At 71.4% G+C, this 225,174-nt stretch carries 212 protein-coding genes and 5 pseudogenes (2 of these 217 only partly in view); 117 read left to right on the top strand and 100 right to left on the bottom strand.

Going from position 1 to position 225,174, the window contains the following annotated elements; all coding sequences use genetic code 11:
- From CLT71_RS16360 to CLT71_RS16285, 15 genes are all read left to right on the top strand, one after another.
- Positions 1 to 2,190: the 3' portion of a transglycosylase domain-containing protein gene (locus CLT71_RS16360; RefSeq protein ID WP_486483295.1), read on the top strand. It extends 156 nt beyond the left edge of the window; only the last 2,190 of its 2,346 coding nucleotides appear in the window; the start codon falls outside the window, past its left edge; it ends in the stop codon at positions 2,188 to 2,190.
- Positions 2,191 to 2,412: 222 nt separating this feature from the next.
- Entirely contained in the window at positions 2,413 to 3,732 is a 1,320-nt protein-coding gene (locus CLT71_RS16350; protein ID WP_101367872.1) for a serine hydroxymethyltransferase, read from the top strand.
- On the top strand, positions 3,725 to 4,243 hold the full coding sequence (locus tag CLT71_RS16345; protein ID WP_486483294.1) for a hypothetical protein: 519 nt from the start codon (positions 3,725 to 3,727) through the stop codon (positions 4,241 to 4,243). The genes CLT71_RS16350 and CLT71_RS16345 overlap by 8 nt, the downstream gene beginning before the upstream one ends.
- A 206-nt stretch (positions 4,244 to 4,449) precedes the next feature.
- Positions 4,450 to 4,680 carry an AtpZ/AtpI family protein gene (locus CLT71_RS16340; protein WP_101367871.1) on the top strand — a complete coding sequence of 77 codons (231 nt, stop codon included), beginning with the start codon at positions 4,450 to 4,452 and terminating at the stop codon, positions 4,678 to 4,680.
- A gap of 12 nt (positions 4,681 to 4,692) precedes the next feature.
- Positions 4,693 to 5,493, top strand: coding sequence for a F0F1 ATP synthase subunit A (gene atpB, locus CLT71_RS16335; RefSeq protein WP_101367870.1), 801 nt, complete (start codon positions 4,693 to 4,695; stop codon positions 5,491 to 5,493).
- Between the two features lie 92 nt (positions 5,494 to 5,585).
- Positions 5,586 to 5,825 carry an ATP synthase subunit c family protein gene (locus CLT71_RS16330; protein WP_101367869.1) on the top strand — a complete coding sequence of 80 codons (240 nt, stop codon included), beginning with the start codon at positions 5,586 to 5,588 and terminating at the stop codon, positions 5,823 to 5,825.
- 27 nt (positions 5,826 to 5,852) lie between these two features.
- A complete protein-coding gene (locus CLT71_RS16325; protein ID WP_101367868.1) occupies positions 5,853 to 6,428 on the top strand; it encodes a F0F1 ATP synthase subunit B in 576 nt (191 codons plus the stop codon).
- Positions 6,428 to 7,249: a F0F1 ATP synthase subunit delta gene (locus CLT71_RS16320; RefSeq protein ID WP_101367867.1), complete on the top strand. Its 822-nt coding sequence runs from the start codon at positions 6,428 to 6,430 to the stop codon at positions 7,247 to 7,249. Before CLT71_RS16325 ends, CLT71_RS16320 begins: the two co-directional genes overlap by 1 nt.
- A gap of 81 nt (positions 7,250 to 7,330) precedes the next feature.
- Positions 7,331 to 8,977, top strand: coding sequence for a F0F1 ATP synthase subunit alpha (gene atpA, locus CLT71_RS16315; RefSeq protein ID WP_101367866.1), 1,647 nt, complete (start codon positions 7,331 to 7,333; stop codon positions 8,975 to 8,977).
- Between the two features lie 9 nt (positions 8,978 to 8,986).
- A complete protein-coding gene (locus tag CLT71_RS16310; protein ID WP_101367865.1) occupies positions 8,987 to 9,925 on the top strand; it encodes a F0F1 ATP synthase subunit gamma in 939 nt (312 codons plus the stop codon).
- Entirely contained in the window at positions 9,925 to 11,361 is a 1,437-nt protein-coding gene (atpD, locus tag CLT71_RS16305; protein ID WP_101367864.1) for a F0F1 ATP synthase subunit beta, read from the top strand. The genes CLT71_RS16310 and atpD overlap by 1 nt, the downstream gene beginning before the upstream one ends.
- A 258-nt stretch (positions 11,362 to 11,619) precedes the next feature.
- Positions 11,620 to 12,852 (top strand): LCP family protein, encoded by a 1,233-nt coding sequence (locus tag CLT71_RS16300; protein ID WP_486483293.1) that lies wholly within the window; start codon positions 11,620 to 11,622, stop codon positions 12,850 to 12,852.
- Between the two features lie 281 nt (positions 12,853 to 13,133).
- Positions 13,134 to 14,282 carry an LCP family glycopolymer transferase gene (locus CLT71_RS16295; protein WP_101371502.1) on the top strand — a complete coding sequence of 383 codons (1,149 nt, stop codon included), beginning with the start codon at positions 13,134 to 13,136 and terminating at the stop codon, positions 14,280 to 14,282.
- Positions 14,283 to 14,627: 345 nt separating this feature from the next.
- Positions 14,628 to 14,909 carry a F0F1 ATP synthase subunit epsilon gene (locus CLT71_RS16290; RefSeq protein WP_101367863.1) on the top strand — a complete coding sequence of 94 codons (282 nt, stop codon included), beginning with the start codon at positions 14,628 to 14,630 and terminating at the stop codon, positions 14,907 to 14,909.
- A gap of 12 nt (positions 14,910 to 14,921) precedes the next feature.
- Positions 14,922 to 15,362 (top strand): DUF2550 domain-containing protein, encoded by a 441-nt coding sequence (locus CLT71_RS16285; RefSeq protein WP_101367862.1) that lies wholly within the window; start codon positions 14,922 to 14,924, stop codon positions 15,360 to 15,362.
- A 149-nt stretch (positions 15,363 to 15,511) separates the two neighbouring features.
- Here CLT71_RS16285 and CLT71_RS16280 read toward each other — a convergent pair whose 3' ends face one another.
- Positions 15,512 to 16,201: a class I SAM-dependent methyltransferase gene (locus tag CLT71_RS16280; RefSeq protein WP_199187615.1), complete on the bottom strand. Its 690-nt coding sequence runs from the start codon at positions 16,199 to 16,201 to the stop codon at positions 15,512 to 15,514.
- 166 nt (positions 16,202 to 16,367) lie between these two features.
- On the opposite strand from CLT71_RS16280, the gene CLT71_RS16275 reads away from it, so the two are divergent.
- The 3 genes from CLT71_RS16275 (at position 16,368) to CLT71_RS16265 (ending at position 18,749) form a co-directional block, all read left to right on the top strand.
- A complete protein-coding gene (locus tag CLT71_RS16275) occupies positions 16,368 to 17,561 on the top strand; it encodes a histidine kinase (protein ID WP_101367861.1) in 1,194 nt (397 codons plus the stop codon).
- Positions 17,558 to 18,313, top strand: coding sequence for a response regulator transcription factor (locus tag CLT71_RS16270; RefSeq protein ID WP_101367860.1), 756 nt, complete (start codon positions 17,558 to 17,560; stop codon positions 18,311 to 18,313). The genes CLT71_RS16275 and CLT71_RS16270 overlap by 4 nt, the downstream gene beginning before the upstream one ends.
- Positions 18,314 to 18,425: 112 nt before the next feature.
- Positions 18,426 to 18,749 (top strand): hypothetical protein, encoded by a 324-nt coding sequence (locus tag CLT71_RS16265; protein ID WP_143743490.1) that lies wholly within the window; start codon positions 18,426 to 18,428, stop codon positions 18,747 to 18,749.
- Here CLT71_RS16265 and CLT71_RS16260 read toward each other — a convergent pair.
- Complete coding sequence (locus CLT71_RS16260) at positions 18,726 to 19,160, bottom strand: VOC family protein (RefSeq protein ID WP_101371501.1); 435 nt, start codon at positions 19,158 to 19,160, stop codon at positions 18,726 to 18,728. The two genes, CLT71_RS16265 and CLT71_RS16260, sit on opposite strands and share 24 nt — an antisense overlap.
- Positions 19,161 to 19,185: 25 nt before the next feature.
- Positions 19,186 to 19,758, bottom strand: a complete 573-nt coding sequence (locus CLT71_RS16255) for a cob(I)yrinic acid a,c-diamide adenosyltransferase (protein WP_101371500.1) — start codon at positions 19,756 to 19,758, stop codon at positions 19,186 to 19,188.
- Here CLT71_RS16255 and murA point away from each other — a divergent pair.
- Positions 19,757 to 21,172 carry a UDP-N-acetylglucosamine 1-carboxyvinyltransferase gene (gene murA / locus CLT71_RS16250; RefSeq protein ID WP_101367858.1) on the top strand — a complete coding sequence of 472 codons (1,416 nt, stop codon included), beginning with the start codon at positions 19,757 to 19,759 and terminating at the stop codon, positions 21,170 to 21,172. The genes CLT71_RS16255 and murA overlap by 2 nt on opposite strands.
- A 20-nt stretch (positions 21,173 to 21,192) precedes the next feature.
- On the opposite strand, the gene CLT71_RS16245 is transcribed toward murA, so the two are convergent.
- Positions 21,193 to 21,687 carry a MarR family transcriptional regulator gene (locus CLT71_RS16245; protein ID WP_101367857.1) on the bottom strand — a complete coding sequence of 165 codons (495 nt, stop codon included), beginning with the start codon at positions 21,685 to 21,687 and terminating at the stop codon, positions 21,193 to 21,195.
- A 108-nt stretch (positions 21,688 to 21,795) separates the two neighbouring features.
- Between CLT71_RS16245 and CLT71_RS16240 the strand changes: the two genes are divergently transcribed.
- Both CLT71_RS16240 and CLT71_RS16235 read left to right on the top strand, forming a co-directional pair.
- On the top strand, positions 21,796 to 22,356 hold the full coding sequence (locus CLT71_RS16240; protein WP_101367856.1) for an NAD(P)H-dependent oxidoreductase: 561 nt from the start codon (positions 21,796 to 21,798) through the stop codon (positions 22,354 to 22,356).
- Between the two features lie 123 nt (positions 22,357 to 22,479).
- The gene (locus tag CLT71_RS16235) at positions 22,480 to 23,328 is read left to right on the top strand and encodes a 3-hydroxyacyl-CoA dehydrogenase family protein (RefSeq protein WP_101367855.1); all 849 of its coding nucleotides are present in this window, start codon (positions 22,480 to 22,482) and stop codon (positions 23,326 to 23,328) included.
- Positions 23,329 to 23,398: 70 nt separating this feature from the next.
- Here CLT71_RS16235 and CLT71_RS16230 read toward each other — a convergent pair whose 3' ends face one another.
- The 4 genes from CLT71_RS16230 to CLT71_RS16215 are packed head-to-tail and all read right to left on the bottom strand — an operon-like array spanning position 23,399 to position 26,777.
- A complete protein-coding gene (locus tag CLT71_RS16230) occupies positions 23,399 to 24,250 on the bottom strand; it encodes an ABC transporter permease (RefSeq protein WP_101371499.1) in 852 nt (283 codons plus the stop codon).
- Positions 24,251 to 24,255: 5 nt separating this feature from the next.
- Positions 24,256 to 25,101 (bottom strand): ABC transporter ATP-binding protein, encoded by an 846-nt coding sequence (locus CLT71_RS16225; protein WP_101367854.1) that lies wholly within the window; start codon positions 25,099 to 25,101, stop codon positions 24,256 to 24,258.
- Between the two features lie 51 nt (positions 25,102 to 25,152).
- Positions 25,153 to 26,088 carry a polysaccharide deacetylase family protein gene (locus CLT71_RS16220; RefSeq protein WP_486483292.1) on the bottom strand — a complete coding sequence of 312 codons (936 nt, stop codon included), beginning with the start codon at positions 26,086 to 26,088 and terminating at the stop codon, positions 25,153 to 25,155.
- A 50-nt stretch (positions 26,089 to 26,138) separates the two neighbouring features.
- Positions 26,139 to 26,777, bottom strand: coding sequence for a DUF4126 domain-containing protein (locus tag CLT71_RS16215; RefSeq protein ID WP_101367853.1), 639 nt, complete (start codon positions 26,775 to 26,777; stop codon positions 26,139 to 26,141).
- A 72-nt stretch (positions 26,778 to 26,849) separates the two neighbouring features.
- Between CLT71_RS16215 and nucS the strand changes: the two genes are divergently transcribed.
- Positions 26,850 to 27,509, top strand: coding sequence for an endonuclease NucS (gene nucS / locus CLT71_RS16210; RefSeq protein WP_101367852.1), 660 nt, complete (start codon positions 26,850 to 26,852; stop codon positions 27,507 to 27,509).
- A 3-nt stretch (positions 27,510 to 27,512) separates the two neighbouring features.
- Here nucS and CLT71_RS16205 read toward each other — a convergent pair whose 3' ends face one another.
- The gene (locus CLT71_RS16205) at positions 27,513 to 28,172 is read right to left on the bottom strand and encodes a class I SAM-dependent methyltransferase (protein ID WP_101367851.1); all 660 of its coding nucleotides are present in this window, start codon (positions 28,170 to 28,172) and stop codon (positions 27,513 to 27,515) included.
- A 79-nt stretch (positions 28,173 to 28,251) separates the two neighbouring features.
- Positions 28,252 to 29,748: an aldehyde dehydrogenase family protein gene (locus CLT71_RS16200; RefSeq protein WP_101367850.1), complete on the bottom strand. Its 1,497-nt coding sequence runs from the start codon at positions 29,746 to 29,748 to the stop codon at positions 28,252 to 28,254.
- 212 nt (positions 29,749 to 29,960) lie between these two features.
- Between CLT71_RS16200 and CLT71_RS16195 the strand changes: the two genes are divergently transcribed.
- The 3 genes from CLT71_RS16195 (at position 29,961) to CLT71_RS16185 (ending at position 33,526) form a co-directional block, all read left to right on the top strand.
- Positions 29,961 to 30,470, top strand: coding sequence for an FHA domain-containing protein (locus CLT71_RS16195; RefSeq protein ID WP_158242248.1), 510 nt, complete (start codon positions 29,961 to 29,963; stop codon positions 30,468 to 30,470).
- Between the two features lie 183 nt (positions 30,471 to 30,653).
- Positions 30,654 to 31,703 (top strand): alpha/beta fold hydrolase, encoded by a 1,050-nt coding sequence (locus tag CLT71_RS16190; protein WP_101367848.1) that lies wholly within the window; start codon positions 30,654 to 30,656, stop codon positions 31,701 to 31,703.
- A 140-nt stretch (positions 31,704 to 31,843) separates the two neighbouring features.
- The gene (locus CLT71_RS16185; protein WP_486483686.1) at positions 31,844 to 33,526 is read left to right on the top strand and encodes a 3-hydroxyacyl-CoA dehydrogenase family protein; all 1,683 of its coding nucleotides are present in this window, start codon (positions 31,844 to 31,846) and stop codon (positions 33,524 to 33,526) included.
- On the opposite strand, the gene CLT71_RS16180 is transcribed toward CLT71_RS16185, so the two are convergent.
- From CLT71_RS16180 to CLT71_RS16160, 5 genes are all read right to left on the bottom strand, one after another.
- On the bottom strand, positions 33,504 to 34,595 hold the full coding sequence (locus tag CLT71_RS16180; RefSeq protein WP_101367847.1) for an FG-GAP-like repeat-containing protein: 1,092 nt from the start codon (positions 34,593 to 34,595) through the stop codon (positions 33,504 to 33,506). The genes CLT71_RS16185 and CLT71_RS16180 overlap by 23 nt on opposite strands.
- A 163-nt stretch (positions 34,596 to 34,758) precedes the next feature.
- Positions 34,759 to 35,859, bottom strand: a complete 1,101-nt coding sequence (locus tag CLT71_RS16175; RefSeq protein ID WP_101367846.1) for an FG-GAP-like repeat-containing protein — start codon at positions 35,857 to 35,859, stop codon at positions 34,759 to 34,761.
- Positions 35,860 to 35,903: 44 nt separating this feature from the next.
- A complete protein-coding gene (locus tag CLT71_RS16170; RefSeq protein WP_143743489.1) occupies positions 35,904 to 37,007 on the bottom strand; it encodes an FG-GAP-like repeat-containing protein in 1,104 nt (367 codons plus the stop codon).
- 40 nt (positions 37,008 to 37,047) lie between these two features.
- Positions 37,048 to 38,355 carry an FG-GAP-like repeat-containing protein gene (locus CLT71_RS16165; RefSeq protein ID WP_101367844.1) on the bottom strand — a complete coding sequence of 436 codons (1,308 nt, stop codon included), beginning with the start codon at positions 38,353 to 38,355 and terminating at the stop codon, positions 37,048 to 37,050.
- Between the two features lie 295 nt (positions 38,356 to 38,650).
- A complete protein-coding gene (locus CLT71_RS16160; protein ID WP_101367843.1) occupies positions 38,651 to 39,745 on the bottom strand; it encodes an Ig-like domain-containing protein in 1,095 nt (364 codons plus the stop codon).
- Positions 39,746 to 40,007: 262 nt separating this feature from the next.
- On the opposite strand from CLT71_RS16160, the gene CLT71_RS16155 reads away from it, so the two are divergent.
- The 3 genes from CLT71_RS16155 to CLT71_RS16145 all read left to right on the top strand — a co-directional run bounded on the left by CLT71_RS16155 (position 40,008) and on the right by CLT71_RS16145 (position 42,505).
- Positions 40,008 to 40,289 carry a hypothetical protein gene (locus CLT71_RS16155; protein ID WP_486483685.1) on the top strand — a complete coding sequence of 94 codons (282 nt, stop codon included), beginning with the start codon at positions 40,008 to 40,010 and terminating at the stop codon, positions 40,287 to 40,289.
- An 83-nt stretch (positions 40,290 to 40,372) separates the two neighbouring features.
- A complete protein-coding gene (locus CLT71_RS16150) occupies positions 40,373 to 41,191 on the top strand; it encodes an alpha/beta hydrolase family protein (RefSeq protein ID WP_101367841.1) in 819 nt (272 codons plus the stop codon).
- 183 nt (positions 41,192 to 41,374) lie between these two features.
- The gene (locus tag CLT71_RS16145) at positions 41,375 to 42,505 is read left to right on the top strand and encodes an ice-binding family protein (RefSeq protein WP_101367840.1); all 1,131 of its coding nucleotides are present in this window, start codon (positions 41,375 to 41,377) and stop codon (positions 42,503 to 42,505) included.
- Between the two features lie 118 nt (positions 42,506 to 42,623).
- Here CLT71_RS16145 and CLT71_RS16140 read toward each other — a convergent pair whose 3' ends face one another.
- From CLT71_RS16140 to CLT71_RS16115, 6 genes are read right to left on the bottom strand one after another with little or no spacing between them, the layout of a single operon-like run.
- On the bottom strand, positions 42,624 to 43,607 hold the full coding sequence (locus tag CLT71_RS16140) for a glycosyltransferase family 2 protein (RefSeq protein WP_158242247.1): 984 nt from the start codon (positions 43,605 to 43,607) through the stop codon (positions 42,624 to 42,626).
- Positions 43,604 to 44,470, bottom strand: coding sequence for a glycosyltransferase family 2 protein (locus CLT71_RS16135; RefSeq protein WP_486483291.1), 867 nt, complete (start codon positions 44,468 to 44,470; stop codon positions 43,604 to 43,606). Before CLT71_RS16135 ends, CLT71_RS16140 begins: the two co-directional genes overlap by 4 nt.
- On the bottom strand, positions 44,464 to 45,315 hold the full coding sequence (locus tag CLT71_RS16130) for a glycosyltransferase (RefSeq protein ID WP_101371495.1): 852 nt from the start codon (positions 45,313 to 45,315) through the stop codon (positions 44,464 to 44,466). The genes CLT71_RS16135 and CLT71_RS16130 overlap by 7 nt, the downstream gene beginning before the upstream one ends.
- Positions 45,316 to 45,374: 59 nt before the next feature.
- Positions 45,375 to 46,781, bottom strand: a complete 1,407-nt coding sequence (locus tag CLT71_RS16125) for an O-antigen ligase family protein (RefSeq protein ID WP_101367838.1) — start codon at positions 46,779 to 46,781, stop codon at positions 45,375 to 45,377.
- A gap of 53 nt (positions 46,782 to 46,834) precedes the next feature.
- Complete coding sequence (locus tag CLT71_RS16120) at positions 46,835 to 47,776, bottom strand: hypothetical protein (RefSeq protein ID WP_101367837.1); 942 nt, start codon at positions 47,774 to 47,776, stop codon at positions 46,835 to 46,837.
- Positions 47,777 to 47,815: 39 nt separating this feature from the next.
- Complete coding sequence (locus tag CLT71_RS16115; protein WP_101367836.1) at positions 47,816 to 49,105, bottom strand: glycosyltransferase family 4 protein; 1,290 nt, start codon at positions 49,103 to 49,105, stop codon at positions 47,816 to 47,818.
- A gap of 459 nt (positions 49,106 to 49,564) precedes the next feature.
- Here CLT71_RS16115 and CLT71_RS16110 point away from each other — a divergent pair, with 459 nt between their 5' ends.
- From CLT71_RS16110 to CLT71_RS16100, 4 genes and pseudogenes are all read left to right on the top strand, one after another.
- Complete coding sequence (locus tag CLT71_RS16110; protein ID WP_101367835.1) at positions 49,565 to 52,459, top strand: PQQ-dependent sugar dehydrogenase; 2,895 nt, start codon at positions 49,565 to 49,567, stop codon at positions 52,457 to 52,459.
- A gap of 156 nt (positions 52,460 to 52,615) precedes the next feature.
- Positions 52,616 to 53,623, top strand: a pseudogene (locus CLT71_RS38035) (PQQ-dependent sugar dehydrogenase); the annotation flags it as partial.
- 294 nt (positions 53,624 to 53,917) lie between these two features.
- On the top strand, positions 53,918 to 55,486 hold the full coding sequence (locus CLT71_RS38030; RefSeq protein ID WP_486483684.1) for a PKD domain-containing protein: 1,569 nt from the start codon (positions 53,918 to 53,920) through the stop codon (positions 55,484 to 55,486).
- A 97-nt stretch (positions 55,487 to 55,583) separates the two neighbouring features.
- The gene (locus CLT71_RS16100; RefSeq protein WP_199187614.1) at positions 55,584 to 56,246 is read left to right on the top strand and encodes a nucleoside/nucleotide kinase family protein; all 663 of its coding nucleotides are present in this window, start codon (positions 55,584 to 55,586) and stop codon (positions 56,244 to 56,246) included.
- 53 nt (positions 56,247 to 56,299) lie between these two features.
- Here the strand turns inward: CLT71_RS16100 and CLT71_RS16095 are convergent, their stop codons facing one another.
- On the bottom strand, positions 56,300 to 56,755 hold the full coding sequence (locus CLT71_RS16095; RefSeq protein WP_101371493.1) for a hypothetical protein: 456 nt from the start codon (positions 56,753 to 56,755) through the stop codon (positions 56,300 to 56,302).
- A gap of 246 nt (positions 56,756 to 57,001) precedes the next feature.
- On the opposite strand from CLT71_RS16095, the gene CLT71_RS16090 reads away from it, so the two are divergent.
- Positions 57,002 to 57,505: a helix-turn-helix domain-containing protein gene (locus CLT71_RS16090; protein WP_101371492.1), complete on the top strand. Its 504-nt coding sequence runs from the start codon at positions 57,002 to 57,004 to the stop codon at positions 57,503 to 57,505.
- Positions 57,502 to 58,041: a DUF6036 family nucleotidyltransferase gene (locus CLT71_RS16085; RefSeq protein ID WP_101367833.1), complete on the top strand. Its 540-nt coding sequence runs from the start codon at positions 57,502 to 57,504 to the stop codon at positions 58,039 to 58,041. Before CLT71_RS16090 ends, CLT71_RS16085 begins: the two co-directional genes overlap by 4 nt.
- 48 nt (positions 58,042 to 58,089) lie before the next feature.
- On the opposite strand, the gene CLT71_RS16080 is transcribed toward CLT71_RS16085, so the two are convergent.
- The 4 genes from CLT71_RS16080 to CLT71_RS16065 are packed head-to-tail and all read right to left on the bottom strand — an operon-like array spanning position 58,090 to position 62,841.
- Positions 58,090 to 59,655 carry a lipopolysaccharide biosynthesis protein gene (locus tag CLT71_RS16080; protein WP_101367832.1) on the bottom strand — a complete coding sequence of 522 codons (1,566 nt, stop codon included), beginning with the start codon at positions 59,653 to 59,655 and terminating at the stop codon, positions 58,090 to 58,092.
- 1 nt (position 59,656) lies between these two features.
- The gene (locus CLT71_RS16075; RefSeq protein WP_101367831.1) at positions 59,657 to 60,589 is read right to left on the bottom strand and encodes a glycosyltransferase family 2 protein; all 933 of its coding nucleotides are present in this window, start codon (positions 60,587 to 60,589) and stop codon (positions 59,657 to 59,659) included.
- 12 nt (positions 60,590 to 60,601) lie between these two features.
- Positions 60,602 to 61,813 carry a class I SAM-dependent methyltransferase gene (locus CLT71_RS16070; protein WP_101367830.1) on the bottom strand — a complete coding sequence of 404 codons (1,212 nt, stop codon included), beginning with the start codon at positions 61,811 to 61,813 and terminating at the stop codon, positions 60,602 to 60,604.
- A complete protein-coding gene (locus tag CLT71_RS16065; protein WP_101367829.1) occupies positions 61,810 to 62,841 on the bottom strand; it encodes an SDR family oxidoreductase in 1,032 nt (343 codons plus the stop codon). Before CLT71_RS16065 ends, CLT71_RS16070 begins: the two co-directional genes overlap by 4 nt.
- Positions 62,842 to 63,020: 179 nt before the next feature.
- Here CLT71_RS16065 and CLT71_RS16060 point away from each other — a divergent pair, with 179 nt between their 5' ends.
- The 5 genes from CLT71_RS16060 to CLT71_RS16040 are packed head-to-tail and all read left to right on the top strand — an operon-like array spanning position 63,021 to position 68,365.
- Positions 63,021 to 64,250, top strand: a complete 1,230-nt coding sequence (locus tag CLT71_RS16060) for a class I SAM-dependent methyltransferase (RefSeq protein WP_101367828.1) — start codon at positions 63,021 to 63,023, stop codon at positions 64,248 to 64,250.
- A complete protein-coding gene (locus CLT71_RS16055) occupies positions 64,250 to 65,113 on the top strand; it encodes a glycosyltransferase family protein (protein WP_486483290.1) in 864 nt (287 codons plus the stop codon). The genes CLT71_RS16060 and CLT71_RS16055 overlap by 1 nt, the downstream gene beginning before the upstream one ends.
- A complete protein-coding gene (locus tag CLT71_RS16050; protein ID WP_101367827.1) occupies positions 65,113 to 65,748 on the top strand; it encodes a PIG-L family deacetylase in 636 nt (211 codons plus the stop codon). Before CLT71_RS16055 ends, CLT71_RS16050 begins: the two co-directional genes overlap by 1 nt.
- Positions 65,745 to 67,079, top strand: a complete 1,335-nt coding sequence (locus tag CLT71_RS16045; protein ID WP_101367826.1) for a polysaccharide pyruvyl transferase family protein — start codon at positions 65,745 to 65,747, stop codon at positions 67,077 to 67,079. The genes CLT71_RS16050 and CLT71_RS16045 overlap by 4 nt, the downstream gene beginning before the upstream one ends.
- Positions 67,079 to 68,365, top strand: coding sequence for a Coenzyme F420 hydrogenase/dehydrogenase, beta subunit C-terminal domain (locus tag CLT71_RS16040; RefSeq protein ID WP_101367825.1), 1,287 nt, complete (start codon positions 67,079 to 67,081; stop codon positions 68,363 to 68,365). Before CLT71_RS16045 ends, CLT71_RS16040 begins: the two co-directional genes overlap by 1 nt.
- Positions 68,366 to 68,418: 53 nt before the next feature.
- On the opposite strand, the gene CLT71_RS16035 is transcribed toward CLT71_RS16040, so the two are convergent.
- The 5 genes from CLT71_RS16035 to CLT71_RS16015 form a co-directional block, all read right to left on the bottom strand.
- Positions 68,419 to 69,756 carry a glycoside hydrolase family protein gene (locus CLT71_RS16035; protein WP_101367824.1) on the bottom strand — a complete coding sequence of 446 codons (1,338 nt, stop codon included), beginning with the start codon at positions 69,754 to 69,756 and terminating at the stop codon, positions 68,419 to 68,421.
- A 252-nt stretch (positions 69,757 to 70,008) separates the two neighbouring features.
- The gene (locus CLT71_RS16030) at positions 70,009 to 71,277 is read right to left on the bottom strand and encodes an AI-2E family transporter (RefSeq protein ID WP_486483289.1); all 1,269 of its coding nucleotides are present in this window, start codon (positions 71,275 to 71,277) and stop codon (positions 70,009 to 70,011) included.
- Positions 71,278 to 71,351: 74 nt separating this feature from the next.
- A complete protein-coding gene (locus CLT71_RS16025; RefSeq protein WP_101367823.1) occupies positions 71,352 to 73,574 on the bottom strand; it encodes a hypothetical protein in 2,223 nt (740 codons plus the stop codon).
- Between the two features lie 195 nt (positions 73,575 to 73,769).
- Positions 73,770 to 75,041, bottom strand: a complete 1,272-nt coding sequence (locus tag CLT71_RS16020; RefSeq protein WP_101367822.1) for a cell division protein DivIVA — start codon at positions 75,039 to 75,041, stop codon at positions 73,770 to 73,772.
- Between the two features lie 192 nt (positions 75,042 to 75,233).
- Complete coding sequence (locus CLT71_RS16015) at positions 75,234 to 76,277, bottom strand: TIGR03621 family F420-dependent LLM class oxidoreductase (protein ID WP_101367821.1); 1,044 nt, start codon at positions 76,275 to 76,277, stop codon at positions 75,234 to 75,236.
- Between the two features lie 154 nt (positions 76,278 to 76,431).
- Here CLT71_RS16015 and CLT71_RS16010 point away from each other — a divergent pair, with 154 nt between their 5' ends.
- Entirely contained in the window at positions 76,432 to 77,361 is a 930-nt protein-coding gene (locus CLT71_RS16010; protein WP_486483288.1) for a phytanoyl-CoA dioxygenase family protein, read from the top strand.
- Positions 77,362 to 77,422: 61 nt separating this feature from the next.
- Here CLT71_RS16010 and mce read toward each other — a convergent pair whose 3' ends face one another.
- Positions 77,423 to 77,887 carry a methylmalonyl-CoA epimerase gene (gene mce, locus CLT71_RS16005; protein WP_101367820.1) on the bottom strand — a complete coding sequence of 155 codons (465 nt, stop codon included), beginning with the start codon at positions 77,885 to 77,887 and terminating at the stop codon, positions 77,423 to 77,425.
- Positions 77,888 to 77,952: 65 nt separating this feature from the next.
- Between mce and CLT71_RS16000 the strand changes: the two genes are divergently transcribed.
- Both CLT71_RS16000 and meaB read left to right on the top strand, forming a co-directional pair.
- Positions 77,953 to 79,152 (top strand): acetyl-CoA C-acetyltransferase, encoded by a 1,200-nt coding sequence (locus CLT71_RS16000; RefSeq protein ID WP_101367819.1) that lies wholly within the window; start codon positions 77,953 to 77,955, stop codon positions 79,150 to 79,152.
- 221 nt (positions 79,153 to 79,373) lie between these two features.
- A complete protein-coding gene (meaB, locus tag CLT71_RS15995; protein WP_101371489.1) occupies positions 79,374 to 80,318 on the top strand; it encodes a methylmalonyl Co-A mutase-associated GTPase MeaB in 945 nt (314 codons plus the stop codon).
- Between the two features lie 48 nt (positions 80,319 to 80,366).
- Here the strand turns inward: meaB and CLT71_RS15990 are convergent, their stop codons facing one another.
- Positions 80,367 to 80,819 (bottom strand): DUF2000 domain-containing protein, encoded by a 453-nt coding sequence (locus CLT71_RS15990; RefSeq protein WP_101367818.1) that lies wholly within the window; start codon positions 80,817 to 80,819, stop codon positions 80,367 to 80,369.
- 215 nt (positions 80,820 to 81,034) lie between these two features.
- Here CLT71_RS15990 and CLT71_RS15985 point away from each other — a divergent pair, with 215 nt between their 5' ends.
- The 4 genes and pseudogenes from CLT71_RS15985 to CLT71_RS15970 all read left to right on the top strand — a co-directional run.
- On the top strand, positions 81,035 to 81,496 hold the full coding sequence (locus CLT71_RS15985) for an Asp23/Gls24 family envelope stress response protein (protein ID WP_101367817.1): 462 nt from the start codon (positions 81,035 to 81,037) through the stop codon (positions 81,494 to 81,496).
- Between the two features lie 185 nt (positions 81,497 to 81,681).
- Complete coding sequence (gene icmA, locus CLT71_RS15980) at positions 81,682 to 83,370, top strand: coenzyme B12-dependent isobutyryl-CoA mutase large subunit (RefSeq protein ID WP_101367816.1); 1,689 nt, start codon at positions 81,682 to 81,684, stop codon at positions 83,368 to 83,370.
- 49 nt (positions 83,371 to 83,419) lie between these two features.
- Complete coding sequence (locus CLT71_RS15975; protein ID WP_101367815.1) at positions 83,420 to 84,355, top strand: tetratricopeptide repeat protein; 936 nt, start codon at positions 83,420 to 83,422, stop codon at positions 84,353 to 84,355.
- A 65-nt stretch (positions 84,356 to 84,420) separates the two neighbouring features.
- Positions 84,421 to 85,357: pseudogene (locus tag CLT71_RS15970) on the top strand (arginase family protein); the annotation flags it as partial.
- A gap of 663 nt (positions 85,358 to 86,020) precedes the next feature.
- Here CLT71_RS15970 and CLT71_RS15965 read toward each other — a convergent pair.
- Positions 86,021 to 86,374 (bottom strand): MerR family transcriptional regulator, encoded by a 354-nt coding sequence (locus CLT71_RS15965; protein WP_101367814.1) that lies wholly within the window; start codon positions 86,372 to 86,374, stop codon positions 86,021 to 86,023.
- Positions 86,375 to 86,453: 79 nt separating this feature from the next.
- Between CLT71_RS15965 and CLT71_RS15960 the strand changes: the two genes are divergently transcribed.
- A complete protein-coding gene (locus CLT71_RS15960) occupies positions 86,454 to 87,734 on the top strand; it encodes an MFS transporter (RefSeq protein ID WP_101367813.1) in 1,281 nt (426 codons plus the stop codon).
- Positions 87,735 to 87,814: 80 nt separating this feature from the next.
- On the opposite strand, the gene CLT71_RS15955 is transcribed toward CLT71_RS15960, so the two are convergent.
- The gene (locus CLT71_RS15955; protein ID WP_101367812.1) at positions 87,815 to 88,018 is read right to left on the bottom strand and encodes a hypothetical protein; all 204 of its coding nucleotides are present in this window, start codon (positions 88,016 to 88,018) and stop codon (positions 87,815 to 87,817) included.
- Positions 88,019 to 88,203: 185 nt separating this feature from the next.
- On the opposite strand from CLT71_RS15955, the gene CLT71_RS15950 reads away from it, so the two are divergent.
- Entirely contained in the window at positions 88,204 to 88,761 is a 558-nt protein-coding gene (locus CLT71_RS15950) for a TetR-like C-terminal domain-containing protein (protein ID WP_199187613.1), read from the top strand.
- A gap of 11 nt (positions 88,762 to 88,772) precedes the next feature.
- Here the strand turns inward: CLT71_RS15950 and CLT71_RS15945 are convergent, their stop codons facing one another.
- Positions 88,773 to 89,327, bottom strand: coding sequence for a Uma2 family endonuclease (locus CLT71_RS15945; RefSeq protein ID WP_486483287.1), 555 nt, complete (start codon positions 89,325 to 89,327; stop codon positions 88,773 to 88,775).
- Between the two features lie 405 nt (positions 89,328 to 89,732).
- Between CLT71_RS15945 and CLT71_RS15940 the strand changes: the two genes are divergently transcribed.
- Complete coding sequence (locus CLT71_RS15940) at positions 89,733 to 89,966, top strand: TM2 domain-containing protein (protein ID WP_101367809.1); 234 nt, start codon at positions 89,733 to 89,735, stop codon at positions 89,964 to 89,966.
- Between the two features lie 89 nt (positions 89,967 to 90,055).
- Here the strand turns inward: CLT71_RS15940 and CLT71_RS15935 are convergent, their stop codons facing one another.
- The gene (locus CLT71_RS15935; protein ID WP_101367808.1) at positions 90,056 to 92,020 is read right to left on the bottom strand and encodes a penicillin-binding transpeptidase domain-containing protein; all 1,965 of its coding nucleotides are present in this window, start codon (positions 92,018 to 92,020) and stop codon (positions 90,056 to 90,058) included.
- 383 nt (positions 92,021 to 92,403) lie between these two features.
- On the opposite strand from CLT71_RS15935, the gene CLT71_RS15930 reads away from it, so the two are divergent.
- Complete coding sequence (locus tag CLT71_RS15930) at positions 92,404 to 97,455, top strand: NAD-glutamate dehydrogenase (RefSeq protein ID WP_101367807.1); 5,052 nt, start codon at positions 92,404 to 92,406, stop codon at positions 97,453 to 97,455.
- A 91-nt stretch (positions 97,456 to 97,546) separates the two neighbouring features.
- Here the strand turns inward: CLT71_RS15930 and CLT71_RS15925 are convergent, their stop codons facing one another.
- The 4 genes from CLT71_RS15925 to CLT71_RS15910 all read right to left on the bottom strand — a co-directional run bounded on the left by CLT71_RS15925 (position 97,547) and on the right by CLT71_RS15910 (position 101,180).
- Positions 97,547 to 98,272 (bottom strand): class F sortase, encoded by a 726-nt coding sequence (locus CLT71_RS15925; RefSeq protein WP_101367806.1) that lies wholly within the window; start codon positions 98,270 to 98,272, stop codon positions 97,547 to 97,549.
- A 1-nt stretch (position 98,273) separates the two neighbouring features.
- Complete coding sequence (locus tag CLT71_RS15920; RefSeq protein WP_101367805.1) at positions 98,274 to 99,014, bottom strand: hypothetical protein; 741 nt, start codon at positions 99,012 to 99,014, stop codon at positions 98,274 to 98,276.
- A 239-nt stretch (positions 99,015 to 99,253) separates the two neighbouring features.
- On the bottom strand, positions 99,254 to 100,009 hold the full coding sequence (locus tag CLT71_RS15915; protein WP_101367804.1) for a class F sortase: 756 nt from the start codon (positions 100,007 to 100,009) through the stop codon (positions 99,254 to 99,256).
- Positions 99,993 to 101,180 carry a hypothetical protein gene (locus tag CLT71_RS15910; protein WP_101367803.1) on the bottom strand — a complete coding sequence of 396 codons (1,188 nt, stop codon included), beginning with the start codon at positions 101,178 to 101,180 and terminating at the stop codon, positions 99,993 to 99,995. The genes CLT71_RS15915 and CLT71_RS15910 overlap by 17 nt, the downstream gene beginning before the upstream one ends.
- A gap of 720 nt (positions 101,181 to 101,900) precedes the next feature.
- On the opposite strand from CLT71_RS15910, the gene CLT71_RS15905 reads away from it, so the two are divergent.
- Complete coding sequence (locus tag CLT71_RS15905; protein WP_101371488.1) at positions 101,901 to 103,664, top strand: glycoside hydrolase family 6 protein; 1,764 nt, start codon at positions 101,901 to 101,903, stop codon at positions 103,662 to 103,664.
- Between the two features lie 107 nt (positions 103,665 to 103,771).
- On the opposite strand, the gene CLT71_RS15900 is transcribed toward CLT71_RS15905, so the two are convergent.
- The 3 genes from CLT71_RS15900 to CLT71_RS15890 form a co-directional block, all read right to left on the bottom strand.
- Complete coding sequence (locus CLT71_RS15900) at positions 103,772 to 104,140, bottom strand: hypothetical protein (protein ID WP_101367802.1); 369 nt, start codon at positions 104,138 to 104,140, stop codon at positions 103,772 to 103,774.
- 335 nt (positions 104,141 to 104,475) lie between these two features.
- Complete coding sequence (locus CLT71_RS15895; protein ID WP_101367801.1) at positions 104,476 to 105,792, bottom strand: hypothetical protein; 1,317 nt, start codon at positions 105,790 to 105,792, stop codon at positions 104,476 to 104,478.
- A 14-nt stretch (positions 105,793 to 105,806) separates the two neighbouring features.
- A complete protein-coding gene (locus CLT71_RS15890; RefSeq protein ID WP_101367800.1) occupies positions 105,807 to 106,397 on the bottom strand; it encodes a hypothetical protein in 591 nt (196 codons plus the stop codon).
- Positions 106,398 to 106,651: 254 nt separating this feature from the next.
- Here CLT71_RS15890 and CLT71_RS15885 point away from each other — a divergent pair, with 254 nt between their 5' ends.
- The 5 genes from CLT71_RS15885 to CLT71_RS15865 all read left to right on the top strand — a co-directional run bounded on the left by CLT71_RS15885 (position 106,652) and on the right by CLT71_RS15865 (position 112,502).
- Positions 106,652 to 108,019 (top strand): MFS transporter, encoded by a 1,368-nt coding sequence (locus CLT71_RS15885; RefSeq protein ID WP_486483683.1) that lies wholly within the window; start codon positions 106,652 to 106,654, stop codon positions 108,017 to 108,019.
- A gap of 335 nt (positions 108,020 to 108,354) precedes the next feature.
- Positions 108,355 to 111,114 carry a nitrate- and nitrite sensing domain-containing protein gene (locus tag CLT71_RS15880; protein ID WP_101367798.1) on the top strand — a complete coding sequence of 920 codons (2,760 nt, stop codon included), beginning with the start codon at positions 108,355 to 108,357 and terminating at the stop codon, positions 111,112 to 111,114.
- Complete coding sequence (locus CLT71_RS15875; protein WP_101367797.1) at positions 111,115 to 111,537, top strand: roadblock/LC7 domain-containing protein; 423 nt, start codon at positions 111,115 to 111,117, stop codon at positions 111,535 to 111,537. It begins immediately after the preceding gene.
- The gene (locus tag CLT71_RS15870; protein WP_101367796.1) at positions 111,527 to 111,919 is read left to right on the top strand and encodes a DUF742 domain-containing protein; all 393 of its coding nucleotides are present in this window, start codon (positions 111,527 to 111,529) and stop codon (positions 111,917 to 111,919) included. The genes CLT71_RS15875 and CLT71_RS15870 overlap by 11 nt, the downstream gene beginning before the upstream one ends.
- On the top strand, positions 111,900 to 112,502 hold the full coding sequence (locus CLT71_RS15865) for an ATP/GTP-binding protein (protein WP_101367795.1): 603 nt from the start codon (positions 111,900 to 111,902) through the stop codon (positions 112,500 to 112,502). The genes CLT71_RS15870 and CLT71_RS15865 overlap by 20 nt, the downstream gene beginning before the upstream one ends.
- 55 nt (positions 112,503 to 112,557) lie before the next feature.
- On the opposite strand, the gene CLT71_RS15860 is transcribed toward CLT71_RS15865, so the two are convergent.
- From CLT71_RS15860 to CLT71_RS37025, 4 genes are all read right to left on the bottom strand, one after another.
- Complete coding sequence (locus tag CLT71_RS15860) at positions 112,558 to 113,232, bottom strand: LUD domain-containing protein (protein WP_101367794.1); 675 nt, start codon at positions 113,230 to 113,232, stop codon at positions 112,558 to 112,560.
- Entirely contained in the window at positions 113,232 to 114,701 is a 1,470-nt protein-coding gene (locus CLT71_RS15855) for a LutB/LldF family L-lactate oxidation iron-sulfur protein (protein ID WP_101367793.1), read from the bottom strand. Before CLT71_RS15855 ends, CLT71_RS15860 begins: the two co-directional genes overlap by 1 nt.
- Before the next feature lie 76 nt (positions 114,702 to 114,777).
- The gene (locus CLT71_RS15850; protein WP_101367792.1) at positions 114,778 to 115,521 is read right to left on the bottom strand and encodes a (Fe-S)-binding protein; all 744 of its coding nucleotides are present in this window, start codon (positions 115,519 to 115,521) and stop codon (positions 114,778 to 114,780) included.
- On the bottom strand, positions 115,512 to 116,327 hold the full coding sequence (locus CLT71_RS37025) for a GntR family transcriptional regulator (RefSeq protein ID WP_158242246.1): 816 nt from the start codon (positions 116,325 to 116,327) through the stop codon (positions 115,512 to 115,514). The genes CLT71_RS15850 and CLT71_RS37025 overlap by 10 nt, the downstream gene beginning before the upstream one ends.
- A gap of 179 nt (positions 116,328 to 116,506) precedes the next feature.
- Between CLT71_RS37025 and CLT71_RS15840 the strand changes: the two genes are divergently transcribed.
- The 3 genes from CLT71_RS15840 (at position 116,507) to CLT71_RS15830 (ending at position 121,256) form a co-directional block, all read left to right on the top strand.
- On the top strand, positions 116,507 to 117,562 hold the full coding sequence (locus tag CLT71_RS15840; protein ID WP_101367791.1) for a lactonase family protein: 1,056 nt from the start codon (positions 116,507 to 116,509) through the stop codon (positions 117,560 to 117,562).
- A gap of 198 nt (positions 117,563 to 117,760) precedes the next feature.
- Positions 117,761 to 119,515, top strand: a complete 1,755-nt coding sequence (locus tag CLT71_RS15835; protein ID WP_199187612.1) for a substrate-binding and VWA domain-containing protein — start codon at positions 117,761 to 117,763, stop codon at positions 119,513 to 119,515.
- Between the two features lie 256 nt (positions 119,516 to 119,771).
- A complete protein-coding gene (locus CLT71_RS15830; protein ID WP_486483286.1) occupies positions 119,772 to 121,256 on the top strand; it encodes a sugar transferase in 1,485 nt (494 codons plus the stop codon).
- A 31-nt stretch (positions 121,257 to 121,287) separates the two neighbouring features.
- Here CLT71_RS15830 and CLT71_RS15825 read toward each other — a convergent pair whose 3' ends face one another.
- On the bottom strand, positions 121,288 to 122,400 hold the full coding sequence (locus tag CLT71_RS15825; protein ID WP_486483285.1) for a PP2C family protein-serine/threonine phosphatase: 1,113 nt from the start codon (positions 122,398 to 122,400) through the stop codon (positions 121,288 to 121,290).
- 128 nt (positions 122,401 to 122,528) lie between these two features.
- Between CLT71_RS15825 and CLT71_RS15820 the strand changes: the two genes are divergently transcribed.
- Positions 122,529 to 123,005, top strand: coding sequence for a MarR family transcriptional regulator (locus CLT71_RS15820; protein ID WP_101367787.1), 477 nt, complete (start codon positions 122,529 to 122,531; stop codon positions 123,003 to 123,005).
- A 383-nt stretch (positions 123,006 to 123,388) separates the two neighbouring features.
- On the opposite strand, the gene CLT71_RS15815 is transcribed toward CLT71_RS15820, so the two are convergent.
- Complete coding sequence (locus CLT71_RS15815; RefSeq protein ID WP_486483284.1) at positions 123,389 to 124,723, bottom strand: ROK family transcriptional regulator; 1,335 nt, start codon at positions 124,721 to 124,723, stop codon at positions 123,389 to 123,391.
- Between the two features lie 133 nt (positions 124,724 to 124,856).
- On the opposite strand from CLT71_RS15815, the gene xylA reads away from it, so the two are divergent.
- From xylA to CLT71_RS15800, 3 genes are all read left to right on the top strand, one after another.
- Entirely contained in the window at positions 124,857 to 126,044 is a 1,188-nt protein-coding gene (gene xylA, locus CLT71_RS15810; RefSeq protein WP_101367786.1) for a xylose isomerase, read from the top strand.
- A 194-nt stretch (positions 126,045 to 126,238) separates the two neighbouring features.
- Positions 126,239 to 127,654 carry a xylulokinase gene (xylB, locus tag CLT71_RS15805; RefSeq protein WP_101367785.1) on the top strand — a complete coding sequence of 472 codons (1,416 nt, stop codon included), beginning with the start codon at positions 126,239 to 126,241 and terminating at the stop codon, positions 127,652 to 127,654.
- Between the two features lie 40 nt (positions 127,655 to 127,694).
- Positions 127,695 to 128,207, top strand: coding sequence for an Lrp/AsnC family transcriptional regulator (locus CLT71_RS15800; protein WP_101367784.1), 513 nt, complete (start codon positions 127,695 to 127,697; stop codon positions 128,205 to 128,207).
- 45 nt (positions 128,208 to 128,252) lie between these two features.
- Here the strand turns inward: CLT71_RS15800 and CLT71_RS15795 are convergent, their stop codons facing one another.
- From CLT71_RS15795 to CLT71_RS15785, 3 genes are read right to left on the bottom strand one after another with little or no spacing between them, the layout of a single operon-like run.
- A complete protein-coding gene (locus CLT71_RS15795) occupies positions 128,253 to 129,722 on the bottom strand; it encodes an APC family permease (RefSeq protein ID WP_199187611.1) in 1,470 nt (489 codons plus the stop codon).
- A gap of 25 nt (positions 129,723 to 129,747) precedes the next feature.
- A complete protein-coding gene (locus CLT71_RS15790; RefSeq protein WP_199187610.1) occupies positions 129,748 to 131,025 on the bottom strand; it encodes a YlbE family protein in 1,278 nt (425 codons plus the stop codon).
- 10 nt (positions 131,026 to 131,035) lie between these two features.
- A complete protein-coding gene (locus tag CLT71_RS15785) occupies positions 131,036 to 132,379 on the bottom strand; it encodes a hypothetical protein (RefSeq protein ID WP_143743488.1) in 1,344 nt (447 codons plus the stop codon).
- Positions 132,380 to 132,671: 292 nt separating this feature from the next.
- Between CLT71_RS15785 and CLT71_RS15780 the strand changes: the two genes are divergently transcribed.
- The 3 genes from CLT71_RS15780 (at position 132,672) to CLT71_RS15770 (ending at position 136,300) form a co-directional block, all read left to right on the top strand.
- The gene (locus CLT71_RS15780; protein WP_101367781.1) at positions 132,672 to 134,123 is read left to right on the top strand and encodes a hypothetical protein; all 1,452 of its coding nucleotides are present in this window, start codon (positions 132,672 to 132,674) and stop codon (positions 134,121 to 134,123) included.
- Between the two features lie 141 nt (positions 134,124 to 134,264).
- Entirely contained in the window at positions 134,265 to 135,887 is a 1,623-nt protein-coding gene (locus CLT71_RS15775; RefSeq protein ID WP_143743487.1) for an amidase family protein, read from the top strand.
- A 137-nt stretch (positions 135,888 to 136,024) separates the two neighbouring features.
- Positions 136,025 to 136,300 carry a DUF6458 family protein gene (locus tag CLT71_RS15770; RefSeq protein WP_101367780.1) on the top strand — a complete coding sequence of 92 codons (276 nt, stop codon included), beginning with the start codon at positions 136,025 to 136,027 and terminating at the stop codon, positions 136,298 to 136,300.
- 230 nt (positions 136,301 to 136,530) lie between these two features.
- Here CLT71_RS15770 and CLT71_RS15765 read toward each other — a convergent pair whose 3' ends face one another.
- Genes CLT71_RS15765 through CLT71_RS15755 form a run of 3 tightly spaced genes read right to left on the bottom strand, consistent with a single transcriptional unit; the run spans position 136,531 to position 137,767 of the window.
- The gene (locus CLT71_RS15765) at positions 136,531 to 136,824 is read right to left on the bottom strand and encodes an MFS transporter (RefSeq protein WP_101367779.1); all 294 of its coding nucleotides are present in this window, start codon (positions 136,822 to 136,824) and stop codon (positions 136,531 to 136,533) included.
- A 2-nt stretch (positions 136,825 to 136,826) separates the two neighbouring features.
- Positions 136,827 to 137,438: a hypothetical protein gene (locus CLT71_RS15760; RefSeq protein ID WP_101367778.1), complete on the bottom strand. Its 612-nt coding sequence runs from the start codon at positions 137,436 to 137,438 to the stop codon at positions 136,827 to 136,829.
- Positions 137,435 to 137,767, bottom strand: coding sequence for a PadR family transcriptional regulator (locus CLT71_RS15755; RefSeq protein ID WP_486483283.1), 333 nt, complete (start codon positions 137,765 to 137,767; stop codon positions 137,435 to 137,437). The genes CLT71_RS15760 and CLT71_RS15755 overlap by 4 nt, the downstream gene beginning before the upstream one ends.
- A 109-nt stretch (positions 137,768 to 137,876) precedes the next feature.
- On the opposite strand from CLT71_RS15755, the gene CLT71_RS15750 reads away from it, so the two are divergent.
- On the top strand, positions 137,877 to 139,346 hold the full coding sequence (locus CLT71_RS15750; RefSeq protein ID WP_101371484.1) for an MFS transporter: 1,470 nt from the start codon (positions 137,877 to 137,879) through the stop codon (positions 139,344 to 139,346).
- A gap of 16 nt (positions 139,347 to 139,362) precedes the next feature.
- Here CLT71_RS15750 and CLT71_RS15745 read toward each other — a convergent pair whose 3' ends face one another.
- The 6 genes from CLT71_RS15745 to CLT71_RS15720 all read right to left on the bottom strand — a co-directional run bounded on the left by CLT71_RS15745 (position 139,363) and on the right by CLT71_RS15720 (position 146,654).
- Complete coding sequence (locus CLT71_RS15745) at positions 139,363 to 140,964, bottom strand: glycoside hydrolase family 13 protein (protein ID WP_199187915.1); 1,602 nt, start codon at positions 140,962 to 140,964, stop codon at positions 139,363 to 139,365.
- Positions 140,965 to 141,134: 170 nt separating this feature from the next.
- Entirely contained in the window at positions 141,135 to 142,160 is a 1,026-nt protein-coding gene (locus CLT71_RS15740) for a LacI family DNA-binding transcriptional regulator (protein ID WP_101367776.1), read from the bottom strand.
- A 102-nt stretch (positions 142,161 to 142,262) separates the two neighbouring features.
- On the bottom strand, positions 142,263 to 143,231 hold the full coding sequence (locus CLT71_RS15735; protein WP_101367775.1) for a carbohydrate ABC transporter permease: 969 nt from the start codon (positions 143,229 to 143,231) through the stop codon (positions 142,263 to 142,265).
- 1 nt (position 143,232) lies between these two features.
- Positions 143,233 to 144,306, bottom strand: a complete 1,074-nt coding sequence (locus CLT71_RS15730; RefSeq protein ID WP_101371482.1) for a carbohydrate ABC transporter permease — start codon at positions 144,304 to 144,306, stop codon at positions 143,233 to 143,235.
- 76 nt (positions 144,307 to 144,382) lie between these two features.
- Positions 144,383 to 145,726, bottom strand: a complete 1,344-nt coding sequence (locus tag CLT71_RS15725; RefSeq protein WP_101367774.1) for an ABC transporter substrate-binding protein — start codon at positions 145,724 to 145,726, stop codon at positions 144,383 to 144,385.
- Positions 145,727 to 145,898: 172 nt separating this feature from the next.
- Positions 145,899 to 146,654: an HD domain-containing protein gene (locus CLT71_RS15720; RefSeq protein WP_101367773.1), complete on the bottom strand. Its 756-nt coding sequence runs from the start codon at positions 146,652 to 146,654 to the stop codon at positions 145,899 to 145,901.
- Positions 146,655 to 146,782: 128 nt separating this feature from the next.
- Here CLT71_RS15720 and CLT71_RS15715 point away from each other — a divergent pair, with 128 nt between their 5' ends.
- Positions 146,783 to 147,556 carry a M23 family metallopeptidase gene (locus CLT71_RS15715; RefSeq protein ID WP_486483282.1) on the top strand — a complete coding sequence of 258 codons (774 nt, stop codon included), beginning with the start codon at positions 146,783 to 146,785 and terminating at the stop codon, positions 147,554 to 147,556.
- Positions 147,557 to 147,737: 181 nt separating this feature from the next.
- Here CLT71_RS15715 and CLT71_RS37485 read toward each other — a convergent pair whose 3' ends face one another.
- The 4 genes and pseudogenes from CLT71_RS37485 to CLT71_RS15700 all read right to left on the bottom strand — a co-directional run.
- Positions 147,738 to 147,884, bottom strand: a complete 147-nt coding sequence (locus CLT71_RS37485) for a GPGG-motif small membrane protein (protein ID WP_199187609.1) — start codon at positions 147,882 to 147,884, stop codon at positions 147,738 to 147,740.
- A gap of 3 nt (positions 147,885 to 147,887) precedes the next feature.
- Complete coding sequence (locus CLT71_RS15710) at positions 147,888 to 148,661, bottom strand: metallophosphoesterase (protein ID WP_101367771.1); 774 nt, start codon at positions 148,659 to 148,661, stop codon at positions 147,888 to 147,890.
- Between the two features lie 13 nt (positions 148,662 to 148,674).
- Entirely contained in the window at positions 148,675 to 148,950 is a 276-nt protein-coding gene (locus CLT71_RS15705) for a hypothetical protein (RefSeq protein WP_101367770.1), read from the bottom strand.
- A gap of 65 nt (positions 148,951 to 149,015) precedes the next feature.
- A pseudogene (locus CLT71_RS15700) lies at positions 149,016 to 149,588 on the bottom strand (nucleotidyltransferase family protein); the annotation flags it as partial.
- A 246-nt stretch (positions 149,589 to 149,834) separates the two neighbouring features.
- Here CLT71_RS15700 and CLT71_RS15695 point away from each other — a divergent pair.
- A pseudogene (locus CLT71_RS15695) lies at positions 149,835 to 150,494 on the top strand (dTMP kinase); the annotation flags it as partial.
- A gap of 310 nt (positions 150,495 to 150,804) precedes the next feature.
- On the opposite strand, the gene CLT71_RS15690 reads toward CLT71_RS15695, so the two are convergent.
- Positions 150,805 to 151,509, bottom strand: coding sequence for an SDR family NAD(P)-dependent oxidoreductase (locus tag CLT71_RS15690; protein ID WP_101367768.1), 705 nt, complete (start codon positions 151,507 to 151,509; stop codon positions 150,805 to 150,807).
- 406 nt (positions 151,510 to 151,915) lie between these two features.
- Between CLT71_RS15690 and CLT71_RS15685 the strand changes: the two genes are divergently transcribed.
- The 6 genes from CLT71_RS15685 to CLT71_RS15660 all read left to right on the top strand — a co-directional run bounded on the left by CLT71_RS15685 (position 151,916) and on the right by CLT71_RS15660 (position 157,314).
- Entirely contained in the window at positions 151,916 to 152,824 is a 909-nt protein-coding gene (locus CLT71_RS15685; RefSeq protein ID WP_101367767.1) for a MurR/RpiR family transcriptional regulator, read from the top strand.
- 294 nt (positions 152,825 to 153,118) lie between these two features.
- Positions 153,119 to 154,018: an N-acetylmuramic acid 6-phosphate etherase gene (locus tag CLT71_RS15680; protein WP_101371481.1), complete on the top strand. Its 900-nt coding sequence runs from the start codon at positions 153,119 to 153,121 to the stop codon at positions 154,016 to 154,018.
- 449 nt (positions 154,019 to 154,467) lie between these two features.
- Entirely contained in the window at positions 154,468 to 155,466 is a 999-nt protein-coding gene (locus tag CLT71_RS15675) for a sigma-70 family RNA polymerase sigma factor (RefSeq protein ID WP_486483281.1), read from the top strand.
- 306 nt (positions 155,467 to 155,772) lie between these two features.
- A complete protein-coding gene (locus CLT71_RS15670) occupies positions 155,773 to 156,627 on the top strand; it encodes a Scr1 family TA system antitoxin-like transcriptional regulator (protein ID WP_158242245.1) in 855 nt (284 codons plus the stop codon).
- Between the two features lie 16 nt (positions 156,628 to 156,643).
- Entirely contained in the window at positions 156,644 to 156,859 is a 216-nt protein-coding gene (locus tag CLT71_RS15665) for a DUF397 domain-containing protein (RefSeq protein ID WP_101367764.1), read from the top strand.
- 116 nt (positions 156,860 to 156,975) lie between these two features.
- Positions 156,976 to 157,314, top strand: coding sequence for a hypothetical protein (locus CLT71_RS15660; protein WP_101367763.1), 339 nt, complete (start codon positions 156,976 to 156,978; stop codon positions 157,312 to 157,314).
- 24 nt (positions 157,315 to 157,338) lie between these two features.
- Here CLT71_RS15660 and CLT71_RS15655 read toward each other — a convergent pair whose 3' ends face one another.
- Positions 157,339 to 158,025 carry a hypothetical protein gene (locus tag CLT71_RS15655; protein WP_101367762.1) on the bottom strand — a complete coding sequence of 229 codons (687 nt, stop codon included), beginning with the start codon at positions 158,023 to 158,025 and terminating at the stop codon, positions 157,339 to 157,341.
- Between the two features lie 222 nt (positions 158,026 to 158,247).
- Here CLT71_RS15655 and CLT71_RS15650 point away from each other — a divergent pair, with 222 nt between their 5' ends.
- Entirely contained in the window at positions 158,248 to 159,270 is a 1,023-nt protein-coding gene (locus tag CLT71_RS15650; RefSeq protein WP_101367761.1) for a D-alanine--D-alanine ligase family protein, read from the top strand.
- A 33-nt stretch (positions 159,271 to 159,303) separates the two neighbouring features.
- Here the strand turns inward: CLT71_RS15650 and CLT71_RS15645 are convergent, their stop codons facing one another.
- The gene (locus tag CLT71_RS15645) at positions 159,304 to 160,266 is read right to left on the bottom strand and encodes a C40 family peptidase (protein ID WP_101367760.1); all 963 of its coding nucleotides are present in this window, start codon (positions 160,264 to 160,266) and stop codon (positions 159,304 to 159,306) included.
- A 672-nt stretch (positions 160,267 to 160,938) separates the two neighbouring features.
- Between CLT71_RS15645 and CLT71_RS15640 the strand changes: the two genes are divergently transcribed.
- Entirely contained in the window at positions 160,939 to 161,478 is a 540-nt protein-coding gene (locus tag CLT71_RS15640) for a DUF6232 family protein (protein WP_486483280.1), read from the top strand.
- 64 nt (positions 161,479 to 161,542) lie between these two features.
- On the opposite strand, the gene CLT71_RS15635 is transcribed toward CLT71_RS15640, so the two are convergent.
- Entirely contained in the window at positions 161,543 to 162,409 is an 867-nt protein-coding gene (locus CLT71_RS15635; protein WP_101367759.1) for a Scr1 family TA system antitoxin-like transcriptional regulator, read from the bottom strand.
- Positions 162,410 to 162,722: 313 nt separating this feature from the next.
- Here CLT71_RS15635 and CLT71_RS15630 point away from each other — a divergent pair, with 313 nt between their 5' ends.
- Entirely contained in the window at positions 162,723 to 162,908 is a 186-nt protein-coding gene (locus tag CLT71_RS15630) for a DUF397 domain-containing protein (protein WP_101367758.1), read from the top strand.
- Between the two features lie 240 nt (positions 162,909 to 163,148).
- Here CLT71_RS15630 and CLT71_RS15625 read toward each other — a convergent pair whose 3' ends face one another.
- Positions 163,149 to 163,481, bottom strand: coding sequence for a DUF3817 domain-containing protein (locus tag CLT71_RS15625; protein ID WP_101367757.1), 333 nt, complete (start codon positions 163,479 to 163,481; stop codon positions 163,149 to 163,151).
- Between the two features lie 3 nt (positions 163,482 to 163,484).
- Entirely contained in the window at positions 163,485 to 163,907 is a 423-nt protein-coding gene (locus tag CLT71_RS15620; protein WP_101367756.1) for a hypothetical protein, read from the bottom strand.
- A gap of 134 nt (positions 163,908 to 164,041) precedes the next feature.
- On the opposite strand from CLT71_RS15620, the gene CLT71_RS15615 reads away from it, so the two are divergent.
- The 6 genes from CLT71_RS15615 (at position 164,042) to CLT71_RS15590 (ending at position 168,044) form a co-directional block, all read left to right on the top strand.
- On the top strand, positions 164,042 to 164,401 hold the full coding sequence (locus CLT71_RS15615; protein WP_101371479.1) for a DUF6158 family protein: 360 nt from the start codon (positions 164,042 to 164,044) through the stop codon (positions 164,399 to 164,401).
- A 20-nt stretch (positions 164,402 to 164,421) separates the two neighbouring features.
- Positions 164,422 to 164,736, top strand: a complete 315-nt coding sequence (locus CLT71_RS15610; protein ID WP_199187913.1) for an SRPBCC family protein — start codon at positions 164,422 to 164,424, stop codon at positions 164,734 to 164,736.
- 88 nt (positions 164,737 to 164,824) lie between these two features.
- Positions 164,825 to 165,343 carry a DUF1360 domain-containing protein gene (locus CLT71_RS15605; protein WP_101367755.1) on the top strand — a complete coding sequence of 173 codons (519 nt, stop codon included), beginning with the start codon at positions 164,825 to 164,827 and terminating at the stop codon, positions 165,341 to 165,343.
- Between the two features lie 114 nt (positions 165,344 to 165,457).
- Complete coding sequence (locus tag CLT71_RS15600; protein WP_101367754.1) at positions 165,458 to 166,744, top strand: RNA polymerase sigma factor; 1,287 nt, start codon at positions 165,458 to 165,460, stop codon at positions 166,742 to 166,744.
- A 169-nt stretch (positions 166,745 to 166,913) separates the two neighbouring features.
- Positions 166,914 to 167,618, top strand: coding sequence for a DUF998 domain-containing protein (locus tag CLT71_RS15595; protein WP_101367753.1), 705 nt, complete (start codon positions 166,914 to 166,916; stop codon positions 167,616 to 167,618).
- A 51-nt stretch (positions 167,619 to 167,669) separates the two neighbouring features.
- A complete protein-coding gene (locus CLT71_RS15590; protein WP_101367752.1) occupies positions 167,670 to 168,044 on the top strand; it encodes a YciI family protein in 375 nt (124 codons plus the stop codon).
- A 91-nt stretch (positions 168,045 to 168,135) separates the two neighbouring features.
- Here CLT71_RS15590 and CLT71_RS15585 read toward each other — a convergent pair whose 3' ends face one another.
- The 12 genes from CLT71_RS15585 to CLT71_RS37020 all read right to left on the bottom strand — a co-directional run bounded on the left by CLT71_RS15585 (position 168,136) and on the right by CLT71_RS37020 (position 176,785).
- Entirely contained in the window at positions 168,136 to 168,330 is a 195-nt protein-coding gene (locus CLT71_RS15585; RefSeq protein ID WP_101367751.1) for a hypothetical protein, read from the bottom strand.
- Positions 168,331 to 168,367: 37 nt separating this feature from the next.
- Complete coding sequence (locus tag CLT71_RS15580) at positions 168,368 to 168,607, bottom strand: hypothetical protein (protein ID WP_101367750.1); 240 nt, start codon at positions 168,605 to 168,607, stop codon at positions 168,368 to 168,370.
- A gap of 337 nt (positions 168,608 to 168,944) precedes the next feature.
- Positions 168,945 to 171,389 (bottom strand): penicillin-binding protein, encoded by a 2,445-nt coding sequence (locus CLT71_RS15575; protein ID WP_101367749.1) that lies wholly within the window; start codon positions 171,387 to 171,389, stop codon positions 168,945 to 168,947.
- A 239-nt stretch (positions 171,390 to 171,628) separates the two neighbouring features.
- Positions 171,629 to 172,723 (bottom strand): 3-deoxy-7-phosphoheptulonate synthase, encoded by a 1,095-nt coding sequence (locus CLT71_RS15570; protein ID WP_101367748.1) that lies wholly within the window; start codon positions 172,721 to 172,723, stop codon positions 171,629 to 171,631.
- A 250-nt stretch (positions 172,724 to 172,973) separates the two neighbouring features.
- Positions 172,974 to 173,447, bottom strand: a complete 474-nt coding sequence (locus CLT71_RS15565) for a TspO/MBR family protein (protein ID WP_101367747.1) — start codon at positions 173,445 to 173,447, stop codon at positions 172,974 to 172,976.
- 228 nt (positions 173,448 to 173,675) lie between these two features.
- The gene (locus CLT71_RS15560) at positions 173,676 to 174,158 is read right to left on the bottom strand and encodes a hypothetical protein (protein ID WP_101367746.1); all 483 of its coding nucleotides are present in this window, start codon (positions 174,156 to 174,158) and stop codon (positions 173,676 to 173,678) included.
- Entirely contained in the window at positions 174,139 to 174,510 is a 372-nt protein-coding gene (locus CLT71_RS15555; RefSeq protein ID WP_101367745.1) for a transposase, read from the bottom strand. Before CLT71_RS15555 ends, CLT71_RS15560 begins: the two co-directional genes overlap by 20 nt.
- A gap of 157 nt (positions 174,511 to 174,667) precedes the next feature.
- Positions 174,668 to 174,868, bottom strand: a complete 201-nt coding sequence (locus tag CLT71_RS15550; RefSeq protein ID WP_101367744.1) for a DUF397 domain-containing protein — start codon at positions 174,866 to 174,868, stop codon at positions 174,668 to 174,670.
- Between the two features lie 71 nt (positions 174,869 to 174,939).
- Positions 174,940 to 175,140, bottom strand: a complete 201-nt coding sequence (locus tag CLT71_RS15545) for a DUF397 domain-containing protein (RefSeq protein ID WP_101367743.1) — start codon at positions 175,138 to 175,140, stop codon at positions 174,940 to 174,942.
- A gap of 71 nt (positions 175,141 to 175,211) precedes the next feature.
- Positions 175,212 to 175,412 carry a DUF397 domain-containing protein gene (locus tag CLT71_RS15540; RefSeq protein WP_101367742.1) on the bottom strand — a complete coding sequence of 67 codons (201 nt, stop codon included), beginning with the start codon at positions 175,410 to 175,412 and terminating at the stop codon, positions 175,212 to 175,214.
- On the bottom strand, positions 175,405 to 176,274 hold the full coding sequence (locus CLT71_RS15535) for a Scr1 family TA system antitoxin-like transcriptional regulator (RefSeq protein ID WP_101367741.1): 870 nt from the start codon (positions 176,272 to 176,274) through the stop codon (positions 175,405 to 175,407). Before CLT71_RS15535 ends, CLT71_RS15540 begins: the two co-directional genes overlap by 8 nt.
- A 355-nt stretch (positions 176,275 to 176,629) precedes the next feature.
- A complete protein-coding gene (locus CLT71_RS37020) occupies positions 176,630 to 176,785 on the bottom strand; it encodes a hypothetical protein (protein WP_158242243.1) in 156 nt (51 codons plus the stop codon).
- Between the two features lie 54 nt (positions 176,786 to 176,839).
- Between CLT71_RS37020 and CLT71_RS15530 the strand changes: the two genes are divergently transcribed.
- Positions 176,840 to 177,088: a M14 family metallopeptidase gene (locus CLT71_RS15530; protein ID WP_101367740.1), complete on the top strand. Its 249-nt coding sequence runs from the start codon at positions 176,840 to 176,842 to the stop codon at positions 177,086 to 177,088.
- A gap of 39 nt (positions 177,089 to 177,127) precedes the next feature.
- Here CLT71_RS15530 and CLT71_RS15525 read toward each other — a convergent pair whose 3' ends face one another.
- The gene (locus tag CLT71_RS15525) at positions 177,128 to 177,703 is read right to left on the bottom strand and encodes a TetR/AcrR family transcriptional regulator (protein WP_101367739.1); all 576 of its coding nucleotides are present in this window, start codon (positions 177,701 to 177,703) and stop codon (positions 177,128 to 177,130) included.
- A 99-nt stretch (positions 177,704 to 177,802) separates the two neighbouring features.
- Between CLT71_RS15525 and CLT71_RS15520 the strand changes: the two genes are divergently transcribed.
- Both CLT71_RS15520 and CLT71_RS15515 read left to right on the top strand, forming a co-directional pair.
- Positions 177,803 to 178,180 (top strand): DUF4267 domain-containing protein, encoded by a 378-nt coding sequence (locus tag CLT71_RS15520; RefSeq protein ID WP_101367738.1) that lies wholly within the window; start codon positions 177,803 to 177,805, stop codon positions 178,178 to 178,180.
- Between the two features lie 44 nt (positions 178,181 to 178,224).
- Entirely contained in the window at positions 178,225 to 178,692 is a 468-nt protein-coding gene (locus tag CLT71_RS15515) for an SAM-dependent methyltransferase (protein ID WP_101367737.1), read from the top strand.
- Here the strand turns inward: CLT71_RS15515 and CLT71_RS15510 are convergent.
- Positions 178,682 to 179,362 carry an alpha/beta hydrolase gene (locus CLT71_RS15510; RefSeq protein ID WP_101367736.1) on the bottom strand — a complete coding sequence of 227 codons (681 nt, stop codon included), beginning with the start codon at positions 179,360 to 179,362 and terminating at the stop codon, positions 178,682 to 178,684. The genes CLT71_RS15515 and CLT71_RS15510 overlap by 11 nt on opposite strands.
- A 46-nt stretch (positions 179,363 to 179,408) precedes the next feature.
- Between CLT71_RS15510 and CLT71_RS15505 the strand changes: the two genes are divergently transcribed.
- Together CLT71_RS15505 and CLT71_RS15500 are read left to right on the top strand one after the other, a co-directional pair.
- Positions 179,409 to 180,059, top strand: a complete 651-nt coding sequence (locus CLT71_RS15505; RefSeq protein WP_199187608.1) for a transcriptional regulator — start codon at positions 179,409 to 179,411, stop codon at positions 180,057 to 180,059.
- Positions 180,060 to 180,117: 58 nt separating this feature from the next.
- Positions 180,118 to 180,669 (top strand): hypothetical protein, encoded by a 552-nt coding sequence (locus tag CLT71_RS15500; protein ID WP_143743486.1) that lies wholly within the window; start codon positions 180,118 to 180,120, stop codon positions 180,667 to 180,669.
- A 24-nt stretch (positions 180,670 to 180,693) separates the two neighbouring features.
- Here CLT71_RS15500 and CLT71_RS15495 read toward each other — a convergent pair whose 3' ends face one another.
- Positions 180,694 to 181,656, bottom strand: a complete 963-nt coding sequence (locus CLT71_RS15495; protein WP_486483279.1) for a cyclase family protein — start codon at positions 181,654 to 181,656, stop codon at positions 180,694 to 180,696.
- A 202-nt stretch (positions 181,657 to 181,858) separates the two neighbouring features.
- Between CLT71_RS15495 and CLT71_RS15490 the strand changes: the two genes are divergently transcribed.
- Positions 181,859 to 182,605 carry an aminoglycoside phosphotransferase family protein gene (locus CLT71_RS15490; RefSeq protein ID WP_199187607.1) on the top strand — a complete coding sequence of 249 codons (747 nt, stop codon included), beginning with the start codon at positions 181,859 to 181,861 and terminating at the stop codon, positions 182,603 to 182,605.
- A gap of 24 nt (positions 182,606 to 182,629) precedes the next feature.
- Here the strand turns inward: CLT71_RS15490 and CLT71_RS15485 are convergent, their stop codons facing one another.
- Complete coding sequence (locus CLT71_RS15485; protein WP_101367734.1) at positions 182,630 to 183,148, bottom strand: hypothetical protein; 519 nt, start codon at positions 183,146 to 183,148, stop codon at positions 182,630 to 182,632.
- Positions 183,149 to 183,208: 60 nt separating this feature from the next.
- The gene (locus CLT71_RS15480) at positions 183,209 to 186,922 is read right to left on the bottom strand and encodes a reprolysin-like metallopeptidase (RefSeq protein ID WP_486483278.1); all 3,714 of its coding nucleotides are present in this window, start codon (positions 186,920 to 186,922) and stop codon (positions 183,209 to 183,211) included.
- Positions 186,923 to 187,181: 259 nt separating this feature from the next.
- Here CLT71_RS15480 and CLT71_RS15475 point away from each other — a divergent pair, with 259 nt between their 5' ends.
- The 10 genes from CLT71_RS15475 (at position 187,182) to CLT71_RS15430 (ending at position 198,308) form a co-directional block, all read left to right on the top strand.
- Positions 187,182 to 188,156: an endonuclease/exonuclease/phosphatase family protein gene (locus CLT71_RS15475; RefSeq protein ID WP_101367732.1), complete on the top strand. Its 975-nt coding sequence runs from the start codon at positions 187,182 to 187,184 to the stop codon at positions 188,154 to 188,156.
- Positions 188,157 to 188,242: 86 nt separating this feature from the next.
- Positions 188,243 to 189,541, top strand: coding sequence for a M16 family metallopeptidase (locus tag CLT71_RS15470; protein WP_101367731.1), 1,299 nt, complete (start codon positions 188,243 to 188,245; stop codon positions 189,539 to 189,541).
- Positions 189,538 to 190,899 (top strand): M16 family metallopeptidase, encoded by a 1,362-nt coding sequence (locus CLT71_RS15465; protein WP_101367730.1) that lies wholly within the window; start codon positions 189,538 to 189,540, stop codon positions 190,897 to 190,899. Before CLT71_RS15470 ends, CLT71_RS15465 begins: the two co-directional genes overlap by 4 nt.
- Before the next feature lie 162 nt (positions 190,900 to 191,061).
- The gene (locus CLT71_RS15460; RefSeq protein ID WP_101367729.1) at positions 191,062 to 192,087 is read left to right on the top strand and encodes an aspartate-semialdehyde dehydrogenase; all 1,026 of its coding nucleotides are present in this window, start codon (positions 191,062 to 191,064) and stop codon (positions 192,085 to 192,087) included.
- A gap of 63 nt (positions 192,088 to 192,150) precedes the next feature.
- The gene (locus CLT71_RS15455; RefSeq protein WP_101367728.1) at positions 192,151 to 192,618 is read left to right on the top strand and encodes a PPOX class F420-dependent oxidoreductase; all 468 of its coding nucleotides are present in this window, start codon (positions 192,151 to 192,153) and stop codon (positions 192,616 to 192,618) included.
- Positions 192,619 to 192,868: 250 nt separating this feature from the next.
- The gene (locus CLT71_RS15450) at positions 192,869 to 193,285 is read left to right on the top strand and encodes a CBS domain-containing protein (protein ID WP_101367727.1); all 417 of its coding nucleotides are present in this window, start codon (positions 192,869 to 192,871) and stop codon (positions 193,283 to 193,285) included.
- A gap of 83 nt (positions 193,286 to 193,368) precedes the next feature.
- A complete protein-coding gene (locus CLT71_RS15445; RefSeq protein ID WP_101367726.1) occupies positions 193,369 to 193,743 on the top strand; it encodes an SCP2 sterol-binding domain-containing protein in 375 nt (124 codons plus the stop codon).
- Complete coding sequence (locus CLT71_RS15440; protein ID WP_101367725.1) at positions 193,740 to 195,803, top strand: glycogen debranching N-terminal domain-containing protein; 2,064 nt, start codon at positions 193,740 to 193,742, stop codon at positions 195,801 to 195,803. Before CLT71_RS15445 ends, CLT71_RS15440 begins: the two co-directional genes overlap by 4 nt.
- Positions 195,804 to 195,864: 61 nt before the next feature.
- A complete protein-coding gene (locus CLT71_RS15435) occupies positions 195,865 to 196,272 on the top strand; it encodes an SCP2 sterol-binding domain-containing protein (RefSeq protein WP_101367724.1) in 408 nt (135 codons plus the stop codon).
- Positions 196,269 to 198,308: a glycogen debranching N-terminal domain-containing protein gene (locus tag CLT71_RS15430; protein ID WP_101367723.1), complete on the top strand. Its 2,040-nt coding sequence runs from the start codon at positions 196,269 to 196,271 to the stop codon at positions 198,306 to 198,308. Before CLT71_RS15435 ends, CLT71_RS15430 begins: the two co-directional genes overlap by 4 nt.
- A gap of 16 nt (positions 198,309 to 198,324) precedes the next feature.
- Here the strand turns inward: CLT71_RS15430 and CLT71_RS15425 are convergent, their stop codons facing one another.
- The 4 genes from CLT71_RS15425 to CLT71_RS15410 form a co-directional block, all read right to left on the bottom strand.
- Positions 198,325 to 199,521 carry an MFS transporter gene (locus tag CLT71_RS15425; RefSeq protein ID WP_101367722.1) on the bottom strand — a complete coding sequence of 399 codons (1,197 nt, stop codon included), beginning with the start codon at positions 199,519 to 199,521 and terminating at the stop codon, positions 198,325 to 198,327.
- Between the two features lie 192 nt (positions 199,522 to 199,713).
- A complete protein-coding gene (locus CLT71_RS15420) occupies positions 199,714 to 200,397 on the bottom strand; it encodes a hypothetical protein (RefSeq protein WP_101367721.1) in 684 nt (227 codons plus the stop codon).
- Positions 200,394 to 201,257, bottom strand: a complete 864-nt coding sequence (locus tag CLT71_RS15415) for an ABC transporter ATP-binding protein (protein WP_101367720.1) — start codon at positions 201,255 to 201,257, stop codon at positions 200,394 to 200,396. Before CLT71_RS15415 ends, CLT71_RS15420 begins: the two co-directional genes overlap by 4 nt.
- Positions 201,254 to 201,592, bottom strand: coding sequence for a PadR family transcriptional regulator (locus tag CLT71_RS15410; protein ID WP_101367719.1), 339 nt, complete (start codon positions 201,590 to 201,592; stop codon positions 201,254 to 201,256). Before CLT71_RS15410 ends, CLT71_RS15415 begins: the two co-directional genes overlap by 4 nt.
- Before the next feature lie 158 nt (positions 201,593 to 201,750).
- Between CLT71_RS15410 and CLT71_RS15405 the strand changes: the two are divergent.
- The 3 genes and pseudogenes from CLT71_RS15405 to CLT71_RS15395 all read left to right on the top strand — a co-directional run.
- Positions 201,751 to 202,320 (top strand): annotated as a pseudogene (locus CLT71_RS15405) (ABC transporter ATP-binding protein); the annotation flags it as partial.
- Positions 202,313 to 203,848 (top strand): DUF6297 family protein, encoded by a 1,536-nt coding sequence (locus CLT71_RS37015; RefSeq protein ID WP_101367717.1) that lies wholly within the window; start codon positions 202,313 to 202,315, stop codon positions 203,846 to 203,848. The pseudogene CLT71_RS15405 and the gene CLT71_RS37015, both read left to right, overlap by 8 nt.
- Before the next feature lie 91 nt (positions 203,849 to 203,939).
- Positions 203,940 to 205,058 (top strand): nucleotide disphospho-sugar-binding domain-containing protein, encoded by a 1,119-nt coding sequence (locus tag CLT71_RS15395; protein ID WP_101367716.1) that lies wholly within the window; start codon positions 203,940 to 203,942, stop codon positions 205,056 to 205,058.
- 20 nt (positions 205,059 to 205,078) lie between these two features.
- On the opposite strand, the gene CLT71_RS15390 is transcribed toward CLT71_RS15395, so the two are convergent.
- Positions 205,079 to 205,735: an alpha/beta hydrolase gene (locus CLT71_RS15390; protein WP_101367715.1), complete on the bottom strand. Its 657-nt coding sequence runs from the start codon at positions 205,733 to 205,735 to the stop codon at positions 205,079 to 205,081.
- A 182-nt stretch (positions 205,736 to 205,917) separates the two neighbouring features.
- Here CLT71_RS15390 and CLT71_RS15385 point away from each other — a divergent pair, with 182 nt between their 5' ends.
- The 3 genes from CLT71_RS15385 (at position 205,918) to CLT71_RS15375 (ending at position 208,247) form a co-directional block, all read left to right on the top strand.
- On the top strand, positions 205,918 to 206,811 hold the full coding sequence (locus CLT71_RS15385; protein WP_101367714.1) for a cellulose binding domain-containing protein: 894 nt from the start codon (positions 205,918 to 205,920) through the stop codon (positions 206,809 to 206,811).
- A 226-nt stretch (positions 206,812 to 207,037) separates the two neighbouring features.
- Positions 207,038 to 207,331 carry a hypothetical protein gene (locus CLT71_RS15380; RefSeq protein ID WP_101367713.1) on the top strand — a complete coding sequence of 98 codons (294 nt, stop codon included), beginning with the start codon at positions 207,038 to 207,040 and terminating at the stop codon, positions 207,329 to 207,331.
- A gap of 79 nt (positions 207,332 to 207,410) precedes the next feature.
- Positions 207,411 to 208,247, top strand: coding sequence for a hypothetical protein (locus CLT71_RS15375; RefSeq protein ID WP_199187606.1), 837 nt, complete (start codon positions 207,411 to 207,413; stop codon positions 208,245 to 208,247).
- A gap of 161 nt (positions 208,248 to 208,408) precedes the next feature.
- On the opposite strand, the gene CLT71_RS15370 is transcribed toward CLT71_RS15375, so the two are convergent.
- Positions 208,409 to 209,260 carry an SDR family oxidoreductase gene (locus tag CLT71_RS15370; RefSeq protein WP_101367712.1) on the bottom strand — a complete coding sequence of 284 codons (852 nt, stop codon included), beginning with the start codon at positions 209,258 to 209,260 and terminating at the stop codon, positions 208,409 to 208,411.
- 72 nt (positions 209,261 to 209,332) lie between these two features.
- The gene (locus CLT71_RS15365) at positions 209,333 to 209,809 is read right to left on the bottom strand and encodes a hypothetical protein (protein ID WP_101367711.1); all 477 of its coding nucleotides are present in this window, start codon (positions 209,807 to 209,809) and stop codon (positions 209,333 to 209,335) included.
- 112 nt (positions 209,810 to 209,921) lie between these two features.
- Here CLT71_RS15365 and CLT71_RS15360 point away from each other — a divergent pair, with 112 nt between their 5' ends.
- On the top strand, positions 209,922 to 211,094 hold the full coding sequence (locus CLT71_RS15360; protein ID WP_101367710.1) for a serine hydrolase domain-containing protein: 1,173 nt from the start codon (positions 209,922 to 209,924) through the stop codon (positions 211,092 to 211,094).
- A gap of 37 nt (positions 211,095 to 211,131) precedes the next feature.
- Here CLT71_RS15360 and CLT71_RS15355 read toward each other — a convergent pair whose 3' ends face one another.
- The gene (locus CLT71_RS15355; RefSeq protein WP_143743484.1) at positions 211,132 to 211,440 is read right to left on the bottom strand and encodes a hypothetical protein; all 309 of its coding nucleotides are present in this window, start codon (positions 211,438 to 211,440) and stop codon (positions 211,132 to 211,134) included.
- Positions 211,441 to 211,531: 91 nt separating this feature from the next.
- On the opposite strand from CLT71_RS15355, the gene CLT71_RS15350 reads away from it, so the two are divergent.
- Positions 211,532 to 212,170, top strand: a complete 639-nt coding sequence (locus tag CLT71_RS15350) for a hemerythrin domain-containing protein (protein WP_101367708.1) — start codon at positions 211,532 to 211,534, stop codon at positions 212,168 to 212,170.
- 57 nt (positions 212,171 to 212,227) lie between these two features.
- Here the strand turns inward: CLT71_RS15350 and CLT71_RS15345 are convergent, their stop codons facing one another.
- Both CLT71_RS15345 and CLT71_RS15340 read right to left on the bottom strand, forming a co-directional pair.
- Complete coding sequence (locus tag CLT71_RS15345; protein WP_101367707.1) at positions 212,228 to 212,893, bottom strand: response regulator transcription factor; 666 nt, start codon at positions 212,891 to 212,893, stop codon at positions 212,228 to 212,230.
- On the bottom strand, positions 212,872 to 214,209 hold the full coding sequence (locus CLT71_RS15340) for a sensor histidine kinase (RefSeq protein WP_101371474.1): 1,338 nt from the start codon (positions 214,207 to 214,209) through the stop codon (positions 212,872 to 212,874). Before CLT71_RS15340 ends, CLT71_RS15345 begins: the two co-directional genes overlap by 22 nt.
- Before the next feature lie 165 nt (positions 214,210 to 214,374).
- On the opposite strand from CLT71_RS15340, the gene CLT71_RS15335 reads away from it, so the two are divergent.
- The 7 genes from CLT71_RS15335 (at position 214,375) to CLT71_RS15305 (ending at position 222,152) form a co-directional block, all read left to right on the top strand.
- On the top strand, positions 214,375 to 215,274 hold the full coding sequence (locus CLT71_RS15335; protein ID WP_101367706.1) for an ATP-binding cassette domain-containing protein: 900 nt from the start codon (positions 214,375 to 214,377) through the stop codon (positions 215,272 to 215,274).
- Positions 215,271 to 216,953: an ABC transporter permease gene (locus tag CLT71_RS15330; protein WP_101371473.1), complete on the top strand. Its 1,683-nt coding sequence runs from the start codon at positions 215,271 to 215,273 to the stop codon at positions 216,951 to 216,953. Before CLT71_RS15335 ends, CLT71_RS15330 begins: the two co-directional genes overlap by 4 nt.
- Before the next feature lie 111 nt (positions 216,954 to 217,064).
- On the top strand, positions 217,065 to 217,499 hold the full coding sequence (locus tag CLT71_RS15325) for a hypothetical protein (RefSeq protein ID WP_101367705.1): 435 nt from the start codon (positions 217,065 to 217,067) through the stop codon (positions 217,497 to 217,499).
- A gap of 56 nt (positions 217,500 to 217,555) precedes the next feature.
- Positions 217,556 to 218,338 carry a Clp protease N-terminal domain-containing protein gene (locus CLT71_RS15320; protein ID WP_101367704.1) on the top strand — a complete coding sequence of 261 codons (783 nt, stop codon included), beginning with the start codon at positions 217,556 to 217,558 and terminating at the stop codon, positions 218,336 to 218,338.
- A 140-nt stretch (positions 218,339 to 218,478) separates the two neighbouring features.
- Positions 218,479 to 219,474, top strand: coding sequence for an asparaginase (locus CLT71_RS15315; RefSeq protein ID WP_101367703.1), 996 nt, complete (start codon positions 218,479 to 218,481; stop codon positions 219,472 to 219,474).
- A gap of 116 nt (positions 219,475 to 219,590) precedes the next feature.
- Positions 219,591 to 220,640: a LacI family DNA-binding transcriptional regulator gene (locus tag CLT71_RS15310; protein WP_101367702.1), complete on the top strand. Its 1,050-nt coding sequence runs from the start codon at positions 219,591 to 219,593 to the stop codon at positions 220,638 to 220,640.
- Positions 220,641 to 220,820: 180 nt separating this feature from the next.
- A complete protein-coding gene (locus CLT71_RS15305) occupies positions 220,821 to 222,152 on the top strand; it encodes an extracellular catalytic domain type 1 short-chain-length polyhydroxyalkanoate depolymerase (RefSeq protein ID WP_101367701.1) in 1,332 nt (443 codons plus the stop codon).
- Between the two features lie 122 nt (positions 222,153 to 222,274).
- Here the strand turns inward: CLT71_RS15305 and CLT71_RS15300 are convergent, their stop codons facing one another.
- Entirely contained in the window at positions 222,275 to 223,024 is a 750-nt protein-coding gene (locus CLT71_RS15300; RefSeq protein ID WP_101367700.1) for a TetR/AcrR family transcriptional regulator, read from the bottom strand.
- A gap of 96 nt (positions 223,025 to 223,120) precedes the next feature.
- Between CLT71_RS15300 and CLT71_RS15295 the strand changes: the two genes are divergently transcribed.
- Complete coding sequence (locus tag CLT71_RS15295) at positions 223,121 to 224,344, top strand: DUF418 domain-containing protein (protein ID WP_101367699.1); 1,224 nt, start codon at positions 223,121 to 223,123, stop codon at positions 224,342 to 224,344.
- A 138-nt stretch (positions 224,345 to 224,482) separates the two neighbouring features.
- Positions 224,483 to 225,174 carry the 5' portion of a methyltransferase domain-containing protein gene (locus tag CLT71_RS15290; RefSeq protein WP_101367698.1) on the top strand. It continues 22 nt past the right edge of the window, so only the first 692 of its 714 coding nucleotides appear in the window; it begins with the start codon at positions 224,483 to 224,485; its stop codon lies beyond the right edge, outside the window.

Genomic DNA, 225,174 nt, shown 5'->3' with positions numbered 1-225,174 from the left:
CGTACCCCGCCGACCGCCCAGCGCTCCTACCTCTTCGCCGCCGACGGCCGTACCCCGATCACCTCGTTCTACGACGAGAACCGGACCAACGTGCCGCTGGACCAGGTGGCCGAGGTGATGCGGCAGGCGACGGTGGCGGCCGAGGACGCCCGCTTCTACTCGCACGGCGGCGTCGATCTCAAAGGTGTGCTCCGGGCCGCCGTGGCGAACCGGGTGGGTGGCGAGGTGCGGCAGGGCGCCTCGACGCTGACCATGCAGTACGTCCGCAACGTGCTCAAGAGCGACCCCGGACTCACCGCCGAGCAGCGCGCCGAGGCGACCGAGACCAGCGCCGGCCGCAAGATCCAGGAGATGCGGTACGCGCTCGCGCTGGAGCGCCGGCTCAGCAAGGACGAGATTCTCGGCCGCTACCTGAACATCGCCTACTTCGGTGCCGGGGCGTACGGCATCGCCGCCGCCAGCCAGCGGTACTTCTCCAAGCCGGCCCGGCAGTTGACTCTGGCCGAGGCCGCCCTGCTGGCCGGGTTGGTCCGCTCGCCGGAGACGGACAGCCCGATCGGCGGTGACGCCGGGGCCGCGCTGGTCCGCCGGGGCTACGTACTGCGGCAGATGGCCGAGAACGGGATGATCCCCGCCGAGACCGCCACCCGTACCCAGGCGGAGCCGATCAGCCTGCGTCCCGGCGCCGAGCCGAACGACTGTGCCGGCATCCCGGACGGGCGCTCCGACTGGGGTTTCTTCTGCGACTACTTCCGGCAGTGGTGGAACGCGAACCCGGCGTTCGGGCTCACCGTCGACGAGCGGCAGCAGACGCTGCGCCGGGGCGGCTACCGGATCACCACCTCGCTCGACCCGGCGATCCAGGCCACCGCGCTGCGGCAGACCCTCACCGTCTACGGCTACGCCGACCGCCGGGCCGCGCCGATGGCAGTGGTGCAGCCCGGCACCGGCCGGGTACTGGCGCTCGCGGTGAACCGGCACTACTCGCTCGACGCCAACCCCCGGGGGCAGCGCAACCACCCGAACACGGTCAACCAGTTGGTCGCCGGTGGCGGCGGCATCGACGGCTACCAGGCCGGCTCGACCTTCAAGATCTTCACCATGCTGGCCGCCCTGGAGGAGGGGATGCCGCTGGCCTCCGGCTATCTGGCACCGTCCCGGCTGGTGACCGGCTATCCGGTGGACGGGCCCAACGCCTGCGGCGGCTACTGGTGCCCGGCCAACGCCAACCCCGAGTGGATGAACGGTTACCGCACCATGTGGACCGGCTTCGGGCGCTCGGTCAACACCTACTTCGTGGCGTTGCAGGAGCGCATCGGCGCGGACCGGGCGGTGCGGATGGCGGAGCGGCTCGGCATCGTGTTCCGGGCCGACGATGATGCCCGGCTGGCCACGTACGGGGCGAAGGGCTGGGGGGCGTTCACCCTCGGGGTCTCCGCCACCACCCCGCTGGACCTGGCGAACGCGTACGCGACGCTGGCGGCCGAGGGGACGTACTGCAAGCCGCTGCCGGTGCTCTCGATCGTCGACGCCACCGGCCGGGCGCTGCCTGCCGCCGCACCGAGCTGCGGAAAGATGCTCAGGGCGGAGGTGGCGAGGGCGGCGACCGACGCGGCCCGTTGCCCGGTCGGCGGGCAGTCGGCGTACGCCCAGTGCGACGGGGGCAGCGCGCCCGACGTGGCGAGGATCCTCGGCGACCAGCCGGTGGCCGGCAAGACCGGCAGCGCGGAGGGGTACGCCACGGAAACCTTCGTCGGCTTCACCCCGCAGCTCGCGGCGGCGGCCATCGCCGCCAACCCGGACGACCCGAGTGACGCGGTCGGCCAGCCGGTGCAGCGGAAGGTGATCGCGGCGGTCGCCACCACCATGGCCACCGCGCTGAAGGGCAGCCCTCGGCGGGACTTCACCCCGCCCGGGCGGGAGATCGCCTTCGGTGACCGCCCGGACGACCTCGGACCCGATCCGGCCGGGCCGGGCCGGGAACCCTTCGTCCCGGCTCCGCCGGTGGTGCCGCCGCCGGCGCCGACGCCACCGACCCCGGCACCCACCGCCGGGGTACCCCGGCCGACGCCGGTACCGCCCCGGCCCACCGCCACCGTGCCCCGGCCGGTACCCCCGGTGCCGACCCCGTCCCGCCCACCGGCGGTCGTGCCCCGGCCGACCCCGTCGCACCCACCCTCGCCCCGCTGAGCGGCGAGCTTCACCCCGCTGAGCGGACTGCCCTTGCCCCGCCGAGCGGCCCGGCTTTGTCCCGCTGGGCGGCGGGCGTTCGTCCTGCTGGGCGGCGGGCGTTCGTCCTGCTGGGCGGGCTCGGCTCGGCGGTGGGCGCCGGCAGGTCGTCAGGCGCCTTCGTCGCTGCCCCCCATAGACTCGGAGCCGGCCCAATGCCGAGCGCGACGAGAAGGTGCCGGGGTGAGCGAGCTAACCGAGCGGACAGGTCGGCCGGGTGCGGGGGAGCCGACCTTCTGGGGGCCGGACTTCGACGAGCTGGCCGGTACCGATCCGGAGATCGCCGAGGTGCTGCTCGACGAACTCGACCGGCTGCGCGGCGGGTTGCAGTTGATCGCCAGCGAGAACCTCACCTCCCCGGCGGTACTGGCGGCGCTCGGCTCCACCCTGACCAACAAGTACGCCGAGGGCTATCCGGGCCGGCGCTACTACGGCGGCTGCGCCGAGGTGGACCGGGCCGAGCAGATCGGCATCGACCGGGCCAAGGCGCTGTTCGGGGCCGAGCACGCCAACCTCCAGCCGCACTCCGGGGCGAGCGCCAACCTGGCGGCGTATGCCGCACTTGTGCAACCCGGCGACACGGTGCTGGCGATGGACCTGCCGCACGGCGGACACCTGACCCACGGCAGCCGGGTCAACTTCTCCGGCAAGTGGTTCGCCCCGGTCGGCTACCAGGTGCGCCCGGACACCGAACTGATCGACTACGACGAGGTACGCGAACTGGCGCTGGCGCACCGGCCGAAGATGATCATTTGTGGCGCCACCGCGTACCCCCGGCTGATCGACTTCGCCCGGTTCTGGGAGATCGCCGACGAGGTCGACGCCTATCTGATGGTGGACGCGGCGCACTTCATCGGGCTGGTCGCCGGACGGGCGATCCCGTCCCCGGTGCCGTACGCCGACGTGGTCTGCGCGACCACGCACAAGGTGCTGCGCGGGCCGAGGGGCGGGATGATCCTGTGCCGGGAGTCGCTCGCCGAGCGGGTCGACAAGGCGGTGTTCCCGTTCACCCAGGGCGGCCCGTTGATGCACTCGGTGGCGGCCAAGGCGGTCGCGCTGCGCGAAGCGGCGTCTCCGGACTTCCAGGCGTACGCTGCTCAGGTGGTTTCGAACGCACAGGCGCTGGCCGCCGCCCTCGCGGCGGAGGGGATGCGCCCGGTCTCCGGTGGCACCGACACCCATCTCGCGCTCATCGACCTGCGCGAGACGGGGATCACCGGTCGGGACGCCGAGGCGCGCTGCGACGCCGCCGGGATCACCCTGAACAAGAACGCCATCCCGTACGACCCGCAGAAGCCGATGGTCGCCTCCGGCATCCGGGTCGGTACCCCGAGCGTCACCACCCAGGGCATGGGCGGGGTGGAGATGCGCCAGATCGGCGAGCTGATCTCCCGAGCCGTCCGGACCGATCCGGCCACTTCCGGCGGTACCGCCGCACTGGCCCGGATCCGCGCTGACGTCGCCGAACTGGTGGCCGCCTTCCCGGCGTACCCCCGTGGCTGAGCGCGAGCCGGTCGAGGTGGCCGACCGGCCGGCGGAGCCGGAGCTGACCGGTCCGGACGGGCCGGCCGGGGCGCCGCCGCCTGCGGTCGACGCCCCCGATGCGGCGGACCGGCACTGGCGGCTGGCCCACCTGCCGGTGGTGCTCGGAGCGTCGGTCGGCCTGTTGCTGCTGGCCACCGCGATCGGCGCCCTGCTGGGCGGCGGGGTCGGCGCGGCCGGAGCCGCAGCCGGGGTCGGCGTGGTCACACTGAGTTACCTGGCCTCCACGCTGGTGCTCGCCTGGGCCGACTCCGTGAACCCGAGCCTGGTGCTGCCGTTTGGCGTGGCGATGTACGTCGCCAAGTTCAGCGTGCTCGGTGTGGTGATGGCCGGGGTCGCCGGTCGGGGCTGGGCCGGGCTGCCCGCGTTCGGCTGGGGCATCGTCGCCGGTGTGCTGGTCTGGACCGGCGCGAACATCTGGTGGATCGCCAGGGTGCACGCCGTCCGCACGCACCGCCCGCCGCAGGCGTGATCCGGGTCACCCGAGTCGGGGGCGACCTGCACTGAGTCCCGTTTACGCCGACGGCGCGGGAAACTGTCAGTGATCGGTCATTTTCCCGGTGGCGGAACCGGAGTAGCGTGCCCACAGACGACGCGCCCGCCCAGAGGCCCACACAACAAGGTTGTGCGGGGGGTGAGGCACAGCCTCGTATTCCCGGCTGATATCGTTCGGCCGTCATGACCGGTGACCAAACCCCCCAACCCCCCGGCGGCTCGGGCGCTCCCGAAGCCGGCGAGGGTTGGACCGCGCTGGCATACCTCATCGGAGGTCTGACGGTGTGGGGCTGCATCGGTTGGTTGGTCGACCAGTGGCTCGACACCGGTGGTCTGGCCACCGGGATCGGGTTCCTGCTCGGCGGGGCCGGGGGCGTTTACCTGGTCATCCGCCGGCTCGGCACCCCTAGCTAGGGAAGGGACGCGGTGATCGGACAGTCGGTCGTCCTCGCAGAGGGCGGAGTTCCGTTTCCACCCAGCGTGGAAGATTTCTTCCTGCCGGCCATCTATCCGTGGGGCGAGCACAACTCTTACTGGGTTACCAAGTTCACCGCGCTGGTCTGGCTGGCCGTTGCGTTGACCATCATCTTCTTCCTGGTCACGTACCGGAAGCCGAAACTTGTGCCGACGAAGGGTCAGTGGATCGCCGAGTCGATCTACGGCTTCGTCCGGAACAACATCGCGGTCGACATGATCGGTCACCGGGGTGTGGCGTTCGCGCCCTACCTCACGACGCTGTTCGTCTTCATCTTCGTCAACAACCTGTGGCAGATCATTCCGTTCGTGCAGATCTCGCCGATGTCGCACATCGCGTTTCCGGCGATTCTGGCGATCATCAGCTACGTGCTGTTCATCTGGGTGGGCATCCGGCACCACGGTTTCGCGAAGTTCTTCAAGCACTCGCTGATGCCGCCGGCGCCGTGGTTCATGCAGCCGCTGCTGATCCCGATCGAGCTCTTCTCGACGTTCATCGCCCGGCCGGTGTCGCTGGCGCTGCGGTTGTTCGCCAACCTGTTCGCCGGGCACATCATCCTGCTGGTCTTCACCCTCGGCGGCTTCGTTCTGCTGAACGCGGATTCGTTCTTCCTGAAGCCGATCTCGCTGCTCTCCTGGACGGTGTCGATCGCGATCACCTTCCTGGAGGCGCTGGTCATCGTCCTGCAGGCCTACATCTTCACCGTGCTGACCGCCAGCTACGTGCAGGGCGCGCTCGCCGACGGACACTGACCCGCACCCGACGAACACCGATCCGCACACAACCGCACACCCGTTGTCGTCCCGCGTGAGCCGTCACGCGTGATTTCAGGAGGAACCAACCAATGTTGTCGTCGACCCTCGCCGCCGTCGAAATTACCGGCAGCCTCAGCGCCATCGGCTACGGCCTCGCCGCCATCGGTCCGGGTATCGGTGTCGGCCTGGTCTTCAGCGCCTACATCCAGTCGACCGCCCGGCAGCCGGAGTCGTCGCGCCTCACCCTGCCGTACGTCTGGATCGGCTTCGCCGTCATCGAGCTGCTGGCCCTGCTGGGCATCGCCTTCGGTTACGCCTTCGGCAACTAGCCGTACTCCTCGAACCGGGAGGTTCCGATGTACGCCATCTTGGCCGCGGAGGGCGGCACCGAGCACAACCCGATCATCCCGCTCTGGCAGGAGATCGTCATTGGCTCGATCGCCTTCGCCATTCTCTGCTTCATGCTGATGAAGTTCGTCTTCCCGCGGATGGAGCAGACCTTCCAGGCTCGGGTCGACGCCATCGAGGGCGGGATCAAGCGCGCCGAGGCCGCCCAGGCCGAGGCCAACCAGCTCCTCGAGCAGTACCGTGCGCAGCTCGCCGAGGCGCGGACCGACGCGGCGAAGATCCGGGACGACGCCCGGGCCGACGCCGAGGGCATCCGGCAGGACGTCCTGGCCAAGGCCCGGGAGGAGTCCGACCGGATCATCGCAGCCGGTAAGGATCAGCTCGCCGCCGAGCGGGCCACCATCGTGCGCGAGCTGCGTACCGAGGTGGGCACGATCGCGGTCGACCTGGCCAGCCGGATCGTCGGTGAGTCGCTGGCCGACGAGGCCCGCCGTAAGGGCACCGTCGAGCGGTTCCTGACCGACCTGGAGGGCGTCGGCGCCGGCAACGGCTCGGCCAACGGCTCCGCCGTACGGACGAGCTGATGCAGGCCGCCAGCCGGGAGTCGTACGCCGCCGCACGGCAGCGTCTCGACGCGTACGCCGGCCAGACGGACGCCGACCGGATCTCCGCCACCGGTGACGAGCTGGGGTCGGTCGCGGGCCTGCTGCGGCGGGAGCCGCGGCTGCGCCGGGCGCTCTCCGACCCGGCGCGATCCGGCGAGGACCGGGCCGCGCTGCTGGATTCGCTCGTCGGCGGCAAGGCCGGCGCGGACGCCAGGGAGCTGCTCGGCGTGCTGGTCTCCGGCCGCTGGTCGGCGCCGTCCGAGCTGCTGGAGGCCACCGAGCGGCTCGGCGTGGAGGCGCTGCTGGCCAGCGCCGACCGGGCCGGCGAGCTGGGTGAGGTCGAGGACGAACTGTTCCGCTTCGGCCAGGTGGTCGCCGCCGACGCGGAGCTGAGCAACACGCTCTCCGACCCGATCGCGCCGGTGGCGCAGCGGGCCGAGCTGACCGGCGCACTGCTGGGCGGCAAGGCCAGGCCGGTGACGGTCAAGCTGGTCGAGGTGGCGCTCGCCGGGTTCGGCGGACGCTCTTTCTCCGGGGCGCTGACCCGGCTGGTCGAACTCGCCGCCGACCGGCGGGACCGTCAGGTGGCCTACGTCACCGTCGCGGCCCCGCTGGGTGAGGAGGAGGAAGACCGGTTGGGGAGCAAGCTGGCCGCGCTATACGGTCGAGAGGTCACCGTCAAGCAGACGGTGGATCCGGCGGTACTGGGCGGCCTGCGGGTCCAGATCGGCTCCGACCTCTACGACGGCACGATCCTGCGCCGCCTCACCGACACCAGAAACGCGCTCGCACGGGGCTGAGCAACACCACGCCCCGGCCAGCGCCGAGAAAGACATCCACGCCGTTCCGGTTAACCGGGCCCTGAATAGAGGAAGAAGAGGATGGCCGAGCTGACCATCTCGTCGGAGGAGATCCGCGGCGCGCTGGAGCGCTACGTCTCCTCCTATTCGCCCGACGTCTCCCGTGAGGAGGTCGGCACCGTCGCCGACGCCGGTGACGGCATCGCCCACGTCGAGGGCCTCCCCTCGACCATGACCAACGAGCTGCTGGAGTTCGAGGACGGCACCCTCGGCCTGGCGCTCAACCTCGACGTCCGGGACATCGGCGTCGTGGTGCTCGGTGACTACCGTGGCATCGAGGAGGGGCAGCGGGTCAAGCGCACCGGCCGGGTCCTCTCGGTGCCGGTCGGCGACGCGTTCCTCGGCCGGGTGGTCAACCCGCTCGGGCAGCCGATCGACGGCCTCGGCGACATCGCCAACGAGGGCTACCGCGAGCTGGAGCTCCAGGCGCCGAACGTGATGGCCCGGCAGAGCGTCAACGAGGCGCTGCAGACCGGCATCAAGGCGATCGACGCGATGACCGCGATCGGCCGGGGCCAGCGGCAGCTGATCATCGGTGACCGGCGGACCGGCAAGACCACCGTCGCGCTGGACACGATCCTCAACCAGCGGGACAACTGGCGTTCCGGCGACCCGGCCAAGCAGGTCCGCTGCATCTACGTGGCGATCGGCCAGAAGGGCTCGACCATCGCCTCGGTGAAGGGCCTGCTGGAGGAGCAGGGCGCGATGGAGTACACCACCATCGTCGCCTCGCCCGCCTCCGACCCGGCCGGCTTCAAGTACATCGCCCCGTACGCCGGCTCGGCCATCGGCCAGCACTGGATGTACGCCGGCAAGCACGTCCTGATCGTCTTCGACGACCTGACCAAGCAGGCCGAGGCGTACCGGGCCGTGTCGCTGCTGCTGCGTCGCCCGCCGGGCCGCGAGGCGTACCCGGGTGACGTCTTCTACCTGCACTCCCGGCTGCTGGAGCGCTGCGCGAAGCTCTCCGACGAGATGGGCGGCGGCTCGATGACCGGCCTGCCGATCATCGAGACCAAGGGCAACGACATCTCGGCGTTCATCCCGACCAACGTGATCTCGATCACCGACGGCCAGATCTTCCTGGAGACCGACCTGTTCAACCAGGGCGTCCGGCCGGCGATCAACGTCGGTACCTCGGTCTCCCGGGTCGGCGGCGCCGCCCAGGTGAAGCCGATGAAGAAGGTGGCCGGCCGGCTCCGGCTGGACCTGGCGCAGTACCGGGAGCTGGAGGCGTTCGCCGCGCTCGCCTCGGACCTGGACAAGGCCTCCCAGGACCAGCTCAGCCGGGGTGCCCGCCTGGTCGAGCTGCTGAAGCAGAGCAACTACTCGCCCTTCCCGGTGCAGGAGCAGGTGGTCTCGGTCTGGATCGGCACCGAGGGCAAGCTGGACGACATCCCGATCGGCGAGGTCCGGCGCTTCGAGTCCGAGTTCCTGGAGTTCCTCCGCCACCAGTACAAGCCGACGATGCAGTCGATCGCGGACAACAACTGGGACGACGACATCATCAACGCGCTGAACGAGGCGGTCGTCCGGTTCAAGCAGATGTTCCTCGGCAAGGAGGACGAGGTGCGGATCAACGAGGCACCCGCCGAGGCGATGGAGGGCGAGCAGGACCGGGAGACCGTGACCCGGTACCGCGACAGCGCGCCCGCCGAGAAGCAGTAGGGCTGACCGGTGGCTGCCCAGGTACGCGTTCTTCGTCAACGGATCCGCTCGGCGAAGTCGATGAAGAAGATCACCAAGGCGATGGAGCTCGTCGCGACGAGCCGGTTGGCCAAGGCCCAGTCCCGGGTCGCGGCCTCGTTGCCGTACGCCCAGGCCATCACCGGCGTGCTCACCGCGCTGGCCTCCAACGCGGCCATCGACCACCCGCTGCTCACCGCCCGGCCGAAGGTGCGCCGGGCCGGGGTGGTCGTGGTCACCAGCGACCGGGGCCTGGCCGGCGGTTACACCTCCAACGCGATCAAGGCGGCGGAGTCGCTGGTCGCCCGGCTCAAGGCCGACGGCAAGGAGCCGGTGCTCTACGTCATCGGCCGTAAGGGCGTCGGCTTCTACCGGTTCCGGCAGCGGAAGGTGGAGGCGAGCTGGACCGGCTTCTCCGAGCAGCCGACCTTCGCCGACGCCAAGCAGGTGGGCGAGACGCTGATCAAGGCGTTCGTCTCCGGCGCGGACGACCTGGAGGGCGGTGACCCGGGGATCGACGGCGTGCTCGGCGTCGACGAGCTGCACATCGTCTACACGCAGTTCAAGTCGCTGATGTCGCAGACCCCGGTGGCCCGGATCCTCGGTCCGATGGAGGTCGAGGACCGGCCGCGCTCCGAGGCGAAGGAACTGCTGCCGGCGTACGAGTTCGAGCCGGAGGCGGACGCGCTGCTCGACGCGCTGCTGCCGAAATACATCAACACGCGGATCTACGCGGCGTTGCTCGAATCGGCGGCCAGCGAGTCGGCCTCGCGTCGTCGGGCGATGAAGAGCGCGACGGACAACGCCGAAGAGATGATCGAGACCTACACGCGTGAGATGAACTCGGCCCGTCAGGCCGGGATCACCCAGGAGATCAGTGAGATCGTCGGCGGCGCGAACGCGCTGGCCGCGTCGGGAAGTGAAGTGTGATGACTGCTCCTTCAGAGACCAAGACCGCGACGGGCCGCGTGGTCCGGGTCATCGGCCCGGTCGTCGACGCCGAGTTCCCGCGCGACGCCATGCCCGAGATCTTCAACGCCATGCACGTCGACGTGACCCTCTCCGGGGGCACCAAGACCCTGACCCTTGAGGTCGCCCAGCACCTGGGTGACAACATGATCCGGGCGATCTCGATGCAGCCGACCGACGGTCTGGTCCGGGGCACCGAGGTCCGGGACACCGGCTCGCCGATCATGGTGCCGGTCGGTGACGCGGTCAAGGGCCGGGTCTTCAACACCATCGGCGAGGTGCTCAACCTCAAGGAGGGTGAGACCTTCGAGGCGGCCGACCGGTGGCAGATCCACCGCAAGGCGCCGGCCTTCGCCGACCTGGAGCCGAAGACCGAGATGCTGGAGACCGGCATCAAGGTCATCGACCTGCTCGCCCCGTACGTCAAGGGTGGCAAGATCGGCCTGTTCGGCGGTGCCGGCGTGGGCAAGACGGTGCTGATCCAGGAGATGATCACCCGGGTCGCCAACAACTTCGGTGGTACCTCGGTATTCGCCGGGGTGGGCGAGCGGACCCGTGAGGGCAACGACCTCATCCACGAGATGACCGAGTCCGGCGTCATCGACAAGACCGCGCTGGTCTACGGCCAGATGGACGAGCCGCCGGGCACCCGGCTGCGGGTGGCGCTCTCCGCGCTGACCATGGCGGAGTACTTCCGGGACGTGAACAAGCAGGAAGTGCTGCTCTTCATCGACAACATCTTCCGGTTCACCCAGGCCGGTTCGGAGGTCTCCACCCTGCTCGGCCGGATGCCGAGCGCGGTGGGTTACCAGCCGACCCTGGCCGACGAGATGGGCGAGCTCCAGGAGCGGATCACCTCGGTCCGGGGCCAGGCGATCACCTCGATGCAGGCGATCTACGTGCCGGCGGACGACTACACCGACCCGGCGCCGGCCACCACCTTCGCCCACCTGGACGCCACCACCAACCTGGAGCGGTCGATCTCCGACAAGGGCATCTACCCGGCGGTGGACCCGCTGGCGTCCTCGTCCCGGATCCTCGCCCCGGAGTTCGTCGGTGCCGAGCACTTCGCGGTCGCCTCCGAGGTGAAGCGGATCCTGCAGCGCTACAAGGACCTGCAGGACATCATCGCCATCCTCGGCATCGAGGAGCTCTCGGAAGAGGACAAGCTCACCGTCGGCCGGGCCCGCCGGATCGAGCGGTTCCTCTCCCAGAACACGTACGCGGCCGAGGTCTTCACCGGCATCAAGGGCTCGTACGTGCCGGTCAAGGACACCGTCGAGGCGTTCCGGAAGATCAGCGAGGGTGAGTTCGACCACTTCCCCGAGCAGGCCTTCTTCATGTGCGGTGGGCTCGACGACCTGGAGCGCAACGCCCGCGAGCTGATGAAGGACTAGTTCGCGACGATCACGGCGACAGCCGCACCGGCAACTGTCGGTGCGGCTGTCGCCGTCTTCACCCGCTGTTCACCCGGGTGCCCGAGTGATTTGTTCGCTCTTGATCTGGTTCCGGTGCTTTGGCGACACAGTTTTGCCGGGTACCGTCGTTGGCGGCCCGCGACCTCCCGGCCGGCCGGCGACGTCTCGCCCTGCCGCCCCGGTGCAGGTCACGGGCGCGACGAACGGAGATGTCTGGTGGGTGAAGGCGGTAGGCGCGTGGGTCGGTCGGGCGGCAGGGCAGCCCACCGGCTGGGCCGGCAGCGCGGCGACTCGTCCGGCTCCCCGGGTGGTGCCGGCACGGCGCCGGAGCCGGAGCCGGAGCAGGATTCCGACGGCGGGCGGCGAAGGCGCAACGGCACCCGGGCACCCCGCTGGGCCCGGCTCTGCACGATGCTCGGTGCCCTGCTGGTGCTGGTCAGCGGCGCCGGACTGGTCGGCTTCGAGGCCGTGCTGGCCCGCTACGAGGGTGCGGTGCAGGAGGCCGACCTCTTCGGTGACGAGGCGGCCGGCACGACGGCGGAGAAGAAGTCCGACATCAAGGGCCCGTTGAACATCCTGCTGGTCGGGATCGACCCACGCACCAAGGAGTGGGCGCCGCTGGCCGACTCGATCATGGTCCTGCACGTGAACGAGACGCTGGACTCGGCGTACCTCTTCTCGCTGCCCCGGGACCTGCTGGTGCGGATACCGGCCTTCGCCAAGGCCGACTACCGGGGCGGTACGGAGAAACTGAACGCCGCGATGGCGCACGGCAGCAAGGTACCCGGCCAGAAGCTGCCGAGCGCCGCCCAGGGCTTCGAACTGCTCTCCAAGACCGTCTCCGAGGTGACCGGAATCCAGCGCTTCGACGCCGGGGCGATCATCAACTTCAACGGCTTCCAGAAGATCGTCGACGCGATGGGCGGCGTCACGATGTACATCGACACGAACGTCAAGTCGGAACACCGCCAGCCGAACGGCAAGATGCGCACGCTGAAGCCGGGCGGCGGTGGCTACACCGGGCCGCAGGCGGAGTACCGGAAGGGCACCGCGCACCTGAAGGGCTGGCAGGCGCTGGACTACGTCCGGCAGCGGTACGGCCTGCCAAACGGTGACTACGACCGGCAGCGGCACCAGCAGCAGTTCGTCCGGGCAATGGCCGACCAGGCGCTGAGCAAGGACGTGGTGACCAACCCGATCAAGCTGGATTCGGTGCTCCGGGCGGCCGGCGAGTCACTGATCTTCAACGGCCGTGGCCACGACCTGGTGGAGTTCGCCTTCGCGCTGCGCGGGCTCCGGTCCGACTCGATCCAGATGATCAGGTTGCCGGGCGGCGGGGTCACCGAGGGTGGCTCCTACCGGGGCGAGAGGTTCCAGTCGATCGCCGACGACTTCTTCGCCTCGATCAGGGCCGGCACCGTCGACAGTTTCGTCATCAACAACCCCGAACTCCTGAACAAGGCCAGGTAGCCGCCGCGCACCGCCACCGCCCGGGGAGCCGTCCGTCGTTCGGCGGCGGTCGATGGGGTACCGGCGGAGCAGGCGCCAGGATCCACGGTTAGTCTCTGCAACATTCCGGCCCCGTCCGCCCGTCTCTATTGACGGGCGCAGAATTCGCGAGGCGCGCGACGGATGGAGACGCAGTGAGCGAGGGTGGCAAGGGCGCTGGCCGGTCCACCGGGCGGACGGCTCGGCCGGGACGCGGTCGGGACGACGGTGTCGGGCTGGTCGACGACGGCCCGATCGGCGACCTGTCCAGCGGCAGGCGGCCGATCCGGGAGGGCCGGCGCAAGAAGTCAGCCGTACCGACCTGGGCCCGGCTCTGCACGATCCTCGGTGCCGTACTCGTGGTGCTCAGCGGCGGCGTGCTGGTCGGCCTGGAAGCCGTGCTGGCCCGGTTCGAGGGTGCGGTCACCGAGGAGGACCTCTTCGGCGACCAGGCCGCCGGGGCGCCGACGGCGGAGAAGAAGTCGGACATCAAGGGCCCGTTGAACATCCTGCTGGTCGGCATCGACCCGCGGAAGCCGGAGACCCCGCCGTTGGCCGACTCGATCATGGTGCTGCACGTGACCGAGGCGCTTGACTCGGCGTACCTCTTCTCGCTGCCCCGGGACCTGCTCGTCGACATCCCCAGGTTCGACAAGGCCGACTTCCCGGGCGACCGGACGAAGCTGAACGCCGCGATGTCGTACGGCAGCAAGGTGCCCGGCAAGAAGCTGCCGAGCGCGATCCAGGGCTTCGAACTGCTCTCCCTTACGGTCTCCAAGGTGACCGGGATCAAGCGGTTCGACGCGGGCGCGATCATCAACTTCGGCGGCTTCCAGAAGATCGTCGACGCGATGGGCGGCGTCACGATGTACATCGACCAGAACGTCAAGTCGGAGCACCGCCGTCCCGACGGTACGCACCGGACGCTGAAGCCCGGCGGTAACGGCTACCTCGGCCCGCAGGCGCAGTACAAGAAGGGCACCCGGCACCTGGAGGGTTGGCAGGCGCTGGACTACGTCCGGCAGCGGTACCCGGAGAACGGGGTGACCGACGGCGACTACGGCCGGCAGCGGCACCAGCAGCAGTTCGTCCGGGCAATGGCCGACCAGGCGCTGAGCAAGGACGTGGTGACCAAGCCGCTCAAGCTGGACAAGGTGATCCAGGCGGCCGGCAAGTCGCTGATCTTCAATGGTCGCGGGCACAAGCTGATCGACTTCGGCTTCGCGCTGCGCAACCTGCGGTCGGACACGATTCAGATGATCAAGCTGCCGGGCGGCGGTGTCGGTACCGGTCGCAACTACCAGGGCGAGAAGTTCCAGCCGATCGCGAGCGAGTTCTTCGCCTCGATCAGGGAGGGCACGGTGGACAGCTTCGTGATCAACAACCCGGAGTTGTTGAACAAGCTCAAGTGAGCGGTCCCGGACCTGGCGGGGTCCGGTGGGCGACGCGGCGGTGACGTCGACCATCCGGGCCCGGTCGGTGGCCCGCCGGGCCCGGTCGGTGGCCCGCCGGGCCCGGATGGTGGCGGGCCGGGCCCGGATGGTGGGAGGTTGACTGACCTGATCGCCAGGCCGGCGACGAAACCGCTGCTACGGGCGATTCGGGCTCCCCGGCAGGATCCTCGACCAGCTGGCGCCGGGCGGGTACCTCGAAGAGGTGGAGTCGGGGTCGCGACCCGTCGGAGCCACCCGGCTGGGGGCGGCGGCGGAAGCCGGACTAGACTTTCCACAATCCCGCCGCCGCAGCAAGGAGACAGCGTGGCACAGCTTCAGGTCGAACTCGTCGCCGTCGAGGAAAAGATCTGGACGGGCGAGGCCGAGATGGTCGTCGCACGGACGACCGAGGGCGAACTCGGAGTGCTGCCGGGACACGCGCCGCTGCTCGGGCAGCTCGCCGAGCCCGGCCAGGTACGCATCAAGCTGGCCGGCGGCGAGCAGTTGACCTACGAGGTGAACGGCGGCTTCCTCTCGGTCACCGGATCCGGCGTGACGGTCCTGGCCGAGAGCGCCAGCCCGGTGGCCGAGTCCACGAGCCGCTGATCCGACACGTCGATGCTGGTCTTGCGTTGGATCGGAATCGGCGTCCTGGTGCTGCTCCTCGCGGTAGCGGCACTCTTCGTCCGGCGTGCCCTGATGGCCCGGTCCGGTGGCATCATCCGGCTCAGTGTGCGGGTCTCGACGATCCTCGACGGTCGCGGCTGGTCCCCGGGCTTCGCCCGGTTCGCCGAGACCGAACTCCGCTGGTACCGGATGTTCAGCTTCGCGCTCCGGCCGAAGCGGGTGCTCTCCCGGCGCGGCCTCGCGGTGGAGCGTCGGCGGTTGCCCGAGGGGCAGGAGCGGCTCATCATGCCCGCCGACTGGGTGATCCTGCGATGTGTCAGTCACCAGGCACCCGTGGAGATCGCGATGGCGAAGTCCACGGTCACCGGCTTTCTCTCCTGGCTTGAGTCCGCCCCTCCGGGGGCGGTTTCTCATTTGGTCCTACGCGACTGAGCGCCACCCGCAGACAGCGCCGTCCTGGCGGCGCTGTCGGGAATGACGCCGTCACGGTCAATGCTGTCCCGGGCGACGCCGTCACAGGCAACGCTGTCACAGGCAACGCAGCGACGCCGTCACGGGCAACGCCGTCAGGGGCGACGTCGTCAGGGGCGGCTCGGTTCCGGCCCGCGTGAGACCTGGCGGGTTCCGGGGCGGGCCGGCCCGGGGTGCCGGCCCGGTCCGCCGCGCTCCTCGACGGCCGGCTGCCGGATCGGCCGCCGGCAGTGGTAGACCACCGCGGGTGGCAGGTTGGCCCAGACCGTCCCGCCGACCACGACCTCCTCGAAGAGTTCCCGCAGGTTGCGGTGCAGCCGCCGGGCCGGCGGCGACCAGCGGGCGTGCTGGTAGGCGAAGGTGGTGAAGACCCCGCCGTCGGCGAGTGCCGTGACGACGGCGGTGAGGATCTCCCGCTGCCGCTGGGCGGTGAAGACGGCCCAGGGCAGGCCGCTGACGATCACCTCGGCCGGTGGCAGGTTCCGCTCGGAGAGCAGCCCGGCCAGTGCCCCGGCATCGGCCTGGAGCACGTCGACCGCCGGATGCTCCCGGGCCAGCCGGTCCGCGAACGTGGCGTTGACCTCCACCGCGAGATGCCGGCCCTGGCCGGCGAGCCGCCGCTGGATCACCCGGGTGAAGGCCCCGGTCCCAGGGCCGAGCTCGACCACCAACGGTTGCCCGCTGCGGGGGATCGTCGCGGTGATCCGCTCGGCGAGCGGCGTTCCGCTGGGCGCGATGGCGCCGACCGCCCGGGGGTCGCGGGCCAATTGGGCCAAAAACGAGATCATCTCGGTGGGCACGGACCGAAGCTAGGCGAGCCGATCAATCTCCGATGTCGTCCGGCCGGTCGGTGTACCGGCCATTCGGAGGAGGCGCCGTGGCCGGTGGCAGGAGTCGCAGCCGGAGTCGCGGCTCCGTATCGTTGCCGGCGTGCGGGTACGGCGAAGATGGTGGCCAGATGCGCTCATGGGCCTGGTCGGAGGCGCCTTCGGGCTGGCCAAGGGCTGGCCCCTGGTGCAGAGCAGGCCGCTGCCACTGCTGGTGACGGTGGCCGCCGGGCTGATCCTGGTGGCGGCCCGCCGGTGGCCCTGGCCGGTGCTGCTGATCGAGTGCGTGCTGCTCAGCCTCGCCAACTGGATCGCGCCGCTGGGCGGCGACGTCGCACAGTTCGGCGCCCTGATCGCGCTCGGGATCATCGCGTACGCCGCGAACTGGCCGGCCGCCGCCGTGGCGCTGGGACTGTCGTACGCGGCGTCGCTGGTGCACCTGATCGGCCCCGACAGCGAGGGGCTGCTCCCCGGGCAGCAGGGCTTCGTCCAACTCGCCGGCTTCTTCGGCATCTCCGTCGCCCCGGTCGCCCTGGCCCGCTATCTCGGCCGGGTACGCCGGGTGGCCCAGTCGGCCGAGGAGCGCGCCCGGGAGGTCGAGGCGCAGCAGGAGGTGCAGACCCGGGCGGCGCGACTGGCCGAGCGGGCCGCCATCGCCCGGGACCTGCACGACATCGTGGCGCACCACGTGGGTGCGATCGCGTTGCAGGCCGGGGCGGCGCAGTACGCGGCCCGGCGTACCGGCCGGGTGGACGACGCGGTGCAGGCGCTGGGGGAGTTGCGGGTCACCGCCGGCCAGGTGCTCGACGAGCTGCGGGCGCTGCTGGAGGTGCTGCGTGACCCGGACGCGATCGTGGCGGGCGGACCGCCGATCGAACCCGAGCAGTTGATCATGGACGCGGAGCAGCGGGTTCGGGCAGCCGGAGTGGTGGTGGAGATGACCCTGGCCAGCGATGTCGGCGAGGCGCCGCTCGTGGTGCGTACCACCGCCGCCCGGGTGGTGCAGGAGGGGCTGACGAACACCCTCAAGCACGCCGGGCCGGGCGCGACCGCCTCGGTCGACATCCGACCGGACGGCACCGGCCTGCTGGTCGAGGTGCTCGACACCGGCCCGGAGCAGCCCCGGCCGTCGCTGCTGCCGCCCTCCGGGCACGGGCTGGCCGGCATGCGGGAACGGGTCCGGCTGCTCGGCGGCACACTGCTCGCCGGCCCCACCGGCAGCGGCGGCTGGCGGCTCGCCGCGCACCTGCCGATCCGGGAGAAGAAGGCGGCGCTCTGCGCCAAGCCGGCGACCCGGATCGTCGACGCGGAGCCGACCTGGCGGTCCCGGTGACCGTACGAGTCCTCGTCGTCGACGACCAGGCCCTGGTCCGGGCCGGCGTGACCCTGCTGCTGCGTACGGCCGGCGGGTTCGACATCGTCGGCGAGGCCGGCGACGGGCGGGAGGCGGTCCGGCTGGCCGAGCGGCTCCGCCCGGACGTGGTGCTGATGGACCTGCGGATGCCCCGGATGGACGGCATCGAGGCCACCCGGCGGATCCTCGACCAGCATCCGGCGACCCGGGTGCTGGTGCTGACCACCTTCGCCGACGACGCCAACATCTACGGGGCGCTCGGCGCCGGGGCGATCGGCTACCTGGTCAAGGACGGCGCCCCGGAGGACCTGGTGGACGCGGTCGGCCGGGCCGCCCGGGGCGAGCCGCTGCTCGCGCCGGCGGTACTGGCCCGGATCGTGCAACGGGCATTGCAGGCGCACACCGAGGACACCGAACGCGACTCGGACACCGTACGGCCGTCGGGGCGCCGGTTGCTCAGCGGCCGGGAGCGCGAGGTGCTGGCCCTGGTCGGCGCCGGGCTCTCCAACGCCGAGATCGCCTCCCGGATGCACCTGGGGGTCACCACCGTCAAGACGCACGTCTCGGCGGCGATGGAGAAGCTCGGGCTGCGCAACCGGGTCCAGGCCGCGGTGGTGGCGCACCGGCTCGGTCTGGTCGACGACGACTTCCGGCCGCTCGGCCTGGACGGTCCGGGCCGGGACGGCGAGAACCCGGGCACCGCCGGTACCGTCCCGACGGGCCCTCGGTGATCCCGACGGGGTCCGCCCCTAGGGGCCGGCGGTCGCGGACCGGCCAGTCGACGGAGCCGGTACGGCCCACGGCACGACGCCGACCGGTGGACGTACCGGGCACGGTGTAGTGGTGGATCCCGCTGTCGGACTAGTCGACCGGCTGACCGGCCTGGTCGGTCCGGTCGCCGGGCTGGTGCTGGTGGCCGCCGTCGTGGTGGTGACCGGAAGCTGGCTGCACCGCCGGCTCCGCGCCGACCGGCCCGAGGGTGGCCGGGAGCCACGGCAGGAGGCGTCGGGGGCGGCGCCGGCGGTGTGGCTCCTGCCCCGGCGGATCCGGTCGGCCCGGTTCTCCCCGCTGCGGCAGCCGCCCCGGCCGCCCGGTCCGGCGGGCCGGCGGCGTGCCCCGGGCGGGCGGGAGGCGTCCGGCCGGTCAGACGCCCGGGACGGGGACTGACGAGGCGCAGAGTTCCACCTCGTAACCTGACCCGTCGGTCAGGTAGCCAGCGTAGGTCTGCGGGCCACCGGCGTACGGGTGGCGGTCGGCGAAGAGCAGCGACCAGCCGTACCCGGGGGCCAGTGCGACCAGCCGGTCCACCGCGGCGGGCGGGCCGGCGTGGAAGGCCAGGTGGTTGAGGCCCGGCGCGAGCCGGTCGTGCCGCCGGGAGGAGAGCGCGGGGGACTCCTCCAGCACCAGGTAGGTGGGGCCGTGCCGCCAGGAGCGGCCGGCCGGCCAACTCTGGTACGGCGTCCAGCCCAGCTCGCCGAGCAGCCACCCCCAGCTCGTGGTGGCCCGGCCGAGGTCAGGTACCCAGATCTCCACGTGGTGCAGGCCGCCAGGCGGGACGGTCGGCTGGTCGGGGGTCACCCCGTTCGAAACGGGACCGGTCGGGTCAGCGCTGGCCACCCGGCACCCATAGCACGTCTCCGGCCGGATTTGCGGTTCTTGCCAGGATGAAGAGCAGATCCGAGAGACGGTTGAGATACTTTGCCGGAAGAGGGCTGGTTCGATCTGGTTCCGCGCTGACCAGGGCCCACGCCGAGCGCTCGGCCCGCCGGGCGGTCGTGCGTGCCACGTGCAGCAGGGCCGCTCCCGGAGTACCGCCGGGCAGGACGAAGGAGTCGAGTTTGGCCAGTCGGGCGTTGTACCTGTCGCACCACTCCTCCAGACGCGTCACGTACTCCTCGGTGACCCGTAGCGGCGGGTACGCCGGATCCGGCTCGATCGGGGTGGCGAGGTCGGCGCCGACGTCGAAGAGGTCGTTCTGGATCGTGCCGAGTACGGCGCGGACGTCCTCGTCGAGCTGGCCGAGGGCGAGCGCCACCCCGATCGAGGCGTTGCACTCGTCGACATCGGCGTACGCGCCGATCCGTGGTCCGGTCTTGGCGACCTCTTCGTTGTTGCTGAGCCTGGTCGTGCCGGCGTCGCCGGTCCTGGTGTAGATGCGGGTGAGGTGGACGGCCATGACGAACAGCGTACGGACGTCGACGGCGGGCGCGGTCGCCCGGCCGGACGGCACCGGGCCGGGTGGCGCGGACGACTCTACGATTTGCGACGTGGACGTGATCAGAGTCAGTGGCGGCGCCCGGCTTGCGGGCCAGGTGCACGTCGTGGGTGCCAAGAATTCCGCGTTGAAACTGATGGCGGCGGCGCTGCTCGCACCGGGACGGAGTGTGATCACGAACGTACCCCGGATCACCGATATCGCGATCATGGCCGAGGTGCTGCGCCGGCTGGGCTGCGCGGTCTCGTTCGCCGATGACGAGGGTGCCGACGGCGGGAACGGCGGTCCTCCCCGGTCCTGTTCGGTGACGATCGACGTGCCGACGGATCCGGGTACCGAGGCCGACTACGACCTGGTACGCCGGCTGCGCGCCTCGATCTGCGTGCTCGGCCCACTGCTGGCCCGGCGCGGGTACGTCCGGGTGGCGCACCCCGGCGGCGACGCCATCGGCTCACGCGGGCTGGACATGCACGTGGCCGGGCTGGCCCGGATGGGTGCGGAGATCTCCGGCGAGCACGGTTTCGTGATCGCCTCGGCGCCCCGGGGGTTGCACGGCGCGACGATCTGGCTCGACTTCCCCAGCGTCGGCGCCACCGAGAACCTGGTGATGGCGGCGGTACTGGCCAGGGGGGTCACCGAGATCGACAACGCCGCCCGGGAGCCGGAGATCGTCGACATCTGCACGATGCTCACCGACATGGGTGCCAGGATCGACGGCGCCGGCACCTCCATGCTGCGCATCGAGGGGGTCCCCGAGCTGCGTCCGGTCCAGCACGCCACGGTCGGCGACCGGATCGTCGCCGGCACCTGGGCGTTCGCGGCGGCGATGACCCGGGGCGACGTCACGGTGACCGGGGCGGACCCGGCCTACCTGGAGATCGCACTGGACAAGCTGGTCTCTGCCGGCTGTCTGGTGGAGACCCGGCCGGACGCCTTCCGGGTGCAGTTGGACCGGCGGCCCTCGGCGGTGGACGTGGTGACCCTGCCGTTCCCGGGCTTCGCCACCGACCTGTTACCGATGGCGATCGGGCTGGCCTCGGTGAGCGAGGGGGCGTCGCTGGTCACCGAGAACATCTTCGACGGCCGGTTCATGTTCGTCAACGAGATGGCCCGGCTGGGCGCGGACATCAAGACCGACGGGCACCATGCGGTGGTCCGGGGCCGGGAGCGGCTCTCCAGTGCCCCGGTGCGGGCCACCGACATCCGGGCCGGCGCGGGTCTGGTGATCGCCGGGCTCTGCGCCGACGGGGTGACCGAGGTCTCGCACGTGCACCACGTCGACCGGGGCTACCCGGACTTCATCGCCGATCTGCGGAGCCTGGGGGTGGAGGTGGAGCGGGCGACAGCTCCCGAGGAGCCGGCGTTCACGATATGACGGGGCGGCCGGCCCGCCGGTCAGGAGGCGGACCCGGGCTCCGGGGTCGAGTGTTCCGCGCACCGGCCGGTCGTGGCGAACCGGCGCAGCGCGTTGGCGAGATGCCCGAGGTCGAGCCCGTCGAGGTGGTCGACGATGTGCCGCCGGACGCTGGCCAGGTGGGTCGGGTAGGCCGCTTCGAGCCGGGTCAGCCCGGCGTCGGTGAGCACGGCGTTCCAGCCCCGGGCGTCCTCGGAGCAGCGGACCCGCTCGACGAAGCCCTGCTGTTCCAGCCGGGTGACGATCCGGGTCATCCCGCTGAGCGAGAGGTCGCAGGCGGTGGCGAGTTCGTTCATCCGCATCCGGCGGTCGGGCGCCTCGGAGAGGTGCATCAGGGCGCTGTATTCGTTGAACGACAGGTGCTGCTCGCGGGTCAGGTCGGCGTCCAGCGCCCGTGGCACGACGATGCTCGCCCGGGCCAGTGCCCGGACGACGGCCTCCTCCTCGCTACTCAACGGAGGCAACGCGGCTGTCATGGAGAACACAGTAGCATGGCATTTGCTTGACAAAGCAAGTATCAGGGCATTTCCTTGACGCGGCAAGCACACGGGGTGCTGCCACCTTCGGAGGGGAACAGACCAGCAATGACCAGAATCGGCATCATCCTCGGCAGCACCCGGCCTGGCCGCAACGGCGAGGCCGTCGCCCGCTGGGTGTACGACATCGCCAGCCAGCGCAGCGACGCCGAGTACGAGCTGGTCGACCTGCTCGACTTCAAGCTGCCGCACCTCGACGAGGCGGTCCCGCCGAGCATGGGCCAGTACGCCAACCCGCACACCCTGGAGTGGGCTGCCAAGATCGCCTCGTTCGACGGGTTCGTCATCGTGACCCCGGAGTACAACCACTCCACCTCGGGCGCGCTGAAGAACGCGATCGACTTCCTCTTCGCCGAGTGGAACAACAAGGCGGTCGGGTTCGTCAGCTACGGCTCGGTCGGCGGTGCCCGGGCGGTCGAGCACCTGCGCCTGATCTCCGGCGAGCTGATGATGGCCGACGTACGGGCCCAGGTGACGCTCTCGCTGCACGCCGACTTCGAGAACTACAGCGTCTTCAAGCCCGGACCGCACCAGGCCGACGCCCTCGGTGCCGTACTGGACCAGACCGTCGCCTGGAGCACCGCGCTCGCGCCGCTGCGCGCCAGCTGACCCGTCGCGACCCGGGGCGAGGCCCGTTACCGACCGGGAGGCCTGTTACCGACCGGTAGTGGTGCCGGAGGCGACCGTTAAGGTGCTCTGCGGAGGACACAATCCAGCCGAAGGAGTGAGCACATGGCGGGTCGACTCGCGGTCATCGGGGCCGGTCTGATGGGTTCGGGCATCGCCCAGGTCGCGGCACGGGCGGGCTGGCAGGTGACCCTGCGCGACCTCGACGACGACGCCACCCGCCAGGGCCTGTCCGGCATCCGTACCTCGCTGGAGAAGTTCGCGGCCAAGGGCACCATCGGGCCCGACGAGGTCGAGGCGACCCTGGGCCGGATCACCCCGACCACCGAGCTGGAGGCGGCGGCCGACGCCGACATCGTCGTCGAGGCGGTCTTCGAGCGGCTGGAGGTCAAGCAGGAGGTGTTCCGGGCACTGGACCGGATCTGCGCCCCCGGCGCGGTGCTGGCCACCAACACCTCGGCCATCCCGGTCACCCAGATCGCGACCGCGACCGACCGGCCGGAGTCGGTCGTCGGCACCCACTTCTTCTCCCCGGTGCCGATGATGAAGCTCTGCGAGCTGGTCCGGGGCTACAAGACCAGTGACGAGACGCTGGCCACCGTGCGGAGCTTCGCCGAGGAGATCGGCAAGACCTGCGTGGTGGTCAACCGGGACATCGCCGGCTTCGTCACCACCCGGCTGATCACCGCCCTGGTGATGGAGGCGGTCAAGCTTGTCGAGTCCGGGGTGATCTCGCCGGAGGACCTGGACACCGCCTGCAGGCTCGGCTTCGGGCACGCCATGGGGCCGCTGGCCACCACCGACCTGACCGGCGCCGACGTGCTGCTGCACGCGACGAAGAACATCTACGCCGACACCGCCGACGAGAAGTTCTTCCCGCCGGAGCTGTTGCAGCGGATGGTCACCGCCGGCGACCTGGGGCGGAAGACCGGGAAGGGCTTCTACTCGTACTGACCGGTGCCGGCGGGCCGGGCGATGATGCGCGGCCGAACCGGGTGGAGCCGCCAGCGCGTCCGCTGGCGGCTCAGCCGTCGCGGCGGCTGGTCCAGCGGAAAGTGGTCAGGCAGAGCACCAGGCCGGCGACGCACCAGAGGCCGAGGACCAGGGCGACCCGGCCGAGTTCGAAGGAACCGGCCGGCTCCTGGGCGCCGAACGACCCGGGCAGGAAGACCGAGCGCAGGCCCTGGCACATCCACTTCAGCGGGAAGATCGCCGCGACCTGCTGCATCCAGCTCGGCAGGTCGGTGAAGACGAAGAAGACCCCGGAGATGAACTGGAGCACCAGCGCCACCGGCGTCACCGTGGCGGACGCGCCGCGCCCGGTGCGGGGCAGCGAGGAGAAGGCGATGCCGCAGAGGGTGCAGGCGGTGATGCCGAGTACCGAGACCCAGAGCAGGGTGAGCCAGGCGTCGGCGGACTGCGGCAGGGTGAGGTCGAAGAGCAGCACGGCGACGGCGAGCAGCAGTACCGTCTCGGCGACGCCGATCACGCCGACCATGATGATCTTGCCGACGAAGTACACCCACTTGGGCATCGGGGTGCCGCGCAGCCGCTTCAGCACGCCCCGGTCCCGCTCGATCGGGATCTGGATGGCCAGGCTCTGGAAGCCGACCGTCATCAGGCCGGTGGCGATCATCCCGGTGACGAAATACTGGGTGAACCGCACCCCGCCGCCGATCTCACCCTTGAAGATCGACGCGAAGATCAGGATCATCACCACCGGGAAGAGCATGGTGAAGACCACGGACTCGCGGCTGCGCAGGAACTGGCGTACCTCCAGTCGGCCCTGACGCAGGCCGAGCGCGACCGGCCCGACCCGCCGGGCCGGCGCGGCGGCCGGCGGCCTCTTGGCGGTCTCCGCTGCGGTGGTCGACATGCCCATCAGTGCCCGATCATCCGTAGGTAGACGTCCTCCAGGGTGGGCCTGGTCACGCTGAGGCCCGGCACCTCGCCGCCGAACCGCGCGGCCAGTTCCGTGACCAGCGCCGTCGGCGTCGCGGTCTCGACCTGCTGCACAGCCCCCTCCGGGGTACGCCAGGAGACCGTTGCCAGCGCCTCCGCCCGGTTGCCGAGTCGGGCCGGGGCGGCCACCTCGACCAGCCGCCCGCCGGTGATCACCGCGACCCGGTCGGCGAGCGCCTCGGCCTCGTCCAGGTAGTGCGTGGTCAGCACGATCGTGGTACCGGCGGCGGCCAGATCCCTGATCAGCTCCCAGAACTCGCGGCGGGCCTCAGGGTCGAAGCCGGTGGTCGGCTCGTCCAGGAAGAGCAGCTCGGGTCGGCCGACGATGCCGAGCGCCACGTCGAGCCGGCGCTTCTGCCCGCCGGAGAGGGTGTGCGTGCGTGCCTTCGCCTTGCCGGCCAGCCCGACCCGTTCGAGTACCTTGTCTGGATCGTCCGGGTCAGGATAGAAGCCGGCGAAATGGTGCACCACCTCGGCCACCGTCAGATCGTCGAACTCGCCGGTGCCCTGGAGCACGATCCCGACCCGGGACCGCCACTGCCCGTCCGCGCGGTCCGGGTCGACACCGAGCACGCTGACCTCGCCCGCGTCCCGGCGCCGGTAGCCCTCCAGGATCTCCACCGTGGTGGTCTTGCCGGCTCCGTTCGGACCGAGCAGGGCGAAGACCTCGCCTCGGGACACCGCCAGGTCGACGCCGTCCACGGCGACGTTGCCGCCGTACGCCTTGCGCAAGCCCCGTACGGAGATCGCGAGCTGCTCTGCCATGGGTCAACTATGCGTGACGGAGCGTTCGTGCCGGTCACCGGGTCGGCGGGATCACCCGCCGGCCAGCACCTCCGACAGTGGCGCCGGACGCAGTCCCCGGTCCCGCAGACCGGCCAGGATGTGCGGCAGCGCCTCGTCGGTCATCGCCGCGTTCTCCTCGGTGACGTGCAGCACCACTACCGAGCCCGGCCTGACCTTCGACAGCACGGCCCTGACGATCGGCCGCCAGGCGGTGGCGAAGGGATCACCGCTGACCACGTCCCCGTCCACCACCGTCAGGCCGAGCGGGGCGAGCGCGTCCAGCGCGGCGGCGTCGTGGCAGAGCCCGGGAAACCGGAAGTAGCGGGTCTGCCGGCCGCCGTACGGCTCGATCAACCGGAACGTCCGCGCCACGTCCTCGGTCATCCGGTTCGGCGGCAGCCGGGGCAGGCCGTAACAGTCCGGGGTGAAGGCCAGGTGCCCGTACGTGTGGTTGGCCAACTCGAAGCGCGGGTTGCCGGCCAGCCGCCGGGTCAGCTCCGGATAGCGCTCGACCCACTTGCCGGTCAGGAAGAAGGTCGCGGGTATCTCCTGCCGCTCCAGCAGTTCGACGATCCGCAGGTTGGCGTACGAGCGCGCCCGGCCGTTGCGCAGGTTGCCGAGCATCGCGTCGGTCATGTCGGCGTCGAAGGTGAGCGCCACCAGGTTGCCCGTACGCGGTCCGTGGTCGACCACCGGCGGCCGGGTGCCCGGCCGGGTCGCACCCGGAAGCTCCACGCTGCCCGACGGCCGACCCGACGGCTTGGCCGAGGGCCGGCCCGACGGCGGGTGGGAGGGCGACGGCGTGCCCGAGGTCACCGGAACCGTCGCCTCGACCGGGTCGAACCGGGGAGCCGAACTGGTCGCCCGGGAGCCTTCCCTGACCACGGTCACCACGAGGACGAGCGCGCTGGCCAGCGCGGATACGGTGACGGCGACCAGGGATACCCGAAGGATCTTCGCGGACATCGGAGGAGCATGTCAGTCCCGGGTGCGCTTGTGTGACCTCCGGACGGTCACTACTCCGTCAGCGAAGTCTCCCGGTCGGCGGCCCGTACGGCCCGGGCTACCCTGCGTTCCGCCCGGCGGCGCCGGCGTCGGCGTACCACCCAGATCACGAAGAACGGCACGAGCAGCAGGAAGAGCAGGACCAGCACCGGCAGCAGGATCGCCGAGAGCGAGAAGACCACGCTTGTCGCGTCCTCCGCGGTACTCGCTACCGGGGCGCCGAACCCGGCCGTACCCGCGTTGATGACCGGCCGGGCGGCAGCCTTGACCCCGTGCACGCCGAGCGCGATCAGCACCCCGATCACCACCGGCACCCACTGGTGGGAGCCGAAGAACTCGCCCGGGTCGCTGACCGTGACCGTCTCCGCCCCGGAACCCGCCCCGAAGGCGAGTCCACCGGCGGTCGGCCGGACGACGGTCTGCACCACGTCGTTGACGTGGTCGACCACCGGCACCTTGTCGGCGACCGTCTCGATCGCGAGCAGGACGACCAGGATCGCCAGCACCCAGCCGTTGGATATCCACTGCCAGCCGCCGGGCAGGTTCACCACGTCGGTGTACCTGGCGAGCAACCCCATGGTGAGCAACGGGATGTACGCGTTGAGTCCGGCCGATGCCGCGAGGCCGGTTCCGGTGAGGGCTTCCAACACGACTACCAGGATGGCATCGACTCGCCAGGATGGCGCGCCAGCCGGTCCCGAGGGCTCCGCTACCCTCGTCGGGTGCGGTTGGTGATTGCGCGGTGCTCCGTGGACTACGTCGGACGACTCTCGGCGCATCTGCCGCTGGCGACCCGGTTGCTGATGGTGAAGGCGGACGGGTCGGTCTCGATCCACGCCGACGACCGGGCCTACAAGCCGCTGAACTGGATGAGCCCGCCGTGCCGGCTGGAGGAGGCCCCCGGGGTGTGGCGGGTGGTCAACAAGGCCGGTGAGGAGCTGCGGATCACCCTGGAGGAGATCTTCCAGGACACCTCCTACGAGTTGGGTGTCGATCCCGGGCTGCGCAAGGACGGTGTGGAGGCACACCTCCAGGAGTTGCTGGCCGCCAACCCGACCGAGCTGGGTGAGGGGTTCACCCTGGTGCGCCGGGAGTACATGACGGCGATCGGCCCGGTCGACCTGCTCTGCCGGGACGCTGCCGGTGCCGCCGTGGCGGTCGAGGTGAAGCGGCGGGGCGAGATCGACGGGGTCGAACAGCTCACCCGCTATCTGGAGCTGCTCAACCGCGATCCGCTGCTCGCCCCGGTCAGCGGGGTGTTCGTGGCCCAGGAGATCAAGCCGCAGGCCCGGGTGCTCGCCGCCGACCGGGGCATCCGGTGCGTGGTGGTGAACTACGACCGGCTGCGCGGCATCGAGCGGGACGAACTCACGCTCTTCTGACTGTCACCCGGCGCTGCGTACCGCGATCAACGACTTGATCAGCCCGGCCAGCCGTTCGGCGCGGATCTGGGAGTGCGGGAAGTAGTGCCGCATCTGGGAACGGTCCACCAACTCGGTCCAGAGCACCTGCTGGACTGCGGTCTCCCGGCAGTCCGGCCGGGTGTGCGCGAGCGGCCAGTGCCGGGCCAGTGCGATCCGCAGCCGTACCGGGGTGAACTGCATGCCCGGGGCGATCCAGTGCGGCTCGATCGGAAAGTACCGGTAGGGGGTCTGCACCCAGTGCGCGTCGGCGAGCGCGTGCACCGTCTCGGCGAACCGTAGCCGGCGCTCGTGCCCGCCGACGTGCTCCAGCACCGAGTTGGAGAAGACGAGATCGTAGCGACGGCTGGCGATGTGCCGGGGCAGCGCGCAGGCGTCGGCCCGGTCCACCTCCGCCCAGTCCGGTACGTCGACCGGGGGCTGTTCGAGGTTGACCACGTGAACGTGTTTCGGGCGTACCCTGGCCTGTGCCCAGGTGCTCACCCGTCCGCCAAGGTCGATGACGGACATCTGGGCCAGGTCCGGAAAGGTCTCCGCGAGCCATCCGGCCCGGCGCGCGCGCCGTCGGGCGCCCCAGGAGTCCTCGCTGTCGACCAGGCGGAATCGCAACGCGTGCAGTCCCATTGGGCGAACGGTACCGATGCGGGAGGCGGCCAGGGATGCCTTAGTCGTCCTTTTGTCCCTACGATCGGTCAGATCGGGATCACCGCCCGTACATAATTTTGGCGGTCTTGACGATCCGGTCCACCTGGGCCGGAGTCCGCTCGAAGGTCATCGCCGGCAGCAGCGACGGTCCCCGCCGTCTGGTCACCGCCTTGCTGCGGGCAAACTCGCGCAGCCCGTCGGCGCCGTGGATCCGGCCGAATCCGGAATCGCCCAGCCCGCCGAACGGAAGTGTCGGCATCCCGACGAAGGTCAACGTGGAGTTGATCGCGGTCATTCCGGAGCGCATCCGGCCGGCGATCTCGGCGGCGCGGCGCCGGCCGAAGACGGCGCCACCGAGGCCGTACCGGACGGCGTTGGTGCGGCGCAACGCCTCCTCGGCGTCGGCCACCCGGCTGATGGTGAGCGTCGGGCCGAAGGTCTCCTCGCGGACCGCGTCGGCGTCCTCGGGTACGTCGAGGAGGATCGTCGGGTGCACGTACGGCGGCTGCACCGCCTCCGGCCCACCGAGCACGGCCCGCCCGCCCCGGTCGATGGCGTCCTGGATGTGCCGGCGGATCGTGGCGATCTGCTCGGGCATGGTGATCGGTCCGAGGTCGGTGCCGTCGGGGCCGACGGTGAGCCGTCCGGCCTTCGCCACCACCCGTTCGACGAACGCGTCGTAGACCGGTGCGGTGACGTAGGCCCGTTCGATGCCGATGCAGGTCTGGCCCGCGTTGGTCAGGGCGCCCCAGACACAGGCTTCGGCGGCGGCGTCCAGGTCGGCGTCGTCGTCGACGATCATGGCGTCCTTGCCGCCGGCCTCGACCACGAGCGGGGTGAGCGTCTCCGCGCAGGCCGCCATCACCTTCTTCGCGGTACGGGTGGAGCCGGTGAAGGCGATCTTGTCCACGCCGGCGCGGCAGAGCGCGGCCCCCACGTCACCGAGGCCGTGCACCACCTGCAACACCTGTTGCTCGGGGACGATCTCGGCGAAGGTGTCGACCAGCCACTGCCCGACGGCCGGGGTGTACTCGCTGGGCTTGAGTACCACCGCGTTGCCGGCGGCGAGCGCGTAGCCGAAGGAGCCCAGCGGGGTCAGTACCGGATAGTTCCACGGCGCGATCATTCCGACCACGCCGTACGGTCGGTATTCCAGCCGGGCGGAGAACTCGGCCACCACCAGCCGGGAGCGCATCCGGCGGGGCCCGAGCACCCGCTTGGCGTTCCGGGCCGCCCAGTCGAGGTGGTCGATCGCGCTCACCGCCTCGACCACGGCGTCGGCGATCGGCTTGCCGGTCTCCAGGTGTGACAGCTCGGCGAGTTCGGTGATCCGGTTGGCCAGCAGTGCCCGCCAGCGCAGCAACCGGGCCCGCCGGCCGGCGAAGCCGAGCCCGTCCCACCACTGCCCGGCCGCCCGGGCCTGCGCGACGGCCCGACCGACCGCCTCGGCGTCGGCGACCGGGAAGCTCCCGGCCAGTTCCCCGGTCGCTGGATTGGTGGAGACCAGCTCGCCGCCTGCGATGCCGGGTACGCCAGGAGCGTTCACGGTGGTCATGGCGGAAGTCTAGACCCGAAGATTACTCACGGGTAGGCATACGGATCGCCGTACCCCGATGTCCTCTCGGCCGAACCGGCGAGCCCCGATCCGCTTGCCGGCCAGCGCGACTCGGACCGGCAGGACATGGAACCGGGGCGGGTTCGGATGGGAAGCTGACCCGGGGGCCGACGTTGCCGCGTCGGTGGGGGCGATGCCGGATGGAGAAATCCATGTCCGACCAACTCGAGCTGTTGCCAATACTGACCGTGACCAGCGGGCCACTGCGTGGTGCGAGCTTCCGGCTGCATCCCGGCGTACGCCGGATCGGCCGGCAGGACGGCGCCGACGTACTGCTTGACGATCCCAAGGTCAGCCGCTGGCACGCCACCGTCGAACTCACCGCCGGCCGGGTGCTGCTGACCGACACCGGCTCGACGAACGGGACCTTCCTCAACGACGAGCGCCTGCGCGGGCACACCGAGCTGCGGGACGGTGACCGGATCCGGCTCGGCAACCTGGAGCTGCGCTTCTTCGACCCGGGCGCCGCCGCCACCGACCAGTTGGGGACGTACCTCCGTGACCTGGCGCCGCCGCCCGCGGTCCCGCCGGCCAGCGCGCTCGCCGAGCCGACCCAGTTGATGGGTACGCCCGCGCGGCGGTCCCGGCGGCTGCTGTTGGTGATCGGCGGCGCCGTCGCCCTCGCCGGCGGGATGACCTGGGCCTACCTCGCCTTCCAGTGACCGTCGGCGGCCGGGCGGCGGGACCACGCCGGGCAGGCTGTCGAGCTGGGCGCACAGCCGGGGCGGCCCGTCCGGTGCCGCCCGGCCGCCCCCGGCTCCAGTGGTGCCCAGCCGTTGCCCGGCCCGCTGATGTGGCGGACGGCCACATGTCCGGCGCCCGGAGTTGCTGGCATCATCGCTGCGATGGAGATCCGGCGACACGAGATCACGGCGAACGGGATCCGGCAGCGGGTGCTGGTGGCCGGCCCCGAGGACGGCCGACCGGTACTGCTGATCCACGGCAACTGCTCCTCCGCGGACTTCTGGCAACCGCTGATCCGGCACCTCCCCACCGACCTGCGACTGGTCGCCCCCGACCTGCGCGGCTACGGCGGCACCGAGGTCGCACCCGTGGACGCGACCCGTGGGCTCGCGGTCTTCGCCGACGACGTCGCCGCGCTGCTCGACGAACCCGCCCTGTTCGGCGCGGCGGGCGCCCGGCCGGTGCTGGTCGGGCACTCGCTGGGCGGGGGAGTGGCGATGAGACTGCTTGTCGACCACCCCGACCGGGCGGCCGGGCTGCTGCTCGCGGCACCGGTCTCGCCGTACGGCTTCGGTGGCACCCGGGACCTGGTCGGCACCCCGACCACCCCGGACTTCGCCGGTACCGGGGGCGGCACCGGAAACCCGGACTTCGTCGCCCGGCTTGCCGCCGGTGACCGCGGTGCCGACGAGCGGACCAGCCCGCGCAACGTGCTGCGCACCGCGTACGTCGCCGACCCGGCCAGCCTCGGCGCCGACGAGGAGCTGCTGCTCGACTCGGTGCTCTCCACCGCCACCGGTGACGACAACTACCCGGGCACCATGGTGCCCAGCGACAACTGGCCGGGCATGGCGCCGGGGGATCGGGGCGTGCTCAACACCCTGGCCCCGAAGCACTTCCGGATCGCCGACGAGCTGGTCGCCGTACCGGTCAAGCCGCCGATCACCTGGGTACGCGGTGACGCCGACGTGATCGTCTCGGACACCTCCCTCTTCGACCTGGCCCAGCTCGGCGCGCTCGGCGTGGTGCCCGGCTGGCCGGGAGCGCAGGAGTGCCCGCCGCAGCCGATGGTCGGGCAGACCCGCGCCGTGCTGGACCGGTACGCGGCGGCGGGTGGCAGTTACCGTGAGATCGTCTTCACCGGCTGCGGTCATTCGCCGAACATCGAGCGCCCGGCCGAGTTCGCCGCCGCCCTGCTGGAACTGCTCTAGCCGGTACCCGGACGAGGTGCTCCGAGGTCGGAAGCGGTGTCCGACGCAGCGGCGCCGGCCGCCCGTGGCAGACTCGCCACCGGTGGCCTGGCGACCATCCGGTCGCCCGCAACGGAGCAGGAGGCCAAGCAGTGGCAGACGTGACGAGCGGTGCCAGCGGCACCATATCCACCGTCGGGGTCGTCGGACTGGGCACGATGGGCGCCGGGATCGTGGAGGTCTTCGCCCGCAGCGGCCTGCGGGTGGTCGCAGTCGAGATCGCCGCCGATGCACTCGAACGCGGTCGGGACAACCTCATCCGCTCGACCGACCGGGCGGTGCAGCGGGGCCGGCTGAGCGCCGCCGACCGGGACGCGCTGCGCGAGCGGATCACCTTCGCCATCGGGCTGCCCGCGCTGGCCGAGGTCGACCTGGTGATCGAGGCGGTACCCGAGCGGCTCGACCTCAAGCGGCAGCTCTTCGCCGACCTGGACCAGATCTGCGTGCCGTCCACCATCCTGGCCAGCAACACCTCCTCGCTGAGCGTCACCGAGATCGCCGTCGCCACCGGCCGGCCGGACCGGGTGGTCGGGATGCACTTCTTCAACCCGGCGCCGGTGATGAAGCTGGTCGAGGTGATCCGGACCGTGACCACCTCCGCCGAGGTGGTCGGCGCGGTGCAGGCGCTCTGCGCCCGGCTGGGCAAGGTCGGCGTCACCGTCGGCGACCGGGCCGGCTTCGTCGCCAACGCCCTGCTCTTCGGGTACCTCAACCAGGCCGTCGCGATGGTCGAGTCGCGGTACGCCAGCCGCGACGACATCGACATCGCCATGCGGCTGGGCGCCGGGCTGCCGATGGGACCGCTGACCCTGCTCGACCTGATCGGCCTGGACACGGCGTACGAGATCCTGGAGACCATGTACCGGCGGGGCGGCCGGGACCGGCGGCACGCCCCGGTACCGCTGCTGCGCCAGATGGTCACGGCGGGACTGCTCGGCCGCAAGTCCGGCCAGGGTTTCTACAGTTACGAGCGGCCGGGTTCGGCCACCGTCGTACCCGACGGGCAGACCCCGGAGGCGGCGGACGCGGACGGCGCCCGGCCGGTGCGCAGGGTCGGCCTGGTCGGTGCGGGTGACGATGTCGCCGAGCTGGCCGAACTCCTGGACCGGGCCCGCTACGACGTGCTGGTGGCCGCTCCGGGGCAGTCCCTGAGCGGGCTGGCCGACGCCGACCTGGTGGTGGAGTCGACGCCCGGGGAACTGTCGGTCAAGCAGGCGCTCTTCGCCGAGCTGGCCGAGGTCTGCCGGCCGGAGACGGTACTCGCCACCACCACCTGCACGCTGCCGGTGACCGAGATCGCGATGACCGCCCGGCGGCCGGAACAGGTGGTCGGGCTGCACCTGCTCGACCGGACCCGGGCCGGGGCGTTGGCCGAGATCGTGCGTACCGTCCGCACCTCGGCGGAGGCGATCGCCACCGTCCGGTCGGTAGTCACCGGGTTGGACCGGACTGCGGTGGTCTGCGGGGACCGGGCCGGGTTCGTGGTGCGGGCGCTGCTCTTCCCGTACCTGAACGACGCGGTGCGGATGCTGGAGGCGTCGTACGCGACGGTCGACGACATCGACCACGCGATGACGCTCGGCTGCGGCTATCCGGCGGGTCCGTTCGAGGTACTGGACACGATCGGTCCGGACGTGGTGCTCCAGGTCCAGCAGGCGCTCTACCGCGAGTCCCGGGAACCTGGGCTCGCCCCGGCGCCACTGCTGGAGCAGTTGGTCACCGTCGGCCGACGGTTCCGCGACGTGGCGGTCGGCCCGGAGGTCAGCGGGCGATCCGCAGGCTGACCGCCGCGTTGCTGGTCCGGCCCGAGTCGGTGAGCCGGTAGACGAACCGGTCGGAGCTGGCCCGGTGGCCCGGGTAGGGCCGGTAGATGACCGTCCCGCCGGTGGTCACCTGCACCGTGCCGTGTGCCGGCCGGGTCACGATGGTTACCCGGGTACGACTGGTGGCGAAGTCGTTGGCGAGTACCGGGATTCCGGTGGCCCGGGCCCCGCTGACCCGTGGGTTGTCCCGGATCGCCGTCGGGGCCGGCACGAAGGTGCCGGTGCCGGTGCCGATGAAGACGCTCTGCGCCCCGGTCACCTCGCTGGTGGTGACCACGTCGAGCCGGCCGTCGCCGTTCACGTCCGACACCGCCACCGTCCAGAAGTCGTCGCCGTAGGCGTCTCCCTGGAGGTCCACCACGGTGCCGTTGTCCAGCACCACGACCACGCCGGTGAAGTACGCCCCGCACCCCTCGGCGTACGCCAGGGTCACGTCCATCGCGCCGTCGGCGTCGAAGTCGGCGAGGTGGTACTGCGGCCGCCCCGAGCAGTACCGCACCGGGCCGGGGGTCAGGCTGCCGGTACCGGTGTTGAGATAGGTGCTGAAGCCGTCGCCCTGGTCGGTCCACTCGTAGACGTCCTGCCGTCCGTCACCGTTGAAGTCGGCGGTGCCGATGTAGCTGGGCTGGTCGATCGTGTCGAAACCGGCCGAGACGGCGAAGCTGTCCAGCACCAGCAGCGTGTCGCCGATCGACGGTGGTGGCCCGGAGAACCAGGTCACCGCCAGTTCGTTCGCGGGGTCGCTGTCCAGGTCGAGTCCGACGCCCATGTCCGGGCAGTAGGACACCGACGTCAGGTACGGGTAGGAGCGGGCCGGACCGTAGCCGCCGCCGGCCAGCCCGAGTTCGACCCGGACGACGCAGTTGGAGGTGCCGGGGAGGGCGCCGAGGGTGTTCCGGTCGGGGCGACCGTCGCCGTTCACGTCCGCGATGATCGGCTCGTCCTGCCAACCGGCCCGGGCGGCCGGTGCGGCCAACCCGGTGGCGGCGATCGCCGCGACGACGATGGTGCTGATGCGCCGGCCCCACATGGTGTCTCCTCGGACCTCGTTCCCCCGTCCTGCTGACTGTTCTCAAAGGAGACTAGGGCGCATAGATCGGGATATAGCACGAGTTGACCGTAATCTGACACGATGTTTGCCAGCATCGTCACCGGGTAACAGGACCGGCCCCGGCGGCGGACCGCCCCACCGGTCACGGCGCGATTTTGATCGAGACCTCGGCGTCGCTCGTGTGACCGTCCTGGCTGATCCGGTAGGTGAACCGGTCGACCGGACCGGACTCCGGGGCCGGACGGTAGACGATCACCCGTCCCTGGACCTCCACGCTTCCGTACGCGGGCGGGACGAGCACGCTCACCACGGCCCGCCGGGAGGCCCAGTCGTTCTCCAGCACCACGATCCGGACCGAACCGCCGGCAGCGACCGTACGGACGTCCCGGACCGCCACCGGGGACCGGACGAAGGCGCCGCCCCCGGTGGTGAGAAAGGTCCGCCGCTCCCCGCTGGGCCGGTGGTACGTCAGCACGTCCGGCACGCCGCTGTGATCGGCGTCCAGCACCTGCATCGTCCAACCCGACCGGCGCCCGACGCTGCGCTGGAGGTCGAGCACCCTGCCGTCGCCGTACAGCACCGCGACACCGTGTGAGCCGTCCCGGCAGCCGTCGACGTAGGCGATCGCGATGTCGGTGGCGCCGTCGGCGTCGAAGTCGGCCAGCCGGGGAGTGAGCGGGCCGGCGCAGTACCGCAGCGGACCGGGGGCGAGGGTGCCGGTGCCGGGGTTCAGGAAGCTGATCAGCCCCTGGCCCTGGTCGGTCCAGAGGTAGAGGTCCCGCCGCAGGTCACCGTCGAGATCGGCCAGCCCGATGAAGTTGGGCCGCCGGAGCGCCGGCAGCGCGTCGGTCACCTGGTAGTCCCGCAACACCAGCAGGTCATGGCGGGAGCGGGCGGGATTGCCGCCGTACCAACCCAGCACCAGTTCCGCCGCCGGGTCGAGGGTGGCGTCGAGATTCACCGCCACCCCCAGATCGGGACAGCCGGTCGGGGCACCGGGGGAGGGGAGCCGGTAGGGCTGGCTGTGCGGAGGCAGGTAACCGCCGTCCGGCCGGCCAAACTCCACGAGTACCGCGCAGGAGCCGGTCGCGGTGCCAAGCCGGGCGCGGTCGAGCAGGCCGTCGCCGTTCAGGTCGCCGTACAGTGGATCGTTCGGCCCGGCGGCCCGGCTCGGCGGCACCCCGATCGTCGTCGCGAGCATCGTCGCCGTGGCGGTCACCGCCACGATCGCTCTCTTCCACATGGCGCTCCTCCGCGTGGTTCGAGGGGTGGTGCCGGCCGAAGGAGTCAGCCGGTGATCCGCAGGACGACCGCGGCGTTGCTGGTCCGGCCGTCCAGGGTGAGCCGGTAGATGAACGTGTCACTCGTGCCGTGCGTCGGGTTCGGGGTGTAGATGATCGTGCCCTTCGTGGTGACCTTGACCGTGCCGTAATGCGGCGGGGTCCAGATGGTCACCCTGGTCCGGTCGGTGGCGAAGTCGTTTGCCAGCACCTGGATGCCGGTCGCCCTGCTGCCGCTGACCGTGACGTAGTCCCGGATGGCCACCGGCGCCCGGACGAAGGCGCCGTTGCCGAGGCTGATGAAGGTGCCGATCTCCCCGGTCGACTGGTTGTGGGTGATCACGTCGGCCAGGCCGTCGTGGTTGACGTCGCCGGTCTCCACCGTCCAACTCGACAGGCCCTCGACGTCGGTGTGCAGGTGATAGAGGCTGCCGTCGTCCCGGACCACCACCACGCCGCTGAAGTACGGGCCGCAGCCCTCGATGTACGCGATCACCACGTCCATCGCCCCGTTGCGGTTGAAGTCGGCGAGCCGGTAGTCCAGCGGGCCGGAGCAGAACCGGACCGGGCCGGGCACCAGGAGGCCGGTGCCGGTGGCGAGATAGGTGGCGAAGCCCTCGCCCTGGTCGGTCCACTCGTAGATGTCCTGCCGCCCGTCGCCGTCGAAGTCCGCGGTGCCGATGAAGCTCGGCTGGAACAGGGTGTCGAAGCCACGGGTGACCCGGAAGTTGTCCAGCACCAGCAGGGTGTGGGAAACGGTCGCCGGCGGCCCGGCGAACCAGGTCACCGCGAGTTCGGCGGCGACGTCGGCGTCCAGGTTGACCCCGACGCCCATGTCGGCGCAGTTCGGCTCCGTCGCCGGCAGGGTCAGGTAGCCGTACGCGCGCGGCGAGCCGAATCCGCCGCCGGCCTGCCCCAGGCTGACCACCACCCGGCAGGTGGTCACGGCTGCCACTGTGCGGTCGAGCACCACCCGGTCCGGCCGGCCGTCCCCGTTCACGTCGGCGATGATCGGCTCACCCGGCCCGCCCGCCCAGGCGGCCGGCACACCAACGCCAACGGCCATCGCCATGATCGTCACCGTCGTCGCGGCGATCCTGCTACCTCTCATGGCATGCCTCCTAAAGGCTCGCCAACCCACCCGAAACGGGCTATTCGTTCCACCGGATGTAGACGACCGCGCTGCTGCGGCGGGTGCCCTCGGTGAGTTGGTACGTGAACCGGTCGGTCGCGCCATGATTCGGCCGGGGGGTGTAGATGATCCTGCCGCCGCTGATGACCCGGACGGTGCCGTATCTCGGCTGGGCGGTGATGCTGACCTGCGCCTGGCTCGTGGCGTAGTCGTTGTCCCGTACGGTGATCGTCACCGCCCGGTTGCCGGTGAGCCATACGGCGTCGCTGTTCGCCTTCGGCGCCTGGACGAAGCGACCGCCACCGGTGCCGATGAAGTGCTCGACCACCCCGGTCAGCCGGGCGGTGGTGCGGATGTCCGGGAACCGGTCCCCGTTCGCGTTGACGACCCGGGTCGTCCAGGTCTCCACTCCGGCCGGATCGTGCTGCAACTCCTGCGGCGTACCGTCGTCGAGCACCACCGCCACCCCGCTGGCAAAGCTCGCCGAGAGGCAGCGCTGGATGTAGCTGTTCACCAGGTCGGTCCGGCCGTCCAGGTCGAAGTCCCGCAGCTCGTACTCGAGTGGCTTGGCGCACCACTTCTCGGGGCCCGGTGCCAGCCGGCCGTTGCCGAGATTCAGGTACGTCTCGATTCCCTGGCCCTGGTCGGTGATCGAGTAGACGTCCTCCCGCCCGTCGCCGTTGAAGTCGGCGGTGCCCAGGTAGTACGGCGCGAAGACCGCTTCCACCAGGCCGAACGACGGCTGGAACGCGGTGTTCAGCACCATCAGGTTGTACGGCACGGTTGGCGGCGGGCCGGGATACCAGGCCACCACCAGTTCCTCGGTCCGGTCGGTGTCCAGGTCCACCGCCACCCCGAGTTCCGGGCAGCGGGTCGCCAGCCCGGAGCCGCCCGGCCGGAGGTAGATGTACGCCACGGGCGGCCCGTAACCGCCGGACGGGTCGCCCGGCTCGACGATCACCGAGCAGTAGTCCGGTTCGACCAGGCCGAGGGTGACCAGGTCGGTGAGGCCGTCGCCGTTGACGTCGCCGAGGATCTGCTCGCCCCGCCCGGCGGCCCAGGCGGGACCCGGCCCGGTGCCCGCCACACCGCCCACGGCGGCCACGACCACCATCACGACCACCATCGCGGTACGTCTGCGCCACATGGCCCCTCCAGATGCCTCGACGTTCGACCGGATCAGTCCGGGAGCCGGATGGTCACGGGTGGCGGTGTTCGACGCGCGCTCCTCGCTGAGCCGGTCGGTGCAGCGGCGGTGGACGGCCCGGGGGCGGTGGACGGTGTCGCGCTCGGCTGCGGCCGGGCCGGGTCCGGTGCGGGCTTCCACCGCTGATCCGGGTCCCCGGCGCGGTCGTCGGGCTGGGCGCGGGGCGGCCGGTCGGGGCGCGCCGGCTCCGCTCGTCCCGGCGGAGGTTCCGTGCTCCACATAGTGCTCCCCTATGTAGTGCTATGGCGGACCAACCCGCATTTGGGAGGCTAGACCGCTTTTGGTGGCCATCGACCGGTGGTGACCACGATCCGACACTGGACTGGCATGCCATAACCGCAGCTCAGCGGCGTGTCGCGCTCACGTCCGAGTCGGAGGCGAAGTCGAAGTCGAAGGGTGACGGTGGCTGGGGGGTTCAGCTCGGGAACCGGATGTTGACCGCCGCGCTGCTCCGCTTGTCCTGGTGACGCAACTGGTAGCTGAACCGGTCGGTCCGCCCGTGGTCCGGGTCGGGGCGGTAGAGGATGCGCCGGTCCGAGAGCACCTGCACGGTGCCGTACCGGGGTGGCACGGTGACCACCACCTCGGTCTCGGCGGTCGCGTAGTCGTTGGCCAGCACGTCGATGGCCAACGGTTTGACATTGGTCAGGAAAACGGTGTCGGTGTTCGCGTGCGGCGCCTCGACGAAGTTGCCGTCTCCCCGCGCGATGAAGTAACTGATCTCGCCGGTCGTCAGGTTCTCGGTGCGTACGTCCGGGAACCGGTCGCCGTTGCTCCGCACCACCCGGGCCCGCCAGGTGGTCCGGCCCGCCGGATCGTGCTCCAGGTGCCGGGTCGTGCCGTCGTCGAGTACCACGACCACCCCGTTCGCGCCGTCGGCGCAGCCGTCGGTGTACGCGAGCAGCACGTCCGTCGCCCGGTCCCCGTCCAGGCTCCGGAGCTGGTACGCCGGGGCACCGGCCGAACACCACCGCTCCGGGCCGAGTTGGCCCACCCCGTTCACGATCACGTAGGTGGCGAAGCCACCGGCACCGACCGAGTACGCCGTGTGCCGGCCGTCACCGGCGAAGTCGGCGGTACCCAGGTAAGTCGGAGTGATCGGCGAACTGAACGTGAGGATGGTCCGCAGGTTGTCGTCGAGCACCAGCCGGTTGTAGGTGAGCGACGGCGGCGGGGCGGTGCTCCAGCCGATCCAGAGTTCATCACCGGAGTCGCCGTCGGCGTCGAAGCCGACGCCGATGTCCGGGCAGGAGGTGCCGCGACTGTCCCCGGGCCGGGCGTAGACGGTGGCCACCGGCGGCAGGTAGACGCCCGGGCTGCTGCCGTACCTCACGATCACCGAGCAGAGCTCCGGCTCGACCGAGCCGAGCACCACGATGTCCGAGAGCCCGTCGCCGTTGAAGTCTCCGGCGATCGGCTCCTCCGGGCCCGCCGCCCGGGCGGGTGCCGCGGCGACCGTGACGGCGAGCAGAGCCGCCCCGGCGGTGGTGGCGATGCGTTCGGTCCACATGACTCCTCCTGCACCGGATCGGCTTCTCTTTGCACCGGATCGATCAGTTGTCCGACCGGTCCTATTTGCGGACGTTAACCCCGCCGGTGGGCCGGATGACGCTGCTGACCGTGATCCGACAGCCCGGCTGTGCTGGGAATATCCGCAGCTCAGAGCCATCCGACGGTCTGCTGCGACTGTCGAACGGGCCCTTCCGCCCGCCCCGTAGGCTGGAAACGTGAGTCCCCGTCGCAACCGTCCGCGTCCCGACGACGCGCCGCCGCTGGACCGTACCCGGCTGGAGCGCGGCGTCGGCTCGGTGCAGAGCTGGCGGGACGGCGACTGGCAGGTACGCAACATTCCCGGCAGCGCGGCGACCAAGACCTACCGCTGCCCCGGCTGCCTCCAGGAGATCCGCCCCGGGGTGGCCCACCTGGTCGCCTGGCCCGCCGACGGGCAGGGCGACCTGACCGACCGCCGGCACTGGCACACCGGCTGCTGGCGCGCCCGGGACCGGCGCGGCCCCGGCGTGGAACGCTCCCGCAGCGCCCCCCGGTACGGCTGACCCGGCACCCGATCCGAGGGATCTTCGTCACGCTGCCCCGGGTTCGGTGCCCTGTCCGGCCGGAGCGGGTAAGACTGATCCCCGTGAGTTCAGCCATCCGCGCCGCCAGCATCCTGCCCGCCCGCCGGGAGGAGATCGAGCTGCACACCGCCGACGGCCTGCGGCTGGTCGGCGAACTGGCGCTCCCCGCCGAGCGGGACCCGGTCGCCACCCTGGTCTGCCTGCACCCGCTGCCCACCCACGGCGGGATGATGGACAGCCACGTGTTCCGCAAGGCTGCCTGGCGGCTGCCGGCCCTGGCCGACCTCGCGGTGCTGCGCTTCAACACCCGGGGCACCAGCAGCGTACGCGGCACCAGCGAGGGGACCTTCGACAACGGCGAGGCCGAGCGCTACGACGTCGCCGCCGCGATCGAGTACGCCGAGTTCGCCGAACTGCCGAACATCTGGCTGCTGGGCTGGTCGTTCGGCACCGACCTGACCCTGCGGCACGGATGTGACCCGGTGATCGCCGGCGCGATCCTGCTCTCCCCACCACTGCGCAGCAGCACCGACGCCGACCTGGACACCTGGGCCCGGTCCGGCAAGCCGCTCACCGCGCTCGTCCCCGAGTTCGACGACTACCTGCGGCCGGAGGAGGCCCGTCGACGCTTCGCGGCCGTACCCCAGGCCGAGGTGATCGGCGTGCCAGGCGCCAAGCACCTCTGGGTGGGCGACGCGGAGACCATACTCGACGAGGTGGTCCGGCGGGTCAACCCGGCGGTGCGGGTACCGCTGTCGACGCGGTGGGACGGGCCGATGGAGACCGGCGACGCCAGCGCGTACGCCGATCGCACCGTGGCCGCCTTCGCCGACCTGCCGACGCCGGGACCGACCCCGGGCGGGCCCGCCGAGGCGGGCTGACCGCCGAGCCGGCTGTGCTCCATCTGAACAAACAGGACGACATAAACGGTGAGTGTCCTGATTCGCTCCCTTACTCCGTATAACCTGCTTACGGCTATCTAGCGCCATATGTCGGTTATTAGCGTCTTTGGCTGTCGAGCCCGTGGGGGGTCGTGCTGAAGGCGCTCAGGGGGGTTTCGTTCCATGACGGTTGAAACGGTTTCGCGCTACCGGAGGACAATCGCGCCCGCGGCGGGGGCTCTGGCGTCCGTCGTCGTTGTGACCGTCCTGCTTTTCAACGCGACCGGTGCGAACGCGCAGATCGCGCCAGTGAATCTGGGTACGGCCGCTGATTTCTCCGTGCTGGCGGGTTCTACCGTCACCAACACCGGTCCGACCGTGTTGGGTCAGAGCCTCGGTGTGCATCCGGGCAGCTCGGCGCCGGGCTTTCCACCCGGTGTCGTTCTCGGAGAGGTCCATCTCGGGGACGCGGTCGCGCTACAGGCAAAGAACGATCTGACGACGGCCTACAATGACGCGGCCGGCCGGACTCCATTCACGAACCTGCCCGCCGAGTTGGGTGGTACGACTCTGATCGAGGGTGTCTACCGGATCGGGGCTGCGCAGCTCACCGGGCAGTTGACCCTGAATGCCCAGAACAACCCCGCGGCGGTGTTCATCTTTCAGATCGCCTCTACGCTTACCACCGCGTCGAACAGCAGTGTGGCGTTCATCAACGGTGCTTCGCCGTGCAATGTGTACTGGCAGGTGGGTAGTTCCGCCACGCTCGGTACTGGTACAGACTTCCTCGGCAACATCCTGGCACAGGCGTCGATCACCCTGAACACCGGCGCCAGCCTCGAGGGTCGGGCGCTCGCCCAGACCGGCGCTGTCACCCTCGACAGCAACGTGATCAGCCAACCAGCCTGCGCACAACCGACCGGCACGCCCACCGCTACGCCGACGGGTACACCGACGGGGCCGCCGACCGGTACGCCCACCGCTACGCCGACGGGGCAGCCGACCGGTACGCCCACCGCTACGCCGACGGGGCAGCCGACCGGTACGCCCACCGCTACGCCGACGGGGCAGCCGACCGGTACGCCCACCGCTACGCCGACGGGTACACCGACGGGGCAGCCGACCGGTACGCCCACCGCTACGCCGACGGGGCAGCCGACCGCCACGCCGACCCGTACCCCGACCGTCCTGCCGGTGACCGGTGGTGGTACCGGCGTCGGCACGGTTCCGGTCCTGACGGCCGTTGGCACGACAATGGTCGTGCTGGGCGGGATCCTCGTGTTCCGCTACCGGCGGCGCGCAGACGAGTCCTGACCGGTGGCCCGGCCGGTGAACCGCCGGCCGGGCCAGCCCGGAGTACCCCGGAAGGTGAACCGGACGGGGCCCGACCGGATCCGAGGCGCCGGTCAGGTCGCCTGCCCGGTCCGACCCGCTACAGGGGTGCGGCGGGCTGGCCGCCGGGCGGCGGGACCGGCTCGGTGACCTCCACCGGGGGGAGTCCGGCGGACTGCGGCCAGCCACCGAGCCAGGTCTGCCGCTGCCGCCACACCTCCCGCCAGTAGCCGGCCCGGCCGGTCAGCCGGGCAGCCATCGCGCGGATCGCGATCCCGACCAGCAGCAGCGCCCGACCCGCTGCCGCCCGGGACGGGGACCAGCGCAACCGTAGGAAGGTCACCTGACCACGCAGCAGCATGACCCGCTTGCCGGCACTGGTCGACGCGGCACCGCCCACGTGCACCACCCGAGCCGTCGGCACCAGGATCGGCCCGGCGCCGATCGCGGTGGCCCGCAGGCAGAGGTCGAGATCCTCGCTGTACATGAAGAAGTCCGGGGTGAAGCCGTCGAGCTGGGCGAAGAGGGACCGCCGGACCAGCAGCAGGCAGCCGGAGGCGGCCGGCACCAGGACCGGCGCGGACCGGTCCAGCCAGGGCAGCGCCTCCCGGTTGAAGAGGCGGGACCGGGGAAACACCTTGGACAGGCCGGTGGCGAAGCAGGTGAGGGTCCAGAGCGAGGGCGGGCCGAAGACCGAGTGTCCGTCGTCGGTGCCGTCCGGCCCGAGGGTCCGCCCGACGTAGATGCCGTGCCCGGGCCGGGCCCGGGTGAAGGCCAGCAGTTCCCCGATGACGTTGCCGACCGGCTCGGTGTCCGGGTTCAGCAGCAGCAGCCAGTCGCCCCGGGCCCGGGCCGCACCGACGTTCACCGCCCGGCCGAAGCCGACGTTGCTGGCCAGCCGCACCACCCGGGCCTCCGGGAAGGCCGCCGCGACCGCCGCCGCCGACCCGTCGGTCGAGGCGTTGTCGACCACGATCACCTCGTACGGCTCGGCTGGGCAGGAGGTGCGCAGCGTGGCCAGCGCGGTCAGGATCAGCTCGCGGGTCTGGTAGGAGACCACCAGCACGCTCACCACCGGGTTCACGGCGCCGCTCCGGTCACACCGTCGGCCCCGGCCGGTCCGGCGACCCGACTGGACTCGTCGCGGCCCCACCGGTCCCGCACCGCGGGTCGGCGGGCCGCGGTCGCGGCCAGCAGGGTCAGCCCGAGGTAGCAGAGCCCGGCCGGCAACAGCCACGGCCGGGGCAGCACCACGTCGACCAGCCAGGAGGTACGCCGGGCCGGGCGTACCCGCTCGTCGGCGGCGCGCAGGCTGGCGTTGCCGGCCCGGACCCGGCCGAGCCGACGCAGCAGGTCGGCGGTGCGCCGGGGCGTGGCCACCACCGTCGCCACCTCGGTCACCTCCCGCTTCTCCGCCTCGGTGAACCGCCCGTCCAGGAAGAGGTCGTCGGCGACCACGTCGGGAAACCGGCCGAACCGGGCCCGGCCGGCCGCCGAGAGCGCGATCGCGCCCCGGCCGAAGAGCGCGTTCCGGTACGCCGGATGCCGCCCGTTGATCGCGTAGTACCCGCGTACCAGCAGGGGCCGCCCGGTGGTGTCGAGCCGGCGGCGCGGCGCGGCGGCCAGCGTCCCCGGCGCGGTGACCGCGGCGGCCAGCGCGCGGGCACCGGCGGTGGAAAGCGCGATGTCGGCGTCGAGATAGATCCGGGGAAAGGCGGTGACCGCCTCGTCCCCGGCGTTCAGCGCGGCCGGCTTGCCCGGCTCGGGCAGTTCCCGCACGAGCACCCCGGGCACCGACCGGGCCACCGCCGCCGTCGCGTCGGTGCAGCCGTTCGCCACCACGACCACCTCGAACTCGCCCGGTTCGGCGTCGGCGAGCAGGGTCCGCAGGGTCCGGCCGAGCACCGCCGCCTCGTCGTGCGCGGCCACCACCACACTGATCACCACGGCGCCCGCCCGGTCAGCGCGAGCCGGATCTTCCGGGTGGCGTTCCGCCGGCGCAGCCGCCAACCCTGGTATTCCCGCAGGTCGAGCGGGGCGGCCTGGACCACCCGGGCCGAGTGCCGCATCTGCTGCGTCCACTCCGCCACGGTCGTCACCCCGGTACGCCGGGCCGACAGCGGCCGGCGGGCCATGAAGTCGTCGTCGGTGCGGTAGATGGTGTGCGGGCTGCGCGGGTCGTCCATGTGGTCCTCGGGCAGGAACGGGTGGTACCAGCCGTTGAGCCAGCCGAGCCGGGCGGTCCGCAGGCACCAGGCGGTGAACGTCTCGTCCCCGGCCAGCGGACCGACCTGCTCCAGCGTCTCGCGCTTGATGAGATAGCCGCTGCCCTGCACCCAGTGGTTACGGAACAGCCGGTGCCCGTTCGGATAGTCCGCCAGTTTCGCCGCCACCAGCGCCTCGTCGACGTCCTCGGCCGGAAACCGCCAGGTGCCGATCACCCCGAAACCAGGTACGTCCAGGTGTGCCTTGCGCAGGATGGTCAACCAGTCGGGATCGGGCAGGCAGTCGTCGTCCACCTTGCTCAGATAGGAGCCGGTCGCCTCGGCCCAGAGCCAGTTGGTGGGCTCGGTGAGCCCGGCGTTGACCGGGCTGTGCCGGAACCGGTGCACCCGGGGATGGTGCCGCAGTTCCTCGACCGCCTCCAGGGTCGGCCGGTCGGTGCCGTTGTGCCAGAGCCACACCCGGGCGTCCGCGGTGCAGGTGTCGAGCAGGTGCGGCAGCGACAGCCGGACGTACTCCGGCCGGTCGTACGTGATCATGAGAATGTCGATGCCACCGTCGCCGGTCATCGCCACCGCCCACCTCCGCTCGGGTTTGCGGAACTGGCCGCTTGCCGCGCCCCGCCCCGTCATGGCTGTGCCGCCGCCGGCACCGGCCCGGCTTCGTCGCTCTGCCGGCCCGGTCGGCCCGACTCGATCAGATTGGTGCGTTCCGCCCTGGTCAGCCGCCACAGCGCCCCGGTCAGGCCGAGCAGCACGTGCACCGTGATGAAGAACGTCGTGAAGTACATCGAGTCGAAGGTGAACCCGGAAACGGCGGCCACCCCGATCGCCACCGCCAGTACCGCCGCGAGGTCGCGGTCCCGTTCGGTACGGGCGAACCGGCGTACCCGGCCGGCGACCACCACTCCGGAGAGGAAGAGGACGGTCAGCCCGGCCACGCCGATGATGCCGCCCTGGACCATGGTGGTCAGCCACTGGTTGTCCAGCAGTTGGTAGAGCTCCGGCAGGAAGGTGCCGACCCCGCGCCCCAGCCACGGACGCTCCCGGATGAACGGGGCAACGTAGTCGTAGTCCTCCACCCGGGCCTGCACGCTGGGATCGTTCTCCCCGGCCAGCAGCAGCGACTTGATCGCGGCCAGCAGGCCGGGCCGGGCGACCTGGATCAGCGCGGTGAGGAAACAGCCGACCACAAGCACGTTGAAGGTGGTCCGCAACGGCCAGACCAGGACGAGGAGCAGGATCGCGGCGCCGAGGGCGAATACCCCGGTGCGGGAGAGCGAGATCGGGATGACCGCGGCCTGGAACATCGCCAGCGCGCCGTAGATCTGCCGGTCCCGACGGGTCGACGAGAACCGGGCGAAGTGGATCGCCACCACCAGGCCGACCACCATCAGCACGCTGAACTCGATGTAGTGCCCGGCCGTGCCGGCGACCCGGACCAGCCCGTCGCCGCCCCGGTCGCGGAACCCGACCACCTCCTTGTGGAAGGTCAGCAGCGGCGGCAGCTTCATGTAGGTGGTCAGGTCGATCCGGGTCACGAACTGGACCAGCGCGACGAAGGCCATGAAGGTGGCGCCCCAGCAGAACCAGCGCAGCACCTTGTCGATGCGTTCCCGGGTCAGTACCCCGTCGGCGGCGGCGAGCAGGATCCCGGCCCCGGCCAGCGCCATCAGCAGGGTCCGCTCGGCGCCGTTCGCCTCCAGTACCGGCATCCCGCGCCCCTGGCCGGCGACGTAGGAGAGGAAGAGGGTGACCAGGTAGATCGCCATCGCCCAGCGCATCGGCTGCTGGCCCCGGGTGACCAGGGTGGGGTGCAGCCGGCTCAGCGCCCACCAGACCAGCAGGCCGAACCCGACCATCAGCCCCGGCTTGCCCAGGTCGCTCAGCGGGGGGAAGACCAGCCGGAAGGGGAGCAGGTAGGCAAGCATGATCGACGCGATCACCGCTGCGGTGGCGTCCGGGAAGTGGCGTACGGCGGGGGTGATGCCGTCGTACACGGTGTCGGACCGCCGCGCGGATAGGTAGGTCGGCACGTCGCTCGTCTCGTCCGTGCGCCGTCAGCCGGCGCTCGTGGGCTTCCCGCGGATCATCGGCCTGGATCGTCCACGACGTGCCGGGCGGTGGTGGTGAGCAGGATCGTCTCGTCGCTCGAATGGGCGGGACCGCGCCCGTTGCCGCCCTGTCCGGCCGCCCGCTCGTCGGCCGGCGCGCGGTCCTCGACGGGGTGCGCCGGGGCCCGGTCGGTGCCGTGCCCGCCGCGTCGGGAGAGGGACTGGGTCGGCTCCCGGCCGGGACCGGGCGAGACGGGTGCGACCCGGGTCGCCGGGGCGGGACCCGGGCGCGGCGCGTTGACCACCGCCTGCCCGGCATTCCAGGTCATCGGGGTACGCGCGTCGCGGCGCTGGCCGAGCCGGTTGCTCACCCGGCGCCGGGCCACCGCGTCGTGCACCACGGCGGCGACGGCGGCCAGCAGGAGGCCGATGGCCAGGATCACGACCTGTGCCCGCAACACGTTGGAGCGGGACGGCACGATGTTCAGCCCGGGGTCCAACACCTCGGTGGTGATCTGCTCACCCGGTTTGGGCTTGTACTGCGCCTGCTGCCCGGCGACCTCGTCGTGGATGAGTTGGGTCACCGCCTCGACGGTCTTGCGGGCGCTCTCCTCGCTCGCCGCGGTCACCGCGACTGTCAGGATCGAGCTGCGGGTGACCAGTCCGACCTCGTAGTCGGGGTCGCCGCCGGCCGCCGCGATCCTGGTCCGGGCGGCGTGCGCCGAGGTGGAGATCTGCACCGCCTGGGCCATCGCGTTCTCGCCGATGCGCAGCCACGGGTTGCCGGGCCGGGGTGTCGCGTCCGGCTCAGGGGCCGCCGAGGTGGTCGGCGGCACGAGCAGGATCGCGACCTCGGTCTTGTATTCGGGCTGGATCGCCACTCCGAATGCGAGGGCCGCGCCGAGCGTCACTACGACGACCGGAGCCGAGACGTACCACCGCCGAAACATGAGCTTCAGCAGGTCGAGAAGGTCCATCGGGCGGCCCTTTCGGGTGCGGAAGTGCGGTGCGAGTGGTCAGATCGGCAGGCGCGCGGCATCGGCTCCGTTACCGTGTGAAACTTGGTTGTAGTCGTTCAGCGACGGGCGGAGCAATCGATCCCACAGTCGGATGTACGACTTCACCTGGTGGTCCCAGGCGAGTTCATCGACGAACCGCTGTCTCCCGGTCGCACTCATCGCCGCCCGGGCGGGCTCGTCACTGAGAAGTTGGTCGATAACCTTGGCGAATTCGTCCGGGCTGCCGGTCTGCACGTAACTCGCCGCCGCGTCGGCGGTACGCCGGGTCTCCAGCAGGTCGACCGCGACCACCGGCACGCCCCGGGCGACGTACTCCACCGTCTTGGCCATCGTGTACATCTCGGCCATCCGGCTCGGTCGGTCCGGCTGGATGGCGATCGAGGCGGAGCAGAGCAGCGCGTCGACCTCGTCGGCCTCCAGCCAGCCGGTGAAGCGTACGACGTCGTCCACCCCCCGCTCGGTGGCGAGCCGACGCAGTTCCGGCATGCTCTCGCCGTCCCCGGCGACGACCAGTTCCCAGTCGTCGGTGCCGCGCAGCCCGGCCAGCCGCTCGGCGGCGAGTACGGTCGCCTCGACGTTGTCCTGCGGGTTGATCACGCCGACGTAGACCACCTTCTGTCGGGCGTCGTCGTCGGTCTCCGGGGCGTCGCCGTGCCGCGGCTGTGCCGGGGCGGCTCCGTCGCCGTGCCGCACCTCCGCCAGGGCCGGGCCGTTGCGCACCACCACGACCTTCTCGGGCGGGCAGCCGCCCCGGCCCATCGCCAGTTCCCGGAACGACTCGTTGGTGGCCACCACCGCGGTGGCGGTACGCCAGGAGAGCCGCTCGAAGAGCCGGAGCATCCACAGCACACTCGGCCGGGGTTGCCCCGCCTTGCACTCGTAGAGTTCCGGGCTCAGGTCGTGGTGGTCGAAGACGAAGGGGCGGCCCAGGGCGCGCATCAGCAGCCCGACCACCCAGAAGACGTCCGGCGGGTTGCACGCCTGCACGGCGTCCACCCGGCTGCGCAGCATCAGCCCGAGCAGCCGGGCGGTGACGGCGATCAGTGCCCAGGCGAACTCGGCGGCGAAGGAGAGCACCCCCTTGCCCGCCAGCGGCTGGGGGAAGGAGTGGATCCTGGTGGCGGCGGTGCCGGGCAGCACCGTGAGCCGTCGAGGTCCCCGAGGACAGATCACCGACGCCCGATAGCCGGCCGCCTCCAGTGCCTGGCACTCCCGGATCACCCGACGGTCCCGCTCAGCTGGCAGATTTACCACCACGATCACCACGTGGGGGCGTCGATCGGCCATCTCTAACTCCCATCCGCGCAGCTCGGACGACGTTTTCGATGGAAGGTCGCGGCGTATGCGATTGCGCCGCGACCCGTTTGAACTCGCTCCGACACCAACCCGCTACCGGCCGGTGCCTACCAAGACACTGCTCTACCGGCCCGGTCCGGGCAAGGACCGACGATTGGTGGATGTGTCGAGTTACTTACAAGGTCACGACCGATCGTACGATTGTTCCTTCACTCGCTCATCCGCGTGTCGGGGCTTCTGCGGCAGGTCAGAGCGCTGATCGACACCTATTCGGCGGCATCGATGGGAAACCGTCGGGGAAGTGGACTTTATTGATCTTCGTCCCGATTCGCCATTAGATGCTGGCCGGTCGCGGGTGTTGCGTCGGAGCCTACTCTGTGCCCGAGAAAGGTGAGCGCTGTTCGCGGTCGGGTGTGGACCGTCGCTCGCCCCGTGGAAGGGAAGTGGACCATGCGGCTGCGGCGGGGCTTGCGACTGGGTCTGGTGGCGGCGCTGCTGGCCAGCGTACTGGCGCCGCTGCGCGGAGCGCCGGCCTCGGCGGTGACGCTGCCGACCGGCTTCCAGGAGCAGGTGGTGTTCAGCGGGCTGGACCAGCCGACGAACATCGAGTTCGCCCCGGACGGGCGGGTCTTCGTCGCCGAAAAGGGCGGCCGGATCAAGGTCTACGCCGACCTGGCCGACCCCACCCCGACGGTCTTCGCCGACCTCTCCACGAACGTGCACAACGTGTGGGACCGTGGCCTGCTCGGGCTGGCACTGCCGGCGAACTTCCCGGCGGACCCGTGGGTCTACGTGCTCTACACCTACGACGCGCCACCGGGCCGGACGGCTCCGGTGTGGAACGACAACTGCGGCGACTCCAACAACGGCCGCTGCGTGGTCACCGGCCGGCTCTCCCGGTTACGGGCCAGTGGTGACCTGATGACCGGTACCGAGCAGGTGTTGATCTCCGACTGGTGCCAGCAGTACCCGAGCCACTCGGTCGGCGACCTGCGCTTCGGCGCGGACGGCATGCTCTACGTCACGGCCGGCGACGGTGCCAGTTTCAGCGCCGTCGACTACGGCCAGTTGGGCAACCCGGCCAACCCGTGCGCCGACCCGCCCGGCGACACGATGCGACCGCCGGCCGCCGAGGGCGGGGCGCTGCGGGCCCAGGACGTGCGCAGCGGTGCCGACCCGACCGGGCTGGACGGCGCGGTGCTGCGGCTCGACCCGGCGACCGGAGCGGCGGCGCCGGGCAACCCGGCGATCGACGCGGCCGACCCGAACACCCGGCGGATCGTCGGGTACGGCACCCGCAACCCGTACCGGTTCACCATCCGGCCCGGCACCAACGAGATCTGGCTCGGCGACGTCGGCTGGAACGGCTGGGAGGAGGTCAACCGGATCGTCGACCCCAGGGCCGGGGTGACCAACTTCGGCTGGCCCTGCTACGAGGGTGCCGCCCGGATGGACAGCTACGACAACGCCAACCTGGACCTCTGCGAGACGCTCTACACCGGGGCCGGGCAGACGGCGCCGTACTACGCCTACCACCACGGTTCGGCGGTGGTCCCCGGGGAGAACTGCGGGTCGGGTGGGGACGCCGTCTCCGGGCTCGCCTTCTATCCGGGCAGCGGTGGCAGCTATCCGGCGGAGTACGCGGGGGCGCTCTTCTTCGCCGACTACTCGCGCGGCTGCATCTGGGCGATGCGCCCGGGTGCTTCCGGCGGGCTGCCGGCGCCGGGCAACATCCAGGTCTTCGGGCAGGCCGCCGCCGGCCCGGTCGACCTGGCCATCGGGCCGGGTGCCGAGCTGTACTACGTGGACCTGACCGGTGGGACCGTGCGCCGGATCCGGTACTTCCCCGGCAACCAGCCGCCGACCGCGGTGATCAACGCGACCCCGACCAGCGGTCCCGCCCCGCTCGACGTCACCTTCGACGGCACCGGGTCGACCGACCCGGACCCGGCCGACGCCGGCCGGCTGCGCTACCAGTGGGACTTCACCAGCGACGGTACGGTCGACGCCACCACCCCGACCGCCACCTTCCGCTATCCGACCGTCGGCCGGCACACCGCGACGCTCACCGTCACCGACACCCTCGGCATCTCGGCGCGCAGCACCGTCACCATCCAGCCCGGCAACGTGGCCCCGACCGCCCTGCTGGAGAGCCCGACGGTCGGCACCACCTGGCGGGTCGGCGACACGCTCGGCTTCAGCGGCCGGGCCACCGACCCGCAGCAGGGCGCCCTGCCGGCGTCCGCGCTGCGCTGGAAGCTGCGGATGGAGCACTGCGAGTCGGTCGGCAACTGCCACACCCACCAGCTCCAGGAGTGGACCGGGGTGGCGTCCGGATCCTTCGTGGCGCCGGACCACGAGTACCCGTCGTACCTGGAGTTGGAGCTGACCGCCACCGACGCGCAGGGCCTGTCGAACACGGTGGTACGCCGGCTCGACCCCCGGACCGTCGAGCTGACCTTCGCCAGCGACCCGCCGGGGCTGCGGCTGACCGTCGGCGCGACCACCGGGACGGCCCCGTTCACCCGTACCGTGATCGTCGGCTCGACCAACACGGTGAGCGCGCCGAGCCCGCAGACGGTCAACGGGATGCCGTACTCGTTCACCGGCTGGTCCGACGAGGACGCGGCGACGCACGTCCTCACCGCGCCCGCGACGGCGACCACCTACACGGCGACGTACGCGGGCGCGGCCGGCTGCGGAAACACGGCGTTCTACGTCTGCTCCACCTCGACGGGTAGACCCTGGGTGCCGGCCGACGCCGTGCTGCCGCTCGCCGGTGACGACGAGGTGACCCAGGTGACGCTGCCGTTCCCGGTGCTGTTCTTCGGGCAGAGCTACCGCACCGCCTGGGTCTCCGGAAACGGTTTCCTCTCCTTCACCGACCCGGACGGGCCGCAGCCGATCAACACCGTGCTGCCGGAGGTCGGCGCGCCGAACGCGGCGCTCTATCCGTTCTGGGACGACCTCTGGGTGCGGGCGGACTCCAGCGTGCGGATCGGGGTGACGGGCACCGCGCCGGACCGCCGGTTCGTGGTGGAGTGGCGCAACAGCGGCATGTACGGCTCCAGCTCCGCCCGGATCAGCTTCGAGGCGCTGATCGCGGAGAACGGTGAGATCGTCTTCAACTACCGGGACCTGAACAGCACCGGGCGGGAGCGGGGCGACTCGGCCACGGTCGGCATCGAGAATCCGGCGGGTAGCCTCGCGCTGCCGTACTCGATCAACCGGCCGGCGCTGGCCGACGGTACCTCGATCGTCTTCCGTCCGGTCGATTCGCAACCCTCCGTAGCGGACCGGGGTGAGCGCCGTCAGTCGCCGATCGTCGGCCGACAGCCCAGGTAGCCGCTGTGCGAACGGTTGACCAGGGAGACTGATCGGTCGTTAAGGAGAGCCCGGTCGGCTAGCCGTCCTGGTCGGCCTCGCGACAGCCCGCCTCGCTACTGACGGTGATCCTAAAACGGGTAGTCGCCGTCGGCGGCTCCGTGGAGGGAGGTCGCCATGTCCGCAGTGGTACGGCGAATCTGGGCCCTGACCCTGGCACTCGTGCTGGGCGTACCGGTCGTGGTCGGACTACCCCCGTTCGAACCCGGGCCCGCGGCGGCGATCCCCACCGGCTTCACCCAGCAGGTGGTCTTCACCGGACTGACCCGGCCCACCAAGCTGGTCTTCGCACCGGACGGCCGGATCTTCGTCGCGGAGAAGAGCGGCATCGTCAAGGTCTTCGACAGCCTCTCCGACAACACCGCCACCGTCTTCGCCGACCTGCGCCCCAACGTGTACGACTACGAGGACCTCGGCCTGATCGGCCTGGCCCTGCCGCCGCACTTCCCCGCCGACCCGTACGTCTATCTCAGCTACACCTACGACGGCGTGGTCGGCGGCGGTGCGCCCACCTATCACGACAGTTGTCAGGTGATCGGGAACTGCCGGGCCAGCGCCCGGGTCTCCCGGCTGCGCGCCGACGGCGACGTGATGATCGGCAGCGAGCAGGTGCTGCTGCACGACTGGTGCCACCAGATCGAGAGCCACTCCATCGGCGACCTCGCGTTCGGCCCGGACGGCGGGCTCTACGTCACCGGTGGCGACGGGGCGTCGGCGACCTTCACCGACTACGGGCAGGCGGGCAACCCGTCGAACCCGTGCGCCGACCCGCCCGGGCCGCTCGGCGCCGCGATGGCGCCGCCGAGCGCCGAGGGCGGCGGACTGCGGTCCCAGGACATCCGTACCCCGGCCGACCCGACCGGGCTCTCCGGCACGCTGATCCGGATCTCGCCGTCGACCGGGGCGGCGCTGCCGGACAACCCGCTGGCGGCGAGCAGCGACCCGAACAACCGGCGGATCCTGGCGTACGGGCTGCGCAACCCGTACCGCTGGACGTTCCGGCCGGGCAGCAACGAGGTCTGGATCGGTGACGTGGGCTGGCGTACCTGGGAGGAGATCAACCGGGTGGTCGACCCGGCGGTCGGACCGGTCCGCAACTACGGCTGGCCGTGTTACGAGGGGAACGCCCCGCAGGGCGGCTACAACGCGGCCAACCTCGCGCTCTGCGAGACCCTCTACACCCAGCCGGCCGGCACTGTGACCCCGCCGCACTACACCTACCAGCACAGCCAGCAGGTGGTGGCGGGCGACGGTTGCCCGACCGGCGGCTCGTCCCCGGCCGGGCTGGCGTTCTATCCCGGCACCGGTGGCGGCTATCCGGCGACGTACGCGGGGGCGCTCTTCTTCGCCGACTACTCCCGGGGCTGCATCTGGGCGATGCGTACCGGTGCCAACGGGCTGCCGGACCCGACCCGGATCGTGCCGTTCGCCATCGCCCCCGGGGTGGTGGACCTGCGGATCGGCCCGGAGAACGACCTGTACTACGTCGACCTGCTCGGCGGCACCGTGCGCCGGTTCCACTACAGCTCCGGCAACCAGCAGCCGCGCGCCGTGGCCGGGGCGACCCCGACGAGCGGGGCGGCCCCGCTGGACGTCTCCTTCGACGCCGTCGACTCGACCGACCCGGATCCGGGCGACATCCTCGAATACCAGTGGGACTTCACCGGCGACGGCACCGTGGACGCGACCGGGCTGCACGTCTCCCACCGGTACGCGTCGACGGGCACCTACACCGCCCGGTTGCGGGTGGTCGACTTCGCCGGGCTCAGCGACACCGCGACGGTGCAGATCCGGGTCGGTACGAGTGCACCGGTGCCGGTGATCGAGCAACCGACCGCGGCGCTGCGCTGGGCGACCGGCCAGACGGTCACGTTCAGCGGTGGTGCCACCGACCCGCAGCAGGGGCCGCTGCCGGCCTCGGCGCTGCGCTGGACGCTCGTCAACATGCACTGCAGCACGCCGGAGAACTGCCACAGCCACCCGGTGCGCGAGGTGTCCGGGGTCGCCTCCGGGACGTTCGTCGCCCCGGACCACGAGTATCCGTCCTATCTGGAGCTGACGCTCACCGCGACCGGCAGCGGTGGGCTGACCGGCAGTACCACGCTGCGGCTGGACCCGAGGACGGTGCAGCTCAAGCTCGCCACCACCCCGACCGGGCTGCGGGTCAACCTGAACGGCCGCAGCCTCACCACCCCGAACGCCGTACAGGTGATCGTCGGGTCCACGAACACGCTCAGCGCGCCCGGGCCGCAGCAGCTCGGGCCGGCGACGTACACCTTCCAGGGCTGGTCGGACGGGGGAGCCGCGACCCATGTGATCACGGCACCGGCCGCCACCACCGCCAGCTACACCGCCAGCTACGACGGGGCGCCGGGCAGCTGCGCGGACGGTTTCGGCTACACGTGTACGACGCAGTCCGGCCGGGCGTACCTGCCGGCCGGCCCGACCGAGCTGCCGTTGGCCGGAGACAACGCCACCACCATGGTGGCGCTGCCCTTCCCGTTCCCGTACTACGGGCACAGTTACAGCAAGGCGTGGGTGGACGTGAACGGCGTGGTCTCCTTTGTGGACCCACGCGGCTCGTGGCCGACGAACCGGGCGTTGCCGTACGCCGCGAACCCGAACGCCGCGCTCTATCCGTTCTGGGACGACCTGGTACTGCACCCGGAGTCCCGGGTCCGGACCGCCGTGCTGGGCACCGCACCGGACCGGCAGTTCGTGGTCGAGTGGAAGGACGTGGGCTTCTACGGTGCGACGACCGCGCGGGTCAGCTTCCAGGTGGTGCTCTCCGAGTGGGGGCAGATCGTCTTCAACTACACCGCGCTGAACGCCGGGCGGGAGCTGGGCAACTCGGCGACGATCGGCATCGAGAACCCGACCGGCACCGAAGCGGTGCAGTACTCGATCAACCAGTTGGTGCTGGCCAACGGCAAGGCGATCGTCTTCAACCCGCCGGCCGCGCTCGCCGCCCCGACACCGACCGGCTAGCGGCGCCCTGCACTGCCGCCGGCCGCTTCGCTACCGTGGCCCGTACCGTCCCCGCCCGGGACGGTACGGGCCACCGGCCGGTTCGAGGGGGGATGGTGTGACCGAGGCCGAGTTCCTGACGAGGCTTGTCGAGTTGATCCGGCCAATGCGTCCGGGTCATCCGCTGCGGGTCGCCGTGGACGGCCCCGACGCCGCCGGCAAGAGCAGCCTGGCGGCGGAACTCGCCCGGCGCCTCGCTCCGGTACGCGAGACGATCACCGCCAGCGTCGACGGCTTCCACCAGCCCCGGGCCGTACGCCGGCGCCGCGGCGACCTCTCCGCGGAGGGCTACTACCGGGACTCCTTCGACTACCCGTCGCTGCGCACGTCGCTGCTCGAACCGCTCGGCCCGGGCGGGAACCGGCGGTACCGCACCGCCGCCTTCGACCACCTGACCGACCGGGCTGTCGACCTGCCGCCGGCCCGGGCCACCGACGACGCGGTACTGCTCTTCGACGGCGTCTTCCTGCTCCGTCCGGAACTGCGGGACCAGTGGGATCTGCGCGTCTACCTGGCGGTCAGCCCGGCGGAGTCACTGCGCCGGGCGCTGACCCGGGACCGGGAGCTGTTCGGCAGCGCGGAGGCGGTACGCGAGCGGTACGAGGCTCGCTACCTTCCGGGGCAGCGGATCTACCGGGACGAGGCGGATCCGGCCGGCCGGGCAGACGTACTTGTCGACAACGACGATCCGGCCCGACCGCGCGTACTGCGGTGGCCGTAGCGGGTCGAAGGCGGCCGGCCGGTGCGGTGCCAACCGGCTCGGATGAAGCGTGGCTAACCCGCCGGGACCAGCGGTGCGGTCGAGCCGGCGTCGATGGCCTCGCGGACCTTGTCGAGAGCGCCTCGGATCAGGGCGCCGTAGTCGTCGTCGGGCAGCTCGTCGAGCGCGGCGGCGGCCTCGGCCAGGAAGTGGCGGGCCCGCTCCTCGTGACCGGCGCGGCGGTGCACGTCGGCCAGGTTGAGGTGCAGCGAGGGCAGGAACGCCCGGGCCCGCCACGTGTCGTCGTACTCCCGGGCGCGCTCGTCGGTCAGGTCGGGGAACGCCGCCAGGGCCAGTTCGTCCCAGCGCAGCTCGTCCTGCACCGAGCCCTGCAGGTCCGCGAGGTAGTGGGCGATGGTGCACCGGTGCAGGGCGTCCTCGGCGGTCTCCCACAGGCGTTCCAGACTGGCCCGGGCTCCGTCCCTGTCGCCCGCGACGTTCATCTCCTGCGCCTTGCGGATCTCTTCCATCACGGCATCGGTCACCGCTCGTCCTCCGAATCACTTTTCCCGCGACGCCCCGTGGCGCCGCTTCGACGTGCTCGGGGTAGAGCGTGGTCCCTCAGCCAGGTCGAGGGTCAAGCCCTGGAGTGCCAGACCATCCACCCGGTCGCATCCGGCAGCTGTGATCGTCGGCAATCATGTGCCGTAGCCGTCCGGCGAGTCGATCATTCCGTTGCGCTTGCGTTTTTGGTGTTTGTTGCCCATGCTTGGATTGTGACTGTACGTGAAGACGATCTTCTGACGACCGGCGAGGCTGCGGTGTTGCTCGGCTCGTCACGTCAGCATGTGGTCGACATGTGCAAACGGGGACTATTGCCGTTCGTCAGAGTGGGGTCGCACCGTCGCCTGCGTCGTAGCGATGTCGAAGCGGTGCTGCGGCCAGAGTTGACCCGCGATCAGCTCAAGGCGCTGTGGCTGCACCGCGCGGTCGCGGGGCGTCTGGTCAGCGACCCCGACAGGGTGCTGACGAAGGCAGCGGCAAACCTCGAACGGCTACGCTCTGTACACCCGGACGGAATGGCAGCCAAGTGGCTCGAACGCTGGTGTGCGGTCTTTGACGCCGGGGTGGAGTCGGTCTTGACGGTTCTGACCTCCTATCGTCCTGAGGATGTCGAGTTGCGGCAGAACTCACCGTTCGCCGGGGTCCTGTCGGAGACCGAACGTCGAGCGGTGCTGGCAGCGTTCGCGCAGAGGTGGCGGAGTGACCGGGCGGCATGAGGCGAGAGCATCTGGAGCATGTCCTGCGGGCGGCCTCGCAGATCACCGGCGATCCCGATGTGCTCGTCATCGGAAGTCAGTCCGTGCTCGGTGGGATCGCTGAAGAGGTGCTTCCGCCGGAGGCGACCGCCTCGATCGAGGTGGACGTGGCCTTCTTCGACGACCCCGACGACCGGAAGGCGGATCAGGTCGACGGTGCGATCGGTGAGCTCTCCGCCTTTCACGAGATGTACGGCTACTACGCGCAGGGCGTCAGCGTTTCGACGGCAGTGTTGCCGGCCGGCTGGCGGGACCGGCTCGTCGTGGTAGCGACCGCCAGCACGGCTCCGGGACGAGGCTATCTGCTCGATCCACACGATTGCGTGGTGGCGAAGCTCGTCGCCGGTCGGGAGAAGGACCACGTATTCGCGGCCGCGCTCATCCGGCACGGCCTCGTTGACCCGGCGGTGGTCGCTGACCGGATCGAGACGGTAGACGTCCCGGTCGCCGTACGGCATCGACTCCGAAACTGGATCGCCTACCACCGCAACCAATGAACGACGGGTGCAGACCGGCCCGTCCAGCGGATGCCGGGAGGCCGGCAGTCACGGGTCGGTGGTGCGGCTCCCGGGGGGCCGGCGGCGGGGGAGTCGGGTCAGCACCAGGCGGCGTAGTCGGGTGTCGGTGACCCAGAGCAGCAACCCGGCGACGAGTCCGGCGACCCCGCCCAGCACCAGCAGTTCGACTGCCGGCCCGGCATCCAGCCCGGTCCGGGCCAGCGCCAGCGGCACCAGTGCGGCGGCCACCGCAGCCAGGATCGCCGGCACCGTCGGAGCGAGGAAGGCGGCGATCGACGCGTTCGCGGCCCGGCGCACGGTGACCCAGACCGCGAGGGCGGTCACCACGACCTGCATGCCGACCCCGGCCAGCGCCACCGCAGTCGCCTCGGCCACGTCGCCGTACCCGGTGAAGAGGGTGCCGACGGCGGCCAGCGTCACCACCCCGAGTACGCCCCGGGTCCAGAGGATCGCGGCGAGCTTGCCCGGCTGGCCGATCGCTTGGAGCGCCGGACCGAGCAGTACCCCGTACACGTTGACGGCGCCGAAGAGGCAGAGCAGCCGGAGCGGCACCTCGGTGCCGGCCCACTGCGGACCCAGCAGCGTGACCAGCGGATGCGCCGTCGCCGCGAGTACGCCGAGCACCGGCAGCCCGGCCACCGCCCCGAGGTGCTGTAGCTGGTTGAGCTGCGCGACCAGCGCCGCCCGGTCCCGTTGCAACCGGGACAGCGACGGCAGCGCCACCTGCTGGAGCGAGCGGACCGTCACGTCGACGAGCATGTCCGGCAGCCGGGCCGCCAGCCGGTAGATCCCGGTCGCCACCGGCCCGAAGAAGAGTCCGGTGAAGATGACGTCGGCCTTGGAGCTGAGCATCAGGGCCAGCCCGGCGTTGGCCGAGTGGGCGGAGAAGACAAGCAGGTCCTGGATGCCGGCCAGCCGGGGGCGCCGGCTCGGCCGCCACGGGCAGACCCACCAGAGCACCACCAGGCCGACCGCCGCGTTCACCAACTGCTGCGCCACCAGGGCCCAGATGCCCGCCCCGGCCAGCGCCAGCGCCACCCCGACGACGCCGCTGAGCAGCGAGGCGAGCAGGGTACGGATGGCGACCGCCCGGAACCGCAGCTCCCGGCGCAGCACCGCCTCCGGCACGATCGACAGCCCCTGCAACAGCACCAGTGGGGACAGCGCGACGCAGATGGCGGTCAGTTCCGGCGCCCGGTTGACCAGTGCCCACAGTGGACTCGCGGCGGCGGTGAGTCCACCGATCACCACCCCGGCGAGCACCAGCACCACGAAGGCGCCGTCCAGGTGTTCCGGAGTGAGCCTGTCCCGCTGCACGATCGCGGAGACCAGCCCCTGCTGGATCAGCGTCTGCGCCACGGTGATGAAGACGGTGGCCATCGCCACCAGGCCGAACTCGCTCGGCCCGAGCAGCCGGGCCAGCAGGAAGGTGACCAGGATCGACGAGCCGATCCGGCCGGCGGTGAGCACGTACGACCAGCCGATCGCCGAGCGCAGCCGCCCGCCGCCCGCCGACGGGACCGACTCCGGTGAGGTTTCTGGTGCCGAGACGGGGTGCTCCGGAGCCGTCCTGGCGGGCTGTACCGCGGCCACCCTAGGCGCTGCCCTTCGCCGTGCTGGTACGACGCCGGACCACCCGGCCCAGCCACCCCTGGGCCCGGCGGCGCAGCCGGCCGAGCCGGACCCGGACCCGGCGGGCCCACCAGGTGGCCAGGAACGCCACCGCCGAACTGAGCCGGGTGCCGAGTGGCTCGGAGCCGGTGGAGAGGGTGCGCAGGGTCTCGGCGAGCATCCGCAGCCTCGGCGCCCGGGCCCGCTTGCCGCTCTGCGCGAACCAGGCCAGGGCCGAGGCCGGGGTGGCGTCCTTGGCCTGCCTGGTGGAGGCGCCGTGCATCCGCCGCAGGAAGAGCGGCTCGGCCACCTCGTGGATCTCGCCGAGCCGGGCGACCTCGGCGATAAGCGTGTAGTCGGAGGAGAGGAACGGGCGGATCATCCCGGTGCGGCGCAGCGCCGACATCCGGAACACCCCGAAGTGCGCGTGGCAGAGGTTGATGTTCTTCGCCACCCCGGCCACCCGGCGCCACGGCCGCCGGTCGCGCAGGTCCAGCCGGTCGGCGTACGGGCCGATCTCCTCGCCTGCCTCGTCGATCAGTACGGTGCGCGGATAGGCGAGTACGGCGTGCGGCCCGGCCGCGTCCAGCGCTGCCACACAGGTACGCAGGTACGCCGGCAGGCAGACGTCGTCGTACGCCACCCACTTGAACAGCTCACCCCGGGCCAGTTCGACCACCCGGGCGTAGTTGACGTGCCCGCCGAAGTTGCGCGGGTTGCGGTAGAGCCGGATCCGGGAATCCCGCGCGGCGTAGCGCTGGCAGATCTCCCAGGTCCGGTCCGTCGAGGCGTTGTCACTGATGATGATCTCGAAGTCGGGGTAGTCCTGGGCGAGCAGGGCGTCGAGGCAGCCTTCGAGGTAGCGCTCGGCGTTGTAGAGGGGTACTCCCAGACTCACCCGTGGCGCTGGCTCCATCGTCTCCTCCGCTCAGGCGACCAGCAGCTCGGCCTGCACGCCGAGCTGGCGCAGCGCGGCGTCGATCTCGTCCCGGTAGGCCGGGTTGGTGATGATCACCGAGCGGGTGCCGGAGCCGGCGAGGGTGGCCGGATCCCGCACCTGGTGCCCGGTCACCGGCAGGTAGCGGCCCCACTTGCGCGGGTTGACGTCCACCACCGCGGCGAGCCGGCCGTCCGGGTCGGCCAGGTGCAGGAACTGCACCCCGCGCGAACCGGCCCCCCAGAGCACCGGCCGGTCTCCGGCGGCCACCAGCCGGTCGATGGTGCTCCGCCAGCGCTCCCGCTCGGCGGCGTGCCGCTGCGCGAAGCCCGCGATCGAGGCGAGCTGCCGATCCCGGTCGGCCAGGTCCGGCGACTCGGCCCCGGGAAGTTCGGTACCGGTGACCGGGGGTGCCGCGTTCACCGAGATCTCGACGTACCGGAACATGCCGGAGAAGAGCCGCCCGGTGGCGAGCATCCGCCAGCCGGCCCGCTCGACGATCCGGCGCAGCGAGTAGCCGTCGAAGTAGGAGACGTGTGGATAGATCACCTCCCAGCCGGCGGTGGCCAGGTCGTAGCCGGCGTCCGGTACCTCCAGGTAGCCGTACACCGGCCGGTCGCCGGCCAGCTCGCGGAGCCGGACCAGGAAGGCGTACGGGTCGTCCAGGTGCTCGAACCAGTGCCGGGAGGTGACCAGGTCGAACGCCGGGGTGTCGTCGTCGAGCGGGGCGTGGCCCCGGTGGAGGGTCGCGCCGGACGGGTCCGGTCCGGGCGGGCCGGCGTACATCGCGTCGTAGCCGATGCCCCGGCAACCGGCGACGTGGCACAGCTCGCGGAGGAACTCGCCCTGCCCGCAGCCGACGTCCAGCACCGTGCCGCCGCGCAGCGGGAACCGCCCGGCGAGGTGCTTGACCAGTTCCGCCGAGAAGACGCCGAAGGCGGGCGAGTGGTGCAGGTTGGTGTCCATGGTGGTGTCGTAGACCAGAACTGCCGGATCGAAGGCGAGGTTGCGCACGTACCCGCACTCCGGGCAGTACGCCAGCCACATCCGGCCGAGCGGGCTGGCCAGCGCCTCCGCCCGGCTGGCCCAGTGCACCCCGCAGTAGACCGGGATCTCGCCCAGGTCGGCGAAGGGCACCAGGTCGTGCCACCCGCAGGCGGTGCACCTGTGCACCACCTGCCGGCCCCGCTCGGCACCGGTCACCGCGCTGCCCAGCGCAGCTCGGCGTCGAGCCGGCCCGCCTCGGTGAGCGCCCGGATCCGGCGCAGCCGCTGGTGCCGCTCGCCCCGGAACGACTCGATGGTCAGCCCGTACCGCTGGTACGCCTCGACCAACTCCTCGATCCCCTTGCGTACCGTCCAGCGGGGCCGGAAGCCCGGCACCTCGGCGGCGACCAGATCGCAGCTCACCCGGTAGTTGCGGGTGTCCGCCGAGGCGCCCCCGGCAAAGGTGACCCGGGAGCCCGGCACCACCTCGGCGACGAGTTCGGCGACGTCCCGGATCAGGTAGTTCTCCCCGGTGACCCCGATGTTGTACGCCCGGCCGTGGACCACCTCGCGGGGCGCTTCGAGCAGGGCCAGGAAGGCCGCGCAGATGTCCTCGGCGTGCACCAGGGGCCGCCAGGCCGACCCGTCGGAGAGCAGCCGCACCTCGCCGGTGAGCAGGGCGTGCGCGGTGAGGTCGTTGACCACCAGGTCGCCGCGGAGTCGGGGTGCGAAGCCGTACGCGGTGGCGTTGCGCAGGAAGACCGGGGAGAAGTCGTCGTCGGCGAGCGCCGCGAGGTCCTGCTCGGCCCGGATCTTCGACTCGCCGTACGGGGTGACCGGGGCGAAGCCGGCGGTCTCGTCCAGCGGCCGGTCGTCGGTGCCGGCACCGTAGAGGCTGCACGAGGAGGAGAAGAGGAACCGGGTCACTCCTGCGGCCCTGGCCGCCCCGGCCAGCCGCACCGTCGCCCGGTGGTTGATCTCGTAGGTCAGCTCGGGGTTCAGGTTGCCGATCGGGTCGTTGCAGAGTGCGGCGAGGTGGCAGACCGCGTCGAAGCCGGCGAGGTGCTCGGGCCGGACGTCCCGCAAATCCATCGCGAGGGAGGGTACGGCCGCCGGTGCGGGGCCGAGCAGGCAGTCGGAGTAGTAGTCGGTGTCCAGTCCGGTCACGTCGTGCCCGGCGGCGCGCAGCATCGGGGTGAGTACGCCGCCGAGGTAACCATGGTGGCCGGTCACGAGAACACGCACGGCAAAGCTCCCGTCGTCGCCCGGGTGAGAAGGCGAGTTTATGGGTGGCCCACTGGCCGGCCGGGCTATTGTCGGACTTTTTACTCAAGCGCTCCCGCCGCGCCGGAGTGCTGGTTAGCGTGGCGCGCAGGCGGGCGGGCGCCGCGCCGGTATTCCGATCATATCGGGGTGGGTGGGGCATGACCGATGCCAAATGCCGGCTGTGTGCGGCCGCATTGACCGAAACGTTTGTCGACCTCGGCATGTCGCCGCTCTGCGAGAGCTATCTGGACGCCGATCAACTGGATTCGGCCGAGACGTTCTATCCACTGCACGTGCGAATCTGTTCCACCTGTCTGCTCGTGCAGCTTCCGGCGTACGTGTCCGGAGAGGAAATCTTTTCCGACTATGCCTATTTCTCGTCATATTCCGACTCGTGGGTGGCGCACGCCAGGCGGTACGCCGACACGATGACCGAGGCGCTCGGGCTCGGGCCGGAGAGCCTGGTGACCGAGGTGGCGAGCAACGACGGCTACCTGCTCCAGCACTTCGTCGCGGCCGGCGTACCGGTGCTCGGGGTGGAACCGGCCGGCAACGTCGCCGAGGTGGCCCGGCGGCGGGGCATCCGGACCGAGACGCGGTTCCTCGGCGCCGAGACCGGTGCCGAGCTGGCGCAGCGCTACGGCCGGGCCGACCTGGTTGCCGCGAACAACGTCTACGCGCACGTGCCCGACCTGATCGGCTTCACCGCCGGGCTGGCCGCGCTGGTCAAGCCGACCGGGCTGGTCACCTGCGAGGTGCCGCACCTGCTCCGGCTGATCGAACGCCGGCAGTACGACACCATCTACCACGAGCACTATCAATACCTGACGCTGCGGACGGCGATGCGCGCGCTGGCCACCGCCGGACTGATCGTGGTCGACGTGGACGAGCTGTCGTCGCACGGCGGTTCGCTGCGGGTGCACGCCCGGCCGGCCGCGGCGGCGGGGGAGCCGTCCGGAAACGTCAAGTCGGTGCTGGACGCCGAGACCGAGGCCGGGCTGCACACCGTCGCCGGGCACCTCGGCTTCGCCGACGCGGTCTTCGAGATCAAACGGGAACTGCTCGACTTCCTGCTCACCGCCCGGGCACAGGGCCTCAAGGTGGTCGGCTACGGGGCACCGGGCAAGGGCAACACCCTGCTCAACCACTGCGGCATCCGTTCCGACCTGCTCGAATACACCGTGGACCGGAGCCCGCACAAGCAGGGGAGGTTCCTGCCCGGCACGCACATCCCGATCCATCCGCCGGAACGGATCGCCGAGGACCGCCCCGACTACGTACTCGTGCTGCCGTGGAACCTGCGCACCGAGATCTCCGCGCAGCTCGCCTACGTACGCCACTGGGGTGGTCGACTGGTCTTCCCGATCCCCGCCCTGGAGGTGGTCTGATGAAGGTCGTCCTCTTCTGCGGCGGCCTCGGGATGCGGATGCGCGAGGACGCGGCGTCGGCGCCGAAACCGATGGCGATGATCGGGGACCGTCCGCTGCTCTGGCACGTGATGCGCTACTACGCCCACTTCGGGCACACCGACTTCATCCTCTGCCTCGGCTACGGCGCCGTCGCGGTCAAGGACTACTTCCTCCGGTACGACGAGACGCTCTCCAACGACTTCAGCCTGGCCATGCACGGCCGGGACGTACGGCTGCACTCGGCCGACATCACCGACTGGAACATCACCTTCATCGACACCGGCCTCGGCGCCAGCATCGGCGAGCGGCTGATGCGGATCCGCGAGTACGTGCAGGACGAGCCGATGTTCCTGGCCAACTACGCGGACACCCTGACTGACGCGCCGCTGCCGGAGATGGTCGACCGGTTCCACTACACCGACGCGGTGGCCAGCCTGCTCGCCGTACCCGTGCAGTCCACCCACCACGTCATCGACATCGCCCCCGGTGACCAGGTCACCCGGGTACGCCCGATCCGTGACCTGATGCAGTGGGAGAACGGCGGCTACTTCATCCTGCGCCCGGGGATCTTCGACGTGCTCCGCGAGGGTGAGGATCTGGTGCCGCACGCCTTCGACCGGCTGCTGCCGCAGCAGCGGCTGATCGCCCAGCGCTACACCGGGTTCTGGCGGGCCGCCGACACCTTCAAGGACCGGGCCGAGTTGGAGCAGCTCTACCACTCGGCCCGCTGCCCGTGGATGCTCTGGGACGCCAACCGCAACCGGGAACGCCGGGCGGCGACCCTGGAGCCGGTACTCGCCGGCTCCGCCGGGGGAGCCCGCGACCCGGGGCCGAGGGGCTGATGACGCCGCTGCGCCTCTCCGCCGCCCGTTCGGTGGTGCTGCTCGGGGCACATCCGGACGACATCGAGATCGGTGCCGGTGGGCTGCTGCTCGCCCTCGGCGACGTACCCGGGCTCCGGGTGCACTACGTGCTGCTCACCGGTACCCCGGCCCGGCAGGCGGAGGCGCGGGCGGCTGCCGCGGCCTTCCTGCCGAACGCCCGGCTCAGTTTCGCCCTGCACGACCTGCCGGACGGCCGGGTGCCGGCCCGGTGGGGCGAGGCGAAGGAGATCGTGAACGCCGCCGCTGCGAGCCTGAACGCCGACCTGGTGCTGGCGCCGAGCCCCGACGACGCGCACCAGGACCACCACACACTCGCCGCCCTGGTGCCCACGTCGTTTCGGGACGCCACGGTGTTGTACTACGAGATCCCCAAGTGGGACGGCGACCTGGGCCGGCGCAACGTCTACCTGCCCCTGACCGAGCAGCGGGTACGCCGCAAGGTCGAGCTGCTGCACGCGAGCTATCCGTCCCAGAAGGCCCGGGACTGGTGGGACGACGAGGTCTTCCTCGGGTTGGCCCGGCTGCGGGGGATGGAGTGCCGGTCCCGGTACGCCGAGGCGTTCCGGTGCGAGAAGGCGGTGATCGAGCAGTGACCGAGCTGACCGAGACGACCGGGGCGGGTACCCGGACCAGACCGTTGTCGGCCTGCCTCTTCGGGGTGCCCGGCGCACACCTGAACCTGGGGGTCGGCGCGCTGCGGGCGGCCACGGTGGGCGGACTGCTGGCCCGGGAACCGGGTGCCGAGGTGACCGTCTTCGACGACGGCTGGGGGCAGCGCACCGGGCACGCCTTCGTGGCCGGTGCGCCGGTGCCGATCTCGCTGGCCGGTGCCCGGCACTCCCGCCGCTACCACCGGCCGGAGTCCTATCTGAACATGCGGATCAGCGCGGCCCTGGGCGGGCTCGGCAACGCCGGGCTGGCCCGGATCGACGCCGCCGACGTGGTACTCGACGTCAGCGGCGGGGACAGCTTCAGCGACATCTACGGCGAGCACCGGTTCCGTACCGTCGCCTGGCCGAAGCGGCTGGCACTGCTCCGGCGCCGTCCGCTGGTGCTGCTGCCGCAGACGTACGGGCCGTTCCGGTCGGCGCGGCTGCGGGCCGAGGCGGCGGTACTGGTCCGGGGTGCGCGGACAGCCTGGGCCCGGGACCCGGAGAGCTACGCCGCGCTGGCCGACCTGCTCGGCCCCGACCTCGACCCGAAACGGCACCGGGAGGGCGTGGACGTGGCGTTCGCGCTGGAGCCGAGGGTGCCGGACGAGCCGGCGTACCAGCGGTTGGTGGGCTGGTTCGAGGCGGATCCGGGCCCGGTGGCCGGGATCAACGTCAGCGGGCTGATGTCCCGGCCGGAGGGACGGGTCCAGTTCGGACTCGCCGGGGACACCTCCCGGGTGGCCAACCGGCTCTGCGAACGCCTGCTGGAGCAGTCGGACACCCGGGTGATCATCGTCCCGCACGTGCTCACCCCGAACGGGGCCGACGACGACCGGGTGGCCAGCGAGCGCCTCTACGCCGCACTCGCCCCCCGGTACGGCGACCGGGTGGCGCTCGCCTCGTCCGGCCTCGACCCACACCAGAGCAAGTGGGTGATCGGGCACACCAGCTGGTTCTGCGGGATGCGGATGCACTCCACGATCGCGGCGCTCTCCTCCGGGGTACCGGCGGCGGTTATCGCGTACAGCGACAAGGCGCGGGGCGTCTTCGCCAGTGTCGGGCAGCGCCGGCACGTCGCCGACGCCCGTCGACTCGCCGACGACGCGCTGCTCGACGCCCTCTGGACCTCCTGGACCGGCCGGGCCGAGACCGCGGCCGAGCTGGCGGTGCGTACCCCGGTGGCGGTCGGCCGGGCCGCCGCCCAGATGGACGAGTTCGTTGCGCTGGCCCGGTCCGAGCGGGACCGCCGGGCGCCGGCCGGGGTGCGCTGATGGCGCGGCCCCGCACGGTGCACGACGTCGCGGCCGGCAAGCTCTGCACCGGATGCGGGGTCTGCGCCTACCTTGCCCCGGACGAGGTGCGGATGGTCGACGTCCTCGACCACGGCCGGCGACCGCTGCCGATCACCCCGGTCGGGAAGGCGTCCCGGCAGGCGGCGGCCGGCGGCGCGGCGGCGGCGCTGGACTGCTGCCCCGGGGTGCGGCTGGCGCACGACAGCAGCCGACCGGCGCCGGGCGAGATCCCCGAGCTGCGCGCGGCCTGGGGACCGGTCCGGGCCATCTGGGAGGGGTACGCCGCCGACCCGGAGATCAGGTACGCCGGCTCCAGCGGCGGGGTGGCGACCGCACTGGCCGGACACTGCCTGACCGGCGAGAAGATGGCCGGGGTACTGCACATCGGCGCCCGGGCCGACGTGCCGTACCTGAACGAGACGAGGCTCTCCCGTACCCCTGCCGAACTGCTCGCCAACGCCGGCTCCCGGTACGCCCCGGCGAGCCCCTGCGACCGGCTGGACCTGGTCGAGTCGGCCGACGGGCCGTGCGTCTTCGTCGGCAAGCCCTGCGACGTGGCGGCGGTCCGGATGGCCCGGCAGGTCCGGCCGGAGCTGGACCGCAAACTCGGGCTGACCATCGCGATCTTCTGCGCCGGCACCCCGACCACCCGGGGCACCCTGGAGATGCTGGACCGGCTCGGGGTGCCCGACCCGAGCCGGCTGGAGTCGGTGCACTACCGGGGGGCCGGCTGGCCGGGGTCGGCCCGGGCCCGGCTCACCGACGACCCGCCGCAGGCGCGGCGCGAGCTGAGCTACGCCGAGTCCTGGGGCGACATCCTGCAGAAGCACCGGCAGTGGCGCTGCTACCTCTGCGCCGACCACACAGGCGAGTTCGCCGACGTGGCGGTCGGCGACCCGTGGTACAGGCCGACCGGCGACGATCCGGGTCAGTCACTGGTGCTGGCCCGCACCGAGCGCGGCGTACGGCTGGTCGAGGCGGCCATCGCGGCCGGGGCGCTGGTGCTGACCCCGGTGACCGCCGACATCCTGCCCGCCTCGCAGCCGAACCTGCTCCGGGCCAGGGGCGCGGTGTGGGGGCGGCTGCGCACGCTGCGGGCCGCCGGCCTGATGACGCCCCGGCTGCGTAACCTGCCGATGGCCGGGATCTGGTGGCGGCACCTGTCGACCGTCGAGAAGCTCCGCTCCACCGTCGGCACCCTGCGCCGGATCGGCCGCAAGCGCCTCCGCGAACCAGCCACGCTCAACCCGTATAAACCCGGGTAAGGAAGGGCCCCCTCTTATCGCTTTTGGTAGATGCGGGGGCCCTTCCTAACGGGTCAGAGCACGGGTTGGCCGTTGTCGAAGTAGACGTTCGTGGCGCGTTCCCAGATCACCCCGGCTCGGTTCCAGCCGGAGACCACCCCGTACCGGAAGTCGCGGCCGAACTTGTTGTTCCGGAACAGGATGTTGGAGCCGACCAGCCGGGGACTGATCCCGATCGAGTAGTTGCCGCCGTTGCAGTAGTTGTCCTCGAAGGTCAGGTTCGTCAGCGACGGGGCGGTCTCCGAGCCGATGGTGAGGCAGGAGTTGAACGGGTCCCGGGTCACCGGGTTGTACGACAGCAGCGTGTTGTGCCGGACCAGGATGTTGTTCCCGCCGGTGCTCTGCAACACGTCGTTGTGCGAGCCTTCCACCCGGGCCAGGCTGTGGATGTACGAGTCGAAGACCTTCGTGTTGCTGGCCAGTCGGGGCCCGTCGATCATGTTGTAGATGTTGGCCCGGCGCAGGGTGTAGTCGCTGCAACAAATCGAGGCCGAGTTCTTCGCCATGCCGTTGATCTCGACGTCCTCGATGAGTAGGTTCGTCGTCCCGGCCAGGGTCCGGATCGAGTACGTGGTGCTGTTGCAGGTGATCTTGGATTTCAGGATCTTCACGTTGGCGGCGGCGACTGTTACGCAGCCGACGATGTTCAGCCCGGTCACCACCTGCCCGGCGGTACGCAGGCTCAGCGATCCGGAGTTGCGCAGCGCCGTACCGGCAGGCACGCCGGTGTTGCCCGGACCGGGCCACCACGTGATCGGGGTCGGCGGTGCGGCGGCCGGCGCGTACGGCGGTCGCTCCGCCATCGCCCGCGAGTCGGGATCGGGCGCGGGTGGCGGTACCGGCCCACTCGGTCCACCCTGGTACGGCTTGCCGTCCTGGGAGGACTCCACGATGGTGGCCGGGTTGGCGTCGGTCTGCCGGAACGCCTGGCGGCAGCCGGTGACCCGGACCCGCAGCGCCGAATATCCGCCCGGTGCCACGCCGTCGGTACCGGCGGACGTGCACCTGATCTCGGTGTCCTCGATCAGGGTGCCGAGCACCCCGGGTCGGATCACGATGGCGGCGGTGCCGCCGGTGCGCACCTTCACCCGCCGGATGGTGACGTTGTCGGCGGCGACCTCGATCGGGCGGTTCACCGTCTGTCCCCAGAGCACGGCCGCGGGCTGGTCGAGCACCATCGGCGCGGCCTGGACCGGCTGGCCCGCGACGTTGAGGACGAGATAACCGCTGGCGGCGAGGAGGGCGGCGGTGGCACCGAAGGTCGCGGCGATGGTGGCGCGGCGACGGTTGCGGTGTGGCTGGCGGGCGAGGTCCGCTGGTTCGATCGGAGGTCCGGCGTTGGTGTCGGTCACGGCTACCCCCCACGGGCGCGTCGCACACGAGCGGGGGCCACAGCTCGTGCGCTACGAGGCGCCCACCGCCGAATCGGCCTGTCCATGTCGACTCCCCCCGAGTCGACGCGATCGCGCGGTCGAGACACCTTCCCTGGTCAGGAGGGGTGCGATCCCGATCGTCTCGATCTACCGGCCATGAATGAATACTACAAGCCGTGCCGAAGGGGTTACTATTCTCGATTCAGACGGATTGCGGACAGAAGTTGCTGGTCAGCGGTGTTGCTGCCGTGGTAGCACCACCTCGCGCAGCACCAACTGGATCGCCGCCACCGCCGGGATCGCCACAAGCGCCCCGATCACCCCGAACAGGGCCACCCCGAGCAGCGCCGCGACGATCGCGGCCACGTCGGCGACCTGCACTGAGCGGCGCATCACCCGGGGATAGACGAGGTAGTTCTCCAGCTGCTGGTAGATCAGGAAGAAGACCACGCAGGCGATCCCGATCGGCACGTCGGTGGCGAAGCCGACCAGGCTGACCACCACCGCCCCGATGGTCGCGCCGATCTGCGGGATCAGGTCGCAGATCGCCACCACCACCGCGAGGGCGAACGGGTACGCCAGGCCGACGACGACGGCGAAGACGAAGGTGCTCACCCCGGCCAGCAGCGCGATCGCCAGCGCACCCACCATGTAGGCGCCGACCTTGGCGAGGATCTCGTCGCCGATCAGCCGTACCCGGTCCCGCCGGCTCGCCGGAACCAGGCCGTAGCCGAGGTCGCGGAGCCGGTCGAAGGTGGCCATGAAATAGATGGTCAGCACGATCACGGTGACGATGTTGAAGACCGCGCCGAAGATGAACCCGGCGGCGCCGAAGACCCCGCCCAGGGCCCGGGTGATGTTCTCGGTGGTGGCCGCCGACTCGATCTTGCCCGCCAGGTCGTACTGCTCGATCAGGTCGTTGACGGTGCCGTTGCGGCGCAGTTGGTTGACGTAGTCGGGCACCTGCCCGATCAGCTCACCGGTCTGGCTGACGATCGGCGGGACCAGCGCGTACACCGCACCGGTGATGATCGCGAGCAGGGTCAGCGTCACCGCCGCCACGGCGAGGCCCCGGGGCAGCCCCCAGGAGCGCAGCCGGACCACCGCCGGGTGCAGGCCGATCGCCAGGAAGAGCGCGATGAAGACCAGCACCAGCACCGAGCCCGCGTTGCGGACCGCGAGGAACAACGAGTACGCCAGCAGCACGCCCAGCCCGCCGGTGAGCCCGACCAGGAACGGACTGAGTCGCAGCGGCTGCCCCGGCCGACCGAACCGGCCGGGGTGCTCGTCGGTCGGCTGTTCGTCGGGGCGCTCGTCGACAGGCGGCTCGTCGGGGCGGGCGTCGGTCGACGGCGGGGGTGCCGTGCGGTTTTCGTCGGCCGGATTGCGGCTCTGTGGAGGTGCGCTGCCGGTCGGCGCGGTCACTCCGGCAGCGGTCGCCGATCCCTCGTCCGGGTCGCCCTGCCGCTCGCCGTGCACCGCTGGTTGCTCGCTTCCCACCCGGGCCTCCCACCGATCGTCCCGGCAGAGGTTATCGGGCGGACGCCAGGGCGCGGTGCCCCGCGCGGCGGAACCTACTCGGAGTCGACCGAGACCTTCTTCGACTTGGTGCCCTGGTCCTCGACGGTCGGCTTGCCGCTGCGCTTGCCGGAGTCACCGGTGCTGGTGATCCGGGTCGGCATCGGCTCCCGCCCACCGGTGCCGGGCACCGCCGCCACGGTCGGCTCGCCGTCGATGCTGCCGCCGTCGGCCCCGCCGGTCACCGGCTCGGTCACCCGGTTCGGCCCGGTCTTCGCGCCGCCCACCGCGTGCTGGTCGGCGGCGACCTGCTCGGCAGCGGCCTCGACGATCTGCTGCATGTCCGCCTCGGCCTGCGCGAGCTGCTGCTCGGCCTGCTGGGCCGACTGTTCCGTGCCGGTCAGCCGGTCCCGCTCGCCGGCGAGCTGGTCCCGCGCGGCGGCGAGCTGTCGCTGGATCCGGTCCGACTCCTGCCGGGACGCGACCGTCTCCTGCCGGATGTCGGCGAGCGCCTGCTGCGCCTCGGCGAGTTCCTGCATCACCTCGGCCAACTGCTGCCGGCCGGCCGCCGCCTCCTGCTGGGTACTCGCCAGGTGCTGCTGGGTGGTGGCCAGGTGCTGCTGTGCGGTCGCCATGTACTCCTCGAACTGTCGCCGGGAGGTGGCGGCCTGCTCGTCGGCCTGCCGCTGCAACTCGGCGAGACGCTCCTGCGCCTCCCGCCGGACCTGCTCGGCGTGCTCCTCGGCCTCCCGGCGCACCCGCTCGGCGTATTCGTCGGCCTCCTGGCGGACCCGGTCGGCGCCGCCCTCGATCTCCGCCCGGCGGGTCTCGTACGACTCCTCCAGCTCGGCGCGCCGCGTGTCGAACTGCTGCTCCAACTCGGTCTGCCGCTGCTCGAACTGCTGCTCCAACTCGGACTGGCGCTGGTTGAACTCGCGGTCGGCCCCGGCCCGGTAGGCGGCGAGTTCCTCCTCCAGCGCGGCCCGGCCGGCGGCGAGTTCCTGCTCGGCCGCGCTGCGCTGTGCGGTGATCTCCGCCTCGGCGGCCGTACGGCGCCGGTTCACCTCCTGCTCGACGCCGGAGCGCCAGGCGCCCAACTCCTGCTGCGTCTCCGCCCGCACCTTCTGGGCGTACTCCTCGACGTCGGCCCGGGACTTGCGGACGTACTCGGCGGTCTCCTCGTTTATCCGGGCCGCCTCCTGCTGCGCCTTGGTGTGCGCGGCCTGACCTGCCTCGCGGAGCTGGGTCGCCTCGTGCTTCGCCTTGGCGAGCAGCCCTTCGCCGGCCTCGCGCAGCCGGGTGGCCTCCTGCTTGGCCAGCTCGATCATGCGGTCGGCCTCCTGGCTCGCCGCGTCGGTGAGCCGCTGCGCCTCCTGCTGCGCCTTGACGTGTGCTGCCTGCCCGGCCTCGCGCAGCCGGGTCGCCTCCTGCTGCGCGGCGTCGCGCAGCCGGTTCGCCTCGTGCTGGGCGGCGTGCCGCAGCCGGGCGGACTCCTGGCGGGCGCGCTCGACGACCTGCTGGCTCTCCCGCTCGGTCCGCTCGGTCAGCTCCTCGGCCTGTCGGGCGGTCAGCTCGGTGAGCCGGTTCGCCTCCTGCTCGGCGGTGTCCCGGAGCTCCTTCGCCTCCTGTACGGCCCTGGCGTGCGCGGCCTGGCTGGCCTCGCGCAGCCGGTTGGCCTCTTCGGCGGCCCGGTTGCGCAGCTCCGAACCCTCCTGCTTGGCCTTCTCCAACACGGCCTGGGCGGCCTCGCGGAGCCGGGTGGCCTCCTCGGCGGCGGCGGTGACGGCGGCGTCCGCCTCCGCCCGGCGGGCCGTGTTGACCTTCTCCTCCTCCGCGCGGCGGGCGGCGAGGGCGAGTTCGAAGTCGCGAAGCGCGTCGGCGGCCTGGGTACGGGCGTCCTCGAGCACCTGCTCCGCCTCGGCCCGGCGGGCCTCGATCTCCTGGAGCGTGTCCCGGTGGATGATCTCGGCCTGTTCCTCGGCAAGCGCCAGGATCTGTTCGACCACCGGACCGAGGTGCCGAAACGAGGCCCGGTCGACCACGCCCACCTGCCGGCGTACCGCGGTCAGGTCGCGTTGCAACACCTCGACCTGGCCCGCCAGGTTGTGGATCTGGGTGTACGCGTGCTCACGCTGGGCCGCCAGAGTGGCGATCTCATTCTCGGCGCGAGCGACGTATCGGTCCACCTGCCCCCTGTCGTAGCCCCGAAAGGCCGGCTCGAAGCTCGGCTCCGTAGCCACGTCCCCGTTCAGGGCAAACAGTTCCTCGCCGTGCGACATGCTCCCATCCTCACACGTGGTGGCTGGTTCTGCGGCGATACCCGGCGGGGCTTATGGGACGAAGCTCACTGGTGGTGACATCGGCCGATCTATCGGACCGTACGCCGCGCAGCACTCGGGGCCGTACCGGAACTTCCGGTACGGCCCCGGCCGTACTGCTGCCCCGCAGTCTCCGACCTCGCGCCCGTCGTCGGGTCAGCTGGTCGCGTCGGCGGGAACCCGCTCCTCCGCCTCGGCCTTCTCGGCGGCGGGGGCCGGCTTGGCAGCCTCGGGCTTGGCAGCCGCCCCACCCACGCCGGGCACGATGCCGGCCAGGCCGGAGAGCATCTGGCCGAGCTGGGAGGTGACGGCGTCCTTCTGCCGGGTGAGGTCCTCGACCTCGCGGCGGGCCGCCTGCGTGGTCAGGTCCGCCTCGGTACGCGCCTCGGTGAGCAGGCGGTGCGCCTCGGCGCGGGCCTCGTTGAGGGTCTTGTCGGCGAGCGCCTTGGCCTTGTCGATGGTCTCGTTGGCATTCCGCTCCGACTCCACCCGGCGGGCCTCGGCGCGCTGCTCGATCTCCTTGGCGCGGTCCTGCGCCGCCCGGGCCCGCTGCTCGGCCTCGGCGACCAGCTTCTGGGTCTGGGCCACCTGCGCGGCGTGCCGCTCCGACTCCTCGCGCTCGGCCTTCTCCCGGCGCTCGGCGAGCTGGAGCTCCAGCGCCTGGAGGTCCTTGTCGCGCTTGTCCCGGGCGTCGGTGAGCAGCTTGGTCGCCTCGGCGCGCTTCTCTTCGGCCTCCCGGGCCGCCTTGGCGCGCTGCTGGGTGATCTCCCGCTCGGCGGTGGCCCGGAGGGTGGCGACCTCCCGCTCGACGGTGGACTTCAGCTCGGCCACCTCGTGCGCGGTGACCGTACGGAGCTGCTTGGTCTCCCGCTCGGCGTCGGCGCGCAGGGTGTCCGCCTCCCGGCGGGCCTGCACCCGGACCTCGGCGGCCTCCCGCTCGGCGGCGGTGCGTACGCTGCCCGCCTCCCGCTCGGCGGAGGCCTTCATCGCGGCGGCCTCGGCGCGGGCCTTGTCGGTGATCTCCCGCGCCTCTAGCCGGGCGGCCGAGAGGATGCCCTCCGACTCGCGCTTGGCCTCGCCGCGGTGGTCGTTCGCCTGCTCCTCGGCCAGGCGGAGGATCTGCTCGACCCGGGTGCCCAGGCCGGAGAGGGTGGGGCGGTTGTTCTCCTCGAGCTGCTTGTTGGTGTCGGTGAGCTTCTGCTCGACCGACGCGAGGCGCTGCTCGGCCTGCCGGAGTCGACGCTGGGCGTCGTTCATCCGCTGCTCGGCCTCGGCGCGGGCCTGCTCGGACTGGTTCAGAGCGGCGTTCAACCGGCCCAGGTGGCTGTTGACCTGCTCACGGTCGTAGCCGCGCAGGGCAACCGTGAAATCTGGCTGCGAGTTCGCGTTGTCGAAGAACGCGAGAGGGGAGGACTGCTGCTGGGGCATTGGGACATACTTGCAGACTTACCGGGGTGCTTCGCAAGAGCCGTGCCGTACTATCGCGCCCAGTTCACAAGGTCAACTCAACCCGCCGGACGGCGGTGTTGTTTGCCGGATCTACTGTGCTTGAAGCACCTGGCGGACGATGTCGTCGCGGCCAGTTCCGCAGCATCCTCGTACGGCCGGCATCCACCGCGTTCACCGTCCCGCCAGCCGGGCCACGATCGGTGCGGCGGCGTCCAGGTTGCCGCCGAGGTGCAGATAGCTGACGCCGTACTCCTCGCGTAGCGCGAGGAGTTTGTCGACGCACTCGTCCACGCTGCCGTGCAGCACCGACGGGGAGGCGGCCAGCGCGGCCGGGTCGACCGCGCGGGCGTGACTGGACGAGGCCCGGTGCTCCACGCCCCGGTGCACCACCCGTACGTCGAACATCCGGGACTGGAACTCCAGGCCGGCCGGATCCCGCCCGGCGGCCGTCGCGGCGTCCCGGGCCCAGGCCACCTTCCGGGCGAACCGCTGCGGACTCATCTCGGCGAGCGCGGCCAGCGGGTCGACGTCCGGGGCGAGCCTCGGGTTGATCCCGACGATGTCGGCGCACCGGCCGGCGAGTTCGAGGATCCGCCGGCTGCCGCCACCGACCAGCAGCGGCGGACGGGGGCGCTGCACCGGAGCCGGCAGCCCCTGCAGTCCGGTGATCCGGTAGTGCCGACCGGTGAAGTCGACGGGCTCGTCGCCGAAGAGTCGCAGCAGGATCTCGATCGACTCGGCGAGCCGCTCGACGCGTACCGCCGGGGGGTCGAACGGCAGTCCGGCCGCGTCGTGGTCGTCGCGCAGCCAGCCGGCACCGAGGCCGATCTCCACCCGGCCGCCGGAGAAGACGTCGAGGTTCGCCAGTGCCTTGTGCAGGAGTACCGGATGCCGGAAGTCGTTGCAGAAGACCATGCCGAGCACCCGGAGCCGGCTGGTGGCCTCGGCGGCCACAGTCATCGCCACCAGCGGGTCCATCGCCCAGCCACCGGTGAGGTGGTCGGAGACCGAGACGGAGTCGAAACCGAGATCCTCGATCCGGCGGATCTCGTCCCGCCACCGCGCCGCCGGCCGGTCCAGCCGGGGCATCGCGGCGGTGAACCGGAACGGGCGTACCCCGGCGGGATGGGGTCCGGCCGGTGCGGCGGACGACCTGGTACCCGGGACCGGCGGCGCCGGTTCGGCGGTGGGCGCGAGGGGCTGCGCGGGCGGCATCGCCCGACTCTATTGGTCGCCGGGCGGCGCACCCGGGTTTACCGGCCGGCTGCCCGGGGCGAAGTCGGATTGTCGACACGGGCCCCAGCCCGACCGGACGGCGCATTCCGAGCCACCGGCCGGCGGCCTAGCGTGACCGCTGCGCAGACCCAACGTGACCCGCTGGGCACAGACCTACCGGGAGCTACCGCAGGAGGACGCAGTGACGGTGCTGCACTTCGACTCGCCGATGTCCGACGACGAGCGTCGGGCACGGCTCTTCGCCGGGGACCTGTTCGTCTACTCGCCGACGCCGCACTCGATGGCGCTCGTCGCCTTCGCCCGACAGATGACCGAGACCGCGTTCGCGCCGCACTTCCCGCCGGAGGCCCAGCACCACCTGGCCGGCCCGGACTACGTCTCGGTGCTGGCCGAGCTGAAGCCCGGCTTCATCAACCATCCGCGCAGCGCCGAACTCGTCAGGGGACTCCTGTCCGACCTCGGCGCCGACCCGGCGCAGACCTACTTCGACGTACCCCGGCTGCGCTCGATGACCAGCGAGTACCTCAACGCGGGGCTCACCCTCCAGTTCGAGTCGCACCGGGACACCTGGTTCTCGGCGCCGATGTCCCAGCTCAACTTCTGGATCCCGGTGTACGAGGTGACCGAGGCGAACGTGATGGCCTTCCACCCGAGGTACTTCGACACCGGGGTGCGCAACAGCTCCCGGGACTACAACTACGCGCAGTGGGTGGCGCACGGCCGGACCGCCGCCGCCGCGCAGGTGCACGCCGAGACCCGCAGGCAGCCCGGGTTGGAGCAGGAGCTGGAGCGGGAGCCCGACCTGCGGGTACTCACACCACCCGGCGGAGTGCTGGTCTTCTCCGGCGCACAGTTGCACACCACGGTGCCGAACACCTCCGGCCGGACCCGGTTCTCCATCGACTTCCGGGCGGTCAACCTGCACGACGTACGGGCCCGGGCCGGCGCCCGCAACGTCGACTCGGAGTGCACGGGTACCACCCTCGGCGACTTCCGCCGAGCCACCGACCTGGCACCGATGCCGACCGACCTGATCGAGTCGTACGACACCGTACCCGCCTGAGGTGTTAGGAAGGGCCCCCGCTACAACAGAAAGCGATAACGGGGGGCCCTTCCTTGCACTTCTACGCTGGTTCTACGAGTTCTACGAGTACGCCGCCGGCGTCGCGTGGGTGCACGAAGTTGATCCGGGAGCCGGCGGTACCCCGCTTCGGCGTCTCGTAGAGCAGCCGTACGCCCCGCTCGCGCAGCGCGGCGCAGGCGGCGTCGACGTCGGCGACCCGGTACGCGACCTGCTGCACCCCGGGGCCGCTGCGGTCCAGGAACTTCGCGATGGTGGAGTCCGGGCTCAGCGGCGCCAGCAGTTGCACGCAGCCGCCGTCCGGGGTCGGGCCGACCTGGAGCATCGCCTCCCGTACCCCCTGCTCGGGGTTGGTCTCGGTGTGCACGCAGCGCATGCCGAAGACCCGCTGGTAGAACTCGATCGCGGCGTCGAGGTCGGCCACCGCCACCCCGACGTGATCGATGCCCTGCAGGCCGATCCCTGTGAGATAGTCGGCAGCCGGGCTGTCCGGGTTGTCGTCGTCCACCAGGATAGTCTGACCTAACAAACGTTAAGGCGCTCCGCCAGGTCCCCCCGGAGGCGACAGTTCCCATGGCATCCGTGATCGTCAACGGCGCCCGTACCCCGATGGGTCGGCTGCTCGGCAACCTCAAGGACTTTTCGGCGACAAAGCTCGGTGGCATCGCCATCCGGGCCGCCCTGGAGCGCTCCGGGGTCCCCGCCGACCAGGTGCAGTACGTGATCATGGGGCAGGTGCTCCAGGCCGGCGCCGGGCAGATCCCGGCCCGGCAGGCGGCGGTGGAGGCGGGCATCCCGATGTCCGTACCGGCGCTGACCATCAACAAGGTCTGCCTCTCCGGCCTGGACGCGATCGCCCTGGCCGACCAGCTCATCCGGGCCGGTGAGTTCGACATCGTGGTGGCCGGCGGCATGGAGTCGATGACGAACGCCCCGCACCTGCTGCTCGGCCAGCGGGCCGGCTACAAGTACGGCGACGTGACCGTGAAGGACCACATGGCGCTGGACGGGCTCACCGACCCGTGGGACTGCTGCGCGATGGGCGAGTCCACCGAGCGGCACAACGCCCGGCACGGGATCAGCCGGGCCGAGCAGGACGCCTTCGCCGCCGCCAGCCACCAGCGGGCCGCCGCCGCCCAGAAGAACGGCGCCTTCGCCGAGGAGATCGTCCCGGTGACGGTGCCGCAGCGTAAGGGCGACCCGCTGGTGATCAGCGAGGACGAGGGCGTACGCCCGGACACCACCGCCGAGTCGCTGGCCCGGCTCCGCCCGGCGTTCACCCCGGACGGGACGATCACCGCCGGCAGCTCCTCGCCGATCTCCGACGGTGCCTGCGCGGTCGTGGTGATGAGCAAGGCGAAGGCGCAGGAGCTGGGGCTGACCTGGCTGGCCGAGATCGGCCCGCACGGCAACGTGGCCGGCCCGGACAACTCGCTGCACTCGCAGCCGGCGAACGCCATCGAGCACGCGCTGCGCAAGGGCGGGCTGACCGTCGGCGACCTCGACCTGATCGAGATCAACGAGGCGTTCGCGCAGGTGGGTGTCAAGTCGGCCCGGGACCTCGGCGTCTCCGACGAGATCGTCAACGTCAACGGTGGCGCGATCGCGCTTGGCCACCCGATCGGGATGTCCGGGGCGCGTCTGGTGCTCACCCTGGCGCTGGAGCTGCGTCGCCGCGGCGGCGGTACCGGCGCTGCCGCGCTCTGTGGCGGCGGTGGCCAGGGCGACGCGCTGATCGTGCGCGTGCCGGTACAGGCCGGCGGGCGGGAGTGACGGCGGAGTCCGCCGCGGACCGGCCCGAGCCGAAACAGGCCGGGCCGGACCGGCCTGACCCGAACTCGACGAGGTCGGACCGGCCTGAGTCGCACTCGGCGGCGGCGGACCGGCCTGACCCGAACTCGGCCGGGTCGGACCGACCTGAGTCGAAGCCGGCCGGGTCAGTTCGGCCCGAGCCGAGGCCGGCGGGGTCGGTGCGGCGCAGCCGGGACGTGCCGATGCTTGTCGACCGGGCCCGGCAGGGCGACCCCCGGGCGGTGGCCCGGCTGATCACCCTGGTCGAGTCCGGTGACGAACTGCTGCCGCAGGTCGCGGCGGCGCTCGCCCCGCACACCGGGCGGGCCCAGGTGATCGGGCTGACCGGCTCGCCCGGGGTGGGTAAGTCGACCACCACGAACGAACTCGTCCGGGCGCTGCGGGCCCGGGACCACCGGGTCGGAGTGCTCGCGGTGGACCCGTCCAGCCCGTTCACCGGCGGGGCGATCCTCGGCGACCGGGTCCGGATGCAGGACCACGCCACCGATCCGGGGGTCTACATCCGCTCCATGTCCAGCCGGGGACACCTGGGCGGGCTGGCGGCGGCGACCCCGCAGGCGGTCCGGGTGCTGGAGGGGGCCGGCTGCGACGTCGTACTCGTGGAGACCGTCGGGGTCGGCCAGGCCGAGGTGGAGGTCGCCTCGCTGGCCGACACCACCCTGGTGCTGCTGGCGCCCGGGATGGGCGACGCGATCCAGGCGGTCAAGGCCGGCATCCTGGAGATCGCCGACGTCTTCGTGGTCAACAAGGCCGACCGGGACGGCGCCGACGCCACCGTGCGGGACATCAACGGCATGATCGCGTTGGGCGAGCGCGGCCCGGGGGAGTGGCGACCGCGCGTGGTGCGCACGGTCGCGGCCCGGGGCGAGGGGATCGACGACCTGGTCACGGCGGTGGAGAAGCACCGTGGCTGGCTGGTCGAGCACGGTGAACTGCGCCGCCGCCGCGAGGCCCGGGCCGCCGCCGAGGTCGAGGCGATCGCGCTGGGCACGCTCCGGGACCGGATCGGTTCACTTCGCGCGGGTACGTCGCTCGCGGCGCTCGCCGCCCGGGTGGCCGACGGCTCGCTCGACCCGTACGCGGCGGCCGGCGAGCTGCTCGACCAGCTCGGCCGGTCCGCCGGCTGAACCGCGCCCGGTTCACGGAGCACGGCCGGTCCACGGAGCGGGCCCGGTTCACGGGTGCAGGACGGCGCCCTTGAGTACCTTGTCGACGGCGTTCCTCGGCCCGTGCACGGCCAGCCCCACCAGGTCGAGCCGGTCCCGTTCGACCGCCCGGACGGCGGCCCGGTTGTCCCGGTCGTTGCCGGTGCCGAAGAGCTGCTCGGTGAAGATGGCGAGCCGCATCCCGCGCTCGACGGCCCGCCGGTGCGCGTTGACGAGCACGTCCCGGCCGCCGGTGAAGACCAGCACCGGCTGGCGGAACATCGGCAGGTAGCGGGTGTCGTCGGCGTCGAGGTAGTCGGCGCCGAGCAGTTCCGGCTCGGCCCCGGCGACACCGCTGGTCAGGAACGCCGTGACGTTGAGCCGTTGCCAGGTCGCGAGGTCGTCCCGGAGCAGAATGGCGATCTTGGTGTCGAAGCGGACCCGGGCCGGCTCCGGTCCGGCGGTCGGGACGGCTGTGGTCATGGAAGATCCTCCTCGGTCGTTCGTCGCACCGATCCTGTCCCCGCTCCCGGCCGCGAATCTTGTACGTTCCTCGCACCCCGTACGCCGGCTGGTGGGGGTCAGACTCGTCGGAGCCGAGAATGTGTCAGTTCCGCCGCTGGTTCGTCCACGGCGGATAGGCTCCGTCAACGCCGACGGCGCCGTGCGGGCCGTCGAGACCAGGGGAGAGACGAAGAATGACCGAGGTGCAGAACGATTCCGGCCAGGCCCCGGAGACGACGACACCGGCGGCAGCGCCCGCACCGGCGGCGCCCGCACCGGCAGCGGCAGCGCCGAGGGGCGGGACCGAGGTGTCCGAAGAGGTCATCGAGAAGATCGCCGGTGCGGCGGCCCGTGGGGTGCCCGGCGTCGCCGATCTCGGTGGCGACGTCGCCCGGTTCTTCAACAGCGTGCTGGACAAGGTCGGCCTGGACGAGGTGGGCGACGCACGGCGGGGCGTCTCGGCCGAGGTGAAGGGGACCAGCGCGACGATCAGGGTCGTGCTGGTGATCCAGGCCGATCATGTCGTGCAGGAGGTGACCGAGGCGGTCCGGGCGAGGGTCATCGAGGCGGTGGAGAACTACGGCCTGACGGTCGCCGAGGTGAACGTCAAGGTGGACGACATCGAGCTGAACGCTCCGCCGGCCACCGGGGCCTGACCGTGGTGCCGGCCCGGCCGCGACTGCCGTGATCGGGGATCTTCCGCCCGGAAACCGTACCGCCCCGGGCCGGAAGGTTCCCTGATCGCGGGGCAGCCGCACGTGATCCCGGGCTACCTTAGCGATCGTTCAGGGTCCCCCTCTACACTCGGGCTCAGTCGAGGAGCGCGAGGAGGCCCCCACCGATGAACGCCGAGGAGATCGCCGCCGGACGAGCCCGCTGGCAGGCCCGGTACGACGCGGCACGCAAACGGGAGGCGGACTTCACCACCCTCTCCGGGATGCCTGTCGAACCCGTCTACGGACCACCCGAGGGCAGCGCCGACCCGCGCTTCGACCGGATCGGCTGGCCGGGCGAGTACCCGTACACCCGGGGGTTGTATCCGACCGGCTACCGGGGACGGACCTGGACGATCCGGCAGTTCGCCGGCTTCGGCAACGCCCGGCAGACCAACGAGCGCTACCGGATGATCCTCGGCGCGGGTGGCGGCGGGCTCTCCGTCGCCTTCGACATGCCGACCCTGATGGGCCGGGACTCCGACGACCCGCAGGCGCTCGGCGAGGTCGGGCACTGCGGGGTCGCCGTCGACTCCGCCGCCGACATGGAGGTGCTCTTCGACGGCATCGACCTGGCCGGCGTGACCACCTCGATGACCATCTCCGGGCCGGCGGTACCCGTCTTCTGCATGTATCTCGTCGCCGCCGAGCGGCAGGGCGCCGACATCTCCAAACTGGACGGCACCCTCCAGACGGACATCTTCAAGGAGTACATCGCGCAGAAGGAGTGGCTCTTCGACCCCGAGCCGCACCTGCGGCTGATCGGCGACCTGATGGAGTACTGCGCTCGGGAGATCCCGCGTTACAAGCCGCTCTCGGTCTCCGGCTACCACATCCGGGAGGCGGGTTCCACCGCCGCGCAGGAGCTGGCCTACACCCTGGCGGACGGTTTCGGCTACGTCGAGCTGGGCCTGAGCCGAGGTCTCGACGTCAACGTCTTCGCGCCCGGACTGAGCTTCTTCTTCGACTCGCACGTCGACTTCTTCGAGGAGATCGCCAAGTTCCGGGCCGCCCGCCGGATCTGGGCCCGCTGGCTGCGCGAGGTGTACGGCGCCACCGACGAACGGGCACTCTGGCTGCGCTTCCACACCCAGACCGCCGGTGTCTCGCTGACCGCGCAGCAGCCGGTCAACAACGTGGTGCGTACCGCCGTGGAGGCGCTGGCGGCGGTGCTCGGCGGTACCAACTCGCTGCACACCAACGCGCTGGACGAGACCCTCGCGCTGCCCAGCGACTCGTCGGCGGAGATCGCGCTGCGTACCCAGCAGGTGCTGATGGAGGAGACCGGGGTGGTCAACGTCGCCGACCCGCTCGGCGGCTCCTGGTACGTCGAGGCGCTGACCGACAAGATCGAGGCGGAGGCGGAGGAGATCTTCGCCCGGATCCGGCAACTCGGCGGCGAGGGTCCGCACCCGATCGGCCCGATGACCTCCGGCATCCTGCGCGGTATCGAGGACGGCTGGTTCACCGGTCAGATCGCCGAGGCGGCCTTCACCTACCAGCAGGCGCTGGAGAAGGGCGAGAAGAAGATCGTCGGCGTGAACTGCCACACCGGTACGGTCGCCAAGGAGCTGGAGATCCTGCGCGTCTCGCACGAGGTGGAGTTGGAGCAGCGGCGGGTGCTGGCCGACCGCAAGGCAGCCCGGGACGCGACAGCGGTCACCGAGGCGCTGACCCGGATGGTCGACGCCGCCCGTACCGGCGAGAACATGATCCCGCCGATGCTCGCCGCCGTACGCGCCGAGGCGACCCTCGGGGAGATCTGCGACGCGCTGCGCGCCGAGTGGGGCGTCTACCGTGAGCCGGCCCGGTTCTGAAGCGTCGCGTTGCCGGTCGACCCGGCGCCGCGTGCGAGACTAGGGAACCATGAGCGACCCACGGATCACCTCGTCGATCTTCACCCGCGGCGCGGTCGACCTCGGCGCGCTGCGCGCCGCACAGACACCCGCGAAACCGGCGGCAGCGACCCCACCGGGCGGCCCCGGCATCCCCGGCGGAACACCGCCGAGCACACCCCCCGGGGGCGGGGGCGGAGTCGCGGTGATCGACGTCACCGAAGCCACGTTCCAGTCCGAGGTGCTGGAACGCTCCCTCAACACACCAGTGGTGATCGACTTCTGGGCCGAGTGGTGTGAACCCTGCAAGCAACTCTCCCCGGTGCTGGAACGGCTCGCCGCCGAGGGCGCCGGTGCGTGGGTACTGGCCAAGGTCGACGTCGACGCCAACCCCCGGCTCGCGCAGATGTTCCGGATCCAGAGCATCCCGATGGTCTACGCGGTGGTGGGCGGCCAGCCGGTCGACGCCTTCGCCGGGGTGGTGCCCGAGGCGCAGCTGCGGCAGTGGATCGGCGCCGTGCTCAAGGCCGGCGGGGTCTCGGTGGAGGCACCGGAGGACCCCCGGCTCAGCGAGGCCGACGAGGCGCTGATCAGCGGTGACCTGGACGCGGCCGAGCAGGCGTACAAGAAGATCCTCTCGGACGCGCCGGCGGACGCGGCGGCCGAGGCCGGCCTGGCGCACGTCGCGCTGGCCCGCCGGGTGAGCGGTGCGGACCCGGCGGCGGCGCTGGCCGCGGCCGAGGCGGGCCCCGACGACGTACCGGCACAGTTGCTCGCCGCCGACATCGAGGTGCTCAGCGGTCAGGCCGAGCAGGCGTACGCCCGGCTGGTCGAACTGGTCCGTCGGACGGCCGGCGATGACCGGGAGGCCGCCCGGCAGCACCTGGTGTCCCTGTTCAGCATCGCCGGTCCGGACGATCCTGCGGTGGCCAGCGCCCGGAGGGCCCTTTCACGTGCGCTCTTCTAGACAATAGGCAGTACGAGCAGCGCGCATGCCGGCCTGGCAGCCGCGATACCGGACGGGAGCACACTATGCGCCGGATCGCCGTCCTGGACGCCCCGTCCAATCTGGGCCTGCGTCCGCCGACCCCCACCTCGGTGCCGGGCTGCGCAAAGGCACCGGGCGCGCTGCGTGACCACGACCTGCTCGCCCGGCTCGCGGCCCGGGACGCCGGCTGCCTCACTCCGCCCCGGTACGACCCGGGCGACTGGCGTCCCGGGGACGGGGTGTGCCACGCCGGCTCCATCGCGCGGTACTCGATCGAGCTGGCCGAGCGGATCGGCGGCATCATCGACCAGGGTGAGTTCCCGCTGGTGCTCGGCGGGGACTGCTCGATCCTGCTCGGCTCGGCGCTCGCCATGCACCGGCTCGGCGAGGCGGTCGGCGGTCGGATCGGGCTGATATTCGTGGACGGCCACTCCGACTTCCGGCACCCCGGCAACGCCTCGTACGTCGGCGCGGCGGCCGGCGAGGACCTCGCCCTGGTCACCGGACGGGGCCAGGCCGACCTGGCCGCGATCGAGGGGCGCCGGCCGTACTTCCGGGACATCGACGTGGTGGTGCTCGGCATCCGGGCGCACGACGAGTACCGGCTCGACCTCCAGGCGGCCGGGATCGTCACCCGGCCGGTGCCGGCGCTACGGGTCGAGGGGGCGGCCCGGACCGCCCAGTGGGCACACGACCAGTTGACCGACTGCGCCGGCTACTGGGTGCACGTCGACGTCGACGTGCTCGACCCGGCGGTGCTGCCGGCGGTGGACGCGCCGGACCCGGGCGGGATCGCCTTCACCGAGCTGGAACTGCTGCTGGCCGGGCTTGTCGACACCCCGCACTGCCTGGGGGTCGAGATCACCGTCTTCGACCCCGACTACGACCCGGACGGGGCCTACGCGGCCGAGATCGTCGACACGCTTGTCGCCGGGCTGGCCCCGGTCTCCGCCCCCGAGGCGGTTCCGCCCCGGTTGTCGCCGAGCCGTCCGGTCGATCCGGAGCGCGGCCTGACGGTCCCGGGGCCGCGAACCGTGCTGCCCGCCGTACCGTCGGCGCCGGTCCGGCAGTCGACCGAGCCGCCGCCCGGCGTGGCAGCCGAGCCTGCGGCCAACGGCGCCCGGATCGGGGTACCCGAGCTGGCCGCCCGCTGGTCGGAGCCGGTCGGCCCGCCCGCCTCGGCCGGTCCCGGACGGCTCCGCCGCAACCCGCCACCGCCGGCCGAGGAACCGGCCGACGACGCCGAACAGCCCTCCCGCCCCGCCGACGGGGAGCCCGGGATGTCGGCGGCGGCGCCGACCCGCGACTCCGAGCCGGGGTCGGCGGAGATCGCCTGAGCCTCGTCGCAGCCGCCGAACGCCTGTCCCGCCGGCCTGCCGGCCGGCGTTCCTGGTCCTCTGGCCGGTTCCACTGGTCCTAACTGGTCTCGCCGGTCCTGACCTGTGTTTCCGCCGGCTGTCCGACCGGCGAGCCCTCAGTCCGGAGACTGTCGAGCTGGGTGCACAGACGGGGCATGTGGCGTACCGGTGGTGGCTGAGATCGGCCGCCCGCGTTCGTCTGACTCGTGGGCGCACAAACGGGGCAGCTCGACAGTCTCGCCGTGGGACTCATACCTGTGCTGGACCTCGAGTCGACACGCGTTCGCTAGGTCTCGACCAGGTTGTCCAGCGTGCCGGTCAGGAGCTGCCGGGTTCGCTGAAGTTCGGCGATCGAACTGTCGACTTCGCTGATCTGCGTTTGAAGCCGTTCACGGGCCTCCGCACAGGCCGTCAGTGCTCCGTCCGGGGCGAAGCACGGCAGCACCTGTGCCACGGCCTGCAGGCTGAGACCGACGTCGAGCAGCAGCCGGATCCGGCGTACCTCCTCGACGGCGCACTCCTCGAAGTCGCGGTACCCGTTGTCGAGTCGCCGGGAGGACAACAGCCCCAGACGGTCGTAGTGCCGCAACGCCCGAGTGCTGACACCGCTGCGGTGAGCCAACTGATTGATCAGCATCATCCACCCTTGACCTTGACACTGGCGTCAAACCTTACCGTTCGACCATGTCGATCAACCTGACCTTCTCCGAGGTGCGTCCATGAGCGTGGTCGTGACCCAACTGGCCGCGTTGCGTGACGACCTGCGCGGTCCACAGGATCCTCGGCAGCGGTTGATGGCGTTGTCGACCCTCATCAACACGGTGGGCATGGGCCTCCTCCTCTCCGCGGGCACCATCTTCCTCATCCGGTCGGCCGGGCTGAGCCCGGCCGTCGTGGGCATCGGTCTCACCGTCGGCTCGCTGATCGGCTTCGGTGCCGGGGTGCTCATCGGCGATCAGGCCGACCGACGAGGGGCTCGTGAGGTGGTAATCGCCGCCATGCTGGTGGAGGCGGTGGCAAGCGTCGGCTTGCTGCTGGTGCGGGACCTATGGACGCTGATCCTGGTGGCTTCGGTCGCGATGATCGGCCGGGCGGGTGCGGGTAGCGCTCGCGGGGCGATGATCGGAGTACTGGCCGAGCAGGGCAAGGGTGCGGCGCTGCGTAAGTACCTGCGTGCGGTCACCAATGTCGGCCTGGCGGTGGGCATGCTCGGCGCCGCCGCCGTACTGGCCATCGACAGTCGACCGGCATACGTGATCATGGTGCTCACCGATGCGGCGACGTTCCTGCTCGCCGCTGCCGTGCTGGCCCGGCTGCCACATCTGCCGCCCACCCGCGGCGCCAGGTCCGCCCCGGACGAGCGCCGCTGGCTGGCGTTGCGCGACCGGCGCTACCTGGCGCTCACCGCCGCGTCGTCGGTCGCGAGCCTGCAGTACTGGGTGCTCGTCCAGGCACTTCCGCTGTGGATCGTCCTCCGGACGGCGGCGCCGCGCTCCATGGCGGCACTCGTCCTGTTCGTCGCCGCGGTCACCGTAGCCATCACACAGGTCCCCGCGACGCGGTCCATCGACGGTCCCCGGACGGCGGCCCGACTGCTGGCCCGATCCGGGCCGCTCTTCCTGGTGGCCTGGATCCTGATGGCCATGTCGTCCGGCCGGCCAGCCTGGGTCGCGGTCGCGTTTCTGCTGATCGCGGTACTCGTGCACTCGCTTGCCGAAGTCTGGCAGGCGGCCGGGACCTTCGAGCTGTCCTTCGCCCTCGCCCGGCCCGAGGCGCAGGGCCAGTATCAGGGGGTGATCGGGCTCGGCCACAACCTCGTCGAGGCGATAGCGCCGGTCGTCGTCATCACGTTCTGCATCGACGTGGGCATGGTCGGCTGGGTGATCCTCGCGGTGATCGTCACGGTGGCAGGCTTTCTCTGTGCGCTCATCGAGCGGCAGTGGGCCCGGAAAGATCGCGATGCGAGTCGCCAGCCTGCCGCACCGTTGACCTCTGGCTGATGACTCTGCGGCGTGATTCTGACCTGGCAGGATGGGGCCGTTGTACGTCCGCCGGACGGCTCTGCGGTGGGGCGGCTGGCTTACGACTTCGGCTGGTCCGGCGTCTTGCGCACCCAGAGCCAGACGCCCGCCAGTGCGCACGCCGCGCCCGAGAGCACAACCGCCGTCTCCGCCACCTCGGAGAGATCGTCCAGAAACGGGAAGGTGTGGGACAAAGCCAGAGCCACGAACGCGATCAGGAGCAGGACGACGGCGAGAATGCGCCGTGCAGTCAGGGATGTCATCGGGCCAGACCGTATCGACCGAACGTCTGCGGCGCAAGCCATCGATGGCGTTTCACTGCCGCGCTCACCGGCCCCGACCGGAAACCCGCACCATGCCGGTTTGACAGGGCGATCTAGTGACATTAGCTTATTGGCTATTGTGACTAGCAAATCGTTCGAGCGACGAGTACTCCAGGGGCGGTGCGGTGCCTAGGGCCGGGCTCTCGACGACAGCCGTGGTCGACGCCGCGATCGCGGTTATCGACGAGCACGGCGTCGAGGCCCTCACCCTGGCGGCCGTCGCCGCGCGCACCCGGGTCGCCGCGCCCTCGCTCTACAAGCACGTCGCCGGCCTCGCCGAGCTGCGTGTCCTGGTCGGCATCCGGGTGATGACCGAGTTGACCGACCGGTCCGTCGCGGCGGTGCTGGGGCGTAGCGGCGACGAGGCGGTGGCGGCGCTGCTGCGCGCGTACCGGGACTACGTCCGCGAGCATCCGGCCCGGTACGCCGCGCTGCCACCCGACCCGTTGCACGAGCCGGCCATGGTCGAGGTGGGTACCCGGATGTTGCAGGTCTTCCTCGCCACGCTGCGCGGGTACGGGCTCACCGACTCGGCGGCGATCCACGCCGTCCGGTGCGGCCGGGCCATCGCGCACGGGTTCTCCTCGCTGGAGGCGAGTGGCGGCTTCGGGCTGCCCGAGGATCTCGACGAGACGTACGAACAACTGATCGCGATGTACGTCGCCAGTCTGCCTCGCGGATGACCTTCAGCTGATCAGAGCTGGCTGAGATCGACCTCGACGAGGAAGGGCACGGTCAGCTTCACGACGCCGGTGAAGACCTCGCCGTCGCGGTAGCGTCCGGTTGCCGGGTCAAGAACGTACGTGTAGACGAGAGGTGCTCCGGTGGCAGCCTGCTCGACACGCCAATAGAACTGGATACCGGCCCGCGCGTACTGGTTGGCCTTGACGATCCGGTCGGTCGTCTCCGACCCGGGAGAGACCACCTCGACCACGAGAAGCACGTGCTCGGGTCGTGTCGGAGTGACGTCGATGGTCTCCGCCCGGTAGACCGTCACGTCCGGACGACGGTTGTTCAGCGGCACGTCCTGGAGCCGGACGTCGAAGTTGGTGTCAGCGTTCCAATCCGGCCCGGCAGCGGCATCCAGGGCGTTCGCCAGAAGCCTGGCCAGGCGGTTGTGCCGCTTGGAGGCGCTCGGACTCACGAGGACCATCCCATCCACGATCTCGATGCCCGCACACTGCTCTGCTGTCCACGTCGCGTACTGCTCGGCCGTGACCTGCTCGTGCATCCAGGCCGGCGCGACCATCTCGACAGTCATACACACCTCCCGACCCGGACCGGCTACCGAACCTCAAGATACCGTGGCTCCGGCGACGACCAGGTTTTCCGGCACTAATGCACCCATCTGCCATGATTTGGGCCACTGTCCGCGGGAACTGGCACCGGACCGGTCCGTGGCGGCTTCGGGCTGCCCGAGGATCTCGACGAGACGTACGAACAACTGATCACGATGTACGTCGCCAGTCTGCCTCGCGGATGACTTTCAGCTGATCGGGCCGGCTGGCCGGGGGACAGCATCTCCAGTGCGGTTGCGGTAATGTCCGCGATCGCTGTGCACGTCGAGGACCCCCGTCGACGTGGGTGATCCGGGCCGCTGACCACAGCCCGCCCCGGTCACCATCTTCTTGATTGTCCCGAAAGGAATAAAACCATGTCCACAACCGCCGCCGGTCCGGCCGTCGGGCAGAAGTCCTGGATCGCCGCGCTGCTGCTCTGCCTCTTCCTCGGCACCATCGGCGTGCACCGGTTCTACGTCGGCAAGGTCGGCACCGGCATCCTGATGATCCTGACGTTCGGCGGGTTCGGCATCTGGACCCTGATCGACCTCATCATGATCGCGGTCGGCAAGTTCACCGACAAGCAGGGCCTGGCGCTCGCCCGCTGAGGCAGCCCCCGGCAGCGGCCGGGGCGGTCGGCGGGGTCAAATCCCGTCGACCGCCCCGGCCGGCGCGTTTCCGGGCCGGGCAGCGGCACTCAACGCAGGCCGCGGAGGAACTTCTCGACGATCGGCACGGCCGTGGCGGTACTCGATCCGCCCTTCTCGACGAAGACCGCGAACGCGACGTCCCCCTGCCAACCCACGAACCAGGCGTGCGTGTTCGCCGGATTGTCGTCGTACTCGGCGGTGCCGGTCTTGCCGTACACCGGATCGCCCGGCACGTCGGCAAGGGCGCTGCCGCTGCCCTTGGTGACCACCTCGCGCATCATCGTGCGCAGCGGCTCGACCGAGCCGGCCTTCAGTTGCGGGCCGGGCGGTGCCGGCTCGCCGGGCGAGGGCTCCAGCAGCAGCTTCGGCTGCTGCCACTGGCCCCGGGCGACCCCGGCGGTCGCCGCCGCCATGGCCAGCGGGCTGACCACTGTGGTGCCCTGGCCGAACGCCGCCGCCGCCCGCTCGGCCGCCGAACCGCCGGCCGACACCTTGCCGCTGAACGCGTCGACGCCGAGCTTCCACTCGGCCTCCAACCCCAGGCTCCGGCCGGCGTTGGCCAGTCCGTCCGGCCCCAACTTCGGGGCCAGCGCGGCGAAAGCGGTGTTGCAGGACTTCGCGAAGTCGGTCCGGAACGGCACAGTGCCGAGGGCGAAGTTGTCGGAGTTCTTGAACGAGCGCCCGTCGACCGTGAACGTCTTCGGACAGGCGACCGGCCCGTCCAGGGTGACCGCGCCGATGTCGAGCAGGCCGAGCGCGCTCACCATCTTGAAGGTCGAGCCGGGCGGGACCTGGGCGGTGAAGGCGAGGTTCTCGGCGCTGCCGCCGTTCGCCGCCGCGAGTACGGCGCCGTCGCTGATCCGTACCGCGACCAGGGCGGCCCGCTGCCGGGACCCGCGTACCGCGTCGTCGGCGGCGTTCTGCGTCGCCACGTCGAGGGTGGTCTTCAGGGGTACGCCGGCCTGCGGCTCGCGCCGGAACACCTCGGTACCGGTCGGCGTGACCGTACCGTCCGGACGCTTGCTGGCGATGATGACGCTCAGCCCGACCCCGCCGCGCAACTGCTTGTCGTATCGGCCCTGGAGTCCCCCGTGGCCCACCAGGTCACCTTCCTCGAAGAGGCCGGGATTGGCCGCCATGTCGTCGGCCTGCACCGGGTCGACCGAGCCGAGCAGCGCCCGGGCGAAGTCCCGGGTCGGGGCGAGTTCCCGCTGCTCGTCGCGGAACTTCGTCCCCGGCAGGTCGTAGATCCGCGGTTTGATCTGGAGGTACGCCTCCCGGCGCAGGGTCACCACGTCGACGAAGTGTTCCGGGTTCGCCTCCCGGATCCGGGTCGGCAGGTCGGACAGGTCGACCGGCGGGGTGATCGGGGGACGGATCGCCTTGAACGCCGCGTCGAGTCGCCGCACCAGGCCGGGTACGTCGGTCACCTGGTTGGGCTGCACGCCGACGAGCACCACCGGCCGGGGCGCCACGATGGGCTTGCCGGCCCCGTCGATCACCACCGCCCGCTTCGCCGGGAGCCGGCGTAGGGCCAGCTCGTCACCGCTGGTGAGGCGGGGCTCGACGATCTTCGGTTCCCAGATCACCTGCCACTGGTCGTCGTCGCCACGCTTGAGGTGGATCTCCGACGGGTACGTCCAGTGCGTGTCACCAGGCAATGTCCAGTCCACCCGTACCGTCGCGGTCGCGGTGTCCTCCGTGATCTTCGGGTCCCCCTCCCGACGGAGCTTGGGCGGTGTCTTCGCCAGCTCGCCGGAGAGCTTCTTGATCTCTTCGGCCACCTCGTCGGCGGCTACCCGCTCGCCTGCCGGGTTGCGGAATCCGACCTTGTTCAGGTCGCCGCCGAGCCAGCCGGCCAGGAACGCGTCGACCGCGCGGTCGGGACCGTCCGAGTCCGAACAGCCGGCCAGGGCCCCGGCGCCGAGCAGCACGCCGGCGAGGAGGGTGGCGGTCCCTCGCCGGGCGGTTTGCCGGAAGAGGGGGCGTTGGGAGGGTTTCGGAAAGCGCATACCGCAGTTACCTTCCAGCTCAAGGCACCGCCGGACGTTGCTCCGACGGCAGACCGACCGTAGTACGCGGTGCCGAATCGGGGCTGCCCCGGCACCCGCCGACCCCGGCGCTTTTGGCTCTCCCCACGCGCTCCGCCGCTGGTCAGTGGCGGTATGGGTGCCGCGTGAGCGGTCCGGTCGCGGGTCCGGCGAGGCGGATCGGGTGATGGCCGAGCCTGCGTGGGTACTCCCAGACGGGCGTGTCGGGCGTCCGCAACGGGTGAAAGGACAGATCTCGAGAGCCGACCTCCGTACCGCCGGTCCACCGGCAGAGGGGCTTATCGGCAGGGCCTAGTCTTGGCGGAGAGTGACCCACGGCGTGGTGGGTCGAGGGGAGTGGCACGATGGACCGGCGTCCGGCGATCAAACCGGAACCCGTTCTCCAGCCGGCGGATGCCGGCCGAGACGACAGCTACGACACGGCGGTCGACGACGACGGGGCGGGCTCTCGACTCGCCTCCGGAGCGACGGGCGTGCCGGGAGCCAGCATCGACACCCTCTATGACCTCGGACTGCCTCCGGAGGCCCTCGCCGACGACGTCGAGGACGCGGATCTGGACGAACCGGTGCCCAACGTCGAGCGGCTGGTGGCCCAGGCGGTGGCGCTGGCCGGTGACGACCACGACGCGGCGACCCTGGTCGACCGGTTCTGGCGGTTCGCCCCGGACGAGGAGCTGATCGGGTTCACCCCGGCGGAGATGCTCGCCGCAGCCAGGGCGCACCGGGAGCTGGCCGAGCAGCGGGTGCCGGGCGAGCTCAAGCTTCGGATCCACGAGCCGGACGAGGAGCAGCAGCGCACCGTAATTGAAATAGTTACGGACGATATGCCCTTTTTGGTGGATTCGATCACGGCGCTGCTGACCGGCCACCACCTCGACGTGCACATGCTGGTTCACCCGCTGGTGGTGGTCCGCCGCGAGCCGCTCGGCCGGCTGACCGAGGTCGCCGCCGACGTCGAGCCGGACGACGCGATCGACGGCGACATCGTCGAGAGTTGGATGCGGATAGAGATCGATCCGGTACGCGGTGCGGCGGACCGGGACCGATTGCGTGCCGAGTTGCAGCGGGTGCTCACCGACGTACGGGAGGCGGTGGAGGACTGGCCCAAGATGCGGCAGCGCGCCCTCTCCCTCGCCGACGAGCTGGCCGCCGCACGGACCTCGGAGAACCGCCCACCGGTGCCGGAAAAGGACATCACCGACTCGGTCGAATTGCTCCGCTGGCTGGCACACGAGCACTTCACCTTCCTCGGTTACCGCGAGTACCGGCTGATCCAGACTGCACAGGGGCCGGCGCTGGAGGCGATCCTCGGCACCGGGCTCGGCATTCTCCGGCAGGACTCCACGACGCCCCGGGCCCTCTCCTCGATGACTCCCGAGGCGCACCAGAAGGTGACCGAGAAGCGACTGCTGATCATCACCAAGGCGAACTCCCGGGCCACCGTGCACCGGTCGGCCTATCTGGACTACATCGGCTTCAAGGTCTTCAATGCCGACGGCGAGGTGGTCGGGGAGCGCCGCTTCCTCGGCCTGCTCGCCACGGCGGCGTACCGGACCAGCGTCCGCGAGCTGCCTGTGGTGCGACGCAAGGTCGCCGAGGTGCTGGACCGGTCCGGGCTCAGCCCGCGCAGCCACTCCGGCAAGGACCTGCTGCAGATCCTGGAGACCTATCCCCGGGACGAGCTGTTCCAGATCAAGACCGACGACCTCTACCACGCCGTCGTCGGCGTGCTGCGGATGGCGGGCCGCCGCCAGCTGCGGGTCTTCCTGCGCCGCGACGGGTACGGCCGGTTCATCTCCTGCCTGATCTACCTGCCCCGGGACCGGTTCACCACGCAGAACCGGCTGCGGATGCAGGAGATCCTGCTCCGCGAGCTGAACGGGATCGGGGTGGACTACACCACCCGGGTCACCGAGTCGATGCTGGCCCGGGTGCACTTCATCGTCCGGACCGACCCGGCCAGTCCGCCCGGCGAGGTGGACGCGGACCTGCTCGCCGAGGAACTCGCCGACGCGACCCGGCTCTGGGACGACGACTACCGGCTGGTGCTGGAGCGCAAGCTCGGCGACGAGCAGGCGAAGCGCCTCTTCACCCGGTACGCCGACGCGTTCCCGGAGGGCTACAAGGACGGGCACACCCCGTACGAGGCGATGAAGGACCTCGCCAAGCTGGAACTGCTGGAGGAGCCGGGCCAGCTCGAAATGCACATGTTCCGCAAGCAGCAGCCGGTCCGGCCGGGCGGACCGACCCCGGCCACCGCCGTCGAGGACGTCCGGTTCAAGGTCTACCGGTACGGCGAGCCGATGGTCCTCTCCGCCGTGCTGCCGGTGCTGCACTCCCTCGGCGTACGGGTGGTCGACGAGCACCCGTACGAGGTGGACCGGATCGACGGCCGGATCTACCTCTACGACTTCGGTCTCGAACTGCCCGAGGGTGCCCGCGAGCTGGCCGAGGTGCGCCCGCACGTGGAGAACGCCTTCTCCGCCACCTGGCGGGGTGAGGCCGAGGTCGACGGCTTCAACGAGCTGGTGCTGCGTGGCGGGCTCACCTGGCGGCAGGTGGTGGTGCTGCGGGCGTACGCGAAGTACCTGCGCCAGGCCGGCACGGTCTTCTCGCAGGACTACATGGAATCCACCTTCATCGCGTACCCGCAGGTCGCCGCCTCGCTGGTGGAACTCTTCGAGACCCGGTTCTCCCCGACGCTCGGCTACTCCGCCGAGGAACGCAACCTGCGGAGCAAGGAACTGCTCACCTCGATCAACCAACAGCTCGACGACGTGAGCAGCCTGGACCAGGACCGGATCCTGCGGTCGTACCTGACGTTGATCCAGGCGACCCAGCGGACCAGCTTCTACCAGCGGCGTACCGACGGGCGCCCCAAGCCCTACGTGGCGTTCAAGCTCGACCCGCAGATGGTGCCGGACCTGCCCGAGCCCCGGCCGAAGTACGAGATCTTCGTCTACTCGCCGCGCTTCGAGGGCGTACACCTGCGGTTCGGGCCGGTGGCCCGGGGCGGTATTCGCTGGTCGGACCGGCGGGAGGACTTCCGGACCGAGGTGCTCGGCCTGGTCAAGGCGCAGATGGTGAAGAACGCCGTGATCGTGCCGGTGGGCGCCAAGGGCGGCTTCGTGCTCAAGCAGAAGCCGGGCGACCGGGACGAGGCGGTCGCCTGCTACCAGGGCTTCATCTCGGCCCTGCTGGACGTCACCGACAACCTGGTGGGCGGGCAGATCGTGCCGCCGGCCGACGTGGTCCGGCACGACGCCGACGACCCGTACCTGGTGGTGGCGGCGGACAAGGGCACCGCCAGCTTCTCCGACACCGCCAACGAGATCTCGGTGCGCAACGGCTTCTGGCTGGCCGACGCGTTCGCCTCCGGTGGCTCCGCCGGCTACGACCACAAGAAGATGGGGATCACCGCCCGGGGTGCCTGGGAGTCGGTGAAGCGGCACTTCCGGGACATGGGGATCGACACCCAGACCCAGGACTTCACCGTGGTCGGCGTCGGCGACATGTCCGGTGACGTCTTCGGCAACGGGATGCTGCTCTCCGAGCACATCAGGCTGGTGGCCGCCTTCGACCACCGGCACGTCTTCCTGGACCCGGACCCGGACCCGGCCGCTTCCTATGTGGAGCGTCGCCGGCTCTTCGACCAGCCCCGCTCCTCCTGGGCGGACTACAACGCCGAGCTGATCAGTGCCGGCGGCGGGATCTATCCGCGTACCGCGAAGTCGATCCCGATCAGCCCGGAGGTCCGCGCGGTGCTCGACCTCGGCGACGGCGTCGAGTCGATGTCACCGCAGGAGCTGATGAAGGCGATCCTCTGCGCCCCGGTCGACCTGTTCTGGAACGGCGGCATCGGCACCTACGTCAAGGCGTCGTCGGAGTCGAACGCCGAGGTCGGGGACAAGTCGAACGACGCGATCCGGGTGGACGGCAAGGACCTGCGTGTCCGGGTGGTCGGCGAGGGCGGCAACCTGGGCTTCACCCAGGTCGGCCGGATCGAGTACGCCCTGGCCGGCGGCCGGATCTTCACCGACTTCATCGACAACGCGGCCGGGGTGGACACCTCGGACCACGAGGTCAACATCAAGATCCTGCTCGGTGCGGCGGTGGCCGACGGCGAACTGAGCGTGCCGGACCGGGACGCGCTGCTGGCCGAGATGACCGACGAGGTCACCCAGCTCGTGCTCCGGGACAACTACGACCAGGCCCGGGCGATCGGCAACGCGCTGGCCCAGGCGGCCTCGCTGCTGCCGGTGCACCGGCGGATGATCTCGGACTTCGAGCGGGCCGGGCACCTCAACCGGGAACTGGAGGCGCTGCCGCCGGACGAGGAGTTGGCCGCGCGTACCGACACCGGGCTGACCGCACCGGAGTTCGCGGTGCTGCTCGCGTACGTCAAGATCGTGCTGGAGCGGGAGATCCTGGCCGACCGGCTGCCGGACGAGGCGTGGACCTCCGAGGTACTCGCCAACTACTTCCCGACCCCGCTGCGCGAACGGTACGCCGACCGGATGCCGGAGCACCGGCTGCACCGGGACATCGTCACCACCATGCTGGTCAACGAGGCGGTGAACCGGGGCGGCATCTCGTTCATCTACCGGGTGGTGGAGGAGACCGGCGCGACCCCGGCCGACGTGATCCGGGCCTACGTGGTGGTCCGCGAGGTCTTCGGGCTGCGCGAGATCTGGGCCGACATCGAGGCGCTGGACAACCAGGTGCCGACCGAGGTGCAGACCGCCGTCTACCTGGACACCAGGCGACTGCTCGACCGGGCCGTACGGTGGCTGGTCACCAACCGCCGGTCCCCGATCGACGTACCGGCCGAGACGGCCCGACTGCGCGACGGGGTCTCCCGGCTCCTGCCCGAACTGGGCCACCTCTTCTACGGCAGCGAGCGGGAGGCGCTGGAGGAGCACGTCGAGATGTGCGTACGGCGCGGCCTGCCCCGGGATCTCGCCGAGCGCTCCACCCGGCTGATGTACAGCTTCGGCCTGCTCGACGTGGTGGAGACGGCGAGGGCGACCGGGCGGGACGTCGGCGAGGTGGCGGCGGTCTACTTCGTGCTCTCCGACCGGTTCCGGGTCGACTCGCTGCTGTCGAAGATCTCGCTGCTGCCCCGCGAGGACCGCTGGCAGACGCTGGCCCGGATGGCCCTGCGCTACGACCTCTACGCCGCGCTCGCCGCGCTCACCGCCGAGGTGCTCGGCGGGACTCCCGCCGACCTCTCGCCGGACGAGCGGGTGCAGGAGTGGGAGCGGTCGAACTCGATCTCGATCGGGCGCACCCGTAAGGCGATGGGGGAGTTCGACGAGTCCCGGGCGGATCTGGCGGCGCTCTCCGTACTGCTGCGGCAGATCCGTACCCTGGTCCGGACCTCGGCGGCCGGCTGAGCCGGCCGGGCGCCTCGGCGGCGTACCGGTGGCGGGTCTGCCGTCCGGTACGCCGCCGAGCCGCACCGGTCCGCGCGGCCCTGGCGTCCGGTCAGGGGATCCGGGTGGCGGAGACGATCACGTTGTTCCGGTAGCTGCCCTTCTTGCGGTCGAAGGTGCCGCCGCAGGTCACCACCTGGAGTCGGGCGGTGTCCGTGGCCCCGTAGACCAGTTCGGACGGGAAGGACGTCTTCGGGTACGACTTCACCGAGTCCACCGCGAACCGGACGACCCCGCCGTCCTGCCGGGTGACCTCGACCCGGTCGCCCGGCTTCAGCGCGCCGAGCCGGAAGAAGACGGCCGGCCCCATCGCGGCCGAGTCGACGTGCCCGACCACGACGGCGTTGCCGAACTCGCCGGGACTGACTCCCAGCCGGTACCAGCCGGCGAGCTGGGCCTGCTTGAGCGGGGGCACCTGCACGGTCCCGTCGTCGTTCACGCCGAGCGAGATGATCTTCGCGTTCACCTTGATCTTCGGAATGGTGATCCGGACCGGTTCCGAGCGCGGCAGTTCCGCCGGCCGGACCGGCCCGCCCGCCGGGCTGCCCGGGGTCTGCGACGGCAGGACCGGCACTGTCCACTGTGTATCCGTGGTCTCCTCGGGCTGCTGCGGCGCCTCGCCGGTCTCGACCTCGGCGGGCTGCGGCGGCTGTGCCGGGGCCGGGTTCAGGCCGGCGGTGAGCAGGGCGGTGCCGCCGAGCGCGAGCAGGACGACCAGGACGGGGCCGGCGGCACGCCACGGTTTCCCGTGCCGGCCGCCGGCGCGCCTGGTCGGCACGTCAGGCTGGTGAGCCATCGGTCCGGCGTCGGCGGATCATCAGGAAACCACCGATCGCGGCTGCCCCCAACATGCCCGCGCCGGCTGCCGCCCGACCCGAGTTCGTGCTGGTGGCGCCGCCGTCACCACCGGGTACGGAACCCCGGGGCAGTACGACGATCCTGCCCGTCGCGTTGCACGCCCCCCAGGCCCGGTAGTGCCCCGGCTTGGTCTTGTGCGGCACCTTGGCCCAGGCCCAGTAGACGGCCTCGTCGCCGTACGCGGCCTGGCCGCCCTGACCGCCGTCCGCCTGCTCGTCGCCCATGTCGGGCTGGCCGTCCTCGGGCAGCATGGGTTGGCCATCGTCCGGCGGGGTCGTGGGTTGACCACCGTTCGGCGGGGTCGTGGGCTGGCCACCGTTCGGCGGAGTCGCCGGCTGGCCGTCGTCGTCCGGCTGACCGCCGTCGGCGGGCGGGCGCTGCCGTTCCGGTACCCGAACGCCGTCCTCCTCGACGGGCTTGAGCCAGAGCTTGCCGGTGACCTTCGACGACACCCAGGCCCGCTCCACCGGGTACTCGCACTTCAGGATGACCTTGAACTTGTGTCCCGGCTTCACCCCCTTCGGCACGGTGTGGATGTGGCCCGTGTTCTCCCACTCGTGCGGACCACCGTCCGCCAGAGCGGTTCCGGGCGCGCAGATCAGCATGGCCGCGGCACCGAGACCGGCGACGGCCACCACCTTCCCCAGCAACTTCCTACTCATGACTCGTAGTCACTCCTTCCCCGTTGGGTCTGCTCGACAGCGAGCCGAGCCAGACCTGACGTTAGCTAGTTTGTGAGGAGATGTCGGGATTATGGATGTTCCTTCGGAAACATCGCCTGTGAGTGGTAGAGGGGTACTCACGTCGAGCCTGTCCGGATCGGTTCGGCGCCGACGGGTACGGGGGACAGCGGCGTACCGCTGTCCCCCGTGCGCCTCGGAGTTGCCGAGCCGTCGACCGGCTACCCGGCGAACCGCGCGAAGGCGACGACGTTGTCCGGATAGGAGCCGCTCCGCTCGTCGAAGTCCCCGCCACAGGTCACCAGGCGCAGCCCCGGTGCCTCCGTCGGGCCGTAGACCAGATCGGTGGGAAAGGCGCTCTTCGGGTACGACTTCACGCCCTCCACCGCGAAGTTGGCCAGGCTGCCGTCCTCGCGGATCACCTGGATGCTGTCGCCGGGCAGCAGCGCGCCGAGCCGGAAGAAGACCGCCGGCCCGATCTCCTTCGAGTCGACGTGGCCGACTATCACCGAGTTGCCGGGCTCACCCGGGGTCGGACCCGACCGGTACCAGCCGGCCAACTGTGCCTTGGCCAGCGGTGGTACCTGCACCATGCCCTCCGGGGTGAGCCCCACGGGCATGATTGTCGCGTCCACACCGATCTTCGGAATCGTGATCTTGATCGGTTCCGACCTGGCCAGTACCCGGTCGGCGGTCACCGGCGCCGGTGACACATCGGGCCCGCCCTCCGGGGTGGGCGTCGGCGCGGCGGCCCCGAGATCGCCTCCGGTCGCGGCGTCACCTGTCAGCGGCTCATCCGGTGCCGCGCCGGCGCTCGGCTGCGGCGGCACGACCGGGTCTGGCGCGTTGAGTGCGGCGCCGACCAGTCCGGCGCCGACCAGGGCGAGCAGGGCGACGAGGGCGGTGCCGGCGATCCGCCACGGTCTCCCGTGACGGCCGCCGGCACCGCTCGCCGTCGCGTCAGACGGCTGACTCATCGGTACGGCGCTGCCGCATCAGCACCAGTCCGCCGAGCCCGGCCAACCCGAGCATCCCGACCCCGGCGACCGCGAGGTTGTCGCTGCTGCCGGAGGTCGCCCCACCGTCACCGCCGTCGACCCAGCCCTTCGGCAGGACGATCAGCTCACCCTCGCCGCAGGAGCCCTTGAGCTCGTACGATCCCGGCTTGGCATCCCAGGGGATGGTGACGCTGGTCCAGTACTCGTAGCCGGCCTTCTTCTCCGTCCAGCCCTGCTTGCCGTCGTCGGCCTTCTCGCTCTCCTCGGCCTTCTTGTCGCCTTCCCAGCCGCCCTTGCTCGGCTCGGCCCGTTCCCAGCCGTGCTTGCCGTCCTCGGCCTTCTTGCTCTCTTCGGCCTTCTTGCCGTCCTCGGCCTTCTTGTTGTCTTCCCAGCCGCCCTTGCTCGGCTCGGCCCGCTCCCAGCCGTGCCTGGAGTCCTCGGCCTTGCCGTCCTGCCAGCCGTGCCCGCCGTCGTCGCGCGCCATCCCGCCGGTGCCGCCCGGCTGTCCGCTGGGCGGCTGGTAGCCCTCGGGCTGCTGGGGCTGGCCGCTCGCCGAAGGCGACGGCGACGGCGCTGGTACCGCGTCGGCCGGACCGGGTGCCGCGGGTGCCTCCTCGGCGGTCGACGGAGCGGATTCGGGGCCGTAAGCGCCGTTCTCCGCCGGGGCCGACCCCTGCTTCTGCTTGTAGCGGCGGTACTCCTGGTATTCCTGGTACTCCTTGTACTTCAGGAACTCCTGGTACTCGCGCTCCTTCTTGTAGTCCTCCCCGCCCTGGTACTCCTCGCCCTGGTAGCCGCCGGAGTCCTCGGGCTTGCGGTCGGCCTGGTGGCCGTCCTTCTGCTCGCCCCGGTAGTCGTGTCCGGCCCGGTAGTCGTCCTTGTGGGCCTTCGGGGCCAGGTCCACCTTCCCGGTGACCTTCGACCACAACCAGGCGTGCTGTTGCGCCTCGGCGCAGACCTCGATGAGTTCGACCTTTTCCCCAGGCTTCGCGGCGTGCGGCTTCGCGTACGCCCGGCCCGAGCCGTCCCGCTGGTGCCCCTCGGGGTGGTAGCCGCCGTCCGCGAGCGCGGCCGAGGGGGAGAAAACGAGTAGAGAAGCGCCGCCGAGAGCGGCTCCTGCAATCATCTTGCCGAGGAACTTCTTGGACATGACTTTCGTCATCCTTCCCTCTTGCCTGAGCCCGTCGGGAGACGAGCCATGACCGAGATTATGCGAATTTGTGAGCTTTCATCAGATTCTTTCGTCATTTCCCCGATCGGGTGCAGAGCCGCCCGGACGCGTCGCCTGGGACCTCTGGCGGCTACCGGACGGCTCGGGCCCGGCTGCGTGTTCCCGGGCGCTGCCGGACGGATTCCGCTCCCCGGTCCCCGGTCGGCGGAAACGGGGGATCCGCACAGCGGTGCCGGGCTCGGACCTCTCCGGGCCTGCCGTGCCGAATCGGTCCGACTGCGCCGGTTTCAATGGGTTCCGGGCGGCAGTGCGGGGTAGGCTCCGCTGCGGAGCGGGTCGTGCCCGCCGGCCGTGCCGCCGCAGGTCGTGGCGGCGACCGGCGACGAGCGCCACGACCAGGGAATCGTCATCCATCGGTATCGAGGTGTTGTGATGGAAGCGCTCCCATGCAAGAATTCATCCACTGTGCTGGGGGAGCCACACCGCGCAGCGGACGCCGAGGGCAGCCGGTTTACCGGACGGCGTCGTCACGGTCGCTGACCAGGCGGCCGGCACCACCACCAGTTGCGCCCGTCCGGGTCGGGCATTCCGCAAGTCCCCCCCATGGCGTGCACTGACGTACCCACCTGGCGCGTCGACAGTGTGACCGCCGCGCCGGTTCCGCCTGACGTGACCGGCTGGCTCAAGGAGATCAGTGGCATGAATTCACGGAGTAGATTGTCCGTCCGGCAGAAAGCCGTCGCGGTGGCCGGTGCGAGCGCTTTGGTCGCCGCCGGTCTGGTCACCATCCCGGCGTCGGTGGCGCAGGCGGCACCCGGGTGCAGCGTCACCTACAGTGCCAACCAGTGGCAGGGTGGTTTCAGCGCCAACATCACCATCCGCAACGTCGGTGACGCGATCAACGGCTGGACCCTCCAGTTCAGCTTCGCCGACTCGAGCCAGCGGGTGACCCAGGGCTGGTCGGCCAACTGGACGCAGTCCGGCAACCAGGTGACCGCCACGAACATGTCGTGGAACGGCAACCTCGCCACCGGCGCCTCCACCGGCATCGGCTTCAACGGGTCGTTCAGCAGCAGCAACCCGGCGCCGACGTCGTTCAGCATCAACGGAACGACCTGTAACGGCACCGCGCCGACGACCGGCCCGACCACGGGTCCGACCACCGGCCCGACGACCGGTCCGACCACCGGCCCGACGACCGGCCCGACCGGCAACCCCACGGCCCGGGTGGACAACCCGTACGCGGGTGCCCGGGGTTACGTGAACCCGGAGTGGAAGGCCAAGGCGGAGAGCGTCTCCGGCGGCAGCCGGATCTCCAGCAACCCGACCGGCGTCTGGCTGGACCGGATCGCCGCGATCGAGGGCACCCCGGACAGCAGCTCGAACGGTTCGATGGGTCTGCGTGACCACCTGGACGAGGCGCTGGCGCAGAACGCCGGCTACATCCAGCTCGTCATCTACAACCTGCCGGGCCGGGACTGTGCGGCGCTGGCCTCGAACGGTGAGCTTCCGGCCGACGCGCTGGGCAGGTACAAGACCGAGTACATCGACCCGATCGCCGCGATCATGGGCGACACCAAGTACAGCAACCTGCGGATCATCGCGATCATCGAGATCGACTCGCTGCCGAACCTGGTCACCAACGTGTCGCCGCGGGCGACCGCGACCGCGCAGTGCGACACGATGAAGTCCAACGGCAACTACGTCAAGGGTGTCGGCTACGCCCTGGCCAAGCTCGGTGCGGTGCCGAACGTCTACAACTACATCGACGCCGGACACCACGGCTGGATCGGCTGGGACGACAACTTCCGGCCCTCCGCGCAGATCTTCGCCGAGGCCGCCCGCGCCGAGGGCAGCACCACGGCCAACGTGCACGGTTTCATCGCCAACACCGCCAACTACTCGGCCACGGTTGAGCCCTACCTGAACGTGACCGAGCAGAACCGGCTCTCGAAGTGGATCGACTACAACCGGTACGTGGACGAGCAGCGCTTCGCCCAGGCCCTGCGCACCGAACTGATCTCGCAGGGCTTCTCCAGCAGCATCGGCATGCTCATCGACACCTCGCGTAATGGTTGGGGCGGCTCGGGCCGGCCCACCGCCGCGGTCACCACGGGCACCGTGGACGAGCAGGTCGACGGCTCCCGGATCGACCGCCGGATCCACCTCGGCAACTGGTGCAACCAGAGCGGTGCCGGCCTCGGTGAGCGGCCGCGGGCCAACCCGGCCACCGGAATCGACGCGTACGTCTGGATCAAGCCCCCGGGCGAGTCGGACGGCTCCAGCACCCAGATCGACAACGACGAGGGCAAGGGCTTCGACCGGATGTGCGACCCGACCTACACCGGTAACCCGCGGAACAACAACAACATGAGCGGCGCGCTCTCCGGTGCCCCGATCTCGGGTGCCTGGTTCCCGGCGCAGCTCACCGAGCTGATGCAGAACGCCTACCCGGCGCTCTGACCAGCGAAGAACAGGGATAGCTACAACAGCACAGCCAGCAACACCAGGGCGGTCCCCGGCCGGCGCGGCAACGCGTCGGGCGGGGACCGCCGCCGTTCGGTGACGGGTCAGGGCACCGTCTTCTCCACCGCGCTCGCCGTACCCTCCCGGTCCAACTCCTCGCTGGCCCGCCGTACGTTCTCGGGGGTCGGGTCGCGGCCCTGTGCCGCCGCCAGATCCTCCGGATCCCACGGCTGCTCCGCACCGGTACGCGTGTCACCCGCGCCCCCGGCACCCTGCCCGTACGGGTCGCCGAGCAGGTCGTCGGTGGGTGGAAAATCGCCCGGAACGTCCTCTGGGTCCACGAAGTCGGGGTTCTCGGCGCCCGGCCCGCCGTCGACGGTGAACTGCGGTACGGCGGTCTCGTCCTCGATCGCGGCAGCCACCTCCGGACTCTCCTCCAGCGGCCGGTTGCGGGTCGGATCGCGCTCGGTCATTGCGGGCTGCCCTCCTGTGGTGGATGCGACGTGCGGCTGACCGGTCTTCCGGGTCGATACCCCGGCAGATCCGCGCCATGCCTGTCGACCGCCACCGCCTCACCGCGCGGGCGCGAACATCTACCCAGTGCCGTCGCGGACACCTCGACCAGTGCCGTCGCGGACACTTCGCCGGGCCGGGCACGAGCCGGGCCGGATCGGGCGGGGCAGGCCGTTGCGTCCCGGTCGCTTTCCACTCCTGTTTCCGGCGTACCCCGGAGGGCTGGATCGACGACGGCTCCCCGCGCCCGCCACTCGGGCGGGCCTCGGGGAGCCGTCGGGGTCTGGGTCGTCGGCTACTGACCGAGCAGCCGGTCCAGGAAGTCCCGGTGCCGGCGGACCACCATCCGCAACTGTTCGGTGTCGGCCGCACCCTCGTCCTGCCAGCCGCCGAGTTCGTCACGCTGCCGGGTCAGGGCGGCGGTGACCGCCTCCACGGACTCCCGCACCAGCCGGTGCGCCTCCTCGGTGGCACCCGGCGGGTCGTCGACGAACCGGAGCTGCACGTCGCGCCAGCGGTCCCGTAGCCCCCGCACGGTCTCCTGGTCGAGGATGGCCACGATCGGCTCGGCCGGCGCGGCACCGGGCGGCAGGTTGCCGTCCGCCGTGACGGCCGCGCCGTCCACCGTGTCGTCCACGGTGGACGTGTCGCCCGGACCGTCGGCCTCCGTCCGGGTACCGGCACCGCCGGCCACCGCGTCGGGATTGCCGGCGTTGAACACGTCCGGGTTCACCGGATGCGCCACTCCGACCGCCGAGCCCTCCGGCACGGGTCGGCCGAGCGGGTCGGCCTCGACCCCGTCGATCCGGTCGTCACCGACCCCGTCGATCCGGTCGTCGGCCGGACCGTCCCCGGAACGGACGGTGTCCTCGTTGCGCGGGTCGCGGTGAGTGCCGGCCAGCGCGGAGGCGGCGACCGCACCGCCGACGCTCGTGGCGCCGAAGCTGGTGGGCAGCGGCGCCGGCTCGTGGAACTCCGGTGCACCGGAGCGGTCCCGGGCGTCGCCCCGGGCACCGTCGGCGTCGTCGGTCCCCTCGGTGTCGTCGACCCACTCGGTGTCGTCGATCCGGGCCGTGGCGTCCGGATCCGTGTCGGCGTCCTTGCCGGCGTCCGCCCCGGCGGTGGCGGGCACCTTCCGGGTGTCGTCGTCGGTGTGCTCGGCGTTGTCGGTGTGCTCGGCGGCGCCGGTGCCGGCGGTGACGTCGGTCTGGCTGGCGTGCACCTGGCTGGCGTCGGCGAGGTCGCCCCGGTCACCGGTGCCCGCGCCGTCCCGGTCCAGGTCGCCGGTGTGGCTCGCCGGGGAGCGCTCGGCAAGCGCGTCGTCGTCCAGCGCGGCGTCCTCGGCCTGCTCCTCGGCGGACCGGCTCTCGCCACGCCGGTCGTCCCGGGTCCGTGCCGAGGTGGTCGCGTCGGGCGAGAAGGCCGGTTCCGACCCGCTGGTGGCGAGGTCGCTGTCGTAGGAGCCGCGTTCGTCGAGTGCGTCCGGGCCCTGGTCGCCGGTACCCTCCGGATACCGGTCCCGCTGCCGGCCGTCGATCTGGTCGGGGCCGGTCACGGGTACCGGCTCGGAACGGATCACGTCGGTGTCGGTCTGCTGTTCCTGGTGGCGCATGGTGGAGTGCCTCCTCACCGGCTCGGTACGTCCTGCGGGGTGTCCGGACGGGTCCCGTCCGAGGACTGGCGTACGGGGTCCTCGCCGAGCAGGTCGGCGAAGAGTTCCCGGTAGTGCACGACGGCCTGGCGGAGCTGCTCGGTGCTGGCCTCGCCGCGCTCGTTGCGCAGCTGGATCTCGTGCGCGTCCCGGTAGTGGGTCAGGGTGCGGGCATGCTCGACAGAGAGGTGGGCGATCTGGTCGTCGTAGTCGCCGACCGGGTAGCCGCGTTCGGCGATCAGCCGGGTGACCAGTTCGTCCGCCGCGCCCACCGCCTCGGCCGGGGCGTCGACGAACCGGGCCTGGATCTCCTCCCAGTCGGCGGCGTAGCGGCGGCGGGATTCGGCGGAGAGTGGAGTGAGCGTCAACTCCGCGTGGCGGCGTTCACGTTCCCGGAGTTCCTGCTCGGCGGCGGACCGGCTCTGCTGGTCGGCGACCGCCCGGTCGTACTCGGGGCCGAAGCGGCTGCGTAGCGCCCGGCGGCGGCTGGCGACCCAGATGGCCGGTACGGCGGCGGCGAGGGCGAGGACCACAAGGACGATGAGGGCGACTTCTATGGGCGACATGGCTCCTCCTTCGTCTCCTGTTATTCCCGCTCGGCCCTGATCGCCAATCCAGATCTGGCACAATTTCGTGCCCGCCGAGGTCCCCGCCGACGGGAACCGGTGCTCGCCGGTCGGAACCGGTCGCCACCGGGCCTGACCGGGAGAAATGGTGCGAATGGCGGGGACGAAAGGCGTTCTACGGGCAGACGGCCACCCTCCCACTGCCGGCGAGGCGGTCGGCCGCCTAGAATGCCGGACGTGACGTACCGACATTAATTCCGCACCCGTGGCCGGCCCGGCCCATCCTGCCGGGGCCCGCCGGGGCGTTCGTGACCGTGCTCCGAGTCCGAATCGTCCCGTGGGAAAGCCTCATGCCCGTCACCTCGTCAGCCGCGCCGCCCGTCGGCGCGCTGCGCTTGACCACCACCTTCTACCTCTACGCGTTCCTGGACGACTTCGTCCTGCTCTACCCGGTGTACGCGCTGCTGTTCACCGACACCGGCCTGTCGGTCGCGCAGATCTCCTCGCTCTTCGTCATCTGGTCGCTGACCGGGATCCTCCTGGAGGTCCCCTCCGGAGTCTGGGCCGACGCCGTGTCCCGTCGGCTGCTGCTCGCCGTCGCCCCGCTGCTCGGCGCCGTCGGCTTCGGACTCTGGGTCGCGGCACCCTCCTACTGGGTCTTCGCACTCGGCTTCGTGCTCTGGGGCGTACGGGGTGCACTCCAGTCGGGTGCCGCCGAGGCCCTGCTCTACGACGAACTGGACCGACGCGGCCTCGCCGCCAGGTACGGGCGGGTGATCGGGCGGGCCAGTACCGTCAGCCTGCTCGGCGCGCTGCTGGCCATCGCGGTCGCCACCCCGGTCTTCGCGGTCGGCGGCTACCCCGCGGTCGGGGTCGCCAGCGTGCTGGCCAGCCTGCTCTGTGCGGTCGTCGGACTGGCGCTGCCGGAGCACCGCAGACCGGCATCCGACGGCGTGCCGACCGGCCCGGAGGAGCAGTCGCCCGGCCACCTGGCGATCCTGCGGGTGGCGCTGGCCGAGGCCCGCAAAAGCCGGGCCGTACGCCACGCACTGCTGCTCCTGCCGGTGATGCTCGGCATCTGGGGCGGGCTGGAGGAGTACGTGCCGCTGCTGGCCGGTGAGGTCACCGGGCCGGCCGGGGTGCCGCTGCTGGTGCTGCTGGTCTGGGCCGGGGTGATGGTGGGCGGCCTGCTCACCCCGCTCGGGCAGCGGCTGACGGCCCGGTGGTTGGGCACGGTGGTCGGGGCGGCCTCGATCGCGCTGGCCGTGGGGGCGATGACCGGCCGGCCGGCGGGCTTCGTACTGGTGGCGGCGGCGTTCTGCGCCCTGCAGATGGCCAGCCTGGTGGCTGACGTACGCCTCCAGGAGAGCATCAGCGGACCGGCCAGGGCCACCGTGACCTCGCTGGCCGGGCTCGGCACCGAACTGGTCACCATCGGGGTGTACGGCGGATACACCCTCGTCTCGACGGTCGCCGGGCACGGGGTGGTCTTTGCGCTGCTCGCGTGCCCGTACCTGGTGCTGGCGCTGGGGTTACGCCGAGCCGGGGCGAGTTGGGGTCGGGCGAGTGGGGACCGACCGGGGGCGGACGGTACCCGGCGGGACGCGCTGACGCCGCTGTAGTGATCCGTGATGGCAGGAACCGCCGGCCGGGCGCGACGTCGACGCGTACGGCCCGGTTCCGGTGGTCGGCCGGTGACACCGATCGGTACGGCTGGATGCGTCCCGATCGCGTCCCCGGCCGACCCCATCGACGGGAGTCGAGATCAATTGGCAAAGACAGTTATCAATTTATTTGTCGGATTGGATCAACCAGAGACCCGTTCTCCGGTAGTGCGCGCGGCTTCGATTACGTATCCTGCCGAAGGCACGCGCGCCCGTGACCCTCGGACTCTGGCCGGAGCCGCGGGCCGCCGGTGCGGGTGTCGGCCCTGACAATCCCCTTCCGGCGAGGTCTGATGGAAACCCAGAACTGGCCGATCCGCTCGAAGATCGTCGCGCTGGTCGCCGTGCCGATCCTCGCGTTGTCGGCGCTCTGGATCTTCGCGACCACGCTCACCGTCGGACCCGCGTCGAACCTGCTGGCCACCCAGACCCTGCTGGACGAGGTCGGACGGCCGGGCGAGACGCTTGTGGTGGAGTTGCAGCAGGAGCGCCGGCTCTCGGTGCGGCAACTGGTCGACTCCAGCGGCGCCACCGTCCTCGCCGACCAGCGGATCCGCACCGACCGGGCGATCGCCGAGTTCCGGCGCCGGACCTCCGACCCGGACCTGCGGGACACCACCGGCGCGTTGGTCGACGCCCGGATCGACCAACTGCTCACCGCGGTCGACGCGCTGCGCTCCGGACGCGTCTTCATCGACCGCCGGACCGTCGACGCCAGCGGAGCGCTCGGCCTCTACAGCGGAATCATCGACGCCGCGTTCCGGATCTTCTCCGCGCTGAACACGCTGCCGGACGAGACCCTGGCCCGGGAAGCCCGGCTGCTGACCGAACTCGGCCGGGCCCGGGAGGTACTCGCCCAGGCCGACGCGCTGCTCGCCGGTGCGTTCAGCGCGGGGCGCTTCGCGCCGGGCGAGCACGCCCAGTTCGTCCAGATCGTCGGCACCCAGCGCTTCCTCTACGCGGCCGCGACGGCGGAGCTGCCGGACGCCGACCGGGTCGCGTACCAGCAGCTCACCGAGGGGGACGACTACGTCCGGCTGCGCCGGATGGAGGACGACCTGATCGGCCGGGGCGGCAGCGGCAGCCTGCCGGTCGACGCCCGACAGTGGCAGAGCAGCTACGACTCCGTCCAGCGGCAACTGCGCGACTTCGAGATGAGCGGTGCCGACGCGCTCGCCGACCGCAGCCGGCCGGTCGCCGCCGGCATCCTGGTCCGGTTGGGTCTCGCCGGCCTGCTCGGCTTCGTCGCCGTACTCCTCTCGGGGATCATCGCGCTGCGCATCGGCCGTTCGCTCGTCCGGCGGCTGACCAGCCTGCGAGCCGCCGCGCTGAACATGGCCGACGAACGGCTGCCGGACGTCGTCGGTCGGCTGCGCAGGGGCGACGAGGTGGACGTCGAGACCGAGGCGCCGCCGCTCGACTACGGGCAGGACGAGATCGGTCAGCTCGGTCAGGCGTTCAGCGAGGTGCAGCGTACGGCCATCGCCTCGGCGATCGACGAGGCCGCGCTGCGCCGAGGTCTGCGGGACGTCTTCCTCAACATCGCCCGGCGCAGCCAGACCCTGTTGCACCGCCAGCTCGCACTGCTGGACCGGATGGAGCGGCGGGCCGCCCAGCCCGACGAGTTGGAGGACCTCTTCCGGCTCGACCACATGGCCACCAGGATGCGGCGGCACGCCGAGGACCTGGTCGTGCTCGCCGGGGCGGCGCCCGGCCGGGGCTGGCGCAACCCGGTCTCCATGGTGGACGTGATCCGGGGCGCGATCTCGGAGGTCGAGGACTACGCCCGGGTCGACCTGGTCACTGTGGCACCGGCGGCCACCGCCGGGCGGGCGGTCGGCGACGTCATCCACCTGCTGGCCGAGCTGATCGAGAACGCGACCTCGTACTCGCCGCCGCACACCCGGGTGCAGGTCACCGGGCAGGTGGTCGCCAACGGGTACGCGATCGAGATCGAGGACCGGGGCCTCGGCATGACCACCGAGGCGATCGAGCAGGCGAACCGTCGACTGGCCGACCCACCGGACTTCGACCCGGCGAACAGTGCCCGGCTCGGGCTGTTCGTGGTCGCCCTGCTCGGCGCCCGGCACGGCGTACAGGTGCGGTTGCGTCAGTCCCCGTACGGCGGGGTGACGGCGGTGGCGCTCATCCCCGCCGACCTGGTGGTACCCGACACGTCCACCCCGTCGGCGGGCCGGGGTGACTCCGGTGTCGAGCCGGAGGAGAAGACCCACGACGGCGGTCCCCGCATCGGTGCCACGGACGGCTCGGAGACGATCGAGCTGCCGACCCGGTCCGGTCCGGCCCCCGGGATGGCGGCCGACGATGCCGAGCCGCCTCCCGGAGCCGGCCCCACCACCGGGCTCGGGCCGCGCCGCCGGGCGGGCGCCGCGTTGGCGGCGCTGGTCGCCGCAGGCCGGCCGGAGACACCGCAGCCCGCCCCGGCGGCCGACGCCGCGCCGCGACCGCCGACGGCCGACTCGACCGCCGATCCGACGGACGCCACCACGACGCCCCTCGCCCCTGGCACACCGGCGACCACGACGTCCCTCGCGCCTGGCACACCGGCGACCACGACGCCCTCCGCCGCAGGCGCACCGGCGACCACGACGCCCCCCGCCGCAGGCGCACCGGCGAGTACGGCGGGGGCGCCCGCCAGACCGCTGTCCCGCCCGGCGATGGACGACGACACGGTGGTCCTTCCGGCGGTCCCGCCCAGCGGCGGACCGGTACGCCCGGCCACCGGCACGATCGGCGCCGACGGCCTGCCCCGGCGGGTCCGGCAGAAGAACCTGGCGCCGCAACTGCGCAACGGACCCGTGGCCGACAACCCCGACCGGGATGCCAGAGCTGCCGGCGGTACCACCGACGCGGAGTCGGACGAGCCGCAGCCGCGTACCCCGGAGCAGGTGCGGGCGGTGATGGCCGCGTTGCAGTCCGGTACGGCGCGGGGACGGCGGGACGCCGAGGCACTGGCGCCGCCAGGTGGCACCTCCGATGCCACCGCCCGGGTCGCCGATCCGGGTGTCACGAATTCTGAAGGGGACGGGTGAGTGGTGCACACGACGACGCCGGGTGCGGATCTCAGTTGGCTGCTCGACGACCTCGTGGAGCGCGTACCGTCCGCGCAGCAGGCCGTACTGCTGTCCGCGGACGGACTGCTGATGGCCGCGTCGCGGGACCTGGCACGGGAGGCCGCCGAGCACATGGCGGCGATGGCGGCCGGTTTCCAGTCCCTGGCCAAGGGGGCCAGCCGGCACTTCCAGGCGGGACCGGTCCGGCAGACCGTGATCGAGATGGAGGCCGCGTTCCTCTTCGTCACCGCCGCCGGTCAGGGGGCGTGTCTCGCCGTACTGGCCAGCGCGGCGTCCGACATCGGCGTCATCGCGTACGAGATGGCGATGCTTGTCACCCGGGTGGGGCAGAACCTGTCCGCGCCGAGCCGAACATCGCAGGCGCCGGCAGATGCGCAGTGACGCACCTGGGCCGCACCACGACTGGCTGGACGAGGACGCCGGGCCGGTGGTCCGGCCGTACACGATGACAGGTGGTCGGGTCCAGCCCTCGGCGGGCCGGTTCGACCTGATGGCGTTCGTGGTGGCCGGGCCGCCGCGGGAGGAGGGCGACGACGGTCCGCTGCCGCACCCGGAACAGCGGGCGATCATCGCGCGGGCGCAGCAGCCGATCACCGTCGCCGACCTCGCCGCCGACCTCAACCTGCCGGTGGGGGTGGTCCGGGTGCTCCTCGGCGACCTGCTCGCCGGCGACCGGATCCGGATGTACGACCCACCCACCTCGCGGCACTTCCCCGACGACGACATCCTCAAGGCGGTGGTCAATGGACTCCGGGCTCTCTGACCAGGGGACGGCGAAGCGGCGCATCCCGCTCGCCCTGAAGATCCTGATTGCCGGCGGCTTCGGCGTCGGCAAGACGACCCTGGTGGGCGCGGTGAGCGAGATCCGCCCGTTGCAGACCGAGGAGGTGCTCACCGACGCCGGTGTCGGCACCGACGACCTCTACGGCGTGGAGGGCAAGCAGACCACCACGGTCGCGATGGACTTCGGCCGGATCACCATCAACCCCGATCTCCAGGTCTATCTCTTCGGCACGCCGGGGCAGGACCGGTTCTGGTTCCTCTGGGACGAGTTGGCGTTCGGGGCGCTCGGCGCGGTGGTGCTCGCCGACACCCGCCGGCTCGCCGACTGCTTCCCGTCGGTCGACTACTTCGAGCGCCGGGGCATCCCGTTCGTGGTCGGGGTCAACTGCTTCGACGGGGCGAAGCGGTTCGGCACCGAGGCGGTGCGCAGCGCGCTCGACCTGGACGCGGACGTGCCTGTCGTACTCTGCGACGCGCGCAGCCGGCAGTCCGGCAAGGTCGTACTGGTCGCCCTGGTGGAGCACGTCGCCGCCCGCCGCGCCGAGCGCGTCTCGGCGAACTGACCGCGTCGTCCCGTCCCCCTCGTCCGGTCGCCCTCGCCCCGTCGCCCTCGCCCCGTCAGCCGGTGACCACCAGCACGTCCAACCGGCGTGGGCCGTGCACGCCCTCCACCCGGTCGAGTTCGATGTCGCTGGTCGCCGAAGGCCCGGAGACCAGGGTGATCGGCCTGGTCGGGTCGGTGAGCCGGGCGAGCGCCTCCGGGACACCGTCGACGACCTGCGCGGCGTGGACCACGCAGAGGTGGCGGTCGGGTACCAGGCTGAGCAGCCGGCGCCCCTGGTCCGGCCCACCGTCCAGCAGCAGCGTGCCGGTCCGGGCGATCGCAACCGCACAGCCGGTGACCACTGCCACGCCCGGCGCGTCGAGGTCGGCCACCGTCAGCGGCTCCGGGTCGCCGTCCCGCCGGATCCGGCCGAGGTACGTCGAGAGCCACTCCTCCGGCGCCTGCCCGGGTACGACAACTGTCGGCACCTCGCCCAGCAGTTCGGCGAGCGCCTCGGGCAGCTCCGGCGACCCGCAGCGGCGTACCGTGGCCCGGTAGTCGACCAGGCGGTCGACCAGCAACTCGATCAGTTCCGGGTCGGCGGGTGCCGCCTTGGCCGGGTTACCTGCTGCCGGGTCACCGGAAGTCGGGGCGGTGCGGTAGTCCCGGGGCACCGGCACTGTCGCGTCGGGCCGGGCGGCCCGGATCCGGGCCAGGATCTCCTGCCGGGCCGAACTCGGCACCGCCATCACCGGTCCTCCTGTTCGCTCGTGCGGTCCCGTCCGGCCCACCAGTCCCGGAACGTCTGGCCGGCCGGCAGCGGGGCGTCCCGGCTGGCGGTCCAGGCCGACAGTGGCCACGGCAGCCGGCGTACCTGCCCGCGTCTCCCGGCGACGACGCGCAGCGGGGCCGCGCCGCGCCGGGCGGCCCGGAGCGCGGCCGTGTACCGGCGACGGTCCCGCATCACCCAGGACAATGCCCGCATCGCGGTACGTTCCGCCGAGGGGCGGCCCCGGCGCGCGTCCACGCCCCGCTGTCGCAGGTGCACCAGTACCTCGGGGATGTCGATCCGGACCGGGCAGGCGTCGAAGCAGGCGCCGCAGAGCGTCGAGGCGTACGGCAGGGTGCGGTTCGCGCCCGCCTCCGGCCCGGTCATCTGCGGGGAGAGGATGGCGCCGATCGGGCCCGGATAGACCGAGCCGTAGGCGTGCCCGCCGACCCGCTCGTAGACCGGGCAGACGTTCAGGCAGGCGGAGCAGCGGATGCACCGCAGCGCCTGCCGGCCCACCGGATCGGCGAGCGTCTCGGTACGCCCGTTGTCGACAAGCACGATGTGCATGTCCTGCGGCCCGTCGCCGGGGGTGACCCCGGTCCAGAGCGAGGTGTACGGGTTCATCCGCTCCCCGGTCGAGGAGCGGGGCAGCAGTTGCAGGAAGACCTCCAGGTCGCGGAAGGTCGGCAGCAGCTTCTCCACGCCCACCACCGAGATCAGCGTCTCGGGCAGGGTCAGGCACATCCGGCCGTTCCCCTCGGACTCCACCACCGCCAGCGTTCCGGTCTCGGCGATGGCGAAGTTGGCGCCGGAGATGGCCACCCGGGCGCTGAGGAACTTCGCCCGCAGGTGCCGGCGGGCTGCCTCGGCGAGCGCGGGCGGGTCGTCGGTGAGCGCGTCGAGGTCGACCCCGGGCATCCGGCTGGCGAAGATGTCCCGGATCTGCCGGCGGTTGTAGTGGATCGCCGGTACCAGGATGTGTGACGGGGTGTCGTCGGCGAGTTGCACGATCAGTTCGGCCAGGTCGGTCTCGACCGCCGCGATGCCGGCCTCGGCGAGCGCCTCGTTGAGGCCGATCTCCTGGGTGGCCATCGACTTGACCTTCACCACCTCGGTGCTGCCGGTCTGCTGGACCAGCTCGGTGACCAGGGCGCACGCCTCGGTCGAGTCCCGGGCCCAGTGCACGGTCGCTCCGGCGGCGGTGGCGACGGCCTCGAACTGTTCGAGCAGCTCCGGCAGCCGGGCCAGTACGTCGTCCTTGATCGCCGCACCGGACCGGCGTAGCGCCTCCCAGTCGGGCACCTCGCCGACCATCCGGAGCCGCTTGTCCCGGATCGTGTGGGTGGCCCGGCGCAGGTTCGCCCGGAGTTGCCCGTCCGCCAGTTCGCGCCGGGTCGCGGTCGGGAACGGCAGCGGCGCGACGATGTTCCCGGTACCCGTGCTCATGCCGGCTCCCTCCGGTAAGGCGGGGGCCCTTCTACAACAGAAAGCGATAAGAAGGGGCCCTTCCTTGCAGGCGAGATCATGCCGGCTCCTCGGTGTTCGCCAGGATCTCCGCGTAGTGGATGGCGCGGGGCGCGTCCGGTGTCGAACCCGCACGCCGGGACAGGCCGCCGCCGATGTGTGCCAGACAGGAGTTGTCGGCCGCCGCCACGTACGCCGCTCCGGTGTCGTGCACCGCCGCGCACTTGTCGGCGAGCATCGCGGCGGAGACGTCGGCGTTCTTCACCGCGAAGGTGCCGCCGAAGCCGCAGCACTCCTCGGCACCGGGCAGCGCCACCAGCTCCAACCCGCGTACCGCGCGCAGCAGCCGCAACGGCCGGTCACCGAGCCGGAGCATCCGCAGGCCGTGACAGGTCGGGTGGTAGGTGACCCGGTGCGGGAAGGCGGCACCGACGTCGGTCACCCCGAGCACGTCGACCAGCAGTTCGGAGAGTTCGTGGACCCGGGGCGCCAGCTCTGCGACCGCCGCCGCCAGGCCCGGGTCCCCTGCGGCGAGCCGGGGGTACGACTCCCGCACCATCGCCACGCACGAGCCGGACGGGGCCACCACCGCTTCGTACCGGCCGAAGGTGTCGACGAAGCCGCGTACCAGGGGCAGCGCCTCGGCCCGGTAACCGCTGTTCGCGTGCATCTGCCCGCAGCAGGACTGCTCGACCGGGAACTCGACTGTGTGGCCGAGCCGCTCCAGTACGCGTACCACCGCCCGGCCGGTGCCCGGATAGACGAGGTCGTTGACGCAGGTGACGAAGAGGGCTATCCGCATCGGGCTCCTTCGAAGAACGGCAGATGCCGGTCGGCGGCGGCGAGCAGGTGCTCGCGCATGGCGCTGCCGGCGGCGTCCGGGTCGCCGGTGCCGATCGCGTCGACGATCCGCAGGTGTTCCCGGCTGCTGATCCCGTAGTGCGCGGTGGGGAAGTGCAGCCGGAACAGGTGCAGGTGGGCGCGGAGCCGGACCACGGCCTCGTGCAGCATCCGGTTGCCGGAGCGTTCGGCGAGCAGGTGGTGGAAGCGCGCGTCCTGGGCGGTGAAGGCGGCGATCGCGGCGAAGCCCTCGGTCCCGGGCGTCTGGTCGGGCAACTCGGCCTCGCGGCGGAGTTCCGCCAGCTCCGCCTCGGTACCGCCGTCGTGCCCGCTGTCGTCGTCGCGCGCGGTGGCGCTGCCGTCGTGCCCGGCTCCGCCGTCGTGCCCGGTGTCGCCGCCGTGCAGGGTGGCTCCGCCGTCATGCGCGGTGGCGCCGGCCGGTTGCCGGGCGAAGCGCTCGGCCAGCCGCCGCGCCGAGGCGGTCTCCAGGATCAGCCGCATCTCCACCAGCTCGTCGAACTCGGCCCGGGTGAGCAGCGGTGCGGCGGTGTAGCCGGCCAGTGGCCGTTTCCGGACCAGCCCGTCGGATTCCAGCCGGGCCAGGGCCTCGCGGACCGGGGTCGGCGACACCTCCAGCCGGCGGGCCAGCGCGTCGATGTTGATCCGCTCGCCGGGGGCCACGGCATGGTCCATCACGAGGGCACGCACCGACTCGTAGACGTCGTCGGCGAGGGTGGTCCGGCGAGCCGGTCGGAGCAGCCCGTTCACGATCGAAGATCCTATAGGATTGCATCGCCAATCGAAAGGTCCTCAACATCCGACCGGCGATTGTCGAGCCGCTCGGCGGGTACGGCCGGCACGATCGCCGAGCCGGCGGCGACGGACTCTGGTTTGATCGTGCCGGAGCGGCGCGATCCGGCAGTGGTCGGCCAGGAACGGAGCGAGCGATGTCGAGCGGTGCCGAGATCGTCCACATCGGCTGCTACACGGCGCACAGCGGTGGGCGCGGCACGGGCATCGTCGCCGCCCGCCGGGACGCCGGGACCGGCGGGCTCGACCTGCTCGGCGTGGTGGCCGAGACGCCGTCACCGTCGTTCCTGGCCCGGCATCCCCGGCTACCCGTGCTCTACGCGGTCAACGAACTGCCGGAGGGCACGGTCAGCGCCTGGGCGATCCACCCCGACGGCGCGCTGAGCCCGCTCGGGGTGCGCTCCACCGGCGGCGTCGAACCGTGCCACCTCGCCGTCGACCCCGGCGGGGAGTTCCTCTACGTGGCGAACTACGGCAGTGGCAGTGTCTGCGTACTCCCGCTCGATCCGACCGGAACGCCGGGTGACCGGACCGATCTGGTCGCCCACGACGGAGCCGGGCCGGTACCGGACCGCCAGGCGGGGCCGCACGCGCACATGGTCTCGCCCGATCCGGCCGGCACCGGACTGCTCGCGGTCGACCTCGGCACCGACACGCTCCACCGGTACGAGCGCGACCCGCAGGGGCGGCTGCACGCCACCGCCCGGTACCCGACCCGGCCCGGCACCGGCCCCCGGCACCTGGCCCGGCACCCGGACGGTCGGCGCTGCTTCCTCGCCGGCGAGTTGGACGCCTCCGTCACCGCGTACGCAATCGACGACGACACCGGCCGGCTGGTCGAGCGGGGGCGGGTCGAGGCCAGCCGGCGCCCGGGTCACGTCCAGCCCTCGGAGATAGTGGTGGGCCCGGACGGCCACTTCCTCTACCTGGCGAACCGGGGCGTCGGCACGGTGAGCGTCTTCGCGCTCGACGACGCGCTGCCCCGTCACCTGGCGGAGGTCCCCTGCGCGGGGGACTGGCCCCGACACCTGGCGCTGCTCGGCGGGCACCTCTACGTCGCGCAGGAGCGGGCCGACGTGGTGGCGGTATTCGCGGTGGATCCGGAGTCCGGGATACCGGCGGCGTCGCCGAGCCGGGTGCCGGTGCCGAGTCCGACCTGCGTGCTGGGCACCGAGCCTTTAATTCTTGGATAAGTCTCCATAAGATCTTTTTGGCAGGTCCTGGCCTGATGAGGCCCTGTTGGGCGGCATTCTGCACGGTACGGGGCCACTCGACTACCCGAAGTGAACGATCTTCGGAAAGTATCTGCTGCCTCGGTAACATTCCACCGTTCGCCCCTGGCACGGCCTCGCAGGAGCCCGCAAGATGGTCACGTGCCTGGCCGCCATCGCATGCGTAGACGTATCCGTGGGGCGGGCGCCATCGCCAGCGCGATGGTGCTCGCCCTGGTCGCGGTGGGAGGGTGGTACGGCTATCGGCAGTGGACGGGTTCCGGCTGCTCGGGTGAGCTGACGCTCACCGTCGCCGCGGCGCCGGAGATCACTCCGGCCATCGAGAGGACCGCCGCCGACCTGAGCGCCGACAAGGTCGAGGTCGACGGTCTCTGCGTCGCTGTCCAGGTCACCGCCAGCGAGTCCGTGGATATGGCCGCGGCCGTCGCCGGGCAGCACGGTGTGTCGCTCTCCGAGGTGGGACAACCCGGCGGCGGCACCACGCTGCCCAACGTCTGGCTCCCCGACTCCTCGACCTGGCTGCTGCGGCTGCGTCAGCAGGCCCCCGCGTTCGCACCGCAGAACAACACCTCGGTGGCGCGCAGCCCCGTGGTGGTGGCCATGCCGGAGCCGCTCGCCACCACCGTCGGCTGGCCGCAGAAGAAGCTCGGCTGGAAGGACCTGCTGGGCAGGATCACCAGCGGACCCCAGCTCAAGACCGGTCTCGTCGAGCCGAGTCGGGACGCGGCCGGGCTCTCCGGGCTGCTCTCGCTGGCCACCGCCGCCCAGTCCGGCGGCGGGGCGCAGGCCCAGCAGAAGACCACTGCCGCCCTGCGGGCCCTGGCCACCGGTGTCTCGGCGGTCCGCGAGGAGTTGATCGCCCGGTTCCCCAAGGCGACCGACCAGACGTCCATCGCCCGAGGGCTGGGTGCCGCGGCACTCTCCGAAGAGGACGTCATCGAGTTCAACGCCAAGAAGCCGCCGGTTCCGCTCGCCGCCCTCTATCTGGAGCCGGCACCGATCTCGCTCGACTACCCGTACGCGGTGATGCCCGGGATCGAGTCGGCCAAGGCGGTGGCCGCGGAGAAGCTCTTCGCCGCGCTCGACACCGAAGCCTTCCGCCGCCAGTTGGCCGAGCAGGGGCTCCGGGCACCCGACGGCACCTGGGCCGACGGCTTCACACCGCCCCGGGGTGCGCCGAGCCCCGCCGGCACCCAGCCGGCACCGACCAGCCCGGCACCCAACCCCGGGGGTACGGCCGGCGGCGGCGACGGCGCCACAATCGAGCGGGTGCTGTCGAGCTGGGCGGTCGCCACCCAGTCCGGCCGGATGCTGGCGATCATCGACATCTCCGGCTCGATGTTCGAGAAGGTGCCCACCGCCAACAACGCCACCCGGATGCAGGTGACCCTGGAGGCGGCCAGGCGCGGCCTCGCGCTCTTCGACGACTCCTGGGCACTTGGCCTCTGGGTCTTCTCCACCGAGTTGGCCGGCTCCCGTGACTACCGTTCGCTGGTGCCGATCGGCCCGATGTCCGCCCAGCGGGAGCAGTTGGAGCGCGAGCTCGCCGCGATCACCCCGAAGCGGCTCGGCGACACCGGCCTCTTCGACACGATTCTCGCCGGCTACAAGGCCGTGCAGGACGACTGGCAACCCGGCCGGGTCAACTCGGTGGTGATGCTCACCGACGGGAAGAACGAGGACGAGGACGGGGTCAGCCAGGCGCAACTGCTCGCCGAGCTGAAGCGGATCAACGACCCGGACCGGCCGGTCCAGGTGATCATCATCGGCATCGGTGCCGAGGTCAGCAAGGCCGAGCTGGACTCGATCCCCAAGGTGACCGGCGGGGCCGCCTTCGTCACCGAGGACCCGGCCAAGATCGGCGACATCTTCCTCCAGGCGATCGCCGCCCGCAAGGAGACCCCGCCGCGCTGACGCCGGCTCCACCCGCCCACGCCCGCCGTACCGGCCAGTGCCGGCACGGCGGGCGTCGCGCTTCTCCGGCCCGGGGACCGATCGGGTCGACACCGCGTACGTGAGCAGCCCGAGCAGTTTCGACGCAAACAAATGACAGTAATCTGTCCGAAGCTCTCAGTGACGCCCCCGGTGGAGGAAGATGTCGGAGTGCCTCGGGGCCGCTCTGCCAGGGCAGCAGCGGCTGACCGGGTGCCCCCTGGAGCGAGGAGGGCCGGTGACGTCGGCGACACTGCTGAGCCCTGCCACGATGCCTCCAGAGCCCACCTCGGGGGCATCCGCCTCGTCATCCCGGACACGTCAGCGCGGCTACATCAGGGCGCTGCTCGGACTCGACACCGTCATCCTGGTGCTGGCGGTGATCGGCGGTTACTTCGCCCGGTTCGGTGGCGACGAGCCGCGCGGCTCCGACATCCCGTACGTGATCGTCGGGCCGGCCCTGGTAGTCGCCTGGCTGGTCTCGCTCAAGGCGTTGCGCTGCTACGACCACCGGGTGCTCGGCTACGGCGCCGACGAGTACCGCCGGGTCAGCTCGGCCAGCCTGCGGCTCGCCGGTGGAGTCGCGATCGCCGGCTACCTCGCCGACGTGGGAGTCTCCCGGGGATTCCTCGGCATCTCGTTCGCGGTCGGCACCGTCGGGCTGGTGATCGCCCGGTTCGCCGCCCGCAAACGACTGCACCGGTCCCGGTCCCGGGGCGGCGGCTGGTCCCGGCGGGTGCTGGCGGTCGGTGACACCGCGCACGTACTGGAGTTGGTGCACACGCTGCGCCGCGAGCCGTACGCCGGCTACCAGGTGGTCGGCGCCTGCATCCCGGACGCCCTGCTGGCGCCGGTGCCGCAGCGCCTCGGCGACGTACCGGTGATCGGGTCGTTCCGGACGATCGTCGACGCCGCCGGGGCGATCAACGCCGACACGGTGGCGGTGACCGCCTCCAACGAGCTGACCGCCACCCGGCTGCGCCGGCTCGGCTGGCAGTTGGAGGGGACCGGGGTCGACCTGGTGCTGGCCCCGGCGCTCACCGACGTCGCCGGGCCGCGGATCCACACCCAGCCGGTCGCCGGGCTGCCGCTGATCCACGTCGAGGCGCCGGAGTTCCGTGGCGCCCGGAAGGTCGTCAAGGCATTCGTGGACCGGGCCCTGGCCGCCGCCGCGCTCGCTGTCGCGCTGCCGCTGCTCGCCGTCATCGCCCTCGCCATCAAACTGGACAGCCGGGGGCCGGTGATCTTCCGGCAGATCCGGGTCGGCCAGGGCGGCCGGGAGTTCGGGGTGTACAAGTTCCGGACCATGGTGGTGAACGCGGACGCGCTGCTGGCCGAGCTGGCCACCAGGAACGAGACCGACGGCCTGATGTTCAAGATGCGGGTCGACCCCCGGGTCACCCGGGTCGGCCGGATCCTGCGCAAGTGGTCCCTCGACGAGTTACCGCAGCTCGCGAACGTGCTGTTCGGGCACATGAGCCTGGTCGGGCCGCGCCCGCCGCTCCCCTCCGAGGTGGCCCGCTACGACGGCGACGTCGCCCGCCGGCTGCTGGTGAAGCCGGGCATGACCGGCCTCTGGCAGATCAGCGGACGATCCGACCTGAGTTGGGAGGACGGCATCCGGCTGGACCTCTACTACGTGGAGAACTGGTCGCTCGCCGCCGACCTGACCATCCTGTGGAAGACCTTCGGTGCGGTGGTCCGGACCCGGGGCGCGTACTGACCCCGGGTCCGGCACCTCCCCGCCCCCGGGGTCAGATCCCGTACCAGTCCAGGCAGACCACCACGGCGTCGTCCACCAGGTCGCTGCCGACGAACGCCCGCAGGTCGCCGAGGAGCGACCGTACCGCCTCTAGCGGCGCCATCGGCCCGGTCCGCCGGACGGACCGGTGGAGCGCGATGTCGCCGTACCGGCCGGTGCGGGAAGTCGCGTCGAGCACCCCGTCGCTCACCACCAGGAGCCGGTCGCCCGGAGTCAACTGGAAACCCTGCGACTGGTAGATGGTGCCGTCGAACATGCCGAGCGGGAACTGGTCGTCAAGCGGCTGGTCGAGCACCTCACCCTTGCGCAGCACGAGCAGCCGGGGTGATCCGGCGTCCACCGCGGTCACCGCGCCGGTGTGCAGGTCCAGCTCCAGCAGCAGCGCGGAGAGGTGCTGGATCCCCTGGTGGTAGGCGTAGATCGCCTGGTCGGCCAGGGCGGCCTGGTCGGCGAGTTCGAGACCGGCCCGGCGGGCGTTGCGCAGCGCGTTGGTGCCGAGGCAGGTGAGCATCGAGGCGCTCACCCCCTCGCCCATCCCGTTCATCGTGGAGAGCCAGAGCCGCTCGCCGTCGTCGGCCCAGTCGAAGCTGTCGCCACGCACCGCGTACGCCGGTTCGAGCTGGCCGGCGAGGCTGAACGAGGGACGGATCCGGCTCCGGCCGGGCAGCAACTCCCACTGCATCTCGGCGGCGAGGGTCAGCCGGCGGGTACGGGCGCCGACGGTGTACCTGTCGGTGCCGGGCCGTACCGTGACCAGCTCGTGTGCCAGCGCGGTGGCCGCCTGCGCCAGCTCGTCGTGCCGGTCCGGGTCCTCCGGCACCGGCGCGAGCCGGAGTACCCCGAGCCGCTCGCCGCGCATCGTGACCGGGAGATAGAGCGTCCCGTCCTGGATCACGTCTGTCTGGTGGTCGAAGCATCGCCAGGCCGGGGTGCCGGCCCCGACCACCGGGTCGCCACCGCGCAGCGGCACCAGGGCGGCCAACCGGTAGTCGACCTGGAGCAGTTCCGTCTCCGTCATCCCGTACGCCCTGTTCAGCTCCGTGCCCAGCCGCTCGACCACGGAGTCCGCCGGAGCCTCGGCGAGGGTACGACTGATCTCGGCCAACCTGCCGCTCATCTGCGGCCCGCCGATCTGGCGGCCGTCCGGACGTACCGTTCCGGATGATCCAGATGGGTTGTGCCGGAGCGCACCGGTGCGGTCGACCGCGTGACGGCGGTAGGGTCAGGATCACCATGGCTGAATCCGGCGGTCCCGGCGGACCGGATCCGACCCTCGCCACCGCGGTGGACACCGCTGCGGCGGCGCTGCTGTCGGTCTGGGACTCGGCCCGGGAACAGATGAACGGGCGACTGTCCAGCTCTCAGCTGCGGGCGCTGATGGTGGTCGAGCAGTTCGACGGGATCAACCTCCGGGGGCTGGCCGGGATTCTCGGCATGCTGCTCTCCTCGGCGAGCCGGCTCTGTGACCGGCTCGTCGCGGCCGGGCTGCTGGAGCGGGAGCCGGGCCGGGCGGATCGCCGGGAGATCTCCCTGCATCTCACCACGGTCGGCCAGAAGCTGCTGAACGAGATCCGCGCGGACCGGCGGGAGCGGTTGGCCGAGACGCTCGCCGGAATGAGTGCGGCTGGACGGCAGGCGCTGCTGCGCGGGCTCGTCGAGTTCGACCGGGCGTTCCGGGCGAACGTCGAGCCGACCGAACGGTCGGCCTGAGCCGGCCGGCGGTCGTCCGTCGGCGCGGTCCAGATGCCGGGCGGTGGGGCGAACCCAAGCCCGTGCTCCGGGTCGTCGAGGTGTGCGCATTGGCGCTGGCACTCCTGTCGGCAAGAACCCTCTCCGCCTTCCTTCCGGGTCCGTGCAGGTCACAGGCGGAAGTCGGGGCGCTTGCGATGCGCTGTCCAGGTCGAGGAAGGTCCGATGGTTGATGAGCGGAATAGTTGTCCGGGGGCAACAATAGCGACCGGGCGCTCGGCTCCGGCGCCACGGTCGCCCTGGTTGCCGTGGCCGTTCCCATGGTGCCCCGGCGGGACCGGTTCGGCGGGGCGGAACGGGTAACGAGTGCCCTGGTCGGGCCGGTGCCGGGCGTGCCGGCGGGGCTACCGGCCGGTGCGGCCGAGCCACCGGGCGGGCTGCTCCAGTACGGTCCGGACGACCGAGCCGGCGGCGCCCAGCGCGGCCGCGTCCCCGCCGAGCAGCGCGGCCCGGACGGTCACCGGTGACCAGGCGGCGGTCAGCACCCGTCGCCGGATCTCGACCTCCACCGTCGGGGCCAGCCAGCGGGCCAATGGCGCGTAGACGCCGCCGAGCACCACCGTGTCCACGTCCAGCAGGTTGATCACTCCTGCCACGGCGACCCCGAGCGCGGTAGCCGCCTCGACAAGTGCCCGGTTAGCCGCCGGATCCTCCCGGGTGGCCGCCTCGACCAGCCCGGCGACGGCCGCGCCCGGGGCCGGTACCGTCGGTCGGCCCGGGAGCGGGTCCGTTCCGGCGGTGGCCGGACCGCTTGCGGCGAGCGGCTCGGTGCGGCGGGCGGCGGCGAGGATGGCCTCCTGGCCGGCGTACTGCTCCAGGCAGCCTCGGCCACCGCACCGGCAGGGCAGCCCCTCCGGGTGTACCGGCACGTGGCCGAGTTCGCCGCTCCAGCCCCGGGCACCCCGGAACAGGGTGCCGTTGAGCACGATTCCGGCACCGATGCCGACCTCGCCGGAGATGTAGATGAAGTTTCCGGACTCGGGCGGGCCGGCGTGCAGCTCGCCGAGCGCGGCGAGGTTGGCCTCGTTGTCCACCCCCAGGCCGCGCCCGCCGAGCACCGGATGGCCGCCGAGCAGCGCCGGCACGTCCACGTCCCGCCAGCCGAGGTTCGGCGCGAGCCGGACAAGTCCGGTGGCGGTGACCAGGCCGGGCACCGCGAGCGCCGTACCGGCCAGGGTCAGGTCCTGCCGGTCCGCCTCGGCTCCCGCCTCGGTGATCAGCTCACCGACCATCGACAGCGCCTCGCTGGGAGGTACCGGCCGGAGGTCGACCCGGCGCACCGTCCGGTGCCGTACCGTCCCGGCGAGGTCGACCAGGACGGCGGCGAGGTAGTCGACGTTGATCTCCAGCCCCAGGCCGGCCGGGCCGTGACCGGCGAGCGTGAGGCCGACCGCGGGCCGACCGGCGCCGGACCGGGGGGCCGGGGCGACCTCGCTGAGCAGTCCGCCGGAGATCAGGTCGTCGACCAGCGCGGAGACGGTGGCCCGGGTCAGCCCGGTGGCGGTGGCCAGGTCGGCCCGGGACGGCGGACGCCCGGCGCTTGCTGTCCCGCCACCTCCGCTTCCGGCTGTCGCGCTGGCGATCTGCCGCAGCACCAGGGCCAGGTTGTGCTCGCGCAGGCTCGCCTGGCGGACGGCGGTCACCGCCGCGCCGACCGGCACTGCCGCGGGTTGCGCCACGGTATTGACAATGCCATAGCACCCTCAAATAATTCAACCGATAAACAAATCGGCCGGGTTGCCGGGGCGTCACCCCGGGGTTACGCGCCCGCGCCCCACCTCAATGTCGAGTCGGTTCCCCTGGAGGTCAGCAATGGCAGCCCAACCAACCCCTGCCGACAAGTTCTCCTTCGGCCTCTGGACCGTGGGCTGGCCCGCCCGCGATCCCTTCGGGGACGCCACCAGGGAGGCCCTCGACCCGGTCGAGGCGGTCAACCGGCTCGCCGAGCTGGGTGCGTACGGGATCACCTTCCACGACGACGACCTGGTGCCGTTCGGCTCCGACGACGCCGCCCGGGAGCAGCACATCTCCCGGTTCCGCAAGGCGCTGGAGGCGACCGGTCTGGTGGTGCCGATGGTCACCACCAACCTCTTCACCCACCCGATCTTCAAGGACGGCGGCTTCACCAGCAACGACCGGGACGTACGCCGGTACGCGCTGCGCAAGGTGCTGCGCAACATCGACCTCGCCGCCGAACTGGGCGCGGAGACGTTCGTGATGTGGGGCGGCCGGGAAGGCTCGGAGTACGACGCCGCCAAGGACATCCGGGCGGCGCTGGACCGCTACCGCGAGGCGGTGAACCTGCTCGGGCAGTACGTCATCGACCGCGGCTACGGGCTGCGGTTCGCGATCGAGCCGAAGCCGAACGAGCCGCGTGGCGACATCCTGCTGCCGACGGTCGGGCACGCGCTCGCCTTCATCAGCGAGCTGGAGCACCCGGAGCTGGTCGGGCTGAACCCCGAGGTCGGGCACGAGCAGATGGCCGGGCTCAATTTCATGCACGGGATCGCCCAGGCACTCTGGGCCGGCAAGCTGTTCCACATCGACCTGAACGGGCAGCGCGGGATCAAGTACGACCAGGATCTCGTCTTCGGCCACGGCGACCTGCTCAACGCCTTCGCCCTGGTGGACCTGCTGGAGAACGGCGGGCCGCAGGGCGGGCCGGCGTACACCGGGCCGCGGCACTTCGACTACAAGCCGTCGCGTACCGAGGACTTCACCGGGGTGTGGGCGTCGGCGGCGGCGAACATGCGGACGTACCTGCTGCTCAAGGAGCGGGCGGCGGCGTTCCGGGCCGACCCGGAGGTGCAGGAGGCGCTGGCCGCCAGCAAGGTGGCTGAGCTGTCGACGCCGACGTTGAACCCGGGGGAGACGTACTCGGACCTGCTGGCGGACCGGAGTGCGTTCGAGGACCTCGACGTGGACGCGGTGGCGGCGCGCGGGTTCGGGTTCGTGCGGTTGAACCAGCTCGCGGTGGAGCATCTGCTCGGGGCTCGCTGATTTCGCCGCACTGTCGTCGGGGGAGGGGTCGGGGGCCGGATCACCCGCTCTGGGCGGTCAGGCTTGATCCCGACGCGGGCGATCCGGCCCCCGACCCCCGACCTGGTCGGGGCGCGTGACCACTGTCGCGCACCCCGACCGACCGTTGTGCTGATCTGCGACAACCGTCCGTGAGCCCAGAAGGAGGGCGTGAGATGGCGCTCGTTGCCGGGGTCGACTCGTCGACCCAGTCGTGCAAGGTGGTGATCCGGGACGCCGAGACCGGAGCGCTGGTCCGCAGCGGCCGGGCGGCCCACCCGGACGGGACCGAGGTCGATCCCCGGGCCTGGTGGGACGCGTTGGGTTCGGCGATCGCCGAGGCCGGTGGGCTCGACGACGTGGCGGCGGTGGCCGTCGCCGGCCAGCAGCACGGGATGGTCTGCCTCGACGAGGCGGGCGAGGTGGTCCGGCCCGCGCTGCTCTGGAACGACACCCGTTCGGCGGCGGCGGCGGAGGAACTGGTCGAGGAACTCGGCGGCGGCGAGGCCGGGCGGCGGGCCTGGGCGGAGGCGGTCGGCAGCGTACCGGTGGCCAGTTTCACGGTCACCAAGCTGCGCTGGCTGGCCCGGCACGAACCGGAGAACGCGGCGCGGGTGGCCGCGGTCTGCCTGCCGCACGACTGGCTGACCTGGCGGCTGGGCGGCGCGGCCGGGCTGGACGCGCTGCGCACCGACCGGGGGGACGCGAGCGGGACCGGCTACTGGTCACCGGCGACCGGTGAATACCGGCCGGACCTGCTGGAGCGGGCGCTCGGCCGGACGCCTGTGCTGCCGACCGTGCTGGGGCCGTCAGAGGTGGCCGGGCGACTGCCGGGCGGCGCACCGCTGGGGCCGGGGACCGGGGACAACGCCGCCGCCGCGCTGGGAGTCGGGGCGCTCCCGGGTGACGTGGTCGTCTCGATCGGTACCTCGGGAACGGTCTTCAGCGTCGCGGAGACTCCGGCGGCGGACTCGTCCGGTGCGGTGGCCGGGTTCGCCGACGCGACCGGTCGGTTCCTGCCACTGGTCTGCACGCTGAACGCGGCCCGGGTGCTGGACGCGGCGGCGGCGATGCTGGGGGTCGGCCTCGACGAGCTGGCCAAACTGGCGTTGGGCGCGCCGGCCGGCGCGGACGGACTGGTGATGGTCCCCTACCTGGAGGGCGAGCGGACCCCGAACCGGCCACTGGCGACCGGTGCGGTGCACGGGCTGACCCTGCGCACCTCGACGCCGGGGCATCTGGCCCGGGCCGCCGTCGAAGGCATGCTCTGCGCGCTGGCGGACGGCCTGGACGCGCTGCTCGCCGAGGGCGCGACCGCGAACCGGATCATCCTGGTCGGTGGCGGGGCCCGCTCCGAGGCGGTACGCCGGATCGCGCCGCAGGTCTTCGGCTGTCCCGTGCTGGTGCCGGAGCCGGGGGAGTACGTCGCCGACGGCGCCGCCCGGCAGGCCGCCTGGGTCGTCCAGGGTGGTGCGGAGCCGCCCGTCTGGTCGGCCGGTGAGTCCCGGGAGTACGCCGACAGCGGTGTCCCGGCCATCCGTGAGCAGTACGCCCGCGCCCGTGCCCTGATCCTGGACCGGCCGGCGGACTAGGGATCGGGTACGCGCTCAGGCCGGCGATATCCTGAACACCATGGACGGCAAAGAGATCTCCCGGAACGAGCCGAGGGCTCCCGAGCCGGCCATGCCGCCATTCTCGCTGCTGGACCGCACCGACCGGGAGATCCTGCGGATCCTCCAGAAGGACGGCCGGACGTCGAATTCCGAGATCGCCCGGCGACTCGGCACGACCGAGACCACGGTCCGCAAACGGATCTCCGCCATGCGGGAGAAGAATCTCATCGAGATAGTCGCGGTCCCCACACCCCGGCTGGCCGGCTACAACATCTCGGCGATCATCGGATTGTCGGTGAGCCTGCCCCATCTGCGGAAGGTGAGCCAGGAGCTGATCGAGGCGCCGGAGGTGCGCTACTGCGGGCTCTCCACCGGGCGCTTCGACGTGATGATCGAGGCCTTCTTCTACGACAAGGAGCACCTGCTCCGGTTCACCACCGACGTGCTCGGTGCGCTGCCCGGGATCACCGACGTCGAGACCTCGCTGATCCTGAAGATCGAGAAGTTCTCCTACGAGTGGGAGCTCGGCTGAGTCCCCCTCCCCCCCCGCGCGTTGCGGGGGGAGGGGGAGCGGCGGTCAGAAGACCTCGGTCTGGGTCAGCCTGGCGTAGACCTCGGGCCGGTTCTTCCGCAGGTGCAGCGCGCGGAGGGTGCCGACCAGGAAGGCCAGCGGGATGCAGGCGAGTAGCAGCACGTTCGCCCAGTCGGTACGCCCGGAGAGCAACTCGAAGTTGCTCGCCACCAGCCAGGAGGCGACCACCAGCCCGAGCATGCTCGCCACCGGAGCGACGATGGTGCTCCAGGGGCTGAGCCCGGCGGTGGTGTTCACCCGGGTGAAGTAGACCACGATCGCCAGGGAGCAGAGCGCCTGCAACACGATCACGGTCAGTACGCCCGGCGCCACCATCAGCAGGAACACCTGGAGGTACGGGTCGGCACCGGCGAGTACGAAGCAGACGAGCACCACGAGCGCCACCGCTGTCTGCACCGCGCTGGCGACGTACGGCGAGTGGTGCCGGGCGTGCACCCGGGCGAGCACTCCGGGCAGCATCCGCTCCCGGCCGAGGGTGAACAGGTAGCGGGACGCGGTGTTGTGGAAGGCCAGTGTGGAGGCGAACGCGCTGGTGATCAGCAGGATCTCCATCATCACCACGGCCGGGCGGCCGACGTACTGCTCGGTGGCGGTGAAGACCAGACCGACCGGATCGGCGGTCGCCGCGTCCACGATCGAGGCCTTGCCGAAGGCGACGTACACGATCCAGGCCATGAAGGTGTAGAAGATGCCGAGGAAGCCGACCGCGAGGTAGACCGCCCGGGGGACCGTACGCTTGGGGTCCCGGGCCTCCTCGGAGTAGATCGCGGTGGACTCGAACCCGATGAACGCGCCGAAGACGATCGCGAACATCGCCCCGGTGCCACCCCCGGCGAAGACCGCCGACGGTGAGAAGGATTCCAGGTCGAGTCCCTCGGCACCACCGCGCCAGAGCACCGGCGCGGCAAGTACCAGCAGGATCACCGCCTCGGCGAGCAACGCGACGCCGAGCACCTTCGCGCTCAGCGAGATCCGCCGGTGCCCCAGGTAGGCCACGATCGCCAGCGCGAGGAACGACCAGACCGGCCAGGGGATGTCCACCCCGAGGGCGTCGTTTATCGGCGCCGAGGCGAACGCGCCGACCGCACCGAGCTGGCCGATGGCGATCACCGAGTACGCCGCCGTGGCAAGGGTGGCGGCGCCGCCACCGGTGGGGCGACCCAGCCCCTGTCCGATGTAGGAGTAGAAGGCGCCCGCGTTCTTGATCCGCAGGGCCATCCGGGTCAGCCCCACCGCGAAGAGCAGCAGCACCAGGCCGGCGACGAGTTGGGCACCCGGCGCACCGACCCCGCCGATCATGAACGCCAGCGGGGCGAAGCCGGCGACCACCAGCAACGGCCCGGCGGCGGCCACCACGAAGAACGCCAACTCGAAGGAGCCCATCCGGCCCTTGATGCGGGCGTTGGGCGCGGCGGACGGGCCGCCGTCGGGAATCTGCATCTCGGGCTCTGCCATGGCTCTCTCCAACGTCGTGGCGTGTTCAGGGAGCGGTCGGGGAGGGGTATCGCGTCGAGTAGGCGGTGGCGGCGGCGGTGAAGGCGTCCAGCCGGGGCCGGAGCACCCCGGCGCCGATCTGGCCGCCGGAGCGGCCGGCCAGGCCGCCGTCGATCAGCGGGGTGACCCCGGTGGAGATCACCGCGTGCAGGTCGATGCCGACCGGGGTACCGCGGAAGTCGAACGCCGGAATCCGGTACGTCGGATGCTCGGCAAGCGTGATCGCGTACATCTGCTCGTTGTTGGTGGTCATGGCCGTGAAACTGCCGCCCTGGTAGTCCATCAACGAGGGGGCGCACGCCTGGGCCATGCCACCGAGGCCGACCGTCTCGGTCACGCAGCTCTCCCCGCCGATCCACTCGGCGTCGGCGGCGGAGAACCCGTCGAAGAACCGGCCCTCGAGTTCGGGCTGCCCGCCCCGGAACCACTCGTCGCCCAGTCCGCTGACCCGGATGGCGAACTCGCGGCAGTTGATCGCCATCCCGGTGACCACGCTGCTGTGTTCCACCCCGTGTGCGGCGTCCGCGGTCGCCTTGGCCGCGGCCATGCTCAACCGCAGGAACGTGTAGTCGTTGGCCAGGAAGAAGTCGAGCACCTCCTCGACCCTGGTGCGCCATGCCGACGTGCCGGCGAGGGCGAAGAGTCGCGGGGTGAGTGCCCGCTGGAGCAGCAGGGTGGCCGCGGTGTTGCGGCTGTGCAGTTCGTCGCCGAGCCGCAGCGCCCGGGCCATCATCGGCTTGAGCGCGATGGGATTGTCGGCCAGGCACTCGGCCAGTACCGGTGCCATCGTCGTCTCCAGCCAGCGCAGCCCGTCGACGACCTCCTGGTCGAACGAGCCGTAGTTGAGCCGGTACCGGCTCTTGCCCTCGTAGAAGTTGCAGAAGGCGACGTTGCCGTGTGCCTCGTCCCGGACCACGAAGACCGGCATCGAGGCGGTGTAGATGCCGGCCACCGAGCCGATGCAGGCGTGCTGCTGGGTCGACCGCACCCGGATCTCACCGTTTCCGAGCTTGCGTTCGGCGTCCTCGACGCTGTCGGCCAGGCCCTCGTAGACGGCGCCGTACAGGATCGCCCGACGCTGGCCGCCGGTGTACTCCGGCCACTGAAGTGGTGCGCCGGAGGTGAGGATCGTGTCCGGGGTCATTCCCGGCACCACCTCGCCGGCCGGGGCCACGCCCACCAGTACCGGCTCGGCGCCGAGCATCCTTGCCATCGCCTGCTCGTTGGCCTGCCGTCGGCGTACGTCGACGGAGGATTCGTTCACCGTGGTCATCTCAAAGCCTCTGCAGGTAGGTCCGGGTCTCCCAGTCGGTGACCACCGAGCCGTACTCGCGGCACTCGGCACGCTTGTGGGCCAGGAACGTGCGGTGGAACTCGCTGCCGAGCACCCGCTCGGCGAAACTGTCGGCCTCGAAGAGGTCCAGCGCCTGGTCCAGCGAGCGCGGCAGCGCCAGGTCGCCGTACCTGGCGAGTTCCTCGGGGCTCATCCGGTAGGTGTCGCGGTTGAGCGGCTCGCCCGGATCGAGCTTGTTCACCACCCCGTCCAGGCCGGCGGCCAGGATGAGCCCGATGCCGAGGTGGTAGTTCACCGAGGCGTCCACGGTGCGTACCTCCAGGCAGTGCCGGTTCACCGGCATCCGGCACATCAGCGTCCGGTTGTTCTCGCCCCAGCCGCGGTACACCGGAGCCCAGGAGATCTCGTCCATGAAGCCCTTGCTGGTGAACCGCTTGTACGAGTTCACCGTCGGCGACGTCACCGCGCAGATCGCCCCGGCGTGCGCGAGTACCCCGGCCACGAAGTGCCGGGAGATGTCGCTGTAGCCACCACCCGAGGCCGCCTCGAAGACGTTCCGGCCGGTTTCCCTGTCGGCGAGGCTGATGTTCACGTGCGACGCCGACCCGAAGTCGTCCTGGAACGGCTTGGCCATGAAGCTGGCGATGCAGCCGAGTTCCCGGGCGACGTGCTTGGCCATCAGCCGGAAGATCACCATCCGGTCGGCCATGGTCAGCGCGTCGGTGTAGTCGAAGTTGAACTCGTACTGCCCGTCGCCGCCCTCGTGGTCGAACGAGTAGACGCCGTATCCGAGCTGGTTCATGTAGTCGACCATCGGCCCGAGGAACGGCTCGGCGAGCACGGTGGCCTCGAGGTCGTAGCCCCGGGTGGGTGCGTTCAGCCGGTCCTGCGGCACCAGCGGTTGCCAGCCCTCGGCGGTCTCCCGGACGACGTACAGCTCCGGTTCGATGCCGACGTTCACGGTGAAGCCCAGCTCGGCCGCCTCGGTGACCTGGCGGAGCAGGAAGTTGCGCGCCTCCTGGGGGTACAGCTCGCCGTTCAGGTGCAGGCTGGTCGGTACCACCGCGAACTCGGGCTTCCAGGGCAGCACCACCAGCCGGTCCAGGTCCGGGATCCCGGCGCACTCGTCCTCGTGCGGGCCGAGGTCGCCCATCCCCTCCAGCGCGCCGACGGTGTAGAGCTCCGAGCCCGCCGCCATCGACGGCAACGATTCCACGGGTACGCACTTGCTCTTCGGCACACCGTGGATGTCGACGTAGAAGCCGAACACGTACTTCACGCCTTGCTCGATCAACTGATCCCGCAGGACTTCGGCCTGTGACACAGAACACTCCCCTACTCGATTTCGAGCATCATGGGGGTGGCTTGCTTCGAAAGTCAACCCTCAGGGTGAGATGAGCTGCCGTATCTCGTCGCATGTCTGAATTTTGGGAACGGTGTCGGATGGTGCCCCGGGTGGTGCCCGGGCGAAGCCCCGGCCGGCCCCGGACCGGCCGGGGTGGTCCCGGCCCGCCCGACGAGCCACGGGTGTTGCGCTGGCCAGTCAAATCCGTCAATCTTTGACGCACTGTCGGTGACCGGAATCCCGGCCGGGCGTGAGGGTGAGGGGACTGTCGATGGAGGCGTCGGCGGCCAGCGGGGTGCGGGAGGAATCCGGGGAACGGGCGGGGCCCGCGGAGCCGCCCGACGGACCGGAGCCGCTCCGGGAGCGGTCGGAACCGGTGCCGCAGCCCTTCGGCCCGAGGATCGTCGCGGTGGTGGAGTGGCTCCTGATCGGCGCCGGGATGCTGCTGCTGGCGATCTATCCCCGGCCGCCGATGATGGGCGACGGGCTGGCCCGCCACCAGGCACTGCTCCAGGTGCTTGAGCAGCGGCAGATGCCGGAGATGGCGTACTCGTTGATCGGCCCGCTCTTCGCGACCCCGCTGTGGCTGGTCGGCCGCTGGTACGGCGACCCACAGCCGGTGCTGGCGCAGTACAACCTGCTGCTCTTCGGGTTCGCGCTGGTGGCGCTACACCTGCTGCTGCGGGACCGGATGGATCGTCGGCTGCTCCGGCGGTTCCTGCTGGTGCTGGTCGCCGCGAGCATGGTCGCCGCGCACGTGCAGGACTTCTACGGCGAGATGTTCACCGCGACGACGGTCGGGGTGGGACTGCTCGCCGCGACACTGCCCGGGACGGGCCGGCCGACCCGGCTGGCCGGTTGGCTCGGGGTGGTGCTCGGAGTCGCCAACACCCCCGCCTCGGTGGTGGCGCTCGGTCTCGTGGTCGGGCTGCTCTGCCTGCGCAGGCGGCGGCTGCGCTACCTGCTGGTGCCGCTGGCGGCCGGGCTGCTGGTCGCCGGTGAGGCGTGGCTGCGCCTGGGCGACCCGCTGAACCGCGAGTACGCGAACAACAGCGGCGGGTCGACCGTGATGCCGTACTCCGGCGAGCCGGGTTTCTCCTACCCGCTGCTGCTCGGGGTGCTGGCGATCCTCTTCTCGTTCGGCAAGGGACTGCTCTGGTTCACCCCGGGACTGTTCCTGCCGGTGCGACGGTGGCTGTCGGAGCGGGCCGGTCGAGGGGTGGCCGGGGTCTGGCTGTTGTGGACGGTCTTCGTGGCCGGGCTGGTCCTGGTCTACGCCTCCTGGTGGGCCTGGTACGGCGGCCTGTACTGGGGGCCGAGGTTCTTCCTGCTCGCCATCCTGCCGGCAAGCCTGGCGCTCGCCGTACGGCTGGGTGCGGCCGAGGCGGGCCCCTGGGCGAACCTGGTCACCCTCGCCGCCGTACTGCTCTCGGCCTGGGGCGCCGCCAACAGCCTGGTGTACGGGCAGCTCTGGCCGTGGACCTGCTACGAGAACAACTTCTATCTGGAGTCGCTCTGCCACTTCACCCCGGAGTTCAGCCCGCTGTGGTACCCGCTGGTGGAGCCACCGGTGCTGACCGGGTTGCAGCGGATCGCGCTCGTCGGCTATGCCGTGGTGCTGCTCTGGCTGGTCGCGCCGCTGCTCGACCGGCTGGTCCGGCAGGTCGGGGTGGCGGCCCGGTCCGGGCGGCGGCTCTGGTCGCTGCGGAACTGGCGCTGGTAGCCCGTCCGAAGAAGATCGTTTACCGGATCCGAATCGATCCGTATCGTAGTGATCACATTCCAACCGTTTGCTTCCGAGATCCCCCTCGTGTCCGGGTGTTCCGTGGGCCGCCCGGACGTGGCCTCATGGAAGGGCGTACAGGTGCATCGATCCGCCGTGCCGACCCGGCCGCGATCCGCGGCCCGACCCGTCGTACTCGCCACCGTCCTGGTCAGCATCGCCGCACTGATCGTCACCTCGCTCGGCGGCCCGTCCGAGGCGACCGGGCGACACCGGCCGTTCCCGCTCGACCTGGAACGGGCCGGCATTCCGCAGATCCGCGAGGCGCTGAACGCCCGGCGGATCAGCTCGGAGGAACTCGTCCAGGCGTACCTGGAACGGATCCGGAAGCTGAACACCAACGGCCCGGGGCTCAACGCCGTCCGGGTGGTCACCCGGGACGCGGTCGCGCAGGCGAAACGGGCCGACCAGGAGCGCCAGCGGGGCCGGGCGAAGGGGCCGATGCACGGCATCCCGGTGCTGATCAAAGACAACATCGACCTTTCGGGACTGCCCACCACCGCCGGGGCGATGGCGCTGGAGGACTCGTACCCGGCCCGGGACGCCTTCCTGGTCACCCGGTTGAAGGCGGCCGGGGCGATCATCCTGGGCAAGACCAACCTCACCGAGTTCGCCAACTTCACCACCAGCGGGATGCCGTCCGGCTACAGCGGACTCGGCGGCCAGGTGCTCAACCCGTACGACGTCAGCCAGACCCCGAGCGGCTCCAGTTCGGGGTCCGGCTCGGCCGCGGCGGCGGCGCTGGCCACCGTGACCATCGGCACCGAGACCTCCGGCTCGATCCTCAGCCCGTCGGTGGCGAACTCGCTGGTCGGGGTGAAACCGACAGTGGGACTGGTCAGCCGGACCGGAGTGGTGCCGATCGCCGCCAGCCAGGACACCGCCGGCCCGATGACCCGGACCGTCTACGACGCCGCCGCCCTGCTCGGTGCGCTTACCGGGATCGACCCGGAGGACCCGGTGACCGGGACCAGTTCGGCCGTGGTCGGCACCGACTACACGCGGGCGCTCTCCACGACCGCCCTGCGGGGGAGCCGGATCGGTGTCGCCAGCACCCCGACCGGCAACCAGGGGGCGCTGTTCACCGAGGCGCTGGACGTGTTGCGGGTCCGGGGCGCCACGGTCGTGCCGGTCACCGTCAACACCGGCGGCCTGCCGCCGGGCATCCTCGGCTACGAGTTCAAGCGGGACCTGAACGCCTATCTGGCCCGGCTGCCCCGGCACGCGCCGATGGAGACCCTCGACGACGTGGTGGAGTGGAACCTGGCGCACGCCGACGAGGGCGCGATCAAGTTCGGCCAGACCCAACTCGTCGCCTCGAACGAGATCGATCTGACCGATCCGGTGGCGAGGACGGAGTACGAGACCAACCGGGACGCCGGGATCGCCGGGGCGCGGGAACGGATCGATTCGGTACTCGCCGCCGAGAACCTCGACGCGATCGTCTTCGTCGGCAGCGGGTCGGCCGGGATCGGCGCGCGGGCGCAGTACCCGTCGGTCGCGGTCCCGATCGGGTACGACCCGGCGAACGGTCGCCCGGTCGGGATGTCCTTCCTGGGTACCGCCTACACCGAGGCCCGACTGCTCGCCCTGGCGTACGACTACGAGCAGGCGTCGGCCAGATGGCGCCCGCCGTCGCAGGTCAACCCGTCGCTGTTCCGGTGTGCCGACCTTGGAGACCGCGAGTCGAGTTGCGCACCGTAGCCGGTGGTGTGCGGGGTCGCCGCGAGCGGCGTCGCGGCGGCCCGCTTGAGCAGCCCGCTCGCGCTACGACGATTCGGCGACTCCGCGACTGGGTAGCAGCACCATGACAGCAAGCATCCCCCACAAGGAGGCGGGTCATGGGTATCGGCACCAGCATCTTCCTGATCGCGCTCGGTGCGATCCTCACCTTCGCCCTGAACATCAGCGTCGGCGGCCTGGACCTGGACGTGGTCGGCTGGATCCTGATGGCAGCCGGCGTACTGGGTCTGATCATGACCACCGTGATCTGGAACAACCGGCGCCGGGCGGTGGTGACCACCACCGAGCCGACCGAGTACCGCCAGGTCACCACGACCGAGCCGGCCGAGTACCGGCGGGTGGAGGAGCGGCGCGACGTGCTGCCGCCCCGGTAATGAGCCGGACGGTTTCCGGCATCGTCCACTGAAGCACGATGGGCCGGCTGGGGCGGGGTTCGGTGGCTGGGGGCACCGGGCGCATACCCCACCCCAGCCGGCTACCCAGATAGCGTCGCCGGCCCGCTGCGCGTCACACGCCGGGCGGTCTGTGCATCACACGCCAGGCCCGGCATGCGTCGGACGCCCGACCCGCTGCGCGTCGCACGCCGGGCGGTAGCGTCGCGGAGTCATCGACCGCCGGTGCTCCCGGCGGCTCTCGCGGCGGCACGCGTTCCCGTCGCCGATCGCCGTCGGGTGGTCGGTCGGGTCCCCGATCGCACCTGCTGCGGCCGGCCGTGCCAGGTGCGGATCAGCAGCGCGAGCCGTTTCGGGCGTTCCTGGTCGTTCACCACCCAGCAGACGGCGCCCATCACCATCGCGCTTACCGCGAGGAGTGCGAGCAGCACCGGCCAGTCCACGATCGACAAGCCGGTGACGAGCCCACCGCCCGCCGTGACCGCCCCGGCCCGACGCAGCCACACGGTCACTCCGCCTCGACCCGCGTCTGCCGCAGCGCGCGCCGGAGCGCGAACATCGACAGCAGCAGGCGGGTCGCGTAACCGAGCTGGTGCAGGCCGCTCAGCCTGCTCAGTTCCGCCCGGAACTCCTCCTGGTAGCGGGGGCGTTCCCGGGCTGGCAGGACCTGCACGACAAGGCCGACCAGGCGTACCGCGGCGGCGCCGGCCCGCAGGCCGGTCCGGCGACGGGTTCCGCCGAGTGCCGCCGCCGTTGGCGGGACCGCGGCGGCCACGGTCATGGCCGCTGCCGGCCGCCCGGCCCGGAGGGCCTCGTTGCCGAGTCGCCACCCCCGCAGGTAGTTGCTGGTGTTCTGGGCGATGGCCGATGCCTCCCGGACGGCCGGGACGAGCGGCTGACCCGCCCAGGGCGCGTAGGGGCCGGGGTCGAGGCCCGGCACCCGGCGCGGCAGTGGCCAGTCCGGCGTCGCGCGGTTCGGATGCGGGCCGGTCCGGGGTCCGCCGGCCGCGCGCAGGCCGGCGAGGACCCGCAGCACCACCTCGTCGGCGGTGTCGGCGTTGCGCAGCGCGTTGCCGATGGTGATCTCGTACGCCTCCGGCGGCTGCTCCCGCCCGGTCACGACCGACCCCCGGCGAAACCCGGCCGGAGGTTGCCGAGCTTGGCGACCCGCGCGTCCACCTGGGCCAGCGCCCGGCGGGCCTGCACGGCCCCGTCGGAGGTGAGCGAGTAGTACCGGCGGCGTGGCCGACCGGCCTCGTGTGGATCGAGATCCTCCCAGCGGGATCGCAGCCAGCCGAGGGTCTCCAGTCGGGCCAGGATGGGATGGATGGTGCCGCTGGGCAGCCCGGCGGCCGCGCAGAGTTCCAGCCCGTAGAACTCGCGCGACGGATGGTCCAGGAGGGTACGCAGCACCGCCTGGGTGGGCAGCGTCATCCGGGGGTGGGCCATGCTCGTACTCTACCAAGCCCTAGGTAGAGTTCAACCCTGATCCTCGGGCGGTACGCCACCCGGCGGCACCGTCACCCCGCCGTTACCTGATCCTGGTTGAGTGCCGGAGATGACGATCGGTGCCCAGCGAGTCGCCCGGGGCGGGGGACCGGTCCACCGGTTCTACAGCGTCGCGGTCTTCGTTGTGCTCGCCTCGCTGGACAACGTGGCGATCGGGCTGGTGCCGCCGCTCTACGGCTCCATCGCCCCCGCGCTAGACGTCGGCGTCGGCGCGGTCGGTGCGGTCACCGCGACGAGCTTCCTGGTCAGCGCGGTGGCAGCGGTCGGCTGGGCGTACGTCGGGGACCGCACCAACCGCAAGCCGCTGCTGATGGTCGGCACCCTGCTCTGGGCCGCCGGTACGGCCGGCAGCGCCCTCGCCCCGACCTACCTGGCGTTCTTCGGCGCCCAACTGCTGGCCGCGATCGGCCTCGGCGCGGTCGGCTCGGTCGGCTTCTCCGTGGTCACCGACCTGGTCAGCCCGCGCCGCCGGGGCCTGGTACTCAGCTTCTGGGGCCTCTCCCAGGGCATCGGCACCCTGGCCGGCACCCTGGTCGGCGGCGTGCTCGGCGCCCAGGACTGGCGCCGCCCGTTCCTGCTGCTCAGCGTCGTCGGCCTGGTGGCGACCGTGGCATACCTGCTCACCTACGACATCCGGCGTGGCCAGAGCGAGCCGGAGCTGGCCGACGCGCTGGCCGTCGGCGGGGACTACGACTACCGGATCAGCCGGGCCGACCTGCCCGGCATCCTGGGCCGCCGGACGAACCGCTGGCTGGTGTTGCAGGGACTCACCGCACAGGTGGCCTTCGGCTCGCTGGTCTGGCTGCCGGCGCTGTTCCGGGAACGGGCCGAGGCCCAGGGCTACTCGTCGGCCACCGCCACCGTCGTGGGCAGCATCTTCGCCGTACTCTTCCAGCTCGGCGGGGTGCTCTCCATCGTCGGCGGACTCGTCGGCGACGCCGCGCAACGGCGTACCCCCCGGGGCCGGGCGATGGTCGCGGCGATCGGGGTGCTGGCGGCCGTACCGTTCTATCTGGTGCTCTTCTTCGTGCCGATCCGGATCGACGTGCCCGACGGTGCCGGTGCCGGCGCGGTGGCCGCGGCCGTGCTCGGCAGTGTGTTCACCGAGCCGACGGTCGGGCTCAGCCTGCTCACCGCGCTGTTCGCGCTCGGCCTCACCTCGGCCAACTCGCCGAACTGGTTCGCGCTGATCGCCGACGTCAACCCGCCAGAACACCGGGGTACGGTCTACAGCCTCGGCAACCTGGTCAACGGGGTGGGCCGGGCGGCCGGCAACGGGCTGATCGGGGTGGCCGCCTCGGCGCTGCGGCTGGCCTTCCCGCCACCGCTGAACTTCGCGGTCGGGCTCGCCGCGTTCCAGCTCTTCTTCATCCCCACCGGGATCATGTACTGGCTCGCCTCGCGCAGCGCGCCCGGAGACATCCAGCGCGTGCACGACCTCCTCACCGTACGGGCCGAGGAGGTCACCCCGGACGCCCTGCCGGTTAGGAAGGGCCCCCCATACAACAGAAAACGATAAGAAGGGGCCCTTCCTTTCACCGGAGCCAGGCGGTGGTGTCGGTGGGTAGGTGGCCGTCAGGGTCGAGCGGGCCGCTGGCGTGCACCAGTTCGGCACCCGCCGGCAGCCGCACCGGTTCGGCGCCGAAATTGGTGAGCACCTGGAGTTCCCCGTTGCGGAAGTGCAGCACGTCGTCCGGGCTGGACAGCCAGTGCACCGTGCCGGAACCGAGCCGCAGTTCCCGGCGCAGCCGCAGGCTGGTCCGGTACAACTCGTACGTCGAGCCGGCCACCCCGCGCTGCCGGTCCAGGGCGTACTCGGCCCAGATCGGCGGCTGCGGCAGCCAGCTCGCGTCCCCGGGCCCGAAGCCGTACGAGGGGGCGTCCGCCTCCCACGGGATCGGCACCCGGCAGCCGTCCCGACCCCGCTCCGTGTGACCGCTGCGCTGCCAGGTCGGGTCCTGCCGGGCCTCGTCCGGCAGTGCGGTGTGCTCCGGCAGGCCCAGCTCCTCACCCTGGTAGAGGTAGGCCGAGCCGGGCAGCGAGAGCATCAGCAGGGTGGCCGCCCGGGCCCGGCGCAGCCCGACGACGGCGTCCGGCTGCGGGTCGTCGACCCCGATGCCCCGGGGCCGGGGCGTGCCGACCGGCAGCCCGAGCCGGCTGGCGTGCCGCAGCACGTCGTGGTTGGAGAGCACCCAGGTGGTGGGTGCGCCGACCGTCGCGCTGGCCTCCAGCGAGCGGGTGATCACCGCGTACTGGATCGGGGCGGTCCAGGCCGCCTCCAGGTACTCGAAGTTGAACGCCTGGTGCATCTCGTCCGGCCGGACGTACCGGGCCAGCCGCTCGGCCGGCTGCACCCACGCCTCGGCGACCAGGATCGGCTCGCCCGGGTACCCGTCCAGCACCCGCCGCCACTCCTGGTAGATCTCGTGTACGCCGTCCTGGTCCCACATCGGCGGGCGCGGCCCCTCGGTGCCCTCACCGGTCACCGGCTCCACCGGCGGATGGGCGTCGGCCAGCTCGAACTGCTTGACCAGGCCGTGCGCCACGTCGACCCGGAACCCGTCGACCCCCCGGTCCAGCCAGTACCGCAGGATGTCGAGGAACTCGGCACGCACCTCGGCCAGGTCCCAGTTGAGGTCCGGCTGGCCACTGTCGAAGAGGTGCAGGTACCACTGCCCGGGGCTGCCGTCCGGTTCGGTCACCCGGGTCCAGGCCGGGCCGCCGAAGACGCTCTGCCAGTCGTTCGGCGGTTCGGTGCCGTCGGGACCGCGACCGTCCCGGAAGACGTAGCGCTGCCGCTGCGGGCTGCCCGGCCCGGCGGCCAGCGCGGCGGTGAACCACGGATGCGCCGAGGAGGTGTGGTTGGGCACCAGGTCGACGATGAACCGCAGGCCCCGGGCGTGGGCCTCGGCGATCAGCCGGTCGAGGTCCGCCAGGGTGCCGAAGAGCGGGTCCACGCCACGGTAGTCGGCCACGTCGTAGCCGGCATCGGCCTGCGGCGACGGATAGAACGGCGACAGCCACACCGCGTCCACGCCCAACTCGACCAGGTGGTCCAGCCGGGCGGTGATCCCGGGCAGGTCGCCGATCCCGTCGCCGTCGGAGTCGGCGAACGAACGCGGATAGATCTGGTAGATGACGGCGTGCCGCCACCAGGAGTCGGCCTCGGTCGGCCCCGTGCCGGTGGCGCTTCGCCCGGCGACGGGTCCGGTGCCGGCGGGGATCGTCTCGGTGCTGTTCAGGGTGCTCTCCCATCGGTCGCGACTCGCGGGCGGACCCGGCGTCGGCTCCTGGCGAGGATCGAGGTTCAGTTTGCCCGGGGTGGGCCGGTCGAATCCCGTACGACAAGCCGGGTGGGCAGGATCACCGGGGCGGGATCCTCCCCGGTCCGGGCCTGGCCGGCGAGCGGGCCCAGCAGCGTACCGGCGGCGAGCCGGCCCTGTTCGGCGGCGGGCTGGGCCACCGTGGTCAGGCCGAACGCGGCGGCCAGTTCGTGGTCGTCGATGCCGATCACGCTGACCTGCTGCGGCACCCGCACCCCGGCCGTCCGCAGCGCGTTCAGCGCGCCCATCGCCAGCTCGTCGCAGCTGGCGAGGATCGCCGTGGGCGGTTCGCCCCGGGCGAGCAGCCGTTCGGTGGCCGACCGGCCGCCCTCGGCGTCCGCCCGGGCCAGCATCCCGAGTTCCGGGTCGGGGCTGATGCCTGCGGCGTCCAGCGCCTCCCGGTAGCCGCGGTACCGCTCCAGATGGGCCGGATGCGCGAACTCGTCGTCCGGATCGCCCCGGACGCAGGCGATCCGCCGGTGCCCGAGGCTCAGCAGGTGCTCGGTGGCGGTCCGGCCGGCCAGCACGTCGTCGATCCGGATGCTCGGCCAGTCCCGTACCACGGTGCCGGAGCTGACCGTGACGCCCGGCAGTGCCAGGCTGGCGATCGTGGCCAGGTCGTCGGCGCGCATCGGCGTGGCCACCAGCATCACCCCGTCGACCCGCTTGGGCAGGTTCGACTTGTGCAGCAGCCGGGTCCGGGCGTGTTCCCGACCGCCGACGTTGTAGAGCAGCAGGTCGTAGCCGGCGCTGTGCAGGACCTCCTCGGCGGCCTGCACCACTGTGGCGACGAACCAGGGGGTGATCCGGGGGACGATCACCGCGACCGTGCCGGTCCGGCCGCCGGCCAGCCGGGACGCGCTGGGCGAGACGCTGTAGTCGAGTTGCTCGGCGGCGAGCAGTACCCGGATCCGGGTCGTCTCGGAGACGGTCGGCAACCCGCGCAGCGCGCGGGAGACGGTGGCGGTGGAGACCCCGGCCAACCGGGCCACGTCGTCGATTGTGGTCACAGTTGCCATCCTGATCCGGCCGTGCCGCCGGCCACGGCTGTCCGGCCCGGGGCCTGGCTGCCGGGCGGGCCTCGCCCGGCAGCCGTCGCCCGCGACGGCCGGTCAGCCCTTGACGCCGCCGGCGAGCAGGCCACGCACGAAGTAGCGCTGGAGGGAGAGGAACACGATCAGCGGTACGACGATCGAGATGAACGCGCCGGAGGTGAGCCGCTGCCACTCGTTGGCCCGGGTACCGGCCAGCTCGGCCAGGCGCACGGTGAGCGGTGCGGTCTCCTTGCCGCCACCGGCGAAGATCAGCGCCACCAGCAGGTCGTTCCAGACCCAGAGGAACTGGAAGATGCCGAACGCGGCCAGCGCCGGCACGATCAGCGGCAGCACGATGGAGCGGAAGATCTTCGGGTGGGTGGCGCCGTCGACCCGGGCCGCCTCCATCAGGTCCTTCGGCAGCTGCGAGATGAAGTTGTGCAGCAGGAAGACCGCGATCGGCAGCGCGAAACAGGTGTGTGCGAACCAGACCTGGACGAACTTCTCCTCGTCGTCGAGGTTCCAGGCCGGCATCAGCTCGATCCCGCCCAGGCTGACCCCCTCGGAGAAGAAGCTGAGCAGCGGCACCAGCGCCATCTGCAACGGCACGATCTGCAACGCGAAGATGCCGATGTAGATCCAGTCCCGCCCCCTGAAGTTCATCCAGGCCAGCGCGTACGCGGCCAGCGCGGCGAAGGCCAGCGGGAAGAGTACCGACGGGATCGTGATCACCAGCGAGTTGACGAAGTATCCGGCCAGCTGCCCGGAGATCGCCGACTGGCCGAAGAGCACCTGCTGGTAGTTGTCCAGGGTGAACTGCGGGTTGGTGAACGCGGTCCACCAGCCGGTCGTCTTGATCTCGTCCTCGGGACGGAACGACGAGATGAACAGCCCGAAGGTGGGGATCGTCCAGATCGCCGCGATCAGGATCGAGGCGGCGGTGGCGTACGGGCTGCTGAGCCGGCGGCGTACCCGGGCGGCCCGGCCGACCGGCGGGGTGGCGACGGACTGGGTACCGGTCAGCGCGGGAGGAGTGGTGGTGGTCATCTCATACCTCCCGCTGCTTGCGCAGGTTGCGGACCTGGTAGATCACGATCGGGATCACCAGGACGAAGAGGACGACGGCGAGTGCCGAACCCTGGCCGGTCTGGCCGAACCGGAACGCCTGGTTGTACATCTCGTTGGCGATCACGCCGGTGTCGAAGTTGCCGTTCGTGGTGGTCCGGACGATGTCGAAGACCTTCAGGGTGGCGATCGAGACCGTGACCACCACGACGATCAGGGCCGGTCGGATGCTCGGCAGGGTGATCTGCCAGAACATCTGCCAGGGGTTCACCCCGTCCAGCCGGGCCGCCTCGACGACGTCGTCAGGGATCGCCTTGATCGCGGCCGAGAGGACCACCATCGCGAAGCCGGCCTGGATCCAGATCATGATCACGATCAGCAGCAGGGTGTTCAGCGGCGGGTCGTTGAGCCACTGCCGCGGCTCGCCGCCGACCATCACCCAGATATGGTTGAGCAGGCCGATCTGGTCGTACTCGCCGGAGCGGTAGGCGTAGACGAACTTCCAGATGATGCTGGCGCCGACGAACGAGATCGCCATCGGCATGAAGATCAGTGCCTTGGCCACCGACTCGAACCGGGCCCGGTCGACGAGTACCGCGTAGACCAGGCCGATCGTGGTGGCTGCCAGCGGCACCAGGACCACCCAGATCAGGGTGTTGGTGAGGACGCTGAAGATCTCGTCCTGGGCGAACATCCACCGGTAGTTGGCCAGCCCGACCCAGTTGTCGCTGCGTCCGTCCATGAAGGACAGTACTGTGGTCCGGACGGCGGGTACGACCAGGCCGATCGCGAGCAGTGCCACGGTGGGCAGCAGGAAGAAGAGCGCGAGCGCGCCCTCCGGGCGGTTCGCCACCGAGCGGCGGCGGGGCCGGGGCCCAGGACCGGTGGCGGTCACCGATCCGGCGGCCGAGGCCGCGACCAGCGCCGCCTCGCGGCGCCGGGCGAACCAGTTGGGCACGACGTCGAGCAGCACCAGCAGTCCGCCGACCACGACCGCGAAGGCGGCCAGGCCGTAGAGCAGCATGAGCAGTTTCGGTGCCTCGTCGGCGAAGTCCATCAGCGCCTCCAACGCCACAACGTTCGGGAAGCCGACGGTCCGGCCCGCAGTGGTGCGGGCCGGACCGTCAGGGGTGTCACTTCGGCCAGGAGCCTTCGACGAAGTCGAGGGTGCTCTTGGTGTCCTTGCCGTTGATCCAGTCGACCATGCCCTTCCAGAGGGTGCCGGAGCCGACCGCGGCGGGCATCAGGTCGGAGCCGTCGAACCGGAAGACGGCGCTCTTGTCGAGGAGTACCTCCATCGAGAGCTTGTCGACCGCCTGCTCGACCTTGCTGACGTCGAGCTTGTTGTTCGGCGTGATCCAGTTGCCCAGCGCCGCCCGCGAGTTGGCGTACTCGCCGGTCATCAGGTACTGCCGGACGGCCTGCACCGCCGGGCCGTCGGTGAAGGCCACGGTGAACTCGCCGCCGCCGAGCACCGGCTTGCCCTTGGCCGGGTCGACCGCCGGGAAGTAGAAGGCGTAGATGTCGCCGTCCGGGCCGATCTTGGTGCCCTCCGGCAGGTAGTTGGCGTAGAAGTTCGCCTGGCGGTGCATCGAGCACTGGCCCTGGAGGATCGGCAGGCCGCCCTCCTGGAACGGCGTGGTGGTCAGGCTCTTGACGTCACCGTAGCCACCGTTGACGTACTTCGGGTTCTTCAGGACCTGGCCGGCCTGGTCGACCGCCTGGAGCACCCGGGGGTCGTTGAACGGGATGGCGTGGCTGGTCCACTGGTCGTAGACCTCCGGCGGCTGGGTACGCAGCATCAGGTCCTCGATCCAGTCGGTCGCCGGCCACCCGGTGGCCTCGCCCGACTCCAGACCGACACACCAGGGCTTCTGGTTCGTCGCCGCGATCTTGTCGCTCAGATCCATCAGCTGCTGCCAGGTGGTCGGCACCTGGTAGCCCTTCTCGGCGAACGCCTTCGGCGAGTACCAGACGAAGGACTTCACGTTCGCGCCCAGCGGCGTGCCGTAGAGCTGGCCGCCGGCGGTGGCGTACTTGAGCCAGTCGGCCGGGTAGTTCGCCTCGGCCAGGCTCTTCTGCTCGGCCGTCATCGGCTTGAGCTTGTTTGCCTGGGCGAACCGGGCGAGCAGACCCGGCTGCGGGATGAAGGCCAGGTCGGGAGGATTGCCGCCGTCCACCTGGACCTGGAGCTGGGCCTCGAACTCGCCGCTGCCGTCGTAGTCGATCTCGATGCCGGTGCAGTCCTCGAACTGCTTCCACGACTGCCGGAGCAGGTCGGCCTCGGCGTCCCGGATCGAGGCGTAGATGGAGACGTTCTCGCCGTCGTGACCCTGGTAGGCCGAGTACGGAGCGCACTCCGCGGAGTCGGGGTCGAGCCCGCTGTCACTGTCGCCAGAACAGGCGGTGGCGCCGAGTGCCAAAGCCAACACACCGGCGATCGCGAGGGCCTGGCGTGGTCTGGACTGGACCGCCATGCAGTCCTCCTTTCGTGCCGGCGTGCCGGTTGCCTGTTGGCTACCGAGCCGGCCTGTGGGCGTCACCACATGTAAGCGCTTGCAGCCAGAAGCGTCCATACCCGGTGAGCCACGAGGCCGTAACGATTCGGAAACCTGGCAATTGCCGGGGTGCGGGAGCGGCGTCGTCCGGCTATTCGGCGGCCGGCGGTGCCGGGGCGGCCCCGGGCTCGTCGAGGATCGCGGCGAAGCGCTGCTCGGCGAGGTCGAGCTGGCCGAGGATGTGCGTCCGCGCCTCGGCGCCGAGCGGGGTGTCCGGCCGGGTGACCAGGTCGCGGAAGAGCGGCACCAGGGGGCGGTACTTCCGGGCCGAGCGGTGCACCTTGTCCCCGGTGGTGTGGATGACCCCCACCCCGTTGTCGGTGAAGTCGGACACCTTGATCACCCGGGCCCAGGGCTCCCGGTCCAGGCTCTCCGCCAGGTGCTCGCGGTACTGCTCGTCGCGGTCCCGCCCGGGGTCGTACTCCGGATTGGTGACCGCCGCGATCAACCGGGCTACCCGGGGGTTGAACCGCCGGGCCACCTCGGCCAGTGCCGCCTCGGTGGCGGCCGGCCCGGTCGTGCCGGCGGGCAGGCCGGCGAGTTCCGCCGGATGGTCCTCCACCGCGTCGTGCAGCAGTGCCGCGACGATCACGTCGACATCGGTCACCGAGTAGTAGCAGATGATCCGGACGGCCACCCGGAGCAGGTGGTTGAGGTAGGGCTCGCGTACCCGGCGGTCGTCGCGGTGCAGCGTGCCGGCGAGGTCCAGCGCCTCCGCCAGCCGGGCCCGTTCGGCCGGGGCGAAGCGCTCCGCCTCCAGCGCGAACCGGTCCCGTAGGCCGGGTTCGCCGTAGACCTCGGTCACGGCGTGCAGCGGCATGCTTCTCAGGTACGTCGGCGAGGCCATGTCGTCCAGGTATACCGGACCGGCGCATCGTCGCGTCGTCCCCGCGCCCGGCTCCGCTCTTCCGCTGGCTGGAGTTTCCTGCCACGATCCATTGGTACATGGAAAAGTTTTGCCATAAGGAGGTCGTCGTGCGCTTCCGCCTGTTCGCTTCCGTCGGTGCCGGCCTGCTGCTGGCCGCCGCGGTGCTGGTCCCGGCCTCGCCGGCCGCCGCCGCACCCACCTTCAAGGTGCCGTTCCCCTGCGGCCAGTCCTGGTCCGGGCAGACCCGGACCAACCACAGCCCGACAAACGCCATCGACTTCAACCGCACCGACGACCAGGGCGACCCGGTGGTGGCCAGCGCCCCCGGCACCGTCGACGTCGTCACCGACCTCGGCAACACCAGCTACGGCAAGTACGTCCGGATCAACCACGGCGGCGGGTACACCACCTACTACGCCCACCTGAGCAGCTTCAACACCGCCGTCGGGCGCAGCGTCGGCTACGGCACCGTGATCGGGTACGTCGGCAGCACCGGCGGGTCCACCGGCCCGCACCTGCACTACGAGCAGCGGCTGAACGGCTCCGCCATCCAGGTGCGGTTCAACGGCGCGCTGGCGCTCTACTGGGGCACCCGCACCTACACAAGCGACAACGCCTGCTCCGGTGCCGGATCCGGCACGGTGAACACCGCGGGCAGTCCGCTGACCGTCCGGTCCGGCCCCGGCACGAACTACGCCGCGGTCGGCACGGTCGCCGACGGGACCAGGGTGACGATCGGCTGCCAGACCACCGGTACGACGGTGACCGGCACCTACGGCACCAGCAACATCTGGGACCGGATCGGCAGCGGGCGGTTCATCTCCGACGCCTACGTGCTGACCGGTTACGACGGCTTCATCCCCGGCGTGCCCCGCTGCTGACGCCCCGGCCGCCGTCGGGCCGGACAGACGATGAGCCGGGGCCGCCGGCCCGGGTCGTCCAGGGGGAGCGGGAGACCCGGGTACGGCGACCCCGGCTTGCCTGTGGGGGTCTTTTTCCTGTTTGTGGTACGGGGTGTCTTCGGTGATCCGAGGCCGGCGCTGCGCCTACGACGGCCTGGGATCAACTGCTGAAGATGCTGACGCCGAAGGGTCCGACGATCAGCCCGACGACGATGAGCACAACACCCCAGAGGATCTGCCGCCGGAACAGTGCGAGCACGCCGGCGACCACCAGTACAACCGCGAGGATCCAGAGCAAGATTTCCATGGCTCAGGAAATACCCCCGGCGCTGATCGCGGAAACCTTACCCGCGGTGGCCCCCGCGAAGGGCGGGTGCAGGTGGAACACGCTGTACGCCTGCTTGATCACCGGGTGCGCGACGTTGCGGACCCGTACCCCGCCCGGGGTGGTGCCCCGCTCGCTGCCGGCGTGCGCGTGCCCGTGCAGCGCGAGTTCGGTGGGAGCGGAGTCGATCGCCTGACCGAGCAGGTACGAGCCGAGGAACGGATAGATCTCCAGCGGCTCCCCGGCCAGGGTGTCCGGCACCGGGGCGTAGTGGGTGAGCGCCACCCGTACGTCGCAGTCCATCTCGCGCAGTGCCTCGCCGAGTTGTTCGGCGATGTCGCTCGTGGTACGCACGAACGCCTTCATCTCCGGCTCGCCGAACTCGCTGGCGCACCGGCCGGCGAAGCCGCCGCCGAAGCCCTTCGCACCCGCGATGCCGAGCCGCGTCCCGGAACACTCCAGCACCACGTTGGTGCCCTCCAGCACCTGGATGCCGGCGTCCTCCAGCACCCGGATCACCGCCGGCACCTCGTCGCAGTGGTGGTCGTGGTTGCCGAGCACCGCGAGCACCGGTATCCCGAGTTTGCCGAACTCGGTCGCCACACAGCGGGCCTCGGACTCGGTGCCGTGCCGGGTCAGGTCACCGGCGAGCAGCAGCACGTCGGCGCGCTCCGGCAACTCCTCCAGGGCGGGCCGGAACCGCCCGACCACGTCCTGGTCCATGTGCACGTCGCCGACCGCGGCGATCCGGATCACCATGTCGTCGCCTCCCTCACCGCAGCTCCTCCACCTCGGTCGGGGCCTGGGCGCGGATGAGTCCGATGTCGACGGTCACCGGCACCTCGGGAAAGTGCTCCAGCACCAGGCGGAGGATCTCCTCGCGGCGCTGCGCGCTCTCCACCTCGCCGCAGAGCACCACGGAGTGGTCCCGACGGCTCACCGTGATGCCCTGCTCGGCGATCTCGGTGCGTTCGGTGAGCAGGCGCTGGATCGCCGCCTCCAGATAGTCGTCCGGCGGCTCGTTGCCCGCCGTGCCGCGCTGGTTCATGTCGCCACCTCGCTCCGCTCGTCCATGCCGGTCATCCCCCTGTCCGCGCCGACCCGCGAGTACGGCCGCTCACCGCCGCTCGGCGAGTAGGGCACCACGTCCAACCGGTCCAGCAGCACCAGGAACGCCTCGGCGTACGGGGAGTGCGCCGTCTCCTTGCGTACCCGGTCCCAGTCGATCTGCTCCCGCAGCGAGCGGGCGAGTGGCAGGCCGCGGGCGAAGTCGCAGTAGTGCTGGGAGAAGCTGAGCAGCTTGTGCATCATCAGGGTGGTGGCCGACAGCACCGGCATGTGGATGGCGTCGACCGGGCGCACCACGGTGTCCCGGAACGTCTCGTCGGTGACCGGGGTCTCGATCGGGCGATGGATCAGGTCCACCATCCGGTCGTTGTCCCAGACCTTCACCAGCCAGTCCTCCGGGGGGCGTTCGGCGGTGAAGCCGACCTCGACGAGCGCCTCCAGGGCGCTATCGACGTCCTGCTCCCGGATGAGGAAGTCGACATCGTGGTCGCTGGAGTGGCCGCCGTGCGCGTACACCGCGAAGCTGCCGCCCAGCGCGAAGGGGATCTCGGACTGCTTCAGGACGGCGGCGACCCGCTTGAGGGTGGCAAGGAGGGTCTCGTCGCCGTTGTGATCCATCGGTTCTCCCGGGTCAATGGCCCTTGGGCATCTGGTCAATGGGGTGGAGATTTACCGGTACCCGGCACTTCGTTCCTTCACACCTGGGCCGGGTACCGGTGACGGCACCCCGCCCCGGAACCGGACGTACCGGCACGTACCGGCCGCCAGTCCCTTGCTGGGAGAGCCGCCCGTTACGCCCCGGAGGGCGGCAGCGCGGACGCTGGCGGCTTTGCCGGGCCGGGGGGCTGCGGGCGCCGGGTACCGTTGCTGAGCGTGGCCCGAACTCTGCTCCAGCGGCGGCACGGGGGGCGGCTGCGGGCCGTGGCCCTGGTCGGGATCGACGGCTCCGGCAAGACGACTCAGGCGCACCGGCTCGCGCAGGCGTTGACCGCGAGCGGCATTCCGGCGACGTACTGGCAGAACGCGGGCGGTCGGCGATGGTTCGGCCGGCTGGCCCGCAAATTGGGCCGGCGGGACGCCCAGCGCCTGTTGGGTCGCAACGGGATGCTGCTGGCCGAGTCGGTGCTGCGTTGGCTGGCGATCGCGCGGGCACTGCTGCGGTCCCGACTCCACCGCCGGGTCGCCGTGATGGACCGCTATTCGGTGTGCCAGTACGCCAGCATCCGGGCGCACGGTGGTGGACGCCGATGGGAGAGCCTCGCCCGGTTGCTGTACCGGATCTTCCCGCCGCCGGACATCACCTTCCTGCTCGCCGTGGACCCGGGTGAGGCGTACCGGCGGATCGAGGTCCGGGGCACCGACCACGAGAACATCGACTACCTGGCGGCCGGCGTGGCGGCGTACCCGTCGCTGCCGGAGTCCGCCACGTTCGTGGTGGTGGACGCCAACCGCTCGCCGGACGAGGTGACCCGGGCGATCCAGGCCGCGGTGCGGGCCTGGCTGCCGGGGGACCGCCCGCTGCCCGGGTTTGGCACCGGCGCGCCGGACCCGTCCGGCGGACCCCACCTCGTCCCGGCCGTCCCGCACTCCGCGCCCGCCGACCCGGATCAGCCGGATCCGGCCGTCCCGCACTCCGCGCCCCCCGACTCGGGTCCGCCGGATCCGCTCGTCCCGGGCTCGGCGCCTGCCGCGCCGGGCCAGCCGGATCCGGCCGGCCGGTGGCCCGGACCGGACGAGCCGGGGCTGGCGGGCGAGCCGGACAAGCCGGGGAAGGCTGGCGAGCCGGGGCAGGTGGGCGAGCCGGGCGAGGCGGAGCCGGTCCGGGCCGGGTCGGTCAGGCCCGGCCGTACACCGGTATCGTCGCGCCGCTCGTCGGCGCCGACTCGGCACTGGCCAGGAAGTGGATCACCCCGGCGATCTCCGCCGGCGCCACCCAGCGGGAGTGGTCCGCGTTGGGCTGCGCCGCGCGGTTGGCCGGCGTGTCGATGACGCTGGGCAGCACCGTGTTGCAGCGCACCCCCGCCTGCCGGTACTCGACGGCGACCGCCGAGGCGAAGGCGAGTACCGCCGCCTTCGCGGTGACGTAGCCGGCGGCGCCGGGGAAGGGGGCGACCGCGGCCCGGGAGGAGACGCAGACCACCGACCCGCCGCCGGCCTCCAGCAGGTGCGGCAGTGCGCTCCGGGTGACCAGGTAGGTCGGGCGGAGGTTGCGGCTGATCATCTCTTCGAAGTCGTCGACCGGGGTCTCGTGCACCAGGCCGTTGGCGGCGTACCCGCCGGCCAGGTTCACCACCGCGCGCAACGGCGCCCCGGCGTCCCCGCCGGCCACCTCGACCGCCCGGGTGACCTGCTCCGGGTCGGTGAGGTCCGCCGCGACGCGCAGCACCCCGCCGCCCGCCTCGCCGGGTACCCCGAGGGTCGTACCGTCGTCCGGCCGTACGGGTACCACCACCCGCCACCCGGACGCGACGAAGGCGGTGGTGACCGCCCCGCCGAGCCCGCCCGCTCCGCCGCTGATCAGTACAGTCCGTTCCGCCATGCCTGCCACGCTATCGGCAGCGGCTGGCGTGGCGCCGGCACACCGCCCGGGTCGCCCCGGCACCCCTCCGGCCGGCCGGACGGGTCCTGTTTGGACGGTCGCTGCCGCTTCGGCGGCCACGCTCCGCGTCGGCGGCACCATGGGCCGGGCAGCCCGGCCACCGGGCTCCGGGACCTCCGTTTTCGACCCGCCGACGGGACCGGTCCGGTAGCCTATCGATCGATGACAATTCATCCGGACGCCGTCCGGTGTTGCGGGCTCGGCCACCCCGCCGGGCCGAAGGTGTGGCGGGAATGGCACGCTCGGCTGGGCTGACCGGCCGCAATTTCCCACTGATTGGGCGTAGTTTCGCAGGTATAGCGCGTCATGGTTGACGCTCCCGGCATCGTGAAAGTAAGTTTCATCCGTGGTGAAGACTGCGAAGGTTTCTGCGAGTCACGAGACAGGCGGGCTGATCGTCCATATCAGCGGCCTCCTCCCGTCGCTGTCGCCGGCCGAACAACGGGTGGCCAGGCTCGTCGTGGCGGATCCCGCGGATGCCGCTCGCCGGACCATCACAGACCTCGCGACCGCCGCCGAAACCTCCGAGGCCACCGTGATCCGGTTCTGCCGGTCCGTCGGCATGGACGGCTACCCGCAACTGCGGATCAGGCTCGCCGCCGAGGCCGCCCGCCGGGTGGAGCCACCGGACGCCCGGGTCGTCGGCGGCGACATCCCACCCGGCGCCGACCTGGCGCAGATCATCGCGACGATCGCCTTCAGCGACGCCCGGGCGGTCGAGGAGACCGCCGAACAGCTCGACGCGGCAGTCTGCGAGCAGGTGGTCGAGGCGATCAGCGGCGCCGGCCGGATCGAGATCTACGGTGCCGGGGCGAGCGGCTTCGTCGCCTCCGACTTCCAGCAGAAACTGCACCGGATCGGCCGGACCGCCTTCTACTTCCCGGACGTGCACACCGCGCTCACCTCGGCGGCCCTGCTCGGCAAGGGTGACGTGGCGATGGGCATCTCGCACACCGGCACCACCCTGGACGCGGTCGAGGTGCTGGAGCAGGCGCGGGCCCGGGGGGCGACCACCGTCGCGCTCACCAACTTCCCCCGGTCGCCGATCACCGAGGTCGCCGATCACGTGCTCACCACGGCGGCGCGGGAGACGACGTACCGGTCCGGCGCGATGGCCAGCCGGCTCGCCCAGTTGACGGTGGTCGACTGCCTCTTCGTCGGGGTAGCCGCGCGCAACCGGGCCAAGGCCAAGAAGGCACTGGAGGTCACCGCCGAGGCGGTGCAGCCGCACCGGGTCAAGGGGAGACGGGCATGAGAAGCGGATGGCCCCGCCGGGCCGGCGCGATGGTGCCGCGAGGCGTCGTCGCGTACGGCGAGGCGGCGACGAGATGAGCGACGGGCTCGGCGATGACCGGGATGCTGGGGGGCGGAAATGACGGCCGGACGGGTCGAGCCCGGTGCACCACCTACCACCCCGCGTCCGGACCCGAACGCGGGGTCCTCTTACCAGCCGCAGTCGGGTTATCCGGCGGACGGCACGGTCGCGCGGGCCGGGAATGCCGGCGCGGTCGGGGGTACCGCCGACGGGCGGGGGCGGGACCCGCGTGTGATGGTCCGGGTCAGTGCCCCGACCGAGCTGCGCAACCCGCGCAGTCTCGACCTCGACCTGATGTCCGTCCGCGACGTCCTGCGGGTGATAAACGACGACGACCGGCGGGTGCCGGCCGCGGTGACGAAGGTGCTGGACGAGATCGCCGTCGCGGTCGAGCTGGCCGTGACGGCACTGCGGGCCGGCCGCCGGGTGCACTACTTCGGCGCGGGCACCTCGGGCCGGCTCGGTGTGCTCGACGCCGCCGAGCTGGCGCCCACCTTCAACGCTCCGGACCGCTGGTTCTGCGCACACCTCGCGGGTGGGCCGGACGCGATGTGGCGGGCCGTCGAGGACGCCGAGGACAACGCGCCAGGCGGTGCCGAGGAGGCGCGCGGCTGCGTACGCCCGGGTGACCTGGTGGTCGGACTTGCCGCCAGCGGGCGTACCCCGTACGTGCTCGGGGCACTGGGCGCGGCGACCGACCTGGGCGCCGACACCGTGATGATCTGTGCCGACCCGAACGCCGCGGCGGCGCGGTCGGTGACGGTCTTCATAGGGGTCGAGACCGGTCCCGAGGTGGTTACCGGTTCGACCCGGATGAAGGCCGCGACCGCCCAGAAACTGGTGCTGAACGGGTTTTCCACCGCCGTGATGGTGCGGCTGGGGCGGGTCTACTCAAACCTGATGATCGATATGGTCGCGACCAACGCGAAACTGCGGGGACGCATGATCTCGATCCTCGTGGAGGCGACGGGTTGCCCCGAGGAGGTCGCACAGCGCGCGCTGACCGAGGCCGACGGTGACCTGAAGGCGGCCCTGGTGTCGCTGCTGTCCGGTGCGGCCGTCGCCGACGCCCGAGCCGCGCTGGACCGCTCGGCGAACCAGGTACGCGGCGCGATAGCCCTGCTCGCCGGCTGACCCCCACCGCCCCGCTCGACCGGGTCCCGCAGCGTCGCCGGGCCCGGTCCGCAGGACCCGGGACTATCCCCGGGCCCCGGATTGTTGCGCAGGCGGAGGGGTAACCCTGGGGCGGCGGGATGAACCGATCGGCCGCGCCGTGCGTGTATCGAAGCGTGACGAGCATCGCAGCGATCTGGTGACGTGGATCGCTGTGCGTCGTTGTCTGGTGATGATGCGATAACGGGTGCAGAGCCGTCGCAAGGCCCCGTAGCTGCGCTGTCTCCGGCTCCGACATGCCCCGATCGGGACGACTGACAGCAAACGTCGATCGTGCTTTCAGCAACTACTCAGGCATTCGTGACACTTTCGACTCACCAGATGGAATCCCCAACGCGTCTCAACTGTTGTGTAGGTGTCAGCACCGCGGGGCACAGCGGAAGTTACGGGGAGGGCTGATGAACGTGGGGATGGCAGGAGCAGGAACCCGGGCCACCGGGAGGAACGACGAGGGGACCGTGGGGAACGTGGAGAAGAAGATCGTGATGCGGACCGACGAGGTCGCCGAGGAGCGCGACCTGGTCGGCGTGTACCTGCACGAGATCTCCCGCACACCGCTGCTCGACGCCGCCGCCGAGGTCGACCTCTCCAAGGCCATCGAGGCTGGCCTCTACGCTGAGCACCTGATCGACTCCGACAAGCTTCCGGTCGGCGTCAGCCGTGCCGAGCTGGAGCGGCTGGTGGTCGAGGGGGAGCGGGCGAAGGACCTCTTCATCCGGGCCAACCTCCGGCTGGTCGTCTCCATCGCCCGCCGGTACGTGCGCTCCGGGATGCCGATGCTGGACCTGATCCAGGAGGGCAACACCGGTCTGGTCCGGGCGGTCGAGAAGTTCGACTACGAGCGGGGCTACAAGTTCTCGACGTACGCGACCTGGTGGATCCGGCAGGCGATCAGCCGGGCCATCGCGCAGCAGGAGCGCACCGTACGGCTGCCCGTACACCTGGTCGAGGACGTCAACCGGATGCGTAACGTGGCCCGCCAGCTCACCCGTGAGCTGGGTACCGACCCGGAGCCGGAGCAGATCGCGGCGGCCCTGGGCGTACCGGTGGAGCGGGTGCACGAGCTGGTCCGCTGGTCGCAGGACACCGTCTCCCTGGACACCCCGGTCGGCGACGACGGCGACACCAACCTCGGTGACCTGGTCGCCGACAGCGACGCACCGTCGCCGGAGGAGATCGTCCTCACCGGCCTGGAGCGGCAGCGCATCGAAGGGCTGCTGAACCACCTCGACGACCGGTCGGCCGGCATCATGCGGGCCCGGTACGGCCTGGAGGACGGTCGGGAGCACTCGCTGACCGAGGTCGCCTCCCGGTTCTCGCTCTCCCGGGAGCGGATCCGGCAGCTGGAGATCCAGGCACTGGGCCGGCTGCGCGAGCTGGCCCGGGCCGAAGGGCTCCAGGCGGCCTGAGTAGGCAGGGCTGCCCGCTCCGGCACGGCGCCGGGCGGCGGCCACTTCGACAGACCGGTGAGCGGCCGGCGTCCCCCGGGGCGCCGGCCGCTTCCCCGTCGCTGGCTGCCGGGTGCCGAACCCTGGCCGCCGGTTGCCGGACGTCGCATCCCCCGGGTGGCGGATCGGGTGCCTGCGCGGCGCGGTGGGGCATCGAGCATTAGGGTGGCCGGCACCAGGACAGTGAGTTCCGCTCGCGTCGCAGGGGAGTGCCGTCGCCGGCCCGGCCGGCGCGCCCGTGCCGACGGAGCGATCGGGGAGGACTCCGTGCCGATCAGTCCGACCGCCCGGCGTCGCCGGCTCGGCATCGAACTGCGCCGCCTGCGCGAACGGGAGCAGCTCACCCTGCTTCAGGTGGCGCAACGGATGAAGTGTTCCGATGCCAAGATCTCCCGGATCGAGGCGGGCAAGCACTCGACCCGGACCCGTGACGTCCTCGCGCTGCTCGACATCTACCGGGTGGCCGACGAACGTACCCGCGAGGTGCTGGCGACCCTGGCGAAGCAGTCGACCCAGCGCGGCTGGTGGGTCACCTACGGCGGCGCGATCCCGGACTGGTTCGAGGTGTACGTCGGGCTGGAGTCCGAGGCGACCGAGATCCGTACCGTGGAGACCCACCTGGTGCCCGGCCTGTTGCAGACCGAGGCGTACGCCACCGCGCTGATCCGGGCCACCCAGCCGCTGGCGCCGGCCGAGGAGTTGACCCGTCAGGTCGAACTCCGGCTGGCCCGCCAGCGGCGGCTGCACGAGCACGACCCGATGCGACTGCGGGTGGTGCTCGGCGAGGCGGTACTGCGGTGCCGGGTCGGGGACGCGGCGGTGATGCGCGACCAGCTCGGCCACCTGGCGCTGCTGGCCGAGCGATCCCATGTCGAGCTGCGGGTGGTCCGGTTCGACAGTCCGGCGTACACCGCCTTCGGCCGGCCGTTCGCCATTCTCGGCTTTCCCGAGCCCACTGATCCGGGCCTCGTCTACACCGAACACCGAACGGGCGCGCTCTATATCGACGAGCCTGCCCAGATCGCCTCGTTCGTGCTTGCCTTCGACCACCTGGTTGCGGCAGCGTTGTCGCGGAAAGAATCGGCGCGGCTGCTCAGTGAGACGGCGGCCTTCTGGGCGTGAGGGAGGGCCGGACGGGATGCGGCCGGACGAAAGCATGCTGACCTGGCGAAAGAGCAGTCGATCTGGCGGCGAGGGCGGCAACTGTGTCGAGGTGGCCCGGTCCGGCACCGGCGTCGCCGTACGTGACTCGAAGGACACCGAGGGCCCCGTGCTCCGGTTCGTGCCGACCGCCTGGGTGGCCTTCCTCACCGGCCTCGGTCCGGACCGGCGGGGACGAGCGGGGCGAGGGTAGCCCGAATCCGTTGGCCACCGTCCGGTCACGGCGGACTCCCGCTTGATCGTGCCCGATAACCTCTGTCCCGTCGCGTGAGGGATGGAGGCACCGTGTCCGCGGAAGCTGTCAGATTTGTGCTCACCCAGATCGTCGGGCATGCACCAGTCCTGCTGGTGCTGGTGGTCGGTGTCATCCTGGTGGTGGCCCGTGGCGATCGGCTCTCCCGCATGGCCCGGGGACTTGCCGTCGCGGGTTGCGGCGTGACCCTGATCGGAATCATCGCCACCGTGGCCTGGCTGGCGTCAATTCCCACGCTGCTCGACGATGACCGTTCCTCGGAGGAGTTCGGCATGATCAGCGCGGGCGTCGCCATTGTGCTGAACACCATCCAGGCCGTCGGTCTGGGGCTGCTGCTCGGCGGCGTACTGGCTGGCGGCGTCCGGCACCGGTCACGGACGGTCGATTTCTCGTGAGGTCGCCCCGGTTTCCGGGCGGGCTCAGCCGTCGAAGCGGGCGATCAGGTCGCCGATCCGTGCCGTCGGCTGGGCGTCGCAGAGCTGGTCCACTGCCGTCATCACCAGCGGACTGTCCACTCCGGAGACTCCCTTGGCCAGCCCGATCCGCCGGATCGCCGCGACCCGCTCCTCCGGTGGGGCCTGCTGGTATTCCTCGCAGCTCGAGTCGGCGGTGAGCCCGCCGGCGCCGTCGAGCCCGTCGAGCACCGCGCGGACGCCCAGGCCGCCCACCACGAGCAGCAGCACGACCGCGCCGAGCGCGATCCAGGGACCGTAGCGGCGCGGCCGTCGACCACTGTCCGATCCGGGTACGGCGTCAGGCTCCCGGGTCTGCGACCGCGTCACTGCGGCGGTAGCCGTCCGATCCGCCGGGACCCGCCCACCGGTCGCTGCCGGCAGGGAGTCGACGGCGGCGGCCAGCTCGGCGGCGTACCCGGGATCCTCGGTCGCCGCGGTGCTCAGCAGGCGCCTGGCCAGCGAGTTGTTCCGGGGTTCCCGGACCAGCTCGGCCAGCGCCTCGGCCTCGTCGAGGGCGCGCAGGCGCTCCGCCACCAGCTCGTAGAGCCGCCCGGTCGGGCCGGAACCACCTGCCGAGGCGGCCTCGGGCAGGTGCGGGGCGAGGCGGTCGAGCACCACAGCGGCGAGCTTCCTGGCCTCCGACGGAGTCATCCCGGCAGGTTAGCGTCCGGCCGCGCCAGGCGTCGGCGCGGGCGCCACCGGCCGGCGTCGAGGCGAGCCTGGTTGGCACATGGTCGAACGGTTCTCGCACCTCGCCTTCACGAAAACCGCACAGAAAGCTCCTAGTCTCGCGCAACGTGATCAGACTTGGCGGAGCGTGGCACGGCGACCCGCCGGTGCGGGCCGAGCTGAGCAGCGGACGGGAGCGGGTCGGTGTCTGAGTCGCCGATCACGGTCGCGGTCCTCTCCGGCGGGCGCGGCGGCGAACACCGGGTCTCCCGGCGGTCGGCGGCGAGCGTGCTGGCGAACCTGGACCGGTCACGCTACCGACCGGAGCCCGTACTGATCAGCCGTACCGGGCAGTGGGTCTTCGGCACGGGTACCCCGGTCAGCGTTCTTGAGGCGGTCGAGCGGCTGCGTACGGCTGACGTGATCTTTCCGGCCCTGCACGGCCCGTACGGCGAGGACGGCACCCTCCAGGCGGTGCTGGAACTGACCGGCGTGCCGTACGTCGGCAACGGCGTACTGGCCAGCGCCGCCGGGATGGACAGGGAGTTCGCCAAGAAGCTGCTCGCCGCCGAGGGGATCCCGGTCGCCGACGCGGTGGTCTCCCGGCCGACCGATCCGGGGGGCGTGCTGCCGCAGGCGGAGTTGCGCCGGCTCGGCCTGCCGGTCTTCGTCAAGCCCGCCCGGGCCGGCTCCCGCCTCGGGGTGACCCGGGTGACCGAGTGGGCCGACCTGCCGGCGGCGCTGGAGTGGGCCCGGTCGAGCGACCCGAAGGTGCTCGTCGAGGCGGCGGTACCCGGCCGGGAGATCGACCTCGCGGTGCTCGAACGCCCGGACGGCCGCCTGGAGGTCGGTCCGCCGCTGGAGGTCCGGGCCACCGGGGACCGGTCCTCCTCCTCCGATCACGGGGCCAGGTACGACGACCTCCACGACGACAGGCACGACGACCTCCCGGGCACGGACTTCGAGGTCCCGGCCCGGCTGGACGACGCGGTGACCGCCGAACTCTCCGACCTTGCGGTGCGGGCGTTCCGGGCGCTCGGCTGCGCCGGACTGGCCCGGATCGACTTCTTCCTCCGCGACGGTGTGCGCCCGGTGCTGAACGAGGTCAACACCTTCCCCGGCTTCACCCCGGTGTCGCAGTACCCCCGGATCTGGCAGGTCGCCGGGATGGACTACCCGGAACTGCTGGACGTGCTGGTCCACAACGCGCTCGCGCGCCGGAGGTGACCCCCTCCGGTGCGCGAGCGAAACTGGGCGAGGCTAGCGGACGCGTCCGTAGCCGTACGGGCTCATCATGTCCACGTCGGCCAGCTTGACGCTCTCGCCGGCCCGGGGCGCGTGGATCACCTTGCCGCTGCCCACGAAGAGCGCCACGTGGCCGAGTCCACTGTAGAAGACGAGATCACCGGGTTTCAGCTCACCACGACTGATCTTCGCCACCTTGTCCCACTGCATCGCGGCGTTGTGCGGCAGGGACTTGCCGGCGGCCCGCCAGGCGGCCAGGGTCAGGCCTGAGCAGTCGTAGCCGTTCGGTCCCTCGGCCGCCCAGACGTACGGCTTGCCGATCGCGCCGTAGGCGTACCTGACGGCGACGCCGGCCTTGCCGGAGACGGCCGGGACACTGCCGGTGTACCTGCTGCCGGAGGAGGTCGCCGACCCGTACGCCTCGCGGCGCATCTCGTAGAGCTTGGCCAGCTCGCCCTCGATCCGCTTCTTGCCGGTTTCCAGCTGCTTCGCCTGGGCGGTCTGCCGGGCCAGCGTGGCGTCGAGTCGGGCCTTCTCCTCGGCGTACTGGCGCTGCGTCGCCTCGAAGCCCGCGATCTGCCGGTCCCGGTCCCGGGCCAACCGGTCCAGGGCGCTGAGCCGGCTCACCAGGCTGTTGCTCTCGCCCGGGTTCAACAGCGCGCTCGCCGTGCTCAGCCCGCCCAGCTTGTACGCCTGGTTGGCGAGCTCGGCCACCTCGGCCCGGCTCTGGTCCGCCTGCTGTTGCAGGGGCCCGATTCGGGCGCTCAGCGTCGCCGCAGCGGCCCTGCTCTCCTTGATCTCCTCGTTGAGCCTGTTGTACGACTCGACGACCTTCTCCAGTTCGGCTGAGGCCTTGTTGATCCGCTGCGTGAGTTCGCCGACCGAGGGTTCGGCCCGGGCCGCCGGCATCGGGGCGAGCAGTGCCGCCGAGAGGCCGGCCGCGACGAGGGTACGCAGCAGGATCCGCACCGAAGACAACGTGTGCAGAACCCTTCTTCGTGCGCCACCGCGATCAGGCGGGTGGCGGTCGTGCGCCACCGCGACCGTGCCTGCGGCGACACCGGACCGGCGCCACCCGGGGGGATGACTGACGACCGGGCCCAGCCGGTTCAACGTAGCCCGGGGGCGGGATTACCGACAGTGGTGGGCGGGTGAGATGCGGCAGTGGCGAGTGATAACCCGAATGTCTTGATCACCGAGCGTGCCGCGGGCCGTTCCGCCCGTGATGTCGAGCGGTGGCGGGCGGCTTCTCCGGCCACTCTCCGGTCCTTCGCCCGATAGGTCGCTCTTGGCGGATGGCGGCTCCGGCTGAGTAAGGGCAAAACACCACGGATCCGGGCACAGGGCAACGGGAAGCCTTGCTGCCGCCTGGAAATGTGCCAGGTGGCTGTCTGCGTACCTTCGACTTGCTGGTGTGCCCTTCGCACAATGAGATGCGGGAGCCGACAGGCTCTCCAGGGGTCCGGCACAGCAGCACACGGCGTAGTCGCCAGCAGGGGGGCCGAGGTCGCTTCCAGTGAACCAGCCGTAGTCCCGGGCGGCCGCCGCGCCCCCGATCACCGGCAAGACGATCGGCATCCGGCTGCCACCAGATGCCGATCTGTACGAACCATCCGCACAATCCCGCCTCAGGAGCCGTTGGAGGCAAGAATGGAGCCTACTCGCCCCCAGGTCCACCTGCCAGACGCGTCATTCGAGGTATCTGGACTGTCCCGTCCCCGCCCCGTCGACATCTACCGGGCACCCGGCGTACGGATCACCAACGAGGCGTTCGTCGTCGCCGGCCGCAAGTTCACGATCTCCGAACTCACCCACCTACAGACCGCCCGTGGGCCACACGACCGGCTGACGCTGCGCGCGGTGCTGGTCACCGCCGCGGTACTCGTCGGCATCGGGGTCGCGCTGGGCTACACCGGTGACCTCCACCGGCTCCCCGCCACCACCTACGCCGGGCTCGGGCTCGCCGCCTTCGTGCCTGTCGGTCTCGCCCTGGTGGGCCACCGGTGGCGACCGCCGGCGTACGAACTGTGGGGAAAGTACCGGGGCGAGACGGTGCTGCTGTTCAGCTCCGACCACGAGCGGCAGTTCGGTCAGGTGACCCGGGCACTGATCCGCGCCCGGGAAGCCGCCCGGCTGGGCGGGTTGGCGTACCCGCCGGCCTCGGACACCCCCTACGAGCCGATGTCGTAACCGCGATCGAGGAGCGCTCCGCCGGACCTTCGACGGCTCCGGCGGAGCGCTTCTCGGCGGCCGGTCAGCCGGCCAGGTTGGCGGCGATCTCCGAGATCCGGCGCAGGGACTCGGCCGGGCTCAGGGCCGCCTCGCGGAGCCCGTTGAAGGTTCGCAGGTGCGCGGTCACCGCGTCGGGATCGTCGAGTACGTCCTCCAGCCCGGTGCTCTCCAGATAGACCACGTCGGCGTCCTCCCCGCCGGCGAAGCGGACGATCACGAACTGGCCGAGCGGGGTGTAGACGGTCGAGGTGAACGGCAGCACCTGGACGGTGATCCGGCCGGATTCGGCGAGGCGGACCAGATGCAGGAGTTGTTCCCGGATGACCGCCGGTCCACCGGTCTGCCGGTGCAGCGCCGCTTCGTCGAAGACCACGACGATGTTCGGCGGATCGGGCCGACCGAGCATTTCCTGCTGGCGGCGTAGCCGTAGCGCGACGGAAGCCTGTGCCTCCTCCGGATCGTCCAGTTTCGGAATTGCCGTCTGGAGGACCGCCTGCGCGTACGCCTGCGTCTGGAGCAGTCCCGGCATCCCGACGGACTGGTAGAAATAGAGTTCGGAAGACTCCGCCTCCAGCCCGATGTACGAATAATAGGCGGGTCGCAGTGCGTCACGATATTGCGACCACCAGGTGCGTTGCCGGGAGACCCGGGCCAGTTGCACGAGTTCATCGACCTGATCGGGATCGCGCACCTGATAGTAATTGAGCAATGCCTTGACGTCATTTGTCGATATCGAGACGTATCCCGCCTCTATCCGGATGAGCTTGGACAGCGACCAGTCCATCGCGAGCGCCACCTGCTCCTGGGTGAACCCGGCGGCTTCCCTGGCCCGCCGGATCGCCGAACGGAGCTTGCGGCGACCCACGGTCGGGCCGTACGCCGTAGTCATTGGGAACGCTCCCTTCAAACGGCGCCCCGGGCGGCCGAGCGAGGGTCGATCCGGCTCATTTCTGATCCCGGCAACCTGCCACCTGGCTACCGGCTACCTACCAGATGGCCAGACTTTTGTGCAGGCTACACGGGCCCGCCCCGTTCCACCAGCGTGCCTGCTTGCCGCGACCGCGTCATCACCGGTTGTGTCCATTGTCGACCCCGACATCATAATCGCGGATATTCCGGGCTGTGCGGAATGGGGAGTGACGGGTAGCCTCTGTCCGTTGTCGCGGCATCTGCCGCAACAGTATTAGTGCCGGGGAGGGCGCATGTCACAGACTGGTTCCGCCGAGCTCGTCTGGCGGAAGAGCACTCGATGCGAATCGCAGCATTGTGTCGAGGTGGCTCAGGTCGCCGGCGGTACCGCCGTCCGCGACTCGGTCGATCCGGAGCCGTCGCTGCTGTTCGACACGGCGGCCTGGCGGGCATTCGTCGACGGGCTCCGTAACGCGTGAAAGCCGATCCGGCAGCGTGATTCATTCACGTTCCGGTCCAACCGGCGCTGCCGATCACGGGGTTTGACCTCGTATATCGCGAGATATTCAAATGAACGAACGGCCTGGCGACGAGCGGGGCGGCTCGCGACCGGCGGCCGGCGGCGGTTCAGCCGGCTACCGGTCGCCCCCTCGGCAGCGATCCGGCCGGCCACCGGCTCAGCGCCGGCCACCGGCTCAGCCGGCCAACCCGGCTCCGGTTCAGCCGGCCACCGGCTCTGACTCAGCCGGCTCCGGCTCCGGCTCGCGTACCTGCCGGGTGACCGCCCGCTCGGCGACGAACGAGACGAACGGGATCGTCCCGGCGAGCATGACCAGCACCATCCGGCCCAGCGGCCAGCGCGCCCGGCGACCCAGGTCGAAGGTGGCGACCAGGTACACCATGTAGAGGAAGCCGTGTGCCGGGCCGATCGTCTCGACGACGATCGGATCGTCCCAGAGGTACTTGAGCGGCATGCCCACCACGACGAGCGCGATCAACACGACGCCGACGACGTAAGCGACCACACGGTAGCGGGTCAGGGCAGCGCCCACGGTTCATCCTTCCTGCTGCCGGCCCAGGCCGGGATAGTCGACGGGCCGGGCGCCTGGGTTGGCGTTCAGCCACGCGAGGTAGTGGTTGTATTCGGTCAGCGCCGGGTCCTCCGGCCCCTCGACGGCCAGCCGTGGCCGGGCCGTGCGCACCGGTCGGCGTACCCCCGGGGTGCTCGGCCGGGCCGGCGGCGGTGCCGACTCGGCCTCGGGGGGTCGGCCACCGCGCAGCGTGTAACGGGCCTCACGCACCCAGAGGAAGACGACGAACCCGGCGAAGATCGGCCACTCGAAGGCGTACGCCCAGCTCAGGGTGTTGCCCGCCAGCGCCCGGCTGATCTGCCACCAGCCGAGGGCCAGGAAGCCGACGACAACCGCGACGGTGAACACGTGACGCAGGATCCACGCCGGTGTACACAGCCGTTTCATGCCCCCGAGCGTACCGGGCCGGTCGGTTCCGTCTCCGACACGGCGTCGTAGTGTCGCCACGCCGGTCCGGGTTTGGCGGTACCCGGTTTGGGCAACCGTCTAGTCGTCCACCCAAACGAGTTATGGGGGCGACGATGTCCGAATCAGTACGCCATGACGAGTTCTTCCCGGCCGACGCCGGGCCGATCGACGGCAGCCCGGAGCAGCGCATCGGCCAGTGGGACGGTGACCCGGTCCGGCGCGGCGGCACCGCGAGCGACTTCGTGGGTGCCGAGGAGGAGAACCTCGGCGTCGACCCGGTCGAGTTGAGCGACGAGGACCTGTTCCGGGAGATGCACAGCCTGCACCGGACCAGACTCGACACGCTCCGGCACGCGGCCGACACCGCGCTCGGTCACCACCTGCGGCGTACCGCCGAACTGGAGACCGAATACCTGACCCGGCACCCGGGCCGGGAGGTCGACCCGAGTCGCCTGCGGGACGGCGGGTGGTGACGGGCCACGCCGAGCGGGGCATGTCCGCCCCGCCGGAGGTGGTGTTCAACACCGCCACCGACCCGGACCGGGTGGGCGCCTGGCTGCCCGCCCCACTGCGCGGGGACGGCGTGCCGGGACCGGAACTCTCCACCGCCGACCTGTGGGCCCGGTGGCGCAGCGGCGACTCCCCGGACTGGTCGGCCCGGTTGCAGGTCCGCGCGGTCGACGCCGGGGGAGCGACGGTACGACTGGAACTGGAGGGCGAGCCCTCTGAGCAGCGGCTGCACGAGATCGCGGACGAGTCGCTGGCCGGCCTCGCCCGGGAGGTCGACGACAACCTCACCCCCGGGTGAGCGTGCCCGGCACAACGGCGGGTACGGCCGCGCCCCCCAGCGGACGGCGGGCGGCAGCAGTAGGTAGGCGGACGCGGAACGAGGCGGGATGAACGTACGGGACAGGGTGGCGCGACTGCGGCAGGCGTACGCGCCCGACGAGCACCGGCCGCTCGGCGGCTACCTGGCGACGATGGGGACGTACGCCGGGGTGGCGCTGGCGCTGGGCATCGCGGCGAAGACGACCGGGCGACGGGTACCGGAACGGCCGAGCGTCTCCGACGTCGTACTGCTGTCGGTGGCCACCCACAAGCTCAGCCGGCTGCTCTCCAAGGACGCCGTGACCAGCCCGCTGCGGGCGCCGTTCACCCGTTACGACCGGCCGATCGGCAGCGGTGAGGTGATGGAGCAGGTACGCGACGAGGGCAGCTCCACCAGGCACGCCGTCGGCGAACTGCTCAGTTGCCCGTTCTGCCTGGCCGTCTGGGTCTCCACCGGGCTGACCGGCGGCCTGGTGTTGGCGCCCCGGCTGACCCGGCTGGTGGCGACGGCCTTCACCGCGGTGGCCGCCTCCGACTTCCTCCAGATGGGTTACGCGGTCGCGCAGCGCGCCGCCTCCCGCCCGTAGCCGCTCCCCGAAGCTGTGAGCGTCGCTGTACCCGTCCTGGGCTGCGGGTACGGCCCAATCGTGGCCGGGCGGCCGGTTGCCAGTCGCGGGGGCCTGCTGGTCTGATCGGGGATCATGGGCGTCAGCGAGGTGCATCGCACGGTCGAGGCGGTGTGGCGGATCGAGGCGGCGCGGCTGGTCGCCGGCCTGTTCGGGATGGTCCGGGACGTGGGCTGGGCCGAGGAGTTGGCCCAGGACGCGCTGGTCGCCGCCCTCGAACAGTGGCCCCGCGACGGAATTCCGGACAACCCAGGCGCCTGGCTGATGGCGATCGGCAAGCGGCGGGCGATCGACGGGCTGCGGCACCGGACGATGGCGGAACGCAAGCTCGCCACCTTCGGACGAGAGCTGACCGTCGGCGGCGAACTGGTCGAGGACGACCACGCCGCCGTCGAGGACGCTGTCGACGGGCAGATCGAGGACGACCTGCTGCGGCTGGTCTTCACCGCGTGCCACCCGGTGCTCCCGGCACAGGCGCGGGCGGCGCTCACCCTGCGGATGCTCGGCGGCCTGACCACAGGCGAGATCGCCAGGGCGTTCCTCGTCCCGGAGTCGACAGTCGCCCAGCGGATCGTACGGGCGAAGCGGACCCTGGCCGAGGCGAAGGTACCGTTCGAGACGCCGGGGCCGGACGAGCGGACCGAACGACTCGGCTCGGTGCTGGAGGTCATCTACCTGATCTTCAACGAGGGTTATCTGGCGACCGCCGGTGACGACTGGCTCCGCCCGGCGCTCTGCGAGGAGGCGCTCCGGCTCGGTCGGGTCCTCTGTTCCCTGATGCCGGACCAGCCCGAGGTCTTCGGGCTGACCGCGCTGATGGAGATCCAGATCTCCCGCAACGCGGCCCGGGTCGGCCCGGCGGGCGAGCCCGTGCTCCTCTTCGACCAGGATCGGAGCCGGTGGAATCAGAACTCCATCCGGCGGGGTCTGACCGCGCTGGACCGGGCCCGGGAACTTGGCGGGCCGGCCGGGCCGTACACCGTGCAGGCGGAGATCGCGGCCTGCCACGCCCGGGCCCGTACGCCCGAGGTGACGGACTGGCCCCGGATCGTGGAGCTCTACGCGGAGTTGGCCCGGCTGGTGCCCTCACCGGTGGTCGAGCTGAACCGTGCGGTGGCGGTCTCCTTCGCGGTGGGTCCGGCGGCGGGACTGGAACTGGCCCGGTCCCTTGCCGACGAGCCGGCCCTGGCCGGATATCACCTGCTGCCCAGCGTCATCGGTGACCTGCTGGTCAGGTTGGGCCGGTTGGCGGAGGCACGGGTCGAGTTCGAGCGTGCCGCCGAGCTGACCGACAACGAACGCGAGCAGCGGCTCCTGCGCGCCCGCGCCGCCGCCTGCCGTCCCCAGCCGACGCCCTCCTGAGCCCGCCGCCACGGCCTCCTGAGGCCGGCGCCGGCGTCGCCCGTACCGGGCCGGAATTTTCTTTCCAAGATTTTTTCGCCGCGATGTCGATCCGGGTTCCGGTCGCTCGACGCGTCAGCAAAAGGGCCGGACAGGGAGTACGGACGGCAGGCGGACGAGGAGAGAAGCGATGACGAACGCGACGACGGAGGCGACAGCGGCGGTGGCCGGCGCGACCGAGGCCAGGGCGATCCGGGTACCCGCCGAGGCGGGGACGACCCGGCGACTGCTGGCTGCCGGGGCGGTGGCGGCCCCGCTGTTCCTCGGCCTGGTCGGGATCCAACTGCTCACCCGGGAGGGCTTCGACCTGAGCCGGCAGCCGCTGAGCCTGCTGTCGCTCGGCGACTGGGGCTGGGTCCAGATCGCCAACTTCGTCCTCACCGGGCTGTTGGTGCTGACCGGCGCGGTCGGGTTGCGGCGGGCGTTGCGGGGCCGGCGCGGCGGGACCTGGGGCGTCTCGATGATCGCCCTGGCCGGGGTCGGGCTGATCCTCGCCGGGGTGATGGTCGCCGACCCCAGCATGGGCTGGCCGGCCGGCGCTCCGGAGGGCCCGGCCGAGACCATGAGCTGGCACGCGGTCGCGCACGGGATCGGCGCCATGCTGACCTTCGGCTCGCTCAGCGTGGCTGCGGTGATCTTCGCCCTCCGGTTCCTGCGGCTGCGGCAGCGGGGCTGGGCCGTACTGAGCGTCCTTCCCCTGCTCGCCCTCGTCGTGGTGGGCACCTGGCAGGACCAGGAGTCGGTGAGCGTCCCGATGGCCATCGGCTCGGTGGCGATCTTCGGGTGGCTGTCGGCCCTGCTGATCAGGGTGCGGGCCGAAACCGGAGGCAACTGAGCCCAGGCGCGACCCAGACCGAACAAACCAAGTGGAGAGGACAGTAAACCAATGCGGTACATGCTGATGCACAAGATCGACGAGCGGATTCCCGGCGCCTACCAGCCGAGCCCGGAGTTCCTGCAGCGGATGGGGGGCTTCGTCCAGGAAGCGGCGCAGTCCGGGGTGTTGCTGACGGCCGAGGGGCTGCGGCCGACCAGCGAGGGTGCCTCGCGGATCACCGTCTCGGGGGGCAAGAAGACGGTCACCGACGGGCCGTTCACCGAGACCAAGGAACTGATCGCCGGCTTCGCCCTGCTTGAGGTGCGCTCGCACGAGGAGGCCGTCGAGTGGGGCCGCCGCTTCGTCGCCCTCTTCGACGGGATCATCGACGACATCGAGGTCGACATCCGCCGAGTCTCCGAGATGTCGGACGTTCCTGGCTGATCCGCTCGAACGTGCCGCCGACGGCGGAAAGGTCACGCTACCTGCCAGGTAGCGTGACCTTTCCGTTTGATCAACCGGTTCCGGTACCCGTTCAGCGTTGCATCCCCGACCAGCCGCGCGGCGACTCGGGCTCCCGCTCGGTGTCGCTGTCGGTGATGATCTCCTCGTCCACCGCCGTCTTGTCGTGCTCGTTGGTGAAGTCCGGGTCGTACTGCGGATCCGTCTCTCCGGGCGGCTGGCCGAGCGGAGCCAGCCGGGCCTGCTGCGGCCGGTCGTCTTCGGTCATCGCTCTCTCCTCGCCGCTCTTTCCTCCGCCGTCCGGGTCAGCCGGCCGTACCGCCGAGCAGGTCGGCGACCTCGTCGACCGCGTACTCGCCCTCGGGGAGCGCGTTGATCCGGGTCAGCAGCTCGGCGGAGACGTCCGCGGCGACCGCCCGTCGCTGGATCTCCGCCTGGGTGAGCCGCTCCTGACCGGAGTAGAGGTCGTCGAGCAGGGCGTCGAGTTCCGGATCTGTCGACACGTCAGGGGCCGGTTGGTCGGTCACGGCCGGTTGGTCGGTCACGGAGATCAGCTACCCGGTGCCGGATCGGCCAAACCCGTACCGCTCCGGGGCCGCCGTCTGGTTTTCACAGTCGGTGACCTGCGTCACGGCGAAGACCGGAACACCGGGCCCGGATCCGAGGTTGACTAGGACTGTCGGTGTGTCCAGTGTCCCCGGGCCTCACCCTATTGCCTTCGCGGAATACCGTCCGGCTGGAGCCGCGTCGTGCCACTCGCCGAGAGGCGACCTGCACACCGACACCGCGCCGCCCATGGCTTCCCGCCATGGGCGGCGTACCCGTCTGTGCCGCGTACCCGTCTGTGCCGCGTACCGTCTGTGCCGCGTACTCGTCTGCGCGTCAGCCGCGTCGGCCGGGTCGGTCGCCGGCCGTACCCCCGGGGCCGCCCTCGGTCGTCGGGGGCCGACCGCCGCCCGGACCGTCCGTCGACGACGGCTGGCCGTTGCTGACCCGCAGCATCACCACGCCGCCGGAGACGGTCCGGCCGTCCGGATCGGTGCCGGCGACCGAACCGGCCGGGCAGTTCGAGGCCACCCGGTTCGGATCGACCTCGACCTTGAAGCCCGCGTTGCGCAGCACAGTGGTGGCGTCGTCGACCGAGCGGCAGCTGACCGAGGGCACCGAGCGCTGGTCCCCGTAGACCAGTTTCTCGCCAGGCTTGGCGAAGTTCTTCTTCGGCTTCCCCTTCATCGCGTCGGCGAGCGTCTCGTAGACGGCCGGGTTGACGATGTCGTGGTCCATGTCGGCGGTGGTCTCCGGCCAGTCAGGGTTCGCCATGATCCCGGCGACCGAGAGCGAGGTGGTCATGGCGACCAGCGAGGCCGTCCGGTCGTTGTCCGTGGTGCCGGTCTTCCCGGCCACCGGGTGACCCACCACCCGACGCGCGTCCGCCTCGGTCGAGCCACGGCACTTGCCGTACGCGGACTGGTCGCCGACCGGGCACCGGGCCGCGTCGACGGCCGCCCGGGCCACCTCCGGGTCGACTGCCTTCTCGCAGTGCGGCTTGGCGATGTCCAGCGCCTTACCGGAGTGGTCCTTGACCTCCTGCACCGGGATCGGCGCGCAGTGCTTGCCGTCGGCGGCCAGCGTGGCGTACGCGTTGGCGAGGTCCAGCGGGGTGGTCGCCGAGACACCGAGGGTGAACGAGCCCCAGCCGTCGGCCTGGACCGGGTCCTTGGCCATCGCCGCCTCGCCCGGCTGCCGGAACCGGATGCCGAGCCGCTGCGCCGCGTCCACGACCTTCGCCGCCCCGACCCGCTCCTCAAGCGGTACGAAATAGGTGTTCACGGACCGGCCGAACGCGCTCCACATGTCGTGCATGCCGGCCATGTCCGTGTTGTCGTTCACCGGGCACCACCGCTCGGTGCCGGGGCAGGCCGAAGGGGTGCCGGCCTTCGCCGTGTACTTCGACGGGTAGCGCTGCGGGGCGTTGTAGTTGAGGCTGAGCGGGTAGCCCTGCTCCAGCGCGGCCACCATGGTGAACATCTTGAACGTCGAACCGGCCTGGTATCCGGCGACGTCACCGCCACCGGTCAGCAGCGGGTTCGTGGTACGCGGATAGGTCGCCCGCATCCCCGCGTCCGCCTGCTTCGGGTTGCTGGAGATCGGGTTCTTCGGCTTCGCCGGGTTGTCCAGCCCGAAGGTCCGGTTGGTGGCCAGCGCGCGTACCCGACCGGTGCCCGGCTCCACGGCCGCCACCATCAGGGCGTCCTTCCGGCCGGTGGGCAGGTACTGCTGCACGTTCTTGTACGCCGCCTTCTGCACCGCCGGGTCCAGGGTGGTGACGACCCGGTACCCGCCGCCCTTGAGTCGCCGCTCCCGGTCGTAGGTGGTGGTGCCGAACGCCTCCTGATCCATCCACCAGCGGTAGAAGAAGTCGCAGAAGAAGCCCCAGTCGTTGTGTACCGAGCTGGTGCAGCCGTTGGCCGGCTGCTGCCCCTTGACCGTCAGCGGGGTGGCCAGCGCCGCCGCCTTCTCCTCCTCGGTGATCGCGCCGGTCTCCTGCATCTGCCTGATCACCCAGTTGCGGCGGTCCAGCGTGCGGCCGTGGCCCGGCCCCTTGGTGTCCAGCGCGTCGTAGTAGCTCGGTGACTTGACCAGCCCGGCGATCATCGCCGCCTCCGGCACGGTCAGGTTCTTCGGCTCCTTGCCGAAATAGAACCGGCTCGCCGCGGCCACCCCGTACGTCCCGTGGCCGAACGGCGCCATGTTGAGGTAGCGCTCCAGGATCTGGTCCTTGGTCAGCTTGTTCTCCAGCGCCACCGCCAGGCGCATCTCGCGCAGCTTGCGGGCGTTGGTGTCCTCGCTCGCCGCCACCACGTCGTTCGGGTCGGTCGCCCCGTAGGTGATCGACATCCGGACGAGCTGCATGGTCAGCGTCGAGGCGCCCTGCCGGGAGTTGCCGGTGAAGTTCGAGACCAGGGCCCGCATGAAGCCCTTCACGTCGATCCCGTTGTGCTTGTAGAACGAGTGGTCCTCGGCGGCGATCATCGCGTTCCGCATCGCCGGGGAGATCTCGGCCAGCGGGGCGTCCTGGCGGTTCTCGTCGTAGAACGTCGCCATCAGCGTCTTGTTGTCGGCGGCGAAGACCTGGGTAACCTCCGGCACCTGCGGCACGGTCAGCTCGGTGGGCAGGTCCTGGAACGAGTCGGCGCCGGCCTTCGCCGCCAGGCCGGACATGGCCACCGCCGGGAACGCCGCACCGGCGATCACCACCCCGGCGAGCAGGGCACAGGTGAAGAGCGTGGCGGCCTTGACCAGGCTGCGTTTGCGGAGCTTCGGCATGATCGCATGAACCTCTGGGTCTGGCGGGCAGGTCGCGGGCGGGCGGCCGGCGCGAGCACAACCGTACGCGCGCCTTTCGCCCTATTGATCCAGACGCCGCACCGAACCGCCCGGTTGCGTCGAGGTGGATCTCCCAACTGACTGCTACGTCACACCCCGCCAGCCGGCCAGGCCGGCACCGCGGCATCCCGGCGGGTGGCCGGCGGCCCGATCGGCCGCCGCCACCAGCCCGGGACCGCTCAGTTGACGGTGGTACCCGTCGGTGCCGCCACCCGCCGGGCCCGGACCGCTGCCGCCAGGTCCGCCAGCACATCCTCGGTCTCCGGCCAGCCGAGACAGGCGTCGGTGATCGACTGCCCGTACTCGAGCGGCCGGGTCGGGTCCAGGTCCTGCCGGCCAGGTACCAGGAACGACTCCAGCATCACCCCGACGATGCCGCGCTGGCCCTCGGCCATCTGCCGGGCCACCTCGGCGGCGACCACCGGCTGCCGGCGGTGGTCCTTGCCGCTGTTGTCGTGGCTCGCGTCGATCACCAGCCGCTCGGGCAGCCCGGCCGCCCGGAGCAGGGCCAGCGACTCGGCCACCGACTCGGCGTCGTAGTTCGGCTCGCCACGGCCGCCGCGCAGCACCAGGTGGCAGTCCGCGTTACCCCGGGTGTGCATGATCGCCGGAGCCCCGGAGACGTCGATGCCGGGGAAGACGTGCGGCACCCCGGCGGCCCGGATCGCGTCGACCGCCGTACCTACGCTGCCGTCCGGGCGGTTCTTCATCCCGATCGGCATGGAGAGGCCGGAGGAGAGTTGGCGGTGCACCTGGCTCTCGACCGTACGTGCCCCGATGGCGCCCCAGGCCACCGTGTCGGCGATGTACTGCGGGGTGATCGGGTCCAGGAACTCGCAGCCGACCGGCAGCCCCAGCCGGAGTACGTCCAGCAGCAGCGCACGGGCGGCCCGCAGCCCGGCGTTCACGTCGCCGGAACCGTCCAGCCCCGGATCGTTGATCAGGCCCTTCCAGCCGACGGTGGAGCGGGGCTTCTCGAAGTAGACCCGCATCACCACCAGCAGGTCCTCGGCGTGCTCGGCCGCCGCCACCCGCAGCCGTCGGGCGTAGTCCAGGGCCGCCGCCGGATCGTGCACCGAGCACGGGCCGACGACGACCAGCAGCCGATCGTCCTGGCGGTCGAGCACCTGGGCGACCGATCGTCGGCCGTCCAGCACGGCGTCGGCCAACGCCTGGTCCAGGGGCAGTTCGTGGTGCAGCAGCGCCGGGGTGGTCAGCGGCACGATCCGGTCGATGCGCTGGTCGCTGACCCGACCCATTCCGGTGGTGGTCATCGTCGAGGCTCCCTCTCTGCCGACCGCCACCCCGGGGCCGGCGCCCGGGAGCCGAGCCGGCTCATCACATGGAAAAAGCAGGGACGATGTCCCTGCTTCAGCCGGCTCTGCTGGATCTTGGTGACGTCAGGTCATGGCTGAGTCACCGGCTCCTGAGCCGGCTGACTAAACCATCGATACGAACGCGTCACGCAGGGAACCATACCCGATGCCAGGCCCGACCGGACCCTGCCGCCCACCTGCTGGTACGTCAGCGGCCCGGGTTGCGGGCGGCGATGGTGGCGTTCAGCGCGGTGGCGAAGCCGGTCCAGGCCAGGTAGGGCAGCAGCGCAGCCCCGGCCACCCGGTCCGCCCGCCAGGCGCGGTGCAACAGGGCGGCGTTGGCCGCGTTCAGCAGGACCAGCTCGGCCAGGGCGAGGCGTGGCCGGCGGGCCCGGAAGAAGAGCGCGTTCCAGCCGGCGTTCAGGGCCAGATTGATCGCGTACGTCCGCCGGAACCTGCTGCGCTGCGTGGCGCTGGTGCTGGCGTCGAGGGCACGGGCGGCGGCGATCGCGATCGAGGCGTAGAGCGGGGTCCAGACGGCAGGGAACGCCGCCGGAGGCGGTTGCCAGGCCGGCTTGTCCAGCGACCGGTACCAGGCAGAATCGGGGTCGGTGGCGAGCGAGCCGGCGGCGGCGGTCAGCGCGGTGGCCAGTCCGGTCTTGGCGAGTGTCGAGCCGTTCATCCCGGTCTGGTACCCGATCGGGAGCCGGTCATCCCTCAAGGGCGAGGCCCGGCATGTCGTAGCGGGACGGGGGCGAGTTTGCCGGCTCCGTTGCCCGGCCGGCTCCGTTGCCCGGCCGGCTCCGTCGACGGAGCGGGACGGACCTGGCGTCGCCTGTCCCGCTGCCCGGCCTCCTGGGGAACCCCTGTGGTCGAGACTGTAGAGCTGTCCCGTTTGTGCCCACGAGCCTCAGCCGACCGGCTCGTCGTCTAGCAGGTCAGCCGCCTGGTCCAGGGTGGCCGCGAGGTCGTCTGGTGGGATTGTGGCGACGAAGACCTTGCCCACGTCTTCGGGGAAGGGATGGTCGGCTCGCCGGAACGCGAAGACGATCACCAGGTCATCGTCGAGGTATGCGTAGCGCGACACGTTGTCGCCGATCTCGCTCCACTGCATGAACCAGTACCGCTCGCGGAATTCTGTCTCGTCGGCCTCAAGCCGACGAAAGATCTCCTCCGGTGACCGTTCCGGGAAGGGGCAGGGTCGAATCTCGCGCTGCCGTATCTGTGCGGAGGCAGTGCGCATGTAGTGATGGAAGGACGGTACGTAGGCCACGTTGTCATGGACCGTCAGTATTTTGCCCGCCGCCCACAGATCGACGACGCGAAGGTTGGGAGACAGGGGCTCGCCGACCTCGACGGCGAAAGTGCTCCGATTACCGAATCGTCGTGTCATCAGCCCGGCAGGCTAGCAGCCGACCGGCGGTGCGGCCTCCGACAGCGTGGAGCGGCCTGCGCAGTACTGCCCGCATCCGCTCGGTGAGGTTGTCACCCTCCCACTGACCGAAGTACCAGTACACCGTCTGGCAGGGCGGGAAGCCAACCGGCGACTGCCGCCACGAGTAGCCGGTCCGCGCCACGTAGGGGGATCGCGACGGCGATGCTTTTCCGGTCGCCCGCCCGGTCTTCGTCGGCAGCAGCAGCGGCTCGATCAGCGCCCACTGGGCATTGGTCAGGTCCGAGGGTGGCAACGCGCATGCGGCACCCGGCCACAATGGACGAGCAGTTGGCCGGTGCAACCGTGACACATGAAAGCATCACGAGAGCTTCTCAAGCCGGCCCCTCGATGCGCCTCGGATCGGCTCCGAACCGCGCCTGGGGGGCCGGGAGCACAAGCGGGGCAGCTCGACAGTCTCCGCCGCAGACACATTGCGCTCGGGTCGCACCGTCCAACGCCGGCCCATCTCAACGGGTCGGGGTCTGCTTGGCGAAGTCGACGAAGGCTTGCCAGGGTGCGGGGGCGAAGGTCAGGGTGCCACCTTCGCGGTCCTTGGTGTCCCGGACGAGTACGACGCCGGACAGGTTGTCGGCGACTTCGACGCACTGCCCGCCGGCCCCGTTGCTCCGGCTGGACTTGTGCCACTTCGCGCTGGACTGGTCAGTCATCGCGCATCTCCTTGCCGATCATTCTTCCTGCCGGTGTGGCCCGAGGTGGGCCGGACGAGTACGCCGGCGGGTCAGCCGGTCGGGGTCTGCTTGGCGAAGTCGACGAAGGCTCGCCAGGGTGCGGGGGCGAAGGTCAGGGTGCCACCTTCGCGGTCCTTGGTGTCCCGGACGAGTACGACGCCGGTGAGGTTGTCGGCGACCTCCACGCACTCGCCGCCCGAGCCGTTGCTCCGGCTGGACTTGTGCCACTTCGCGCTGGACTGGTCAGTCATCGCGCATCTCCTTGCCGATCATTCTTCCTGCCGGTGTGGCCCGAGGTGGGCCGGGCGAGTACGCCGGCGGGTCAGCCGGTCGGGGTCTGCTTGGCGAAGTCGACGAAGGCTCGCCAGGGTGCGGGGGCGAAGGTCAGGGTGCCACCCTGGCGGTCCTTGGTGTCCCGGACGAGTACGACGCCGGAAAGGTTGTCGGCGACCTCCACGCAGGCACCGCCCGAGCCGTTGCTCCGGCTGGACTTGTGCCACTTCGCGCTGGACTGGTCAGTCATCGCGCATCTCCTTGCCGATCATGGCCATCAGGTCGGCCGACTCGGACGGATCGAGGGCAACCGCTTCGAGCGCCATCCATGCCTTAGCGTACGCCGCAACCTCCGCCGGCTTGTCGAGGTAGAGAGCGCCGGTCAGCAGCTCGCTGTAGACGGTGGTGGGCTCGGGAGTCCTGATCCCGAGCGGGGGAAACTCCAGGATGATGAACTGGCCGCCGGTCAGCGCGAAGCTCGGCGCGGCGGCCCTCGGGACGACCCGGACGCTCGCCACCCCGTTGGTCGCCTGGTCGTGCAGGTGGGCAAGCTGGCGCGCCATGCCCTGGGCCTCCCTGCGCAGCACCCCCTCGTCCACGATGACCTCCAGGCGCGGAGGATCCGGTTTCTTCCGCGTCAAGATCTTCTGGCGCTCCATTCGGATTTCGACCAGCCGGCCGACCTCACGGGGCGGGATGTCCGGATGCGACCGCAGCAGATGTTCGGCGTACTCCCTCGTCTGGAGCAGGCCGGGTATTGCGGCGGGTTCCCAGTGTCGGAGGCGTGAGGCTGCCGCCTCCAGGCCGACGTACAGCTCGAACCAGGCGGGCAGGGTGTCGCCGTAGGCGTGCCACCACCCCTTGGCCTTGCTCTCGGCGGCGAGCTTCTTCAGCACCTCCGTCATCTCGCCGGAGGTGCCGTAGAGCCGGCACATCGCCTCGACGTCCCGGGCCTTGACTGCCGCCTGGCCACCCTCGACCCGGTACATCGTGGAACGCGACCATTCGAGATCGGCCCCGGCGGCCTCCAGGGAGAGCCCGGCCTGTTCGCGAGCCTGCCGCAGGATTCGGCCGAGTTGCCTGCGCGGTATGGACGATCCCGCATCCGTCATCGCCGGACCTCCTGTCTCAGATTGAAGCAATAAGTCGATCGATCCTGGGACTGTTTCCGGTGGATTGTGAAGAAGGGGCGACTGGCGAGGGATGCATCAGCTTAGACCGTTGCATGGTTGTTGTGGGGGCACCGAGAGTGGCAGCAGCAGGACCGCTCGGTGACCGTCAAGCGCCCGGGTGGAACTCGCACCGGGAGCCGGTCTCAGCTCTCTCCCCACTGAGATCGGCTCCCACCAACCACCCGAGGAGGTATGTGATGAGGAGGGTCCACCAACTGCTGATCGATTTCCTGGTCGGCTCGGCGGCGCGGCATCGGCGGGACTGGCGCCGCCTCTGGCGGTACTGCCGATGCGGTTACCGCTGGCGGTGTCCGGACTCGATCGAGCCGACCCCGATGCCGTACGCGCCGAAGGTGCCGCCGCTCGCGCGGACCCGGACCCGGAACACCCGCGATCCACTGTGGAACTCGCCGTCCGGACGCCACCAGACAGGCCGGGTTGGCGCGCTCACCCCCGGGCAGCCCGCGCGGGCGCGAGGAGCCGAGAGAGCCCGATCGGGGCGGCGATGATCGGTCGCGAGGAGCGTTGGCGACGGCACGTGCCGGCGCATCCGTCCTACCGGTGCCGGTTCTGCGGCGCCGACTGGCCGTGCCAGGACGCGCGGCTCGCGCTGCTGGCCGGGTTTCGGGGTGATCGGGTGGGCCTGCTGGTGTACCTCGGCAGCCACCTCGCCCGCGCGCTGCAAGAGTTGCCTGAGGTGCACCCCGCGCTGCTCGCTGGTCGTTTCCTGCACTGGGTACCCCGCCGTCGCTGACCGACCGCCCCCATCACCCGATGCCCGCCCCGAGTTGGTTCACCTGGTGCTCGCGATCTGGGTGACGAGGAAGTCGATCCGTTCCTCCTGGCCGGCGCGGGGGATGCGGCCGCTGTCGGACAGCACGGCGATGCCGTGCAGGGCGCTCCAGACGACTTCGGCGAAGAGTTCGCGTCGCTTGTTGTCCGGCGGGAAGCAGTCGACGAACTCGTCGAAACAGGCCCGCAGCGGAACCGGCGTCTCGGCGCTGGCGAACTTCAGATCCGTGGGAAGGATGAACATGGCCTGGTAGAGGGCTGGCCGCTCACTCGCGAACTCCAGGTAGGCGCCGCAGACGGCCCGCAGGGCCTGGCCGGGCTCGGGAGTTGCCTCCCGGGCGCGGCGCAGATGCCCGGCGAGTTCGCCGAATCCGTCCAGGGCGACGGCGCTGACGATGGCGTCCTTGCCGTTGAAGTGGCTGTACAGCACCGGCTGGCTGTACTCCACCCGTTCAGCCAGCCGTCGTGTCGTCACCGCCTCCCAGCCTTCGGCCTCGGCGAGTTCACGTGCGGCCGTGATGATCATCTGGTGCCGGTGGGCACGTTCCCGCTCGCGGCGCTCGCTGATGGCGGACATGACCAGATCCTAGCAGCGCTAGACATGCTTTCGCTGATAGCTTATCGTCGCTACAGAATCTAGCGCCGCTAGGTTCTCGTAGTAGCCCAGGGGGACACCATGCTCGTCATCGTCGCCGAAGTGCTCGCCGGGCTGATCGGCGCAGGCATCATCCTGATCGGTGCGCGGGCGTTCAGGGCGCCGCAGGCCGCGGCGGGTTTCGGCATCCCGGGTACGCCGACCGAGGATCCGACCTTCCGGGCCTGGTTGTCGGTCAAGGCGGTGCGGGACATCGCCTCGGGGCTCTTCATCTTCATCCTGCTGGCGGGAGCGACACCACACCTGTTGGGTTGGTTCATGCTGGCCGCAGCCGTCATACCCGTCGGCGACGCACTGATCGTGTTGCGCAGCAACGGGCCCAAGGCGACCGCGTACGGCGTACACGGGGCCACCGCCATGGTGATGCTGGTGATCAGCGTGCTCCTGCTCGTCGGGTGACCGGTCACCGCGCCGCAGTACTACGGATCCTCCGGAAGGGAATCATGCCAAGCTTCGAGATCATCCCCATCGGTACCGTCCGGAACGACAGGACGGACGTTCAGGACACGGACAACTGGGGTGCCGTACGCAGCACGATCGTCATCGACGAGCGCTTCGGTGACAGGTGCCTCCAGGGTCTGGAGGACTTCTCCCACGTGGAGGTCCTCTTCGTCTTCGACCAGTTTCCCGAGCACGGCGATCACCGCGAGCCCCGGCCCAATCGCGGGCGGTCCGACCTCCCGCCGGTCGGCGTGTTCGCCGGCCGGGGACCCCGCAGGCCGAACCGCATCGGATCGACCTACTGCGCCATCGAATCCGTCCACGGCCGCGAACTGACGGTGCTGGGGCTCGACGCGATCTCGGGTACCCCGGTTGTCGACCTGAAGCCGGCGATGGCGGAGTTCCTACCGGCGAACGTCAAGCAGCCGGAATGGGTCAGCCGCCTGATGTCGGAGTACTTCAAGCAGTAGGGCGTTCCAACGCGGCGGCCAGTGCCTCGGGCTGGCTGAGTGCCACCAGGTGGCCGCCGGGCAGGGTCTCGGGCGTGAGGCCAAGGCGCTGCTGGGCTGTCCGGATCTGGAAGTCGACCGGGAACAGTCGGTCCTCGCGGCTGCTCAGCACCTCGGTTGGTACGTCCGGCCACGCGTCCAGCGGCCAGGGCTGCCCGAACGGCGTACCGGACTGTGGTGGCTCGCCCGCCATGGCCTCCTTGGTGATCTCCTCCGGTACGTCGTGGAAGAAGTACACCAGCGGATCGAACGGCCCGTCGGGGGAACGGCCCTCGCGTAGGTCGCACTCTCGGCGGGCCTGGTCCTGGCCGGTGTTGGTCCACCAATCCTGGGCGGTCTCACCGGGCGCCGGAATCATCGCGTTGACAAGTACCAGTCGGGAGACCGGCAAGCGGGCACAGACCAGCGGCGCGGTCAGACCGCCCATCGACTGAGCCACCAACACCAGGTCTTCCCGTTGACCTGCCGCGCCCACCACCGTGTCCGCGTACTCCTGGAGTCCCGCACTGTCGTCTCCGGCCGGCAACTCGACGGCGATCGCTTCGTGGCCGCGCTGCTGGAGCAGGGGAACGAGCCGGTGCCAGTACCAGGCCGCGCCACCGGCGCCGGGGATGAGAATGTAGGTTGTCACGGTGCGAATTTAGCACTGCCAAGTGTGATAGCGATACGATGAGTCGGTGGCGAGGGCATATGACGACCCCTGCGGTCTGGCTCGGGCGCTCAACCTGGTCGGCGACCGCTGGGCGTTGCTGGTCGTCCGGGAGTTGCTGCTCGGGCCGAAGCGCTTCACCGACCTGCGGCGCGGCCTGCCCGGCGCCAGCCAGAGCATGCTCACCTCCCGACTCGTCGAGCTGGAGGAGGCGCAGGTGATCCATCGGCGACGTCTCGGTCCGCCGACGAGCGCGTGGGTCTACGAGCTGACCGAACGGGGACGCGACCTCGAACCCGCGCTGCTGCAACTGGCCAGGTGGGGCAGCCGGAGCCCGCTGACATCGTCAGCAGAGCTGAGCGTCGACGCGCTGGCCATGGCGATGAAGACCACGTTCGACCCGGCCACGGCAGGCGACCTCGCCGTGCGGTGCCGGCTAAGTCTCGACGGCGACACGCTGTTCCTCACCGTCGACAATGGACGGTTCGACGTGGCGCGCGCCAGCGGTGCCGATCCCGATCTGGTGATCGAAACCAGCGTCACTGTGTTCCGCTCACTCATCTTCGGCGGCGCGTCACCGCATGCCGCCGAGGTCACCATCCGAGGTGACGGCGAGGTCGCCGCCCGCCTGCTCCGGCTCTTTCACCGCCCCGCGCCGTTCGCCGGATCCGAGCGCTGACGAACTCCCAGCTCACAGGCTTTCTGCCGCCTTTCGAAGGGCTCGTATCATGTGCGCCATGATCGAAACCGCTGTGCCGAGGACGCGTAACCGGTCCGGCACGGTCGCGCTCGTGCTTGCGTCAGTGAGTCTGCTCCTGTCGCTTATCGCGTGCGGTGTCGTGGGGCTCTCCGTCGGCGGTGTCGTGGGGTCCTCCAACAGCGGTAGGGACATCGACCTGCTCCCGGTGCAGTCCAGCCCGGAGGTCGCCACCGCGGCCCAGGTGGAGGCGGTCGCGCACGTGACCCTGCCGCCCGGCACCGTGCTACTCGGCGCCGCGTACAGCAACGGCCTGGAAACCCGGCTCGCGGCGAAGTTCCGGATGCCACGTACCGAACTCGACGCCTTCGTCGCCGCGGCGAAGTTCAGCACGGCGCTGGTACCAGGGCTGCGGGCGGTCGACGCCAAGCACAACGTCGGTGGCGGCAACCTGTGGGACCCCGAAACCGCCAAGACCGTCTCCGGCCTCGACGAGGAGCAACCCACCGCGGACGGCACCTACCGAGCCCTCCTGGTCAACCTCGACGCGCCAGACGCCGTCACCGTGTACCTGTACGCCAGCCGCAACTGACCGCGACCGAACTCCTGCGGGGGTTCAGAACGTGGCGATCGGGTTGACCGGGCTGCCGGAGGTACCGGCGAAGCGGATCGGCGCCACCGTCAGATGGAAGTCCCACTGGCCGAGTTCGGCAGCCGTTGCCGCGCACATCTCCAGATCGCAGTTGTCGAGCAGCCACAGACCCATCGCGACGAGGCTGACGGCGTGCACCGGCATCAACAGGTCCTCGTACCCCGATGGCTGAACGTCCTGCGGTGTGTCGGCGCCGATCAGCGCGACCTGCCGTTCGTGCAGCCAGGGCAGGCAGGACGCGTGCCAGCCGGCCTGGGTGAAACCGCCGGCCTCGCCGGCCTCGTGCCGGGCGCGGCCGTAGCCGGTCCGCAGGAGTACCGCGTCGCCGGATCGCACCCGCACGCCCTGGCGGCGCTCCGCATCCTCCAGATCCTCGGGAAACACACCCTGCCCCGGCTCCAACCACGGCACATCGCGGACCCTCGCGATGTCCAGCAGGACACCGCGCGTGATGATCCCGTTCGCCGCCGCCGTGACCGCCCCCCACGCCGATCCCGTTGTGACGTCGACAGCCGAGTGCGACCGCCCGTTGTACATCTGGCCGTCCCAGAAGATGTGGCACGGTGAGTCGACGTGGGTGATGGTGTTGCCGTGGAACGTGATGCCGAGCCGCTCGGACGAGAAGCCCCAGCGCCGGTCGGCGTGGAAGGCCGCGGGCATGTTCTCGGCGCCCGGCATGTCGGCGGCGCACGGGCACGTCGTCGTCGACCGCTCCATGTCCTTCGGTACGGCGACCTCCCACCCGCACGACACGCTCCTGCCGTGGCGTACCGCCCGCGCCGCCGCCAGCCGTACGTCCTCGGTGATGTGGTTCAGCGTTCCGAGTTCGTCGTCGTCGCCCCACCGGCCCCAGTTGGACAACGTCCGAAAATATCCAAGCACGTCATCCTGGCTCGGCGTCGGCCGTCCCGCTGTCATCTCCAGCATCGACTCCTCCGGTCACGCGGTTCGAGGCACCGTAGGTTTCGGGGTACCGCACTGTTCGAGGCAACGCCGGTAAGGTATCCCGCCCTTTCCTGACCTGGCCGGCTGACGCACCGACCTTCGGGCTGGGGCATCTGGTGCGCCGTGCGGCGCCCGCGATTCGTACCCGATAAATCGGAACGGCGGCGATGATCATTTCGCGATAATGGCCGACGTGGAAGAGGTCGAGGTCGTCGTCGCCCATGACGAGCGGGTGACCCTGCGCGTCGGCGACATGTTCCTCAAGATCGACTCTGACCAGTCGCGCATCGACGTAGAGGTCGAGGCGATGGCTCTGGCGCCGGTACCGACTCCGCAGGTCCTGTGGCGTCAGCCGCCCGTGCTCGCGCTGGCCGCCGTTCCGGGCACGGCACTGGGCATCCTCGGTGAGCCGTCGCCCGCCTCGTCGGCGGCGTGGGTCGCGGCGGGTGCAGCCGTGCGGACGCTGCACGACGCGCCCCTGCCGCCATGGCCCGGTCGGCGCCTCGACGAACTCGCATCGCGGCTCGACGGCGAATGCGAATGGCTGGTCAGGAGTGGTGTCCTTCCCGCCGACGTGGTCACCCGCAACCGCCAGGTTGCCGAGGCTGCGCTGCGGCCCTGGCAACCGGTGTTCGTGCACGGCGACCTGCAACTCACCCACGTGTTCGTCGACGGCGACACGATCACCGGTGTGATCGACTGGTCCGAGGCGGCCCGGGGTGACGCCCTGTACGACATCGCCGTCCTGACCCTCGGGCACGAGGAGCACCTTGATGATGTGGTCGCCGGCTACGGCACCGATGTCGACCTTGACGTGATCCGTGGGTGGTGGTCGTGGCGAAGCCTGGTGGCGGCCCGCTGGCTGGTCGAGCACGGCTTCGACCCGTCAATGCCCGGCTGCGAGTTCGACGTGTTGCGAGCCCGGATGTGAGACTCTGACCGTCACCGTAGGGGCTCAACCGCGCGCCTGGACTCCGGGTGCCGTCGGTGCCGGCCTGCGGCGAACCCGCCACCACACCCCGACGAGGATCGGTGGCAGCACGATCGCGGCGCCGGCGAAGGCGAGTGCCCGGACGCGCCGTTGCTGGATCTCCGCACGTAGTTCCTCGTACCCGGCCCGCTCTTCGATGACGTCGCCACGGGACCGTACGCATTCGTCGCCGGGCCCGATCAGGACATCGTGGTCGGCCGGGTTGGCCTCGAAGCAGGCGATCCTGGTCGGCTTCAACTCCCAGTTGACCCGGTCCCAGTCGACGTCGAACCACGACCGTGACACGCAGACGTCGCCTGAGCATGAGGTCTGCACCGGCAGTTCCCAGCCGGAACGCAGGATGAGAGCGCCGACGAACAGGCCCAACAGGACAGAGCCGAGGGAGACGACCGCGCGCATGTCGGGTTGGACCGCCAGCGGTCGTGTCTGGTTCCACCAGAGCGCCAGCTGCGCCGTACCCGGCTGGTCGAGCGCCGTGCGCATGGGACGGAGAAGGGCCTCTTCCCGCCGTACGTGCCGACGGGAAGAGGCCCTCTCCGCGACTCAGAGGACCAGGAGCGTCCCGCCGGTCAGGTTGATCTCCTTGCTGGTCAGGCCGGTCCAGTCGGTGGCGAGGAGCAGCCGGTCGCCCTCGGTCAGGGTGACCGCCACACTGTCCCTACCGCCGAGCGGTCCTCGGTCGGTACCGGTGACCCGCAGGCTCAGCCCGGTGGCCACCGTCACCTGTCGACGGGGATCGGTGACGTCGTAGAGGCCGGCCCGGGTACGCAGGTCCAGCCGGTCGACACCGCCGTCGGACCGTACGCCGAACGAGTCGAGCCCGACGCCACGGATCTCGTACCTGCGACCCTCCGACCGGAAGGAGAGCGTCGTCGTACCGGTACCGCCGAGCCGGGTCTGCGCGACAAGCAGACCGAAGTCGACCCGGGACTTCGCGTCCACCGGGTACGCCCCGGCCGACCTGGTCGGGGTCAGCGAGCCGCCGCCGAGCACCACCGAGGTGCCCGCCCCGGTCACCTCGACCCGAGCCGTCGTGCTGCCGGCGTAGTTGCCGCCGAGCGTGACGGTCACCTCGTGCCGGCCGGTCGGCAGGCTCGCCGGGCAACTCGCCACCGAGCCGAAGTCGTCGGTGCCGAGCGGTGCCGGTACGTCGGTGCAGAGGGTGCGGCCACCGGCGGCGAAGGTCACCGTCGCGGTCGAGACGTCACCCGGCCACGGCTCGGCACCGGAGTCCGGCGAGATCTCCCGCAGGGTGGCCTGGAGCAGCACGTCGGCGTTCCGGCCCGACCCGGAGACCAGGGTGTCCCCGGTGTAGGCCAGCTCGGCCGCCTCCGGCAGCACCCGGATGGTGAACGAGACCGTCCCGCTCTGCCCGTGCTGGTCGGCGACGGTCACCGTGACCGGGTAGTCGCCCGGGGTGGCCCGGTTGTTGCCGACGACGCCCCAGACCGCGGGTGCTCCGGCGCTGTCCGGATCCTCCGGCGTCCTGGCGCCGAGGGTCAGGCCGGCGGGGAGCCCGGTCGCGGTCGCGGTGAGTTGCCCCGGGCCGCCGTCCGGGTCGGTGGCGGTGACCCGCACCTCGGGCAGGATCGGGTCGCTGTACTGCACCGTCACCACCTCGCCACCGTCGAAGGTCACCTTCGGTGCGGCCCGGAGCACCAGGTCGGCGTCGTTGAGGTCGAAGAAGACGTTCCCGATGGCCTCGATCTTGATCCGGGCCGCCTTGGCGCCGACGTTCGGCAGGGTCACCGTCTCGGCGCCGTCGTTGGCGGTGCGCTCCGCGAGGACGTACCCGAAGGTCTTTCCGCCGTCCACGGAGAGCGAGATCTTCACCTCGCTCACCCCGACCGGCGCGGCGTCGGTGCCGGCCACGTCCCAGCTCACCGGCAGTGCCGTGCCGCCGGTCAGGGTCTGCGCGCCGGCCTGCGAGGTGACCAGGAACGGGCCGGCGGCCGGCGCCAGCCGAAGCGCCGTGTCGGCGCTGCCGATCCCGCCCGCGCCGGGGTTTCCGTCCCGGGCGGTGAGCCGGAAGTGCAGGGTCCGGTCACCGGTGAAGCCGACCCAGTCGGCGGTGGGCAGGAACTCCGAGTAGCAGTCGACGACCTCCGGCGGGACGTTGCTCGCCCCGCCGCTGGCCGGCGGCGGGGGTGCGGCCGGGCAGGTGCCGGTCTTCGCGTTGGTGTTGCCGGCGACGATCTGCGCCAGGTCCGGGAAGACCCGGGTCGGGTCGGTGGTGACCGCGTTCAGCCCGGGGGAGTGGTATTCCAGGGTGTCGGTCGGGCTGACGATCGCCGCCGTGCCGAACTGCCGGAACAGCGGACCGTTGGTCTTGGTGTTGTTGACCAGCGCCGTCCCGGCGGCGCTACCGCCGCTGACGCCGCCCCGGTCGTTCTGCTCCCAGAGGTACGTCACCGTGTCGCCGTCGGCGTCGGTGGCGCTGCCGGTAAGCGCGAACGGGGTACGGACCGGAATGGTGTACCCGGCCGGCGCGGTCACCACCGGTGCCGAGTTGCCGGTCTGCTCGACCCGCCAGCCGCCGTTGTCGATCGGGCCGCCCTTGACCGTCTCGCCGACGAACCCGTCCGCGCCGCTGGCGTCGGTGACGGCGAGCGCACCGACGTTCACCGCTGCCACCGGGCCACCGGCGAAGGTGACCTGGAAGCCGGTGTCGTCGAGCACGCCGGTGCCGCCGAACGGCGCGATCGCGACGAGCGCACCGGCCGGCCAGCCGTCGATCGCCTCGATCGCCGCCCTGATCCCGGCCGCGCTGTAGTTGCCGCCCCGGACGATCGGCGCCGACTCGGCACCGCCGAAGCGCAGCCGGAACGAGTCGCCGTCGGTGTCGAAGTCGCGCAGCGAGACGTTCTGCACCTCGTTGACGGCCGGCCGGGTCGAGGTGACGTACGTGGTGATCTCGGTGTAGCTGCGCTGCGACCAGTACGGGTCGCTGTGCGGTTGCAGGTTGTCCTGCTGGCAGATGCCGGCGTACGCCATGATCGACGAACCGCTGCCCGGCTCGTACGAGTTGGCGGCGCTGCGGTTGCCGCCCGAGCAGTTCCACTGGGTGCCGTTGAAGGTGTGGTTGCCGGCGAACTGGTGGCCGATCTCGTGCGAGACGTAGTCGACCGCGAAGAAGTCGCCGACCGGGGTCGGCAGGCCGGTGCAGCCGCGCGCCTTGTTCGCCCCGCCGACCACGCCCAGCCCGGCGATCCCGCCGCCGTTGACGCCGAGCCCGATGTGCCCGACGTCGTAGTTCGACGCCCCGACGAGCTGGCCGAGCACGATGTTGTTGCGGTTCAGCGTGGCCCCGGCACAGGAGGTGAGCTGCGCCGCCGTGTAGCAGGGTGCCGCACCGCACGGCCCGTTCGCCCCGGTCGCCTCGGCCGGGGTGTTCAGGTTGGTCTTCTCGGTCTCGTCGACGAGCACCAACCGGATCGCCGTCTCGTCCTCGTAGATCTGGGTCACCCGGTTCACCAGCGTCACCTTGGCGGCGGTGACGTTCGCCGCCCCGAAGTAGCTGGCGTAGGAGGGGTCGGTCACCAGGGCCAGCCGGTACGTCCGCAGCGTCACGTCTCCGCCCGCCGGGTCCGGGGCGGCGGCCACGTCGTCGGCGAGTTCCCCGGCGGCGTGCGCCACGTCCTCCCGCTCGACGAACGGCTCGTCGGGGTTCGTGGTGTCCCGCACGTGGTAGCTGGCGTACCGGCCCTGGTCGGACCGGCTGTACGGGTCGACGTACCAGACGCCGCGTTCGGACCGGACGGAGGCGTGGAAGCCCAGCGGGGTGAGGTCGGCCCGGACGGTCGCGGTCGGATCGTCGACGCCCCGGCCGGCGTACGTCCGGATCTCCGGGTGCCGGGCGGCCAGGCCGGGCGCCATCACCGGTGAGTCGACGAGCGCGAACCGCTGGAAGGTGCCGTCCGGTGCCGGCAGCGTCACCACCAGGGGCCGGGTCGGGGCGGTGCCGATGCGCTCCTCGGGTGCCCGGTCGAGGGTGGCGGCCAGGCTCGCCCGGTCCAGGGCGTACCCGGTGAACCGCTCGGCCCGGATGTCGGTGGGGCCGGCGGACCGGGCGGCGCTGGAACCGTCGGCCAGCCGGGTCCACGGGTTGGCCGGCCCGGCCGGCGCGGCGTTGGCCGGGGTGGCGGTGACCAGCACCGGGAGTACACCGGCGGCGAGGGCGGCCACCGCGAGGGTGGCCAGGCGTCGGCGGGGTGCCGGCCGGCCGTGGCGGGCGGCCGGTGTCGAGGGGGTCGTCAACTCTGTCTCCTTGGGACTGCTCCGATGTCTCCCTGGGACTACTCCGAGCGCCGGTCGGTCGCGCGGGCGTTCCTGCCACCCGGCCAGGTCCATCGACAAGTATCGCGCGGGTGATCCGCACGATAGGCGCCCGAACCGCCCGTGAACAGCCTCCGGGCGGCCCGAAGCGGGAACCCGCCACTGTGTCCGGTGCCCTTGAGAGGCCACCCACGGTCGTGTATCTCTGATCCTCTGTATGCCTATCGAACGGGGGACACTGATGAGATCGACACGGTGGCGGCTGGCGGTGACGTCGGCGGTGCTGGGCGCGGTGGCCGCGCTGGGTCTTCCCGGTGCCGCACTGGGGACCGGCGGTGCCGCACTGGGGGCCGGCGGTGCCGGGCCGGAGGCGTCCGAGGTCGCGGCGGTACCGGCCCGGACGGTCAAGATCATGAGTTGGAACGCCTGCGGCAACAACTCGGCCTGCAAGTTCTACGAGGACCCGAACGGGCTGATCGGGACCATCCGCTGGCACATGCGCAACCACGGCACCCCGATGGACGCGGCGATCATCCAGGAGGCGTGCAGTTCCTTCGCCAAGCCGCTCGAATACCAACTGGAGGACCACTACGGCTACGGCTGGGACGTCCGGTTCGCGCCGATCAAGCTGAAGCAGACCGCCGACCCGGCGACCTCCCCCAACAAGCAGTGCGTACGCGGCCGGGGCGACTACGGGATCATGCTCGCGGTACCGGACGAGAACACCTGGTGGGAGGCGCGTTACCTGCCCTCGGCCGACGGTGCGGAGTGGCGGGTGGCGATGTGCGCCACAGTCGACTCCTGGTGGGTGAAGCTCTGCAACGCACACTTCAGCTACAACGGCGACGACCCGTCGTACGCGTTCCGCACCCAGCAGGTCGCCGCCTACCAGGCGTACGTCTGGCCGTCCCGGTTCCGGGTGATCTTCGGTGGTGACCTCAACCTGCAACCGCCGGCCAACGTGAGCTACCCGGGTGGCGGCCTGACGCCGATCTACGACTCCTTCGTGGAGTGCGCCCAGGCGAGTACCGCCTCCCCGCGTACCGGTCCGGGCACCTACTACACCAGCAAGCCGCACGACAACGCCAAGACGATCAAGGTCGACTACCTCTTCACCAACGCCGGACTGCCGCACACCTGCGGCCGACCCGGTTCCCCGGTCGAGTCCTCCGACCACCTGCCGATCTGGATGACCGTCGACCTGCCGGCCACCTGAGTTCCGCCGACCCGGGACGTACCGCGCGTCCCGCCCCCGGCGGGGTTGTCCCCGCCGGGGCGGGACGATCGGATAGCGTCGTGGCCATGCCCGAGACCGGTTATCCCTGGCCGATCGAGACCACCCGGCTGGACAACGGCCTGCGCGTGGTGGTCAGCGAGGATCGCAGCGCCCCCGTCGTCGCGGTCAACCTCTGGTACGACGTCGGCTCACGACACGAACCCGACGGTCAGACCGGGTTCGCCCACCTCTTCGAACACCTGATGTTCGAGGGGTCGGTGAACGTGGCCAAGACCGAGCACATGCGGTTGGTGCAGGGCTCTGGCGGCTCGCTGAACGCGACCACCAACCCGGACCGGACCAACTACTTCGAGACGCTGCCCGCAGAGCACCTGGCGCTCGCGCTCTGGCTGGAGGCCGACCGGATGGGCGGCCTGGTGCCGGCGCTGACCCAGGAGACCCTGGACAACCAGCGTGAGGTGGTGAAGAACGAGCGGCGGCAGCGCTACGAGAACGTCCCGTACGGCGATGCCTGGCTGCGCCTGCTGCCGCTGCTCTATCCGCCCGGGCACCCCTACCACCACGCCACGATCGGCTCGATGGCCGACCTGAACGCCGCCGACCTGGCCACCTTCCAGGCGTTCCACACCACCTACTACGCGCCGAACAACGCGGTGCTGACGGTGGCCGGCGACGCCTCGGCCGACGAGGTCTTCGCGCTTGCCGAGCGCTACTTCGGCAGGCTGGTGCCGCAGCGGGACATCCCACCGGCCCCGGACGGCACGTCGGTGCCGAGCAGCGGAGCGCCGGTCCGGGAGACGGTCACCGCGGACGTGCCCGCCCCGAGGATCTACCTCGCGCACCGGACCCACCCGTTCGGCGGCCCCGGCTACGACACGGTGACCGTGCTGGCCGCGCTGCTCGGCAGCGGCCGGGGCAGCCGGCTCTACCAGCGGCTCGCCGACGGCGCCCGGCTCGCCCAGCCGGACAGCGTCGGCGCGTTCGGCGTCGACCTGGCGTACGCGCCGGCTCCGCTGCTCGTCACCGCCACCGCCCGGGACGGGGTCACCGGCGAGGAGTTGGAGGCGGGACTCGTCGAGGTGCTGGACGGGCTGGCCGACGGGGTGACCGAGGCCGAACTCGACCGGGCCAAGGCGCTGCTCACCACCGCCTGGTGGCGGCAGCTCGCCAGCGTCGACGGCCGGGCCGACATCCTCGGCCGGCACGCCACCCAGCTCGGCGATCCGGCCCGGGCCGGCGACCGGCTGCCGGGCTGGCTCTCGGTCACCACGGAGCAGGTGACCGCGCTCGCCGCCGAGCTGCTCCGGCCCGAGGACCGGGCGACCCTGACCTACCTGCCGGAGACCGAGGAAGAGGCGTCATGACCGAGCCGGGTCCCATCCTGATCACCGAACGGCCGCCGACCGGCCCTGCCCGGCCGTACACCTTCCCGACGGTGGTCCGCAGGACGGTGGCCGGGGGCCGGGTGGTCGCGGCCCACCTGCCGGGGCACCGCCTCGCCGTCGCGGTGCTGCTGCTCGACGGCGGCGCCGGGCGCGAGCCGCTGGGCCGGGAGGGGCTTTCCGGGGTACTCGCCAAGGCGCTGGAGGAGGGGACGACCCGGCGCGACTCCACGGCGTACGCGCTGGCGCTGGAGGGGCTTGGCACCGAGCTGAACATCAGCACCGACTGGGACGCGTTCCAGGTCAGCGTGCAGGTGCCGGTCGAGCGGCTGCCGACGGCGGTGGAGTTGCTGACCGAGGCCGTCCGGACCCCGCGGCTGGACCCGGCGGACATCACCCGGGTACGCGACGACGAGGTCACCGCGCTGCGGATGTACTGGGCCAACCCGGGGCCACGGGCCGACGCCGCGCTCCGGGCCGACCTGTTCGGTGCCGACCAGCGGCACGGCCGCCCGATGGACGGCGATCCCGACTCGGTGGCCGCCGTCACCGTCGACGACGTCACGGCCTTCCACGCCGCCTGGCTGACCCGGTTCGGCACCCTGCTGGTCGTCGGCGACCTCGACCGGATCGACCTGGACGCGCTCGGCACCACCGCGTTCGCCGGGGCGGACGGTGCGGTGCAGCCGGCCGGCCCGCCGCTGGAGGTGCCGGTCCGCGACGAGCGGCGGATCATCCTGGTCGACCGGCCCGGCTCGGTCCAGTCCACGCTGCGGCTCGGGCACCCGGCACCGCACCGGGCCCACCCGGACCACGTGCCGATGACGCTGGCCGCCACGGTGCTCGGCGGGGCGTTCACCTCCCGGCTGAACCACCTGATCCGGGAGGTACGCGGCTACACGTACGGGATCAGGGCCGAGTTCGGCCACTCGCGGCGGTTCGGTCGGTTCGTGGTCAGCTCCGGGGTGCAGACCGCGGTGACCGCGCCGGCCCTGGTCGACGCGGTGGGCGAGATCACCCGTACCCGGGAAGCCGGGGTGACCGAGTCGGAGCTGGAGGTGGCCCGCGCCTGGCGGGCCGGGCAGCTCTCGGTGGAGTTGCAGGCTCCCCGGGCGATCGCCAGTGCGCTCGCCACGCTCGTCGTGCACGACCTGCCGGACGACTACCACTCGACGCTGCGCGAGCAGTTGCTGTCGACCGCCGAGCCGGCGGTGTCGGCTGCGGCGGCGACGCACCTGAACCCGCAGGGGCTGACCCTGGTGATCGAGGGCGACGCGGCGGTGATCCGGGACGAGCTGGCCGCCACCGGGCTCGGCGAGGTGGTCGACGCCGCCGGTTGACGTCCCCCGCCGGGCCGCCCCGGACGGGTGGCCCGGCCGGTCCGTCGCACCCCGGCGTCCGCGACGTGCTGGTCTCCGGTGGCGGCCGGGAAGAGCCCGGATGCTGGGCGGTGTGGTAATCGGCTTGCCCGGCCGCCCGAGCGGCTGGGTAGCCTCGGCGGTATGAGGATCGGGATTGTGGGGGCCACCGGGCAGGTCGGTGGCGTGATGCTGCGGATACTCGCCGAACGCCAGTTTCCGGTGGACGAGCTGCGGCTCTTCGCCTCGGCTCGGTCGGCGGGGCGCACCGTGCCCTGGCGGGACGGTGAGCTGACCGTCGAGGACGCGGAGACCGCCGACTACGCCGGGCTGGACATCGCGCTCTTCTCGGCCGGAAAGGGCACGAGCAAGACGCTCGCCCCCCGGGTCGCCGAGGCCGGCGCGGTGGTGATCGACAACTCGTCGGCCTGGCGGATGGATCCCGAGGTGCCCCTGGTGGTCGCCGAGGTCAACCCGCACGCCGCCGCCGTACGCCCCCGGGGCATCATCGCCAACCCGAACTGCACCACGATGGCGGCGATGCCGGTGCTGCGCCCGCTGCACGCCGAGGCCGGCCTGGTCAGCCTGGTGGTGGCGACCTACCAGGCGGTCTCCGGCTCGGGGCTGGCCGGGGTCGCCGAGCTGGACGAGCAGGTCCGCAAGGTCGCCGACGGTGCCGCCGCGCTCGCCTTCGACGGTCGGGCCGTCGAGTTCCCGGCCCCCCGGCAGTACGCCGAGCCGATCGCCTTCAACGTGCTGCCGCTGGCCGGTGCGATCGTCGACGACGGGTCGGCGGAGACCGACGAGGAGCAGAAGCTCCGCAACGAGAGCCGCAAGATCCTGGAGATTCCCGAGCTGAAGGTCTCCGGCACCTGTGTCCGGGTGCCGGTCTTCACCGGGCACTCGTTGCAGGTGAACGCGAGGTTCGCCCGGCCGCTGAGCCCGGAGCGGGCCCGCGAGCTGCTGACCGGGGCGCCCGGGGTGGCGCTGGCGGACGTACCGACCCCGCTGCTGGCGGCCGGGCAGGACCCGACGTACGTCGGGCGGCTCCGGGCCGACGAGACCGTCGAGCACGGGTTGGCCTTCTTCTGCTCCAACGACAACCTGCGCAAGGGTGCGGCGCTGAACGCCGTGCAGATCGCCGAGCTGGTGGCCGGCGAGTCGCGCTGACGTCCGACCCCGTCCCCGCCGGGCTTCCTACGGCGGGGACGGGCGAGTGGCGGGTAGGGTTGGATGATCTTCCCTCCGGAGGTGGGCGTGGTGGACGACCGGACGACACAGGCGCTGCTCGGCATCATCCGGGACGGGTCGCTCGGCGTACTGGCGACGATCAAGCGGGACGGCCGCCCGCAACTGTCCAATGTGAACTACTGCTACGACCCCGAGCGCCGGTTGATCCGGGTCTCCATCACCGCCGACCGCGCGAAGACCGCCAACCTGCGCCGCGACCCCCGGGCGAGCTTCCAGGTGAGCACCGCCGACGGTTGGGCGTACGCGGTCGCCGAGGGCGTCGCCGAACTGACCCCGGTGGCGGCCGAGCTGGCCGACCCGACGGTCGAGGAGCTGATCGACGTCTACCGGGCGGTCCAGGGTGAGCACCCGGACTGGGACGACTACCGCCGGGCGATGGTCGCCGACCGCCGACTCGTGCTGCGGCTCCCGGTCGACCGGGTGTACGGCGCACCGCCGCGCGGCCGGTAACGCCGCCCGATCTCCGTCCACGTCGGACCGGACTGCCGCGCACGTCGCCGGCCCGGCCGTCGCCCCTTCGTGCGCCCTCGGTGAGAACCGCCCACCGGGTACTTCCCGGGCGATCCAGCGCGCCCGGGACAACAGCGCTTCCCTGACGACACCCTGCTGCCCGAACGGGACCCCCTCAGCCGACCCTGCGGCGTTACGTCGAGGTCTGCCCGGGTAGACCGCCTCGGCCGACCTTGAGAGGGGAGCAGGGATGACGACCGTCGGAGAGTTCATGACGACCCGCCTGGTGACCATGGACGGCGGCGACACGCTCACCGCTGCCGCCCAGGAGATGCGGGACAGCGCCATCGGCGACGTGATCGTGACCAACGGGGACGACGTGATAGGTATCGTCACCGACCGCGACATCACAGTACGCGGGGTGGCCGAGGAGCTTAACCCGTCGAGCGCCACACTCAGTCAGATCCTCAGCCAGGACGTGGTGACCGTGTCGCAGTACGACGACGCGGTGGCCGCCGCCGACCTGATGCGCACGTACGGGATCCGGCGGTTGCCGGTGGTCGAGGAGGGTCGGCTGATCGGGCTGGTCTCCCTCGGTGACCTGGCGGTCGAGCGGGAGCCGCAGTCCGTGCTCGCCGACATCAGTGCCGATGAACCGAACAACTGAGACCGGCCCGACGAGCCCGGGTGACAACGGCGTCCCCGGACTCGTCGGGCTGCGCGGGTCGGTGAGGAGAAGAGGACAGGCCGATGGATCTGACCACGGAGTTCTTCGAGGGGCTCAACCACCGCCCCCCGGCACCGTTGCTGAGTCGGGTCCGTGGGACCGTTCGCTTCGAACTCGAGTCGGATACCGGCCTCGACGTCTGGCTGCTGGTGCTCAGCTCCGGCAGCGTCAGCGCCACCCAGGCGGACCGTCCGGCGGACTGCACGGTGCGGACCGACCGCGACTTCTTCAACCGGCTCGCCAGCGGCGAGGTGAACCCGATCGCGGCGCTGCTGCGTAACCGGGTCACCGTCGAGGGAAACCTCGGCCTCTACGGGTACCTGCACCACCTGGTGCCCGGCCCGCCGGGCTCGCACGAACCACGGGAATGGGTGCGGCAGCGGGGGCAGCGGTCATGAAACCACTTGTCAGCATCCTCGACGGAAACACCTTCGTGGTCAGCGACAACCGGGGTGACATCGATCCGTCGCCGACCTTCCCCACCGGGCTCTTCTCGTTCGACACCCGGTTCCTGTCCAAATGGGAACTGACCGTCGACGGAAACCGGCTCAACGTGCTCTCCGTCGACGACCTCCAGTACTTCGAGTCGCAGTTCTTCCTGGTCCCGGGCGAGCCGACGCACTACGTGGACGCCGGGCTCTCGATCATCCGGCACCGGACCGTCGGCGGCAGCTTCGTCGAGGACCTGACCGTGCTCAACCACCAGGACCAGACGGCCGAACTGATCGTCCGGATCAACGCCGAGAGCGACTTCGCCGACCTGTTCGAGATCAAGGACGTCCAGGAGAAGGTCGGCACCACCACCGCGATCGTCGACGACGGCCAACTGCGCCTCTGCTACCAGCGGGAGACCTACCGCCGCGAGACGGTGATCACCTCCAGCGCGCCCGCCGAGTTCGACGAGCGCGGGCTCACCTTCGTACTCCGGATCGGGGCGCACCAGCAGTGGCAGACCCGGCTGCGGGTGGAGACCCTGGTGGAGGGGGCCGGGGGGCGGGACATCCGGCTCAGCATCGCGCGACACCAGAGCCGCTCCCCGCAGGAACTTCGGCAGGATCTGGACGGCTGGCTGGACCGGGCGCCAAAGCTCTCCAGCGACAGCGATGCGCTGACCGAGACGTACCAGCGCAGCCTGACCGATCTGGCCGCGCTGCGGTACATCCCGCTGATCTCCGGGCCGCCGTTGCCGGCCGCCGGCCTGCCCTGGTTCATGACGATGTTCGGCCGGGACAGCCTGATCACCTGCCTGCAGTCGCTGCCCTTCACACCGGAACTGGCCGCGCCGACCCTGAACTATCTCGCCATCACCCAGGGGGTGAGTCTGGACGACTTCCGGGAGCGTGAGCCGGGAAAGATCCTGCACGAGATCCGGTACGGCGAGTCGACGGCGTTCGAGGAGCAGCCGCACTCGCCCTACTTCGGCTCGGCCGACTCGACCCCGCTCTTCGTGATCCTGCTCGACGAGTACGAGCGGTGGAGCGGGGACACCGAGCTGGTCGAGACGCTGGAGCACGAGGCCCGGGCCGCGCTTACCTGGATCGACAGGTACGGGGACCTGATGGGCAACGGCTACATCTGGTTCGAGCGGCGGAACCTGCGCAACGGCCTGGAGAACCAGTGCTGGAAGGACTCCTGGGACGGCATCTCGTACTCCGACGGGCGGCTGCCGGCCTTTCCTCGGGCCACCTGCGAACTGCAGGGCTACGCCTACGACGCCAAGATGCGCGGCGCCAGGCTCGCCCGGCTGGTCTGGCAGGACCCGGTCTACGCCGATCAACTGGAGCGGGAGGCGGCGGACCTGAAGCAGCGGTTCAACCGGGACTTCTGGGTGGAAGACGGCGAGTACTACGCGCTAGCCCTGGACACCGAGGGCGGCCAGGTGGACGCGCTCTCGTCGAACATGGGTCACCTGCTGTGGAGCGGCATCGTCGACGAGGACCGGGCCGCGAAGGTGGCCGAGCACCTGCTCGGGCCGAGGCTCTTCTCCGGCTGGGGGGTGCGGACCCTGGCCGAGGGGGAGGGCCGGTACAACCCGATCGGCTACCACGTCGGCACGGTCTGGCCCTTCGACAACTCGCTGATCGCCTGGGGCCTGCGCCGGTACGGCTTCCGGCACGAGGCCGGCCAGATCGCCGAGGCGATGATCGAGGCGGGGCGGTACTTCGGCGGCCGGCTCCCGGAGGCGTTCGCCGGCTACGACCGGGCGCTGACGAAGTACCCGGTGCAGTACCCGACGGCGTGCAGCCCGCAGGCGTGGTCGACAGGTACCCCGATGCTGCTGATCCGGACCCTGCTCGGCCTGGACCCGCACGGCGAGCACCTGGTCGTGGACCCCGCCCTGCCGGAGCGGATGGGCCGGATGGAGCTGCTGGACATCCCGGGCCGGTGGGGTCTGATCGACGCCTTCGGTCGGGGCCGGGCGGAGCACAGCCGGACGCCGCCGCGCCTGCTGGAGTGACCGACCACCCCTTCGCCGGGGTGCGCGCTGCCAAACGAGTTGGAAAGGGAGGCATCATCCGATGGCGGATCCGACCGCCGAGTTCTTCAGCCGGGTCGAGGAGCACGGGCCGGACCTACTGCCACCGCACGCCAGGGGAACGATCCGGTTCGACCTCGGCCAGGACGGCCACGTCGACCACTGGTTCGTCGCGATCAACCGGGGCAGCGTGCTGGTCTCGCACGAGTTGCGCGACGCGGACACAGTGGTCGAGACCGACAAGGCGTTGTTCGACAGGTGTGCGACGGGTGAGGCCCAGGTGGTCGCCGCGTACAACCGGAACGACGTGACCGTGCGGGGCAACCTGCCGCTGCTGCTGATGTTCCGGCGGGTCTTCCCGTCGCCGCCGGGCACCCGGGATCCCCGGGAGCGGGTCCGGGAGCGGTTCGCCGGCAGCGTCGGCGCCGGGCGACGGGGGCGCGGGTCGTGAAGGAGCTGGTAAGCATCCTGGACGGCAACACGTTCGTGGTCAGCGACGCCCGGGGTGACGTCGAGCCGTCGCCGGACTATCCCTCCGGACTCTTCGCCTGGGACACCCGTTTCCTCTCCAGGTGGGTGCTCACGATCGACGGCGAGCGGCTGCACCCGCTCTCCACCGACGATCTCCAGTACTTCGAGTCGCGGTTCTTCCTGGTGCCCGGCGAGCCGACCCACTACGTGGACGCGAAGACCTCGGTGATCCGGCACCGCTCCCTCGGCGGGGCGTTCGAGGAAGAGTTGACGGTGCTCAACCACCGGGACGAGACGGTGATGCTGACCCTGCGGATGGAGGTCGACTCCGACTTCGCGGACGTCTTCGACGCCCGGGAGGCCCGAACCCTGCCGGGGCGGGCGACCAGGTTCGTCGAGGACGGCCGGCTGCGATTGCGCCACCAACGGGACAGGCACGTCGCCGAGACGATCGTCAGCAGCAGCCAGCCGGCCGAGATCGACCCCGACGGGTTGACCTTCCGGATCGAGCTCGGGGCGCACGGAACCTGGTCGACGACCCTCCGGGCGATCGGCACCGTCCAGGGCGCCGGCGGCCGGGACGTCCGGGAGAACCTGCGCGGCTACCGGCAGGACCGGCCGGAGAAGCGCCGCGAACTGCAGGAGTGGCTGGCCCTCGCACCGAAGCTCACCTGTGACTCCGAGACGCTCGGGGAGGCCTACCGGCGTAGTTTGATCGACCTCGCCGCCCTGCAGTACACCGGGTTGACCAGCCAGGTGCGGGTGATGGCGACCGGGCTGCCCTGGTACATGACGCTGTTCGGCAGGCACAGCCTGATCACCGGTTTCCAGGCCCTGCCGTTCATGCCGCAGATCGCCCGCAGCGCGCTGTGGGTGCTCGCGCTGTTGCAGGGCAGCCGGATCGACGACTTCCGGGACGAGGAACCGGGCAAGATTCTGCACGAGATCCGGTACGGCGAACCGGGCGGCTTCGAGGACACCCCGTACACCACCTACTACGGCACGGCGGACTGCACGCCGCTCTTCGTGATCCTGCTCGACGAGTACGAGCGGTGGACCGGGGACGCCGAGACGGTGCGACTGATGGAGTACGAGGTCCGGTCGGCGCTCACCTGGGTCGACACGTACGCCAACCTGATGGACGACGGCTACGTCTGGTACGAGTGCCGCAGCCCCGGCGGGTTGGCGAACCAGGGCTGGAAGGACTCCTGGAACGCCGTCACGTACGCCGACGGCCGGCTGCCCGGCAAGCCCCGGGCCACCTGCGAGTTACAGGGGTACGCGTACGACGCCAAGATCCGTGCCGCCCGGCTGGCCCGTACGTTCTGGAACGACCCGGCGTACGCGGACCGGCTGGAGCGGGAGGCGGCCGACCTGCGCGCCCGGTTCAACCGGGACTTCTGGATCGCCGACCGGGGCTACTACGCGCTCGCCCTCGACGCCGAGGGTGGCCAGGTCGACGCCCTCGCCTCGAACATGGGCCACCTGCTCTGGAGCGGCATAGTGGACGAGTCCCGGGCCGAGCAGGTGGCCGACCACCTGCTCAGCCGGCCGCTCTTCTCCGGCTGGGGCGTCCGGACCCTCGCCTACGACCAGGCCTGGTACAACCCGGTGGGCTACCACAACGGCGCGATCTGGCCGTCGGACAACTCGATAATCGCCATGGGCCTGCGTCGGTACGGCTTCGCCGACCAGGCCGCCCGGGTGGCGGTGACGATGATCGAGGCGTCCCGGTATTTCGGTGGCCAGCTGCCGGAGGCGTTCGCCGGCTACGACCGCCGGCTCACCCGGTATCCGGTGCAGTATCCACGGGCGTGCAAGCCGCACTGCTCGTCGGCCGGGACGTCGCTGGCCTTGCTGCGTACCCTGCTCGGGCTGCGGCCGCACCAGGACCACCTGACGATCGATCCGGCGATTCCGGAGCGGCTCGGCCGGATCGAGCTGCTCGACATCCCGGGCCGGTGGGGCCGGACCGACGCGTTCGGCCGGGGGCGGGTGCGGCTGGAACCCGAGTGAGGGGCCCGACGACGGCTCAGGCGCCGTCGCCTGCCTGCTTGGTGTGCGTCGCCGGGCGTCGGGTCACGGCGAGGACCAGCCAGGCGAGTCCGATCGTCAGCGGGGCGATGGCGAATCCGGCGGTGGCGCTGCCGGTGCCGTCCAGCAGCGGGCCGGTCGCCGCCGCACCGAGCGCACTGCCCACCGAGAAGGCGGTGGCGGCCCAGGCGAACGCCTCTGCGGCGGTACCGGCCGGCGCGACCTCGTCGATCCCGACGAAGGTGATGGTGAGCAGCGGCGGTAGGGCCAGTCCGCTGACCGCCATCAGCGCCAGCATCACCGGCGGGTCGGGAGTGAGCAGCATCGGCAGGTAGCCCAGCGCCAGCGCCGCCGTCGCCCGGGGCAGCGTGCCGTACCGGCGGGTGGTGCGGGACCTGATGTAGAGCAGGCCGCCGGCCAGCGCCCCGACCGCCTGGGCGGCGATCAGCCAGCCGGCCCAGGACCGGGCCCCGGCCGCCTCGGCGTAGCCGGTCGCGGCCACCGCCACACTGCCGACACCGGCACCGACCAGCACCAGCGCGCCGAGGACCACCCGCAGCCGACCGGCGCGGAGCGGGCCGGCCCAGTGTCGTACCGCAGGTACCCCGCGCCAGCGGCGGACCGCCGGGGCGGTGGCGAACCAGACCGTACCGGCGGCCTGGCAGACCGCGGCGGCGGCCAACCCGCCGGCCGGACCGAACGCGGCGACGGCACCGAGGGTGAGCACCGGCCCGACCACGAAGATGAGTTCCTGGGTCGCGGTGTCCAGGGTGTACGCGGTGTGGATCTGCCGTTCCGGCAGCAGGTCCCGCCAGAGCACCCGCAGGCACGCCTCGAACGGCGGCGCACCGAACCCGGCCAGCACTGCGGCACCGACGGTCAGCGGAGTGGCCAGCCCGGCCGCGACCAGCGCGAAACCGGCGGTGGAGACGGCGACCGCCAGCCACAGCACCGGCGGCTGCCGCCAGCGGTCCGCCAGCCGGGCCAGCGTCGGCTGCCCGATCGCCATCCCGGCGGTGTACGCCCCGACCAGCAGCCCGGCCAGGGTCAACGTCATCGTCTCCCGGGCGAAGACCAGCAGGGCCAGCGGTGCCGCGCCGAGCGGGATCCGGCCGAGCAGGCTGCCCGCGAGTACCCGGGCGGTCTGCGGGGTTTTCAGGACGGTGAGCGCGGAGGTGTCGACGGTGGAGGACATGCGTGATCGCTCCCGGAGAAGGGGTGGAGGTGACGGGCCGGTGGACGGGGCGGAACCGGCCGGTCAGGGAGCGAAGTCGGCGCGCTCGTGGTCGTTGCCGTAGAGCGGCAGGTCAGGGGTGATCCAGGTCGCGTACGCGGCAGCGACTGCCTCCAGCGGGATCACCCGGACCACTTTACGGCTCCGGCGGGCTCATTCGAACCGTAAATGCCGGCGCTGGCGCAACCGGATGCCGGAGGCGGTCGCCACCAGCGCGGTCAGTGCCACGGTCAGCACCACGCCGTGCACCAGACCCCGTGCCAGGTAACCACTGTCGGTGTGGTCGATGGCGTACGTGCCGATCTCGCGGCTGAACCAGAACGGCAGCACCCGGGCGACCGAGTTGGACGGGTCCATCACCATCTGCAACCCGACCACGATCAGCAGCACCAGGGTCCCCTCCATCTCGCGGGGCAGGATCACGCTCAGCGCCAGCCCGAAGGGGGCGGCGGTGGCCACCGTCAAAGCCATGATCAGCGCGATGGCGCCGTACCTGACGTTGTCCTGGTCGAAGCGGACGAGCAGGAAGTACGGCACCGACAGCACGGCGCCGACCGTCCACAGTGCCAGCAACCGGCCCAGGTGCAGATGGTGTGCCCGGTAGCCGCAGAGCCGCAGCCGGGGGTCGATGCCCCGGGCGGCGCTGCCGGCGAAGAGGGCGGCGGTGCTCAGCGCCCAGCTCAGCCCGAGACAGACGAACCGGATCGACTGGCCGGTGTGCTGGTCCCGGCGACCGAAGTAGAAGGCCAGCGGAAAGAGCAGCAGGAGCGCGAGTACGCCCCGGCGGCGGAGCACCTCGCGCAGGGCCAGTTCCGCCACCGTCCAGATCTTGGTCATGCCGACATCTCCCTGGCCGGGGTCAGGTCGAGCACGGTGTCGACCCGGTCGAGTTGGTTGAGCAGGTGGGTCACCACGACGATGGCCCGGCCGTCCGCGCGCCACGACCAGAGCTGCTGCCAGAAGTCGAGGTAGGTGCCCCGGTCGAAGCCCTGGTAGGGCTCGTCGAGCAGCAGCACGTCCGGTTCGCCGAGCGCGGCCATCACCAGATTGAGCTTCTGCCGGGTGCCGCCGGAGAGATGCCGGGCCTGGGTCCGGCCGGCCGGATCCCAGTCCAGTGCGGCGGCGTGCTCCCGGCCCGCCACCCGGGCCTGCGCCCGGTCCAGCCCGCGCCCGGCACCGACAAGCACGAAGTGCTCCTCCGGATAGAGGAAGTCGGCGGTGCCGCCGGACTGCGGGCAGTAGCCGAGCCGGCCGTGCACCCGGACCCGGCCGGAGTCCGGGCTGAGCAGGCCAGCGCAGATCTGCAGGAAGGTGCTCTTGCCGGCACCGTTCGCTCCGACCACGGCGGCGATCTCGCCGGCCCGTACCGTCAGGTCCACCCCGGCCAGCACCGGGCGCCGGCGGTAGCGCTTGGTGATGCCGCGCACCTCCAGCCGGACCGGGCCGGGCGGCTGCGGCGGTCGGGCCGGCGCGGCCACCCGGGCCGCTGCGGCGCCGCCTGCGGGTCGCGGCGCGCCGAGGCTCTCCGCCACGGCCGACGCGTACGTCCCCGGCGGGCCGAAGACCTGCAACGGCGGTTCGCCACTGTCCCGCAGGTGCGTGGCGGCCTCGGCGACCACGTGTCGGACGAGGTCCGGGTCGAGGCCACGCCTGTGCAGTTCACCGGCGAGTGCCTGAAGCCATCCGTCGGAGTTCACCGTGTCTGCACCTCCCGCAGGACCGTCGCCACCCCGGTGGCGAAGGCGTCCCAGTCGACGGCGGTCCGGCGCAACGTCTCGACGCCGGCCGGAGTGATCCGGTAGTACTTGCGGGCCGGGCCGGCCGCGCCCTCCCGCCACTGCGCGCTCACCAGGCCGGTCCGTTGCAGCCGGAGCAGCACCGGATAGAGGGTGCCGCCCTGGATCGGGCCGATGCCGCTCGCGTCGAGGGACTGGGCCAACTCGTATCCATAGGACTCCCGGCGGTGCAGCAGGGCGAGGACGCACAGGTCGAGCACCCCGCGCAACCACTGGCCACGCCGTTCCTGATCCACGGCGAAGAAGGTAGCACAACCATCTAGCTGGCACAGCAATCTAGCGCGACGTCGGTACGCTGCCTCGGGTTCACTGGTGCGCGAACGGGGGAGAGATGATCCTGCGTACCGAGGAGCTGGACGTCGGCTACCGCGACCGGGTACTGCTCCGGGGGCTGCGGCTCGCCGTCGACGCCGGAGACGTGCTCGCGGTCACCGGGCCGAACGGCGCCGGCAAGTCCACCCTGCTGCGCTGCCTCGCCGGGCTGCTCCGGCCACTCGCCGGCCGGGTACTGGTCGACGGGACACCGGCCGACGAACGCTCCCCGGCGTTCCGGCGTGCCGTGGCGAGCCTGCTGGAGAACGCCGCCTGGTATCCGAACCTGACCGCCGGTGAACACCTCGAACTGGTCCGGCTCGCCAACCGGCCGGTACCGCCCGGCTGGTTTCCCGCCGACGAACTGGCCGCCCGGCTCGGCGTCACCCGCTTCGCGTCGGTACTGCCCGGACGGCTCTCCACCGGCCAACGCCAACGGCTGGCCCTCGCCCTGGTGCTGGCCCGGCCCAGTCGACTGCTCCTGCTCGACGAGCCCGAACGGCACCTCGACGAGGCGGGGCGGACTGCCCTCGGCGGCCTGCTGCGCGAGTACGCCCGCCGGGCCGGAGCAGTCGTGCTGGCCAGCCACGATCCGGTGCTGATCGCGGCGGCCGGGGCCGCGCCGCTGACCGTACCGGCCGAACATGCCTGACCCGTCGACACCGCTCTCCGCCGCCCCGGTCCTGGGCTGGCTGCGCGCTCGTGGCCGGGCCGGGACGCGCCCCGGCACGTACGTCGAGCGGTTCTACGTCGGACTGCTCGCGGTGCTGGTCGGCGGCGCCGTACTCGCCGGCACCGCGCCAGGGCTCGTCGCCCTGCTCAGCCACGGCCGACCGGGCGCCCCACCGCCGGGCATCCTGCTCGCCGCCGGCCTGCTCTGGTACGCCGCCATGCTGCTCGGGGCGGCCCGGCTCGGCCCGCTGGCCGCCGCACCGGCCCGGCTCGGCTGGCTGCTGTCGAGCCCGACCAGCCGGCGCGGCCTGCTCCGGGCGACCGCGCTCGGGGTGCTCGCCCTGGCCGTCGTCGCCGGCCTGCTGCACGGCGCCTTCGTGGCCTGGGCATCGACGTCCCCGACGGAGTCGCCGGTGCTGCTGGCCGGCGGCGTCGCCGGGCTGGCCGTCGGCGGGCTCGCCGCCCTCGCGCAGACCTTCACCGACGGGCCCACCGCGCTGCTGGAGCGCTGCGCACTGCTGCTCGGCGCCGCCGCCGGGGTGCTGATGCTCGCCCCCGCCGGGCGGTTCACCGCCGTCGCGGCCCTCGGCCCGTGGGCGTGGCCGCAGGCGGTCGCCGACGGCATGCCGGCCGGCCCGCTGGCCGCCGCCGGGGTCGTGGCCGTCGGCGTCGCCGGTCTCGCGTTGCTCCGGCTCGACCGGGTACCGCGAAACAGTCTGGCCGCCGGTGGCGCCCTGGTGCAGAGCCTCTCCACGGGTGTCGTCACGCTCGACCTCGGCACCGCGGCCCGGGCCGTGCAGGACCGCCGGTGGGCGGGCCGGTCGCCCCGGCGTACCGGCCTGCCCCGGTGGCCGGGTCGGCTCGCCGTACTCGCCCACGACCTCACGGCGCTGCGCCGGTCGCCGGGACGGCTGGCGGTGACGGCCGCTGCCCTGCTGCCGCCGGCACTGCTCGCCGGGATCGCCGGCCCCGGGCCGGTGCTCGCCGGCACCTGGCTGCTCTGCGGGTTCGTCGCGCTCGGCGCGGTGACCGGCAACGCCCGGCGGGACCGGGACCTGCCCGCGCTGGGCCGGCTGCTCGGCCTCTCCGGCCGGGCACTGCTCGCCGCCCGGCTGCTCCTGCCCGTCCTCGTCGGCACCGGCTGGGCCGCCGGGTCGCTGGCGCTGCTCGCCGGAGACCTGCCCGGGGCCGGTCCGGCCTGGCTGCTGCTCGGGGTGGCGGCCGGCCCCGGCCTGGCCGCCGGTGCGCTCCGGGCCGCCCGCCGGGGCGCGGTCCGGCACGACCTGCCGCCGCTGGTCACCCCGATGGGCATGGTCCCGACCGGCCCGCTGCACCGGCTGGTCACCGGGGTCGACCTCGGAGGGCTCGGTACCCTGCCCACACTGCTCGCCCTCGGCACCGCCGATCCGGCCGGTGCCGTTGCTGCGCAGGCGATCGGCTCGTTGCTCGCGGTCGCCGGTCTGGTGGTGGTGGCCGGCGCGACGGACCGGCGGCCCGCCATCCGCTGAACCCTCCCAAATCGACGGTTACCGGTTACCCAGCCGGGGTTGCCTGCCAACCGCGAGGGGAGGCGGAACAGAGATTCACTACGCTTGCCCCATGCGGGTCCTCTTCGCGTCTGCGCCGTTGCTCGGACATGTCTTCCCGATGGTGCCGCTCGCCGAGGCGCTCCGGGAGGCCGGTCATGAAGTATTGCTCGCCACCGGCGGTGACGGCCTCGCCGTACGCCGGACCGGGCTGCCGGTCGAGGACATCGCCCCCGGGTTCCGGTTCGACCGGATCGCCCGGCGGACCATGCTGCGCCATCCGCTGATCGCCCGGGCCGAGCTGGCCGGCCGGGCCGGCACCCGGGGCGTCGGGCTGCTCTTCGGCGCCGCCAACGAGCAGATGATCGACGGCCTGGTCACCCTGGCCGACCGCTGGCAGCCGGACCTCGTAGTGCACGAACCGCTGGCCGTCTCCGGCGCGCTCGCCGCCGCCCGCCGGGCGGTGCCGGCGGTACTGCACGAGAACTCGCTCTTCGACGGCACCGAGCTGGTCCGGGTGACCGCCGCCCGACTGGTCCGGGCACAGCAGCGCAGCGGGATCGGCAGCCTGCGCCCGAGCGCCGCCACCCTGACCATCGCCCCGCCCAGCGTGGTCGGCGAGCGGGCCGGCTGGCCGCTGGGCGGGATACCGTCCACCGGGGTCGGCGAGCTGCCGGAGTGGCTCCGGGAGCCGGGCGGGCGGCCGAGGATCCTGGTCAGCCGCAGCACGGTGGCCGGCCCGGGCGGCGGAAACCTGATGACGGCGGTGGTGCGGGCCGCCGCCGGGGTCGACGCCGAGTTCGTACTGGTCCGCCCCGACCGTCGGGTGCTGCGGCACGCGCCGTTGCCCGACAACGTCCGTACCGTCGACTGGATCCCGATCAACGCCGCCCTGCCGAACTGCGTCGGGGTGGTGCACCACGGCGGGGCCGGCTCGGTGCTCGGCGCACTGGCGGCGGGCGTACCGCAGCTCGTGGTGCCCGGCCCGGGCGACCGCCGGCACAACGCGGAGCTGGTGGCGGCCCGGGGTGCCGGGCTGGCCGTACCCGAACGGGCGATCACCGGGGCCGAGCTGACCCGACTCGTCACCGACCCGGGCCTGCGCTCGGCCGCCGACGAGGTACGCCGGGAGATGGCCGCGATGCCGGCGCCCGCCGACCTGGTACCCCGGCTCGAAGCGCTGCTCGGCTGAGCGACGCCGCGGCGGGGCGGTCAGGTCGGCAGGTTCGCTTCGAGGAAGGCGGCGATGAGGGCGCGGATGTCGGGCCGGTGCAGCGGCAGCTCGTGACCGCCGTGCGTGACAAGCGAGTGCACCGGATGCCCGGCCCGGAGCAGCGCCGAGGTCAACGCGACCGCCTGGCCGACCGGTACGGCGGCGTCCGCGAAACCGTGCGCGAGCAGCACCGGCACCCGGTTGCCGTTGCCGACATGGCTCGACGGATTCGCGTCCACGGTCGCCGGATCACCGGCCGTGGCCGGGTGGCCCAGCAGCGCCTCCCACGGGTTGTCCCCGCGACGTGTCCGGAGGAACTCCTCGTCGAGCGGATCGACAGGCGTCCAGAAGGCGAGTACCCCGTCGACGTCACCGGGCTCGGCCACGCCGCGCAGCCCGAGGTGCAGGGCGAGGTGGCCACCGGCCGAGTCACCGGCCACCAGGAACGGCAGCCCTGCCGACCGGGCCCGGGCCAGTGGCTCCCGCGCCGCCGCCCGGATGTCGGCGAGCTGCGCCGGCCAGGTGGCCTCGGAACTGAGCCGGTAGCGGCCCTGCACCACCGTCAGCCCGTGCTCGGCCAGCGCCGCGCCGTCCTCGTCCGCCCAGGCGCGCCAACCGCCGCCCGGCAACCACAGCACGATTCCCCGTTCACTCATCGGTCAAGAATGATCGCCGCCGCCCCGTCTGGCCAGCCGAACCTGCCCGGGTCCGCTCACGGCGTAACCGCGGCCGTCCCGTCATCCTTCGAACGCCCCCCAGCCGGGGAGTCCATCGCCCCAGCAGGGCAGTCGGACACGCTGTATTGATAAACATGCATATGGTCAATACCATCCTCGCCATGCGCTCCCGCCGCGTCTCCGCCGTCGCCCTCCTCGCCCCGCTGCTGAGTCTGCTCGCCGTCGGCGTAGCCCGGGCCGACGATCCGCCGAGGCTGACCACCCCCGGCGTCCCGGTCGTGCTGGCCAACGAGCCGCACACCCTCACCCTGACCTGGGCGCCCGCGACGTGGGCGAGCGACCCGGCCGGCGAGGACCCGATCATCTACGAGGTGCGGGCGTTGCTTGGCGCGAACGTCTACCGCAACCTCGGCAGCACGAGCGACACCACCCTCACCGTGACCGACCTGGCGCCCGGCACCGAGTACCGGATCGCGATCGGCGCGTACGCGTTCAACGCCTACTCCGACAACTCGCCCGAGATCAACCTCCGCACCGCGTACGGCCGGGCGAAGGTCAGCTACCTCAACCTGGACTGGTCCCCGACGAACAACCAGATCCACTATGCACTCCAGATCGTCAACACCGGTGGCGAGCCACTCGACCTCAACTACGTCCGGGTGCGGTACCACCTGACCTTCGAGGGCGGCAACACCGACCTGGTGCTGAACTGTGACTGGGCAGCGCTCGGCTGCGACCGGGTCCGCCGCACCCTGCAGTACTTTCCGCCGCCCGGCGGGCCGAGCAGCACGCCGATGCCGACGCCGACGCCGACCGTCTTCCCTCCACCGGGTACGCCGATTCCCGGTTGGGTGGAGCTGACCATCCCCGGCGCGGTTCTCGGCCCCGGCGCCTCGTCCGGGCCAATCTACCTGCGCTTCCACCGGCAGAGCTGGAGCGCCATCAACGAGCGCGACGACCGAAGCTGGCGGGCCGCCACCGGCGCGTGGATCGAGAACGGCCGGGTCACCCTCGACGTCGACGGGGTACGCGAGTTCGGTGACACGTCCTCCTGAACGGGACGGTGCCGACCGGCGGGGCCGCAGTCGACCGAGGCACCTCCTCGGCGCGGTGGCCACGCCGCCTCGACCGGCGGCGGACCTCGGTTCGGCCGGTCCGGGCTTCCCCGGCGTGACCAGGGCCTCCCCGGCTCGGTGAGCGGGCGCGGGTGACCCGAGGTAGTTTGGGTTGATGCTTTCCGTCGCGTTGGTCCGCCCCGTGTGGTGGATAGCGTGCCGGTCAGTGCGGTTCGTGACCGCCCTGGTGTTGATGGGCCTGTTGCTGGGCTCCGGTGGAGCCGGGACCGGACTTTCCAGCCCGGCCCTCGCCGGGGTCGGGCCGCAATCCGCCGCCGCACAACCGATGCCTGCCGCCTCGCGGTCGACTGTGGAGGATGGCGCCCGGGCGGACGCGCCCGTCGCCGGCCCGCTCGACGTGCAGCCGGATCGGCAGGTGCTCGGGGTGCCGGCCGGGACATGGCCCGCCGGTGACGCGTACGCCCGGGTGGTCGGGCCGCGCGCACCCCCGCTCGGCTGAGGACCGGTCGCGCCCCGACCGCTTCCGGTCCGGCCCCGTCGACTCCTCGTCCGCATCGTCCACCCCGTGAGGTGCCGCAATGGAAAACGTGCTGTTCGACTTCCTGATCGAGGTGACCCGGGCCAGCGCCTTCTGGCTCGTACTGCTCGGGCTCGTACTCGCGGCGGGCATCTGGCTGGTCGTCCGCCCGGGTGCAGCCACCGCCGTCGACCCGCCGAACGACGACTCCGGTTACGACGTGGCGGCACGGGACGCCGAGGGACGCCGCGAACGACTGGTGGCCCGGGCGACCGAGCTGCACCGGTACGCCGAGGAGGTGGCGGTCGCCGCCGAACGGTCCACCGTCACCGCCCAGCGGCGCCGGGACGAGTGGCTGGCGGCGCAGGAGGCGGTCGAGTCGACCTGGCAGGCGTACGAGGAGGCGGACGCTGCGGCCCGCCGGCTCGGTGCCGCCGCCGTACTGCCCGAGCCGCGCACCCCGCGCACCCCGGCCGAGTACGCCGACCGGGAACGGTTCCTGCACCGGGCCGCGATGGCGGCGTGCACCCGGAAGGAACTGACTGTACTGCAACTCAGTGACGCACTGGCCAACCGCAACGGCTGGGATCCGCGCCGGCATCCGGCCGAGCAGGAGATCCTGCTCCGTCGGGCGGCCCGGGACAGCCTGCTGGCCGCGCACCGGGCGGCCGAGGAGCGGGAACGGGTCGCCTGGCGGGACGCCGAGGTGGCCGCCGCGGCGGCCCGAAGCCTCCGGGAGGAGGCGTTCGCCGCTGCCAGCCGCGCTGCGGCACTGCGGCGCTGGCTGCCGTCCACGGCGGTGACGTCGCCGGAGCCGGCAAGCGAGGGAGTCCGCCAGCAGGAGACCGCTCGTCAGCACGAGACCGCCCGCCGGTGGCGCGCGGCCCGCGCCGGCTGATCCCGCCAACCGGCTCGGTGTGCCGGCTGACCCTGCCGACCGGCTCGGTGTGCTGGCTGATTCTGCCGGCCGGCTCGGTGTGCCGGCTGATCCTGCCGACAGGCCCGGTGTCGGCGCTTCGGAGGGGGGCGGGCCTGGCGTCCGGGTCTCCGACGGGCGGTTCAGGATTGGTCGGGTGCTGCCCAGACGTCGGGCGCCTCGGGGTCGAGGCCGAGGGCGGAGCGTCCGCCGTCGACCGGCAGTACCACTCCGGTGAGCAGGCTCGACTCGGGGGAGAGCAGGTGTGCGACGGTGGCGGCGACCTCGTCGGGCCGCCCGACCCGCCCGATCGGGTGCAGCCGTCGCATGTCCCGTTCGATCCGTTCGGCAGCGGCCGGTTCCGCCCCGGTGAGCAGGTCGGCGTAGCGCTCGGTCGCGATCGAGCCGAGCGCGACCGCGTTGACCCGGATGCCGTACCGGCCGTACTCCACGGCGAGAGCGCGGGTCAGTCCTTCCACTGCCGCCTTCGCCGTCGCGTACGGCAGGCAGCCCGGTACCGGCCGCTGGGCCTGGTGTGACGAGACGTTGACGATCGCGCCCGGGGTGCCGGTGGCGAGGAAGCGCCGGATCGCCGCCGCGCAGCCGACCACGGTGGCGTCGAGGTTGCCGGCGATGAGGTCCAAGATCTCCCGGGCCGGAGTGTCGTGCAGCGAGGCGTCCCGGAACACCGCGGCGTTGTTCACCCAGCCCCGCAGCGGGCCGGCGGCGCTCGCCTCGTCGGCTGCGCGTTCCGCCACCGCCTCGTCGGCGGCGTCGCCGTCGACCACCACCAGCCGTCGTGCGGCGGGATGACCGGCCAGCCGGGAAGCCGCGTCAGGATCGCGTTCCAGCACCACCACCCGGTCGGCGCTGCCGAGCAGACGTTCCACGATCGCCAGGCCGATGCCCCGGGCACCACCGGTGACCACATAGGACCCTGCACCGTCGAGATCGGACAGTTTCGGCTCTGGCACCGGGCCGGGTGGGTACGACATCGCCCCACGGTAGGTCACCCGACGCCGGTCCGCCTTAATCTCGGGCGCCCGGGTACAGCAGGGCTGGGGCCGTCAGTTCGACGGCCGGGGCGGTGCGACGTTGCGGAACCGCTCGTGTGCCGACTGCCGGCTGATGCCGAGCGCGCTGCCGATCTCGGCCCAGGAGAGCCCGGCCTCCCGGGCCGCCACCACGGCGCGTTCGATAAGTGGCCGCTGCCAGCGTTCCACCTCGGCGAGGATGCCCAGCGCCTGCAACGGCCAGGTCGTGGCGAGTTCGGCGACGTTGTCCCGGAGCGTGTCGGATCGGTTCAGCAGCCAGCCGGGCGGGGTGGCGGCCAGGATCGGCTTGACGTGTCCGCCCCACTCGGAGGTGGCCATCCAGCGTCCCTCGTCGGCGGGTGGATAGTCGCTGGCGCCGGTCCAGCCGCAGGAGCACCGGGCCCGATAACCGACAGTGCCGGCGGGCTCGGTTGCGGCGGTGCTCAGCGTCCCGTCCGGCAACCGGAACCCGATCAGGTTCGCGTGCCCCGAAACAAGTTCCTCCGCCATCGGGCAAGCATATGTCTGTCAGGGTTCCCTGACGAGTAATGTCAGGGTACCCTGACAAGATCTTCCGGGTGTCGTCGTCCGGAGCCAGCCCATCCCCGAAGGGAAGCGTGTGATGTCCGTGGTCAGCGGCACGGTGGAAGTCGGTTACGAACCGGTCCGGGAGGCGTTCCTGGCGAACTTCGAGGCCCGGTCCGAGATCGGCGCCGCCGTCAGCGTCTATCGGCACGGCCGGGAGGTGGTCCGGCTCTGGGGCGGCACCGCCGATCCGAGCACCGGTCGACCCTGGCGGGAGGAGACCCTCCAGGTGATCTACTCCGCCACCAAGAGCGTGCCGGCGGCCTGCGCGCACCTGCTGGCCCAACGCGGGCAGCTCGACCTCGCCGCCCCGGTCGCCGAGTACTGGCCGGAGTTCGCCGCGGCCGGCAAGGACAGCATCCCGGTCCGGTGGCTCCTCTCCCACCAGGCGGGGTTGCCGGTGCTCGACCGATCGGTTCCCCGGGCGGAGGCGCTGGCCTGGCACCCGGTCGTCGAGGCGTTGGCCGCCCAGGCGCCGGTCTGGGAGCCGGGCACGGCGCACGGCTACCACGGGCTGACCTACGGCTGGCTGGTCGGCGAGGTGGTGCGCCGGATCTCCGGCCGAAGCCTGGGCACGTACTTCGCCGACGAGATCGGCAAGCCGCTCGGGCTGGACTTCTGGGTCGGCCTGCCCGCCGCCGAGACGCACCGGGTCAGTCGACTCGTCGAACAGCCGGCCCCGCCGCCGGCTCCCGAGTCGGTACCCGAGCAACTGCGGGAGATCCTCGCCGCGTACACCGATCCGACCTCGCTGACGGTCCGGTCGGTGACGGTGACCGACCCGCCGCTCGACCTCGCCGACCCCGCTACCTGGACGGCCGAGATCCCCGCCGTGAACGGCATCTGCACGGCATCGTCACTGGCCCGGTTCTACGCCGGCCTGATCGGTGAGGTCGACGGGATCCGGATCCTCGACGCCGCGACGCTGGCCACCGCCACCACCGAACAGGCCAGCGGCGTCGACCGGGTACTGCTGACGCCGACCCGCCCGGCGCTCGGTTTCGGTCTCCCCCTGCCGGATCAGCCCTGGTGGTCGCCGACCGCCTTCGGCTTCCCCGGGCACGGGGGTTCGCTCGGGTATGCCGATCCGGAAAGCGGCGTCGCCTTCGGGTACGTGACCAACGGCCTGCGGGTCAGCATGGGTCCTGACCCCCGGACGACCAGCCTGGTCGAGGCGCTCCGAGCGGTGGTCTCCGGCCAGCCGGACTGACCACGGCCGGACTGACCAAGCCAGGTCAACCGCCCGATCAGCCGGGCGCGGCGCGGACCCGGCGGCTCAGTCCCCGGGTCCGTCGCCGCCAGCCGGTACCGGGGTGCCACGACTCGATCACGAGATGGTCGGCGGGGGTACCGACGTACGTCAGCACCACCTCGGTGATGTCGATCCGGAAGAAGCCGGCCCCCACGTGCGGGTTGTCGGCCGGTGCCGGAATCGCGACGACCCGGCCGGCCAGTTTGGCGTCACCGGGCCAGCTCTCCGGCGCGTCGGCGGGCGGTTCGAGGGTCGGGCTGTGTACGGCGATCCTCGGGTCCCGCCGCACGTCGAGCAGCTTCAAGCCGACCCAATCTACCGCCGCCCGGCCGATGATCACCTGAGCCGGCGTGACGGATAATCGAGACTTCCGCAGAAGATCGTGAAGGTAGCTCATGACCACCCAGAACGACTGGTTGACCCGGCGGACCGGTGTGCTGCCGACCGCCCCGCCGACCGAGCGGCTCAGCCCGAAGAGCGTGCTGGACGAGGAGACCCGGCCCACCGCGCCGGAGCCGCCACCCGAGGTCACCTTCACGCACCAGGGCCGGTACGCCGGCCGGCACCTCGTCGACGTGCACGACCACTACCGGGCGGAACTTCGGCAGGTGCGCGACCTCCTCCAGCAGGTCAGGGAGGGCGCCGCCCAGGTCGGCGACGCCCGCGACCAGCTCAACATGATGACGATCCGGGCCAACGACTGGACCCTCGGCGGGGTCTGCCAGGCCCAGTGCCGCGCGGTGGCGACCCACCACACCATGGAGAGCCAGGGCATCTTCCCGCACCTGCGGCGCAGCCAGCCGGACCTGGCGGCGGTACTGGACCGGTTGCACTCCGAGCACCTGGCGATCCACGAGGTGCTGGAGGGGGTCGACGCGGCGCTGGTGCACCTGGCCCGCAATCCCACCGACTACGGCCCGATCAGCGAGGCGATCGACCTGCTCACCGACACCCTGCTGTCGCACTTCGCCTACGAGGAGGCGCAGTTGATCGGCCCGCTCGCCCGGCACGGCTTCTATCCCGGCCAGGTCTGACTGAACGGTAAGGAAGGGCCCCCGCATATACAAAAAACGATATGCGGGGGCCCTTCCTTACCGGCCGGTGAGATAGGTCAGCACCGCGAGTACCCGGCGGTTGGTCTCCTCGGTCGGCGGCAGGTCGAGCTTGGCCAGGATGTTGCCGACGTGCTTGCCGACGGCCGCCTCGGAGACCACCAGCACCCGGGCGATCGCCGCGTTGGAGCGCCCCTGCGCGACCAGCGCCAGCACCTCCCGCTCCCGGGCGGAGAGCCGGGCCAGCGGGTCGCGCCGCCGACGCAGCAGTTGGCGTACCACCTCGGGGTCGACGACCGTGCCGCCGGCCACCACCTGGCGGAGCGCGTCGACGAACTCCGCCACGTCGACCACCCGGTCCTTGAGCAGGTAGCCGACCCCGCGACCGCCGCCGGAGTCGAGCAGGTCGGCGGCGTAGCTCTGCTCGACGTACTGGCTCAGCGCCACCACGGCCAGCCCCGGGTGCGCCTGACGCAGCCGTACCGCCGCCCGCAGCCCCTCGTCGGTGAAGTCCGGCGGCATCCGGATGTCGGTGAGCACCAGATCCGGGGCGTACGTCCGCACCGCCTCGCCGAGCGCCTCCGCGTCACCGACCGCGGCGACCACCTCGAAGCCGAACCGGCCGAGCAGCCCGGCCAACCCCTCCCGGAGCAGTACGCCGTCCTCGGCGAGGACCACCCGGATCAGCTCTCGTTCGGGCCGCACGGCAACTCCACACGTAACAGGGTCGGCCCGCCGAGCGGACTGGACAGCAACATTCTCCCGTCGACGCCGGCCACCCGGTCGGCCAGCCCGGTCAGCCCGCTGCCCAGCCCCGGATCGGCACCGCCCCGGCCGTCGTCGGCGACCTCGATCGTCAACCTGTCGGCCCGCAGCCGTAGCGAGACCGTCGCCGCCGTCGCCCCGCTGTGTTTGGCGACGTTCGTCAGCGCCTCGGCGACGACGAAGTACGCCGTACCCTCCACCGGGTTCGGCAGCCGGCCCGGCAGCGCCACCTCGACCGTCACCGGTACCGCCGAGGAGTCGGCGAGGTCGCGTACCGCCGCCGGCAGGCCGCGATCGGTGAGCACCTTGGGATGGATGTTTCGGATCAGCTCCCGCAGCTCGGTCATGAAGAGTTTCGCCTGCTCGTGCGCGTCCGCCACCGCCGCCGCACCCGGGGTGTCGGGTGGGATCTCCAGCCGGGCCAACCCGAGTTGCAGGGTGAGGCTGACCAGCCGCTGCTGTGCCCCGTCGTGCAGGTCGCGTTCGATCCGGCGCCGCTCGGCCTCGAAGGCGTCCACCAGCCGGGCCCGGGACCTGGTCACCTCCACCAGTTCGGTACGCAGCCGCTCACCGCTGCCGCCGCCGAGCAGCATGCGGGCCAGCGCAGCCTGCCCGGCGGCGAGCAGCGCCAGCGGGTACGGCGAGACGGCCAGCAGGACCAGCCCGAGCAGCGCGTACGGCACCGCCTCCGGGACCGTGCCGACCTCGGCCCACCCGATCGAGATCGGGCCGTCGTCGATCCGCACCAGCAGCGGGCTGGCGATCAGCACCACGACCAGGAGCAGCAGCGTCAGGGCGGTGCCGGAGAGCAGCAGCCCGACCGTGCCGAGCAGTCCGGCGTGCAGCAGGGCCAGCCAGGTGGCCGGTTCGGCGTACCGGGTCAGCAGCCACGACCACGGGCCGGGTGCCGGGGGAGTGCGGTGCCCGGAGCGGACCGGCCGGGTGTCGACGAGGCGCAGCCGGAGTCGCTCCACCCCGGCCAGCGGCAGCGCCACCAGCGGCCCGAGCCCGGCGAGCAGCACCGCCCCGAGCAGTGGCAGCAGCACCAGCGTGCCGAGTGGCAGTTCGGTGATCCCGGCGCCCCGGCTGAGCAGATAGAGCCAGGGCAGGGCGAGCAGCCCCAGCGGGGTGGCGGCGGCGAGCGCCACCGGCGGGGTACTCGCCAGGTACGCCAGCGCGCGCCACGGCCAGCCGGTCAGCGGGAACCGGCGTCGACTCAGCGATTCCAGCAGCGTACGGGGGGCGGGCCGGGGCACGGTCACCACGCTAGTGCGCCGGCCGGGGCCCGCCCATGCCGCTGGCGATAGTCCGCCGGGTATGCCCAGCCCTACCTCGAATCCGGTGTCTGCTGCCCGTGCCGGCGACCCCGCCCCGGTGGTCTGCTCGGTGAACCGCTCGAATCCGATCTCCGGGAGGCGCCAGTGCACGCCCGTCCAACGTTCGAACTGCGCGACATCGTGAAGGTCTACCGGGGCGGCCACCGGGCGGTCGACGGCGTGACGCTGCGACTCGGTGCGGGGGTGTTGGGCCTGCTCGGGCCGAACGGGGCCGGCAAGTCCTCGCTGATCCGGATCGCCGCCACCGTCACCCGGCCGACAAGCGGGCAGCTCCGCTTCGACGGCGCCGACGTGCTGGCCCGGCCGGACCTGCTGCGCCGGGTGCTCGGCTATCTGCCGCAGGACTTTGGGGTCTATCCGCAACTGACCGCCCGGGAGTTCCTCGGTTTCCTCGCCGCAGCCAAGGGGCTGCCGGCGCGGGTGGCGCGGCGCCGGATCGACGAACTGCTGGAGCTGGTCAACCTGACCGGTGCCGGCAAGCGTCCGCTGGGCGGGTACTCCGGTGGCATGCTGCGCCGGGTCGGCATCGCGCAGACGTTGCTGGCGGATCCCCGGGTACTTGTGGTGGACGAGCCGACCGCCGGGCTGGACCCCGAGGAGCGGGTCCGGTTCGGCAACCTGCTCGGCGAACTGGCCGCCGACCGGGTGGTGGTGCTCTCCACGCACATCGTCTCGGACGTCGAGTCGGTGGCCGGCGAGATCGCCGTCGTCGCGCAGGGGCGGATCCGCCGCCGGGGTACCCCGGCAGAGCTGCTCCGGGCGGTCGACGGTCGGGTGTGGGAGCTGCTCGCCGATCCGGCCGAGGTGCCCCGGCTCCAGGCCGGACACCTGGTCAGCCGGATCGTCCGGACCCCGTCCGGGGTACGGGTCCGGCTGCTGTCGGCGCAGCCGCCCGGCCCGGACGCCAGCCGGGTACCACCCGACCTGGAGGACGCCTATCTGGACGCGATCCACCAGCCGATCCAGTGGCCGGTACCCCGATGAGCGTCCTCGGTGCCACGACACTGCGCGCACCCGTCGCGATCGCCGTCGCCGACTTCCGGGAGCGGGTACGCCGCCCGGCGTACGCGGTGGTGCTGGCCGCCGCCGTCGGCCTCGGCTACCTGGCGCTGCCCGACCTCGACGGCCGCTGGGTCGTCGTCAACGCCGGGGTGTACCGGGGCGTCTACAACAGCGCCTACGTCGGCACCGTCACCGCGCTCGCCGGGGCGCTCTGGCTGACCGTCGCCGGCTTCTACGTGATCCGGGGTGCCGTCGTCCGGGACGAGCGCACCGGGGTCGGGCAGCTGCTCGCCGCCACCCCGCTGTCCCGGTGGGGCTACCTGGCCGGCAAGTTCCTCAGCAACCTGCTGGTGCTCGGCTCGATGCTCGGCGTCCTCGCCGGCACGGCGGTGCTGATGCAGATCGCCCGGGGTGAGGACCGGGCGGTCGACCCGGTCGCGCTGCTGTTGCCGTTCGCAGTGCTCGCCCTGCCGGTGCTGGCGGTGACGGCCGCGATCGCGGTGTTCTTCGAGACCGTACCGCCGCTGCGGGCCGGGTTCGGCAACATCGTCTGGTTCTTCCTGGCGATGGTCGGGATGATCGCCGGACAGGGGCAGGACGCGCCGCTGGGCGGGCTCGGCGTGCACCAGGTGGCCCGGTCGGTGCAGGACGGACTGGTCGAGGCGGGGCTGCGACCCGGCGGCGAGTTCAGCCTGGGGTTGATGTATCTCGACACTCCACTGCGGACATTCGAGTGGTCCGGGCTCGCCCCGGACGCCGGGTTCGTCGGCCAGCGGCTGCTGCTCGGCCTGGTCGCGGTCGGCATCGCGGTTCTGCCGGCGCTTTGGTTCGGCCGCTTCGACCCCGACCGTACCGGCCGGCGCCGGCAGCCCGCCCCGACCGCTGCGGCACCGTTTCCGCCCGTACCCGCAGCGTTTCCGTCGGTTCCGGCGCCGCTTCCGGCTGGCGGGTGGCAGTCGGCCCGGCCGCGCTTCGTCGACGCCGCGCCCTCCTGGTTGCGCGCCGCCGAGGGTTCGGCAGATCTGCCGGTACGCCGTGCCGGGCTTCGCGCGGTCGACGGGCTGGGCCGGCTGCTCGGCGGTGAGCTGCGGGTACTGGCCCGTACCGCGTCGCGCTGGTGGTGGCTCGGGGCCGGGCTGCTCGCGGTGGCCGGCGCGGTGGCACCGCTGTCGGCCGTACCGGCGGTGGTGCTGCCACTGGCCTGGATCTGGCCGGTACTGCTCTGGTCCCGGCTCGGCGCGCAGAGCCACGAGTACGGCCTGACCGGGCTGCTCGGTGCCTGTCCGGCGCCACGCCGCCGGATGCTGGCCGAGTGGCTCGCCGGGGTGGCCCTGGCCGGGTTGACCGGACTGGTGCCGATGCTCCGGATGCTGCTGGCCCAGGACGCTCCCGGGCTGGCCGCCTGGGCCGCCGGTGCGCTCTTCGTGCCCGCGCTGGCGCTCGCGGCGGGAGCGCTCAGCCGGAGTCACCGCCCCTTCCAGGCCGGCTACCTCGCCCTCTGGTACTCCGCCTGCAACGGCATAGCCGCGCTCGACTTCATGGGCGCCGTACGCGTCGACGGCCGCCCGGTCGGACCGGCACCGCTGCTGGTGGCCGGCGGCGCACTCGCCCTGCTCGGCCTCGCCTTTCTGGCCGGCGCTCTCCGGCACGCCCGCCGTTGAGGTGCCGTCCACTCCGTCCGCCCCGTCCGCCCCGTCCGCCCCGTCCGACCTGTCCACTCTGCCTGTCAAGTTGAACTTGACGGCTGATCCTGTCAAGGCTAACTTGACGGCATGGATCGATTTCTGGAAACCGCGCTCACCGTGGACATCGCCGCCGCTGCCGGTGCGGCGGCCGACGCGGCGGTCAACGAGGCCAGCCGGCAGGCCGACCTGCTGATCGGCGGCCGGCCGGCCCCCGGCAGCCCCGAGTGGACGGCCGAGCAGGAGGGGGCGGCCGGGCGGCAGCGCGAGATCGCGGCCCAGTTGTTGCACTTCCGGATCGTGCTGGCGTCCGGCGTCGACCCGTTCGGCAGCGTCGTCGGGCTGCGTCGCTGGGGCGTGACCTGGGAGTTGATCGCCCGAGCGGCCGGGGTCACCCGGCAGGCGGCACACGAGCGCTGGGGGCGGCGGGTGCTCGGGACCCTTGACCCGTACGGCACCGGCGAGCTGGGTGGGCCGGTCGCCGACGACGAGGCGGACCTGCGGCCCCAGAATGGGGGTTGCTGATAACCCCATCGGGGTTATAGTGGGGGTAGTCGCGGCGCCGACGGAAGGAGTCCGGGATGCCGAAGATCAACGTCTATCTACCCGACGAGCTGGCCGAGGCGGTGCGGGTCGCCGGGATTCCGGTCTCGGCGGTCTGCCAGCGCGCACTCGAACAGGCCGTACGCCGGGTCACCGCGATCCGGGAGACCGCCCTCGGCGACCTCGACGACGCCGACCTGGCCACCCGGCTGCCGAACTTCACCCCACGGGCCCGCAGCACGGTGCTGCTGGCGGTCGACCGGTCCCGGGAGGAGGGTTCGGCGGTGGTCGGCACCGTCCACCTGCTCGCCGGGATGCTGGCCGAGGGGACCAACCTGGCCCTGCACGTCCTGCGCGCCGAGGAGATCGAGCCGGATCGGGTGCTCCAGGATCTCGCCGGTCAACCCACCGCCGAGCCGGGCGGCGACCCCGACGACAGCCTGCACTTCAGCGGGCCGGCGGCGAACGCCCTGGAGTTGGCCGTCACCGAGGCGACCGCGTTCGGCCACAACTACGTCGGTTGCGAACACCTGCTCCTCGGGCTGGTCGCCGAGCCCGACGGTGTCGGCGGGCAACTGCTGCGGTCGCTCGGCGCCGAACTGCGGCTGACCCGCCGGGCCGTGGCGGCGGCGCTGGCCGGCTACGTCCACCTGCGGGCCCAGACCCAGACCCCGACACCTGCGCAGTCGTCCGGCAGCGCCGTGCCGTCGCCCGAGGTCGCCGCGCTGCTGGCCGCTGCGGTACGCCGGGAACTCCAGCCGATCGTCGCCCGGCTCGAACGGCTGGAGGAGCGGGCCGGCCGGACCGACCCGGTCGACTGACCGGGCGGGCCGGGATGCACAGGATCGTGCCGGCGGTCGCCGCGACGGTGACCTTCCTGCTGGTACTCGCGCTGCCGTTGCTCACCGACCTGCCTGGGTAGTGCACCTGGCGCGGGTCCGCCACCGGAGAGGATCCTCACGTGCCCGGTCGGGTACTGCTGCTCGCCACCAAGGACACCATCGCCTACTCGACCGGCCCCGGACGGGAGGGCGTCGCCTCCGGGGCGGAGTTGCTCGGCACGATTCCGCCGGAACGGCTCGGCGCCGAGGTGGCGGTCGAGGACGTACTCGCCGAGCCGAGCTGGGACACCAGCCCCGGCACGATGGCCGGACTGGCCCGCCGGGCCCGTTCGGCGATCCTGGCCGACGGGTACGACGGGGTGGTGGTCAGCCACGGCACCGACACCCTTGAGGAGACCGCCTACCTCACCGACCTGCTGGCCGGCCCGGCTGCCCGACGCGGCACGATCGTCTTCACCGGCGCGCAACGGCAGTTCGACGAACTCTCGCCCGACGGGCCGCGCAACCTGGCGTCGTCAGTCGCAGTCGCGGCCGATCCACTGCTGCGCGGGGCTGGCGTGGTGGTCTGCGTCGACGACGAACTGCACGCCGCCCGCTGGGCGAGCCTGGTCGACGCCACCACGGTCCGGGGGTTCTCCTCGGCACCGTTCGGGCCACTCGGCCGGGTGCTCGGGGAGCGGGTCGAACTGCTCGCCCCGGCACCACCCCGGCCACCGGAGGCGTACGGCGAACCGGAGTCGGAGGTGGCGCTGCTGAAGACGTACCCGGGAATGGACGCCGGGCTGCTCGGCGCGGTGGTGGACGCGGGCGCCCGGGGTGTGGTGCTGGAGGGGACCGGGCCGGGCAACGTCCCGGCCAGCCTATTCGCCGCGATCGCCGAACTGATCGACTGGGACGTCCCGGTGGTGGTGGCCTCCCGGTGCCGGACCCGGACGGTCGACCTGGCGGAGTTGCCGCCACCGGCCGGGCTGGCCGCCCGGGTCGGCGCGCTTGGCGCCCGGGGCCTGCCGGCCGGCAAGGCGCGGGCAGCCCTGATGGTGGCGCTCGGTGACGGTGGTGGGGTGGCGGCGGCCCGGGACTGGTTCGACCGGCTGGTCCCACCGCACGGTCGGTGACACCGCAGTCGGCCCACCCCCGAGCCGTCGGAGCTGCGGGGTCACTCCACTCCGGTCGGACGGTGCGGCCGCTGCCGGGACGGTGTCGTCGGTCGATGTTCGCGTAGGCTGCGGCGATGACCGGCACCAATCCGCAGGCGGCCCGGAGCGGGCGTGGCAGGGTGCTCACCGTTGCCAAGATCGCCCGGCTGGCCGGGGTCTCCGCGCCGACGGTGTCCCGGGTCATCAACGGGCAGACCGGGGTGGCGCTGGAGACCCGCAAGCGGGTCGAGACGATCCTGCGGGAGCACGGCTACCGCCGGCCGGGCGGGTCGACCTCGGTGGCGATCGTGGAGCTGGTCTTCCACGCCCTGGAGAGCCTCTGGGCACTGGAGATCATCCGAGGGGTCGAGAAGGTGGCCCGGGAGCACGACCTGGCCGTCGTGCTCACCGAGATGCAGGGGCGGCTGACCCCGGGGCGCGCCTGGACCGAGCAGGTGCTGACCCGGCGCCCGATCGGGGTGATCGCGGTCTTCTCCGAGCTGACCGTCGCGCAGCAGTCGCAGCTCGCCACCCGGTCGATCCCGCTGGTCGTGCTGGACCCGACGGGGGAGCCGCTGCACCAGACCCCCTCGGTGGGCGCGACGAACTGGAACGGCGGGCTGGCCGCCACCCGGCACCTGCTGGACCTCGGGCACCGACGGATCGCGATGCTGAGCGGACCGCCGGAATGGCCCTGCTGTCGGGCCCGGCTCGACGGTTACCGGGCGGCGATGGACGCGGCCGGGGTACCGGTGGATCCCGAACTGGTACGGATCAGCACCCTCTACGTCGAGGGCGGCCTCGCCGACGGCCGGGAGTTGCTGGCGCTGTCCGACCCGCCCACCGCGATCTTCACCGCCAACGACCTCCAGGCACTCGGGGTCTACGAGGCGGCCCGACGGGCCGGGGTACGCATCCCGGACGAGTTGAGCGTGGTCGGCTTCGACGACCTCTCCTTCACCCGCTGGTCCGGGCCGCCGATGACGACGATCCGCCAGCCGCTGGAGCAGATGGGGGTGACCGCCGCCCGCATGATCATCGAACTCGCGGCGGGCCACACGCTGGACCAGCACCGGGTCGAGCTGGCGACCGAACTCGTCGTACGGGAGAGCACCGCTGCGCCGTCGGGTCGTACCCCCGGCTGACCGGCCTGCGGCACGACATCTGGCTGACCGGAGCTGTTGCACGACATCGTGTCGAACTCATGATAGTCAATGTCTTGTGTATTGAAACATTCCCATTGATACTTTGGGATGTTTCAAGTGGCAGGACGCCCCGGATCGGCCTTCCGTGATCGCGCCTCGCCGGGTGGAGAGAGGATCGGGATGCGACGACTCGTACGCGCGCTCGCCGTCGCGACAAGCGCGGTGGTGCTCAGCGCGGGCCTGGTGAGCCTGACGCTGCCCACGCCGGCCTCGGCGGCGGCGCTGACCGAGGTGACGAACTTCGGCACCAACCCCAGCAACCTGCGGATGCACCTGTACGTGCCGGACCGGTTGGCGGCGCGTCCGGCGATCGTGGTGGCGGTGCACTACTGCACGGGTACCGGCCCAGCCTTCTACTCCGGTACCCAGTTCGCCTCGCTGGCCGACCGCTACGGCTACATCGTCATCTACCCCTCGGCGACCCGCAGCGGCCAGTGTTTCGACGTCTACTCGCAACAGGCGCTGCGCCGCGACGGTGGCAGCGACCCGGTTTCGATCGTGTCGATGGTCCGGTACGTGCAGCAGCGCTACACCACCGGGCAGGTCTTCGCCACGGGTGTCTCCTCCGGCGCCATGATGACCAACGTGCTGCTCGGCAACTATCCGGACGTCTTCACCGCCGGGGCCGCCTTCGCCGGTGTGCCACACAGTTGCTTCGCCACCACCGGCGGCTCCACCTGGAACAGCGAGTGCGCCAACGGCCAGATCATCCGTACCGCCCAGCAGTGGGGTGACCTGGTCCGGGCCGCGTACCCGGGCTACACCGGTGCCCGGCCCCGGATGCAGCTGTGGCACGGTACGAACGACGAGACACTGCGCTACCCGAACTTCGGCGAAGAGATCAAGCAGTGGACCAACGTGCACGGGCTGAGCCAGACCCCGACCTACACCGACACGCCGCAGTCCGGCTACACCCGTACCCGGTACGGCGGCAGCGGCCCGCAGGCGCCGGTCGAGGCGATCAGCATGCAGGGGGTGTCGCACAACCTGCCGGTGAACGCGGCCGAGGCGATCCGCTTCTTCGGGCTCGACAGCACCCCGTCACCGACCGCCACGCCGACCCCGACCAGGACTCCGACGACCGGGCCGACCGGTACCCCCCCGCCCACCCAGACGCCGACCCCACCGCCGGCCGGCGGCTGCGCGGTCAGCTACACGGTGAACGCCTGGAACAGCGGGCTGACCGCCGCGATCACCATCACCAACCGGGGCACCGCCGCCATCAACGGCTGGACGCTCTCCTTCACCCTGCCGGCCGGGCAGAGCATCACCTCGGGATGGAACGCCTCCTACAGCCCTAGCAGCGGTGCGGTGACCGCCCGCAACGCCAGCTACAACGGCACCATCGCCCCGAACGCGTCGGTCGGGATCGGCTTCCAGGCCACCCACACCGGCAACACCGGAAGGCCGGCCTCGGTGAGCCTGAACGGAACGGCCTGCACGCTGAGCTGACCGGGCGACGTACCCGGTCGGCCCCTGTCCGTTATCGAAGCGCGACGGGCCGCGCGAGGGAGGGGCGGGTTGCCGGCGGATGATCCCCGCCGGCAACCCGCCGTCCCGTTTCCGGGGCCGGGTCAGGCCGGCGCATCCGGCGCGCCGGCCACCGGGCCGCCGCCGTGTCCGGCCGGGCCGTCGCCGGCCGCCGGGTGGTGGATCGGTCCGGCCGTCGCCGCGAGGGTACGCAGTGCCTCGACGAGTTGTGCTCCGGAGGGCGCCCGTTCGGGGTCGAGCAGCCACTGCACGCTGAGCCCGGTGATGACTGTCAGCACCAGTGCCCCGACCTCGGATCCAGGGCCTTCCGGCAGCGTGTCCCGAGCCCTGTCACCCACAGTGGTCCCGTTGCCGGGCTGTGAGCCATCGCCGTTGTTGTCGGCGTGGGCGGTGTCGGGGCCGGCGGTGCCGCCGTTGCCGGGATCGCCGAGGACGATCGAGGTGAACCCGGCCCGGCCGGCGGCCATCGCGGCGGCGAGCCGTTCCCGCAGCTCGGGGTGGTGGTCGACCTGGGTGAGCAGATCGAGGGAGGCGGCCCAGAGCTGCCGGTGCCGGGTGACCGACTCCGACACCCCGGTCCAGATCGCGGTCAGCCGCTCCAGCGGGGTGGCGCCCGGATCGATTGCGATTGCTCGTTCGAGCTCGTCGGCCCACTCGTCCATCGCCTCGATCATCGCGGCGGTGAGCAGGGCCTCCTTCGAGCCGAAGTGGTAGCCGATGGAGGCCAGGTTGGTGCCGGAGGCGGTCACGATGTCCCGCGCCGTGGTGCGGGCGTACCCGCGCTCGTACAGGCAGCGCTTGGCGCCGGCGAGCAGCTGTTCCCGATGACCCACCCTGCGATCTTAACCATGCCCTATACGGCCGTCCAATACAGGTGTCTTATACAAACGTCATAGACAGATGTATAAGACGTTCGTATAGTCCTGGCCATGAGTCGTCCAATCCAGAGCCTCGACCCCACCCGTCCGGCCGTACCCCCGTCGCCAGGCTCCACCGTCCGTCGTCTCGGCGACGTCGACGCACTGCGCAGCTTCGCGCTGTTCGGCATCCTGGTAATCAACATCGCCTTCTTCGCCACGGCCTACCCGTGGCACGGCATCGACGACCCGGCCTTCTCCTCCGGACTCGACCAGGGCGTGCGCTGGATCGTCTCGCTGCTGTTCGAGCTGAAGTTCTACCTGCTCTTCGCGTTCCTGTTCGGCTACAGCTTCACGTTGCAGTTCGACTCCGCCGCCCGGCAGGGCGCCGCCTTCGTACCCCGGTTCCTCCGCCGGCTGGCCGGACTGTTCGTGATCGGCGTCGGGCACGCCGTACTGCTGTTCCACGGCGACATCCTCACCCTGTACGCCGTGCTCGGGCTGATCCTGCTCGCCGTACGCGGCATCCGGCCCCGGACCGCGCTGATCGTCGCCGGGATACTCACCGGAACTGTCGCGCTCGTCATGGCGGTGTCGGCGCTCTCCGGCGCGGTCTTCGCCCCGGACGAGGCGGCCGCGATCGCCGCCGGGCAGCAGTCCACCGAGGCGTTGCGCGGCGACCCCGGCTCGGTGATCGCCGAGCACCTCCGCGCGATGCCGCAGATGCTCGGCGCGCTCGCCGGCTTCCAGGGGCCGCTGGCGATGGCCGCGTTCCTGGTCGGCCTGGCCGCCGGCAAGCGGCAGGTGCTCGCCGACGCCGGCCGGCACCGGCGCGCGCTGCGGATCATCCAGTACGTCGGATACCCGGTCGGGCTGGCCGGCGGGATGGTATTGGCCATCACCGGCGGCACCGCCGAGTTGAACATGTTCGCCGTGGCGGTCACGGCGCTGACCGCGCCACTGCTCAGCGCCGCCTACGCCAGCACCCTGCTGGAGTTCTTCCGTACCCGGCCGGGGCAGCGCCTGGCCGCCGTACTCGCACCGGCCGGGCAAATGGCGCTGAGCAACTACCTGGGTCAGTCGGCGATCTGTGCGATCCTCTTCACCGGCTGGGGCTTCGGACTCGTCGGCCACGTCTCGCCGCTGACCGCCGTACTCGTGGCCGTCGCGATCTTCCTGCTCCAACTCCTGGTCAGCGCACGCTGGCTCGCCACCCACCGGTACGGGCCGGCCGAGTTCTTCCTGCGTGCCGTCACCCTCGCGGCCTGGCCGGCCTGGCGCCGGCAGCCGAACTGACCCGGCACCCGGGCGGCCATCGCGGCACCGTCACCGGGACGACGATCGACGCGCTGGGCGGACCACGGCGCGTCGATCGTCGTGTCCCCGTCCGGTCCGGATGCCGGGCGGGGAGGCGCTCTGCGAGAGTGTCTCGCCATGGGCGGACTACTCGACGACGAGACGCTGGCGTCGTCAGGCGTGGTGGCGAACTCGGCGATGAACCGGGAGCGCCAGCTCGACGGCGTCAACAGTTACACCAGGGAACTCGGCTTCCACCCGCTGGACTGGCTCGTCGCCCGGGTCCGGCCCGACAATGCGGACCAGCCGGGCGTCCCACCGGTGGCCTGGCTCGACCTCTGCTGCGGCAGCGGCCGGGCGCTCGTCCAGGCCGCGCGACGACTGCATCGGGCCGGCCTGGCCGACCGGGTGACGGTCACCGGCGTCGACCTGGTCGACTACTTCGACCGGAGCCCACCCGGCGCCGCCGCGCCGCACCTGGTCTGTGCCCCGATCGGCACCTGGACCCCGCCACGCCGGTACGACCTGATCACCTGTGTGCACGGGCTGCACTACGTCGGCGACAAGCTCGGCATGCTGGCCCGGACCGCCGGCTGGCTCGTCGACGACGGCCGGTTCGTCGCCGACCTCGACCTGAACAGCGTGCGGCTGCCCGACGGAAGAGCCGCCGGACGCCGGCTGAGTACGGCGCTGCGGTCTGCCGGGTTCACCGTCGACCCGAGACGACGGCGGATCAGCCGGACCGGGCCGGTCGCGCTCTCGTTGCCGTACCGCTATCTCGGTGCCGACGACCGGGCGGGTCCCAACTACACCGGCCAGCCGGCCGTCGT

It is taken from the genome of Plantactinospora sp. CNZ320, from assembly GCF_002846275.1.
Note: the sequence above shows the minus strand (reverse complement) of the source record. Positions and strands in the feature narration are given on the sequence as shown.

What these genes read in the sequence shown, in the direction of transcription:
- CLT71_RS16340 (WP_101367871.1), top strand. Translation starts at nt 4,450, where the DNA reads ATGACCGGTGACCAAACCCCCCAACCCCCCGGCGGCTCGGGCGCTCCC.
- CLT71_RS16330 (WP_101367869.1), top strand. Translation starts at nt 5,586, where the DNA reads ATGTTGTCGTCGACCCTCGCCGCCGTCGAAATTACCGGCAGCCTCAGC.
- CLT71_RS16325 (WP_101367868.1), top strand. Translation starts at nt 5,853, where the DNA reads ATGTACGCCATCTTGGCCGCGGAGGGCGGCACCGAGCACAACCCGATC.
- CLT71_RS16320 (WP_101367867.1), top strand. Translation starts at nt 6,428, where the DNA reads ATGCAGGCCGCCAGCCGGGAGTCGTACGCCGCCGCACGGCAGCGTCTC.
- atpA (WP_101367866.1), top strand. Translation starts at nt 7,331, where the DNA reads ATGGCCGAGCTGACCATCTCGTCGGAGGAGATCCGCGGCGCGCTGGAG.
- atpD (WP_101367864.1), top strand. Translation starts at nt 9,925, where the DNA reads ATGACTGCTCCTTCAGAGACCAAGACCGCGACGGGCCGCGTGGTCCGG.
- CLT71_RS16285 (WP_101367862.1), top strand. Translation starts at nt 14,922, where the DNA reads ATGCTGGTCTTGCGTTGGATCGGAATCGGCGTCCTGGTGCTGCTCCTC.
- CLT71_RS16275 (WP_101367861.1), top strand. Translation starts at nt 16,368, where the DNA reads ATGGGCCTGGTCGGAGGCGCCTTCGGGCTGGCCAAGGGCTGGCCCCTG.
- murA (WP_101367858.1), top strand. Translation starts at nt 19,757, where the DNA reads ATGACGAACAGCGTACGGACGTCGACGGCGGGCGCGGTCGCCCGGCCG.
- CLT71_RS16255 (WP_101371500.1), bottom strand. Translation starts at nt 19,758, where the DNA reads ATGGCCGTCCACCTCACCCGCATCTACACCAGGACCGGCGACGCCGGC.
- CLT71_RS16245 (WP_101367857.1), bottom strand. Translation starts at nt 21,687, where the DNA reads ATGACAGCCGCGTTGCCTCCGTTGAGTAGCGAGGAGGAGGCCGTCGTC.
- CLT71_RS16240 (WP_101367856.1), top strand. Translation starts at nt 21,796, where the DNA reads ATGACCAGAATCGGCATCATCCTCGGCAGCACCCGGCCTGGCCGCAAC.
- CLT71_RS16235 (WP_101367855.1), top strand. Translation starts at nt 22,480, where the DNA reads ATGGCGGGTCGACTCGCGGTCATCGGGGCCGGTCTGATGGGTTCGGGC.
- CLT71_RS16230 (WP_101371499.1), bottom strand. Translation starts at nt 24,250, where the DNA reads ATGTCGACCACCGCAGCGGAGACCGCCAAGAGGCCGCCGGCCGCCGCG.
- CLT71_RS16225 (WP_101367854.1), bottom strand. Translation starts at nt 25,101, where the DNA reads ATGGCAGAGCAGCTCGCGATCTCCGTACGGGGCTTGCGCAAGGCGTAC.
- CLT71_RS16220 (WP_486483292.1), bottom strand. Translation starts at nt 26,088, where the DNA reads ATGTCCGCGAAGATCCTTCGGGTATCCCTGGTCGCCGTCACCGTATCC.
- CLT71_RS16205 (WP_101367851.1), bottom strand. Translation starts at nt 28,172, where the DNA reads ATGGGACTGCACGCGTTGCGATTCCGCCTGGTCGACAGCGAGGACTCC.
- CLT71_RS16200 (WP_101367850.1), bottom strand. Translation starts at nt 29,748, where the DNA reads ATGACCACCGTGAACGCTCCTGGCGTACCCGGCATCGCAGGCGGCGAG.
- CLT71_RS16195 (WP_158242248.1), top strand. Translation starts at nt 29,961, where the DNA reads ATGTCCGACCAACTCGAGCTGTTGCCAATACTGACCGTGACCAGCGGG.
- CLT71_RS16190 (WP_101367848.1), top strand. Translation starts at nt 30,654, where the DNA reads ATGGAGATCCGGCGACACGAGATCACGGCGAACGGGATCCGGCAGCGG.
- CLT71_RS16180 (WP_101367847.1), bottom strand. Translation starts at nt 34,595, where the DNA reads ATGTGGGGCCGGCGCATCAGCACCATCGTCGTCGCGGCGATCGCCGCC.
- CLT71_RS16175 (WP_101367846.1), bottom strand. Translation starts at nt 35,859, where the DNA reads ATGTGGAAGAGAGCGATCGTGGCGGTGACCGCCACGGCGACGATGCTC.
- CLT71_RS16170 (WP_143743489.1), bottom strand. Translation starts at nt 37,007, where the DNA reads ATGAGAGGTAGCAGGATCGCCGCGACGACGGTGACGATCATGGCGATG.
- CLT71_RS16160 (WP_101367843.1), bottom strand. Translation starts at nt 39,745, where the DNA reads ATGTGGACCGAACGCATCGCCACCACCGCCGGGGCGGCTCTGCTCGCC.
- CLT71_RS16145 (WP_101367840.1), top strand. Translation starts at nt 41,375, where the DNA reads ATGACGGTTGAAACGGTTTCGCGCTACCGGAGGACAATCGCGCCCGCG.
- CLT71_RS16130 (WP_101371495.1), bottom strand. Translation starts at nt 45,315, where the DNA reads ATGACCGGCGACGGTGGCATCGACATTCTCATGATCACGTACGACCGG.
- CLT71_RS16120 (WP_101367837.1), bottom strand. Translation starts at nt 47,776, where the DNA reads ATGGACCTTCTCGACCTGCTGAAGCTCATGTTTCGGCGGTGGTACGTC.
- CLT71_RS16115 (WP_101367836.1), bottom strand. Translation starts at nt 49,105, where the DNA reads ATGGCCGATCGACGCCCCCACGTGGTGATCGTGGTGGTAAATCTGCCA.
- CLT71_RS16110 (WP_101367835.1), top strand. Translation starts at nt 49,565, where the DNA reads ATGCGGCTGCGGCGGGGCTTGCGACTGGGTCTGGTGGCGGCGCTGCTG.
- CLT71_RS16095 (WP_101371493.1), bottom strand. Translation starts at nt 56,755, where the DNA reads ATGGAAGAGATCCGCAAGGCGCAGGAGATGAACGTCGCGGGCGACAGG.
- CLT71_RS16085 (WP_101367833.1), top strand. Translation starts at nt 57,502, where the DNA reads ATGAGGCGAGAGCATCTGGAGCATGTCCTGCGGGCGGCCTCGCAGATC.
- CLT71_RS16075 (WP_101367831.1), bottom strand. Translation starts at nt 60,589, where the DNA reads ATGGAGCCAGCGCCACGGGTGAGTCTGGGAGTACCCCTCTACAACGCC.
- CLT71_RS16060 (WP_101367828.1), top strand. Translation starts at nt 63,021, where the DNA reads ATGACCGATGCCAAATGCCGGCTGTGTGCGGCCGCATTGACCGAAACG.
- CLT71_RS16055 (WP_486483290.1), top strand. Translation starts at nt 64,250, where the DNA reads ATGAAGGTCGTCCTCTTCTGCGGCGGCCTCGGGATGCGGATGCGCGAG.
- CLT71_RS16050 (WP_101367827.1), top strand. Translation starts at nt 65,113, where the DNA reads ATGACGCCGCTGCGCCTCTCCGCCGCCCGTTCGGTGGTGCTGCTCGGG.
- CLT71_RS16040 (WP_101367825.1), top strand. Translation starts at nt 67,079, where the DNA reads ATGGCGCGGCCCCGCACGGTGCACGACGTCGCGGCCGGCAAGCTCTGC.
- CLT71_RS16025 (WP_101367823.1), bottom strand. Translation starts at nt 73,574, where the DNA reads ATGTCGCACGGCGAGGAACTGTTTGCCCTGAACGGGGACGTGGCTACG.
- CLT71_RS16020 (WP_101367822.1), bottom strand. Translation starts at nt 75,041, where the DNA reads ATGCCCCAGCAGCAGTCCTCCCCTCTCGCGTTCTTCGACAACGCGAAC.
- CLT71_RS16015 (WP_101367821.1), bottom strand. Translation starts at nt 76,277, where the DNA reads ATGCCGCCCGCGCAGCCCCTCGCGCCCACCGCCGAACCGGCGCCGCCG.
- CLT71_RS16000 (WP_101367819.1), top strand. Translation starts at nt 77,953, where the DNA reads ATGGCATCCGTGATCGTCAACGGCGCCCGTACCCCGATGGGTCGGCTG.
- meaB (WP_101371489.1), top strand. Translation starts at nt 79,374, where the DNA reads ATGCTTGTCGACCGGGCCCGGCAGGGCGACCCCCGGGCGGTGGCCCGG.
- CLT71_RS15990 (WP_101367818.1), bottom strand. Translation starts at nt 80,819, where the DNA reads ATGACCACAGCCGTCCCGACCGCCGGACCGGAGCCGGCCCGGGTCCGC.
- CLT71_RS15985 (WP_101367817.1), top strand. Translation starts at nt 81,035, where the DNA reads ATGACCGAGGTGCAGAACGATTCCGGCCAGGCCCCGGAGACGACGACA.
- icmA (WP_101367816.1), top strand. Translation starts at nt 81,682, where the DNA reads ATGAACGCCGAGGAGATCGCCGCCGGACGAGCCCGCTGGCAGGCCCGG.
- CLT71_RS15975 (WP_101367815.1), top strand. Translation starts at nt 83,420, where the DNA reads ATGAGCGACCCACGGATCACCTCGTCGATCTTCACCCGCGGCGCGGTC.
- CLT71_RS15965 (WP_101367814.1), bottom strand. Translation starts at nt 86,374, where the DNA reads ATGATGCTGATCAATCAGTTGGCTCACCGCAGCGGTGTCAGCACTCGG.
- CLT71_RS15960 (WP_101367813.1), top strand. Translation starts at nt 86,454, where the DNA reads ATGAGCGTGGTCGTGACCCAACTGGCCGCGTTGCGTGACGACCTGCGC.
- CLT71_RS15955 (WP_101367812.1), bottom strand. Translation starts at nt 88,018, where the DNA reads ATGACATCCCTGACTGCACGGCGCATTCTCGCCGTCGTCCTGCTCCTG.
- CLT71_RS15945 (WP_486483287.1), bottom strand. Translation starts at nt 89,327, where the DNA reads ATGGTCGCGCCGGCCTGGATGCACGAGCAGGTCACGGCCGAGCAGTAC.
- CLT71_RS15940 (WP_101367809.1), top strand. Translation starts at nt 89,733, where the DNA reads ATGTCCACAACCGCCGCCGGTCCGGCCGTCGGGCAGAAGTCCTGGATC.
- CLT71_RS15935 (WP_101367808.1), bottom strand. Translation starts at nt 92,020, where the DNA reads ATGCGCTTTCCGAAACCCTCCCAACGCCCCCTCTTCCGGCAAACCGCC.
- CLT71_RS15930 (WP_101367807.1), top strand. Translation starts at nt 92,404, where the DNA reads ATGGACCGGCGTCCGGCGATCAAACCGGAACCCGTTCTCCAGCCGGCG.
- CLT71_RS15920 (WP_101367805.1), bottom strand. Translation starts at nt 99,014, where the DNA reads ATGAGTAGGAAGTTGCTGGGGAAGGTGGTGGCCGTCGCCGGTCTCGGT.
- CLT71_RS15915 (WP_101367804.1), bottom strand. Translation starts at nt 100,009, where the DNA reads ATGAGTCAGCCGTCTGACGCGACGGCGAGCGGTGCCGGCGGCCGTCAC.
- CLT71_RS15910 (WP_101367803.1), bottom strand. Translation starts at nt 101,180, where the DNA reads ATGTCCAAGAAGTTCCTCGGCAAGATGATTGCAGGAGCCGCTCTCGGC.
- CLT71_RS15905 (WP_101371488.1), top strand. Translation starts at nt 101,901, where the DNA reads ATGAATTCACGGAGTAGATTGTCCGTCCGGCAGAAAGCCGTCGCGGTG.
- CLT71_RS15900 (WP_101367802.1), bottom strand. Translation starts at nt 104,140, where the DNA reads ATGACCGAGCGCGATCCGACCCGCAACCGGCCGCTGGAGGAGAGTCCG.
- CLT71_RS15895 (WP_101367801.1), bottom strand. Translation starts at nt 105,792, where the DNA reads ATGCGCCACCAGGAACAGCAGACCGACACCGACGTGATCCGTTCCGAG.
- CLT71_RS15890 (WP_101367800.1), bottom strand. Translation starts at nt 106,397, where the DNA reads ATGTCGCCCATAGAAGTCGCCCTCATCGTCCTTGTGGTCCTCGCCCTC.
- CLT71_RS15880 (WP_101367798.1), top strand. Translation starts at nt 108,355, where the DNA reads ATGGAAACCCAGAACTGGCCGATCCGCTCGAAGATCGTCGCGCTGGTC.
- CLT71_RS15870 (WP_101367796.1), top strand. Translation starts at nt 111,527, where the DNA reads ATGCGCAGTGACGCACCTGGGCCGCACCACGACTGGCTGGACGAGGAC.
- CLT71_RS15865 (WP_101367795.1), top strand. Translation starts at nt 111,900, where the DNA reads ATGGACTCCGGGCTCTCTGACCAGGGGACGGCGAAGCGGCGCATCCCG.
- CLT71_RS15860 (WP_101367794.1), bottom strand. Translation starts at nt 113,232, where the DNA reads ATGGCGGTGCCGAGTTCGGCCCGGCAGGAGATCCTGGCCCGGATCCGG.
- CLT71_RS15855 (WP_101367793.1), bottom strand. Translation starts at nt 114,701, where the DNA reads ATGAGCACGGGTACCGGGAACATCGTCGCGCCGCTGCCGTTCCCGACC.
- CLT71_RS15850 (WP_101367792.1), bottom strand. Translation starts at nt 115,521, where the DNA reads ATGCGGATAGCCCTCTTCGTCACCTGCGTCAACGACCTCGTCTATCCG.
- CLT71_RS15840 (WP_101367791.1), top strand. Translation starts at nt 116,507, where the DNA reads ATGTCGAGCGGTGCCGAGATCGTCCACATCGGCTGCTACACGGCGCAC.
- CLT71_RS15835 (WP_199187612.1), top strand. Translation starts at nt 117,761, where the DNA reads ATGCGTAGACGTATCCGTGGGGCGGGCGCCATCGCCAGCGCGATGGTG.
- CLT71_RS15820 (WP_101367787.1), top strand. Translation starts at nt 122,529, where the DNA reads ATGGCTGAATCCGGCGGTCCCGGCGGACCGGATCCGACCCTCGCCACC.
- xylA (WP_101367786.1), top strand. Translation starts at nt 124,857, where the DNA reads ATGGCAGCCCAACCAACCCCTGCCGACAAGTTCTCCTTCGGCCTCTGG.
- xylB (WP_101367785.1), top strand. Translation starts at nt 126,239, where the DNA reads ATGGCGCTCGTTGCCGGGGTCGACTCGTCGACCCAGTCGTGCAAGGTG.
- CLT71_RS15800 (WP_101367784.1), top strand. Translation starts at nt 127,695, where the DNA reads ATGGACGGCAAAGAGATCTCCCGGAACGAGCCGAGGGCTCCCGAGCCG.
- CLT71_RS15795 (WP_199187611.1), bottom strand. Translation starts at nt 129,722, where the DNA reads ATGGCAGAGCCCGAGATGCAGATTCCCGACGGCGGCCCGTCCGCCGCG.
- CLT71_RS15780 (WP_101367781.1), top strand. Translation starts at nt 132,672, where the DNA reads ATGGAGGCGTCGGCGGCCAGCGGGGTGCGGGAGGAATCCGGGGAACGG.
- CLT71_RS15770 (WP_101367780.1), top strand. Translation starts at nt 136,025, where the DNA reads ATGGGTATCGGCACCAGCATCTTCCTGATCGCGCTCGGTGCGATCCTC.
- CLT71_RS15755 (WP_486483283.1), bottom strand. Translation starts at nt 137,767, where the DNA reads ATGGCCCACCCCCGGATGACGCTGCCCACCCAGGCGGTGCTGCGTACC.
- CLT71_RS15750 (WP_101371484.1), top strand. Translation starts at nt 137,877, where the DNA reads ATGACGATCGGTGCCCAGCGAGTCGCCCGGGGCGGGGGACCGGTCCAC.
- CLT71_RS15735 (WP_101367775.1), bottom strand. Translation starts at nt 143,231, where the DNA reads ATGACCACCACCACTCCTCCCGCGCTGACCGGTACCCAGTCCGTCGCC.
- CLT71_RS15730 (WP_101371482.1), bottom strand. Translation starts at nt 144,306, where the DNA reads ATGGACTTCGCCGACGAGGCACCGAAACTGCTCATGCTGCTCTACGGC.
- CLT71_RS15725 (WP_101367774.1), bottom strand. Translation starts at nt 145,726, where the DNA reads ATGGCGGTCCAGTCCAGACCACGCCAGGCCCTCGCGATCGCCGGTGTG.
- CLT71_RS15720 (WP_101367773.1), bottom strand. Translation starts at nt 146,654, where the DNA reads ATGGCCTCGCCGACGTACCTGAGAAGCATGCCGCTGCACGCCGTGACC.
- CLT71_RS37485 (WP_199187609.1), bottom strand. Translation starts at nt 147,884, where the DNA reads ATGGAAATCTTGCTCTGGATCCTCGCGGTTGTACTGGTGGTCGCCGGC.
- CLT71_RS15710 (WP_101367771.1), bottom strand. Translation starts at nt 148,661, where the DNA reads ATGGTGATCCGGATCGCCGCGGTCGGCGACGTGCACATGGACCAGGAC.
- CLT71_RS15705 (WP_101367770.1), bottom strand. Translation starts at nt 148,950, where the DNA reads ATGAACCAGCGCGGCACGGCGGGCAACGAGCCGCCGGACGACTATCTG.
- CLT71_RS15690 (WP_101367768.1), bottom strand. Translation starts at nt 151,509, where the DNA reads ATGGCGGAACGGACTGTACTGATCAGCGGCGGAGCGGGCGGGCTCGGC.
- CLT71_RS15680 (WP_101371481.1), top strand. Translation starts at nt 153,119, where the DNA reads ATGGTCCGGGTCAGTGCCCCGACCGAGCTGCGCAACCCGCGCAGTCTC.
- CLT71_RS15675 (WP_486483281.1), top strand. Translation starts at nt 154,468, where the DNA reads ATGGCAGGAGCAGGAACCCGGGCCACCGGGAGGAACGACGAGGGGACC.
- CLT71_RS15665 (WP_101367764.1), top strand. Translation starts at nt 156,644, where the DNA reads ATGCGGCCGGACGAAAGCATGCTGACCTGGCGAAAGAGCAGTCGATCT.
- CLT71_RS15655 (WP_101367762.1), bottom strand. Translation starts at nt 158,025, where the DNA reads ATGACTCCGTCGGAGGCCAGGAAGCTCGCCGCTGTGGTGCTCGACCGC.
- CLT71_RS15640 (WP_486483280.1), top strand. Translation starts at nt 160,939, where the DNA reads ATGGAGCCTACTCGCCCCCAGGTCCACCTGCCAGACGCGTCATTCGAG.
- CLT71_RS15635 (WP_101367759.1), bottom strand. Translation starts at nt 162,409, where the DNA reads ATGACTACGGCGTACGGCCCGACCGTGGGTCGCCGCAAGCTCCGTTCG.
- CLT71_RS15630 (WP_101367758.1), top strand. Translation starts at nt 162,723, where the DNA reads ATGTCACAGACTGGTTCCGCCGAGCTCGTCTGGCGGAAGAGCACTCGA.
- CLT71_RS15620 (WP_101367756.1), bottom strand. Translation starts at nt 163,907, where the DNA reads ATGAAACGGCTGTGTACACCGGCGTGGATCCTGCGTCACGTGTTCACC.
- CLT71_RS15615 (WP_101371479.1), top strand. Translation starts at nt 164,042, where the DNA reads ATGTCCGAATCAGTACGCCATGACGAGTTCTTCCCGGCCGACGCCGGG.
- CLT71_RS15610 (WP_199187913.1), top strand. Translation starts at nt 164,422, where the DNA reads ATGTCCGCCCCGCCGGAGGTGGTGTTCAACACCGCCACCGACCCGGAC.
- CLT71_RS15605 (WP_101367755.1), top strand. Translation starts at nt 164,825, where the DNA reads ATGAACGTACGGGACAGGGTGGCGCGACTGCGGCAGGCGTACGCGCCC.
- CLT71_RS15600 (WP_101367754.1), top strand. Translation starts at nt 165,458, where the DNA reads ATGGGCGTCAGCGAGGTGCATCGCACGGTCGAGGCGGTGTGGCGGATC.
- CLT71_RS15595 (WP_101367753.1), top strand. Translation starts at nt 166,914, where the DNA reads ATGACGAACGCGACGACGGAGGCGACAGCGGCGGTGGCCGGCGCGACC.
- CLT71_RS15590 (WP_101367752.1), top strand. Translation starts at nt 167,670, where the DNA reads ATGCGGTACATGCTGATGCACAAGATCGACGAGCGGATTCCCGGCGCC.
- CLT71_RS15585 (WP_101367751.1), bottom strand. Translation starts at nt 168,330, where the DNA reads ATGACCGAAGACGACCGGCCGCAGCAGGCCCGGCTGGCTCCGCTCGGC.
- CLT71_RS15575 (WP_101367749.1), bottom strand. Translation starts at nt 171,389, where the DNA reads ATGCCGAAGCTCCGCAAACGCAGCCTGGTCAAGGCCGCCACGCTCTTC.
- CLT71_RS15570 (WP_101367748.1), bottom strand. Translation starts at nt 172,723, where the DNA reads ATGACCACCACCGGAATGGGTCGGGTCAGCGACCAGCGCATCGACCGG.
- CLT71_RS15565 (WP_101367747.1), bottom strand. Translation starts at nt 173,447, where the DNA reads ATGAACGGCTCGACACTCGCCAAGACCGGACTGGCCACCGCGCTGACC.
- CLT71_RS15560 (WP_101367746.1), bottom strand. Translation starts at nt 174,158, where the DNA reads ATGACACGACGATTCGGTAATCGGAGCACTTTCGCCGTCGAGGTCGGC.
- CLT71_RS15550 (WP_101367744.1), bottom strand. Translation starts at nt 174,868, where the DNA reads ATGACTGACCAGTCCAGCGCGAAGTGGCACAAGTCCAGCCGGAGCAAC.
- CLT71_RS15545 (WP_101367743.1), bottom strand. Translation starts at nt 175,140, where the DNA reads ATGACTGACCAGTCCAGCGCGAAGTGGCACAAGTCCAGCCGGAGCAAC.
- CLT71_RS15540 (WP_101367742.1), bottom strand. Translation starts at nt 175,412, where the DNA reads ATGACTGACCAGTCCAGCGCGAAGTGGCACAAGTCCAGCCGGAGCAAC.
- CLT71_RS15535 (WP_101367741.1), bottom strand. Translation starts at nt 176,274, where the DNA reads ATGACGGATGCGGGATCGTCCATACCGCGCAGGCAACTCGGCCGAATC.
- CLT71_RS15530 (WP_101367740.1), top strand. Translation starts at nt 176,840, where the DNA reads ATGATCGGTCGCGAGGAGCGTTGGCGACGGCACGTGCCGGCGCATCCG.
- CLT71_RS15525 (WP_101367739.1), bottom strand. Translation starts at nt 177,703, where the DNA reads ATGTCCGCCATCAGCGAGCGCCGCGAGCGGGAACGTGCCCACCGGCAC.
- CLT71_RS15520 (WP_101367738.1), top strand. Translation starts at nt 177,803, where the DNA reads ATGCTCGTCATCGTCGCCGAAGTGCTCGCCGGGCTGATCGGCGCAGGC.
- CLT71_RS15515 (WP_101367737.1), top strand. Translation starts at nt 178,225, where the DNA reads ATGCCAAGCTTCGAGATCATCCCCATCGGTACCGTCCGGAACGACAGG.
- CLT71_RS15500 (WP_143743486.1), top strand. Translation starts at nt 180,118, where the DNA reads ATGATCGAAACCGCTGTGCCGAGGACGCGTAACCGGTCCGGCACGGTC.
- CLT71_RS15495 (WP_486483279.1), bottom strand. Translation starts at nt 181,656, where the DNA reads ATGCTGGAGATGACAGCGGGACGGCCGACGCCGAGCCAGGATGACGTG.
- CLT71_RS15490 (WP_199187607.1), top strand. Translation starts at nt 181,859, where the DNA reads ATGGCCGACGTGGAAGAGGTCGAGGTCGTCGTCGCCCATGACGAGCGG.
- CLT71_RS15485 (WP_101367734.1), bottom strand. Translation starts at nt 183,148, where the DNA reads ATGCGCACGGCGCTCGACCAGCCGGGTACGGCGCAGCTGGCGCTCTGG.
- CLT71_RS15475 (WP_101367732.1), top strand. Translation starts at nt 187,182, where the DNA reads ATGAGATCGACACGGTGGCGGCTGGCGGTGACGTCGGCGGTGCTGGGC.
- CLT71_RS15470 (WP_101367731.1), top strand. Translation starts at nt 188,243, where the DNA reads ATGCCCGAGACCGGTTATCCCTGGCCGATCGAGACCACCCGGCTGGAC.
- CLT71_RS15465 (WP_101367730.1), top strand. Translation starts at nt 189,538, where the DNA reads ATGACCGAGCCGGGTCCCATCCTGATCACCGAACGGCCGCCGACCGGC.
- CLT71_RS15460 (WP_101367729.1), top strand. Translation starts at nt 191,062, where the DNA reads ATGAGGATCGGGATTGTGGGGGCCACCGGGCAGGTCGGTGGCGTGATG.
- CLT71_RS15455 (WP_101367728.1), top strand. Translation starts at nt 192,151, where the DNA reads ATGATCTTCCCTCCGGAGGTGGGCGTGGTGGACGACCGGACGACACAG.
- CLT71_RS15450 (WP_101367727.1), top strand. Translation starts at nt 192,869, where the DNA reads ATGACGACCGTCGGAGAGTTCATGACGACCCGCCTGGTGACCATGGAC.
- CLT71_RS15445 (WP_101367726.1), top strand. Translation starts at nt 193,369, where the DNA reads ATGGATCTGACCACGGAGTTCTTCGAGGGGCTCAACCACCGCCCCCCG.
- CLT71_RS15440 (WP_101367725.1), top strand. Translation starts at nt 193,740, where the DNA reads ATGAAACCACTTGTCAGCATCCTCGACGGAAACACCTTCGTGGTCAGC.
- CLT71_RS15435 (WP_101367724.1), top strand. Translation starts at nt 195,865, where the DNA reads ATGGCGGATCCGACCGCCGAGTTCTTCAGCCGGGTCGAGGAGCACGGG.
- CLT71_RS15425 (WP_101367722.1), bottom strand. Translation starts at nt 199,521, where the DNA reads ATGTCCTCCACCGTCGACACCTCCGCGCTCACCGTCCTGAAAACCCCG.
- CLT71_RS15420 (WP_101367721.1), bottom strand. Translation starts at nt 200,397, where the DNA reads ATGACCAAGATCTGGACGGTGGCGGAACTGGCCCTGCGCGAGGTGCTC.
- CLT71_RS37015 (WP_101367717.1), top strand. Translation starts at nt 202,313, where the DNA reads ATGCCTGACCCGTCGACACCGCTCTCCGCCGCCCCGGTCCTGGGCTGG.
- CLT71_RS15395 (WP_101367716.1), top strand. Translation starts at nt 203,940, where the DNA reads ATGCGGGTCCTCTTCGCGTCTGCGCCGTTGCTCGGACATGTCTTCCCG.
- CLT71_RS15390 (WP_101367715.1), bottom strand. Translation starts at nt 205,735, where the DNA reads ATGAGTGAACGGGGAATCGTGCTGTGGTTGCCGGGCGGCGGTTGGCGC.
- CLT71_RS15385 (WP_101367714.1), top strand. Translation starts at nt 205,918, where the DNA reads ATGCGCTCCCGCCGCGTCTCCGCCGTCGCCCTCCTCGCCCCGCTGCTG.
- CLT71_RS15375 (WP_199187606.1), top strand. Translation starts at nt 207,411, where the DNA reads ATGGAAAACGTGCTGTTCGACTTCCTGATCGAGGTGACCCGGGCCAGC.
- CLT71_RS15370 (WP_101367712.1), bottom strand. Translation starts at nt 209,260, where the DNA reads ATGTCGTACCCACCCGGCCCGGTGCCAGAGCCGAAACTGTCCGATCTC.
- CLT71_RS15365 (WP_101367711.1), bottom strand. Translation starts at nt 209,809, where the DNA reads ATGGCGGAGGAACTTGTTTCGGGGCACGCGAACCTGATCGGGTTCCGG.
- CLT71_RS15360 (WP_101367710.1), top strand. Translation starts at nt 209,922, where the DNA reads ATGTCCGTGGTCAGCGGCACGGTGGAAGTCGGTTACGAACCGGTCCGG.
- CLT71_RS15350 (WP_101367708.1), top strand. Translation starts at nt 211,532, where the DNA reads ATGACCACCCAGAACGACTGGTTGACCCGGCGGACCGGTGTGCTGCCG.
- CLT71_RS15330 (WP_101371473.1), top strand. Translation starts at nt 215,271, where the DNA reads ATGAGCGTCCTCGGTGCCACGACACTGCGCGCACCCGTCGCGATCGCC.
- CLT71_RS15325 (WP_101367705.1), top strand. Translation starts at nt 217,065, where the DNA reads ATGGATCGATTTCTGGAAACCGCGCTCACCGTGGACATCGCCGCCGCT.
- CLT71_RS15320 (WP_101367704.1), top strand. Translation starts at nt 217,556, where the DNA reads ATGCCGAAGATCAACGTCTATCTACCCGACGAGCTGGCCGAGGCGGTG.
- CLT71_RS15310 (WP_101367702.1), top strand. Translation starts at nt 219,591, where the DNA reads ATGACCGGCACCAATCCGCAGGCGGCCCGGAGCGGGCGTGGCAGGGTG.
- CLT71_RS15305 (WP_101367701.1), top strand. Translation starts at nt 220,821, where the DNA reads ATGCGACGACTCGTACGCGCGCTCGCCGTCGCGACAAGCGCGGTGGTG.
- CLT71_RS15295 (WP_101367699.1), top strand. Translation starts at nt 223,121, where the DNA reads ATGAGTCGTCCAATCCAGAGCCTCGACCCCACCCGTCCGGCCGTACCC.